This window comes from Cognatishimia sp. 1_MG-2023, assembly GCF_030548175.1.
In the GTDB taxonomy this organism is placed as follows: Bacteria; Pseudomonadota; Alphaproteobacteria; order Rhodobacterales; family Rhodobacteraceae; genus Cognatishimia.
The window spans coordinates 57672-245862 of record NZ_JAUORX010000006.1; the positions used below are offsets into that span (position 1 = coordinate 57672).

The following is a 188191-nucleotide window of genomic DNA, read 5'->3' on the forward strand; positions in this document are numbered from 1 at the left end:
TTTGGTTCTGCCAGAGATGACTTAACAGCACTTAGCTTTCTTCTAGCTACCGATTTTGTTTCGCACGTCAGCGCATTGCATGGCATGGCATGGCTATGCAACGTGGCAAGAACCGATCCCAAAACATTCATTCAGCAATTTTCCGCTTATTGACCACGGTCAATAAAGCCTGATTTTTAGGCACTCCTCACATTCATTCAATCATAATATTAATATTTTACCCCATACCCTTTACAGTCAATTTTGAGAAACTTATCAAGTTAGCACGCGCCCCAAATCCCGTAACTCACTGAGAGTATAACAGAATTATGACATCTTTCACTTCACTGCCCTCCACAACACCAGTCAACTCCCGTCGTAACCGGACCCTTTTTGCGACCATGTCATCGATGGCATTGGCCACAATCCTAGGGGTGTTTTCGACCACAGACGCCAACGCGCTCGATGCAAATGCGCCCCTTATTCCAGCTGAACTGTTTGCGTCCCTCCCGGACACTTGCCCAACGCCAGACGCTTTCGCGATTGCTCCAGATGGCAATCTGACGCTCTCTTGCCCGAACTACGCAGGATCCGCTGGCAAACAGCAGGGCGCCCTGCTCGGCCTTACACCGGACGGCACGCCTTTTGACATCGGCACACTTTCTGAATTTACACAGGACGGAAAAACACGCCCAATGGGCATGGCCTATGCTCCAGATGGTGCACTGTTCATCGCGGACAATCGCGGCGGCAACGATGGACGCGTGCTTCGCGTGACTTTTGATGCGGGCAAAATCGCCGCGACCGAAGTCGTTGCTTCAGGCCTCAGCGCACCAAATGGCCTGCGCTACCACAACGGCGCAATTTACATCACCCAATTGCGTCTTCCAAAAGTTGTAGGACCACATATCGCAAGCGGTATTTACCGGTTCAACGAAACCGACCGTGATCTTGTTGTTGCCAGCGACGGCACATCCGAGACCCTGATCTTCCTAGATCATACTACAAACCCGAATGCCGGCTTTGGCTTGGACGGGCTTGTTTTTGATGCCGAAGGTCATCTGTACACAGCCAACCTTGGTGACGGGATTGTCTACAAGTTGACCTTAGATGCCGAAGGCAAAGTCATCTCGCAACACGTGCATGCCACAGTGCCGACCACTGTTGGTCCAGACGGAATGTCCATCGACGAGATGGGCAATCTTTATCTCGCAGGCTTCCGCAGCAATCAGATCATCAAAGTCGACCCACAAGGTAACACGTCTGTTCTGACTGAAAACGGCGACAGCGACGGTGCAAACGGTGAACTCGACCAGCCAGCTGACTTGATCGTCTATAACGGCCAACTGATCGTCTCTAACTTTGACCTCATGAAGGGTGATGGCATTGTGAACAAGGGCCACAACAAACCCTACACGCTGTCAACAATCGACCTGAAGTAACAACCCTACCAAAACAACAAAGCACCAATGCAACGAAGCATTGGTGCTTTTCTTTCCGGCGCGTATCTCTCGATTGATTTACACGACGGACGCTTTGATTGCGCGAATGTTCTCGCCGTAAGGCGCAGGGTTTTGAACAGAGCCACCTTTAAACACCGCAGAACCAGCCACCAAAACATCAGCACCCGCCGCCGCCATCAAAGGCGCAGTTTCTGGCGTGATGCCACCGTCGATTTCGATATGGATTGGACGATCCCCGATCATAGAGCGCAGCTTTCGTACCTTCTCTACCTGACTGTGAATAAACTTCTGGCCGCCAAAGCCGGGGTTCACGGTCATAACGCAGATCAAATCAACCATGTCCAAAAGATAATCAATATCTTCCACACCTGTGCCAGGGTTCAATGCCAAACCAGCCTTACAGCCAGCACCACGGATCGCTTGCAACGTCCGGTGAATATGCGGCCCTGCCTCAAGGTGTGCTGTCAAAACGTCGGCACCGGCATCTGCAAAGGCCTCGATGTAGGGATCAACAGGCGAGATCATCAGATGCACGTCCATCACCGTGTTGATGTGCTTGCGGATCGCCGCACACAATGGCGGGCCAAATGTTAAGTTTGGCACAAAATGGCCATCCATAACGTCGACATGAATCCAATCAGCGCCCTGCGCCTCAACAGCTTCGATTTCGGCACCGAAATTGGCGAAATCTGCAGATAAAATGGACGGGGCAATTTTGACAGAACGGTCGAAGCTCATGAAGTCCTCCTGAGGGGCGCTTGATTCGTTGGCTGGAAAATGCGCTGAACCAGCCAAAAGTGCAACGCCGCCGGTGACGCAGCACATAACTTACGCGCAAAAGCTGGTTTTGACGCAAATCAAGGCATTCCTCGCAGAACCTATTAAAGATGTCACGAAACCGACGCACAGCGGTTCCAAACAGGGACACGACAGCGCACCCTGTTTACAGAGCCCTAATAATCTGGGTCATCCTGAAAGCTATTAAGACAAACTTAACTTTTTCCAACGCTAAGAGAACGTGCCGCACTACGGCCAAGCCAAGATCTAAAGGAACGTTGAAATGAACTTGTTTATCCACCCGGTCGAAGCATCCCTTGCGGGATTGCAACTGATGAGCAAAGCCGTCGAGCAGCAACTCCGCGTCAACATCGCCCTCAGCGAAGCCTTGATCGCCCCCTACACCGCTGCGCTGAAACCTGCCAAACGCTCCAAGGTCGGCTCTAAACCCGCGCCAAAGCAAACCAAACCCGCAGCAAAAACGGCCAAGCCAAAACCGAAGGCCACAGTCGCCGTTAAACCAGCCCCTGCCAAACCCGTCGTGGTAAAGCCAGCCCCAGCAAAACCAGTTGCAGCAAAGCCGACCTCTGCAAAGCCCTCGACACCACAGGCCGCCACAGCACCGATCAAACCTGTGCCTGCTGCTAAACCGGCCGAACCAGCCAAAACAGCACCTGTCGCGCAAACCAAAGCAGTCAAGCCTGCAAAACCCGCGACCCCAGCGGCGCGTTCCGTAAAACGGGCCCCATCAGCGCCGCCACAAATGCCGCCTAAAAAGGCACAAAAGAAATAAGCATTGCATCAAACGCAAGGCGGGCATTCCAAACTGTCTGTAGAGATGTCCGCCTTACAGTTCTAAAAAGACCACAGGGAGACACCATAAACACACGGAGTATGTCCCATGGCAAACACTGCAATCAACGTTCGCGCGCCTCTTAGCATCTGGCGCACACTGGCCGCTCCTTTCGTGGCAGCTGGCAACTTTTTGGTAGCGATCGGCGAAGCATCCAGCCGCGCGAAACAAGTAGAATTCCTAAACGCGATGACCGACGAAGAGTTGGCAGCACGCGGCATGACACGCGAAACAATCGTACGTCACGTATTTTCTGACAAGATGGGCATCTAAGCTCTCGTCAGTTCCTAAACGTAACAGGGCGCCCTTAGGCGCCCTTTTTGCTGTCTAACAGTAAGTTAGGAAAAGTGACGCCAAAGCGTCACTCATCTTCCTCAACGATACGAACCGCGCCCAAAGATGCGTTAGACACATGCGCCGCATAAGCTTTCAACGCTTTAGAAACCGCACGAGGACGCCCTACAGCTTTCCACGCTTTCTTATCCGCTTGTGGGTGTGCCGCACGACGGCGCGCGATTTCGTCTTCGCTGACCATCAAGTTGATAGACCGGTTCGGGATAGAGATCGTGATCTTGTCACCATCTTCCACCAAAGCGATCAGACCCTTTTCAGCCGCTTCCGGCGAAACGTGACCAATCGACAATCCAGCAGAGCCGCCAGAGAAACGACCATCCGTCACCAAGGCACAGGTTTTATCCAAACCTTTCGATTTCAGATAAGCGGTTGGATACAGCATTTCCTGCATACCCGGACCACCCTTTGGGCCCTCATAGCGTACGATGACAACAGAATGCTCTTTCACTTCATTCCGCAGAATGCCGTTCATCGCATCATCTTGTGATTCAAAGACCTTCGCCGTGCCTTCGAACTCATACATGTCTTTGATTACGCCAGCGGTCTTAACAATACAGCCCTGCTCCGCCAAATTGCCGAACAACACGCACAGACCACCCTCTTGGGAATAAGCGTTGTCAAAGTCACGTACACAACCATCTTCTGTGTCGAGATCAAGCTCGGTATACATGCGCGATTGGCTGAATGCCTCAACCGTCCGCACGCCACCAGGTGCCGCGATATACAGATCATGGGCTTCGTTACCCGCAGTTTCGCGGCGGACGTCCCATTTGTCGATGAACTCACCAACCGTTCTCTCATGAACAGTCGCACAATCACGATGAATACGGCCCGCACGATCAAGCTCACCCAGAATACGCGCGATACCACCGGCACGGTGCACGTCTTCCATGTGATACTTTGGCGTCGACGGTGCCACTTTACACAGATGCGGGATTTCACGGCTTAGACGATCCATGTCCGCCATGGTGAAATCAACGCCACCTTCGCTCGCAATCGCCAACAGGTGCAGAACCGTATTGGTCGAACCACCCATCGCAATGTCCAGCATCATCGCGTTTTCAAAGGCATCAAACGTCGCGATACCACGTGGCAACGCGCTTGCGTCGTCATGCTTGTACCAACGCTCGCACAGCTCAACGATCTTATGACCCGCTTCTTTGAACAGACCTTCACGCTTGGAATGCGTCGCCAAAAGCGAACCATTGCCCGGCAATGCCAGACCCAGCGCTTCGGCCAAGCAGTTCATAGAGTTCGCGGTAAACATACCAGAACAAGAACCACAGGTTGGGCAAGCAGAGCGTTCCAGCTTTGCCACGTCCTCTTCGCTGCGGCTTTCGTCGGTCGCGCCAACAATCGCGGTCACAAGGTCAGCTTTTTGCTCACCATCGGCCAAGATCACCTTGCCCGCTTCCATTGGACCACCAGAGACAAAGATCGCAGGAATGTTCAGGCGCATCGCGGCCATCAACATGCCCGGCGTGATCTTGTCACAGTTGGAAATACAAACCAGCGCATCCACACAATGTGCGTTCGCCATGTATTCCACGCTGTCCGCGATCACTTCGCGAGATGGCAAAGAATACAGCATCCCGTCGTGGCCCATGGCAATGCCATCGTCCACAGCAATGGTGTTCATCTCTTTGGCAACACCACCAGCTTTTTCAATTTCGCGCGCAACAAGCTGGCCCATGTCCTTTAGGTGGACGTGCCCCGGCACGAATTGCGTAAAGGAGTTCACGACCGCAATGATCGGCTTCCCAAAGTCATCATCGCCCATGCCTGTGGCACGCCAAAGCGAACGGGCGGCAGCCATACGGCGGCCAAAGGTGGATGTCTTGGAACGAAGATCTGGCATTTCGCTATTCCTACAAAGCTGTTCTCAGGTTCGGGTACATCGCGTGCCACCTGAATGAAGGATTTGCAAGGGAAATGGGACATATTCTTGCGAATTTGCCCCGACTTCCGACATGCAATTTGTCATAGACCAAAGATGAGGTCGCAAAGGGCCTTTCGCAAGCCCCCCTGCTTATCTTGGCAACTGGCTCGCTGCGCGCGCCAATTCCTCGATTGCATCCCAATCACCAGCATTCACCAGATCACTGGGCGCAACCCAGCTTCCACCAGCACAAACAACGTTGGACAACGACAGATAATCGGTCGCATTCGCCGGGCTAACGCCTCCGGTCGGACAGAACGAAATCTGCGGGATCGGCGCACCGATCGCTTTCAATGCAGGTGCGCCGCCATTGGCCTCAGCCGGGAAGAACTTCAGCATGTCATAGCCACGCTCAAGCAGGCGCATCGCTTCAGAAGACGTCGCAGCACCCGGCAACGTCGGCAAATCTTCTGCCTCGCAGGCATCCAGCAACACGTCCGTCGCACCCGGAGACACGCCAAACTTAGCGCCCGCGTCTTTCGCCGCGCGCACATCCGCAGGTGTCAGTAAAGTACCGGCACCAACAACGCCACCTTCAACCTTGGCCATCTCGCGGATCACGTCCAACGCAACAGGCGTGCGCAACGTCACCTCAAGCGCCGGTAAACCACCACGTACCAGTGCCTCTGCCAACGGACGCGCATGCGCCACGTCATGCACAACCAAAACCGGCACGATTGGCGCCAACTGACAAATCTCACGCGCCGCAGCACTGGCTTGTTTAGGGGTAATCGCCATTGATCAAACTCCGAATACAGATGCGCCCGTGTCGGCAGAGCCAACAGATGCGCGGAATGCAGAAAATAACTCGCGACCCATGCCAGCTTGATTGCCAGCCATGTCCGCAACAGCTGGCGCGCGTTCCAGCACGCCATCCGTCATAATGTCCAACTCACCGGTCAACGCATTGACCCGCAAAACATCGCCATCTTGCAAATAAGCAATCGGCCCACCGTCCAACGCCTCAGGCGACACGTGAATAGCCGACGGCACCTTGCCAGACGCACCAGACATCCGGCCATCGGTCACCAAAGCCACCTTTTGCCCGCGTCCCTGCATGATTTGCATCATCGGCGTTAGGCTGTGCAGCTCAGGCATACCATTCGCCTTAGGCCCTTGGAAACGCACAACAATAATAACATCGCCCGTTAGTTCGCCGGCCTTAAACGCCTCTTTCGCGTCTTCTTGGCTATGGAACACCCGAACAGGTGCCTCAACCACACGATGCTCTTCCGCAACCGCAGAGATTTTCATAACCCCCGTGCCAAGGTTCCCCGCCAAACGCGACAAACCACCATTCGCTTGGAATGGCTCAGCCAAAGGCCGCACGATCTTATCGTTCAAGCTCACTTTGGTACCCGGACGCCATGTCAGACCATCCTCACCCAAGAACGGCTCGGTGGTGTAATGCTCCAACCCTTCACCAGCGATGGTTTTTGTATCTGGGTGCAGCAATCCGCCCTTCAGCAGTTCACCGATCATATAGCCCAGACCACCTGCCGCATGGAAATGGTTCACATCCGCCAAACCGTTTGGATAGACCCGCGCCAACAGTGGCACCACGCCAGACAGATCAGCGAAATCTTCCCAATCCAGAATGATCCCACCAGCCCGCGCCATCGCCAACAAATGGATCAACAGGTTGGTCGACCCACCCGTTGCCATCAAACCAACGATCCCATTCACAAAGGCCTTCTCGTCCAAAATCTCGCACGTCGGCGTATAGTTATTACCCAGCGCAGAAATCGAAAGCGCCCGCTTCGCGCTCTCAGCGGTCAAGGCATCCCGCAACTCGGTATTCGGCGTGACAAAGCTAGAGCCCGGCAGATGCAAACCCATGAATTCCATCAACATCTGGTTGGTGTTCGCCGTGCCATAAAACGTACAGGTCCCCGGCCCATGATAGGCCCCCATCTCAGACTTCATCAGCGCATCACGCCCAACTTCGCCCTTGGCAAACTTCTGACGAACTTCAGCTTTTTCATCGTTAGAAATACCGCTGGTCATCGGACCTGCCGGGATAAACACCGCTGGCAAATGACCAAAGGCCTGCGCCCCAATCACCAATCCCGGAACGATCTTATCGCAAACCCCAAGGAACACAGCCGCGTCAAAGGTATTGTGGCTTAGGGCAATCCCCGTCGCCATCGCAATCACATCGCGCGAAAACAGGCTCAGCTCCATGCCCGGCTCGCCCTGCGTAACGCCGTCACACATCGCAGGCACACCGCCAGCGACCTGCGCCGTTCCACCAACAGACCGCGCCGCATCCCGGATCAACGCCGGATAGCGTTCAAACGGCTGATGCGCCGACAGCATGTCATTATACGCAGTGACAATCCCAAGGTTGCCCGCATCCGTCGTCGCCAATGTATCCTGATCCGGTCCGGCACCCGCATAGGCATGCGCCTGCCCGCTACAAGACAGATGCGCTCGGCTTGGTCCTTTGGACGTCGCCGCCGCCATTCGTGCCAAATAGATGCCCCGAGGGCCTTCGCTGCGTGCGATGATCCGCTCAGTGACGGCTTGAAGTGTCGCATTCAAAGTCATGGTCTATCGCTTTCGTTTCTCAAATTCAGGATCATGAGCCAATTGCGCGCCACCGGCGGCCGTCTCGGTGCATCAACAACAACGCGTCTTCGGGGCCAGAACTGCCCACGTCATAGGGTTGCGGTTTCATATTTCTGTCCGTCCAGCCTGCGATGATTGGGTCAGCCCAAGACCAGGCCGCCTCAACCTCATCGCCGCGCATAAACAGCGTTTGGTCGCCACGGATCACATCCATGATCAAACGCTCATAGGCATCCTGCGGCTGCTCTGATCCTTTAAGGCTATCGGCGAAAGTCATGTCCAACGACGCCTCGGTCAACCGCATACCACCCGGACCCGGATCTTTGATCGTGGTGTGCAACGTCATGCCTTCATCAGGCTGCAACCGAATAACCAGCACGTTGCCCTGTGGTGTTTCAGTACCCGGAAAAATCATATGGGGTGGCGCACGGAAGTGGACGGAAATTTCAGACATCCGGCGGCGCAAACACTTGCCGGTACGCAAGTAGAACGGTGTCCCCGCCCAACGCCAGTTAGCCACGTCCACCTTCATCGCCACAAAGCTTTCCGTGGTCGAATCCTCATTCCCCGCATGTTCACGATAGCTGCCCTGATCGCCAGAGGCCTCATATTGCCCACGTGCGATGTCTTTCACGGGAACAGCTTCGAGTGCCTCAATGACCTTCACCTTTTCATCCCGCACCGCATTTGGCGTGAACTTCGAAGGCGGCTCCATCGCAGTTAGGCACAAAAGCTGCATCAGGTGGTTCTGCACCATATCCCGCATCGCGCCCGACTGATCGTAATATTCACCCCGCCCGTCCACCGACAGGCTTTCAGCCACTGTGATCTGAACATGGTCGATATGCGAAGAATTCCACAGCGGCTCAAACAGCGAATTGGCAAAGCGCAGCGCCATAAGGTTCTGCACCGTTTCCTTACCGAGATAGTGGTCGATCCGGTAAATCTGATGCTCTTCAAAGCATTCACTCAGCTCTGCATTCAACGCCTTTGCGGAGTCCAGATCGTGACCAAACGGCTTTTCAACAACAATCCGGCTATCCGCCGTAGCAACACCGCTTTGCTGCAAACGGCGCGCAATCGGCCCAAAGAACCGCGGCGCAACAGACAGATAAAACGCCCGAACAACCCCATCACGCACAGCGCCGGCCAGTTGTTCCCAGCCACGTTCACCGGTCGCATCTAATGATATGTAATCCACCAGCTCCAAAAACCGCGCCACGTCGTCAGCATTTTCAGCCTCCTCCGCAATCGCCTTTTGAACCCGCGCCTGAAACGCCTCGCGCGTATGCTCTGACCGCGAGACGCCCAAAATCCGGCTCTGCTCATCAAATTGACCAGCCAAGAACCGATGAAACAGCCCCGGCCAAATCTTACGCTGCGCCAGATCACCTGTGGCACCAAACAGCACCAAATCAAATGAGCTCACTGGAATTACGCGTGAAACCATAGTCTTCCCCTTGCACGTGGTTCGCCACATGCCCTCCCATAGGTGCGTGTCGTAACAGAAACACCTCCGGATGTCGCAAAAACCAGACAAAGCCGCAAGCGATAGTCGCAGCAAATAAGCCGGCCCAATGCTGGTCCCGCCAATAGGTTTCCCGTCATTCGTGGGGTGCCTCCCACGACTCACTAATGATAGCGCTAACATAAGCGCAAACCCAAACGCCCACAAGGCTAGGTTTCACAATTCGAAACCAAAATTAACGAACCTAACGTCAAAACGTTGAGGTAAACCCAAAACTCGCCCGCATCCCTTCAGTCGAGAACCGCGAAACATTAGATTCCGTCCGACTGGCTGACACGGTCAAACTGGGCGAAAAGCCATAATATGAAATCTGATTAAACACCGCCGTCGCGCCCACAGACACCGACCAATCCCGCCGCCCATCCAAAGACAGTGAAAACTCATCGTAACTCTTGCGCCCAACGGTCGCCGCCAACGACAGGCTTGTGCCCAACACCGGCTGCGCCAGATCATACTGCACCGTCAACCGATGCGCCCAATGGGTATAGGTCGCAATATCCGCATCCTGAAACCGGCTGTCCAAAGCAAAGCGCAATACATCCAAATTGCCCATCCGCCGTGCATAAACCGCCTGCGCCCCATAAATCGTGCTATCCGGCTGCCCCGCCGCAATCGCACGCTGCCCTTCGACAAAGCCGCGCAAAGTTACAGTCGAGACATCCCCCGCTTTCAGCTCCTGCGACACAGCCAGCCGATTGTACCGCCACAACCCGCTGCCCCCGTACCAAGTCTGCCCCGTATGAAACGACACCCCACTTGGCCCCTGCCCCTCAAACAAAAACCGCAAATGCGACACCGACAAATCCAGCTGCGTTAACGCATAATCACTGCCCAAAGCATCCGGCACCGCAGACTTTGACGCCCCAGACAAGGCAAAGGTACGCCCATACAAATACGCCCCAACCGAAGTCCGATGCCGCGGCCCCTGAGCAACCACATACTTAATATCCGCAGAACCAGAGACCTCGACACCGGACAAAGCCAGCGCACTCGCAGGCAATTCCAACTTGATCTGATCCAAATAGAAAAACCGATCCGTCGCGCCACCGTTGATGTTATCAGACGGACCAATCGAAAAGCTTAACTGCGCCGATAACGGGTTCTGCGCCCGCACCGATTGAAAATCCAGCTTCACCCGATTGGCCTCTTCAACCGACCCCGCATAATTCGCCGCCCGCCGCAGCCGCCATTCCGATTGCGTAAACTGCCCCGCCTGCAAACGCGCCCCTGCCGCCAACCGCGCGGCCTGCAATTTCTGCGCCCGATCATCGCTTGCCCGAAACGCCTGCCCCGCCAATCGCGCCGCAGCCTCAAACTGCCCCTGCTCCGATTGAACCAATGCGGCTTGCATCAAATCCGCATAGCCATTGGATACTTGCCCAACAGCGCCGCCCGCCCAACAGGCAAACACGCCGCACAACAGCAGGCGTTTCAATCGCGTCAATGTCGCTTGGGTCACAGGGCCTCCTTGGGCATCAGCCCGATCCAGCGTCAGCCTTCAACCACAAGCCTTCTGCGGGCAACGCTGGCCCAAACACAGCCCAGATTTCAGCAATCCCTCGCCGACGCACCAGCCCAAATCAGCGCGAAATTGCTCCTTAAATCGCCAAAAACATCCCCCAATGTACAGCATGACCCCGCCAAGGTTAGGTCAGCCCCGAGGTGTCATGGAGCACATAATGAATAAATATTTACCTATCGCAGCGTTCGCCCTGCTCAGCGCTTGCGGCGGCGGTACAGGAATCGTCCCCGCAGCCATATCTCCCCCGCCCGGCCCAGCCGCGCCCGCACCAGCCCCCGGCAGTTCTGGTGGCGGAACAACAGGTGGCGCGCCCAGCGGCGGATCTGGCGGCGGCGCACCCTCCACCCCAAGCACAGTCGATGATCTTACGTTTTCCAGTCAGTTGAATAATGTCCGTTTGGCAAACGGCGCAGGCAACGTCGCCTTTGACGCCCGCCTTGCCGCCGCAGCGCAAGGTCACGCCGACGACATGCTGGCCCAAAACTATTTCAGCCACACCGGCCTCAACGGCTCCTCTCCCGGCGACCGCATCACAGCCGAAGGATACCAATGGCGCACCTACGGCGAGAACATCGCCCAAGGTCAACGATCCGAAGAAGAAGTGCTCGACGCTTGGACCAACTCCCCCGGTCACCACGCCAACAACATCAATCCAAACTTCGAAGATTACGGATTGGCAAAGGCAGGTACCGGGTCAGATACACGCTGGGTTCTCTTGCTCGCGGCAGAGCAATAGCGTCTAAAAAGGGAATCGTACGTTTCAGCGCTTGAAACGTACGAATTTCCACATTTTCAATTCGTTAATACTGCGTCCCAAAAGGCACCTGTTAACCTTTAAAGATTAACAGCGCGGCTCAGCTAAAATTCCCTTAGCTGACCATCCCACCGTCTGAATCATCGCCCGCTTCTTCCAAAAGACGCTCCATGCTTGGCACAGTCACGTGGCGTTTGCCTTCCAAAACAATAACGCCATCTTTTTTCAAAGCAGAAATCTGGCGGCTCACCGTTTCCAGTGTCAGCCCCAAATAATCAGACATCGCTTCGCGGGTCAGCGGCAGATCAAAGACCACCTTCGCATCCAACGACGCCAGCTTAAGTGTCGCGTCCCGACGAGCAATAATCGCCAGCAACGAAGCAATCTTTTCCCGTGCCGTTTTACGACCCAGAACCAGCATCCATTCACGTGCTGCGTCAAGCTCGTCCAGCGTCATTTCCAATAAGCGCTGCGCGACGTGTGGTGTGCGTAACATCATATTTTCAAATGGTTTTTTACGGAAGCAGCACATCACCAAATCCGTGGTCGCAACCACATCATACGGCGCCTCGCCGCGTCCCGGACGCCCCACAAAATCACTCGGCAGCAACAGGCCAACCATCTGTGTACGGCCATCTTCCATGGTCTGCGTCAGCGTCGCAATCCCCGTTACAACAGACCCGACAAAGTCCATCTGATCGCCCGACCACAACACCGTCTGGCCCGCCTGAAAGCTACGATAATATTTGATCTGATCGAGCTGGGTCAGCTCATCTTCGTCGCAACGCGAACAAACGGCACGATGGCGAATTTGGCATTCTCCACAATCTCTTGGAGCGGCTACAGACAATTCAACTGACATGGCTAGCGCCTCTTGATCTGGGTCAAAGAATTCAACGTCCTTAGCCTTTAACGCTATCGGTATGAAACTTAAAACACAATTGGCAGAATTGGGACTGTTTGACGCGAAAGTCCCCCGCTACACCAGCTATCCCACCGCTCCACATTTCAATGCGGCGGTTGGCCCCGCATTTTTCGAAGATTGCGTCGCGCAAATACCTGAAAATGCACAGATTTCTTTGTATCTACACGTCCCGTTCTGCAGACGCCTGTGTTGGTTCTGCGCCTGCCGCACCCAAGGCACCCAAAGCCTGACGCCGGTTCAGGCCTATGTCGAAACGCTCAAGGATGAAATTCGACTACTCAAAAACCGCCTACCCGCAGGAATTTCTCTCTCCCGCCTACATTGGGGTGGCGGCACACCAACACTGCTTGATCCTGAAACGATGGACAGCCTGTGCGACACCATTTTCGATATGGCCCCTATGGCGTCTGATGGGGAGTTCTCAATCGAAATCGATCCGAATGAGATCGACATTAAGCGATTGGAAATATTGGCAAAACACGGGATGAACCGTGCCTCTATTGGGGTTCAAGACTTTGATCCAGAGATCCAAGAAACCATTGGCCGCATCCAAAGTTTCGACGTCACCCGCGACGCAATTGATATGATCCGTGCCCAAGGTGTCAAAAGTCTAAACGCAGATATACTCTTCGGCCTCCCCCACCAAACGCCGGAGCGACTGGCCGAAAGCGTTAACAAACTCATCTCTCTCTCCCCGGACCGCGTCGCGCTTTACGGCTACGCCCACGTCCCGTGGATGGCCAAACGCCAGCAGATGATCCCATCCGATACGTTACCAACCCCGCAAGAACGTCTTAACCTTTTCGAGACCGCGCAGAAAATATTTAACGAAGGCGGATATTTAGACATCGGCATCGACCACTTCGCAAAGCCAACCGACGGCCTCGCCCAAGCTGCATCCAACGGCACGCTCAAGCGAAACTTCCAAGGGTATACAGACGACCAATCCGATATTCTTATTGGCCTAGGCGCCTCTTCAATCTCTCGCTTTCCTCAAGGTTACGCGCAAAACGCGCCGCAAACCTCTGCTTATGCGGCCTCCATCCGTGACAAATCCTTTGCGACCACCCGAGGGCACGTGTTTTCCGACGATGATCAGCTGACCGCTCGGCTGATCGAAAGCCTGATGTGTGAATTCGCTGTCAGCTACGCTGACATCGATGAAAGGTTTGGTATCCATCTTCCCCAGATGCGCCAGACCTTTCAAAAGATTAATGCGCAATTTCAAAACCAGTTAACGGTTAACGATGCTGGCCTATTCATTCCAAAAGAGATGCAACCATTAACCCGAATGATCGCCCGAGCTTTCGACAACTATGACTCGATAGCCCGCCACAGCGCCGCAATCTAAAGCAACCTATCGATTTCGATAGCTTTTGAGGTTCACATAGCTTCGTTAAAAAATTGTTACGGTCGGTAGGTATTTTCCAGACGACCGACCCCTATTTCAGTAGCTTAAACATTGTCCCCCTCTGGCCGACCGCATTGCGGTCGGTCAATTTCATAGGGGATTTCAACAACTAGGACGCTGCCGAGAGCAAGGCCTTGGTATAATCCGTCTGCGGCGCGTCAAACACCGCAGCAGCATCACCTGCTTCCAAAACATCGCCCTGCTTCATGACCATAATCTTATGGCTCATCGCGCGAACCACCTTTAGGTCATGGCTAATAAACAGATAGGCCAAGCCGTATTTCTTTTGCAGCATTCTTAACAAATCAACGATTTGCACCTGTACGGTCATGTCCAAAGCTGATGTTGGCTCATCAAGAACAACCAATTTAGGGCGCAAAATCATAGCCCGCGCAATCGCGATCCTTTGCCGTTGCCCACCAGAAAACTCGTGCGGATAGCGATGCATCATGGCCGGGTCTAACCCCACCTCTTCCATCACCTCAGCGACCAGATCGCGTGGCTTGCGGCCATCTGGGTTACCATGCACACCCAAACCTTCTGCAATGATCTGCTCACAGCTCATCCGAGGTGACAAGCTGCCAAAAGGATCTTGGAAAACGATCTGCATATCCTTACGCAACGCGCGCAGTTCTTTCGTCGAATAATCGCGGATGTTTTCGCCCATAAAGCGAATGTCGCCCTCTGACCCAATCAACCGCATGATCGCAAGCGCCAGTGTCGTCTTACCTGACCCGCTTTCGCCCACGACGCCCAGTGTTTCGCCAGCACGCACGGTTAACGTTGCTTCGTTAACCGCCTTCACATGGCCAACCGTACGCCGCAAAAAGCCACGTTGAATCGGGAACCAAATCCGCAAATCTTCGGTTTCCACAATCACCGGCGCATTTGGTTCAACGGGTTCAGGCACCCCAACAGAATGCGCGCCAAGCAGTTTCTTCGTGTACTCATGTTGCGGGTTGGCAAAGATTTCGGACACTGGTCCGGCCTCTACTATTTCGCCGTCTTTCATCACGCAGACTTTGTCAGCAATCCGCTGAACGATGCCCAGATCATGCGTAATGAACAAAAGCCCCATATCTTCGGTGGCCTTTAGTTCAGCCAGCAATTCAAGAATTTGCGCCTGAATGGTGACATCCAAAGCCGTCGTCGGCTCATCTGCGATCAAAACGTCAGGCTTATTCGCCAAAGCCATGGCGATCATCACACGCTGGCGCTGCCCACCACTCAACTGATGCGGATAGGCCCCCAACCGCGTCTCAGGATCACGAATGCCAACCTTATTCATCAACTCCAGAATGCGTTCCCGCGCTTCTGCACCAACGATACCTTGGTGCAACGCAAGGGACTCGCCCAGCTGCTTTTCCAAGGTATGCAACGGATTGAGCGAGGTCATTGGCTCTTGAAAGATAAAGCTGATGTCATTGCCACGTACCTTGCGCAGCAGCTTATCGTCCGCCGTCACCATCTCTTGGCCGTCATAGGTGACAGAACCGGACACCTCGGCGCTTGCACCCAACAACGACACAGTCGACAGCGCCGTCACGGATTTACCTGATCCAGACTCCCCGACAAGTGCAACCGTCTCGCCACGGTCAACACTGAACGAAACACCCTTTACCGCTTCGAACCGCTGGCCATCCTGCCGGAATGCCACGCGCAGATCGCGAACGTCCAATATGCTCATGAAAAGGTCTTCCTTGGATCAAACGCATCCCGCACACCTTCGAAGATAAAGACCAAAAGCGAGAGCATGATAGCAAATGTGAAAAAGGCGGTGAAACCAAGCCATGGCGCCTGAAGGTTCTGTTTTGCTTGCAGGGTTAGCTCGCCCAACGACGGCGCAGAGGACGGCAGGCCAAAGCCCAGAAAATCCAGCCCCGCTAGGGTAGAGATCGTGCCTGTCACGATAAACGGCAGCATTGTGACCGTCGCGACCATCGCATTGGGCAGCATATGGCGGAACATGATCACGCGGTTGCTAACACCCAAAGCCTTTGCAGCACGGACATATTCAAGGTTCCGCGCACGCAGGAATTCGGCCCGCACCACGCCCACAAGGGACGTCCAGCCAAAGAGCACGGTTAAGAACACCAACAGCCAGAAACTTCGCCCCAAAATCGCAAAGAGGATGATGATGATATAGAGGCTTGGAGTTGCGCCCCAAATCTCGATCACCCGCTGAAAAATCAGGTCCGTCCAACCGCCGAAATACCCCTGAATGGCTCCGGCCAAAATACCGACCAAGCTCGCCAAAGTCGTCACAATCAACGTGAAAAAGATCGACAGGCGGAAGCCATATAGAACACGCGCAAAGACATCGCGCTTTGTATCATCGGTGCCGAGCCAGTTTTGTTCGTTCGGCGGCAAGGGGGCCGCCCCAGCGCGATCCACAGATGTCGTATAGGAATACGGAACCAGCGGCCAAATCGACCAGCCCTTTTCGATCACCTCGCCATCCACAATACCATCATCGGCATCCGCCAAATAGGCCTCTGGATCATCAAAGCATTGCTCTAACCCGCCAGTACGGATCAGGCATTTCACCTCTGGATCGGAATAGGCAGCTTCGGTCTGGAAATCCCCACCAAAAGCCGTTTCGGGATAGAAATTGAAAATCGGCGTATACAGCTCACCGCGATAGCTGACCAAGATCGGGCGATCATTGGCCAAGAATTCCGCAAACAGGCTTAAGCCGAACAGAAAGCAAAAGAGTACCAAAGACCAAAGCGCGCGTCTGTTGCGCTTAAAGTTTCGCCAGCGTCGTTGGTTGATCGGAGACAATGCCATCAACCTTCCCTCTTCTCAAAATCAATACGTGGATCAACAAAGACATACATCAGATCGCTTAGGATACCGACGACCAGCCCGATGATACCAAATATAAACAAAGTCCCAAAGATCACCGGATAGTCCCGCGCAACGACCGCTTCAAAACCCAGACGACCCAGCCCATCAAGCGAGAAAATCGTTTCGATGATCAACGAGCCACTAAAAAACACGCCGATAAACACCGCAGGGAAACCCGCGATCACAATCAACATCGCATTGCGAAAAATATGTCCATACAGCACACGGCTTTCAGGCAATCCCTTTGCCCGCGCGGTCATAACGTAATGCTTTTTGATCTCATCCAAAAACGAGTTCTTGGTTAACAACGTCAGCGTCGCAAAGGCCGAAATGGTCGAGGCAATGACAGGCAACGCAATATGCCAAAGATAATCCAAGGCCTTCCCCATCAAGCTAAGGTGCTCCCAACCATCACTTGTCAGCCCCCGTAGAGGGAAGATGCGCCAATAGGAACCACCGGCAAACAGAATCACCAATATGATCGCAAATAAGAAACCCGGAATAGCGTAGGCAATGATGATCGCCCCACTCGTCCAAGTATCAAACTGCGTGCCATCCTTGACGGCTTTGCGAATACCCAGCGGAATGGAAACGATATAGGCAATCAACGTTGACCAAAGCCCCAGTGTGATGGACACCGGCATTTTTTCTAACACAAGGTCCACAACATCGATTTTGCGGAAATAACTCTCGCCAAAATCAAGGTTCAGATACCCCCACATCATATTTAGAAAACGTTCGACCGGCGGCTTATCAAAGCCGAATTCCTTTTCAAGATCTTCGATAAACTCTTTCGGAAGCCCGCGCGCACCGATGTAATCGCTGTCGGACCCAAAGGTCTCTTCGTTCCCAACATCATTGCCACCACCAGCAAAACCGGAAAAGACATCTCCTTCGCCTCGCAGCTCGGCTAGGATTTGTTCAATCGGGCCCCCTGGCACAAATTGCACCAGCGAAAAGTTGATGATCATGATGCCCAGCAATGTCGGAATGACAAACAAAAGGCGGCGGAGAATATATGCTCCCAAAGTCGTTTACCTCAACGCACCTGCGGCTTTCAAAGCCTCGTGCTTATCTTTGTTATACCACCAGAAATCTAAGTAACCGACGGCCAGCGGCGGCAGATCTTCTGGATGTTCATACATGTCATAGGATGCAACCCAGTCTTCAGCTACATAACCAACGGGCACTTGAATCCGTAGGTAACGCAAGGCCCGATCCAACGCCATAAGCGATGCAACTTCTTCTTCCCGGGATGTTGTCGCCAACGAAGCGTCGACGATCGCATCCACCAAATCGCTTTGAAGGGACTGTGGATTCCACGAAGAGACCACCGCGGTTTCGGATCCGTAGAACTGCCTAAGCCCTGTACCTGATGTTTGAAAAGATTGGTTCCGCGTAAAGATCAAATCGAAATCTTTATCCAAGAACCGTTGCTGCATCTGCGCCGAGTCAACTTTTTCAGATTTCGCGGTGAAACCAAAGGCTTTCAGGTTCTCAACATAGGTCGTGATGATCGCTTCAGCGGTATCCGATGTTGCCGACGATAGCATGAATTGAATTTCAAAGGCCTCACCATCAGAATTCCGCAATAGGCCATCTGCGCCAACTGTCCAGCCAGCGTCTTGCATCAGTTTCAATGACTTACGCTTATTTCGACGGTCTGTTACTGTCTTTGGGTTTGACTCATGCGCGCGCACTGCTTCCAAAGTATAAAACTCAGCAGGAACTACATCGCCTAGACTTTCCAAAAAGGCTTTTTCTGCCCCTTCAGGAACACCCTTTGCTTCAATTTCCGTGTCTTGTGAAAACGAATGACGCTGCGATGTTAAGCCATACTGCAATGACTCACTGGTCCATTCAAAATTGAACGCAAGCGCCATGGCTTCTCGAACACGAATGTCCTGAAATCTTTCACGTTGAAAGTTAAAGATAAAGCCAGTCGGCGATGGCGGCGTTCCGCTTTTAAGCGTCTCGCGTTTGACATGCCCGTTTTCCACAGCCGGGAAATCATAACCAGTCGCCCAACGTTTGGTGCTGCCTTCGGCACGGAAGGTATAGGCCCCGCTTTTGAACCCTTCGAATTCTGCTGCGTCATCTGCAAAGTATTCAATGCGTATGCGGTCAAAGTTGTTGCGACCCTTGTTGACCGGTAGGTGGTTACCCCAATAATCTGGATTCCGCTTGTAGATAATGTAGCGGTTGATCTCGAAATCTTCGACGATATAGGGGCTGCTGCCCATTGGCATCAACAAGCTAGGCTCATCCAAACGCTCGCCTGTCTTTTCATACCAAGCCTTAGAAAACACCGGTGTGCCGCCAACTTGGCTAATAAGTGAGCGCCGTGAAATACCATCGACAAACGAGAACCTGATCGTGTGGTCATCCAACACTTCAGCCCCACTGATGCGCTGTTTCACAGACCGTGCGTAGCTTCGGATGCCCTGCTCCAAAAACAGATTATGCGTGAACAAGGCATCATGCGCGGTTACGGGAGTGCCATCAGCAAACCGAGCCTCGGGCCGCATGTGGAAAATACACCATGTCTTATTCTTTGGATATTCAACTGTATGTGCCAGCAAACCATATGCATCTGTCAGGCTGTCAGACGGAATAGGCGTGCCAAACGCGCCACTCGCGAACATCGATTCCCCTGTCAGGTCAGAAAACTGTGCTGGTCTCCCCTTACTCGCAAACCGGTTCAGACCGTCAAAGCCGCCGCGCGTGCTTATGGAGATTTCGCCGCCCTTAGGTGCATCTGGGTTTACATAGTCAAAATGAGCGTAATCCGCTGGATATTTCAGATCGCCAAAAAAGGAATACCCATGTGACTTGATAATCTCGTGGTCGTCAGCAAACACCCGCCCGGGCATTCCAAGGCCAAGCGCAACCGCGCTGCTGCCCATCATGCCCAACATGCTCCGGCGCGTTAGATTCAGGAATTGATTGGTTTCGACCTTGCTTGGCATCTGGTGCTCCCTATCCTGTTTTCGAGCCTATGTGCTTTGCCCGACTGCAATTTTTGTTAGCTCTAACTTAAAGCTCGGAACCCGCGTCATTCAAGACAAGATTGTATAAACAAGTAGTGATACCCCGACTTGCTAGCACGTTTCTGCCAGCCTACTCGCAAAATGTCCCACCGAATATTTGACAAAAAAAGGCCGCTGCAAATTGCAGCGGCCTTCGTAACTCACATGAAAAGCTTAGACTTAGTTTAAGCTTTGCAAATATGCGATCAGATTGGCGCGGTCAGCTGGTTTTTTCAAACCGGCGAAGCCCATCTTGGTTCCTGGTGCGAAACCCTTTGGGCTTGCAAGGAAGCCATCTAAGTTTTCTGCATTCCAAACATCTGCAACCGCAACCAGAGCACCAGAGTACCCAAAGCCGTCAGCCGTAGAAACAGCACGGTCAACAATACCGAACAGATGCGGGCCTGTCGCGTTCGCGCCGTCTTCTAGTTTGTGGCAAGCTTTACACTTACCGAATACTTTTGCGCCTTTAGCAACATCAGCAGATGCCAGTAGCTCTTCCAAGGAAGGGCCTTCTTCAACTGCGCCGCCTGCGGAGGCAACTTCTACCTCAATTGCGTAACCAGCTTTCGCGTGATCACCGTCTCCGTGGCCGCCACCAGTATGGTACAGCGTTTCCGCAGCCCAAGCGCCCAAAAGGTAGACCAAAAGCGCACCGCAGAATGCACCCAGGATTTTTGTCATTGTCATAGTGTCGAACATGCTACGTTTTCCATCTCGTGGCGTTTGCGGCGTATCTATCCGCTTCCTTCCGCGAAAGGCAAGGTATAGTTACCGCGACCAATCGCCCATTTCGGGAAAAAGACGGAAAAATTGAAATGACCCAACGCATCGCATTCCAGGGAGAGCCCGGCGCTTACTCTCACGAAGCCTGTCGCAACAGCCGTCCGGAAATGGAAGCTTTGCCCTGCAGCACGTTCGAAGAAACCATTCAAGCTGTGAAATCCGGCCAAGCTGAACTCGCGATGCTTCCTGTCGAAAACACCACTTACGGCCGCGTCGCAGATATTCATCGCCTGCTGCCGAACAGTGGATTGCACATCATTGATGAAGCCTTCGTTCGTGTTCACATCAACCTATTGGCCGTAAAAGGCGCCAAGCTGGAAGATGTCACCGAAGCGCATTCACACCTTGTTTTATTGCCTCAATGCGCAAGTTTCTTGTCTGAAAATAGCATTCGTGGTCGTGTCAGCCCAGACAACGCGCGCGCTGCCCGCGAAGTCGCCGAAGCAGGCAATCCCGCCTCTGCCGCGCTGGCATCTGAACTTGCCGCTGAAATCTATGGTCTGGATATTTTGGCGCGCCATGTTGAAGACAACGACAATAACACCACGCGCTTTTTGATCATGGCCCCCGAAGCCAAATTTGACCGCCGCGACTCAGGCCACGGCATGGTCACCAGTTTTGTGTTCCAGGTCCGCAACATTCCAGCCGCTCTTTACAAAGCGATGGGTGGATTTGCGACAAATGGTGTCAACATGACAAAATTGGAAAGTTACATGGTAGATGGCTCGTTCACCGCGACCCAATTCTACGCCGAGGTCGAAGGGCACCCCGACGACCCATCATTACAATTAGCGCTAGAGGAGTTGGATTACTTCACCAACTCCGTGAACATCCTAGGCGTCTATCCGGCGGCTAAAACGCGTCACGTCGAGTGACGCGCCCCTAGGCTGTTTCGCGTTGGCGATAGCGTGCTTCTAGGTTGCGGCATTGGCTTTGAACCCGATCCTGCAACCGCTTATCAATATTTCCGCGCGCCAGCTTCAGGGATTGCACCAGCAACCGCATCGGCAATGTTTTCGCAGAAACGCCAATGATCAGATGCATACGTGTCCGTTTGCGTGACAGCGCCACCAATTCAAAGTTAACGACCACATCCATACCGGGCATCACAGCCTCTAGCACGATCACGTCAGGGCGTTCAAATTCAACAACCTGCGCACGCATCTTTATATCTTTGCCGCGCCAGTTGAATTCAATTGTCCAACTTGAACCCACCGACACGGCCTGTCCGGCATCATGTCGGCGTACCTCGATGCCACGTCGCATCGCCATCCGTTCAAACACATCGTAGTCCGAAAGAAGATCAAAGGCATCTTCGATAGGAACGTCTAAGTCGTCTTTTGCTTTAAAATCCATGAGACCGCTCTAGCCAAGAAAGATGTTATATTGGTTTATTCACAAGTGTCGCTTCAATCCAGCTTATCCGCAAGCCAGTTAAGCAATATAAAATGCGCAATCGCGCCTTTCCGCGCAGGGCGAATTTTTTCGTGGGTGCCCGCAAAGACTTCCATCATCTCCTCACGGCTCACCCAAAACGCCTCTTCGATCTCGTTTGGATCAATTTTTATCTCGGACGTTAGAGCCTCGCCATGGCAGCCAATCATCAGGGACGAAGGAAAGGCCCAAGGCTGGCTACCCAAGTATTTAACCTGCCCAACTTGCACCCCCGATTCTTCCAAAACCTCACGTCGCACCGCGGCTTCTGGCGTTTCACCTGGCTCCACGAAACCAGCCAGCAGAGAATACATGCCCTCTGGCCACCCCGGGCTACGCCCCATCAAAACGTTATTTCCATGCGTAATTAGCATGATCACAACCGGATCTGTCCGCGGGAAATGTTGCGTTTGGCACGACGGGCAACTGCGCTGCCATCCGGCTTGAACCATCTCACTTTTTTCACCGCAGGCAGAACAATACTGATGTGACTTATGCCAGCTAAACAAAGCTCGCGCAGTCGCCGCCAATTCCGCATCCCTTGGATTGATCGCCCCCATAACAGCGCGCAATTCCTGAAACATATGATCCGCAGGCACATCCGGATGATGCTGCTCAGTGGGATCTAGAAATCCAGCATCCGGCAGATCTTGATCCTCAGGTGACCAGCTTGAAACATCCTGCGCAAAGCAAAGCCCATCGCCTTCGGCACCAAGCAGAGTTGGGGAATCTACAGCGTGGGCAAATATGGGGTGGGTCAATGGCAGACGAACCAGCGACTTAATTTCATCCCCTGTCATCAAAGGTTTACCGCGCCAAAATACAACGCTGGTCGAAGACTGATTCGCCAATCCCGCGGCCAATGCCTCGGGATCTGACCTTAAATGTGCCGCCCGATCTAACGCAGACCCGCCAAATGTCACTGTTTCAAAATCGACCAAAACCATACTCCGTTCGGAAAACTCACAGCCCGTAAACCAAATATTTATGGTGCTGTCGCATCAATACGTACAACAGGTGGGAATGTCGCGTAGCAAAGTCACCCCTGTTCTTTAGCCCTTAGCAAACAAATTTTCGCCAACACAACCTAAACAAGAATTGATCATAGAAAGTTTCCCGCTTAAGGTTTACCCAACAAAATCAAAATTTTGGTGACGACGATGCAAAAACAACCGCAAGACCGCCAAACCCAAATCTCGCTAACCATACTAGCCACATCAGATGTCCATGGCTCTCTATCAAGCTACGACGCCCTCGCAGACACGCACCAACCTTCCGGGGGTCTTACCCGCATTTCGTCCTACGTTTCTGATATGCGCAAAACGGCCGCCAATTGTTTGTTGCTCGACAACGGCGACTTCCTTCAAGGCGCCGCAATCTGTGACCTTGCCGCGATGGGCGATCTTGACCAGTTCGCCAAGCATCCTGTGCTAAAGGCAATGAACCACCTAAAGTATGATGCCGTGGGACTGGGCAACCACGAGCTGGACTACGGCCTAACCTACCTACGCAAATGCCTCGCCCAAGCAGAATTTCCGGTGGTATCGTCTAACCTTGGCTGCGTACGCCAACCTTGGAAAAGCGAGCTGATACTTGAACGAAAAGTTTGCGATCAAAACGGTAAAGAACACACACTAAAAATCGGCATCCTTTCGGTCATGCCGCAACAAGTGGTTGAATGGAATCGGATACATCTGCGCAACGAAATCGCTGCTCTCAACCCGGTTGCTGCCGCAAAAACCAGAGCAGCCCATTTGAAATCTATGGGTGCGGACCTGATCATCGCCCTGGCGCACACGGGAATCGGCGCCATTGATCCGCCAGTAGATGCGGAAAACGTGGCCATCCCCATCGCCAAAATCCAACATATAGATGCGGTCATTTGCGGCCACACCCATCAGATTTTTCCAACGCCAACACACACGACGCAATCCGTCATAGATTCCAAAAATGGACGTATCCATGGAAAACCCGCCGTGATGGCCGGATTTAATGCATCCTATTTAGGCAAAATTGATCTAGAGCTTCAGAACCTCAAAGATCAATGGCAGGTCACTCAGTCGACGACAGAAGTCATTGCGATGGTTCCTAAAGAGGCACAGCGCGACGGCACTGCACAAGACATTGAACTGCTTGAAAAACTCGCACCCTATCAGTCTGCCACGCGGCGCAAATTGCAACGCAAAATCGGAACGGTCAATCAACCCATTCACAGCTATTTTGCCCGCCTCCCCGGCGATCCCTCTTGTGCGCTTACGGCTCTTGCAAAATTCCAATTTGCGCAATCAGATGCAAACCAGCACACCTTACCAGATTTACCAATCCTCGCGGCCAGCAGCCCGTTCCGCAGTGGCGGCAAGGCCGGTCCAACCTATTTCACCGATGTAAAATCAGGCCCAGTCACAAGCGGTGACCTCTACGAATTACATCCGTTCCAGAACACCATCAGCGCGCTGCAAATCAACGGCCGACAGCTTAAGGATTGGCTTGAAATGTCGGCCTCTTCTTTCCGCCAAGTCCGCCCACGCACCCGTCGACAAACACTGAAAGACCCGTCATTTCCTTGCTATGGATTTGATACGGTTTACGGCGTCACCTACCAAATCGACCTTTTCGAACCGGCGAAATATGACGTGCTTGGCCGCATCAAGCACGGTGGCCCTGGAAAACGCATCCGCAAACTGCAGTGGCAAGGGCAAGACGTTGCACCAGATCAAGAATTCATCTTACTTACAAATAGTTACCGCGCTGGCGGCGGCGGTAACTTCCCTCATGCAGCAGATGCCAAACGCGTCGACATCACTCCGCAAGACTTGCGCGAGTTGGTCGCTGACACGATTGCCAATGGCTTTGATCCGGACGATCTGCCAACCGCACCTTGGCAATTTACCCCCCTTCGGGATGCAAGCGCGATCTTCCTTACCGGCCCCGGCGCACGTCAGGTCGTGAACGAAGCAGATCACCTGCCCTTGACCGAGGTCGGCATGAACGATGACGGATTTTTAGAATACCGTCTTGATTTAGCGCCAAAACGCGCACAAGCCTCGCTTGCAATCCCAAGTTCCTCCGCATATATCACCTGCTGAGAGGTTGGCGCGGGCAAGCGCCTCGCCAACCCGGTCAGATCCGGAAGGAAGCAGCCGCAACGAGCCCCGCTTGGGTCGATGTTCAACCTCTCACCTTATGACCGCGGGCAAGACCCCGCCTGAAACGAACGGAGGGAATTCATGTTTGTCATCACCGCCCTTCGGGCAGCGGCCTGAATTTAGGTCGTCCTTGCCTGAACCCGTTCGCGCGCTGTAGCCAATACAGCAGCGCTGATCTACCGTTTCTTAGGCAAATCAATGACATATAGCTACCAAGACCTTGGATGGTCTTCTTTCTTCGCCGATCAAAACGACGACGAAACTCTGACCGCATATCGCGTGTCCGAAGTACATCGCGCACGGCTAACCGCCTTATCACCTGACGGCACGCATACACTCGTTTCCCCCATCCATGAAACCCGCGGCATCGCTGTGGGCGATTGGGTTCTCGCAGATGACGAATATCGTGTGACATCGATTCTTGATCGTCAAACACTGCTGCAACGTCGCGCCGCTGGCCACGAAGTCCGCCCACAACTGATTGCAGCCAATGTAGACACAATCTTTATTGTCAGCTCCTGCAACGCAGATTTCAATATCGCGCGGCTGGAACGTTACCTCGCGCTTGCCCAATCTGCGGGCAGCTATCCGGTGATACTGCTCACCAAAGCAGACCTTTGTGATGATCCCGCATCTTACCGCAAGCAAATCGAACGCTTGCCAAACGCACCCGCCGTGGAATGCATCAACGCGAAAGACGCGCTAGAGGTAAAAACAGCCATGGGCTGGGTCAAAAAAGGCCAAACCGCCGCCTTCGTTGGCTCATCAGGCGTAGGCAAAACGACCCTCGCCAACCTCATGACCGGCGATAATGACGCAACTGCTGGCATCCGCGAAGATGACGCGCGCGGCCGTCACACCACCACAGCAAGGTTCCTCAAACCCATGCTAAACGGCGGCTGGCTGATCGACACGCCCGGCATGCGCGAGCTACAGCTTTTTGATGCCCAAGAAGGTTTAGACGCAGTATTTGAAGACCTGCAAATCCTAGCAGCGTCTTGCAAGTTCAACGACTGCGCGCACGAAAGCGAACCGGGATGCGCCGTAAAAGCCGCGCTAGAACGGGGTGAAATTGATGCCCCTCGCCTAGCACGTTGGCGCAAACTTCAGGCCGAGATCACGCATAATTCGGAAACCTTGGCACAGGCCCGCTCGCGTGACAAAGCCTTTGGCAAGATGGTCAAAACGACCCTCAAAGGCTCAAACCGTCGCAAGGGTCGCTAAGTCTGGCACATACCTCCGGGTCGCGGCAGCTGTCTGCGGCGACCCTTTTTAGCCCAGTCAAATTGTTCATCCGTTTCCACCGCACAGGGTCGTACCGCGCGCAATCGACCAAGGGCCAGATCAACGGGCTCCCCCGCTTCGACCATCAAGCGCAGCGCCACCATGCCCGAACGCCCACAGCCCCCCATGCAATGCACCAACACGCGCCCGCCACCGCGTAATGAGGTCAGCACACTCACGGCCACCTTGGGCCAGTCCTTTTCAACTTGCTCATCGGGCACACCAAAATCCGCAACCGGCAAATGCGCCCATCGCGCTGCCCGCTCACGCACATCAACGCCCAGCATTTCCGCGCCGAATTCCGTCATTTCACTAAGCGTCGTCATAGACACAACAATTGAGGGCTTCCAATCGCGAATATGCTCAAGGTCCCGTGCATAATCACCGCCCCGCCCCGGCAGTGCCGACAAAGCCAACAGCCCGCCACCCACGGATAATGCGTGAAATGCAATCTGTGTCATAACACCCTCCCGGCGGCACGCGCGCCACCAAGAGCCATATTCGCAAAGTTTCAAAATCTGCCAAGGGTTTTCTTATCCCAAGCCACCTTCGGCCACTTGCCCCGGATACCTCTCGGCCCACTCACCTAAAAACGCTGCAACATCCTCATCCCCAGCAAGATCAATGGCCCTGTGTGGCAAAGCAACTCCCTCACGCAAAACCATTTCCAAACACGAGATATAATCCCGCTCCGCACGCTGCGGACAATTTTCAGACCCGTGAATGATGGTTGAAAGCAACGTCCCGCCATAGCCATTCACATGGCTAAGATCAGGCTTAAGCGACAGAAAGTATGCCAACACTTCCGGCAACCCTTCCCATCCGGCCACCTGTACCGGCGTCAATCCTTCGCTGTCGGGTCGGTCATATTCCACCCCCAACTCAACCAGCCGTCTCACATGTGGCAACTTGCCCGGCAAGTGCAGGATTACACGCACTAAATCGCGATACGCATTTGGCAGCTCTCCGGTATCCAAAACGCGCTCCAGCTGATCACAGCCCTCAGCGGCCTTCGCCAATATTAACTCATCCGCACTCAATACGGTCGACACACCCCGCGCCTCTAGTGCGTCGACCAAATCCCGGTTCCCAAACACCCGCGCATAGCCATAAGCCTGCACGCCTTCATAGGACTCATTTGGATCAGCCCCGGCATCCAACAACATCTCGATCATACGCCGATCACTCATCCGGCGCGCCGCCTGATGCAGCGCCGGAATGACATAGGGCAGTTCCCCCCCAACCTCGGCACCTTCGAACCTATGCGCCTCATCGCTGGCCGCCATCAGCATTTCAACTGCCCGATGATCATGAAAATCCATCGCCCGCAGCAACGCATTTGTCCTCTTCGGATCAGCCCCATGGCTCAGCAACAATTCCAACCCACGATGATGCCCTAGCTCGGTAGCGTGATACAGGCTCTCCCCATCATTTGGATCAGCCCCATGCTCCAATAACCACTCCGCCAACACCATATTATCCGCATGTCCAATCGCCCCATACAGCGCAGACAAATTATGATCCGACCCGGGCGCAACGGGCATTCCATCATTCACATCCGCACCGTGTTTGACCAACAATGCGGCAATAGCCAACATATCCTCAGCCAAATCAGGCCGCGCATGAATCCAGCGCGAAAAACACAAATGCAGCATCGGCGTCTTTGGCCCTAATGCCCGAACTGCTGCCCGCGGGTCAGCCGCAATTGCCGCTTCAACAGCCGCGCGATCCAACAACGCAATCTGCAACCCCAATACGCCGTCAGCCAAATCCGGCACTCGCGCCAAAAGCTGCTCAATCGCATACAATCGCCCATGCGCCACAGCCATTTTCAACCGCTGCACCAAGGCCGCCCGATCCAGCCCCATAGTCTCTGCTGCCAATTTTAATGCAGGCCAACTCGCAAAATTCTGCTCCTGCGCCACCACATGTAAAAAATCCGCATGCCGCAATGCAGCTCCATCGCTCCGCGGCGGATGCACACGCAATCGTTCAACAGCAGCAGGCGATCTGCCCTCATAGCCACGCCGCAAAAGCTTTGCAGATCGGCGGAGGGCATCAAGGCTCAAGTCTTGTTTAGGAAATGTCATCGGTTTCTCCTCAAAAGCCCGCGGTTCGCTCAACAGGGCAGGAAAACCCGAAAATTCGGTGTTTATCAGCAAATGTGGGATGCATCACGCTTTCCGCGAACCTGGCGGCCGTCCCTTCCGGCCATCCAAAGAATACCGCGATCCCTCCACGGCTCAAGCCTATTATTTCACCTTTCCCAAATACTCTGGGGTGAATGGCGCGCCGCGCCAGAGGGGCAAAGCCCCTGTCCACGCCCGCAACCCGGCGCGCTCATTCCCTATCCATTTGCCAATCCGGTAGACGCGCCGCCCCCCAGCGCATAACTTACCCCAGATACGATTCAAAAGGCAGAGCATGAGCGATTCAGAAAACACCGTTTACCAGGTCCTCGCCCGCAAATATCGGCCCGAGACTTTTGTCGATCTGGTCGGCCAAGACGCCATGGTGCGCACGCTCAAAAACGCTTTTGCAGCAGATCGGATCGCCCAAGCCTTTGTCATGACAGGCATTCGAGGCACGGGTAAAACCACAACGGCCCGGATCATTGCCAAAGGCATGAACTGCATCGGCCCCGATGGCACCGGCACCCCTACAACGGAACCATGCGGCGTATGCGAACATTGCACCGCCATCATGGAAGGCCGCCACGTTGACGTCATGGAAATGGACGCCGCCTCCCGCACAGGTGTCGGCGACATCCGTGAAATCATCGATTCAGTGCATTATCGCGCTGCCTCAGCCCGCTACAAAATCTACATCATCGATGAGGTGCACATGCTCTCCACCAGCGCGTTCAACGCGCTGCTGAAAACATTGGAAGAGCCGCCCGCCCACGTCAAATTTATCTTTGCGACCACCGAAATCCGCAAAGTCCCTGTCACTGTCCTCTCTCGTTGCCAACGCTTTGACCTGCGTCGCATCGAACCCGAAGACATGATTGGCCTCCTGCGCAAAATCGCCACCGCAGAAAACGCCGAAATCGCAGATGACGCATTGGCGCTGATCACTCGCGCTGCCGAGGGTTCGGCCCGCGACGCGACATCCCTATTGGACCAAGCCATCTCGCATGGTGCTGGCGAAACCACCGCCGACCAAGTCCGCGCCATGCTTGGCCTCGCTGATCGCGGCCGTGTCCTTGATCTCTTTGACATGATCCTCAAGGGCGACGCCGGCGGCGCGCTGAACGAATTGTCGTCCCAATACGCCGATGGTGCTGATCCCATGGCCGTTCTACGCGACCTTGCGGAAATCACCCATTGGGTGTCCGTCGTCAAAATCACACCCGAAGCTGCTGACGATCCCACAATCAGCCCCGATGAAAAAGCGCGCGGCCAAGCCATGGCGGAAAACCTGCCCATGCGCGTCATGACCCGCATGTGGCAAATGCTGCTGAAAGCCATCGAAGAAGTCTCTGCTGCCCCCAACGCGATGATGGCCGCCGAAATGGCAATCATTCGCCTCACCCATGTGGCCGACCTACCCAGCCCCGAAGAGCTGGTGCGCAAGCTACAAAACACACCCGTGCCGCCCATGCCACCCGCTGGCGGCCCCGGCGGTGGTGGCGGCGGCGCAGCCCCAAGCGGCAATCAAAACACCCAAGCCGTGTCCAACACTCAGATGGCAGGTGGCAATGGCGGCACAGTCACGGCCCTCGCGCCTCAAGCGGTCACAGCTCTTGCGCAATACGCCACCTTTGATCACGTCATTGAACTGATCCGCGGCAAACGCGACGGCAAACTCCTGATGGATGTCGAAGCCGACGTACGCCTCGTGTCCTACCGCCCCGGCCGGATCGAATTTCAGCCAACCGAAAAAGCCCCTCAAGACCTGGCCCAACGCCTTGGTCAACGCCTAACCCATTGGACCGGCACGCGCTGGGTTGTCTCCCTTGCGAACGAGGGCGGTGCCGAAACCATCGTCGAAAAACGCAACGCCGCTGACAACGCCATCAAAGCTGAAGCCATGGCGCATCCGTTGGTCCAAGCGGTGATCGAAGTCTTTCCCAAAGCCAAAATCACTGACATCAAAACTCAACAAGAACTCACCCAAGAAGCCTTTGCCGAAGCGCTGCCCGAAGTAGAAGACGAATGGGACCCTTTCGAAGAGGAATAAGCGCCCATGCCAATGCGCCAACGACGTTTCTTGCAAGTCGACGTATTTTCAAGCCGTGCCTCAAAGGGCAATGGCCTCGCCGTAGTTGTCGATGCAGACGATCTCAGCACTGAGCAGATGCAAGCCTTCGCGGCTTGGACCAACCTTGCCGAAACCACATTCCTATTGCCACCTACGGATGACCGCGCCGATTACCGCGTGCGCATCTTCTCACCTGCAAAAGAAATGGCATTCGCAGGGCACCCAACATTGGGCAGCTGCATGGCATGGTTGCATTGCGCAAACGCACCAAAAGATCCCAAAACCGTTCGCCAAGAATGCCAGATCGGACTGGTCGACATCGACATTTCAAAGCCCGATCCGGCCTTTATTGCGCCTCCCACAGCAATGGCACCAATGCCTTCCAGCGAACAATCTAGACTGATTGCAGCCATGGGCATTGATCCATCGGTCGTGAAAACGGCGATCATCTTAGACAATGGCCCCAATTGGAATCTCTTCGAACTTCATTCCGCTGCTGATGTGCTGGCTGTTGATGCCGACAAAACCCGCTGGCCCGAGCACGCAGGCCTAGCACTAATTGGCGCACACAAGGGCACATCAGACATTGATTTCGAAGTCCGCAATATCGCCCCTTCTAGCGGCATGTCCGAAGACCCAATAACCGGATCGCTCAATGCCGCCCTCGCGCGTTGGATGCTAGAAACGGGCAGGCTAACCGCAGATTCAGTTGCCGCGCAAGGCACCTGTATCGGGCGCGAGGGGCGCGTAGAATACCGGCTTGATCCCTCTCGTCTCAATGACGTTCTTATCGGTGGCGCGGTTCAAATCATGATTGATGGTACGCTTACGCTTTAGCCCCACCTTGTGCCGGGCCGTTGCAGACCGTATCTACATATCAAACGCGAATACCATTCAGGAGAACACCATGCTTAAAGGTTTGGGCCAACTTGGCGATATGGCCAAGATGATGAAGCAAGCACAAGAAATGCAGACCAAAATGACAGACATGCAAGAAGAATTGCATGCCATGACGGTCACCGGCGAAAGCGGCGCGGGTCTTGTCAAAGCCACCGCATCTGCCAAAGGCGAACTCAAAGCACTCGACATCGACCCATCCATTTTTGTGGCCTCCGAAAAAGAAGTCGTCGAAGACTTGATCCTCGCCGCCATCAAAGACGCACAGTCCAAAGCCAGCGACAAAGCACAATCCGAAATGGCGAAAATCACCGAAGGCCTCGGCCTGCCGGCTGATTTCAAAATGCCGTTTTAAGTTGACGCCAACACCCTTGCTTGTTCTTGATATAAATACCTAAACCGCGCCCTTTCGGCGCGAAATCCGGCCCAGAACAAGCAAACGGCATCGCCAAATGAGCAACAGCGACCTCGACACACTCATCGAACTGATGGCAAGACTTCCGGGCCTCGGCCCCCGGTCTGCCCGCCGCGCTGTGCTCTATCTCATTCGCAAGCGCGCCCGCCTGCTGACACCACTGGCGGATGCTATGCAACAGGTCGCAGCCACAGCGCGCGAATGCCTAAACTGCGGTAACGTGGGCACCTCAGACATCTGCGACATCTGCGACAGCGAGAAACGCGCCAACGGTGAACTCTGCGTCGTCGAAGATGTCGCCGACCTTTGGGCCATGGAACGCGCCAATGTCTTCAAGGGCCGCTATCACGTGCTGGGTGGCACCCTTTCTGCCCTCGATGGCGTTGGTCCCGAAGACCTCTCCATTCCCCGCCTCGTGGACCGCGTGACCAGCGAAAACATCACCGAAGTGATCCTCGCCCTCAACGCCACAGTCGATGGCCAAACAACCGCGCATTACATCGCGGATCAATTGGACGGGCAGGTCAAACTTTCCTCCCTCGCGCAAGGCGTCCCAATCGGCGGCGAGCTTGACTACCTTGACGAGGGAACGATCACTGCAGCCCTCAGCGCACGAAAACCGGTGTAAAACCCCAAAAATCTGCATATTCAAAATGCTTATTTCGGGAATTCTCTAAATCTGCCCCCAATGACACTTTGCCTCCGAACCCCAAACCGGAGGCCCTATGTCCCTGATCCCAACACGCGCTTGGCGCACACCATTCCTGCTATTCCTGATCATCCTGCTACCACTTGCAACCTCAGCCATGCGCACTCAATGGATGATGACAACCACCCCAGACACTGTGGGTGACCCAAACTTCCTCCACTTCCTAGAGCTCCCCCTGCCCATTCTTTCCCACATGATAGGCGGCAGCTTCTTTTGCCTTGTCGCGATCCTACAATTCACGCCAGAAATTCGTAATTCGCTTGGTCTATGGCACAGACGCATTGGCCGCTTCGCTGTCTATGCAGCCATGGTCGCCGCCCTATCCGGTGTTTGGATGGTCATCTATTATCCCGCAAATCCAATGACGCACCCTGCAATGTCCATCGGGCGATTTATCTTTGGCTGCCTCATGGCACTCGCAATAATCCAATCGATGATTGCTGTAGGCCGTCGCGATTTTACCAACCACCGCGCTTGGATGTTTCGCACATTTTCCATCGCGACCGCAGGCGCCACACAGGGTATCTTGATCCTCGCAACAAACGCTATAACAGGGATCATGACTGCAGATTCTATTGCGATCATGGCTTGGGCTGGCTGGATCATCAACAGCACCGCAGCAGAGATTCTGATCCGCCGCGCAAACCGCACGGCACCCTACAGAGCCCCAAAATACGCATAAGCGAAATGCCAATTTCGCCAATTCCCCAAGGCGGCGCAGTCGTGCGAATGCTAAAGCAGAAAGGATCAACCATGTCGCACCCACCTGCAACGCCGCCACGCTGGCGCACCCCTACATTGCTGCTCTTGCTCTTTGCGCTGCCTATCTTTGGGTCGGTCTACCGCCTGTTCACCCTGGCATTCGCGCAAATCACCGGACTGGTTGATCCTACAATCGCGCATATCGCATCCAACCCGCTCCCCATGGCCCTCCATGCGGCTGGCGGCGCGATCTTCTGCACCCTCGGCGCCTTTCAGTTCCGCAGCCAACCAACCCCCGCCGCGCGCAAATGGCATCGATACGCAGGCCGCGTCACCGCAGTGGCCGGGTTCACCTTTGCTCTTTCTGGGCTTTGGTGCCTTTGGGCCTACCCCGCCCAATCCGACAGCGCTGCGGCCGTTCTACCCATCCGCGCCATCGCCTGCATCGCCATTGCGGCAACTCTAACCCTTGGCATCAAATCCGCCATGCGCCGCAACATCAAAGCCCATCGCACATGGATGATCCGCACCGTCGCCATCACAGCAGGCCCTGTGACCCAAGCCTACATGCTACTCATCGCTGAAGTGTTTTGGGGTGGCGCTAGCCAATTCGTCCAAGGCCTTTTGATCCTACTCAGCTGGCTCGTTTCAATCAGCATCGGCGAGTGGATAATCTTGCGCCCCGCCACACACCTGTCCGAAATGTTCAAGACGCCACACCGTACGACTGCTAAATAATCCTCAACAATCACATGAGGCATTTATGATTTTTCGTTACAGCATTCTCTACGTCGATGACGTCCCCGCCACCGTCGCATTCTACCAAAAGGCATTCTCACTAGAACTCGGCTTTCTGCACGAAGGTGGCGACTACGCCGAGCTTAAAACCGGCGACACAAAACTGGCGTTTTCATCAACCGCACTCATGACCCAACTGGGCAAATCCCCGGCAAAAGCCGATCCCAAACACCCGACATTCGAAATCGCATTTGAAATCGACGATGTAGCCACCGCCCTAAAAACCGCCCTCGCCGCAGGCGCAACCCTCGTACAAGACGCGCGAGAGGAGCCATGGGGTCAAACCACATCCTACGTCAGCGATCCAAATGGCTATCTGATCGAAATCTGTTCACCCGTCGCCAACGCAGGCTGAGCTATCTGCGCCCGCAAATCCAGTGACCCGCGCAACATGCGCGGGCTCACACCGAACCAGCGGCGAAACTCCCGGCTCATATGGGCCTGATCTGAAAATCCACAATCAGCCGCCACATCTGCCAAGGGTCGATCCACCTGCACAGCGGCCCGCCGTGCCCGCGCCAGCCGCTGCCAGAACACCGGTGCAAACCCAGTCTCTCGGACAACAACCCGCTGCAAACTACGCGCCGCTACCCCAACAGACCGCGCCGCCTCGGCTACACTCGCCGCCGACTGCAATGCGTCAATGCACTCTTGCGCCCGTGTTTGTCCCGCCACGGCACTTAATATCTCACCCTCTGCGACAAGAGGATCATGCGACAAATCCTGCAAGATTGCCTCATCCACGGCCGCCCCCGGCACCAAACGAAACCCGGTCAACCGCGTACCATATGTCACCGAAGCCCGCAGTGGCTCCGCCTGCAAAGCCGACAGTTCCCAGACTGGACGTCGGCCCGGAACATCACGCAAAATCAAATCCCGGCACCCATCCGGCAAGATGGGTGCGGACAATCCGCCCGCCCCCACATGCTGCCACTTTTGCAAAATCACCGACATGGCCCCATCCTGCCCGCCAAAGAAAAAGCCCGCAACCTTACGGCGCGGGCTTTTCTGAACTCAATCGCAGTGAAGCAGCTTAAGGCTGTTCGTCAGCGTCATCACCTGGCAAGTCAAAGAAGCTGTCCGCATCGGAATAATCTTCTTTCTTATCGCGTGGATCTTCGCCGTCGTCATCTGAACCGCCCAGCGTAAAGGTCTCCAGACCTTCAATCGCGGCTGGGATGCGTGGTTCTGCTTCCATACCAAGCGACTGCTCGGTGGACACCAACTTGCGACGCTCGTCATCGTTCATCACATTGCCATCCGCTGCCGCTTTCGCCGCTGCTTTCTGAACAGCTGCATCCAGCTCAGACTGCTTACACAGGCCCAGCGCAACCGGGTCGATTGGCTGAATGTTTGCAATGTTCCAGTGTGTCCGCTCACGGATCGCCTGAATGGTCGGCTTGGTTGTACCAACCAGCTTAGACACCTGACCATCAGTCAGCTCTGGGTGGAATTTCACCAACCACAGAATAGACGCCGGACGATCCTGACGTTTGGACAGTGGCGTATAGCGTGGACCACGGCGTTTTTCTTCGCCAACTGCGGCTGCGTTGAATTTCAACTTCAGCTTAAACAACGGGCTTTCTTGCGCATTGTCGATGTCTTCTTGGGTCAGCTGATTGTTGGCAATCGGGTCAAAGCCCTTAACGCCAGTCGCAACATCACCATCCGCGATGCCTTGCACTTCAAGCTCGTGCATACCCACGAAATCTGCGATCTGCTTGAAGCTGATCGTTGTATTGTCAACAAGCCACACAGCGGTGGCCTTCGCCATAATTGGTTTCGCCATATCGGCCTCCTAAAGCATAGTTTTCCCGTCGTCAGACTTTTGCCTGACGGCATCCTTTGCGGGGATGCGGGTTTCCATTGATGGGGAACTTGAAGCCGATATAGTGCGCCCAAGGCAAAAAGGAAAGAGTGAATGCGGTTTCTAATGATCTTCCTCAGCATGGTTCTGCTGACATCAAATGCAAATGCCGAGGGCGAACGCGCAGGCGAGTTTGACTATTACGTCATGGCCCTCAGCTGGTCCCCCAATTGGTGCGCCCTTGAAGGTGACAGCAAAAACTCCCCCCAATGTGACACCCGCGAAGATCACGGCTGGATTCTGCACGGCCTCTGGCCCCAATTTCACCAAGGCTGGCCAAGCTACTGCCGCACATCAGAACGCGCCCCTTCCCGCAGTATGACAAATGAAATGGCCGACATCATGGGCACATCCGGCCTCGCGTGGCACCAATGGAAAAAACACGGCGTGTGTTCTGGCCTCTCTGCCCCCGCCTATTACGCACTCTCCCGCGAGGCATACGAAAAATTCACCCGCCCCGCCGTCTTTCGCAAACTCCAAAGCCAAGTCAGCCTCCCCGCATCGGTCGTCGAGGGCGCTTTCCTAAAGGCCAACCCAACTCTCACCAAAGACAGCCTGACCATCACCTGCAAACAAGGCTACATCCAAGAGGCTCGCATTTGCCTTTCCAAAGACCTCACTCCCGTCCCATGCGGGCGCGACGTAATCAAAGATTGCAGCCTGAAAGACGCGCTGTTTGACCCGGTCAGGTGACGATAGGTGACGACAAAACGTCACCTTCCCCAACAATAATTTATCCGGCATTCAGAACCGAAATATTATCAGAGCCATTTGTTCCCCGTGACCCGTTTCAACACCTATCTGCGCATCTATGAAAACTGGGCCGCCGCTCTGTTTCTCATCATTGCGCTGATCTTGCCCCGCATCTCTGCGGTTGTGGTTGAATTCATTCCCGGCGTCCAAAGCATGATCGTCTGCACCGGCGACGCCTTTGTCACCATCACCCTTGGCCCAAATGGCGAACCGCTAGAGGTCGAAGAAAGCGCAGACAACACCTGCACACTCTCTGACGCCGCCGAGCTCACAGCCCCCATCACCCCGCATTGGCACGAACTGGCCCGCAGCTACCTGCGCCCCTTCTCTGTCCAAGAGCATAGCCAAACCGCACGCGATACCTTAGCCCGCTTAGAACCCTCTCGCGCACCTCCTGCCCTAATCTGAAACCACCTTAACCTTCAGATTTAACAGGATATTCAAAATGACCGATGCAACTGCACCGGCCCCGTCCGCGTCTTACACGACCGGCGGCGCCTTCTACCGTCTTGTATGGAAATGGCACTTTCTGGCCTCTCTCTACGTTCTGCCTTTTATGGCCATGCTGGCCATCACCGGCGGTATTTATCTCTACAAACCGCAAATCGAATCCTGGCTCTATGCCGATCAGATGTATGTCGCCCAAGGTGACACCCCCTTCGCCCTTGAAGCCCAAGTCACCGCGGTCAAAAACCACTCTGGCCTCACCCGTCTGCGCGGCATCACCAGCTACGATGACCCAACCCGCAGCACCATGATCGAATTTAACGACGCCAACAAAGTACGTTCCTACGCTTGGGTAAACCCCTACACCGCCGACGTCCTCGGCATCGTGGAGCGCGACGGAATGGCCATGCGCTTGCTCAAAAAGTTCCATGGCGAATTGCTACTTGGCAAAACCGGTACCAAATTCGTCGAACTCGCAGCCCATTGGGCCATCGTCATGTTCATCACCGGCGTCTACCTCTGGTGGCCTCGCGGCAACCGCAGCCTAAAACAGGCTGTCACCCCACCCAAAGGCACCCCAAAACAGGGCCGCAGCTGGTGGCGTGAAACCCATCTGTTCACCGGTTTCTTAGCAACCCTTCTCGTGGTGCCAATCCTGATCACTGGCCTGCCATGGACTGATATCTGGGGCGGCGGCCTGTCCTACGTCCAAGAACAAACCGGCCAAAAATCCCAATCCCTGCGTTTCAGCCGGTCTGTGCCAAATTCCACAACCACATCTGGCACAACAATCCCTTACGCCGACGTCATCGCTGCGGCAGAATCCCAAGGCCTCAAAGCCCCTTACGAAATGCGCCCACCCAAAAACGACAAATCCGCATTTTGGATTCGCAGCGCCAGCAAAAACCGCCATGATCAAAATGAGCTAATCATCGACCAATACACTGGCGAGGTCCTCAAACGGCACAACTTCACCGATAACCCACCCGTGGCCAAAACCGTATCTTACGGCATTTCCTTCCACCAAGGCGAACTCTACGGCTGGCTCAATCTGACCCAAAACACAATCGCCGCAGTTCTCGCTTTTGTCCTGTCTCTCACAGGCTTCGTGGCATGGTGGAAACGCCGCCCCAGCGGGTCACTTGGCGTGCCAAACGCACCAGAAGCCGCGCTCTCGCCCGCGATGATCATCCTCGTCATAGCCCTGTCACTGCTGTTCCCCCTCGTGGGCGCATCGCTCATCGCAGCACTCATTCTAGATTGGCTGATCTTCCGCCACTTCGGCTGGTTCCGCAGCCCACAGACCTAGAACGCAAAACAGGCGGCCTCACACCTCGGCCCGCCTGTTTTTTCTTGATCTAAATACCTTGGGGGAATTGGCTGAAAGCCAAGGGGGCAAAGCCCCAATTCTAGCCCGCCACGTTCAACACTATCTTCCCAATATGATCACCCGCTTCCATCCGCGCATGGGCCGCCGCCGCATCTGCCAAAGCAAACTCTTGATCCATCACAGGTGCCACACGGCCATTGTCCAGCAGTGGCCAAACTTTCGCCCGCAACGCCTCGGCGATCTTCGCCTTTGCCAAATCACTCTGTGGCCGCAAAGTTGATCCCGTCACCGTCAAACGCCGCATCATGATCTGGGCAAAGTTCAACTCTACCTTTGGCCCTTGCAAGAACGCGATCTGCACCAAACGCCCCTCCATTGCCAAAGCTTTGATATTGCGCGGCAAATACGATCCACCCACCATATCCAAAATTAGGTTCGCCCCGCCTTCAGCCTTTAAAACCTCAACGAAATCCGTGTCACGATAGTTCATCGCAACCTCGGCTCCCAAAGCCTTACAGGCCTCAACCTTGGCCTCGGAACCAGCCGTCGTGAAAACACGCGCCCCAAAAGCACTAGCCAATTGAATCGCTGTCGTCCCAATCCCAGAAGACCCACCATGCACCAAAAACCGCTCGCCAGCCTTTAGCCCACCACGTTCAAAAACATTGCTCCAAACCGTGAAAAACGTCTCAGGCAAACAAGCCGCTTCGCGCATCCCCATGCCTGTTGGCACCGGTAAACAATGGGCTGCAGGTGTCAGCACATATTCCGCATACCCACCGCCCGGCAGCAACGCACACACCGCATCGCCTTCGGCCCATTCCGTCACACCAGCGCCAACAGCGGCAATCACCCCCGAGGCTTCCAACCCCGGCAATGGGCTTGCAGAAGGCGGCGGCGCGTATTTTCCGGCCCGTTGCAATGCATCGGGGCGATTCACACCCGCATAGGCCACTTTGATCAGAACTTCTCCCACACCTGGCGTAGGCATGGGTTGCTCGCTGATGCGCAAGACCTCTGGCCCACCGGGTTCCGTGATTTCAATTGCCCGCATGCGATCGCTCATGAAAAGCCTCCTCGTCTTCTTAACTGATTTGATAATGTAACGCCTTAGCGCCAACGCCCCGGCAATCCAGATGCCGACTTAGGCGCCCGCACTTTGCCCAGCGCACCCAGCGGCCCTGCCAAAACCTTGCCCAAAGCACTGCCGTTAAACGCGGCCTTGGCCTTTTCAAACTGCATGACGTTCTCGATCCGGCGCTCTAAAAAGGCCCAGGTCGCCTCATGCCCATCACTGTCGTCACCCAGCCAATACAGCACCGTCGCGCCATAAACCGCACTTAACGTCGCGCGTTTGGAATACCAATTGATGTCCTCAGAAGTATCGCCCAATGCCACCCAAATCGCGTCCGCCGATCCCCAGATCAAAGCCGACCCCTGCGCTGCATATTGCGGCAAGGCAAACAACGTCGTTCCGCGCCGCACCACTTCTTTGTCCTCGCAAAGCTGCAACCGCAGTTTCACCGCATGGATCACCCGATCCCGAAACCGCATCTCGCTTAGGTCTTCTTCGGCCAAAACCGCCGCCATCCGCGCATCGCCATCCTGATGATAGGCCACAGCCAAATCCACTGCTCCACGCGGACAAATCGCATGCGCCACAGCCGGAGCGATTCCCGACTCAGCCACCGCAGCCTCAAAGGTTTCCGCCCCCCAGCCATCAAATGCCACATGGACCAAAGCCGCCTCAACAAGGCGCATTTTCAATTCATTAGGATGATCACTCATTTGGCACTCCTCAACTTGAGCGCATACTAGACAGATAACCCAGCCTTTGCTATAGGGGCGGCTCCTGCAAATCCTTGCAACTTCAAACTAGAAAGGTGGTGAAAACCACATGCAGGTTAGTGTTCGCGACAACAACGTCGATCAGGCGCTTCGTGCCCTGAAGAAAAAGCTACAGCGTGAAGGCGTCTTCCGCGAGATGAAGCTCAAGCAACATTTCGAGAAACCGTCAGAGAAAAAAGCACGCGAGAAAGCTGAAGCTATCCGTCGTAGCCGTAAACTGGCTCGTAAGAAACTTCAGCGCGAAGGTATGCTCTAAGCAAACCCGTAGCTTCTGAATACGAAAAGAATAGACGACCCCCGTAGCCCAGCTTCGGGGGTTTGTCGTTTCTACGGGCACTCAAAAGAAAATTGTCCTTTCTGCATCACAAACGCGATAGCGCCATAGACGAATTTTTCAACCGACCTAGATTGTAGTCAAAGAAGAACGCAAAGCGAGAGACATGACAGACAATACATATGTGCCGCCCAAGGTTTGGACTTGGGAACAGCAAAATGGTGGCGAATTCGCCAGCATCAACCGCCCTATCGCGGGCGCCACTCATGACAAAGAGCTCTCCGTTGGCGAGCATCCCTTTCAGCTATATTCCTTAGCAACGCCCAATGGCGTCAAAGTCACGGTCATGCTCGAAGAGCTGCTTGCGGCAGGCCACACCGGTGCTGAATACGACGCTTGGCTTGTGAACATCATGGAAGGTGATCAATTCAGCTCTGGCTTTGTGGACGTAAACCCCAATTCAAAAATCCCGGCCCTGATGGATCACACCACGACCCCGCCGACCCGCATTTTTGAATCCGGCGCAATCCTTCTGCATCTTGCTGAAAAATTTGATGCCTTCCTGCCAAAAGACCCGGCAAAACGCCCAGAGTTACTCAGCTGGCTTTTCTGGCAAATGGGCAGCGCGCCATATCTCGGCGGTGGCTTTGGCCACTTCTACGCTTATGCCCCGGAAAAATGGCAATACCCAATTGACCGTTTCACCATGGAAGCCAAGCGCCAACTTGACGTGCTAGATCGCCAATTGGCCAACAACCGCTTTATCATTGGCGATGAATACACCATCGCCGACATCGCGATCTGGTCTTGGTACGGCCAAGTCGTTCTTGGCACGCTCTATAGCGCAGCAGAATTCCTAGACGCGGAAAGCTACAAAAACCTGCAACGCTGGGCCAAAGAAATCGCAGATCGCCCGGCCGTAAAACGCGGCCGCATGGTCAACCGTGCCTTTGGTGAGTTGGAAACACAACTGCACGAACGCCATGCCGCCTCGGATTTTGAGACCAAGACCCAGGATAAACTGCAAGCCGCAGAATAAAATTCAAACGTTTCCGGCCCTTGGCCTTGTCAACGGCCGGAAGCATGCAAAAACGAAAACCAAAGTAACGTTTTTGCGACGCAGAATTGACTGCTAAACCATTGAAACAAAACCGGTTCGACAACAATTCGGGTGAATAATATCACCCCGAAAGTTTTCGAAAATGACACGCTTCCCAAGAACCGACGCCGCCCTACTCGGCGCAATTGTAACCCTATTGATCCTCTCATCTTCCGTCGCGATTTGGGATGAATCTTGGTTTAACACCCACTTCGCTGTCGAAGACGGCCCAATCGAATATGCCACAGCAGCACTGCTTTTCGCGGCAACCATTATCTTCATTCGAAATATCCGTGCACTCGCCGCGCCAACCAAAACCGCAATCGGATTTACCTTACTTTATGCTTTAATGTTCTTTCTCGCAGCCGGCGAAGAAATCTCTTGGGGCCAGCGCATCTTTGGGTGGGACTCAAACGAATTCTTTGTCGAAAACAATTTCCAGAACGAAACCAACCTGCACAACCTAGTGGTCGGCAACGTACACCTAGCCAGCTTCCTCTTTGGCCATATTCTTTCGATACTCACCCTGGCCTATCTGGTGGTTCTGCCATTTCTGATCCAGCGCCCGGGTATCATCAAAAATGTCGCCGAAAAACTCGCTTTCCCAGCACCGGGAAAACGCCACGCGCTCTTGGCTGTCATTGCCACAGTTGTCATTAGTTTCACCGACGCGACCCGTAAATGGGAGGTCTACGAACTTGTCTTCGCACTTCTCACAACGTCGATTTTCTTAAATCCAACCAATGCCATTTACTGCGCGACCGGAGAAACCGCTCCATGTGACACCGTCACTGCCTAACAAATCACAACCGCATTGCCTCAAACAGGCAATGCGGTTGTCTTAAACACCGTCCGCAAAGCGAAAGAGCTTTGCATCTGCGCCACCCCCGGCAATCGCGCCAAATACTGGCGATGAATACGCGCAAAATCCTCGGTATCTTCGGCGACCACTTTCAACAGATAATCCGCCGTTCCCGCCATTAAATGGCATTCCAAAACATCAGGAATGCGCGCCACGGCCTTCTCGAACGCGTCCAACACTTCATCTGCTTGCCCAGACAATGTGATTTCCACGAAAACCGTTGTTGGCAACTGCATCTTGCGCGCATCCAACAGCGCGACATACCCACGAATATAGCCATCCGTCTCCAGCCGTTGCATACGCCGATGACAGGCCGAGGCAGACAGGTTTACAGCCTCCGCTAGGTCAGAGTTCGAGATTCTACCCTGCTTTTGCAAAACCCCAAGGATGCGACGATCCGTTTGATCAAGTGACATATTTAAGAACCTTTTTGCGCTTTAGGTAAGTATACTCGAAGATTCTTCGAATACCATATTTTCATTTTGGAAAAAAAGCAGCACATTCCGCAAATCCCCCCACACAATCAAGAAGAATGCTAATAGGGGAGCAGGGCCATGAAAATCGGATGCCCAACCGAAATCAAACCACAAGAATTCCGCGTCGGAATGACGCCAGACGCCGCACGCGAGGCGGTAAATCACGGCCATGACGTTGTGATCCAACAAGGCGCAGGCCTTGGGGCTGGCTTCACAGATCAAGACTATGTCGCAGCAGGTGCCGTTATTCTGGACACCGCCGCCGACATCTTCGCCACCGCGGACATGATCGTCAAAGTCAAAGAACCACAGGCGATCGAACGTAAGATGCTGCGCGAAGGCCAGCTGCTCTTCACCTACCTACACCTCGCACCAGACCCAGAGCAAACGCACGACCTACTCGAAAGCGGTTGCACAGCTATCGCCTATGAAACCGTAACCGACGACCGCGGCGGCCTGCCTTTGCTCGCGCCAATGTCCGAAGTCGCGGGTCGTCTGGCTCCACAGGTCGGCGCCTATACCCTGCAAAAAGCCAACGGTGGACGTGGCGTTTTGATGGGCGGCGTACCGGGTGTTGCCCCTGCGAAAGTCGTCGTCATCGGCGGCGGTGTTGTTGGCACACATGCCGCGAAAATCGCGGCTGGCATGGGCGCAGACGTCACCATTCTGGATCGCTCTCTTCCACGTCTCAAGTACCTTGATGACGTCTTCGGCGGCACCTTCAAAAACCAATACTCCACAGCCGGCGCAACAGCCGAGCTGATCCAAACTGCGGATATGGTCATCGGCGCGGTTCTGATCCCCGGCGCGGCAGCACCAAAACTGATCTCTCGCGATCAGCTGTCTACCATGAAACCGGGCGCAGTGCTCGTGGATGTGGCGATTGACCAAGGCGGTTGCTTTGAAACTTCCAAGGCAACAACCCACGCCGACCCGATCTACGAAGTCGACGGCATCATGCACTACTGCGTCGCCAACATGCCCGGTGCAGTGGCCCGCACATCCACCCTAGCTTTGGGCAACGCCACTCTGCCCTTCCTTCTGGCCTTGGCAGACAAAGGCTGGCGCAAAGCCTGCGAAGACGATCCACACCTATTGAACGGTCTAAACGTCCACGCCGGTCAACTGACTTACTACGCTGTAGGCAAAGCCCTCGGCTTAGATGTCACCTCACCAGCTTTGGCAATCAAGAGCTAAGGCAGGTCGCCTTCAAACAACGGTCGCAGCGCAATCAACCGCGCTGCGGCAAAATCCATAAAGACCCGCATCCGCGGCACATGTTTCAAATCCGCATGGGTCAACACCCAAAGGGGCCGAAACGGAAACAGCGGCATCCCGGGCACCCGCACCATCAGCGGATCAGAATCCCCCAGAAAACACGCCATCCGCGTCGCGCCAATCCCGGCATGCACCGCCCCGATTGCTGCAATCATGTCATCAACCGTCAGTCGAACGTTCAAATTCGGACGCACCGCTTTCACCTCTGCAGGTGGCCCCGGCCAATGCGCAAAGCGGATCCAATCCAATGGCGCATCACCGCCCGGATCCTTCGCCAATAACTCATGCGATGCAAACACCGTCCCGCGCGGCTCCAGCACACGTCGCCCCACCAAACTTTCCGGCGGCCCGCTTGAAAACCGAAAGGCCACATCCGCCTCTCGCTGCGCCATATTCACCGCATCATTGGTTGCAACCAATCGCAAATCAATCTCGGGATAAGCCGTTATGAAATCAGCAAAAATAGGTGCAAGCACGCGTTGAAACAGCAGCTCTGATGCCGTCACCCGCAAGACACCCCGCAGCTCGGTATCACGCGCCCCAATCCGCCGGTCCAAATCGGCTTCGACACGCGCCATCTCTTCCGCTGTTCGCACCGCATCCAGCCCCGCCTCTGTCGGCACATAGCCACTCGGCAACCGCTCAAACAACCGCGCACCCAAGGCCTTTTCCGCCGCCGAAATACGCCGCGCCACTGTCGCATGGTTCACCCCCAACACACGCGCCGCACCACTCGTCCCGCCATGACGGGCCGTTTCCAAAACAAATTTCAGGTCATTCCAATCCAACATGCCCTGATCGTATACGCACATCGGTAACGCAACAATGATCGTTTTCACTCATCACTTGCGCACCTACGTTAGGTTCAAATCAATAAGGAACGACATCATGCCAGCATACGCTCAAGTCACGATCACACTCAAAGACCCAGAAGCCTTCGCTAAATATCGCGAAGCCGCCGGCCCCGCTTTGGCCAAACACAAAGCCAAACCACTCGCAGTGAGCAAAGAAAACAAAGTCATCGAAGGAGACGGACCAGCACCCGATGTCGCCGTCATCCTAGAGTTCCCAGACCGCGCCCACGCCGAAGCATGGATCAACGACCCCGAACTGGCAGAGGTCCACGCCATGCGCAATGCAGGCGGGCACTCCCGTATCATCTTAATGTAAAGCAAACAGGGCGGGCCACCCCTCAGAGGCCCGCCCCTCAGATGGCATCAAGCGTCGCGCTTGATCTCCACCGTGTGCGGATACGGAATAGAAATACCCTCGTTATCAAAGGCTTCTTTCACCGCTTGGGTCAGGCCGAATTTCACTTCCCAGAAGTCCTCGGCCGCCACCCAAATACGGGTCGTCAGATCAACAGAGCTGTCGCCCAAGTTGGTCACACGCACCCAAGGTGCAGGATCGCTCATCACACGTTCATCCGCATCGGCAAGACGCAGAATAATTGCTTTGGCCTTTTCGATGTCGTCCCCGTAATCAATACCAAACACCAAATCGACACGACGTGTCGCATGGTGGCTAAAATTGGTAATCACCGACCCCCAGGCCTGCCCATTCGGCACAATAATCTGCACGTTGTCTGGCGTCGCCAGCTCTGTAACGAACAGGTTGATGTCTTTAACCGTGCCAGATGTGCCCGCGATATCAACGAATTGCCCCAACTTGTACGGACGGAACAGGATCAACATAAATCCCGCCGCCAAATCAGACAGCGTGCCCTGCAACGCCATCCCAATCGCCAAAGTCGCCGCACCCATTATGGCCACAAGACTGGTCGCCTGAATACCAAAGATGCCCAAAACCGCGATCAAAACGATCAGCAAAATCACCCATTTGACGATAGACGCCACAAAGTTCCCAATCGTGTCGTCAATCGTCTCGCTCGCCAACACACGTCGACGGATCAATCGGCTGACCAATCCAGCAATCATCCAACCCACGACCAAAACAGCCAACGCTTTGGCCGCCGTAACCACCAATCCAGCGTTGCTTTGCGCAAACTCTAGGATCATGTCCATTGTATTTCCCTCATAAAAATGGGCCGGGAAATCCCGGCCCGCTTAGCATTGCCTCATCAACGATGAGACCCAATTTATTTACTTCTTCAAAGAGTCGCGGATTTCCAAAAGAACATCCAGCTCGCTTGGGCCAGTCTCTTCTTCTTCCACCACTTCTTCTTCTGCCTTCGCCGCAGCTTCTTTCGCTTTGTTGACGTAGCGCACCAGCATGAACACCACAAACGCAATGATCAAAAAGTTGATGATCGCCATGATGAACGCACCAATCGCAAACACAGCCGCGCCCGCTTCTCGCGCCGCCTCAAGGCTTGCACCGTCAGGCACTTCGCCAGACAACACCCAGTAGACATTGACAAAGTCGATGCCGCCCATGAACAAACCGATAATCGGATTGATCAAATCACCAACCAGCGATTTTACGATCGCCGTAAACGCTGCACCGATGATGATACCAACGGCCATGTCCATGACATTGCCCTTGGCGATAAAATCTTTGAATTCCTGAAGCATGTTTTTCCCTCATTACCCCGTTTTTGCACGTGTTGCGCATTGTCCATGCGCTCACGCACAGGACTTTGCCCAAAATCGCACGCAAAATCCACTCAAACTACGGGAAAAACACCTTATCTTCCCCCTAAGGCAACAAAGGACTCTACCATGAGCACGCTCTCCGACTTTCAGATCACCCAGAAGTGGCCCGCGCAAAACCCAGAGGTTCTGCAGCTGTACAGTTTCCCTACCCCAAACGGCGTAAAAGTCTCCATCGCACTCGAAGAACTTGGCCTGCCCTACGAGGCCCATCGCGTCACTCTGTCGGATGCTGACGTCAAAAGCCCGGAGTTCCTCTCGCTGAACCCAAACAACAAGATTCCGGCGATCATTGATCCAAATGGCCCAGACGGCACACCAATCTCGCTCTTTGAAAGCGGCGCGATCCTTTTGTATTTGGCAGAAAAAACCGGCAAGCTGATCGGCAAAACTGCGGCTGACAAACACAAAGTCACCCAATGGCTGATGTTCCAAATGGGCGGTCTTGGCCCAATGCTTGGACAACTTGGCTATTTCTACAAATTCGCCGGCGCCGAAATCGAAGACCCCCGCCCGCGCGAACGTTACATCAACGAAGCAAAACGCCTACTGGCCGTGCTTGAACAAGAACTTGAAGGCCAAGACTGGATCGTCGGCGAATTTTCCATCGCAGACATCGCCATCGCGCCTTGGCTACGTGGCCTATCCTTCTACGGCGCCGAAGAGCTTGTCGGCCTAGACAAAAGCCCCAACCTGCTCGCCTACATCGAACGCTTCACAGCACGCCCCGCCGTGCAAAAGGGCCTAAACACCCCACCTCGCGAAGGTTAAACAAAACGCCCCAGGCCTTGGTCATTCCAAAGCCTGGGGCGATCTTTTGAATTAATCAGGTAGTGCACCTGTCAAAACATAGCGCAACGCCTGCACCACCTGCTTTGGGTCTTCGGCCACAACCAGCGCAGCCGCATCAACTTCTTTCAACGCATGCTGATGCTCTGGCCCATGCAACACAATCAACGACTTCCCCAAAGCCGCCGCATAACCCGCATCAAACGCCGCGTTCCACTGTTTGTATTTCTCACCAAACCGCACCACCACAACATCGGAATCCTCGATCCCCTTACGTGTGCGAATAGCGTTCAGCTTTGCGCCCTTAGCGTCATGCCAAAACTTATCCGGCTCTGCCCCCAAGATGCGAACCCCGCAATCATCGCTCGCCGCGTGATCTGTCACGGGGCTTTGAAACGACACATCTAACCCAGCCGAACCCTCAACAATTTGCTCGCGCCAATCGGTATGAATTTCTCCCGACAGATAAACCTTCAATGTCATAGCTCATGCTCCTTTGTGAGCACTATCAGCAATGTGTCACCCAAGGTCCAGCCTATGCGATCTTGCGCGCTACAACATACCGCGAGCCGCCCTTTTTCGGCACCGTCATCGTTTCAACCGTTTCAAACCCAGCCGCCCAAATCGCCGCCTCAAACTCGGCAACAGACCGGATCGCAACAAACGGCGCTTTGCCAACCATCTGCATCAACGGCAAGATCAAGCGCATCATGGTAATCTTAAAGCTACCGCCACCGCCCTCTGGCTTGCAGAACGTTTTCGAAATCATCAACCCACCGGGTTTCAACACCCGATGCATCGCCGACAGCGATCCGTCCAAATCATCAATCAAATGCAGAATGTTGTGGGCCAATACCACGTCAAACGGCCCCTCAGGCAAAGCCCCGGCATCACACCGCTCAAACGAGATATTTTCGACCCCATCGGCCTTTGCCTCTGCTCGACCAACATCCAACATAGCGTCAGACAAATCCGTCACCACGATCTCGCCAACTTGGCTGGCCAAGCTCAAAGCAGTCCGGCCCGTCCCGGCTCCCACTTCCAGAACCCGATCACTCTGCGTCAAATAACTGCGGGTGCGGTTCAGAGTATACTCATAGCTTTCCATATCGCTGATCGGTGTCTTCGAATATTTATCTGCAATTCCGTCCCAAAACGTTACAGCGTCTTTCATGTTCCACTCCATAGAGACGTAAACCCAAGCATCCAAATGATGCATTTATCGTCGTTGACGCATATTCATCCATACGCGTGCTTAAATAAATTGCCGAATTCCGAAGGACTCTTATACATATATGTATGACAAACTCATCTCGTATGCCTGACTGGAACCACATCCGCGCTTTCCTTGCGACAGCGAACACCGGCTCTTTATCTGCAGCCGCCCGCGATCTGGGTCTCACCCAGCCCACGCTCTCTCGCCAAGTCGCCGCCCTCGAAGAAGAACTTGGCATCATGCTGTTCGAACGCGTCGGTCGAACGCTAGAGCTCACCCAAGCAGGGCTGGAGCTATTAGAACACACCCGCACCATGGGCGAAGCCGCCAATCGCGTGTCCTTGGTCGCAAGCGGTCAGTCCCAAGACATTAGCGGCAGCATCAGCATCACATCGTCCGATGTGTTCTCGGCTTTTGTCCTTCCGCCCGCTCTCAGGAAACTGCGCAAAGCCGCACCAGATCTTCAGGTCCACGTTGTGGCCGCAAACGACATTCAGGATTTGATGCGTCGCGAAGCTGACATCGCCCTGCGCCACGTCCGCCCCGAACAACCCGACCTAATCGCAAAGCTCGTGTACGAACCCAAAGCATACTTCTACGCCTCACATGAATACCTCTCTGAAAGAGGGACGCCCGAAACATTCGACGATTTGCAAAACCACGATTTCATCTCCTTTGGTGACACCAAAGAGATGACGGATTTCCTCACTCCGATGGGCATTCAACTCAACGAAAAGAATTTCCCTATCGGGTCTAAAAACGGATTGGTCGCGTGGGAGTACTGCCGCCAAGGGTTCGGCGTCTCGGTCATGGGCGAAGACGTCGTTCAAGGCACGAACGACATGGTGCGCCTCTTCCCGGAAATGGAACCCATCGTGTTCCCGGTCTGGCTGGTCACCCACCGCGAGCTGCACACAAGCCGACGCATCCGGCTGGTGTTTGATCTGCTTGCCGATCATTTTTCCAGCTACAAATAGCCAAAGAAAAACCCCCGGTAAAAACCGAGGGTTTCGCGTGAATTTCGAATCGTACGTTTCAGACGGTGAAACGTACGAATTTCCAGATTACCCGCGTAATACACCGCCGGTCGCTTTGTTAATCTTCTCGATGATTTTAGCGGAAATCGCTTCGATATCTTTTTCCTTCAGCGTCTTGTCCGTTGGCTGCAAACGCACAGTCATCGCGATGGATTTCTTACCTTCGCCCATTTGTTTTTCCGCCATCTCGCCGGTGAACTCGTCAAAAACACGAACGTTTTCAATAAGTTCCTTATCAACACCCGCAGCTGCATTCACCAATGTCAGTGCCTCTACAGCGCCGTCCACAACAAAGGCAAAGTCGCGCTCAACCGCTTGAAGGTCACGCAGTTTCAAAGCAGGCCGAGTCGCAGTCTTTTTGCGCGCTGCTGGCACGTCTTCAGGATAGATCGTAAAGCCAACAACAGGCCCTTTCAAATCCATCTCTGCCAGAACTTTTGGGTGTAACTCACCGAAAACACACAATGTTTTCTTAGGTCCTAGGCAAATACGGCCATGACGACCCGGATGCCACCATCCCTCTGCGCCGCGCAGAATTTGTACTTTCGCCGGTGCACCGATGGCCGCCAAAACCGCCTCGGCATCCGCCTTTGCATCAAATACGTCTACGCCGCGGCTTTCACCATGCACGTCTTTGCCAACCGTGCGACCAACCAAAATACCCGTGATTTCAAGACGTTGCTCGCCCGGCTCACCACCTTGATAGGTCGGTCCAGCTTCAAATAATGCCATATCCGTGAACCCGCGCGCTTGGTTACGTGCCGCCGCCTGCAACAGACCCGGCAGCAAATCAGGGCGCATATGGCTCATGTCAGATGAAATCGGGTTCGCCAGCATGGTCGCATCGGACCCACCACCAAACATTTCAGCCGATTTTTTGTCGATAAATGAATAGGTTACACATTCGTTGTAACCCAAAGACGCGGTCGTACGGCGGCCAATCTGTTCGCGCTTTTGCAACGGCGTTAGGATCTGCTGCGGCACACCCGCATCCACACGCGGCATTGGCACGCCCTTTAGCTTGGTCAATGACGCAATCCGCGCCACCTCTTCCACAAGGTCGGCTTCACCCAGTACATCCGGGCGCCAAGACGGCACATGCGCCATGTCGCCCTCTAGAACAAAACCCAATGCAGTCAATGTCTTACGTTGTACTTCCGCCGGAATTTCCATCCCAACCAACGACTGCACGCGATCTGTATCCAGCTTATAGGCACGGCTCACATCAGGCACAGATCCCGCTGTGACAACCTCAGAAGGTTCACCACCGCACAGTTCCATGATCATCGCAGTCGCAAGATCAAGCGCTTCCATATTGAACGCCGGATCGATTCCACGCTCATTGCGGTAGCGCGCGTCAGTGTTAATTTTCAGTGCACGGCCCGTCAGCGCAATCTGAATGTGATCCCAAACAGCAGCCTCAAGGAAGACATTGGTTGTCTCTTCGGTGCAACCCGTAGAAAGGCCACCCATGATTCCACCAATGCTTTCAACGGCTTGATCGTCAGAAATCACAACTTGGCCCGCGCCAAATGTGTATTCTTTTTCGTCCAGACCCATCAACGTTTCACCGCCAAGCGTGCGGTGAATGCGCAGATCACCCTGAACTTTATCCGCATCAAACACGTGCAGCGGGCGGTTCCGGTCGTATGTAAAGAAATTGGTAATGTCTACTAACGCCGAAATCGGACGCAGCCCAATCGCTTCAAGCCGGTCCTGCAACCATTTCGGAGACGAACCATTTTTCACGCCTTTGATCAAACGCCCCGCAAACACGTGGCATCCGTTTTCGCGTGTATCTTCGTCAATCGTCACATTGATCGGCGACGGATAACCACCTGAAATATCAGCCGTTTTAGCCGACTTCATGGTACCCAACCCGCGTGCTGCAAGATCAAGCGCAATGCCGCGAACCCCCAAAGCATCCGGACGGTTCGGCGTAATCGCGATCTCAATCACCGGATCAACCTTGGCCGGATCATTCTCTGCCAACCAATCAATAAACTTCTGCCCAACGTCCCCAGACGGCAATTCGATAATTCCGTTATGCTCATCCGACAATTCAAGCTCGCGCTCAGACGCCATCATCCCGTGGCTTTCAACACCACGGATATTTCCGACCTTAATCGTGATGTCGAGGCCCGGAATATAGCTGCCCGGCTTACACAGAACGACAGTGATACCTTCACGTGCGTTAGGGGCACCACAAACGATTTGGCTTTCGCCTTCGTCGGTTAAGACGTTGCAAACCTTAAGTTTATCCGCGTCGGGGTGTTTTTCCGCGTGCAGAACTTTGGCGATGGTAAACTCTTTCAACCGGTCCGCAGGGTTGTGAACCTCTTCGACCTCAAGGCCCAAATCCGTCAGGGCATACAAGATGTCGTCAAGGCTCGCGTCGGTGTCCAGGTGGTCTTTCAACCAAGAGAGAGTGAATTTCATCGGTCCATTCCGCAAGTCAATATCGGGTCAGATTGGCTTTAACGGATATGGCGCAAAGGGGGAAGAGGTATGCCGCGATTCCCCTGACTTTCAAAGGGGATTGACGCATTTAGGAATTCATATAACCATATAGTTATGGAACGAATCAGCTATATACAATCAAATCCCAACCTAGATGCCGTCTTTGGCGCCCTATCTGATCCAACCCGCCGCGCCATATTGGCCCGGCTATCATCCGGGGATGCATCGGTGAATGAACTCGCCGAACCGTTTGCGATGAGTCAACCAGCCATATCTAAGCACCTGAAAGTGCTTGAAAATGCTGGGTTAATTGACCGCGCCATCGACAAACAACGCCGTCCTGCCCGCCTAAAGGCCGCGCCAATGGCAGAAGCTGTTGCCTGGCTCGAAGAATTCAAACGCTTCTGGGTCGGCTCATTTGATCAACTCGACGATTTACTCGAAGAATTAAAACAAGGAACACCCGATGAGTGACCTACCAACCTACGTCCTAGAACGCACCTTTAACGCCCCTCCTGCCCTCGTATGGCGCACATGGACAGAGCCAGACCTAGTGTCGCGCTGGTACGGACCCGGCGTCACGTCAATCGTTCATAAAATGGATGTGCGCGAAGGCGGCGAATGGCTGCACGAGATGAAAATGCAAAAGATGTCGAGCTATCAGCGCGCGGATTATTCCGAGGTTCTACAGGACCAACGTCTTGTTTGGCTGCATGGTAACACCGATGCCAACTGGAACATCTGCGCAAATCAAATGATGCCAGATTGGCCACGTAAGCTGCTGACAACAGTGACATTTAAGGCAGAGGGTGGAAAATGCCATATGCGCCTAGAGTGGACACCGCATGACGCAACAGATACCGAAATCGCGTTCTTTGCCGGAGCCATGGAAAACATGGGTAGCGGCTGGGGCAAAGGTATGGAGATGCTGGAAGAGATTTTAGCAGAGCTCCAGAGCTAAACCGATTCCACAAAGAGAAAAGGCGAGCCAGTGGCTCGCCTTTTTTGTTATCTCACCAAACCGCCATGCAGCGTTGGTTGATCAAGTGATGCAAAGCCATAGTGGCGCAGCCAGCGTAGGTCGCTGTCAAAGAAGGCGCGCAAATCAGGGATGCCGTATTTCAGCATCGCTAGGCGGTCGATACCAATGCCAAATGCGAAACCTTGGTATTCATCTGGGTCAATACCGCCAGATTTCAGCACGTGTGGGTGCACCATGCCAGAGCCGAGCACTTCGAGCCAATCGTCGCCCTCACCTACTTTGACAGAGCCGTTTTCCCATTTGCACTGAATGTCGACTTCGGCACCCGGTTCAACGAACGGGAAGTGAGACGAACGGAAGCGAGTTTTGACCTCGGTACCGAAGAAAGCGGTAAAGAACTCTTCCAGCACCCATTTCAAGTTGGCCATTGAGATGTCTTTGCCCAGTGCCAGACCTTCGATCTGGTGGAACATCGGTGTGTGGGTCTGGTCATAATCCGCACGATATACGCGACCCGGACAGATGATGCGGATTGGCGCACCGTTCTTTTCCATAGACCGGATTTGAACTGGCGATGTGTGTGTCCGCAACACATGCGGCGGGCGATCATCGCCTTCGGCACGATGGGTATAGAACGTATCCATTTCCGCGCGCGCTGGGTGGTGGCCCGGAATGTTCAATGCGTCAAAATTATACCAGTCGGTTTCGATTTGCGGACCCTCGGCCACAGCAAAGCCCATGTCAGCAAAGATAGCTGTGACTTCTTCGGTTACCTGAGAAATCGGGTGGATCGAGCCTTGGCGGCGACCACGACCGGGCAAAGTTACGTCCAGCCATTCCGTTTTCAAACGCTCATCAAGTGCGGCATCTGCTAATGCAGTTTTTTTTGCGGAAAGCGCTGAGTTGATCTCGTCTTTCAGCGCATTCAGTTTAGGGCCCATAATTTGGCGCTCTTCTGGGGTCATTTTACCCAGTTCGCGCATTTTCAAGGCAATCTCGCCCTTCTTGCCAACGGCCTGCACGCGAAGATCTTCGATTGCTACTTCGTCCGCAGCATCCGCAATCAGATTGATATACTTGTCTCTGAGATCATCCATCGTCTAACCCTTAGCGCCTTTGCTTTCCTTGCGAATTACCGTGCCAGCGCCCAACGTGCAAGCGCTAGCGTGTTTCCCGTAGATACTCAGCCGCAAAACCGGAATATCCCTGAGATGTCACGACATGGTGTCCTTTAATCGACTCGTGTAACTCTGGCAATTTATGGAACGGTACGGCAGGGATAGAGTGGTGCTCTACGTGATAAGGCATATTCCACGCAATAAAGCGCACAATACGCGTGGTGTAGGTCGTGCGTGTATTCTCAAACATATTGGCGACAAAGGCGCATCGGCCGTGTTCTGCCAATAAATATAGTCGCAAAAACGGCATTCCCAGCACCATTGGCAAGGCCCAGACCCAGAATAGCACAGGCGAGACAATCAAGCTTAGGCAGGCAAGCGCATAGAACCCCAGCATCATCCGCGCCTCTATAGTGACGCGCTTTTGTACGCGCTCTGGAATATAGCTATGAAACCGTTGCCCTTTAGCATTTCGCCAAATCTGACGCGCCATGCCCATCCAATATGGAATACCGGTTAGATACCAGAAAAAGGCCTGTCGCTCTTCGGGTTTATAGCCTGACATCAGTTCGGGGTCTTTGCCGGGAATATTGGTATAGCGATGATGGGCAAGGTGAAAATAACGGAACCAGTAAAAAGGTTGCAGAATGAGCAAGCCAGAAACCCATCCGGCCATCTCGTTAATCCAACGGCTTTTAAAGGGGGTTTGATGAGTCGCCTCGTGTTCTAGCGTGAACAAGAAGCTAATCGCGATACCCAGCACAACCATGACCGCTGGCCAAAGCAGCCAGCCTTGCATGACCCAAAACCCACCGATGGCGATTACAGCGATATGGCCAAAGAGGTGAAGAACACCAATCCGGTCATTCTTTTCCATCAATGCCGCGAGGTGCTCGCGGTCTAAATTTCGAATGAAAGCTTTATGATCCATTGGTCCGCCTATTCACTAAACCCAAGGAGACTGCGCCGCATGAGCTTCATAATAGTGTGGAATACAAAAAAAACGCCGCGTCTAGAAGACGCGGCGTTTTCAACACTAATTGAACAAAGGCTTAAGCAGCCAATGCGCCTTGTGCTTGCTCAACGATCGCTGTGAATGCTTCTGGCTCGTGTACGGCAAGATCTGCCAGAACCTTACGGTCCACTTCGATACCAGCCAAGTTCAGGCCGTTGATGAATTTAGAGTATGTCAGAGCTTCGTCATGCGCGCGAACAGCAGCGTTGATACGCTGGATCCACAATGCGCGGAAATTACGTTTCCGGTTTTTCCGGTCGCGTGTCGCGTATTGGTTCGCTTTGTCTACTGCTTGCGACGCTACCTTGAAGGTATTTTTGCGACGGCCGTAGTAGCCTTTTGCTTGTTTGACGATTTTCTTGTGACGGGCGTGGGTAACTGTACCACCTTTAACGCGAGACATAGTTCAGTACTCCTTAGCGTGCGTATGGCATGTATGATTTAACGATTTTCGCATCTGGAGCAGACAAAGTTGTCGTGCCACGTGCGTTGCGAATAAATTTATTCGACCGTTTGATCATACCGTGCTGTTTGCCAGCCTGGGCAGCTCTAACCTTGCCGCTTGCCGTCATCTTAAAGCGCTTTTTGGCGCTTGATTTAGTCTTCATCTTAGGCATTTCCGTCTCCTTCATTAGTCGTCGGTTCAAACGCGACTCGGCATGCCACTCAGCCGGACGCGCGGATAGATGGCGCGATATACGCCCGTGTCTTTAATTCCGCAAGAGGTAAAGTGCTATCTGATCAGTTTAGCAAGCTGATCAATCAACACAGCGGGGATTTCAGCGAACTGATACCCTCCGGGCTTTGTAGATAAGGCCCAAACGATACTCATACCCGCTAAGAGAATGCATAGCGATGAGGCACGCAGAGACCTGCTATCAGCCAGTGCCGACAAAAATGCCGGCACCGAAAAAATGGCCAAAAGCAGACCAATCGTCAGAACTGTATCTGCGTACACAAGAATCTCCGCAACACTAAGGTTGCTAATAGATTATTCCGGTTCGGTAGCCAAAATCAAACGCTCATCACATGGCGCCACGCGAACAATGTTCGTTGTGCCTGGCATGTTGAACGGTAGACCAGCTGTGACAACGACTTGATCTTGTTCTGTCGCGATCTCTAAGCGCTTTGCAGCCCCAACAGCGGCCACCACGCACGATTTAAAGCGATCAAGCTCTGGGGTGGTCACACAAGTGGTCCCCCAAGTCAGCGCCAAACGTCGCGCAGTCAAAAGGCGACTGGTCATTGCAATGATTGGAACACGAGGACGTTCCCGCGCAACTTTTAGAGCAGTCGTCCCACTTTGGCTAAAGCAACAGATCGCGCTGATTTCTGTGGTTTCCGCAATCTCACGCGCTGCCGCAACGATTGCGTCAGCTACAGATTCGCCTTTGGTCGAGCGGGACGCTTCGATGACATCGCGATACGTTTGATCGCTTTCAACTTCGACCGCAACGTTATTCATCGTTGTAACGGCTTCGATTGGATAATCGCCTGCCGCAGATTCAGCAGACAGCATGATCGCATCGGCGCCTTCATAAATAGCAGTCGCTACGTCCGATACTTCTGCACGTGTTGGCATCGGGCTTTCAATCATGCTTTCCAGCATCTGAGTTGCCACGATCACCGGCTTTGCAGCTCGGCGGCAGCGACGTACAAGGCGTTTCTGAATCGGCGGAACGTTTTGAACTGGCAATTCGACACCCAGATCACCACGAGCAACCATAATGCCGTCAGACACCTCAAGGATAGAATCAAAGTCTTCGACGGCAGTTGGTTTTTCGATTTTGGATAGAACGGACGCACGACCGCGGACCATTTCGCGTGCTTCCAGTACATCACCAGGGCGCTGCACGAAGGACAAGGCCAGCCAATCAACACCAAGATCGCAAACGAATTCTAGATCTTTTTTGTCTTTGTCTGAAAGCGCCGCGAGTGGAAGCACAACGTCAGGAACGTTCACGCCCTTACGGTTGGAAATCCGACCGCCGGTCACGACGATACAATCAGCGAAATCAACACCACATTCTTCGACGCGCAGACGAATCTTACCGTCGTTTACCAAAAGATGTGAACCGACTTCCAGTGCCGCAAAAATCTCATTGTGCGGTAGGTTTACACGTGACGCATCGCCCGGTGTGCCATCCAGATCCAGACGGAACATTGCGCCTTCGACCAACATCTCGCCATCGTCATTCGCAAAAACACCTACACGCAATTTAGGACCCTGAAGGTCGGCCAGAATAGCAATCGGGCTACCCAAGTCTTTTTCGACCTGACGGATATGATCATGCTTTACTTTGATTTCGTCATGGCTACCGTGGCTCATGTTCAAGCGGAAGACGTCGGCACCCGCTTCGTGCAGCGCCCGGATTGTTTCATAGGTTTCAGATGCTGGACCGAGGGTGGCCACAATCTTTACATTACGCAGGCGTCTCATTGGATATACTCACCTTTTGAGGGGAATTGTTACCGCTAACTATAACGTCAGAGCCGTTTGCGCAATTCCCTTTTCTGTGCCGTTCGCCTAAGTGGTATGAGAAGAAAGCGACAGGCACATGACACACCAACCTTACCATATTTTCGGAGAGGATCGGCCAGGGCGTTGGCTGATCACAGTAGACCACGCGCGAAACATCGTTCCGGATGAAATCAATAACGGTTCTCTGGGGCTCGCGGAAACTGACATGCAGCGACACATTGCCTACGATATTGGCGCGCTTGGCGTGTCACTCCGCCTTGGTGAACTGTTGAACGCGCCGGTCGTTGCATCAAACTTTTCTCGATTGGTGATCGACCCGAACCGCGGCCCAAATGACCCGACACTTGTTATGCGCCTATATGACGGCACATTGATTCCAGCGAACGCTGAGATTGATCATGACGAAGAACAACGTCGGTTGGAAACCTATTATGCGCCCTATCATGCAGCGCTTGAGGACATGGTTTCAAAACGTGATGATCCTGTCATTGTCGCAATGCATAGCTTTTCTCCACGCTTGAACGGCCGTGCGCCGCGCCCCTGGGAAATTGCCATTCTGCATGCTGCACACGACCTTCGCGCGCTTGGCCCTCATGTGATAGACCGACTGCGGGAAGAGACTGATCTAACCGTGGGCGACAATGAACCCTATGCTGGCCATCTTCCCGGCGACGCTGTGGATCGCTTAGCGCTTCAGAAGAACCACTTGAACACTTTGATCGAATTACGTCAGGATTTGATCGGTACAGAAGCAGAGCAAAATGCTTGGGCGGAACGATTGGCACCAGTTCTAAAAGATGCCTTAGAGCGCAGCACATATTAAGGATGACACATGCCACACGTAATACTTGAATATTCAACGGAACTTGCCGACGACTACGATCTTGCCGAAATCGCTCAGGAACTATTTGATGTCACACTGGCCAGCGGTGTTTTCGGCGCGGGCAAAGACATCAAAACCCGGACGATCGCTTGCGAAAATGTAATTATGGGGGCCCGCCCTGAAACGTTTGCGCATTTAACCTTGCGCCTTCTTGCAGGGCGGCCTGTCGAAGTACGTTCGACGCTCGCAAAAGATTTGCTGGCAATTCTTGAAAAACACATGCCCGACGTTGGATCAATCAGTGTCATCCCTGTTGAACTGGACCCAGAGGTCTATGTGAAACGCGTGCTTTAAGTAAAGGAAACCTAATGGACGACCAAACCAAACTAGAACTTGAAGCTGCAGCCTTTCGCACGTTGCGTGACCATTTGATGGAAAAACGCACAGATGTGCAGAACATTGACATGATGAACCTCGCTGGATTTTGCCGTAATTGCCTAAGCCGTTGGTACCAAGAGGCCGCAAATGAGCGCGGCATTGAGATGTCAAAAGATGAAGCACGCGAGAGCTTTTATGGGATGACGATGGCGGAGTGGAAAGCCAACTACCAAACAGATGCGACAGCCAGCCAGCAAGATGCGTTTAAAACGGCATTTAAAGAAAACGTAGAAAATAAAGAGTAAACCATGCCGATTACCGAAACCGTCACCCTGAGCGATGGCCGCGAGGCACACCAAGTAACGCTGCAATCTCAAGGGATGATAGTGAAAGTAGTAACATTAGGCGCGGCTCTACAAGATATACGCATGCGCGGGCATAATGCTCCCTTGATCCTAGGGTTCGCCGATGTCGCCTCTTATGCCGACAACAAACCCTGCATGGGAGCCATCGCTGGCCGCTTTGCCAATCGTATTGGCAATGCCGCATTTACTATTGATGGAAACACCTATCAGCTTGATAAAAATTGGCTCGGGAAACACACATTGCATGGTGGCAGTGATGGGCTTCAATATTGGAATTGGAACATTGCCGAGATAACGGATGACAGCGTTACAATGGACGTCACTCTGCCTGATGGACACATGGGCTTCCCCGGAAACCTAACGGCACGTTGCACCTATACTATCCTGCCCAACAACGCCGTTGATGTGATGCTGACCGCGACTACAGATGCACCAACTGTATGCGGCCTAGCCTCGCACTGCTATTTTAACTTGGACGGTCACGATACCATTGACCACCATAAACTGCGGATAGCTTGCACGCAGGCACTTGAATACGATGAAGATCATATTCCGACTGGGAACGTTGTTGATGTTACGGGAACTGCGCGGGATTTTAGCCAACCTCGTGGAATCTCTGATGGTCTCTTGGATAGCAATTTTTGCCTATCCTCGACCGTCGAGCCACTTCGCGACGTGGCCACGGTCATCACGCTGAATTCGGAACGCAGCTTGACCATCGCGACCAATCAACCAGGCTTGCAAGTTTACAATGCGCCTGAGTTCTCAAGCCCCTATCGCGGATTGGACGGTCGGCAATATGGTGACTATGCCGGCTTAGCAATAGAGCCGCAGAATTGGCCAAACGCACCTAGGGACGCACAATTCCCAAAAGCAGTCTTACGACCCGGCGAAACCTACGTGAACCATAGCCAGTTCAAATTCTCATAAAAAAAGGCGGGGTCAAAGCCCCGCCTTTTTCGATTAAACCTGCTGTATTTAGATCGCTTTTTTGCGCGCTTCATCCAGATAGATTTCACGCAAACGCTTTGCGATCGGGCCCGGTGTGCCATCGCCTAACTGAACACCATCAATCTCGATCACCGGCATAACAAATGCAGACGCAGAGGTTGTGAAGGCTTCATCCGCTTCTTTGGCTTCGTCGATGGTGAACAAACGCTCTTCAACTTCCATCTGAGCTTCTTCTGCCAACCGCATAACAGCTGCACGCGTAATGCCGTGCAGAATGTCAGTCGACAATGGGCGCGTTACGATTTTGCCGTTCGTCACAAAGTAAGCGTTGTTGCTTGTACCTTCGGTTACATGACCATCTTCGATAAGCCATGCGTCATCAGCACCGGCAGCTTTTGCCATCATCTTACCCATCGAAGGGTAGAGGAGCTGAACAGTCTTAATATCACGACGGCCCCAACGAATATCGTCGATAGAAATAATCTTTGCACCTTTGCGAGCCGCTGGGCTGTCAGCAAGGTTTGGCTTGTTCTGAGTAAACAAAACAATCGTCGGCTTGGTTGTTTCAGGATCAGGGAACACAAAATCGCGGTCGCCGTTGGAACCACGAGAAACTTGCAAGTACACAAGACCTTCGTTGATGTCGTTCAGCTCAACAAGCTTACGATGGATTGCCAACAGCTCTTCTTTTGAGCAAGCAGGCTGCATATCAAGTTCATTCAAAGAACGCTCAAGACGCACAGCATGGCCTTCAAAATCGATAAGTTTGCCATCTAAAACAGAGGTGACTTCGTAAACGGCGTCGCCCATCAGAAAGCCGCGATCAAAAATTGAAACCTTTGCTTCGGTTTCCGGCAGGTACTCGCCATTCACATAAACAGTACGGGTCATCTCTCTCTCCTTAGCCCCAAAGCGCCGCGCGTGGCGGATGCACTCCAGAATTGTCAAATGTCAAAGCGTCCTTGCGGTCTTCGGCCAAGAGAAGCGGCCCGTCAAGGTCGGTTACGCTAACCCCCTGCGCCACTAGCACTGCTGGCGCCATCGCCAGTGAGCTGCCAACCATGCATCCGACCATCACATCAAAGCCCATTTCAAAGGCTTTTTTACGCAATTCCAACGCCTCTGTTAGACCACCAGTTTTGTCTAACTTGATATTGATTACGTCATACTTGCCCTTGAGTTTCTCCAAACCGTTACGATCATGGCAGCTTTCGTCAGCGCATACAGGCACCGGGCGTTCCATTCCAAGCAATGCATCATCCTCGCCTGCCGGGAGAGGTTGCTCGACCAAAGTCACGCCTAAGCGAACCAAATGCGGTGCGAGATCCGTATATACCTCTGCAGACCAGCCCTCATTTGCATCAACGATAATCGTTGCATTCGGAGCACCTGTACGCACGGCTTCTAGGCGAGCGATGTCATCTGGCGTACCAAGTTTGATCTTCAGCAGTGGCCGATTTGCATTTTCCGCTGCCTGTTTTTGCATGTTCTCAGGCGTATCAAGTGACAAAGTATACGCCGTGATCTCTGGATGCGGTTCTGGCAGCCCGGCAAGCTCCCATACCGGCTTACCGGCGTTTTTCGCTTCCCAGTCCCATAGGGCGCAATCAACCGCATTTCTTGCAGCACCAGCAGGCAACAGGGATTGTAATTCTAACCGGGTGAACTCTGAAGGCAGGCTCTCGATCTCAGCAGTCACGCTATCCAAGGTTTCGTTATATCGTGCATAGGGTACGCATTCGCCCCAGCCCGTTACCCCGTTCCTTTCAACCTTAACAGTCAGCACCTGTGCTTCTGTCCGTGACCCGCGCGAGATCGTAAAGACCTGCGCGAGTCGAAACACGTCTCGAGTTACGGTGATTTTCAAAGCGCTACTCCCGCTTAGTTTTTCTTCATTGAGCACTCAGCGGCGATAATTTCAGTCCGCGCGCGTTGAAATCCGTTAGATCAGATCGCGTCTAGAGCGTCTACCAAACGCCCTGCACCATGGCGGTATGGGTCAACGGTTGGCAATCCAGTTTGGTTTTCAACATCTGCCAAGTAGCTGACCGCCTCATCTTCGCTGAGGTGTTGCGTGTTGACGGAAATGCCGACAACTTGAACATCTGGGTTAGCAACACGCGCCAGCGTCAAAGCTGTTTCCTTTAGCTGCTCCAATGTTGGTAGGTCGAACCCAGGCAAACCGCGCATATGCTCACGTGTTGGCTCGTGACAAAGGATCAATGCATCAGGCTGACCACCATGCACTAGTGCAAGTGTGACACCGGAATATGACACATGGAACAAAGAGCCCTGCCCTTCGATTAGGTCCCAATGATCTTCATCGTTGCTTGGTGTCAAATACTCGACTGCGCCGGCCATAAAATCTGCAATGACTGCATCCAGTGGAACACCCTGCCCCGTGATCAAAATGCCGGTTTGGCCTGTTGCACGAAATGTCGATTTCATTCCGCGCTTTTGCATTTCAGCATCCATCGCCAAAGCAGTGTACATTTTACCGACGGAGCAATCAGTTCCAACAGCAAGGCAGCGTTTGCCAGTCCGCTTTACCCCATTTGCAATCGGGTAAGCGACGGTTGGCACACGCACATCGTGCAACGTCCGGCCATGCATTTGAGCTGCAGCAACCAGTTCGCCTTCGTCTCTCAGCAGATTATGCAAGCCAGACGCAATATCATAGCCAAGCTCAAGCGCTTTCACGAGAAGCTCTTTCCACTCAGCAGAGATCACGCCACCACGGTTCGCAACGCCAATCACCAGCGTTTTCGCACCAGCATCAAGGCCTTCTTGCAAAGACATTTCGGTTAACTTCAAGTCTGCACCACAGCCTGGCAAACTAATCTGGCCAATCGCGTTTTCAGGGCGCCAGTCGCGGATACCAATTGCCACTTTTGCGGCTAACATGTCAGGGGCATCACCCAAAAACAGCAGATACGGTGTTTCGATCATCTCGTTGCTCCCAGCAAATTCTAATTCACGCAGAGACTCGTGCAAATCCGCAGGGATTTTCTTTCAAATCAACCAAGAGTGAATATTATTTTCGAAGTTTCTTCGAAAAAACTCATCATTGTCAGGATAATATTTCAACCATATCGCAACAAACAGGCCCTTTCTTGCGCGCGCAAAAGGCCAAGAACCGCTGCAACGCAGCGTAATTACGCCGCAAACGCAAAATGACTATTGCGAACATCTGCGTAATTTAATAACTCAAACAAAGAGAAAATAGAAATTTCCTTACTTGGAGAAATCCAGATGAGCTTCCGTATCCAGCCCGCTGCACCTGCCCGCCCAAACCGATGCCAACTGTTTGGCCCTGGTTCACGCCCGGCCATTTTCGAAAAAATGGCGGCATCCAAAGCAGATGTTATCAATCTAGATCTCGAAGATTCCGTTGCGCCGTCTGACAAAGACTCCGCACGTGTAAATATCATCGAAGCATTGAACACCGTCGACTGGGGCGACAAATACATGTCTGTCCGCATCAACGGGCTAGACACCCCTTATTGGTATCGCGATGTCGTCGACCTACTAGAGCAGGCCAGCGACCGTCTTGATCAAATCATGATCCCCAAAGTGGGCTGTGCCGAAGACGTTTACGCCGTGGACGCATTGGTCACTGCGATCGAAGCTGCAAAGGGTCGCAAAAAAAAGATTTCTTTTGAAGTTATCATCGAATCTGCGGCCGGTATCGCCCATGCCGAAGAAATCGCGGCATCTTCTCCGCGTATGCAAGCTATGAGCCTTGGAGCTGCTGACTTTGCAGCGTCTATGGGGATGCAGACGACAGGGATCGGCGGCACTCAAGAAAACTACTACATGCTGCGTGAAGGTGAAAAGTTCTGGTCCGACCCTTGGCATTGGGCGCAAGCCAAAATCGTCGCTGCTTGCCGCACCCACGGGGTATTGCCTGTAGACGGCCCGTTTGGCGATTTTTCTGACGACGAAGGTTACATCGCACAAGCCGCGCGCTCCGCTACTCTGGGTATGGTCGGCAAATGGGCGATCCATCCTAAGCAAATCGGATTGGCGAACAAAGTCTTTACACCTTCGGCGGAAGCTCTTGCTGAAGCACGCGAAATCCTTGCTGCAATGGAAGACGCGAAAGCAAAAGGCGAAGGGGCTACTGTCTACAAAGGCCGCTTGGTTGATATTGCATCCATCAAACAGGCTGAGGTCATCGTCTCGCAAGCTGAACTGATTGCATCTAATCAATGATTTGAGGCCGGGTGCCGCTGGTGCCCGGCTCACATAAGGCCTAGGCCCGCTCGTCCTTAGGCGAACCCATTACGACGTATGACGTAATTGAATGGACTTGCGGCAAAGTTCCCAAAACATCTGTGTGAAACGACTTGTAGGATTTCAAATCCGCAGCTTCGACACGTAATAAATACTCCACCGCCCCGGTAATATTGTGACATTCAACCACTTCAGGCGACTCCGTTATTGCGCGTTCGAATGCCTCTTGTGCAGCTTTCGTGTGCTGGTTCAGCCCAACTGTCACATAAGCCACAAATCCTATCCCTTGAATGGATCGGTCTAATACCGCGCGATACCCTTTGATCGCTCCATTACGCTCAAGCTCTTGCACACGACGAAGGCAGGCTGATGGAGACAGTCCGACTTTCTCAGCGAGGTCGAGATTGCTAATCCGCCCATCGGCCAAAAGACATCGCAATATTCGGTCATTAATCGGGTCATTCTTAATCATAAGTTGTGTGTTTCCTTCCAGAGAACACTAAAACGCAATTCAATGCCGTGCAAATTTATATATCCTTGTGCCATGTCTTACGAAATTCTTCTGGCCCTCATCGCATTCGCTTTTGTTAGCAGCATCACACCGGGCCCAAATAACATGATGCTTTTGGCATCAGGCGCCAACTTTGGCTTTGGCCGCACAATTCCGCATATGTTGGGAATTGGAATCGGCTTTACAGTTATGGTTGCTCTGGTTGGTTTAGGCCTAATGCAGGTCTTTGACCTTTGGCCGATCAGCTATTCCATTCTGAAAATCATCAGCACAGCTTACCTGCTTTGGCTTGCGTGGAAGATTGCCAATGCCGCTAGCCCACAGGACACTAAGGCTGGTTCGACCCCCATGACATTTATACAAGCCGCCCTCTTTCAGTGGGTCAATCCAAAGGCTTGGACAATGGCCCTAACGGCCATCACGCTGTACGCCCCTAGCCGTGAAGTCCTTTCCGTACTGATCGTTGCGGGCATTTTTGGCGTTGTGAACCTACCTTCAGTCAGTGTCTGGACGGCTCTTGGCCAACAAATGCGTATTATCCTAAGCAATCGCCGCCGACTGCTGACTTTCAATTGGACCATGGCCGCTTTGCTCGTTTTGTCGCTATTGCCCAGCCTTTTGCCATGACGCATTGCTCTAGCGTGCGACTTTAAAGGCCTAGTTGCATTTCTCTTTTTCCAAGGCCATATACCGAAATGCAGTTATGCCCGGAGTGATACATGACCAACTACCTCGATTTTGAAAAACCATTGGCCGAGATTGAAGGCAAAGCCGAAGAATTACGGTCTATGGCCCGGCAAAATGAGGAAATGGATGTCGCCGACGAGGCCGCAGCCCTTGACCGTAAGGCGGGCGAATTGCTCGAGGAGCTGTATGAAAACTTGACACCTTGGCGCAAATGCCAAGTCGCGCGGCACCCAGATCGTCCGCATTGTCAGGATTATATTGAAGCCTTGTTTACAGAATTTACGCCACTCGCAGGTGACCGTAACTTTGCTGACGATCATGCTGTGATGGGTGGCTTGGCTCGTTTTAATGACCAACCGGTTGTCGTCATCGGCCAAGAAAAAGGCAATAACACCAAATCACGCATTGAGCGTAATTTCGGCATGGCTCGTCCTGAAGGCTACCGCAAAGCAATTCGCTTGATGGAAATGGCGGATAAGTTCAACCTGCCAATTATCACACTGGTCGACACCCCAGGTGCCTACCCCGGAAAGGGCGCTGAAGAGCGCGGCCAATCCGAAGCGATTGCCCGCAGCACTGAGAAATGCCTGCAAGTCGGCGTTCCTGTGATTTCTGTGATCATTGGCGAGGGCGGCTCAGGTGGCGCAGTTGCATTGGCGACTGCAAATAAGCTCGCGATGCTAGAGCATTCCGTTTACTCAGTGATCACGCCAGAAGGCTGTGCCTCCATCCTATGGAAGAACTCCGACAAAATGCGCGAAGCGGCTGAAGCCCTGCGCCTGACGGCTGCAGACCTGCTGCAGCTTGGCGTCGTAGATCGCAGCATTCGTGAGCCGAAAGGTGGCGCTCATCGTGGTGCTGAAGATGCCATTAAAGCTGTTGGAAGTGCTATCTCTGAGATGCTGAAAGACGTCGAAGGTATGGATCGCCAACAGGTAATCAATGCGCGTCGTCAAAAGTTCATGAGCATGGGCAGCAAGGGTTTGGCTGCTTAAGCCAAATCACTTTTATGTCGTTAAGTGACGCAGGCCTTGCGTCACATCCGAACGCACAGCCAGTCGCAATCCGGGCTCGTCTCCAGCTTTTAAAGCTGCCAGAATTAAGCGGTGGAATTGCGGCGGCTCATTCTTTCGCATTTTGCCATATAAAGCGCGCATCGTAGGTCCAAGCTGCAGCCAAACGGTCTCTGCCATTGCGAGCATTGCTGGTGCTTGAGCACGAAGATATAGAGTGCGGTGAAACTCAAGGTTTGCACGGATGTACCCAACAGCATCCCGGCGGGTGACTGCATCAGCCACGGTGTTGTTTATGAGCTGCAAACGATCAATCAGAGCCATATGCGCCCGTGGCAAGGCTCGGCTCGATAGCTCGACCTCAATCAATGCTCTTAACGACGCCAGCTCTTCGATTCGATCATTGCTTAATTCCGGCGTAGAAACCCGGCCAGACGACGACATTGTCAAAGCGCCTTCTGCAACCAATCGCCGAACTGACTCCCTTGCAGGCGTCATAGACACCTCATACTCAGCACCAATGCCGCGTAAAGTTAAAGCGAGACCCGGAGGGATTTCGCCATGCATAATCCTAGCACGCAAACCGCGATAAACACGGTCATGGGCCGAGGTCGCCTGATCAGAGATACGTGATTGAGTAAGCATAGGCCAAATGTGATCACATATGAGGCCAAGGTCAATCGGGAAAAGGCTTAGCCGTCAAATCGGTACCGATGAAGTTTTTCGCCATGGTCTTTTAGCCATCTGCGTTCGTCTTTGTGTGGCCCATAAATCCGTTCGACCACGTCCCAAAAAGCTTGCGAGTGATTCATTTGCGCCAGATGGGCGACTTCGTGAGCTGCAACATAGCTCAAGACCTCAGAAGGCCCCAAAATAAGACGCCACGAAAACATAAGCGCGCCAGCCGAATTACACGATCCCCAACGCGACCGCGTATCCCGCAGAGTTATCTTGCTATATGGCCGTCCAAGAGCCGCTGCATAGCCATCCACTGCCGCTATCAAGCGGCGCCGAGCCTCTTCCTTTAGAAACCCCTGCAAGCGAGCCCCAACGCGCTCATCAGGCCCGGGAACAGCCACCTGCCCCTCTTGTAGGCGTACATTGCGCCCCTGCCCCGCAACCACCTCGATTAAATCACCTTGAAATGGCAGCTCTGTGCCAAGCTGAACGTCGATCTGCTCCGGTCGGTCCGCCAAATGCCCACGCACCCAATCCAGTTTACTCTCTGCAAATGCCAGCGCTTCGCGCTCAGAGGTTTTTGCTGGAATTGTAAGCGTCACGCGCCCATCCAATCGAGACACACGCAGGCTGATCCGACGCGCCCGAGCGCTCCGGCGCAAAACCACGGTTATTGGAGGCTCACCAGAGAGAATATGTTGTGTCATGTCCGCTCTCTTGTCACCTTATGCGTGATACCCTTTGACTTGCCTCATCACTTATGGCAGTTGGCCCAGACTGTCGATAAGACTCATGTGATTTAGGGGAATTCCCATGCCCAAAGAAGAATGGGGCGTTAAGCGCCTATGCCCGACAACGGGCAAACGTTTCTACGATCTGAACAAAGATCCTATTGTTAGCCCTTACACGGGCGAAGTCGTCGAAATGGAAGCCTCCAAAGGCCGGATGATCGCCGCGGACAATGCGGACGCTGCGACACTAAAAGCCAAAGCTGCGACCGCTGACGATTCAGAAGCGCTCGTCGATGACGAAGACGTTGATCTGGAGCTGGAAGACGATGTTCTAGACGAAGACGACGATGAAAACGTCCCGCTGGAAGAAATCGCTGACATGCCTGCGGAAAGCGACGAAGAATAAATTATTTGGGCGGGATTTTTAACTTGATCCCGCCTAATGATCCGCCTAATTAAACGACCACAAGCTTAAGTGCTTGTACCTTTTGGGGCCTTAGCTCAGCTGGGAGAGCGCTTCGCTGGCAGTGAAGAGGTCAGGGGTTCGATCCCCCTAGGCTCCACCAATTTCCTCTTTTGTAAATGATCACATAGTTCTGCCTTTTTGGTCACAGATATTGCCTCTAGCTGCAATTTGGTGGTTTCCAGAAAGCGAAGTCATTCTTCGAGCCTTGCACCGCTCCAATGTCAGATGTGCCGATCGGGATTTCACAACTAACGCCAATAGCTTTTAGTCAGATAGGAAGCGTTAAATTTAAGTAACTTGGCGAACCTCTTTGGTTGAATGAAATCCATTGAGCCCCTGTTCGTCGGCCGCTAATTTTCGAACCAATGAATTTCGCCCGGAACCGCATTGAATCCGATTTCTCACGATGAGAGTGTGCGTAAGTTGATCGCGCAAAAAATTTTAGGGATTTTCGATTGTTACAGCATGAAGTCCACGACTTCATAGAGAATGGGCTAACCCGCAAATTCTTGATTCTTTAGTGCAACGTTGCATGGAAGACGGCGGTAAAAACGCAATGACGTTTGGGGCAGCACACCGTTTGCGGCCTCGTCATTACGCGCCAGCGCCCCGGGACTGCGGGGGGAATTATCTTTTTGACATTGGAGGATGAGACCGGCGTCAGCAATGTTATTGTCTGACCTAATATCTACGAACGGTTTCGCCGCATTGTTATGGGCGGACGGTTACTAAAGATCAGGGGACACCTGCAGCGTGAAGGCGTGATTGCGCATTTAATCGCCCAAGACGTCACGGACATGTCGCATAAATTAGCCGAGCTAGGCCATCCTTTAGACACAGCCGCAGGGATCACCCAGCCCACCGCAGATGATGCGCCTCGTGGCAATCCAACGCCATCTCGGGCACGTCCCCCCCGAGAGCAAGCTAAGAGGTTGTTTCCAAGCCGAGATTTCCACTAAAGACAAGAAAAGCATCCACAAAGAAGCAGTCAAATAAGGGCTACAGTCGCATTAACTTTTTTGCCCCAGTTTCACGCAACCTTAGCCATGTCTTTGCCCGAATCTGACAGCAAATCTGCATCACTATTTTGATGGAGAATTACTTGATGACACGTGCACGACCTGTCGCACTTTCGGTCTTACGCAATTACGCGGAAACAAGCGGGCGAGCGGGACGTTCTGAGTTTTGGAATTGGACGCTCATTCAAACAGCAATCTTTGGCGGATTATACGCCCTAGGACAAATCACCCCAACAGTTGCCACAATTTCGGTCGGCAATCTGACCCTTATTTACTTTTTGATAACCCTGTCACCAACCGTCGCGCTGGCAACGCGCAGGTTACACGATTCAAATCGGTCTAGCCTATGGTTGTTGCTTGGCCTCGTTCCCGCAACCGGGCCACTTTGTTTGATGGTATTATTTGCCCTGCCATCTCAGAAAATCGACAATAAATTTGGCGAGGCTCCAACGCAAACTGCGCCAAAAGAAATCCCATCTTGGGCCACATACTATACTGAAAAAGGTGTTCTAAAAGACCACGCGATCCTACAGACCAGTCGTTTGGCACCTAAACGGCCTGAGCCGACAAAGCGCCAAAAAGAAATCACAAGCTATTATCAGACCCGCGTTCTCAAACTACAAAGCTAAAAAGAGGGCCGGTACAAACTGTATCCGGCCCAAATTCTTAATAGCTGTATTCGCCAAAAATCCGATTCAAATCACCGTTCCAATCACCGTGATAGTGATCCAACAGCTCATCCGCAGGCACCTTGCCGCTTTCAACACTTTCCATCAACGCGTTCAGGAAATGTGTCTCATCCGGGATCATGCCCCCTGCACCGGGTTTCGCGCGTGCTTTTAGGCCGGCTTCAGAAATCTTCAGAACTTCACCGGCAATCTCGTGCATGTTGATACCACCAACCTGCGCCTGCAAACCATCGACACTGGCAGCGACACGCAATGCCTCTCGGGTTTCAGCATCCCAGCCTTTGGCCAAGTCCCATGCTGCATCCAGCGAAGATTGATCATACATCAACCCAACCCAAAAGGCTGGCAAAGCACAAAGTCGACGCCAAGGACCGCCATCGGCCCCACGCATCTCCATGAACTTCTTGATCCGCGCCTCAGGGAAGGCCGTAGTCAAATGGTCCGCCCAATCAGAGAGAGTTGGCGTTTCACCGGGCAAAGCTGGCAGTTTGCCCTTTAGGAAATCACGGAAGGATTGGCCCAGCGCATCAACATATTTGCCGTCGCGATATACGAAATACATCGGTACATCCAAAGCGTAGTCAACCCAGCGCTCAAACCCCATGCCATCTTCGAAAACAAAGGGCAGCATGCCAGTACGCGCACTGTCCAAATCACGCCAAACGCGCGACCGCCAAGATTTGTGGCCGTTCGGCTTGCCATCAAAGAAGGGTGAATTCGCAAACAACGCAGTCGCCACCGGCTGCAAGGCCAGTGCGACGCGCAGCTTTTGAACCATGTCTGCCTCGGAACCGAAATCTAGATTCACCTGAACAGTACAAGTGCGGTACATCATCGATTTACCCATGGTACCAACGCGATCCATATAGTCCGTCATCAATTTGTAACGCCCCTTGGGCATCACAGGCATTTCGTCATGTGACCAAGTTGGCGCCGCACCCAGACCAATGAATTTCACACCGATCCGATCGGCAATGTCCTTCACATCTTTCAGGTGGGAATTCACTTCATCGCAGGTCTCGTGAATGGATAGCAATGGCGCGCCAGACAGTTCCAGCTGCCCGCCCGGTTCAAGGCTAACGTTGGCGCCGTCTTTCTCAAGACCAATCAGTTTGTCGCTTTCTAGAACCGGCGACCAGCCATGGCCATCACGCAAACCTTCAAGCACCGCCAAAATGGAACGTTCGCCTTCATAAGGCAACGGCTTCAGCGAGTCTTTGCAATACCCAAACTTTTCGTGCTCGGTGCCGATCCGCCATTCGTCTTTTGGCTTACAGCCATCAGCAAGATATTCAGCAAGTTGTTCGTGGCGTTCAATGGGCCCGCCGCCGGACTGAGGAATGGACATGGCTAAGCTCCGATTGTCATAGCTAAGGCTTGGGATGCTTTGGTGAAGGGAAACGAACGCAGTGTCAATGCAGCCGCTCGACAGATTTGGCCCAGATCACGACGGGGTGATCGGGCGAGGAATTAAGCGAACTTAACATATGTTCGGTGCGTATCCCCGGCAGCGCCGAAAACGCATCAAACAGTGCATCAGCCCCTTCGGCGTTCACAGGAATTGCGATGTCAGGGCTACCATTTTGCTGCAAAACCCATACCGGCGGGGTCTGTGAGGGGTCTAGCATGAGCAGTGAAAGGTCACTGATAGAGGTCACCCCACCAGAAATCGGCCCATAATAACTTATTTCGCCTTCGTCGACGGTCACAATACCGGGGCCACCCTTCCCAGAAAGAAAACGCGCCCGTTGCAGACCTGTATAGATTAGCAAACCGCCAGCCAACGTCACACAAATCCCAACCCATTTCAGAATGCCGGCCCCTGCCGCCCAATAAAGGCCAAGCAACAGAACAACACCCCCAAGAGCCGTTTCACGCCAACGCAAAATCGCAGCCTGCGCCTCTGGTCGAATAAAGCTCATGCTGGGCCTCCAGTGACCTGTCGATATTTTAGCAGCATCATTTGGAAATCGAATCCCGTTCTATCCAACCCCGGAATTAGCCGAGAGCAATCACGTAGCTGACCTGCACCAAGTCGAAGTCACCTCTTGAAGCCTGACATAAATACGCAAGAGCAGTTTTCAATCGGTAGCAACGGTTTTCTATAAATCATCACCCACACGCGCCTCGCGGATCATACCCAGTCCCCTAAACTCTGCTGCCAGATTGTCATCGCAGCGACAGCTGCCGTGTCAGCCCGCAGAATACGTGGGCCCAGCGCGACGACGTGCGTCTGAGGATGTGCGTGTAAACGCTTTCGTTCAGCGGGTGAAAACCCGCCCTCCGGCCCAATCAGGATCGCCCATTTACCGCCCTCAGCAGCGCCAAGGCGTTTTGCTGACCCGACCTCTGCTTCATCACAAAACATCAATTGCCGCTCTTCTGGCCATTCAGCCAACAGTTTGTCCAATTTCTGCAGGTTCGTCACTTCGGGCACATATGTCCCGCCACATTGTTCGGCCGCTTCTACAGCATGCGCTTGTAATCGGTCCTGCCGAATACGCTCTGAATTGGTAAACTCGGTTTGTACCGGCATGATCCGTGCAGCCCCCATTTCTGCGGCCTTTTCAACAATAAAATCGGTCCGCGCCTTTTTGATGGGGGCAAAGATCAGCCAAAGGTCTGGCGGCATTTGCAAAGGCTTCGTCTGCTCAACGCACACCAGTTCGCCTGCCCGTTTTCCAGCCTGAACCACTTCGGCACGCCATTCGCCGTCTGTTCCGTTAAATAATAGGATATGGGCGCCCACAGACAGCCTCATCACCCCAAATAGGTAATGTGCTTGATCCCGTTCCAGAGGAACCGATTGCCCTGCCCCCAGTGGGTGCTCTACATACAGTCTGACTTTTGCATCTTTCATGAGGTCCTACATATGGCCGAGACACCCGCAACGCCAGAGCCAGAAGGCCAAGTTTCCGACGCTGTTCAAGGCAATTGGGTCGATCATTGGGCCCCAGCACCGACACGCCCCTACCTGCGCCTGTCCCGCGCTGACCGCCCAATTGGGACGTGGCTGCTGTTTCTGCCTTGTGTGATGGGCCTTTTACTATCAATGCTGAACGACAATATCGTTTCGTGGCATGACGCTTGGACTCTGATCGGTTGTGGCCTTGGCGCATTCTTAATGCGTGGTGCTGGCTGCACATGGAACGACATTACCGACCGCGAATTTGACGCACAAGTCGAACGCACAAAGACACGCCCCATTCCATCAGGACAAGTCTCTGTCAAAGGCGCATATCTCTGGATGGGCACACAGGCCCTACTCGGCCTCGTTATCCTGCTCAGCTTTTATCCAAATGCGATTTACCTTGGGTTTATTGCTGTGATCCCGGTCCTAATTTACCCTTTCGCCAAACGCTTTACGTGGTGGCCACAACTGTTCTTAGGCATAGCCTTTAACTGGGGGGCGCTATTGGCATGGACCGCCCATAGCAACCAACTGCAATGGCCTGCGGTTCTGCTATACCTATCAGGCATCACCTGGACGCTTTTTTACGATACAATCTATGCCCATCAGGACAAAGAAGATGACGCATTGATTGGCGTTAAATCCACCGCCCGGCTCTTTGCGGACAATACGGCACAATGGCTTCAGGGATTCTTGGTTGCGACCGTTATCTTAATGGCCCTTGCTGTCTATAGCGTGACTAAAGACCGCAGCATTCCCTCTATGATTGTAGCACTTACGGGGCCTTGGCTGATGGGATGGCACTTGCATTGGCAATTACGCAATCTAGAAACCGAAGATCAGCAAGTTTTATTGCGTTTATTCCGCTCAAATCGGGATGCGGGCTTGATTCCCTTGCTGTTTTTCGCCGGTGCGCTTTTCATTTGATTGATCCCAAGCCAACAGTTTCGTATCAGACAAGCTACGCTGATCAGAGAAGTCGATCCCTATGCGCCTACCACTAACGCTTACCGTCCTCGCAACTTTTGCCTTGGCCGCCATCCTCAGTTTGGCTGCAGCCAGCTTGACGGCAACGGTTATCGAAGAGAATTCAGAATTCGGCGTCCAAGGGGCGCTGGATAAAGCAGGCCTTGATTGGGCTGAAACTCACGCCGACGGATTAAGCGTCTACCTTACTGGCGTTGCACCAACCGAAGCTGAGCGTTTCATGGCCATGTCGACAGCCGGTGGGATCGTCGACTCCGCGCGCGTCATCGACAACATGGAGGTTGCTGCGACCGCCGCATTAGCGGCGCCAAAATTCTCTGTTGAAATCCTACGCAACGAAAGTGGGATTTCATTAATTGGTTTAATTCCTGAAGCGTCAGACAAAGAACGCATCGTTTCGCGCCTTCAAAAAATGACGGGCCCAGGCGAAGCCCTTGCAGACTTCATGGAAACAGCAATGTACGACATGCCGATTGGCTGGCGTGATGCATTGAACTTTGGTGTGGCTTCACTAGACGACCTACCTCGATCCAAAATCTCTATCGCAGCGGGCAAAGTGGCGATCACAGCAATGACCGACAGCGCGGAAGAAAAAGTTAAACTCGAAGAACACCTTCAGAAAAGTACACCACGGTCGGTCGCTCTCACGTTGGATATTTCTGCACCACGCCCGGTGATCACACCCTTTACACTGCGCGCTATCTACCAAGACGATGCTTTGCGCTTTGATGCCTGCTCTGCTGATACCGATATTGCGAAATCACGTATTCTCAAAGCGGCGACTGACTTAGGGCTCGCAGATGGCCAAGACTGCACTATCGGCCTTGGCGTCCCATCTCCAACTTGGAGCAAAGCATCTGTTGTTGCGCTCGAAGGCCTTGGGAAACTGGGAGGCGGCTCGGTCACAATCACAGATGCTGACATCTCACTTGTTGCAGCCGAAGGAACAGATACCGCGCTTTTCGACAAAGTTGTCGCCGAAACCGAAAAAGCACTGCCTGAAATCTTTGCATTACACGCAGTCCTGCCAACTGTGACGTCGGATGGTGAAAGCTCCATCCCGGAATTCATCGCAACGCTCAGCCCAGAGGGCCTGATGCAAATGCGAGGCCGCCTTGGCAGCGAACTTTCCCGTACAACCATTAGCGGCTACGCAGAGGCACGCTTTGGCAGCCAAAACATCTACGACGCGACCCGCGTAGCCGAAGCCCTGCCCCAAGGCTGGCTCAACAGGGCGATGTCCAGCCTCGACGCTCTTTCAAAGCTGCACAACGGCGTTGTGACAGTGACCCCTGATCTAGTCGAAGTCGCAGGTAAAACCGGTCAAAAAGACGCGAGCGCTAAAATCAGCCAGCTCCTTGCAGAGCGCCTAGGTAACTCACAACAGTTCTCTTTGAATGTTACCTACGTCGAGGCTCTCGATCCACTGGCCAATATTCCAACACCAGAAGAATGCGTCGCCCAGCTACAAACCGCACAAACCGAAGCGAAAATCTCGTTTGAACCCGGCTCAGGTACGCTGGACCCTTCTGCCAAGCCGGTCATCGACGCAATTGCTGCAATTCTTGAAACCTGCGGCGAACTTCCATTGGAAATCCAAGGCCACACAGACAGCCAAGGCCGCGAGTCAATGAACCTCTCTCTCAGCCAAAGCCGAGCGCAGTCTGTTCTAGCCGCATTACGTGATCGCCGCATTCTGACAGGCGCATTCGTTGCCAATGGATACGGTGAAGCGACACCAATCGCGGACAACGGTACAGAGGCAGGCCGTGAAGCCAATCGCCGCATTGAATTCGTCCTAATGCAGCCTTCCGAAGAAAAAGTCGAAGATTCCGAGAATTCCAGCCAAGAAAGCCTTGAAAACAAGGATGAGACCGTGAAAGAAGACGCGGCAGGCCAAGAAGCCACGGATCAGGAGACGACCGAAGATGTCCAGAATTGAATTCATCATCGCGACAGCGATTGTTCTGTTCATCGCGTTCTGCATGGGTTGGTTCGCAAATTGGCTGGTTCACCGCTTTACCCGCGTGGCCCAGTCTGACGTCGATCAGCTTGAGCGTATGAGCCAAGAGCTTCACGAAGCCGAAGAAACACGCGACCAAGCCATCACTTATCTGCAGCAGCGTGAAGCTGAGCTTACCAATCAGTTGAACCAGACAGAGGCAGAACTTTCTGCAGCGATGGAAGGCTTACGTGATGCACGCCACGAGGCAGAAGAGCTTCGCACCTACCTACAAAGCACGCAGCAGCCAACCTAAGCGCTTACCAGCGTTTTAATGCATCTTCGTCAGCGTCTTTCGCTGCGACCCACTCGGCACCATCGTTTGTAATTTCTTGCTTCCAGAATGGTGCACGAGACTTCAGATAATCCATCAGGTATTCAGCAGCCTCAAAAGCTGCAACACGATGTCGGGCCGACGTTGCGACCATCATGATCATCTCACCTGGCACCAGAGCACCATGACGGTGAATAACCAACGCGTCGCTAAGGTTCCAACGGTCTCTTGCCCGCTCAGCAATCTCCGTCAGCGCCTTTTCAGTCATTCCCGGATAATGCTCAATCAGCATCTCTTTCAGCGTACCAGAATCATTATTCCGCACGATCCCCGTAAAGGTCACGACCGCACCAACATCCTGATACTCTTTTGAAAATGCGGCGACTTCCTCACCTAAATCGAATGACTCAGCCTGAACAGAGATCCGCATATCAGCCGCCCGTCATCGGTGGAAAGAACGCAACCTCTTGCACGCCATCTAACGAGGCATCAAAATCCGTCAGTTCTTGGTCCACAGCAACCCGCAACGCGCCCAGATCAGAAAACGCCAATGCGTAACGCTCTTCACGGGCACGCAGCTCTTCCACCAGTTCTGCAACCGTTTTTGCATCTGTTGCAATGTCTTCTTTCGGCAAACCAATGCGCTCGCGAACCCAAGCGAAATATACAACTTTCATGCGCTTAATCCTTCAAATGCGGGGCAGCTTTACGGAAATAGTCAAATCCCGTCACAAATGTAAGCACTGCTGCAATCCATAAAAGGACCAGCCCCGTATTTCCTGACCAGATCATCCCCGTGAACATAGCGCGCAGACCTAGCTCGTCGGCAATTTCACCGGCCAACACCTGACGCACCATCTCTTGATCCATGCCCCACGACCACATGCCAAGGTAATGCTCAAAGATTCCCTGACTGAACAAAACGGCAATAGCCACCATCTGTGTCGCGGTTTTCCATTTCGCCAGCTTGGTTACTTTCAGAGTACCCGCTGTATCGCCTAAAAACTCCCGCAAACCAGAAACAAACACTTCGCGGAACAGAATCACGGTCGTTGGCAGCACCAACCACGGTGACATCGAAGAATACCCAACAATCACCATCAACGCGATCACAACCATCGCTTTATCCGCAATCGGATCAAGCATTGCTCCTAGTCTCGTCTCTTGGCCCCAAGAGCGTGCCAGATACCCATCCAGGAAATCAGTCACAGACGCGATGATGAACAATGCCATTGCAAAGCCATCCGCATAGGGCCGCGAGAAATAAAGGAACATAACGGCAATCATCGGTGCCGCCAAAAGGCGCAAAACGGTCAGAATATTAGGGAGTGTCCATGTCATAGGCCATTCCTAGCCTGTCTCAATGTTTAGGGGAAGCATGCAATCGGCTTTGATCCGGCAGAACACTAATAATTATGTACTGTTTTTAACTTCCATAAATCATTGCGACTGCGATTGTAAAAAATGGTTCGGGCATTGGGAATTGCCCGAACCATTCACGAAGTCAGTCATCCCCGAATCTCGGTTGAATATCTCGCCTCTGGCCCCTGGGGTGAGACGCTGCACTTGGATGCGTGAGCAGGCCTCGGTGACAGATAACAAAACACTCGGCGCTTCGTTACATTCAACTTAACCGAGCGTTCATTAGACGGCCTCCCGCTCAGAGGATAGGTTGCGTCGATTGCGGATAGCTCCCTATCCCTTCGGATAGGTCAGCCGTCGCGGCTCCCCTCATGGAAATAGTCATAGATGGTTTCAGCCAAGGCATCTGACACACCATCAACTGCTTTCAGGTCAGTTAGATTCGCGCGGCTGACAGCCTTCGCGCTACCAAAATGCGCCAACAATGCCCGCTTACGCGTAGCGCCTACTCCCGGCACATCATCCAAAGGTGTAGCCCCCACAGCCTTTGCCCGCTTCGCCCTATGCGTGCCAATCGCGAACCTATGGGCTTCGTCACGCATCCGTTGAACGAAATACAGAACCGGATCATTGCGCTGCAAGGCGAAGGGCCGCACGCCGACACGATGGAATTCTTCCTTACCGTGATCACGATCAACGCCCTTTGCAACGCCAACCATAGGAATATCTTCAACACCCCATTCACGCATGATCTCTGCCACCGCAGACACCTGCCCCGCGCCGCCATCAATCAACAACAGATCAGGCCACTGCCCCATTTCGCGCTTAGGATCTTCTTTCAACAGCCGCTTAAATCGCCGAGCCAAAACTTCCTTCATCATGCCAAAGTCATCACCCGGCACAAGGTCATCGCCCTTGATATTGAATTTTCGATAGGCGTTTTTCATGAACCCTTCGGGCCCAGCCACAATCATGCCGCCAACCGCATTCGTCCCTTGGATATGCGAGTTATCGTAAACTTCGATCCGCGCCGGTGGCTTCTCCAACCCAAAGGCCTCGGCCACACCACGAAGCAGTTTCGCTTGCGTCGCGGTTTCGCTCATCTTGCGCGCCAAGGATTCCCGCGCATTCCGCGCTGCGCCCTCAACCAGTTCGGCCTTTTCACCACGGCGAGGCACCAATATCTCCACCTTGCGTCCGGCTTTATCGCCCAAAGCCTCTGCCATCACGTCAGGGTTTTCCAACGGATGTGACAAGATCAACTGCCGCGGCGGCTCCTTGGTATCGTAGAACTGACCGATAAAGGCCTCCAACACCTCTGCCGCTTCGATATCAACGCCAACGCGTGGATAATAATCCCGGTTACCCCAGTTCTGATTGGCACGGATAAAGAACACCTGCACACAGGCCTGCCCCTTCTCCAAGTGCAATGCAATCACGTCAGCTTCTGTCACGCCACGCGGGTTGATCCCCTGCGTCGATTGCACCTGCGTCAGTGCTTTGATCCGGTCCCGCAGCACAGCAGCGCGCTCAAATTCCATATTGGCCGAAGCATATTGCATCTCTGTCGCTAGGCGCTCCTGCAAGTCCGTTGATCGGCCCTGAAGATAGCGCTCAGCATCTGCGACAGACTGCGCGTAATCTTTCTTGCTGATCTTCCCAACACATGGCGCCGTGCAGCGTTTGATCTGGTGTTGCAGACAGGGCCGCGTTCGACTTTCGAAAGTGGCATCGGAACAATCGCGTAACTGAAAAACCCGCTGAAGCTGGTTCAACGTGTGGTTCACAGCACCCGCACTTGCGAAGGGACCGTAATAGTCGCCCTTCTCTTTCTTAGCGCCGCGATGTTTTTTGATCTGAGCAAACTCATGCGCCTTGCTCACCAGAATATTCGGAAAGCTTTTGTCGTCACGCAGCAGTACGTTATATTTGGGCTTCAGTTGTTTGATCAGGTTTTGCTCAAGCAGCAACGCTTCGGTTTCTGTCTTTGTTGTCAGAAACATCATCGACGCAGTTTCGCTGATCATCCGTGCGATCCGCCCAGTATGATTACCCGGCCGCGAATAGTTCGACACCCGCGCTTTCAGGTTCCGCGCCTTCCCGACATACAGCACGCGCGCCTGTGTATCGAGCATGCGATACACACCCGGAGAGCCGTCTAAGGTCTTTAGATAGGCCTGAATAACGGCATATCCGGTCTGCGGTGCCGGTTCTGTGGGATCAAGGTCAGTCATACTGTCTGGAAATATGATTCTTTTGGGCCAGCTGCAATCTTCATACCCCTATGGCAAGGAAAAACATGTCCACGGTTTCTGTGGATAACTCTGATGATAACTTTACGTGAGCGGGCGAAATCCCTTATTTTTAACCGCCAACCTGCAAGTGCTTAATTTTTAGGCATACTTTTAAGCTACTGTAATTAAACAAAACTTTTTATCGCAACCACCAAAACACTGAAATCATTAAAGATTTTGTAACGCTTTCGTAACGATTGCCACCCCGGTGCACAACTCTCGGCTAAGGCGACAAATCCACTAGTCTCATTGCTGCCGGGTTTTGTCATCAGTATCGATTCTTCAATTGCAAAAGCCCGCACCAACTAAGGCACGGGCTTTTCACAATAAGGCAAGAATAAGGCGAATTTATACCAAAACAGAGACGATATAGATGCCGTACAGGGCCGTTAGCATAACGCCCCAACGCCGTGTGATGTCTTTCTTAAAGCACACAAAGGGCAGGATCAGCAGGCTCGCGCCCAGCATGACCCACAGATCAAACCGCAAGAACGACGGATCAACCGGAATAGGACCAACCATTGTCGCAATGCCGATGATAGCCAACAGGTTGAACATGTTAGAACCGATCACGTTCCCCAATGCCACGTCTGCTTGACGCCGTAGGGCGGCCATCACGGTCGTCGCCAACTCAGGCAAGCTTGTTCCCACTGCGATCAACGTCAAACCAATCACCGTTTCACTCACATGGAACTGACGCGCAATGTCGACGGCGCTATCAACCAAAAGGTCCGCGCCTAGGGGAAGGCCGATCAGGCCAAGCACCAAAAACAAACCAATACGCCACCACGGCATATCCGGGTCCGCACCCTCTAGGTCTTCAAGTTCATCAACCTCGGCCTCAGCCTTCTTCATGTTTTCCCGGCGATGATTACGCGCCACACGAAAGGCATCGCCCAGCACAAAGGCCAAAGCGGCAAGCAGGATCAAACCGCTCATCCAGTTAAAGACACCGCAGAAGGCAAGCGCGATAAATAGAACGGTCGCGACCAACATAAAGATGTAGTTTTTGCGCGTATCGCACGTACTCGTATGCAACCGCGACACAATCGCTGGAACGCCCAACACCAACAGAATATTTGCGGTGTTCGACCCGACCACATTGCCCAATGCAAGTCCAGGCACATGATCATCAATCGCACTGATCGCGATAAGCAACTCTGGTGCAGATGTCCCAAACGCGACAATCGTCAAACTGACAATCAAAGCAGGGATACCAACCCGTAGACTTAAATTGACGGCGCCGCGCACCAATGCGTCACCTGCCAGAAGTAGAATAATCAACCCCAAGCCGGCTGTTAGCCATACGAGCATATTGTCCCTAGCCCTTTTTGCTACGACAGGAGCATGGCCCCTTGCCTATCTTAAAGCGCCCACAAGACGGGCATTTTCGTGCATCAAATTGCTTCTTACCTGGAACAGTAAACTTTCCCAGCATTGCCAGCACTGCCATGCCGACCAAAAACAAAATGACTATTTTCGAGATCAACTTACAGCCCGAACCGCGCAAATTCTGCGCGTTCCTCTATCCCGGAAAGGGCATCCTGCGCAACCTGCGCACCAAACCTTTGCCACATCGGACGGCGTATGCCGTAACGTCGCAAACGCACATCCTTGCCAAACTTGTCTTTCAGAACTGGAACGAGATGGCCTAAACCATCTACAAGCCCCTGCTCAATCGCTTGTTGGCCAATCCAAATCTCACCAGTGAACATATCAGGATTATCGACCAGCTTTTCACCCCGACGCGCCTTTACATGATCAATAAAGTTCGCGTGGATTTGCTCTAGCATCTTGTGCAGACGGGCCACATCCTCGTCCTGTTCTGGACGAAACGGATCGAGCATTGATTTTGACTTGCCCGCTGTGTGAACGCGGCGTTCAATGCCGTGTTTTGACAACAGCTCATGCGCCCCAAAGCCCGCAGAGATAACACCAATGGACCCAACGACCGAAGACGCATCAACAAAAATTTCGTCCGCAGCCGCAGCCAGCCAGTAGCCGCCAGAGGCCGCGACATCTTCGACGAATGCGAAGACTGGGATGTTCTTTTCATCCGCCAAACGGCGGATACGCGCGCCGATCAATGCACTTTGTACAGGCGATCCGCCGGGAGAGTTGATAATCAGAGCCACGGCAGCGGGTTTTCCCCGCTGAAAGGCTTTTTCGATCAAAGGCGCTAGCGCTTGATCGCTCAGACCACCACGGTTTCCGGCGGCAATCACGCCCGACAGTCTAAGAACAGCGACCGTTGGCGACTTTTTGGTAAAAGGAATCCAGCGTTTCATGTCTCGCATGTAGAGCGCTGACCGCCGTCAAACAAGACGCAAGGCCTCACAAAGCCGCGGGTTGATGCAATTCGGTCCATTTAGGACCTCAATTGGGGCTCTGCCCCAAACCCCGGAGTATTTTTGGAAAGATGAAGAGGAAGAGGTTCTGCCGGGCAAGCAGCGTGAACTATCTGCCCGGCAATGAAGGTTAGCTGCGAATACGCCAGCCCGTTTTGAATATCCACCAAACAGCCAACATGCAGAGGGCACTAAAGCCAGCGATCGCAAGCAGGCTAAGGCCAACAGGCACATCAGCTAGACCAAAGAAGGCCCAGCGGAAGCCCGAGATCAGATAGACCACCGGATTGAACAGCGTCACTGTCTGCCAGAACGGAGGCAGCATAGAGATCGAATAGAAAGAGCCACCCAAGAACACCAATGGTGTTACAATCAACAGCGGCACCAGTTGGAGCTGTTCAAAGTTCTTGGCCCAAATACCAATAATGAACCCAAACAATGCAAAGCTTGTGCAGGTCAGGATCATAAAGGCCAGCATCGCAAAGGGGTGCAGGATGGTCAGATCAACAAAGAACCAAGAGGTCGCCAAGATGACGACACCAATAAACAGGGATTTCGTGGCCGCAGCCCCGACATAGCCAATAACGATCTCCAAGAAATTCACCGGTGCGGATAAAAGCTCATAAATCGTGCCGATGAACTTTGGAAAATAAATCCCAAAGGACGCATTGGAAATGCCTTGGGTCATGATCGACAGCATAATCAAACCGGGCACAATAAATGCCCCGTAGCTGATGCCATCGACTTGGTCGATCCGACTGCCAATCGCAGCGCCGAATACCACGAAATACAGCGAGGTGGAGATGACCGGTGAAATGAAGCTTTGCGTCAATGTTCGAAAGAAACGCGCCATTTCGAAAACGTAGATTGCTTTGATGGCTGTCCAGTTCATGACTGCCCCTCCTTCACCAGCCCAACAAAGATATCTTCTAGGCTGCTCTGTTCTGTTTGAAGATCACGCAACGACAGGCCAGCGCCTGCAAGATCTGCAAGTAATTTTGTGATGCCTGTGCGATCAGCTTTGGTGTCATAGGTGTAAACAACAGATGCACCATCTTCGCTAAGCGTCAGGTCATAATCACCCAAACCATCCGGCAAAGCTGCAATGGGATCTTGCAGCTCGACGCGCAATTGCTTTTGCCCCAAGCGTTTCATCAAGTCGGCTTTTTCTTCGATCAGCAAAAGCTGACCTTTATTGATCACGCCAACACGATCCGCGATTGCTTCGGCTTCTTCGATATAATGCGTGGTCAGAATGATGGTGACGCCATCGGCTTTTAGCTGAGCCACGGTATCCCACATGTCTTTGCGCAGCTCGACGTCGACACCCGCTGTTGGTTCATCCAAGAACAACACGCGCGGTTCATGGCTAAGCGCTTTGGCGATCAGAACACGTCGCTTCATGCCGCCAGAAAGCTCCATAATACGACTTTTGCGCTTATCCCAAAGGGACAGTTGGCGCAGAATCTTTTCCAAATATGCATCATCACGGCGCTTGCCGAATAGGCCGCGCGAGAACTGGACTGTGTTCCAGACGGTTTCGAAAGGTTCGAGGTTGATCTCTTGTGGAACCAAACCGATCAAACTGCGCGCGCCGCGAAAATCTTTATCAACACAGAAACCGCCCACATGGATTGAGCCCGCTGTGCTTGTGGTAATGCCACAGATCGTTGAAATCAAAGTCGTTTTGCCAGCACCATTCGGCCCCAGCAGGGCAAGAATTTCGCCCTCTTTAATGGCGAGCGTCACGCCCTTCAGCGCTTCGAAGCCGCCTTCGTAGGTCTTTTTCAGATCCTGAATATCGACAATGGCCGTCATAATGTCCCCTCTTCGTCGACGTGTTTTACGCGAGAGGGCGGATTTGGCCAATAAGCGTTAATGCATACATCACATACGGAAATTCGCACAGTCGACGAGAATTTACGACGAGTGAGAAAAAAGATCACGAGATGTCTTTTTACCGGTGTTTCCCTCTTGACCCTATCGGAGGCCTAAACTAAACCCCGCGTCATCCGTGGCGCGGTAGCTCAGTTGGTTAGAGCGATCGACTCATAATCGATAGGTCGGGAGTTCAAGTCTCCCCCACGCCACCACTTCTCCCCTTTGTTTAGATTGCTTAAGTCACGCGGCTCGTTTTGCTGTGTTTATACGAAAAAACCCCGCGCGATGGCGGGGTTTTGTGTTTGTGCGATTGACGCAATTAGCAGCTGCGGACTGTGTCGATCATCAGCTGTACGTTTTCCGGATCTGCATCCGGTGTGATTCCGTGACCCAGATTGAAGATATGCGGACCATTGCTCAGTGCTTTGACGATGCGCTGTGTCTCTGACACCAAGGCGTCACCGCCTGTCACCATATGGGATGAGGCAAGGTTGCCTTGGACGCAGCCAGCGGATTGCATGTTGGCGGCTGCCCATTCAGCGGTGACGCTGTCATCAAAGGCCACACAATCCGCGCCCGTTGCTTCGGCAAAGCCGATGTAGCGTTCGCCTGCGCCGCGTGGGAAGGCGATGATGGGGGTGTCTGGGTGTTTTGCCTTAAGCGCTGCGATGATGCGTTTTGTTGGCGCTAGGGCGTAGCGATCAAAATCAGCACCCTTCAGCGATCCGGCCCAGCTATCAAAGAGTTTGATGACTTCGGCGCCGGCTTGAATTTGCATAGACAAATATTCGATTGTGCCGTCGACAAGGACGTCAATCACCTGCTGGAACAGTTCTGGGTTTTCATCCTTTAGCGCGTGGGCTGGGCCTTGGTCGGGCGTGCCGCGGCCTGCGATCATGTAGGTCGCGACGGTCCAAGGCGCGCCTGCGAAACCGATCAGCGTGGTTTCCTTTGGCAATTCGCGACTGAGGATTTTCACTGTCTCATAGATCGGAGAAAGCGTTTCGTGCACGTCTGATGCTGACGTCAGTTTATCAAAATCCGCCTGTGTTTGGATTGTGGACAGGCGTGGGCCCTCGCCCGTTACAAACCAAAGGTCTGCGCCAAGCGCTTGGGGGAGCAGCAGAATGTCTGCAAAAAGGATAGATGCATCAAAGCCATAGCGGCGGATGGGTTGCAGGGTAACTTCGGCGGCCAGCTCTGGGTTATAGCAAAGCTTTAGGAAATCACCGGCCTGCGCACGTGTCGCACGGTATTCTGGTAAATAGCGGCCTGCTTGGCGCATCATCCAGATTGGAGGGGTTGGGAGCGTTTCGCCCGCTAATGCGCGCAGGATTGTTTTTTGCTGAGCCATGGTCCACCTCGTTCAAAAAGTCACCAGCTAGGTCTAGCGCCAGCGTCAAGATGTCAAGGGTGCGGTCAGCCCATTGTGCTTGTCAGGACAATCTGGCGCGGCTAGACCAAGGCTTATGACAGTTACTTTGCCCTCCCCCGACTCTCCTTTAAAAATTGGCACGCGCGGCTCTCCGTTGGCTTTGGCGCAGGCTTATGAAACGCGTGAGCGGTTGATGGGGGCGTTTGAATTGCCAGAGGCGGCGTTTGAGATTGTTGTGATCAAGACCACTGGGGATGATCGCACGATGATTGATGCGGATCGTCCGTTGAAAGAGATCGGCAATAAGGGGTTGTTCACCAAGGAAATCGAAGAGGCCATGTTGGATGGCTCTATTGATATTTCGGTGCATTCCACAAAGGACATGCCGACAGAACAGCCTGAAGGGCTTGTTTTGGATGTGTTTTTGCCGCGCGAGGATGTGCGGGATGCGTTTATTTCGGCGAAGTATAAATCGTTGATCGACTTGCCCGAAGGGGCTGTTGTTGGGACGTCTTCCTTGCGTCGCAAGGCGCAGTTGATGTCCGTTCGTCCCGACCTAAAGGTCGTAGAATTCCGCGGGAATGTGCAGACGCGATTGCAGAAATTGGCGGATGGCGTTGCGGATTGCTCGTTCTTGGCGATGGCTGGATTGCGGCGTTTGGGCCTTGAAAATAAGGCTGCTTCGGCGATTGAGCCGGATGATATGCTGCCAGCTGTTGCGCAGGGTGCGATTGGGATTGAACGGCGTGCGGATGATGCCGTGGCCGAACATTTACTGGCAGCGCTGCATCATGCAGAGACTGGAACCCGTGTGCTGTGTGAACGTGCGTTTTTGCGGGCTTTGGACGGGTCTTGCGAAACACCTATTGCAGCTTTGTCAGAGATTGTGGGCACGCAAATTCATTTGCGTGGCGAAGTTCTGAAAACTGATGGTTCACAGCGTTTGCAGACCGAAGGTATTGCGCCACTGGAAGAGGCTGAAGCCTTGGGACGTGCGTTAGGTGAGCAATTGTTGAAAGACGCCGGACCGGGTTTTTTCGACAAATAACCCCCCAATAGGTTTCGCGGCGAAACGGTTGCGTGCGCTGCGAACGGTTTGTTTTTACTCCGTAAATGTGGAAATTCGTACGATTCGCGGCGTGAAACGTACGTTTGGGAATGGGCGTGTGGTCGCCATCCGTTTCCATCCGATTGCATTTTTTGTGTCACACATCCGTGGTTGGCGTTGTCTAATACTTATGACGACACCAAATTGGATGCTGAATGATGACCGACGTTTCAAAAGACTTGATTGAATTGGCCAAGGCCGGCGATGCGCGCGCATTGGAAGTGCTTGTTCGTGCGGTTCAGGACCAAGTGTATCGACTGTCGGTTCGCATGCTGGGTGATCTGCAGGCGGCGCAGGATGCCACACAAGAAATCCTGATCCGCATTGTGACGAAGCTGTCGACGTTTCAGGGTGAAAGTAAGTTTGAAACCTGGACCTATCGTGTGGCGACCAACTACTTGCTGACGGCCAAGAAGGTGATCGCGCGTGATCCCGGATTGTCGTTTCAGATGTTTGCGGATGACTTGCTGAATGGGTTGGCAGACGAAAGCCATGCGGCGGCCGAAGATCACATCATGCTGAATGAGCTGCGGGTCAAATGCACGATGGCGATGTTGCTGTGTTTGGATCGCGATCATCGTGCGGCCTATGTGCTGGGAGATGTTCTTGAGTTTGATCATTCCGATGCGGCTGGCATTCTAGACATCACGCCTGCCAATTACCGCAAGCGGCTGTCGCGTGCGCGCAAGAGCGTTGCTGATTTCACAGCGGCATCCTGTGGGTTAGCCAGTTCGTCAGCGGCGTGTTCCTGTCGAAAGCGATTGCCTGCGGCCATGGCACAAGGACGGATTGGGCAACGCCCGTCAGCCGAGCTGCTGGATGCTCCGTCGTTTGTTGCGGTAGAGGCAGAGGCCAAAAGCGTTGAAACGCAGTTGGTCGCGGCCAAGCTTCAGCGGGCGACGGGGCCATTGTTGGCGCCGCAGGATTTTGCCCGTGCCGTCATAGATTTGGTGAACCCGCCCGACGGGTAAACCGCCCTCTTCACCCCACCCCAACAAAGGAAACTCTGATGAAACATACATTTGTATGGTTGGTGGCGCTTGCCCTGACCTTTCCCCAAATCTTAACAGCAGAAAGTGAGACTATGACTCAAGATCAACAAAACGCATTGCATACGATTGAAACGATGACCGCTGCCTTTCAGAGTAAAGATATTGATGGTGTTATGAGCACCTATGAAAGCTCTGCCACTGTGTTGTTTGAGCCCGGCACGCCGGTTTCGGACAAGGCGATGTTGGAGCAGATGTTCGCGGGCATGGCTGCGGCTAATCCGGTGTTTGATTACGCAGGCCATGAGGTGATTGTTGAAGGTGACATTGCGATGCACATCGCCCCTTGGTCGATGAAGGCGACAACGCCTGACGGGCAGGACATCCAACAATCTGGATTGTCGGTTGCAGTGCTGCGGCGGCAGGCGGATGGCAGCTGGAAAATGGTGATTGATAACCCACACGGCGGGCGGCTTTTAGCGGCCGAATGACTTTGGGGCGGGTAAAACGACGGTTTTGCCCGCCACTTTTGAGCTGATTCTCTGAAATTTATGGGTTTTGGCGTATAATTCTTTTCCTACAAATGCGGTTTTCTTAGAACTATTTCCCCCTAAAATACTTTGAAACACTAAGCAAAATTGGCGCTTAACGTAGGGGAAGGCACTGCTTGAGATTGAATTAATTCCTTATTTCGTTTCCTTCACCCCCAGAAATGATTAGTTTCACGAAGTAAGCTGCGAATATGGGAGTATATAATGCGTAAACTTATGATCGGTGCGGCTTTTGCCGCCGTCATGGCGCCAGGGGTGGCAGCCGCAGATACTTGTGGTGAAGTGACAATCACTGAGATGAACTGGGCGTCTAGCGCCGTCATCACAAGCATTGCTAAATTCTTGATGCAAGAAGGCTACGGCTGCACTGTATCCACAGTGCCTTCTTCAACAACACCTTCGTTGGTGTCTGTTGCTGAGACCGGTAAGCCAGATATCGTAACCGAATTGTGGATCAATGGTGCGCCTGCGTATCAAGAGCTGCAAGATGCCGGTAAAATCATCACATCCGCAGACGTGCTTGCAGACGGCGGTCGTGAAGGTTGGTGGGTTCCACAATACATGGTGGACAAGCACCCTGAGCTGGCGACGCTTGAAGGTATCAAGGCAAACCCAGAATTGCTTGGTAACCGTTTCCATAACTGCCCAGACGGTTGGGCATGTAAGAACACGAACTCTGATCTAGCGACCAACTTTGGTCTGGTTGATGCGGGTTATGAAGTCTTCTTGCACGGTTCTGGTGAAACGCTCGCGTCTTCGATTGCTGCGGCGTATGAAAACGAAGAGCCTTGGTTGGGTTACTACTGGTCCCCAGATCCATTGATGGCGAAGTACAAAATGGTCGAAGTTGACCTAGGTGTTCCATACGACCACGAGGTCTTTACCTGTGCGGCGAATGCTGACTGTACTGCTGAGGGTGTTTCCTCTTGGCCAGTTGGTCCTGTGAAAACTGTTGTGACAACAGACTTCGCAGAGCGTGAGCCAGCGATCGCGGAGCTGATGTCAAACATGAGCTTTAAGAACGCTGACGTTCTAGAGTTCTTGGACTGGATGGAAACAAACAAAGCAACTTACGACGAAGCTGCTGTGTTCTTCCTAACCACACGCCAAGATGTTTGGGCGGACTGGATCAATGATGAGGCCAAGGAAAAACTGGCTGCTCTGCTGAACAAGAGCTAATCAATAACAATACCAAGTAGGGGCGCCGGGTTGGCGCCCCTATTTACGAACTATGGGGCGGGTGACAGATGGCTTTTTACGATAAGTTGATGGAAACATTGGGACTGGAAGAGTGGTGCGATGGCAATGCTCAGGGTGGCCCGATGTCGATGGCGGACCTTTTAAAACACACAAAAGGTGACGATGCGGTAAGTGATGGTGACTCCATCTGGAATACGCCTTTTCCGTCCTTAGACGAATTGAACTCTGCCTGCCCTGCTGTTCCCAAAACACGAGATTTCACGGATTCCGTTGAAAACGGATTTCTGTCTATCAAAGACCCGCTAAAAACGGTTCTTGATCCGATCACACAACCGCTGAGCTGGGCGCTGGATGGGTCGATGGCCTTGTTCGAGGCTGTCCCTTGGTTTGTTGTGATCCCAGTCTTTTTGCTGGTCGTCTACTGGGCCTCGCGTTCGATGGCCTTGGTGGCTTTTGTCGGCATTTCCTTTTTGGGGATGGCGTTTATTGACCACTATTTGCCTGCGATCCAAACGCTTTCGATTATCTTTGTCTGTACGACCTTTAGCGTCGCCCTAGGGGTGCCCATAGGCATCTTGATGTCGCGCAGTGATACGATGCAGCGCATTGTCGTGCCGATCTTGGACATGTTGCAGACCCTGCCAACCTTTGTTTATTTGATTCCGCTGATCTTCTTGTTTTCTGTCACGGAATCAAAGCTGTATGGCATTGCCATCATTCTTTACGCCGTTGTCCCGGTTATCCGTCTGACGGATTTGGGTATTCGATTGGTGGACAAAGAAGTGCTGGAAGCGGCGCATGCCTTTGGCATGACGGATCGCCAAAAACTGTTCAAAGTGCAGATCCCGTTGGCGTTGCCAAATATCATGGCGGGCGTGAACCAGACCATTATGATGAGCCTTGCGATGGTTGTTATCGCGTCGCTGGTTTCGGCCCCCGGTCTGGGTGTCTTGGTCTTGCGTGGCATTCGGAACCTTGAGCTTGGCGTGGGCCTTGTGGCGGGTCTGGGTATCGTTCTGTTGGCGGTTCTTTTGGATCGTGTGACAAAAACTGCATTGGCGCGTGTTAACGCAGCCCAAAAACACTAAGGGGCGGCACAGATGACAACCGATCCAATGATTTCGATCCGCAATCTGTATAAGATTTTCGGCAGTACGCCTGATGTCATGATGGAGCACGTCCGAAAGGGCATGGGCAAAGAGGAGTTGCTGGAAGAGCATGGCCATGTTCTTGGCCTGCAGAACATCAACGTCGACATGCAACGCGGTGAAACAACCGTGGTTATGGGCCTGTCTGGCTCTGGCAAATCAACGCTGATCCGCCATGTGAACCGTTTGATCGACCCAACCGCTGGCGAAGTGCTGGTTGAGGGCGAAAACGTGCTGGAGTTCAACGATGAGCAGCTGCGCCATATCCGACGCACCAAGATGTCGATGGTGTTTCAGCATTTTGCGCTGCTGCCGCATCGGAATGTTCTGGAGAACGTGGCGCTGGCGCCGATTGTGCGTGGTGATCCAGCAGAGGAATACACGAAAAACGCGCTGCATTGGTTGGATCGCGTTGGCCTGAATGGCTATGAGGATCACTACCCGCACCAACTGTCAGGTGGCATGCAGCAACGTGTCGGGATTGCGCGCGCGTTGACGTCAAATGCACCGATCATGTTGATGGATGAAGCATTTTCGGCGCTTGATCCGCTTATTCGGACGGACATGCAGGACCTGTTGCTAGAACTGCAAAAGGAACTGGCAAAAACCATCGTGTTTATTAGCCATGACTTGGACGAAGCGCTAAAGCTGGCGGATCACCTTGTGATCTTGAAGGATGGCATGGTGGTTCAACAAGACGAGCCGCAACACATCCTGCTGAACCCAGAAGATGACTATATCGTCGATTTCATCGCTGATATTAACCGTGCTCGGGTGTTGAAAGTGCGTTCCATTATGGAGCCTATTTCGCAAGACAGCTTTGCCGGGCAAGTGGATCAAGAGTCTTCGCTCGAAGACGTGATCGCGCTGACGGGCGGAGATACCAGCGGGACGTATCAAGTTACCAAAGACGGCGAAGTGGTCGGACAGTTGAACCTGAAAGTGTTGGTCCGTGCCTTGGTCCGTACCAAAGCTTCGGAGGGTCGGCGCGTTATTTGATGCGCCCTCTCTAACCCAAACGAGATGGAGGCGATGTGAAACGAGACGAACTTTGTCTAATTGCCTTGCGCCGCATCATGCGCACCACTGAGCTGTTCGGAAAAGATTTTGCCCGAACAGCAGGTGTGACAGCAGTGCAGTTCCGCGTGCTGCAGACTATCTCTGAATTCGATCAAGTTACTGGAAAATACATTGCTGATACGCTGCGCGTATCGCAAGCCACGGTAACGTCGCTGATTGATAAGCTGCAGTGCAAAGGCTTGGTCATACGCGAGAAGTCTAAGGTGGATAAGCGACGCACTGACATTGCCCTGACCGAAGAAGGCATGCAGACCTTGCGCTATGCCCCTGACCCGCTGCACCAAAAATTCGTTCGCAAGTTTGAAGCGTTGGATGATTGGGAACAGGCGATGCTGGTGGCTTCGCTAGAACGCGTCGCAACGATGATCGATGCCGAAGATCTGGATGCGGCACCGCTGTTAGATACCGGCGATATTCAGAAAACGAACTGAAGGCTACACCAAGGCCCAAATGCAAAACGCGGCCCTGTTGCCAGGACCGCGTTTCGAAAGTCTGCGTCGCGTTGGCTTATGCCAGTGCGAGGTTTACCGCAGATTCACGGCCGTCACGACCTGGTTCGATGTCGAAAGTAACTTTCTGATCATCTGCCAGACCTGTAAGGCCGGAACGCTCAACTGCAGAGATGTGTACAAACACGTCTTTGCTGCCGCCGTCTGGTGCGATAAAGCCGAAGCCTTTTGTAGTGTTAAACCATTTTACGGTGCCAGTAGCCATTCCGTAGTCTCCTAGATATAGATGCTGCCCGCATTATGCGACAGCGCGGCGATGTTGGTCTGGATCGAAAGACTAGCGCCGTATTAGGGAGACAGTGGTCGAAAAAGAATAACGTTTGCGTTGAAAGAGGTAGGACAGATCGCCAAGAAATTCAAGGGGAGAGAATGCGAAGCGCAAAAAGTGGCGAGAATGTCGCTTTATCTCCACTTCGCCATAGGTGGTAAGCTCATAAGAACGGCATTTGCGTCATGGCCGGTCTCTAAACCGAATTTTGTGCCCCGATCATAGACAAGATTATATTCCGCATAGAGGCCACGATGCACCAGCTGTGCGTCTTTTTCCGACTCGCCAAAGGCATCGACGCGGCGCTTTTCTGTGAGCGGGACAAAGGCCGGCAAAAAGGCGCGACCGATGTCTTGGATAAAGGCGAAGTCTTTGGCCCAATCGCCAGAACAGTGGTCATCCAGAAAGATACCGCCGACGCCACGGGCGCGGTTGCGGTGGGGGATGTAGAAATATTCGTCTGCCCATTTTTTGAGGCGTGGATATTGAGCGGGATCGTGTTTGTCGCAATGCTGTTTTTGAACGGCGTGGAAGTGTGCGGTGTCTTCGTCGTATTCCAAGCAAGGATTCAAGTCAGAGCCGCCGCCAAACCACCAAGCGTGCGGTGTCCAGAACATGCGGGTGTTCATGTGGACGGCTGGGCAATGCGGGTTTTGCATATGGGCAACGAGGGAAATGCCCGAGGCCCAAAAGCGTGGATCGTCCTTCATACCCGGCAGGCCTTTGCGGGCGGCCATGGCGTTTTGGGCGCGTTCGCCTAGTGTGCCGTAAACGGTTGAGACATTGACGCCGACCTTTTCAAACACGCGACCTCCGCGCATGACGGACATCAGGCCACCACCTGCGTCTGAGCCATCGTCGGAGGCGCGTTTGGTTTCGGTGACTTCGAACGTACCGGCGGGTTGATCGGAAAATGGGCCGGTGTCGTGATTGGCCTCAAGCGTTTCAAAAGCTTCAACAATTTGGTCGCGCAATGTGCGGAACCATGCGCTTGCCTGCGCTTTTTCTGTATCCATTGGCTGGGCCATGGGCTTTCCTTTTGTCAGCGCTTGTTAGTGTGCTGGAGAGCGCACTGGGTCAATCAAAGTACGGCCACCGTCAACGGTGATCACCTGCCCTGTCATAAAGGCAGAGGCATCAGAGGCCAGATAGCGTACGGTATCGACCAGTTCTGTTGGCGGCGCAATGCGACCAAGCGGCGTATAGGCCTCGATGTCGTTGCGATAATTGGGGAATTCTTTGAGGGTGTTCTTTAGGCTCGCACTCATGACAGAACCAAAGGCCACAGCGTTGACGCGAATGCGGTGTGGCGCAAGAGCGGTGGCAAGGCCGCGTGTCATTTGATCAAGTGCAGCGGTGGCCATGGAATAGCCCATAAGGTCCGGGTTTGTCCGGCAGGCCGAAATGGAGGACATATTGACGATGGCCCCTGTAGAACCTTCCTCGCGATTGTCTTCCTTGGCTTGTTTGATCATGCGTTTGGCGACAGCTTGGCTGAGGCGCAACGAGGTCATGAGGTTTTGGTTAAGCATGGTTGAGATGCTGTCATCATCCATATCAAGCGGGTCGGTTCGCATGATCTGGCGGCTGGCGTTCACCAAGATGTCGACCTGATCAAAGCTATCCATCGTAGCAGAGAGCAGGTTGGCGATGGTCAGGCGCTCGCGCAGGTCGCCCGCGAAGTGGCGAACGCTGCTGTCTTCGGGTAGGTCGCCAACTTCTTTGGCAAGTTGCTTGTCGTCCATATCGACCATCATGACGTTTGCGCCCTGTTGCGCGAATTCACGGCTGATGGCGAGGCCGATGCCATTGGCGGCGCCGGTGATGATGGCAGTTTTGCCTGCGATCGAAAATGACATGTTCTACCCCGATGATTCTAAAGCACGTTACGCGGAATTAGCGTTTTGCGCGAGTTGGGCGTTCGGCACGCAAAACTTTGAACCGATTGTCGCCTGCGACTTCTTCAACTTTGGTAAATAGTTCCTCGAGGCGAGCCTCGTAGGGCAAGTGGCGATTGGCGACAAGCCATAGGTGGCCGGTTGGTGCCAACATACGTGCGGCAGCGGCAATAAAGGCGCGGCCGAGGTCTGGTTCCGCTTTGCGGCTGGTGTGGAATGGTGGGTTCATCACCACGGTGTTCATTTTGGCGCGTGGTTCCCAAGTGGTCGCGTCGGACCAAAAGAATTCAGCGCGATCATCTGTGACGTTTTCTTTGGCACAAGAAAGCGCGATGTGATCCGCCTCTACCACATAAAGATTGTCGACACCTTCGCGACCTAGGATCGCGCGGGATAGGTAGCCCCAGCCTGCACCAAGATCTGCGACTTGCTTGCCCAGTTTTTCTGGAAGCGCTGCGGCCAGAGCGGCAGAGGCTGGATCAATACCGTCCGCAGAGAAAACGCCGGGGCGCGTGACAAATTCATCGTCAACTTTGGATGGGCCGCTGTTGATCCAATCGGAATAGTCGCCACCTTGGAACGAAAACAGTTTGCCATGCGCTTTTGAAATGGCGCTGGAGACATTGGTGGACCGTTTGCGGCAGTCTTTTAGGTAGGATTCAACGCCGTCATTCTTTTGCCCGTCGATGACGACCAACCCGCCAAAACCAGCAGCTTGGGCGATATAGCCGCGCGCTTGCGCTTTGGCGCGGGTGAGAAAGACGACGGAGGCTGCAAAGTCACCCTCGGCTTCGACGGCACAGTCCCAACCGGTTTGCGCGAAAGCGTCGTAGTCTGGTTTGAACGTCTGGATGACCACGCAGCGTTCTTTTGGCAGAGCTGACAGATCAGTTCCGGCGACCGGTGCGAAAACAGCAATGCGACCTTCGGACGGGAGTTCAAACTGGCCACCCTCGGCAGCCAAGCTTAGTCGGGAATTTGACATGAATATCCTTTTGATCCGACAGCGATTGCTGGGATCACTCTTTTTCCATCGTGCATTGCAGTGGATGTTGGTGGCGGCGCGCGAAATCCATGACTTGGGTCACTTTGGTTTCTGCGATCTCGTGGCTGAACACGCCAACGACGGCGACGCCTTTTTTATGAACGGTCAGCATAATTTCAAATGACTGGGCGTGCGTCATGCCAAAGAACCGTTCGAGAATATGCACAACGAATTCCATCGGTGTGTAGTCGTCATTCAAGAGAAGCACTTTGTACAGCGGCGGGCGTTTGGTGCGCGCACGGGTTTTGGTGGCGACGCCTGCGTCACCTTCATCATCATATTTGTCATCGGACATGCGCAGCGGTTGCAAAGTCATCTGGAATTCTATCCGGTGTTTTCGCGTTGAGCGTTGTATATAGCTTGTCGTCGCCAATAGAAAAGGCCTGTCACCCCTACTGGAACCTCTGATGCCCACAAAATTGACCACAATCGCCTTTGATGCAGACGATACTCTTTGGCACAACGAACGTTTCTTTCGCGTTACCCAAGATCGATTCGCGGACCTGTTAAGTGAGTTTACCGAAAAATCGACGCTAGAAGACAGACTTTTGGCGGCTGAAATTCGAAATCACGGGCATTATGGGTTCGGGGTAAAGGGGTTTGTCTTGTCGATGATCGAGACCGCGATTGAGGTGACGGACGAAGCTGTGCCTGCCTCGGTGATTGCGGAATTGATCGCGGCTGGGCGAGAGATGCTAGAGTATCCGATTGATTTGCTGCCCCATGCGGCAGAGGCCGTTGCCCATTGTGCGCAGGATTACCGCGTGATGCTTATTACTAAGGGTGATTTGCTAGATCAGGAGCGCAAGGTGGCCCAGTCTGGGCTGGGTGACATGTTTGATCATGTTGAGGTGGTTTCGGACAAAACCCGCCCTGTTTATGAGGGATTGTTTGGCCGCCACGCGGATGGAATTGAGCGGGCCATGATGATCGGCAATTCGATGAAATCTGATGTTGTTCCTGTGGTCGATGGCGGCGGATGGGGTGTTTACGTACCGCATGGAGAATCGTGGGCGCTGGAGCATGCCCTGCCCCCAGAAAATGCGCCGCGCTATCACAGCATAGACTCACTGGGCGAACTTCCGCAGATTTTAGAGCAGCTTAGTGATTAAGACAGTCTGCCACATTCCTGCCACAATCGCCGGTTTAGTGGGCGCAAAAATCGGTTCCGCTACATCTAGAATTAACCTTAGTTTAATAACCCCAATCTATTTGAATCAAAGGGTTTATTAGAAAAACACCCTGTGTTAGCCTTATTTCAAAATGTCAGTCGGAAAATCGACGGCGTGAGGCAGTAAGGGCAAGTGACGTGAAGGATCGGCAAATCAGGCCGGCCCGTTTTGGGCTGTATATCCTGGCAGTATTAAGTTTCATTTTTGCGGGCTCGTTGTCCGCGGTTGCCGCACCCTATGCGGCACATGTAATCGATTCCCGCTCTGGGAAAGTTCTGCATTCAAGGAATGCTGACACGCGATTGCATCCGGCATCTTTGACCAAGATGATGACCCTCTATGTGGTTTTCGAGGCTGTGCGTAACGGCGAAATCTCGATGGACACAAAGGTTCGTATTTCTAAGACAGCTGCGGCTGAGCCTCCCTCGAAGCTGGGGTTGAAGGCCGGTCAACGTATTGCATTGCGCTATTTGGTGCGTGCGGCAGCGGTTAAATCCGCCAATGACGCAGCAACCGCGTTGGGCGAAGCGATTTCAGGTTCAGAAGCGGCCTTTGCCCGCCGCATGACACGGACCGCAAAAGCGCTTGGCATGACACGGACCACCTTCCGCAATGCGCATGGCCTAACGGAAAACGGCCATATGTCTACGGCGCGTGACATGACCAAGCTGGGCCGTCACCTGCTGTATGATTATCCGCAGTATTATAACCTGTTCTCTCGTCGTACGACCCATGCTGGCATCAAAGAAGTGGCCAACACGAACCGCCGTTTGCTGGCGGCCTATCGTGGGGCGGATGGCATTAAGACAGGTTACACCCGTGCTGCGGGCTTTAACCTTGTGGCCTCTGCTGAGCGTGGCGATGAACGTATTATCGCAACTGTTTTTGGTGGTCGCTCCACTGCATCACGGAATGCCAAAGTGGCTGAACTTCTGGACCTTGGCTTCCGTCGTGCGCCATCGCGTGTTGCCCTGCGCAAGCCAACGCGCCCTGCCTATCAAGGTAATGTGGCTGGTGACGTTGTCGTAGCCAGCGCTGGATCGAATAAAACCGTGGGCGGTGCTACGTCTGGCGGGAAAACCATTCGGGTGGCAACGGCTGTGACCAAAAGCTTGCGCCCCGTGCCGCGCCCAGGTGCAAAGGCACCGGCCGCCCTGCCCGCGACTGCGGGTGCGATCACTGTGGCAAGTAGCCCAGTTGTGATCGACAAAGATATTGAGAAGGCTCTGCGTGAGGCGCAGGCCAACACGGCATCGTTGTTCCCGACCTCTGCCAAAGTGGCGGAGCCAAAGGTCGAGAAAGTTGCAACGGCGCCCGTTATTATCGAAGAGCCTGAACCACAGGTTGTAACCCGTTTGTCGACCTCTGGGGGTCGTCACTGGGGGATCAATGTGGGTCGGTATGGCAGCCGCTATGCTGCCGAAAAAGTGCTGCTGAAAACCGCACTTTCTGAAATGAATACATTAGACGGTTCATTGCGGAAGGTTGTGAAATCTAAACGAGGGTTTGATGCGAATTTCATGGGATTGTCCCGTGAAACCGCGGACCTCGCCTGCCGCCGACTACAAGCGCGTCAGGTTTCCTGCTTTATGATCGGTCCAAGCTAACTTGGACCGACGCAGGACAGCACAGGAGCGCGCAGAATGCCGGATCCGTTTCTTTCCGAAGTTAAATTTCTTGGTGCAGGCAACGTAGATTTTATTGAAATCGCCGTTGATGCGGGCATGGATGTCAGTGGCATTCAGGTTGTGATCTACAATCCGAATGGGACTGTTCGCACGACCAACGACCTGACAACGCCTGACGAGACTGTTGCAGGCCGCGATGTTTATAGCATCGACAGCGGCAGTTCTGCGACCTTCAATGGTGTACATAAAAATGGTGCCGTGGCCTTGGTGCAGGACGGTGAAGTCCTGCAGTTCATTTCGTTTGAACAAGAGGTGACGGCGGATGGTGGGCCAGCGGATGGCGAAACCTCGACCGCGCTTGGTGGCACGGGACAAGGCGAGTCGCTGGAGTCTACGGATGGCGGTGGCAGCTATTCGGTGCAAAGCACGCCGTCGCAGGGCACGATCCCCTGCTTTTTATCTGGCACATCCATTTTGACAGCAGTTGGCAATCGTCCAGTCCAAGAGATTGCCGTGGATGATATGGTGATGACGGATGGTGGCCCCAAGGCTGTGATTTGGGTAGGATCGCGTCAACTGAACTTGCAAGAAAGCTCTGATCCCGCCAAGCGCCCTATTCGCATTCCGGCGCATGCATTGGGACATGCGGAGCCTTTCTCGGATACGTTTGTATCGCCGAACCACCGTGTGTTGATTGTCGGTCCGCATTGCGAAATGTTGTTTGGACAGGCCGCTGTGTTTGTTGCGGCAAAGTTTTTGGTGGGGCATTTTGGTATTGGGCATTGCCCCGTGGCACTGCCGGTTCAGTATCATCACATATTGCTGGAAGATCACGAGGTGCTGACGGCCAATGGGTTGCAGGCCGAGAGCCTGTATAACGGCAAACTGTCCACCGAAGCCTTTGCGCAGGATGGTGAAGCTGGGGCTGTCTATCCTCTGGCTGCGTTCGAGCCGCATGAGCAATCGGCGCATATGGTGTTGCGAGCCCATGAGGCGCAGTTGTTGATGCGCCAATATGCTCCGCGTGCTGTACGGTTGATTGCCGCCGGTTAGGCAACGCGCTAGGCTTTGGCCTATGAAAAGAACTGTTATTCCCGCTGTTGAGCCGACCTCTTTGCCTGTGCATGGCACAGACGAGGTTTTTCCCGTGCGTCGCGTGTATTGCGTGGGCCGCAACTATGCAGAGCATGCGCGTGAGATGGGGCATGATCCTGATCGTGAACCACCGTTTTTCTTTTCAAAGCCAACGTCTTCGGTCACTGGGTCGGGGCGCACCCTGCCCTTTCCGACGCAAACGCAGAACCTGCATCACGAGGCGGAGCTGGTTGTGGCGATTGGTGAAATGGGTTCCGATATTTCGGCGGAAGAGGCCGAGGGATTGATCTGGGGCTATGCGGCAGGAAACGACCTGACGCGGCGGGATTTGCAGGCAGAGGCGAAAGCGATGCGGCGACCTTGGGATATGGCCAAGGGATTTGATCAGGCGGCGATTGTGGGGGCGGTTCATCCGAAATCTGCGACTGGGGTTTTGACCCGTGGTCGGATTGAGGCGCATGTGGATGGGACGCTCCGTCAAGGTGCAGATTTGGCGGATATGATTTGGCCGGTGAACGACGTTTTAGTCTATCTCAGCCGTTTGGTGACGTTGATGCCGGGTGATTTGGTGATGACTGGCACGCCCGAAGGTGTTGGGGCGATTGAACTTGGGCAGAGCTGTTCTGTCACGATCGAGGGGCTTTCACCTGCGGTTGTGACCTACGCCTAAGACTTTGGTTTTGCGTCGTAATCTGAATTGAGGATACGTTGTGCGTTACCTTCGGGATCATCGTATTGATCGCTGCGCAATGTGTAGAGAAACCCCCAAAGGCCAATGCAGCCTAGGATCAGGGAAATCGGGATTAGGTAGGTTAGAATTGTCATGACGACCTCAGGCGGAGTGCGTTTAGGCTGACTGTAATGGAGCTACTAGACATGGCAAGCGCTGCGATCAGTGGGGTCGCGAGGCCAGCGACGGCCAGCGGGACCGCGATGACGTTGTAGATTGTTGCGATGCGGAAGTTCTCGCGGATGCGTTTGGTGGCGGATTGGGCCACGGTGAGGGCGTCGGCAATTGGGCTAAGATCGGTACCGAGCAGCACGATGTCAGATGCGACGCGGGCGGCATCAAGGGCTGAAGCCGGCGAGATGGAAACATCGGCAGCCGCGAGCGCTGCGGTGTCGTTTAGGCCATCGCCTACCATCAGAACATGGTGATTGTTTGCTGAAAGGGCTTGGACAAAGGTCGCTTTGTCTTGTGGCAATGCGCCTGCATGCCAATCGGTGATGCCCAGAGTGTTGGCTGTGGTTTCGACAGCTTTTGCGGTGTCGCCCGAGAGTAGGTAGACGGATTTCCCTGCGGCTTTGAGGGCGGCGATGGCATCTGCGGCCCCTGCCCGGAGCTGGTCTTGGCAGACGAAAGCTTGGGGCGCGGAATTGCCCATATCGAGGAAGACAGCGGTCTCTGGCAGCGGTGTTGCATCGACCCAATCCGCGCGGCCAAGGCGGATTTGGGTCCCGTTCCACATGGCTTGGACGCCGAAGCCGGGGATTTCTTGGATGTCTGTTAGAGTGGCCGGTGTGATGTCTTTGGCTTGGATGGCACGGGCGACGGCTTGGGACAGCGGGTGCGCAGATGCTTGGGCCATTGCCAGCGCGACGCTGAGGGCTTCGTCTGTGAAACCGTCGAGCGATTGCACTTCGGGTTGGCCCATCGTCAGCGTGCCGGTTTTGTCAAAGACAACGGTGTCGACTTCGGCGAGCCGTTCAAGGGCGGTGGCGTGTTTGACCAAAAGGCCCTTGCGGAACAGGCGGCCGGAGGCGGCTGTGGTCACGGCAGGAACGGCAAGGCCCAGCGCGCAGGGGCATGTGATGATCAGGACAGCGGCGGCAATGTTCAGCGCGGTGCGGACGTCAAAACTGTAAAGATACCAGCCCACAAAGGCCAAGGCGGATAGGATATGCACGCCGGGGGCATAGAGTTTGGCGGCTTTGTCGGCAAGAGATGTATAACGCGAACGGCCGGATTCCGCGATGGCAACGAGGTCTGCCATTTGGTGCAGGCTGGTGTCTTGGCCAACGGCGGTGGCGCGGATGGTCAGCGGGCCGGTGAGGTTCACTTCGCCTGCGCTGACGCTCATGCCGGGGGTGGCGAATACGGGGAGAGTTTCGCCGGTCAGGAGGGATCGGTCGAGTTCTGATGTGCCAGTGAGGATTTCCCCATCAACGGGCATGCGGCCGCCGGGACGGACCAGAAGAACGTCGCCCAAGGCGATGTCATGTGCGGAGATTACGCTTTCTTTTCCATCAGTTAGGCGGATGGCGCGAGGGACTTCGAGGGCCGCGAGTTCTTCGGCAGCGGAGCGCGCGACGGCACGGGTGCGGTAATCTAGGTAGCGGCCTGCAAGTAGGAAGAAAACCAACGTAAGGGCCGCGTCGAAATAGGCGTGATGGCCAGACAATGCGGTTTCCCAAAGGGAGGTCGCCAGGGCGAGGACGATGGCCAGAACGATGGGTACGTCCATATTGAGGCGGTGCGCTCGTAGGGCTGACCAAGCGTTGATGTAGAACGGTTTGCCCGCGAATAGGATGGCGGGCAGCGCGATGGCGGCGGAAATCCAGTGGAACAAGTCACGGGTGGCGTCTTGGGCGCCAGCCCAGACGGCAACGGACAGCAGCATGACATTCATACTGGCGAAACCCGCAACAGCGAGGCGCATCAGTAGGTCGCGCCCTGCCCGATCAGTTTGCGTGGCCGATAGGCTGGCGGTGTCGAGCTCGTGGGCCTCGTAACCCGCACTTTCGAGCGCGGTGATCAGGGCTTGTGGCTCGACGTTTGGAGCGGCCTCGACCATGGCGCGTTTGAGGGTCAGGTTGACCCGCGCATCGTGAACACCGGGAATGTTTTGCAGTGTGCGTTCGACCGTTGCGATACACAGGCCGCAATGAATACCCGGCACGCTGAGCGCCAGTTGCGCGTCCGTTGGTGCCTCTTGCGCCATAGATTGCGCAAGGGGGGCTGCATCACAGGCTGGGCAGGCAGACATCGCCATGATTAGCCTTTCACCACAAAGGGCACACGTTGTTCAAACGGCGTGCCGTCTAGTGCGGTTGCGGTCAGGCGGATGTTCCAGTTGCCTGCGTTCAGCGCTGCTTTGGCAACATAGGCTGTGCCGTCAAAGGTGAACTCTGGCGATTGGTCTTCTTGCACGTGGGTGGCGCGGCCCAACACGGCTTGCATGGATTGCACCGTGATGGGTGTGCCGGTTTCATCCGTGATCGACAGGATCAGCAAGCCGCCGACCTCTTTGGCAGTCACTGTCCAGCCCAGCGCCTGTTGTGCGTGGCGGCGGGTGTCAAAGGTTTGGCTGGCCACATAAGAGTTTTTCACCTCTACCCCCGGAAACGTATTCACGGCGGAATAGGCTAAGGTGAGGTTCACCCCGATGATCACCGTAAAGGCACTGACAAAGATGATGGCGGCGTGGCGGCCTGTGAATTCGCGGGTCATTATTCGCCCTTTCCATGGAATACAGTGTCTTTGTGAACGCGGTCCCCGGTTGTGGTGTCTTGTATCCAGAACCGCAGATCGGTGAGGCTGTCTAGGGCTGCTTCAGACCCTTTTGGTGCTACGACATAGACCCGTTGCAATTGGGTGGCGTCCGCAGGGACGAGGACGGTGTCGTCTTGATTGCCCTCAAGGGAAACTTGCAATGCAGTGTCGCCTTTGATGGAAATTTCGAACGGACGCATGTCGCCGTGTTTGTTGCGCAGACGGATTTCGTAGGTGTTGCGGATGGCCCCATCTGACAGGGTCACGAAGGTTGGATTACGTACGGGTGCAACGGTGACGTCAAAGGCGCTGCGCATAAAGAGCGCGACGATCAGCAGGACACCGACGAGGGACCATAGTGCTGTGTAGATCAGCGTGCGGGTGCGTAGGATGTGCTTCCACGTTGGTTTTGGAGGATTGCCTGCGCGTTCATGTGGTTCATCGCTGAGGGCCACGTAGTCAATGAGGCCGCGCGACTTGCCGACTTTGTCCATGACATCATCACATGCGTCGATGCAAAGCGCGCAAGTGATACACTCCATCTGCTGACCATCGCGGATGTCGATACCCATTGGGCAAACGTTGACGCAGGCCATGCAATCGATGCAATCGCCCTGCGGTGGCGCATTTTCCGCCTTTTTCAGCTTTCCACGCGGCTCACCGCGCCAATCGCGGTAGGCAACGGTTAGGGTGTCTTCGTCCATCATGGCAGCCTGGATGCGGGGCCATGGGCAGGCGTAGATGCAGATTTGTTCGCGGGCATAGCCTCCGAAGAAGACAGTGGTTGCGGTTAAAATTGCCATTGAGGAATAGGCAATGGGGTGTGCTTGGCCGGTTACGAGTTGAACCAGCAGGGTTGGCGCGTCGGCGAAATAGAACACCCAAGCACCGCCAGTGGCGAGGCCGATAAGTATCCAGAGAATGGTCTTGGTGGTGCGCAGGCGTACCTTGCGGAAATCCCATTTTTTCTGGCGATGCAGACGAAGGCGCGCGTTTCTGTCGCCCTCGACCCAGCGTTCGACGAGGATGAAAAGATCGGTCCAAACGGTTTGTGGACAGGCATAACCGCACCAGACACGGCCCAGCGCTGAGGTGAATAGAAACAGGCCAAGACCCGCCATGATCAGCAGGCCAGCAACGAAGTAAAACTCGTGTGGCCAAATTTCGATCCAGAAGAAAAAGAACCGGCGACTGGCCATATCAACGAGAACCGCTTGATCCGGCAGGTTTGGTCCGCGGTCCCAGCGGATCCACGGCACGAGGTAATAGATACCCAGCGTGACCGCCATGATGACCCATTTTAGGTTGCGAAAATAGCCCGTGACGCGACGCGGAAAAACCGGTTCTCGGGCCGCAAATAGGTTTGGAGTGTTTTGGGAATCTGGCACGTGTTCGCTCGCGTTGGATTTCTATTGTCTCTTTTTTGGCAGAGCACGCCTTTCGCGGCTTTGACCTGTATCAAGTTTTCCTGTGACAATCGGTCGAGCTGATTGGGGTTGATTTAGGTGTCGGCCCTCCAGGAAACGCGCGAACAGGACGGAAAGCCGACACCGATGCCCGACGTGAAGGCCGGGCAACCCTCCAGACATCCTGTGTGTTGCACGAAGTGTTACACGAATGGGATGTCTGTCTCCGGTTGGACTGTGCTGTATTTGGAGGAGCGCGGCTTTGACGCAGATCAAATTTGCATTTTTTTTGGACTGTTGTCTGACGGCAAGGCGCGTGTCAGATGTGTTACGTTGAAACGGAGCACCAAACTTATGGCTATTGCCACCTCTATCCTGATCCTGCTGATCGCAGCGCTGCACCTTTATATCATGTGGTTTGAGATGTTTGCATGGGAAAGCCGTGGACCTAAAGTGTTCCGCAGTTTTCCAAAGGACTTATTTGGGCCGACAAAAACCATGGCTGCCAATCAAGGGCTGTATAACGGGTTTCTCGCTGTTGGGCTGGTTTGGTCGCGCCTGATTTTGGACGCGGAGTGGTCGCATAACGTAGCGATGTTCTTTTTGATTTGCGTGCTTGTGGCTGGGATCTATGGGGCTATGACAGCCAGTCGGCGGATTTTGTTTGTGCAGGCCGTACCTGCAGCTCTGGCGATTGGGCTGTTGTTGGTGGGATAAGGAGCTGAGCGGCTTAGCCTGTTGGGTTGCCTTTGATTATCTTACAGGTTTTTGAAGAACAGAGATCGCTGATTTCTCTTTATGTAAGTCCAAGCAATAAAACGGCTTTTCTTTTGACCTTGCGCCATTTCGACGACTTTATAGTCGAGAACTTGAGCCTTCTTCAAAAATCTTTTGAGTGGCTGAAGGTTATCTTTTTTCGAAACCAAGGATGTAAACCACAGGCACTGGTTCGCGAACTCAGTGCTTTGCTCAATCATCGTTGCGATAAACTTTATCTCGCCGCCGGGGCACCAAAGCTCTGCGTTTTGGCCGCCGAAATTAAGTTTCTTTGAATGCCCTTTTCCAAGGTTGCGCCATTTGCGTTGGGTGCCTTTGTTGGCTTGTTCCATTGAGGAATGGAATGGCGGGTTGCACATGGTGAAGTGAAACTTATCGCTGGGTTTGATCACGCCCCTAAAGATATCCTCGCGTTTATCTTGCGGTCTGAGCGTTACGTCCAGTTTGTTGACTTCGCAAATCTTCTGCGCTGATTTGATTGCGCCTGCGTCGATGTCTACGCCGGTGAAATGCCAGCCGTATTCGCTCTGGCCGATCAGTGGGTAGACTAAGCTGGCGCCGGTGCCGATGTCTAAAGCTTTGACGCCCTGTCCTCGCGGGATTTCATGTTTATTGCTGTCTGCCAGCACATCCGCGAGGTAGTGGATGTAATCGACACGACCGGGAATTGGTGGGCATAGGTAATTGGCGGGGATATCCCAATAATTGATGTCATAATATGTCTTTAGCAATGCCCGATTCAGCATTCGGACGGCCTGCACATCTTGGAAATCAATCGTTGTCTGACCAGCGGGATTTTTGGTTGTGAATGCTTCAAGTTCAGGGGTTTGCGCCACTAAACGCGTGAAATCGTAACCTTCTTTGTGTTGGTTACGGGGGTGCAGCATTGTTTTGGTGGTCAAGGGGGAAGCCTTTTTGAAATTGGTGGAAGTAACTTCCCAAACCGTTCGTTGATCTTAGTCTTTCATGAACAAATAGTAAAATTAATAGGATGTATCTGAGGCCACTCATACAAAAAGGGCGCGGCTTTCACCGCGCCCTTCTGCCTAACTTACGTTATTCTTATTCGCCGCCACCAAGCTGGTGTACATAAACGGCCACCGCATTGATTTGTGCCTCTGTCAGGCGCGCATCCCAATTGGGCATAACGCCGAAGCGGCTGCCGTAGATGGTTTCGCGTACGGTGTCGAAATCGCCACCATAGAGCCAGATCGCATCTGCCAAGTTTGGCGCACCTTGCTCGCGATCACCTAAGCCTTTCTCGCCGTGACAGCTGGTGCAGTTTTCCTCAAAGAGGGCTGCGCCTGCTGCGACCATTGTGGCGTCTTGAGGCTCGCCACTTAGCGAGATGACGTAGTTGGCAACTTGATCCAATTGGGTGTCATCCAGCATTTCAAAGACGCCAAAGGCTGGCATTTCGGAGTAGCGGGTTTCGTCATGCGTTTCTGTACGGATACCAACGCGCACGGTTTCGTGGATGGATTCAATATCCCCACCCCAGAGCCAGTCATTGTCCAAGAGGTTTGGATAGCCCTTTGCACCAGCAGCACCGGACCCGTGGCATTGGGCGCACCATGTTTTGAACACGGCTGAGCCTGCGGATGTTGCGTAGCCATTCAGCTCTACGTCATCTGCGATTGTGCTTAAGTCTGCGCTGGCAAGGCGAGTGTTGATCGCCTCGTTGCGTGCATTCGCAGCAGCGATTTCCGCGGCGACTTCGCCTCGGGTCGAATAGCCCAGCACACCTGCAGTGGCGGATTGGATACCCGGCCATGCGGGATAAGCGATGGCATAGCCGATGCCCCAGATGATGGTCAGATAAAAGCACCAGAGCCACCAGCGCGGCATGGGGTTATCGTATTCCTGAATACCATCCCACGTATGACCTGTGGTGGGCACTTCGGGTTTTTTGGTTGGTTTCTTGCTCATGTCCGTCCCTCGTCTTGGGTGGCAGCAGGTGCGTCGTCGTAACGGAAAGGAATGCTGGATGTTTCTCGGTATTCAGCACTGGAACCGGGGCGGAATACCCAGATGACCACAGTGATAAAGACCACAAAGAGAAACAGAAGCATCCAGCTATCGGCGAATTCGCGTAGGAAGGAATAGGTTTCCATGATCGCCTCCTATCGGCTTGCGTCGGGTGTGAAGGTTGAGAAATCAACCAACGTGCCCAGCATTTGCAGGTAAGCCACCAGCGCATCCATTTCGGTCACGCCTTGGTTGCCATCGAAGTTACGCACGGCGATCTCTTCGCCATAGCGTTCCAGAAGGCCGTCGTAATCGGCATCTGGGTCAGCTTGGGCAAGGAAGTCAGCTTGGGCGTTTTCCACCATTTCGTCGCTGTATGGAACACCAACAAAGGCGTTGGCTTTCAGCAGATCGCCGATGTATTCGCCATCAATGTTGCGACGCTCTAGGAAGCCGTATTTTGGCATCACGGATTCTGGGACAACGGATTGTGGGTTGATCAAGTGATCCACGTGCCAGTCATCAGAATAGCGCCCGCCAACACGAGCCAAATCAGGCCCCGTCCGTTTGGACCCCCACTGATGTGGGTGATCGTATTTGGATTCTGCCGCCAATGAATAGTGCCCGTAGCGTTCAACTTCGTCGCGCATGGGGCGGATCATTTGGCTGTGGCAGACGTAGCAGCCCTCGCGGATGTAGATGTCACGCCCGGCAAGTTCCAGCGGAGTGTAGGGGCGCATGCCCTCTACATCCTCGATGGTGTTTTCCAGCCAGAACAGTGGGGCAATCTGGACGATCCCCCCGATGCTGACGACCAGAAGGCTAAGTACCAGCAAGAGCGTAGCGTTGGTTTCGATGAATTTATGTTTATCGAGAATGGCCATGTTCTATGCCCTCCTTATTCCGCTGGGACCGCAACGGTCAGGGATGTTTCCTGTGCCGGTGCTTTGCGGACTGTTAGCCATAGGTTCACGCACATGATGATTGCGCCAGCGAGGTACATCACCCCACCCAAGCCGCGGACCACATACATTGGGAATTTCGCAGCCACTGTGTCGGCAAACGAGTTCACCAAGAAGCCATTCGCGTCGACTTCGCGCCACATCAGGCCTTCCATGATGCCGGTGACCCACATGCTGGATGCGTAAAGAACGATACCGATTGTCGCGAGCCAGAAGTGCCAGCTCACCAAGCTGAGACTGTAGAGGCGTTCACGTTTCCAGAGCACTGGCACGAGGTAGTAAAGCGCGCCGAATGTGATCAGGCCGTTCCAACCAAGCGCACCAGAATGCACGTGGCCGATTGTCCAGTCGGTGTAGTGGCTGAGTGAGTTGACCGCGCGGATCGACATCATCGGACCTTCGAAGGTGGACATGCCGTAGAAGGCAAGTGAGGCCACCATCATGCGGATAATTGGATCGGTGCGCAGCTTGTCCCATGCGCCTTGCAGCGTCATCAGGCCGTTGATCATACCACCCCAGCTTGGCATCCACAGGATGATCGAGAAGACCATGCCTAGTGTGCTCGCCCAGTCAGGTAGGGCTGTGTAGTGCAAGTGGTGTGGACCCGCCCAGATATACAAGAAGATCAGCGCCCAGAAGTGGATGATGGATAGTTTGTAGCTAAAGACCGGCTTTTCGGCCTGCTTTGGCACAAAGTAGTACATCATCCCAAGGAAACCCGCAGTCAGGAAGAAGCCAACCGCGTTGTGGCCATACCACCACTGCACCATGGCGTCTTGGACACCGGACCAAAGGATCACGGATTTAGAGCCAAAGATGCTGACCGGAACGGTCATGTTGTTCACGAGATGCAGCATCGCAACGGTGACGATGAAGCCAAGGTAGAACCAGTTCGCAACGTAGATGTGTTTTTCGCGGCGCTTGATGATTGTACCAAGGAAAACAGCCAGATAGGCGACCCAAACGATGGTCAGCCAGATGTCTACGTGCCATTCAGGCTCTGCATATTCTTTGGACTGTGTGCCACCGAACAAATAACCGGTTGCTGCCAGAACGATAAAGAGCTGGTAGCCCCAGAACACGAACCAAGCGAGATTGCCGCCCCAAAGGCGTGCCGCGCATGTCCGTTGAACAACGTAGAACGAGGTTGCGATTAAAGCGTTGCCGCCAAAGGCGAAAATCACCGCACTGGTGTGCAGTGGACGCAGGCGACCAAAGTTCGCAAGACCCTCGGCCCATTCAAAGTTGAGCACGGGAAAGGCCAATTGGAAAGCGATCAAAACGCCGACCAAAAAGCCAACGACGCCCCAAAAGGCGGTTGCAACAACGCCTGCGCGTATCACCCCGTCCATATATTCAGATTGAAGAATAGCGGGTTTGTCTTCATCGACCCCCCGCAGCACCCACAAAAACAGGCCCCCGGATACAAGCACAATAATTAGTGCATGCACCATATAGGCCAGATCGCGCGCATAATTGGCAGCGATCATCGCGCATAGCGTGATTAGCCCCAGCACGATCAGCTTCACAGTGTTGATCATTTCGCGTCCCTTCACCGTGCCCGGATGTCGACTCAAGGTCTCCGAGCGAATTCATTCCGGTGCAGTTTTGCGGCAAGTGGCCTGACGGAACCTTGATCTGCATCAAGGAATGCCTTGCGATGTGGCGGCAAGCTATGTGCGAGGGCCTTGAGCCCACCCCATCACAAAGGGAAGGAGCCTGTTATGTCCTATAAATCTTTGCTTACAGTTCTGACGGATACGGATTTTGCAGAGACCACGTTAAAGCAAGCCGCTGCATTCGCACGCGCGCAAAATGCGCATCTTGATGTGCTTTGCCTTGGTCTGGATCGTAGTCAAACCGGATATTATTACGCCGGTGCGACCGCCTTGGTCGTCGAGCAATCACTGAATGTTGCACGGGAAGAAGTCGGAAAAATTGAAGCCTTAGCCGAAGCGTTTTTGAAAAAAACAGAAACACGCTGGGGTATTGAAACTGGCATTTCTCCGGTGTCTGACTTAACGCGCCATGTCGCGGCGCGAGCCCGATTTGCGGATTTAACAATGTTGTCCAAACCCTACGGCCCAGATCATGGATTTGAGATGGAAAGCACTGTCGAGGCCGCACTATTCGAAGCTCAGGCCCCTGTCCTTGTGCTGCCTGACCAAGCTGAACCGGTTGTCGCCCCAAAAACGATCACGATTGCTTGGAACGAAAGCCCAGAGGCTTTGCGCGCAGTGCGGGCTGCCTTGCCACTCTTACGCGCGGCAGAATTGGTGCGTGTGGTTGTGATTGATCCACCGAGCCATGGCCCAAACAGGTCTGATCCGGGTGGATTGTTATCGCAATTCTTAGCGCGTCATGGGGTGCGGGTAGAAGTGGATGTGATGGCCAAATCCTTGCCACGAATTTCTGACGTTCTTTTACGTCATGCCAACGACAATGATGTCGATCTGATTGTCATGGGCGCTTATGGGCACTCTCGTTTCCGCGAGTCGATTTTGGGTGGAGCGACCCGGCATATGTTGGAACAATCTGAGGTGCCCATCTTCATGGCGCACTAAGGTTCCAAATTCGAGAGAGCCTAAGCCCCATGCGAAGATATTTCGCATGGGGCTTTTTTGTTTTACGCTTTGCGAAGAACCGCGATGTAGAACCCGTCCATGCCGCCCTTGTCTGCCCAGTAATCTGGACGCAGGCGCAGGCCGCCTTCTTCGGTGATCCAAGCTGGATCAATACCCGGTAGCTTGAGCGCCTCGACGTCCGTTTTCATGTTCTCATGCTTGGCAAGCGCGTCCTCGACTTGGCATTCGCCCTCGTCTGGCAACAGGGAGCAAGTGCAATACACAAGACGCCCGCCCGGTGCGAGCATGTCGATCGCGTGGTCTAACATTTGCGCCTGAAGTTCGAACAGCTCGCCAAATTCTGATCCGTCTTTGGCATAGGGCAAATCAGGATGGCGGCGCATTGTGCCGGTGGCAGAACACGGAGCGTCCAAAAGAATGGCATCCCAAGTGCCTGTTTCTTTGAGCGCGTCCCCGACTTGAAGATCAGCCTCTAGCTTGGTGCGCTTAAGGTTCTCGCGGACGCGTTCCATCCGAGCGGGATTATCATCAACTGCGCGCACTTTGGCACCGGCCGCAGCAATCTGCATCGTCTTGCCGCCGGGTGCGGCGCAAAGTTCTAAAATTGCTTCGCCTTCCTGCGGTGCAAGCATTTGAACCGGCATTGCCGCAGCGGCATCCTGGACCCACCAGCTGCCTCGCTTAAAGCCGGGCATCATCGACACTTGACCATTGTCTGCTAAGCGAACGCTGCCTGTTTCAAGCAGTTCCCCACCCAAAGAGCGATGTAGCGCGCCAATATCGCCTTTAGCCGTTAAATCGAGCGGTGCGCCCGCGTAATGGGCTTTTTCAATCTCGATCACAGCTTCGGTGCCGTAGGCCAACACCAACGGCTCGCGAATCCATTTTGGCATGCGCGGCACGCGCAACATGTCCCACGCTTCTTGGCCCCCAGCCGCGACCTTACGCAGGACAGCGTTAACAAGGCCCTTCATCGTGGCGGTGCGTTTGTTGCGCCCGACGATTTCAACAGCGCTGTTCACAATGCCATGGGCTGCGCCGCCATTGCAAAGCTCTACCGTTGCGATGCGCAGGGCATTGCGCACCGATAGCGGAGGGTGCTTTTTCAGATGCTTTTGTAAAAGACGGTCAGCGCGCTCAAGGCTACGCAGAGTGTCCAATGCCAAACGCTGCGCGGTTGCGCGTTCTGCCGGTTCGAGCTTATCCAAGGCACCAGAGGCGATGACTTCGGTCAGCATTCGGCTTTCGCCCAGCACTTGATCCAGCAGATAAACGGCTGATCGCCGCGCTTGAACGCCGGTCTGCGACATGAAGGGCTCCTGACTGTCTTGTCCAAATGGGATGGGGGCGTATATCAAGGGGCAAATGCGAAAGGAACCCCGCGCATGAGCGAAATGGAAAAAGACACAAACGCGTTGCCCGAGGCGGCAGTGCGAGCATTGGCCGAAGCGGAAGAACGTCGTAAAGCCGCGAAAGACCTTGGGTTGGCCCCAGAGCTAGGTGGGCGTGATGGGCCGGAGCCTGTGCGTTTCGGAGATTGGGAGAAAAAGGGAATTGCCGTCGATTTCTGACGAGCGATTTTTGGGTGATGATCGAAGGGGCTTTGCCCCTCTGGAGCTATGCTCCATTCACCCCAAGGTATTGTGGATCAAGAAAAAACAGGGGTTCGTGTGTTTTGCGAGCCCCTGTTTTGATTCATAGGCCAAGCGCTTTGCGGCGTTCTTCGGCGAAGCCTTGGACAAGGCGATCCGCAATCAGTGCGAGGATCGCCATGGCGGCACCTGCTGAGAGGCCAAGGCCGATGTCAGCTTGCCCCAAGGCGAGATAGATTGATTGCCCCAAGCCTGTTGTGCCGATGAGCGCGGCAATCACGAGCATCGCAAAGGCGTAGAGAATCGTCTGGTTTAGGCCCAGCAAAATGGATGGCGCCGCATAAGGCGCGCGGACTTCTCGCATGGTTTGCCATGTATTTGCGCCAGAAGATTTTGCCGCCTCGATCAAATCATCCGGAGTCGTGGTCAGCCCATGACGTGTGTAGCGGATCATCGGAACGATTGCGTAGAGGCAAATCGCAAGGAAAGCTGAAAATTCTCCGATTTGGAAGAACATCAAGACTGGGATCAGGAACACAAACAGCGGGATCGTTTGCAGCAAGTCGCACATGGGGCGCAGGATGACCCAAGCGGTTTTGCTAACCGCCGCCCAGAAGCCTAGCAGGCCACCCACGATTGCGCAGGCAAATACGGCCGCGCCCGAAAGGTAGAGCGACAGCAACGCGCGTTCCCAAAGGCCAGACAGCAGGATCAAACCCAGTAGGATTGCGCAGAGGCGCACAAGTGGCCAGCCACCAGATGCCCAGCCGACGGCACAGACACCGACAAGGACGAAGGGCCAAGGTAAATCTGCGATGCCGGTTTCAAGGATGCCCGCACAAAGCAGAATGGTGAGACCCGTCAGCATTCGACCACGTGCTGCACAGAGGCCCGCAAGCGCGACGGCGGCTGCAAAGAACCACAGTGAATAGCTTGGTTGCCACTGGAAACCCCAAGTGAACGGCAGGACCGCTTGGTCAAGACCGATGCGTAATGGGAGCAAGCCATAGAACATGGCGTTATTTTTAACGCTATCCAAAGCAGCACCATTGGCAGCAGTGAAAGCGCCAACAGATGTATCAACAACATCCGCGACACCATCAAGCAACGCAATCTCTGCCGGATCAATGCGCACAACGAATGCCAAGATCGCACCGATGGCGAGGATGATCCAACCGATCTTAGCGTCATAATGTTGGCGCTGTGTGGCAAGTGTTGCGGACATGCGGTCGATAACGATCGCAAAAACCACAATCACAGAACCCGCAAGGAATGCCTGTCCGAACCACGCTTTGCGCATGGTCAAAAGCACTTCCCAACCGATGTCATCAAAGCCGCCGATGACGGCTGCGATGATCACCATCGACAGGGCAGCCATTAGGCTTTGGTTGACACCGACCATGATTTGATTGCCAGCAGCCGGGATTTCGACAAGCAGCAATTGTTGACGACGTGTGCCACCGGACATGATGGCCGCTTCGCGGATATCATGTTCGACGCGCTCTAGGCCCAATAGGACATTTCGTGCCATTGGCGGGGCCGCGTAGATGGCTGATGCGATAAGACCAACAACCGGACCAAAGCCAAAGAGAAACAGAAGCGGTGTCAGATAAGCGAAGGTCGGAACCGTTTGCATAACGTCGAGCGTCGCATTCACGGCACCCCGGAAACGGGGTACTTCGAAGGCTAAAACGCCAATGGCGAGGCCCATGAGCAGTGCAAGTGGGACCGAAACAAAGACCAGCGCCAAGGTGCGCATGCTTTGCGCCCAATAGCCGGAGATCAGCACAAAGCTCAGACCAAAGAGGCCAAGCAGCGCCATTTTCCAACCGCCTAGACGCCAACCAAGGGCAGCTGTTGCGGCAATAACGATGGGCCAAGGCGTATTGCCGAGCACCCAACTGGCGCCGTCCATCGGGAAAGCTAACAGCCAAGATAAACCGCGAGCGACGGGTTTAAACAGGTCCAATATCGCGCCCACACCTGAGCTTAGCCATTCATTGACCGGAAAGGTCCATGCAGCAGGCCATTTTCCCAGCCATGCAAAATAGGGTTGCAGCACAAGGCACATAACCCCAACGATCACAGCGATCAGCGCCGCTTTTGTCCCGCGGGTCAATGTCATGTGGCCTCGGCTCCGAGGGCTTTAACGAATGTATCTGGGCGCACCATGCCAACGACTTTGCCGTCGCCATCTTTGACAGGAACCGCTTCGAATGTGGCGGCACATTGTGTCAGGGCGTCTTCTAACGACATGCCTGTTCGCAATTCCGGCCATTCGCCAGCCAAGGGACCGTCGCCGACGGGTTCCATAACTTCGCCGATGGTCATGTGGCGGCCTTTGGGCACGTCACGTGCGAATTCGCGTACGTAGTCATCAATCGGGTTCAGCACGATTTGCGTTGGCGTCCCAATTTGTACAACTTCGCCATCACGCATAATGGCGATGCGATCAGCCAGCTTTAGAGCTTCTGCGATGTCGTGGGTGATGAAGACGATAGATTTCTTGAGTGTCGCTTGGATGTTCAGGAACTCGTCCTGCAACTGGCGACGGATCAGCGGATCGAGCGCTGAGAAAGGTTCATCAAGGAACCAGATGTCAGGGTTCACCGCCAAAGAACGCGCAATGCCTACACGTTGACGTTGGCCACCGGACAGCTCACGCGGATAAGCGTCTTCGCGGCCTTCAAGACCTACGAGTTTGATCACTTCTAAAGCGCGCGCACGGCGTTCAGACCGCCCTGCCCCCTGCATTTTCAATGGGAAGGCCACGTTGTCGGCCACGCTCATGTGCGGGAATAAGCCGAAATGCTGGAAGACCATACCCAGCTTATTGCGGCGAAGGTCGATAAGGCGCTTGTCGCTTGCCTGAAGGATGTCTTCGCCATCAATGCGCACCGCACCGGCTGTGGGCTCAACCAGACGAGAGATACAGCGAATGAGGGTCGATTTGCCTGAGCCAGACAGGCCCATAATGACAAATAGCTCCCCTGACTGAACTTCAAAGTTCGCGTCACGAACCGCAGGGATCAACCCTTGGTCCTGAAGTTTCGCTGCGGTGTCCCGCGTGTCCTGCGTGCCAATCTTTTGAAGACTGTTACGCGCCCCTTCGCCGAAGACCTGCCACAGGCCCTCGACGGCAATCGCCGGTGCGGCGCTATTCTTATCAGTCATAAAACTGCTTATTTAGTTGCCGCTTCAACGACAGGCTTCCAGCTTGCTTCGTTTGCAGCCATCCATTCTGCGACAACGGTTTCAACCGCTTGGCCGTCAACGTCTACGGCACCCATCATTGGTTGCTGTGCTTCGACGGACAATTGGTAACCTTCGAGGATTTCAGCAGCTGCTGGCCATTTGTCAGCCAAACCAGACCAACCTGCTTTGAAGATACGGGATGGTGAGAAGTCACAATCGTTGATCGCATCTGGGTTTGGACCCCAAGCTGGATCAGAGAAACATGCGTCTTCGCCTGCTGGCAGTTCAACGAATTTCACGTCATAGGCAGACATTGCCCAATGTGGCTGCCAGAACGTGATCAGCAGTGGCGATTTCTTTTCGGTGGAGGCGCGAAGTTCTGCGATCAATGCACCTTCGGAACCTGCTGGAACAGCTTTGAATGGCAGAGCCAGACCTGTCATACGGTCAGCACCTGGTGTGCCCCAATCTGCTGGGTAGTCAACCAAACGACCATTTGGAATGGTTTCGGCAGTTGCGAAGTTGATCGCGCAGGCTTTCAAAGCTTCCCATGCTGGCAAACCTGGGCACAGGTCTGCGACGTGTGCTGGGTATGCGATGCCTTCTTTGGCATCCAGACCAAGGTCACCGATTTCGACAACTGTGCCTTCTTCGATTTTCTTTGCATATTCGTCAGACACGTTAGAAGACCAAATTTCCAAAGTCGCGTGGATGTCGCCATCTGCGATTGCTTGGAATTGGTTCATCATACCTGCTGTTACGTACTCTACTTTATAGCCCGCAGCTTTGAGCATTTCGCCAGCAACATGGGTTGTGACATGCTGGCCAGTCCATTCGTTCAAAGCCAGTTTGATTGGCTCGTCTGTCGCGCCCATTTCAGCGGCAGAAACAGCACCTGCGGCCATCATTGCAATTGCGGACAGGCCGAGTTTCAAGGATGTTTTCATAATAATCTCCCAAGGTCTTGGCCATTTCTTAAACAGCCATACAATTTTTTATTTGATCACATAAGAACATGCGCAACGGCGCACGCCAAGGAAAAATGCTCGTGCGCACACTAAGGGTTCAGGCAAAAAGTTAAAGGCTAAGAACCGTTATTGTTCAAAAAATACCCTAAATATAAGGGGCTAGGTCCGCAACGGACGTGAATTAAACGATATGCATTAGAGTAAGGAAAATCGAAACAGAGGAACATAAGTTAACGATTTTCATGCTATACTCTACGCATAGTTGCTGATCTTCCCCCCGTGCGTCTTGGTCGCAGGCAAAGGAATTGTAATTTCACAGCCCGCGGCATACCTCGGTCTAATATCATATTGGAACGTGCCATGACTGAAATAACAACTAACCGCCCATTAAAACCTGCCCTCCTTAAAGGTCTGCGTTTGCGGTGCCCAAAATGCGGTGAAGGCAAAGTTCTGCACAGCTATCTAAAGGTAGAACATAGTTGCAGCGAATGCGGTGAAGAATTGCACCATGCTCGCGCAGATGATGGGCCTGCCTACGTTACTATTCTATTGGTCGGACACGTGATGGGCTTTGCACTTCATATCATGTGGTCATGGTTCCGCCCGTCACCCCTGTTTATGGCGCTTTCGATTTCAGCAATTGCTGTGATTAGCGCGCTTTTGATGCTCCCTCGCGTCAAGGGATTTATGATTGGGTATCAATGGTCAAAGCGCATGAATGGATTTGGCAATGCGAAAACGCCAACTGCTAAACCAGCAGATGCCGTAAGCTAAAAGGTTGCGCCAAATGGCACAACGCTTGCTTTGCTAGCATTTAGATAGAGAAGAAGCCTGGGGCGCTTAAAGCCCCAGAACATCCAACATATCATATTGGCCTGGCATCTTGTCTTGGCCCCAAAGTGCGGCCTTTAGTGCCCCACGCGCAAAGATCGTACGATCCGTTGCCATGTGACGCAGGACAATGCGTTCGCCCGCTGCCGCAAACAACACATCATGCTCGCCCACAATGTCGCCACCCCGGATGGCGGTAAACCCAATATCGCCACGCTTGCGCGCGCCGGTTATACCATCGCGACCGCTGTCTTTAACATCAGCCAGTTTGACACCGCGCCCTTCTGCGGCGGCTTCGCCCAACATGAGCGCCGTACCTGAAGGTGCATCGACCTTATGATGGTGGTGCGCTTCGATGACTTCGATGTCAAAATCTTCGTCGAGAGCTGCCGCAACTTTTTTGGTAAGTTGGGTGAGCAAATTCACGCCAAGGCTCATGTTGCCAGCACGTACGATCACAGCGTGGTGTGACGCAGGTTCAAGTTTTGCGATCTCTTCATCCGTCATGCCTGTGGTGCCAATCACATGCACTGCACGTGCTTGCGCCGCTAACTTGGAGAATTCGATTGTCGCCGCTGGAGCTGTGAAATCGATCACAGCCTGTGCTTTGGCAAATGCTTCCAATGGCTTATCGGTTGCGACAACGCCAAGCGCTGCACCACCCATGGCGATACCAACATCCTGTCCGACCCAATCGTGGCCCGAACGTTCGACAGCACCGACCAAACGTGCCTTATCGCTGGCAACAACCGTCTTGATCAGCATTTGCCCCATGCGGCCCGAGGCCCCTGTGATTACGATACCTGGCAGGTCTTCCATCAATCTCTCCTTTGCGGTATGGCCCAGCCTTTACTGCAATCTGCCCCGCTTGGCAAAGGGGGCGAAACCCCTTAAGTGACGGATATGGCAAAGAACAACTTTAAAGATGCCGGCCCATCGCAGCGACAGCTGCGAGTCGGTGAAACAATCCGTCGCGCTCTCTCTGAGATTTTGGCGCGTGGCGAAGTGCATGATACCGAACTGAATCGCATGTCGATTACAGTTGGCGAAGTGCGCACATCACCGGACCTAAAGATCGCGACGGTCTATGTGTATCCGCTTGGCGGCGAAGGCAAAGACATCATCCTGAAACTCATGGCTAAGAACAAGTATGAGATGAAACGGATGGTCAGCAAGAAGCTTGGCCTGAAACACACACCTGATCTGCGGTTTCAGTTGGATCTGACGTTTGATCAAATGGATGCCACACGACGTATGTTGAGTGACGATTCTGTGCGACGCGATGTCGAAAAGGACGAGGACGCTGAGTGAGACTGTGGCTTGGCCTCTTTGCTGTTTCCGCGTTTTGGTCAAGCGCTGCTTTGGCAGTGGAATGTCGGCTTCAATCCTTTGAAGGCAACCGGTTTACGGTTTGCGAAGTGGACACAACGCAAGAAGACTTGCGGCTTTTTCTAAGAGACGATTCTGGCAAAGTGCTTGGCCAGTTTTCTGACGTCGAAGCGCAATTGCCAGTTGGCAAGACGCTACCTTTTGCAATGAATGCAGGCATGTATCACCCAGACAGACGCCCGGTTGGCTACTATCTGGAAGATGGTGTTGAAGCACAGCGATTGTTTACAAACGCAAGCCCTGGGAATTTTGGATTGCTGCCAAACGGTGTGTTTTGCATCGGTTCGGCCCGCGCTGATGTTTTTGAAACGCTAGATTTTGCCGAACGGAAACCAGATTGCCGCTACGCAACGCAATCTGGGCCGATGCTGGTTATTGATGGCGCGTTGCATCCCCGGTTTCTTGAAAACAGCACCTCTCGGTTTATTCGCAATGGGGTTGGCACATCTGGCGACGGATCGTTGGCTGTTTTCGTGAAGTCCGAAAACAGCGTGACATTTCATGAATTTGGCCGGTTCTTTCGCGATGAGCTAAAGACGCCGCAAGCCCTGTATTTTGACGGCAAGGTCAGTCGCGTGCATGCGCGGCAGCTTAACCGCTCTGATCCCGGCTTTTGGTTGGGGCCAATTGTGGGTGTCGTGGAGTAGCGCTGGCATTCATGCGCCTTCAACTGAGTGATTGACGCGCAGACGTGGGTTCTGTACGCGCAGCCATTGAAAATACGCACAGCACTTGAGGGAAGATATGGGCCGCACACGCAAAGGACGCGACATTTCGGGGTGGTTGGTTGTTGATAAACCAGCTGGCATCACCTCTACCTCTGTGGTGAACAAAGTACGCTGGGCGTTTGGTGCTAAAAAAGCTGGCCACGCAGGTACATTGGACCCGGATGCAACAGGCGTTTTGGCTGTGGCTTTGGGCGAAGCGACAAAGACAGTTCCCTACATCACAGATGCCTTAAAGTGCTATGAATTCACCGTGCGGTTGGGCCAAGCCACCAATACGGATGACGCCGAAGGCGAGATCATTGAGCAATCGGACAATCGTCCAACGGACGACGAAATCAAAGCGGCGCTTGGTCAGTTTGTTGGTGATATTCAGCAAGTTCCGCCAAAATTCTCTGCGGTAAAGATTGACGGTGAACGGGCCTATAAATTGGCACGCGACGATCAAGAATTTGAGATTGCGGCGCGCCCACTTTGGGTTGAAAGCCTTGTGATGTTGGACCGCGAAGATGAAGACCATGTGTTTCTTGAATTGACCTGCGGCAAAGGCGGCTATGTTCGCTCTATCGCGCGAGATTTGGGTGAGGCGCTTGGGTGTTACGGGCATGTACGCGAATTGCGCCGCGTTTGGTCGGGACCGTTTGAGGCCAAAGACGGCCTAACATTAGAGCAGATCGACGCGATGGCGAAACAGCCAGAGCTAGACACACATCTGCGCCCCATCACCGAAGGCCTAACGGATTTGCCGGAAGTGAAATGCACGCCTGAGGGGGCTGTGCGTTTGAAAAACGGTAATGCCGGCATGGTTATCGCGCATGACATTGAATACGGCGAGGAATGTTGGGCCAGCCTGAACGGGCAACCCGTTGCTGTGGGCGTGTTCAAGGCGGGTGAATTGCATCCCAGCCGCGTGTTTGTGTTGGGTGAGTAGGATTCATTTCAGATTGACGGCGCAAATGCCTTGACCTTCCAGTAACTGGAATGCCTATCTATATTGTCGACCCCAGAGTGGAGACGGCAATGCCCAACGATCTAAAAACAGAACTTTCGATCAGCGGCATGTCCTGTGCATCGTGCATGGGACGTGTGGATAAGGCCTTGGCCACGGCACCGGGTGTTGTGGATGTGGCCGTAAATCTTGTCACGGAAACGGCGACTGTGACCTTTCAAAAGGGCGCTACTGATCCTACCGCGCTTGCAGAGGTCGTAACCTCTGCCGGTTATCCTACACATGTGGCCAAATCGAGTAATGCGTTAGATCGGGCTCAACGTAACGAGGACAACGCCGACACGCTTTGGCGTCAGACACGTCTTGCTGGAGGCCTCGCGTTGCCGGTTTTTGTGCTGGAAATGGGTGGCCATCTGATCCCTGGATTGCACCAGTGGGTCGGCCAAACCATCGGTCACCAGTCAAGCTGGATAATCCAATTCATTTTGACATTACTGGTCATGGCAGGACCGGGGCGTGCGTTTTTCGTGAAGGGCCTCCCTGCCCTGTTTAAAGGCGCACCTGACATGAACAGCCTTGTGGCGCTTGGTACGGGGGCCGCGTTTTTATTTTCAACCCTCGTGACCTTTGGTTCTGCTTTGCTGCCGGTCGATGCGCGCGCAGTTTATTTTGAGTCAGCTGCGCTGATCATTGTTTTGATCTTGTTGGGTCGCCTCCTTGAGGCGCGGGCAAAGGGGCGAACGGGTGCGGCTATTCAATCGCTTTTGAAATTGCGCCCGGAGACTGCGCAGGTTGTGCGAGACGGGCAAACTATCGAAATCAAGATTGATGATCTGTCGCAGGGTGATGTTGTTTTGGTCAAACCTGGTGAGCGTATCGCCGTTGATGGCAGCGTAATCGCCGGACAAAGCTACGTTGACGAAAGTATGATCACTGGCGAGGCTATTCCAGTGAGAAAGCAAGCCGAAGATCGTGTGATTGGCGGTACGGTGAATGGATCGGGGGCCTTTCAATTTCGGGTAACAGAGGTGGGGCATCATACTGTTCTGTCACAGATTATTCGCATGGTCGAAGACGCGCAGAATGCGAGACTGCCGATTCAAAACTTGATCGACCGAGTGACGCTTTGGTTTGTGCCTGCCGTTCTTATCGCCGCTGCGCTGACCGTTTTGGTCTGGCTGTGGCTTGGTCCTGATCCAGCGATTTCGCGTGCTTTGGTTGCAGGGGTGTCGGTTCTGATTATCGCCTGCCCTTGTGCCATGGGCTTGGCAACGCCCACGTCTATCATGGTGGGTACTGGACGCGCGGCTGATGTTGGCGTGTTGTTCAGAAAGGGCGATGCGCTACAGAAGCTGAACCAAATTGGTGTGATCGCTTTGGATAAGACTGGGACAATCACAGAGGGTAAGCCGACCCTAACAGAGCTACATGTTGCCGATGGGTTTGAACGCCAGTCCTTGTTGTTGAAGATCGCTGCCGTAGAAGCGCATTCAGAGCATCCTATTGCTGCGGCGTTATTACAGGCAGAAGGTGTTCGGGGCGAAACGCTTCCTGTTGCGAGCCAGTTTGTCTCCCTTGCCGGGATGGGTATTCAGGCTGAGGTGACTGGAAATTCTGTCGCGGTCGGTGGAGAACGATTGTTAAAGCATCTCGGCATTCCGCTTGGGTCACATGGTGAGGTGGCTGCCGCGATGGCACAAAAGGGTCAAACGGCGTTCTTTGCAGCTGTCGATGGGCAAGTCGCGGCTGTGATCGGCATATCTGATCCTGTCAAACCGACGAGCCAAGCCGCAATTGCCGCACTGAAGCGCCAAGGTCTGAAAGTGGTCATGATCACGGGGGATAAGCCCGAAACAGCGGATGTGATCGCGGCCACGGTCGGGATAGAGCACGTTATTGCTGGTGTCATGCCAGAAGGGAAAACCAAGGCAATCGCAGAGCTTGGTTTGGGGGACCAAACGGTTGCCTATGTTGGCGATGGAATTAATGATGCCCCGGCGCTGGCCAGTGCAGATGTGGGGATCGCGATTGGAACCGGAACGGATATTGCGATTGAAGCCGCAGATGTAGTGTTAATGGCCGGAGATTTAATCGGGGTCACAGATGCCATTGAAATTTCGCGGCATACCCTGACCAACATTAAACAAAACCTGTTTTGGGCTTTTGGCTATAACATCGCCTTGATCCCTGTTGCTGCAGGTGTGTTGTATCCAGCATTCGGCATAGTTTTGTCACCTATCTTGGCGGCTGCGGCGATGGCGCTATCCTCTATTTTTGTTATCACTAACGCTTTGAGATTGCGGCGCGTATCGCTTTCGATGCTTCACCAAAGGAGTACCTCATGAACATTGGTGATATTGCTCGCCTAACCGGGCTGCCTGCGAAAACCATTCGTTATTATGAAGATATCGGTCTGGTCACGCCCCAACGCAGCGCAAATGGATACCGTCATTTTCGCGAGACGGATCAACATAAGCTGTTGTTTCTTGGTCGGGCCCGTGCGCTTGGCTTTACGATTGAGGATTGCCGAACTTTACTAGCACTATACGAGGACCAAAGCCGCGAAAGCGCTAATGTGAAACGTGTGGCCACCGAGCACCTGAATAAAATTGATGAGAAGATAAACCAGCTGCAATCCATGCGCGAAACGCTCGCTCATTTGGTTGCTTCATGTGCGGGAGATCACCGTCCGGATTGTCCCATACTCAATGATCTGGGACAGGAGCCTTGAAGTAACGGGAAATGGTGTGACTGCCGTTGATCCCCGATCTTATGCGGTATCGTGAAGTTGCAAGCCTGTTGAAAACTAGGCCTTAGCTCGCCCTTCAGTTCCACTTACGCTCCAATCGGTGCGCGAAGTTGCGGCGCCAGATCGGAGAAATTATGGGGTCTTGGGCAACTCGTTCCGTCAAAGCTGTGCAACGTGGTAAGTCTGTTTGTTCTTTGTGCCACGCCTAGAGCATCGTAAAGAACACATCGGCCATTTGTTTTGCTTTTGGATCAAAGCGCCTAGTGACGTGCTTGGGTCCGAGGCAAGTGGCTCGTAATCAAAGGGAATGTCAGCAATGGTTAGGGCGGCTTCGATGACGAAGCCACCGGATCCTAACCTGTTGTGCAAACGGTAGCGCATTTAGGCCTCTAGCTCTTTTAGTAACGTGCGAAAGACCTTTCGTGCGGTTCCGGGATGGCGCACTTTTTTGACTTGCTCCACATTGGGCCATTCTTCCCCGGCGACGATCAACCCGACCATGCCCCATTCGTAATGCGGAACGCAGATATGGCCGTAAATGCCGGGTACGGTGAACCTCACAGTGAGTGCTTCGTCCACGGCACCGTTCCAAGGCTCTGCCCCCTCAGGGATCATACCACGTTTCGATGCGGAGTTGTGGCCTGCGTCCGTTGGAATGAAGGTGACACTATCACCCACATTAATCCGCAAGATGGCAGGTTCAAAAACATTCACTGTGTTTGGATCACCGCAATCGGCATTTAGCATCAATATGCTGTGCTGATCTTCTGTCGAAACAGGTGCGGGGCAAGCTAAAGCCACTGAGCCGACCCCGCTGAGGGCTGTCATGGAGAAAACGAAGTTACGACGCGTAAGCATGAACCAATAAGTCCTTTCGTGGCCCTGTAGATAGTTCGACATCAACACCATAGGTGGAAGCAATCATCGGATCGCTTAAAACGTCGTAGGGTTTTCCTTGTGCCAAAATGCGCCCCTGCCCGATCAAGATCAGATGATCCGCAAACCGAGCGGCCAGATTAAGGTCGTGCAGTGCAATCATGCCAATCGCGTTACGATCCTGAATTGCTGATCTGATAAGCCCGATTAATCGAAAAGCATACGGGAGCATGAAATGGGGAAATTGAGTCAGTCAATGACTGCAAAGCTCAATTTCGCCTGACGTTCAACAAATGGTGTGGAACGTCACGATCCTTTGACTCAAGCGGCTACCAAAACCTCAAAAAATGCGAAAATCGCATCCTTCTATTTCGACCCAAACGTCACGCTAAATCTAAACCACTGCGTAAAACCACCATTCGCAAGCGCTGCAGAGAAAGTCAGGAAAGAGCATGCATGACCGGGAGTCCTTACTCGAAAAACGGCGGCTGTCGCCACATCTATTGCACCTAACTTATGATAACTGATGCACCGAAAATCTGATATTTGAACTCGTAACTTTTTGTCTTCCTAGAAATTCAGACCCACATTCTTATGCGTGGACAGACAGCCCGCCATGAACAAGGCTTCGTCCTTCGCAAGTTTTGGTTGTTGGCGAAGTCCAATGGTGTGCTGCACGCTCTCTGACAATCCTGCCAAGGGAACACTTAGCTCCTGTTGGGCCTTCAAGCGCCATTCCAATCCAGAGCTGTGATACGCCTGCGCTTCTAGTAGCAACGTTTTGGCCTTTTCTGGATCAGCTTTGCCGCCCTTTAAGGCACGTCGCGCCTTCCCGAGTAATGAACCGACTTTCTCAGCCCCAGCGATGCTACGCAATTGCTGTTCAAGTGTTTCTATCTTGGCCATGGCACTTTCAGCACTGTCGTTGGTCACCGCTAATACCAAAGGCTCAAACTCAGAAGACACATTCGCGTAGGCGTCGCCTGCCAATGCAATTGCCTGTAACGTCGCCAACGCGTCCCACGTGGTATCAACCGAGCGACGATAGCGAGCCCGTGCCATACTTTCAGCCTTCAGAACCTTATTAAACTGCGCATGCTTATCTGCCCATTCAGACGGTATCTGTATGGCGAGTTCGGCATTCTCACGCTGCAACTCTGCAATATGCTGTTGCGCCTGATCAATGACTGCCTCGTCACCTCGAGCACGAGCAATATCGGTTTCGGCTTGCTCTACTTCGGCATCATTAGCCCAAATGCGCCTTTGAATTCCGCGCACCTTGCTATGCAATGGTCGAAATTCAACACCGGCATCCCCGGTCGCCTGTTCAGCAAACTTAACCTCTTCGATCAAAGTGAAACTGCTTTCGACACCCATCAGTGCCGAATCCAAATCTTTTGCGACCGAGTTAGGGAGGAAGCCTAGATCCACCGCTCTCACCCCAGCAAGTGCTGCCTGAATGGAGGCCTCATCTTTAGCCAAGGCCTGATAAACGTGGTCTTCCAAACAAATTTGGAGGCGCGGGTTCCGTGGTGGTGGCGCGGTTTCAGACAGCAACGACACGCGATTGGGCAAGTAGTTCACCAATTGCGGATAGAACCCCACAATCCCCAATGCGGCCAGCTGCAGCAGGATGAACGGAATAACACCTTTATACATGTCGATGGTTTTGACCACCGCTGGGGCGACGCCACGTAGATAGAACAGGGCGAAGCCAAAAGGTGGCGTCAAGAACGACGTCTGAATGTTCAAACCAATCATGACACCCAACCAGACGGCGGTGATGTTGGCGTTAGGATCTGCCAGCAGTATCGGTGCCACGATAGGCACGACCACCACAGCAATCTCGATATAATCTAGGAAGAAGCCCAAGACGAAAATGACCAACATCACGATGGCAAATTTCGTCCAGAACCCGCCGGGCAACCCTTCGAGGAAATGCTTAACCAGCTCTTCACCACCAAAGGCACGGAACGCTGCAGTCAACATTGCCGCCCCCAACAGGATGACAAAAACAATGGAGGTGGTTTTAGCTGTTTCCAGCATCACCTCAGACAGGGTGTTCTGGATGCGATAGGTCCGTATGCTGCTCCAGGTCAGGGAAATCAGCAACAAGACAGCCGCAACGGCACCAATCCAGATACCAGTCTGATCATTACTGGATTGAATGTTTTTGACATTCATATCGTAGTTAAGCAGTGCATATGCAGCCAAACCGATAGAGATCAGCGCCAAAATGGCTGGGTGATAAGCGTTCTTACCGCCCTCTTTCAGTCGATAGCCAGCCATGATGATCGCACCCGCGGCACCGATAGCGCCGGCTTGGTTCACCGTAGCGACGCCACCAATAATCGATCCGAGAACAAGAAAGATCAGCGCCAAAGGTGACACCAATGTCAGACATAATTTAGCGATGTAACGGCCAGTGACCTTAGCATCAAAGGCAACGGTTGGCGCAGCGGCTGGGTTAATCAGCGCACGCACCAGAATATAGCCCATGTACAAGCCTACCAGCAGCAAGCCGGGAATAAAGGCACCCAAAAACATTTCGCCCGCGCTGGTCGATGTCACGTCAAAGGCTGACGGCATGGACAATTCGCCAGTGGTTGCTTTGTGCAATGCTTTGCGCGCGCTTGAGGCCTGATCTGTTGCGCTAGACAACTGATCGGCCAGAATAATCAGAACAATCGAAGGTGGGATGATCTGCCCCAACGTGCCAGAGGCTGCGATGGTCCCTGTCGACAATGGGACGGAATATTTGTTGCGCAGCATAGCGGGCAAAGAAATCATACCCATCGCCACGACAGTTGCGCCCAAAATCCCAGTTGTTGCGGCGAGCAGTGCGCCCACAAACACCACCGAGATGCCCAATCCACCAGGCACCGGACCAAACAACTGCGCCATCGCTACAAGCAGGTCTTCGGCGATCTTTGAGCGTTGCAGCATAATGCCCATGAAGATGAACAGCGGGATCGCTATCAGCGTGTCTCGTTCGACTTCCCAATATATGCCCCGCAGATTTGTCACCCCTGCGGTTAACCATTGCGACAAGCCGCCTGAATGGAAATAGGCATCCATATCGCCCGCAAACAAAGCACCGCTCGCGGTGGCCAAGACGATTGTCAGAATGGCAGAGCCGGGCAAAGCAAAGGCCACAGGATAGCCCGAAGCCAAGGCTCCGGCCATCAGGATCAACAAAAGCGCAAGAAAGAAAAGTTCCATTGGGATCGCCTTAATGTGCTGCAGGCGCGGTTTCCCGCTTGCCGGGGTCGCCGCGATAATCGGCGTAAGCTTCGAACAGGTAGCTTACGAATTGGATCAACATGGTGATCGCAAACACCGCCAAAAACGCGGCCATCTGATATTTGATGAAAAGACCGGACGACCCAGTCTGCGAAATCTCGAAATTGGTCACAGGGCTATTAATGATTGCACGGGCATGTCCAAAACCGATCACGATGATGGTCCAGCATGTGGCGATGCCAAGCAGGACCGTACCAATCCCGTTGACTGCGCCCTTTTTGCGGTCCTTAAGCCCGGCGTACAAAACGTCGACGCGCACGTGGGCGTCAGCAAACAATGTATGAGCCGATGCAAATAGGAACAAAGCCGCATACCAATAGCGCACTAGGTCACCCATCAGCGCCTGCTCATAAGAGAACAAAAAGCGGGAAATCACGATCACCAGTTCGGCCAGAACGATCATAAAGGCAAGCCAAGTAAAGCCCAGACCGCGCGTAAACGCGGCCAGTATGAAACCGAATAAGACCAAGGGAACATGGATGAATTGCCCAACAAAATGTGAGCGCGCAAAATTCTTGGCTAGAGTTTCACCTGTGAACTGTACCAGTAGATTTTCGACCCGCATAAAAGCAATTACCGTGTCAAAAAGACCTACGAAAAGCACCGCGAAAAAGCATCCGCGGATAATGTAGACATTGGCTCTGTTGATCCGTTCTGCATCCTCGCGCAGTCCAAGCGCTGGATCGCGAAAGACGTAAATAACCGACAAGATGATAGCCATGCCCATCAGGACCCAAAATGGGTAGGATTTCGCGAGGCCAGAACCAAGCTCTAGTGGTCCGGAAAAATCCGCAGACACAACCAAAACGTTGTTCAACAACAGCGCGACAAGGACCGCCAGATTGATCCAACCAAATGCACGCATAAGGGAAACACCCCTATTCATCGATGGTGGTGTCGGTGTGTGAGCTTCTTGAGAGACCGAGGCAATCGTCATCATGCTTTCCTTGGGATACTTAAACGCGAATGAAACCGAGGCGAGCCCGGTTTCATTCGTTTTACAAGGTCTTTGGATTATCCGAGATCGAACACACGGTTACGTTGACGTGAGAACGCAACTTCAGCGCTTGCGCGATAACCGCCAATTTCGCGCATTGCATCCATATATGCGTCGCCGATTTTAGCCGCCATCGCTGAATGGTCGCGAGTTTCTTCGTGAACTTCGATCGCCGCTTCGCCGAATACGTCCCAAACGTCTTCGTTAAAATTGCGCAGCTCAACGCCGTGCTCGTTTACCAACCGTGCCAAGTATTCGCCGTTTTTCGCAGCAACTTCTTGTGCACCTAGGGCATTTTCTTCCTGACAAGCCGCGCTAATAATCGCCTGTTCCCAATCGCTCAGGTTTTCCCACCAAGTCTTATTCAGACCAAATGCGTTACCGCCGCCCGGCTCGTGCATGCCAGTGACATAGTAGTACTTGGCCGCTTCATAAAGCTTCAGGAAGTAGTCGTTGTAAGGCCCAACATATTCTGTCGCATCGATCGCGCCAGACACCAAGTTTTCATAAATCTGACCACCTGGCAAAGATACTGTGGATACGCCCAATTTGGACATAACGTTGCCGCCAAGACCCGGAATACGCATCTTAAGGCCGCGCAGATCTTCGGGTGAGTTGATTTCTTTGTTAAACCAACCGCCGGACTGTGTACCAGTCGAACCACATGGCAATTTTTTCAGACCAAAGTCAGCAGAAAGCTCGTCCCAAAGGGCTTGGCCGCCACCGTAATTGATCCATGCATTCCACTCTGGAGAGGTCATGCCGAAAGGAACGCCAGTAAAATAGGCGAAGCCCGCATGTTTGCCGGTAAAGAAGTAGTCGGCACTAATGTAGGCTTGCGAGTTGCCGCCAGCAACATCGTCAAATACGTCGAACGCACCTACGCGCTCGCCAGCAGCAAAATATTCTGCGCGAATACGGCCTTCGGACAACTGATTGATACGCTCAACAAGGCGCTGTGCCGAAATACCTAGACCCGGAAAATCCCGCCCCCAAGTTGATACGATGGTCATTTCACGCACAGATTGAGCAATGGCAGGTGCGGCGAGTGTTGTTGCACCTGCAGTGGCCAGTCCGGCCGTACTCAGGAATTTACGTCGATCCATTTTTGTCTCCCAGTGTTGGTGTAGTACAGATTGTATCTGTATTCGTTCTCCAGCCGATAATATTGAAACCAGTCCCATCGGCCCGAGCTAGGGCCCATCTAGAAAGAGGTGTCGCGGATCGTCAAAAAGCCAAAGGCTATGGCAGGTATAGCCAAGCGAGAGGCTATCGAAATTTAACATCTGGCAAATGAAGCGGATTATTCGAATTGGTCTTTAGATTTAGGCATTTAGGGCATCCAGAAACCAAGTTTAGCGAACCGTAACAATGGATGCGCCCAGCGAGGCTGAGTGTAAACCAGTAATTCAGGGTGATTTTTTGACTTAAAATTGAGCATATACTTCGAGCAATGTTGAGGCGTCCCGGACGCTCTGCAACATCACTCGTGTGTGCAGCGTTAAATTGCAGCTGTCACGATAAATTCGACAAGATAATCTGGAGTAGCCAGCTTCGCCTCACCGCAAGCACGTGCTGCCGGAGCCGCCGGGTCGATCCAAGCATCGTAGACACTATTCATAGCCGCGAAATCTTCCATATCCGCCAACCAGATCACAACTTGCAGAAGCTGCGATTTGCTGGATCCGACTTCTGCCAACAATTTGTCGACCGCATCAAGGCAGTCTTGTGTCTGGGTTTTGATGTCAGCACCTGCCGTGCCAACTTGTCCCGCCAAATAAGCTGTGTTGCCGTGGACAACCGCTTGACTCATACGAGGGCCAACGCCGATGTGTTTGATAGTCATAAAACTCTCCTAGTCGTTCTAACTACTGTTGGATACTTAACCCGGCACCAAAAGGCGATCAGAACAGCTGTTTTCGAGCATAGGCTAGCGCTATGATTGACAGACAGTTTTGTTCGTATTGACGGGCAACTTTGATGCGCTGTCGCGATTTTCCTATTTCAGACCTCAGCGATGCAATCGATTTCCACGTCGAAAGGCAGCGGCCAAGCATCAACAGCGATGAACGAGCGAACAGGATATGGAGCACTGAAATAGCGTTCATAGACCTCGTTAACCGGCCCAAAATGCGCGGTATCGGTCACATAGATTGTAACCTTAACCACCTTCTCCATGCTTGACCCCGCGCCTTCAAGCGCTTGTTTCATGATTTGCAAGACGGCCTCAGTTTGCTCACGTAGGTCGCCTTGGACGATTTCAAGGCGCTCAAGATCTAACGGAGGAATCCCGCAACTGTACAATTGCCCGCCACTGCGTACGAGCAAAGACGTTGGTGTTTTTAAAGTTGCGAGTGCGGCATTCAATGCGGGCAGATCAACAACGTCTTTCATGATTTTTCCTTAACGATAAATTCTGGTTCTGCATTCGATAGTCATTTTGGTGACCTACACCGTGGCGTAGATCAGCCCTGTCACCAATTTATCGCAAACGAAGGTCAACGATTGAGACAAGTGTCTTAATTTGAAAGAGATCGTCGCCAAACGACGGACCTCAGGCTTGATCGCATCGCACCAGACTGCCCGCCGTGCTGCGCAAATCTTGTGATGTTGTCAGACAGCTATCTTGAACGACCAGACACCGGGGAGCGAACAAGCAGCCTCGATGCACCGCAAACGGATCAGCGGCGGCAGTTCCGAGCAGTTGTTTTGGCAATCCTATGTTGGGATCTGGAAAAAGCGATGCTGCCAGCAAAGCGCGTGTATAGGGATGTTGGGCTGACGCGAATAATACGCTTGTCGGCGCTTCTTCAACCTTTTGACCTAGATACATGACGGCAACGCGATCGGCCAAATGTTCAACAACTCCAAGGTCATGGCTAACAAACACCATGGTCAGCCCCAGCTCTTTCTTAAGCTTCAGCAGAAGATTGATGACCTGCGCCTGGACCGACACATCTAGCGCCGAGGTCGGCTCATCACAGATTAAAACCCTAGGCTTCAATATCAAAGCGCGTGCAATGGCTGCTCGTTGACGTTGCCCACCAGAAAGTTCTGCCGGATATGCGTCGGCCAAGCGGGTAGGAAGCCCAACGAGATCAAGCATATGCTTGACTTCGCTGGCTACATTTTCACCGCCATGCAAGCGCAATGGTTGGGCGATTAAGCTATGGATGCGTTTGACCGGATTCAGCGATGCATTCGGGTTTTGAAATACCGGCTGGATAAGCTTCACCCGATCTGCCACCGGCATTGCGCCGATTTTTTGACCGGCAATTTCGACGTCGCCAACATCAGGGCGCAGCAAGCCCAACATAATACTGACTGCAGTGCTTTTCCCACACCCGGACTCACCGACCAATCCAAGGGTTTCACCCTCGGCCACATCAAGCGACAGGTCATTAACCGCCACTAACTCTTCGGTCGGAGCAAAGACCCCGCGGCGAAGGCGATACGCCTTTCTGATACCAGACAAACGGATCATAGGGGCATTCATGTTTCTGCCTCCGCAGCTTTTACACATTCAACAAAGCGGCCTGTACCAGGGTAATATTGCGGTACAGGATCGTCGGCACATCGTGAAAGCGAATGCGCGCAACGGTCACGAAATGCACAGCCATTCATTGTGCCAATCAATCCTGGAACACGACCTGGGATCGCCGGCAATTCACAGCCACGTGGTGTGACACCCGGCACGGGGATCGCTGCCAGCAACCCTTTTGTATAAGGATGCATGGGGGTAGCGAATAAATCAGACGCCGAGGCACACTCTGCTATCCGCCCAGCGTACATGACGGCAACTTCCGTAGCGATAGCTGCGACAACACCTAGATCGTGGGTGATGAGCAAAATCGACAAACCAAGGTCTGATTGAAGCTCTCCGAGTAACTGAAGGATCTGAGCTTGAATAGTCACATCAAGAGCCGTTGTGGGCTCATCGGCGATCAACAGACGTGGGCGCCCCATCAGCGCCGAGGCGATCATGATACGCTGACGTTGCCCGCCTGAAAAGCCATGTGGGTATTGGGTCAACCGCGCTGCCGGATTAGAAATGCCAACGCGATCCAGCAACTCGATTGCCCGTGCATCAGCCTCTTTCCGGCTTAAGCCCTCGGAACGCATAACGCCTTCGGTCAGCTGCCGCCCAATTGTAAGGGTTGGGTTCAGTGCGCTAGTTGGATCCTGAAAGATCATCGCTACATCCCGGCCCCGCATTTTGGCCAGTTTGGCTTCCGTTTTTTTGGACAAATCCTGTCCCACCATTTCAAACCGATCTGACGTGACTTGTGCATAGCGCGGTAGCAATCCCATGATTGACATCGCCGTCAGCGATTTACCGCATCCAGATTCACCAACTAAGCAAAGGGTTTGTCCGCGTTTGATTTGCAGGTCGACGCCACGAACAGCATTCAATACCCCGCGATCAGTGGGCAGCGATACCCGCAAGCTTTGAATATCCAGTATAGTTTCAATCATTTTTTTGCAGGCCCCATGATATCACGCATGCCATCACCAAACAGGTTAACCGCCAGCACCAGTAAACAAATCGCTGATCCCGGTAGCGCGATAAGCCAAGGATCAAACAGAATGTTGTCGCGCCCTTCAGAAATCATCAGGCCCCAAGATGGGGTTGGCGGGCGTACGCCCAAGCCAAGAAACGACAACGCAGCTTCAAGCAAAATAACGTTGGCAACCTCGAGCGAGACGACAACCAATATAATTGCCCGCATATTGGGCAGGATTTCTAAGAACAGAATCCGAGCCGGGCTAGCACCAATGGCGCGCAGCCCCATAATAAACTCCTGATGGCGCAGACTTTGCGCTGCGGCACGGGTCACGACTGCGAAGCGATCCCACAACAGCAACCCAAGCACCGTAATTAGGGTGGTCAGAGACGCTCCGCCTAGGGCCACAGCCGCCAAAGCGACCAATACGATAGGCAGGGACAGACGTGTGGTAATTGCAAAACTAATCACCATATCGATCCGGCCGCCAAAATAGCCGGCCAACAGACCCAATGTGATGCCAATGGCACCAGAAACAAGGATCACACCCAGACCGACACCCAGCGACACACGGGCCCCGTAAATCAGGCGTGATAGGTAATCGCGCCCCAAGTGATCAGTGCCCAACAGGTGATCGGGGACAGATCGGTCATGCCAGAATGGCGGCAGCAATCTGCGTGTCAGATCTTGGGCAATCGGATCATGCGGGGCCAAAAGTGGCGCAAAGACTGCGATAAGCACGATGAGCGCCAGCAAGGTGCCACCGATCATCACACCCGTATTGGCGCGCATCTTAGACCATACACTGGCCCGTTTGGTTTCTGCGGTTGCGTCAGTCATTTTAAGAAGCTCCGCGAAGGCGCGGGTCAAGCACCGCATTCAGAATATCGGCAAGGGTCGTCAGCAAAACATAAAGCAATGCGAGGATCAGAATGATCGCCTGCACAACCGGCAAATCGCTGCGCAACAAAGATTCCCAAGCCAGTCGGCCCAGACCGTTCAACGCAAAAACGCTTTCGATCACGATAGATCCTGAAAGCAGTTGCCCCAATTGCACGGCCGCAAGCGACACTAAGGGCAAGACTGCATTACGCAACGCATGGCGCGAGATAACTAGACGCATCGGCAGCCCTTTGGCTTTTGCCGCGCGGATATAGTCTGTACCAAGCACTTCGATCATGCCAGATCGGGTAATACGCATCAGTTCCGGCACTGCGTAATAGCTCAGCACGATAACCGGAAGGATATAACCTTGCCATGATGCGGCTCCGGAAATTGGCACCCAGCCATACCAGACCCCGAACACAACAATAGACATCAAACCAAGCCAAAAGCTGGGGATCGCCTGACCAGAGACGGCAATCACTAACGCGATCCTGTCAATCCAGCCATTGGGTCGCAACGCGGCTGCAATCCCCAGGGGAATAGCAACGACAAGCGCGACGAAAAAAGAAATAAAACCGAGTGTCAGCGTCACGCCAACACGGTTGCCGATGATTTCGGTCACAGGGACGTTGAAATAGATGCTTTGTCCGAGGTTGCCAACGAGCGCGCTGCCTACCCAGTCAAAGTACTGCACCACTATCGGGCGGTCGAACCCATAGGCGATGCGGATCGCTTCGGCATCCTCTGCACGGCCCCCAGACCCTGCGATGGCAATTGCTGGATCACCAGATAGAAACATCAGCGCAAAACTAAGCGCTGATACCGTCAGACAAACGCAAAGGGCCACGAATAGCCGTTTGGAAATGAAAGGGATCATGTCTTTTGCTCTCCATTAAATGTTGCTGGGCAGGAGGGAGTAACCGCGCCCAGCAACGTACCACCAAGTGGTCAGCTTACTTCCAGCTAGCCATCCACCAGCGGGCAAACTCGTCGGGATGCGGTGTAAAATTCAGCTCGGAGGACAAGCCATAGTTTACATTGAAGTTATACATTGGCATCCAGTACGCCTCATCAGCAATCTTTTTGACCGCCATGCTGTAGTTCTCAGCGCGCACGTCGCGATCCGATGCAGTATCCGCTTCACCCAACCATTTTGCTAGATCAGTGTCTTGGACCAGATCGTCAGCACCTCCACCGAAGAAGTTCGATAGGATAAAGGCAGTGTCGCCGATACCGTAGCTACCCCAGTTAGAGAAGAACGCTGGCAGCTCTTTGGCTCGCCATTTGCCAATACCCGCTGAATACTGCTGTTCGTTTAGAACCAAAGTCACGCCAACTTTCGCAAGGTCAGCTGCAACAGCTTCTGCAGTTGGACGTGGCATGGCGGCAAAGACCATTTCCAGCTCAAAGCCATCCGCATAGCCAGCTTCTGCCAAAAGCGCGCGAGCTTTTTCAGGGCTGTATTCGTATTTTGCAACGTCTTGCTCGCAGCCGAACTGTGCTGGGTTACACGGTGTGTTCAAAACCTTGGATGCGCCGCCTGCAAAGGCATCAACAATCGCACCGCGGTTTGTCGCGTGGATCAAAGCCTGACGCACACGTTTGTCAGCAACGGGGCTATCACCCGCGAGAGCCTCAGGGGCAAACCCAACATAACCGATACGCATGATCGGTGCGCTAACGATCTGAACTCGACCTTCGAGACGAGACGCTTGATCAGGTGGGATACGCCAGATCCAATCCAGATCACCAGACATCAATTCAGCGAACTGTGTGTTCATCTCTGGCATCGTACGAACAACGATCTTGTCAATGGTTGCGCCGCCTTTTGGACTGCCTTCGTAGTGGCCTTCGAAGAGTTCCATGTCATAGCGGATGCCGGCCTCTTGGCTTACCAGCTTGTAAGGGCCAGTACCAATTGGTGTTGCCGCCATGCCAGCAGAACCATTCTCGCTAAAGAAAGCGTGTGGGTACATCGGCAGAGCATCTGCAAGCATTTCGACCGCACCAGCAAATGGCTTGGACATGTTGATGCGCACTTTGTAGTCATCAAGCTTTTCAACGCTTTCGATCCAATCGACAGAGATCGAATAACGTGTACCGTACTCAGGTGTGATGACAGTATTCAGCGTGGTCACAACGTCATCTGCTGTAAAGTCTGCACCGTTGTGAAATTTCACACCCTGACGCAATGTGAATTCCATCGTAAGTGGCCCTGTGAATTCCCAGGACTCAGCCAAGGCTGGAACGATTTCACCAGTATCCAGGTTCTTGTAAAGCAGGCCGTCATAGATGTGACGTGCCAGAATAAGACCCTGGCGACCCGCGATTTTATAGGTATCCAGCGGCTCAGGTTCTGCAGCGAATGCAACGTTTAGTGTGTTGCTAGCTTTGTCGGCAAGCACAGGGCTGCCCATCATAAGCGCGGTGCCGGTAGCCAATGCGGCCAGCCCCGACAAGAGTTGTTTTGAAGATAATTTTTTCATCGGTCTCTCTGTTGTTGGTGGTTATAGGGAGGAAATGCCATATGCCGGTTTTCCGGTTCTAGGCGGGTTATTGCGAATAGATTACTTAGGTTGAGCCGTGATTTCGGCCAGCGTTTCTCCGGCCTTCAACCGCTCAAGGATGAGCAGTTCTTTATCTTGAATAGCCTGCGCGCGTTCCGCCAAGGCTTGGGCTTCGGTTGGCTCCAAAACGACAACGCCGCTTTCATCAGCAAGGACGATATCATCGGGTCGCACTGCCGCGCCGCCGCAATTAATGGGGACGTTGATATCGCCACCAAAACCGCGCGGCTTCGTCGTAATCGGGGATCGCCCTCGACTCCAGATGGGGAACCCAGCTGCCAAAATGGCTGAACGATCTGTGAGAAATCCGTCGATCACGGCTCCGACGATGCCGCGTTCTTGAGCAGCACATGTGGTGACGGCTCCCCAGCAAGCATGGCGTATATCGCCGCAACGATCCACGACAATAACTTGTCCGGGCTGAGCCAAGGACAATGCCTGAACCAAAGCCGTACCGTCATCGCCATTCATCCGTACAGTCAGGGCGGGGCCAAATATCCGACGTTCAGGCAAGAGTGCCTGCAACGACGGTGCCATGAAGCCCGTCTCTAGAAAGTGCCCTAGCGTTGCAGTTTCAATGGCTGATAAATCAAGGTTAGCGTTCATTTCAGTCTCGGAGCTAGATTATCTTACTCAAAAAAGAAGACGTTGAAGGCGCGCTCGGGTCAAATAACTGGGACTTATGTTAGGTATAGCGCGACCAAAGCTGCACACCACAAGCCGACGCGAAAAAGGTAGGTTCGATTAAAAAAGTGACAGCAACACCGGACTTTCAGTCGACAATGAAGTGAGCAACGGCCGTTGACCAACCAAGCAACGCATATTGACTGTTTCTTGTGCGCAGAACGCAATTCATGCGCTCAAACGTGTCACCTAATACGCGTCAAATTCAGCATAGACCTAGAAAATAGTAGCTATAGTCGTTCGTAATACTACAATTATGCTTTTTTCGGCTATACGATGCCGAATAGCGCAACAACCGAGATACGGACATGAACGCTCTTCAATACGCTGACTTAAACTGGAACCTGCTCCGGGTCTTTTACATGATAGGCAAGGAACAGGGCATCACCAAAGCTGCCAATCGGCTGGGGCTTAGTCAGCCTTCAGTTAGTAATGCCTTGCAAAAACTTGAAGCACAATTGGACTGTCAGTTGGTTTATCGCGACAGTCGCAGTTTTGAATTGACGGTCCACGGCGACAAGATTTTTCAAGAATGCCGCGACATTTTCCACAGCGCCGAGCGTATTTCTATACTTGTGCGCGATGCCGAAGAAGAAGAGCGCGGGCGCGTCTCATACCAAATCATCAGCGATCTCGTGTCTCCTATGCTGGATGAATTGCTACGCCTGTTTCATCATCGTCATCCGTCGGTGACGTTTCAAAGCGAAGTTGAGAACAGTCAAATGATCGTACGCTCAATCCAGCAAGGACGCGCAACGCTTGGGTTTTGTCTATTGACGACGCCATTGGTCAACCTGCCATCGATCCGACTCTTTCGTGAAGAATTCCGCGTTTTCTGTGGTGCTGAACATCCGCTATTTGGTCAAGAAGCTGTCTCATTGCGCGATCTGCAACGTGAGCCGTTCATTTCGTTTGCCTGCGCGACTGAAGGCATGGGGCTAGAACCCATGTCAGTTCTGAGAGAGGGCACACGGATCGGCAACCGCATCAACGGACTGAGCACTAATATTGAAGAAATTCGTCGGATGATTGTCGCAGGGCTCGGGATTGGTATCTTGCCACTGACAAGCGCTCGGGATGACATTCGTCGAAAAGATTTATGGCCTTTAAAGATAACAGACGAACCGATTGGCGCTGATGTTTATCTGGTACATGCACCGTTCGAAAAGCTATCGCCTTCCGAACGAAAATTTGTTGAAACAGCGAAAGAGCTTGTTGCGCTCTATCCTGATATGGACTGACCCAATGCGAGATCCGCGGCGGCCAAATCTTGTAGTGCCATTCCAGCCGATTTGAACACGGTTCTTGCCATGTCATCGGTCCGACCGAGATGGACACCCTGACAAAGCTCGGTCAGATCCGCCAGTATTGCGTCCGGTTTGAACAAACCGCTTTGTAACGGTTGAAAGATATCCCCGGCCAGTGATGCACCAGCGCGAGCATCTACAAAAATCTGCGATTGTGTCATCGCTAAGTCATCGCTTTCGCGCATATCTGGTTTAAAGGCTCCGATTAAATCCAGATGCGTGCCCTCAGAAATCCAATCGCCAAGAACAACCGGAGAGGTCGAGGCTGTCACGGTGCTAACAACATCCGCCGCCCGGCACGCCGCTTCCAAATTGTCGCTAGCCTGTGCTGGCAATCCTTCTTCACGCAGCGCACTTGCAACAATGTTCGCCTTTTCTAGATTGCGCCCCCAGACCGTGACGTCATCATAGTCTCGCACAGCGCAATGAGCCGCAGCAACTGATAGGGCTAGTTGGCCAGTACCAACAATCACCAACCGCTTGGCACCTTTGCGTGCGAGGTAACTTGCGGCAAGCGCCGAAGCCGCTGCAGTTCGACGCGCTGTCAGGGCATCTCCGTCAAGCGAGGCCTGCATTTTTCCGGTTTCCCCGTCAAACAATAGATAACCAGCGTTGATTGTCGCGAGGCCCTTGCCTGCGTTGGCAGGTAGGAACGTCACAACTTTGACCCCGATGCTTTGCCCAGGAACCCAAGCGGGCATGATTAACAGAGAGGCTTCACTGCCGTCTGGCTGGTCAATTGTTAAAACCTGACGATCCGGGGCTGATACAGCATCACTGCTGTACCAATCACGAAGTTGCTCAATCAGCGCTGGCCAATTCAAAGCGGTTTCGAGTTCCGAATGCCCAATCAGGACGCTCATCGATCTGCCCTTTCCACAACTGCGTGTAGCATGATGTTCAAAGCTGCCACAAAGTCTTCTGGCTCACAGCTTTCTTCATTGTTGTGGGTAATTCCGTTTTTACAAGGAGCAAAAATCATCGTTGTTGGGCAATGCGTGGCGAGAAAATAAGCGTCATGTCCTGCCTGACTTTGGATATCACGCCAGTTGTAGTTCATGCGCACCGCTTGTGCGCGCACGCCATTGATCAACTCTTGATCAAAGATGTCGCCACCCCATTCCCATTCATCTTCAATCGTAGCTTCACATCCGCAACGCGCTGCGGATTCAAACAAGGCGCGGCGCATTTTTTCCACCATTGCGCGCGTGGTGATCGGGTCTGGGTGGCGTACATCGCAGACGGCCTCAGCTGTATCTGACAGGATGCCCGGCTTGTTCGGCCACGCCGTTAAGCGCGCTGCAGTTGCTTTGCCGTCATGAACGGCAAAATCCCAACCGATATCATCGACAGCCGTCAGCCAGCGTGCACCCGCTGCTAGGGCATTCTTACGCAAATCCATTGGAGTTGGGCCCGTGTGTGACGTTTTACCCGCGAATGATGCACGCATCCCCCGTACTGGGTAGCCACCGGTGACAATGCCCACCTCACGGTTTTCTGCGTCAAGGATCGGTCCCTGTTCGATGTGTAGTTCAAAATACGCGTCTATTTCGCCGCCTTTGCAAGGCAAATCGCCTTTGTAGCCAATCCGTTGTAATTCATCTCCAAAGCGCGTGCCATCATCACCGATGATGTCATGAACCCAATCGATGTCATATTTACCCACAAAGCAGCCTGACGCGACCATAGGCGGAGAGAAACGCGCGCCCTCTTCATTGGTCCAATCGACAACCACAATCGGCCGTTTGGTCGTATGGCCTATTTCATTCAGACACCGAATGACTTCAAGCCCTGCCAAAACCCCGGCGATGCCGTCAAAACGACCACCGTTGATCTGGGTGTCTAGGTGGCTGCCCATCAAGATCGGTGGCAAGCTATTATCGGTGCCATCGCGGCGACCAAAAATGTTTCCTGCTGCATCGATCTCAACCGTCAATCCAGCTTCCTTACACCACTCACAAAACAGATCGCGCATAGTGCGATCCTCATCGGATAATGTCAGGCGGGACAATCCCCCTGGACGACCTTTACCAATCTCGGCAGAGGCTTGGATGGTCGACCAGAAACGGTCAAGATCAACGCGGGTATCAGGATTTATAGACATCGAGTACATTCTTTCATTTGTAGAAGCGGAATTAAAATAAAGCCGCTGGAAGATCAGTGATCAAAGCCGGGAACAGCACGAGCAACAGCAGCACCCCAACCATCACGCCAAGGAATGGCACCAAGTAAGTAAAGGAGTCGCTGAGCGGAATTTTTCCAACACGGCAAGCTGCCATAAGGTCAATCCCAAGAGGCGGCGTATTGGCCCCGACCGCTAGGTTAATGGTAAGCAAAATACCGAAATAAACCGGATCGATACCGTAATGGCTTAGGATTGGAAGAAAGACTGGTGCAAGGATTAGGATGATTGCGATGCTTTCCATGAACGTTCCGAGGATCAGCAAAATGAGCATCATCATAAGCAATGCCACAGTGGCGCTACCCGTCGTTTGGGTAATGCCAGACACCGCCATTTGCGGAACTTGTTCCGCTGCCAAAATCCAGCCAAAGACTGACGCGGATGCGATCACCAAAAGTATCACGCCTGTCATTTCGGTGGTTTCACGCAGAAGATTCGCGAGAACTTTCAAGCTAAGCGCGCGATAAACAAAGAGTCCGATGAACAGCGCGTAAGCCACACCAATACCAGCCGCTTCGGTTGGGGTGAAAATCCCCAGGCGGATGCCACCAACGATAATGATTGGCGCGAGCATTGCTAGGATCGAACCTTTGGCGGCGCGGCGCAGCTCACGCCAGGAAAATGGCTCCCCCCCCTGCCAGCCATTCCGACGCGAAATCCACCATGCAACCAACATTAGACCTAGTCCAAGCAAGATGCCGGGAACGATTGCCGCGACAAACAATTGCCCAATCGAGCTATTGGTCGCAGTGCCGTAGACAATCAAAACGATCGAAGGTGGAATGACAGTTCCCAGCGATCCCGCGCATCCGAGCGCTGCGGCACTAAAACCTGGAGCGTAGCCTTGATCACGCATCGCCGGAAGCATCATTGTTCCGATAGCGACAACGTCAGCGACGCCGGAACCAGACAGAGATCCGAACATCATGCAGGCAATAATCATCACCATTGCAAGCCCGCCCGTGCGACGGCCGATCAACGCAGAACATAGCGCAATAATACGTGGAGCCAGGCCGCCATGGACCATCAGCAATCCGGCCAGAAGGAACAGTGGGATGGCCAACAAGGTAAAGCTATTGATCCCAGCAACAGCGCGTTGCGCAACAACGATCATTGGGGCAGAATCTGCGATCAACAAGTAGATCATCGATGAGAGGCCAAGGGCCACTGCAATAGGCGCGTCGAGAAGAACCAGTACGACAAAGACTAGCAGAAGTAGGGCCAACGCAATACTCATTTGCGACCACCTTTCAGGATCAGGCCTAGCAAGGCAAAGCCACAACAAACCGGCAAGGATAAGTAAAACACACCAACCGGCAGCGATAGCGCTGTGGTTTCATGAGGCCAAGTGATGGACGTCAATCGGGTTCCGGTGAATATGAAGACGGCAAGAAAAACAAAGATGGCCAACCCAGCTGCCACATCAAAGCTTTTACGCAGAATGGCCGGCATGGCGATCAGATCCAAAAGACCTGCGCGAAAATGGCTGCCTCGAATAAAACCCGATACTGCGCCAACAAACGTCAGCCAGACCAACAACAGGCGCGGCAATTCTTCGGCCCAACGGGGGGTAGACGAGAATAAATAGCGCGACACGACTACGTAGACGACCATAGCAGCAAAACACGCCACAAGTGCGGCTCCAAGCCATCGGGCCGTGACATCTATAAAATGAGCGTACTTGCGCGACTGGACTGACAAACTCATGGGTTAAAAAATCCTTCTGAGCCACGGCAAAGCGTGCATTCATCGCAATAGGCAGCAACAACGATCCATTCCTCCGAAATCACTTCGACGGTGTGCTCAAGGCCCGGAGGCAAGCGAACCGCAGTGCCCTCGGTCATGTGGTACTCTTTGCCACCTGCCCGTAAGATCGCCTCTCCCTTTAAGGTTAAGGTCACTTCGTCTCGGGGATGGCTGTGGGCAATTGAACAAGCGCCCTTTTTCCCAGTCGTAACGGATAGCTTGATAAAGCCCTCGCCGCGTTCGGCAGGAGAAAACAACACCTTCTGGGCGAAGTCGTAAAGTTGCACCGGCTCCACCGATGCAACTTCTGTTATTTCGGGACGTGGACTCATTTCCGGTATGTGTTCAGAATGGCCAGCAAGTCTTCGCCGTAGACATCTTTCTGGCTTTCCCAGATCGGTGCGACAGCTTCAATAAAGGCGGTTTTGTCAACTTCGTTGAATACCATGCCTTTGGCTTCCAGTTTGGCAACGAGCTCAGCATCGGCTGCTGCTACCATGTCACGTTGCTTCAGGCCCCAGCTAGTAGCGGCGTCGGAAACGATCGCCTGATCTTCAGCTGACATCTTTTCCCAGACAGATTTTGATACTGTCAAAGTCGCAGCACCCCAGATGTGCTCAGACTTGGACACATACTTCTGCACTTCAAAGAAAGACGCTGCATAGATAATCGCAAGCGGATTTTCCTGAGCGTCAAACAGACCCTGCTGAAGCGCGGAATAGAGCTCACCAAACGACAGTGGTGCGGGTTCTGCGCCAAGGCCTTCAAAAGTAGCAAGCCGTACTTTGTCAGGCGTTACGCGGATCTTTATGCCCGCCAGGTCAGCTGGCTTTTCTACAGGGCGTACATTGTTGGTGATATTGCGGAAGCCCGTTTCCCACCAACCAATAACCTTAAGGCCCTTTGGTTCGAGCATACCTTCAAGCGCATCGCCCAATTCTCCGTCCAACGCAGCGAACGCTTGTTCACGCGCTCCCCAAGCGTATGGCATCTCAATAATGCCCATACGTGGTTCGACCCCTTGAAACGAACCTGCGCCGATCAGACCGGCTTGGACAGAGCCGAACTGCAAGCCTTCAATAACTTCTTTCTCGCTGCCCAATTGCCCAGATGGAAACACTTCGATCTGAACTCGGCCTTCGGTACGTGTTGTGACCTCTTCAGCAAATCCCGTAGTCGCGATATGCCAGCTATGGCTCTCTGGCAGAACGTGCCCAAGACGAATTGAAACATCGTCGGCGACAGCCGCTAAGGGGGTAAGAAACATCGCACAGGCCGCAAAGGCATGGGTTTTTATCAGTCTAAATGAGGTTTTCATTCGTTGGCTCTCCTGTTGGTCTTTTATTGTGAACAACGAATACCGATTGTGGCCTTGGTGCAAATAGAGTGGGTCTATGATTGAAAAAGCTTTGCTGAATGTCGCGGTTTGATGCCGCTCCTTTGATAGCATTTACTGCAACAAAGGAGACTGACTAAGGGACTGAAACGGACGGGTGAATTTCGGCAAGATGCGGTGCGTATAGCGCTGACCAGTGGGCTGACACGCAAACAGGTGGCTGATGATCTTGGCGTTGGCCAATATTAAGGAGCATTCACGTCTCAGCCTGGGCAGCTATGCACTGCACGGCAGTTGAATGCTTGCATTCAATGAGAGTGGCAGGCCGCGGATGACAGAAGAGCTGAAAGAGATCGGCCTGGATATTGGGCACCGACGCGTTGACAGGCTCATGCGACAGACGGCATATCCGATGTCAGAACCCGCAAACACAAGGTGACGACGGACAGCGACCACAAGTTCAACAATGCGCCGACCCTGCTGAATCGGAACTTCATTGCCGACCAACCAAACCAGAAATGGGCAGGCAATATCAGCTACATTTGGACGCGTGAGGGGTGGCTGTATTTGGCTGTCATCCTGGACCTGCATTCAGGGCATCGCCCAAAGGCTACATCCATCACACAGATCGCGGATCGCAAACTGTTCTCATGATTATCAGAGAATTCTACACCAGCATGGGTTCAAGGCGTCGATGAGCGGCAAAGGGAATTGCTATGATGACGCAGCGGTGAAACGTCCTTCAAATCCATCGAAGCGGAACTGATCTGGCGGCATCCTTGGGAAACGCGGCACAAGACTGGGATAGCCATCTTCGAATACATCAACGGCTTTTACAATCCGCGCCACCGACACTCAGCATTGGGCTGGAAAAGCCACGTCGCTTTCGAACGGAAAGTGGCTTAAACGAGCACATGTGGCGGCACGAAAGCGGGACAGGTCCAACTTCAACAATTTGATATACGAAGTGGCTGAGTCCGACAGAAGCACGACTTGCTTTCCGGCGCACTGCATTGCGCGCAATCGTTTTATCCAGCTGGCGGTTTCTGTTTTGTCCCCTCTGCGATCAAGAGCATCTCTGGAAGGTTGTGATTGAAAACCAGGGGTTCAGTGCGAACGATCATACCGGTTCTGCTATGCACAAGCCCCGGTTGATCAGAGATAAACTTCCAACCAAATTCTGCGCGAGTGGCGACTTGGTTTGCAAACCGCAGCGTTTCCACGATAAATGCGACTTCAAGATCGGAAAATTGGTTCTAAGCAACTATTTCAATCGAAGTCGTTGTCTGTGCTGGCACCACAAAACATTCCGTCGGTAAGCTGCCTACTCAAACCTGCGTTTCACACAACCGTCCCCATCAGGGGCAACCAATTCGAAAAACTGGCTGGGGTCGGTTAGAATAGTAAAGTGCTGCCCTCTCGATCCAAGAGGGCAGCAAGGCGTTAAACAGTTTACGCGAAGCAATCAATCATAGACTTGATAGCCACCATGCCCGGATCATCCATGCCTTTGGTTTTGTCCCCGAAGATACGCGCTCGGCCAATTTTGCAGGGCTGATCATGGAATTCTTTCAGTGCCGAATCTGCGGCTTCCACTGCGGCTGAAAGGGAGGCATCGGCAGTGGATTTTCCCGCTGTTGCGGCGATAACCGCAGTCAAAGAGTCCAACATGGTCTTATCACCGATGCTTGCACCACCCCGAGCGATCATGGCATCCAATGCCGCTTGAAGCAGCTCTGGTAAACGCTCCCAGTCGATCTCAGTCTCGCCTTTGGTCTGCTTTGCGACAGCCATCAATGAAATGCCCATCAGCGTCCCGAAAGAAGAACCAGATACTTTGGTCATCGCTTTGGCGCATTCCATGCAGGCCATGCCGAAGTCTTCAGGCAGGTCATCAGAGATCGAAGCGATATTGTTGAAACCATTCACCATGGTAACACCAAGATCACCATCTCCCAGACGGCCATCAAGTTCGTTCAGATGAGCGCCCATAGGCTCAACCTGCGCGGCAATTTTTGCGATGCCAGTGCGCAGGGTTTCTGTCGTCATTCCCACGTTTATTTCCCCCAGAATGGATTGTTCGCTGGCGCAGCAAGAAGCTGCTCCAATTCATCATCAAGTTTCATCACAGAAATCGACGCGCCCGCCATTTCCATGGATGTGGCGTAGTTACCGACCAGTGGTTGAACAATTTGGATGCCCTTGTCGGACAGGATCCGGTTCACGGCACGGAACAGAATATAAAGTTCTTCAGACGGGGTGGCGCCAAGGCCGTTGACCAGGACGGACACACGATCGCCTGTGTTGAGCGCCAACTCATCTGTCAGCTTCGCAAGCAGTTCTGCAGCCAATTCGTCTGCTGGTTTGTTTTTGCCACGCCAAACACCAGGCTCGCCATGGATGCCCATACCGATTTCGATCTCGTCATCGGCGATCTCAAAAGTTGGTTTGCCTGCCTGAGGAACGATGCATGACCCAAGCGCCACGCCCATTGTGCGAATATTCTGACGCGCGCGGTCAGCGCATTCATAGACTTCGTCCAGAGACTTACCAGCCTGCGCCGCTGCCCCAGCAATTTTGACGACATATACGAGACCGGCAACACCGCGCCGCTTTTCAATTTCGTCCACGCCAGCGCTTGCAACATCGTCGTTCACGATGATTTGGCGGGCAGTGATGTCTTCCATCTCGGCGAATTCGCACGCCATAGCAAAGTTCATCTTGTCGCCGCCATAGTTGCCAACGATGCACAGAACGCCTTGGCCCGTGTCCGCAGATTTGATGGACTCCAGCATTGGGTTCATGTCCGGGGAGGCGAATACGTCACCAACCGCACAGGCATCGAGAAGGCCGTCGCCTACATAGCCTGCGAAGATTGGCAAGTGGCCAAAGCCGCCGCCAGATACAACGCCTACGCGATCGGTACTCGCGACAGGTTTGCGAAGCATACGGCGTGTTTCGCCATCAATTTTGAATACGTCAGGATGCGCGACTTCCAGACCTTCGAGTGTTTCGTCAACATAGTTGACGGCATCGTTCATGATTTTTTTCATTGCGGTTCCTCTGCAGGCAATGAAGCGAAAGATCACCCAATATGTTGGATCAGGTTTTTCTTGCTTTTCTTGCACCCTATGCTAGTTTCGTATTTCGAAACAAAAGTATCGTATTATGGATATGCGAAATTTTTTGCCATGTCAATCAGGTGTTCGCGCCTTCTTGATGCAACGTTGGAAATGAAATAGGTCAGTGGAATGCAAAGCTCGATTGTTACAAAGTTATTAGCCCTACTCACCATCATCAGTGAGACCCGAAAACCGCTTACCTTTTCAGAATTGGTTACGAAAAGTGGGTTAAACAAAAGCACAATCCATCGGCTCTTGACGATTTGTACAGAAGAACGATTGATCACATTTGACGAGCATCGAAAGGTTTATTTTGTCGGGCCTAAGATCTTTGACCTCGTACGGAATGCGTACAGCGGGTATGATATCCAAGCTGTGGCGCTCGACGAAATGATGCGTTTGCAAAGCCTGTTTGACGGTAATGTAACGATCGGCCTGCCCAACGGAATGGAAGTCGTTTACTTGAGAGTGTTGGAATCTCGGCGTTCTATGGGACCAATACAACGACCTGGGATGCGAGAACCTATCCATTGCTCTGCTTCTGGTAAGGCCTTGCTGGCATTTTTGCCGGACAAGATGATTCAATCCAAACTCGATGGCTACGAATTCGAAAAATTCACTGACCGCACGATCGACAACTCAGAGACATTTTTCGAGGCATTACAAGAAGTACGTGAGCAGGGATATGCGCGAAATGATCGCGAAGAGTACGAGCATTTCATGGGAATTTCAGCTCCCATCTTCAACTACATGTGTGAGCCGATTGCCGTGATTAACCTCTGGACAGTCGATTCGCTGCACACTTTCAAAGATCTGACCTCATGGTCGGGTGAATTACGCGCCTCCGCAGACCGCGTAACCAATCTAATAGGTGGAACCGCGCCTGATCTTGCGACCCTGCGCGGTAAATAGAGTCATTTTTAGCCGTCGTTTGCCGGCAGGTTTTCAACCGAAATAATGACAAAGTGTTTTTTGATGTAGTCGTCAACAGTCCATTCTGTTTCAAGACCGGCATTCATAACGAACGCATCACCAGCTTGAACGTCGTATGAGTTTCCGTCCCCAGTTTTGATGGTCGCGCCACCCTCAAGGATGTGACAAAACTCGACGATACCATCCATGACTGCGGTGAATTTACCGGCTGTGCTGTCCCAGATACCGGAGCGGATGGATTCCTGGTGGCCGTTGTACATCAGCCACGAAAACTGCTTTGGATCACCATCCAAGATGTCATCCTTGATGTCCTTTTCAACAGCAATTGGGTTCTGATCCTTGAATTTGATGAAGCTCATCGCGCTATCCTTCTTTGTAAGAAAAATGCGCACTGGCCCACGGGAGTGAAGCCAGCACGCTGTCGCCCTAGTTTGGTCGACGATTAGTGACGGGTGAACAACCGAGTGTTCACGCCGAGGGGATCAAAGCGGATCGAAGAGTGTATCCAGCTTGTCGCGAAACGACATCGCAGGCGCTCCGAGTGGGAGTAGTTGCTTTGTCCCCCAATGAAACGGAATTGGGCTGACGGGTGTTACTGGGAATGGCAGCGTGTCGTCCCCTGCTCCCATAGCTTTGCGCGCCAAGGTGCGCCCCATTACGGACGTCATAGCGATGCCACGCCCGCTGAAGCCAATCGCAGAAAGCACTCCAGGAGCGGGTTCGTGCAGATGCGGCATCATTTCGGTCGTTACAGCGATCCGGCCTGCCCAGGCTGTTTCGATAACGGATTGCTTAAGCTGCGGGAACACACGGTGCAGCCCGTTGCGCAGGCGGCCAATCCCGCCAAGCGCAGAGGCTTGATCTGTACTGCCGACGCAGCCGAAAATCAGACGGCGATCGCGATCATATCTTGCGAAATAGATTGCGCGACGTGTGTCAGCGATGGTCACCGCGTTTGGAAGAACCTGTTCCTGGAGTTCAGCAGACAGCGGCTCGGTCGCAATCGCAATGCTGACCATTGGGAAGATAGTTTGCTGTAATCCGGGCCACAGACCATTGGTATATGCATTGGTAGTCAGGATCACCTGCTTCGCAATAACTTTACCTTTGGCGGTTTTGACTTCCCATTTGTCACCCATCGGTTTCATGCTGGTGACTTTGCTGTTTTCAAACAACTCAGCGCCCAGACGTTCAGCAGCACGCGCGTAGCCATATGTCAAAGACAGCGGTTGTACGTGACCACCTTTGGCGTGGAACAGTGAAAATCCATATTCAGGAGAGCCACTGACCTTTTGGGTTTGTTCTCGATCCAGGAATTCAATCGGAGCGCCAGCTGATTTCCAGGCCTCGCCCAGATTGATCAACCGTTTCTTGGTGGATTTACAATGTGCTGCTTGGACCCAGCCATTCTGTTCGGCGTCACAATCTACATCATATTTTTTGATGTCGGCAAATAGCGCGTCCGCTGATCCAAGGGTTGTATCTATCAGGCGCTCGGCCTGAGATGCACCAAATTTCTTAATGAGTTCATCCGGCGTCGCGCGCCAAATTGGGTTACATTGCCCACCGCTGCGGCCGGACGCTCCCCAACCAATTTCCATTGCGTCCAGTACTGCAACTTTTGCTCCAGCTTCCGCTAGACCTATCGCTGTTCGACAACCCGTCAGTCCTCCTCCGACGATTGCGAAATCGACTTCAATATCCTCATCTAAAACCCTTGCATTCGGTCGTTCGGCGGCTGTTCTGCGCCAGTGGACCTCGTCAATGCTTTGAGGGGTGAAGCTGTTGGCTGTCATTCCATGCTCATATCGTTCTGCAAAATCTCAGTTTGCACTTTGGTTAAAGATTGGACCGCCGAGATGTCGCCGGTCCGGCGAACGCCTGAAAATCCAGGCGCAAAATCTAGGGCCCTCTGGCGAGCGGAAGGGAGGCACGCCAGAGGAATGGGCTTAACTTTTGCCTTTCCAGGGAACGAGGTGACGCTCAGCCCAACGCATCAGCATGTCGATGCCGAAACCGATGACACCGATGAGCACGATGCCCATGATCACGATGTCGGTGTTTTGGAATTTCGAAGCTGTCATGATCATCATACCGGCGCCTTGTTCCGCAGCCACAAGTTCGGCTGCAACAACAGTGCCCCAACAAACGCCCATCGCAACACGGGCCCCTGTAAAGATCTCTGGCAGAGAGTTTGGAATGATAACATGGCGCATGATTTGCCATTTGCTTGCACCCAGCGAATATGCTGCATGAACTTTACTGATGTTCACACCTGACACACCCGACCGAGCCGCGATCGCCATAATCCAAAGCGCTGCCAGGAACAGCAGGATGATCTTACCAGACTCGCCGATGCCTGCCCAAATGATAACAAGTGGGATCAGGGCCAACGGAGGCACAGGGCGCATGAACTCAACGATTGGATCAAACCAGCCGCGGAACCAGTTGCTCAGACCCATGGCATAGCCAAGCGGTACGCCAACAATCGCACCAAGTACAAAACCCAGAATAACGCGATAAAGAGAGAAACCAAGGTGTTCCCAGATCGAGAAGTTGCGGAAACCTTCTTTGAAGATTTTCACAGTACGGACCCAAACAGTTTCAGGTGCCGGCAAATAGAGAGGCTCCATTTGCATGCCGCGATCAGGGGCAAAGTTTGGCGTACCTTTGTCAGACAAAGTCACGGGACCAAAATCAGTATTCACCGTATCGCCAGGGGTGACAGGCTGACCATTGATGGCAACGATCTTGGCTCCATCCTTACGTGTCACCGCGTCATTTTTGTCCCAAGGGATTAAAATGGTGCGCCATTGCGCAACAACGGCTGCGTCGTTTTTCGCAAAGCCGTCACCTTCAGGCACAACAGGTGAGTCTGCAGATTGGTCACGTGGATGCACAACAACCCGAACCAAGGCGTCATCAGATGAGCCATCTTCGGCTTGAACCGTATAGGTGAATTCCGCAACGCCCTCGAATGGTGCTGGCGCGTGCAAGAATTTTGGCAAGAGACCTGAGCCAGTAAAGATGCCCCAGATCAGGAAGATCGTGGCGATAGAGACAAAGCCAGCGATACGGTTTGGACGTACGGCACTTTCGTCGCCGAATGTCACAGTTTTCAAAGAGGTATAGTCACGGATACCTGCGCCTTGGAGTTTGGTCACCAAGTAGAAGGAGCCAACAAACACGGCGATATAAATCAGGAGTGGAATCATTTTGAATCCTCCGAGCGGCCCATGATTTCTTCTTCCATGTCCCAGATCATGCTGAGAATTTCTTCGCGCTTCACGCCAAAGTCAGGATGTTTTTTGACTTCGCGTAGATCCGCGTCAACGCCGAGATCGGCGAACGGAAGACGGTACTCTTTGTGAATACGGCCAGGGCGTGGTGCCATCACCACCAGACGTTCACCCAACAACAAGGCTTCTTCGACCGAGTGCGTGATGAGAATGATAGTTTTGCCGGTTTCTTTCCAAAGCTTCAGAACCAGGGATTGCATCTTTTCGCGGGTAAGCGCGTCAAGTGCGCCCAGAGGTTCATCCATCAAAATGACATCTGGGTGGTTGGCCAAGCACCGCGCCAGCGCAACACGCTGCTGCATGCCACCTGAGAGTTCGTAGATAGCTTTTTCTTTGAAATCCTGCAGGCCAACGACCTCAAGCAAGTGATCAACCTCTTCCAGGTAATCAGACTCGCGCTGACCCTGCATACGTGGGCCGAAGCTGACGTTGTCACGCACCGACATCCATTCAAAAAGAGCACCTTTTTGAAAAACCATGCCGCGGTCTGCGCTTGGACCGGCAATTGTGTTACCGTTGAGAGTCATTTGACCACCGGTTGGAGCCAAAAAGCCAGCGACGATATTAAGCAAAGTTGTCTTACCGCAGCCCGAAGGGCCCAGTACGCTTAATAGCTCTCCGGCTTTGAGGTCCAGAGAGACATCCTGCAAAGCTTGAACTGCACCGCCATCGGGCAGATCAAATCGCATGGATAAATTTTGGATCGAAAGTCCAGTCATTCCCCACCTATTTTTTTTGTGAAAGGGGCTGTGCCATCCTCGGGCGCAGCAGGATTGGCGCGAGGTGACCCTCGCGCCAAGTCTGGCTTACATGCCTTGTACGGCCATCAGTGGACCAGTGTTTACGGCAGATTCGTAGTTGTCGAGAGACGCGTCGATTGAACCCGCTTCAACAAATACTTCTGCAACACCCTTCATGAATGTTTGAACGTTGCCGCCCAACCATTTGCCTGAAAGCTGCTCTTCAACAGTAGGCATTTTCATTGTGCTGATTGCAGCGCGCGCAGCAGCCAGATCCAGGCCCGCCTCGTCAGCAATCACTTTGAGCAGCTCGTCGCCTTGGTCAGCGGCCCAAGTTTTGTTGGCTTCAGCTGTCACTTCAAGGAACTTAGCAACGATGTCGCCATTTTCCGCGATGAAGGACGCAGGGGAAGACGTCACATCAAATACCAAGATGCCCAGCTCTTCTTTTTCGTCGCCAGTCAAAAGTACGTTGCCGTGCTCTTTCATACGACCCAAGCCACCGCCGTAACCGCAAGCAAAGTCAACTGCGCCTTGGCTCAGTGCTGCTGCACCTTCTGGTGGCGCCATGTCCACAACCTGCAGTGAGTCTACTGGAACACCGAAGTGAGCCATCTGACGCAGGAAGCCGTAGTGAGCAGCTGTGCCGAGAGGAACGGCAACTTTTTTACCGGCCAGCTCGCCAGCAGAGTCTTTGTCGATTTCCAGGGAGGAGGAAACAACGCAGTTGTCGTTATCAGAATAGCTTACCGCAACGTCGATAATTTGAAGGTCTTGGCCACCCGATGTCGCAACAACGAAAGGAGGCAGACCTTGAGACACAGCGATCTGAACATCACCGGATGCCATAGCCGCGCTCATCGCTGTGCCGGTTTCAAAAGAAACCCAGTTCACTTTCATGCCCAATGCTTCTTCATAAGCACCGGTAGCTTTTGCTGCCATCATTGGCATTGGCCATTCTAGGAAGTACGCAACTGTCAGCTCTTCAGCCATTGCAGCCGTACCGGAAACTGCGGCAATCGCTGCGGCCAAAATAGTTGTGGATGTTTTCTTGATCATTTTGTGTTCCCTGTTTAGTGAACTTCATTTAGTTTTATATTACAAAACTTTTATTTTGCAATACGAGAATAGCGGCGCAATCCGACATTCGTCAATATTAAAATCATAACGTCTGAATTTGGTAGCTTGTAATCTGGATCAAAATGAAATGAGCTATCTTAAATATTTGATTTTTTTGTTTATAATGAAGCGCTTGGCTCATAATCTAGAGCCAATGTAAAGAAATCGGGCAATTCACATCACAGTTTATCGGGCTATTTTGAAGCCAATTTGGTTCCGAAAACCATCTGGAGACTCGATTCTTCTGCAATTTTATCTTCGCAATACCCGGGTTTCTTAAGCCCCATTCATTCAAAAAATACTCTGCGAGCTTGGAGAGAGCAGAAAACTATTCACTAACAATAGCTTATTTCCAAAGTGTATCTTTTACCCGCGCATTGACCATTCGCGATTTATTTTACGTAATTGAACTATTGCTTTGTATTCTAAAACTTTAGCCAAAACACATGTCTATAATTCGGCCATAGGGGAAATCTGAAAGATGAAAACTACTCCCTGCCGAGTGATCTCTAGGCGCAGATTGCAGCCTTCATCGACCATTACAATCATCAGCGATATCACGAAAGCATCAACAACATCACACCTGCCGAAGTCTACTTCGGGCGTGACAAAGCCATTCTACAACAACGCGAAAGGATCAAACGAAAGACACTCGAAGCGCGACGCTCGCATCGCCGCCAGAAAGCCGCATAATCAAACCAACCAGATGAGCCAAAGTCTCTCTTAGGTTAGACCGCTCTTGGTCCCAAAAACTGACGACGGACACTAGAGACCGTTTTGTGCGCAGCAACCTATTCTAGGTAGTCTTTCAAAAAGGCCGCGTATTCGTTCGATGCAACCGAAATGTGACTGTCCATTAGAGTGACTGCCAATTCGACGTCTTGGTCCTTATAAGCCTTCAAAATCGAACGGTGTTCATCCTGAGAGTCAATCGTCGCATGATGAGCACGCATATATATGTGTGTGTATCGATGCGCGATCGTATGGGCCCGCTTGATCATGCGATTTAAATGCGCCATGCGCGCTGGCGCATATAGAGCAAGGTGAAATTTCAGATTCCAGTGGCTTGAGACAGTAACATCTGTGATCAATTCGAAATCCCTGATGATCGCGTCAATCTCTTCGCAGTGTGCATCGGTTGAAAGTGGGACAGACTCGCGTACAGCAAACAGTTCAAGCATTCGGCGCAACTTAAAAGCCTCCAGCATTTCATCTGCTGAGGTCTGCGAAACAACGAATCCCCTATTGCGATAGAAATTCACAAGCCCTTGCCCTTCGAGCTCGCGCAGCGCTTCCCGTACAGGAATCTTGCTTGTGCCTAATTTTTCAGCGATCACATCTTGCTTAATTGATGCTCCGCTTGGCAGAACACCAGTAACGATGGCCTCCTGCAGCACTTTTACAGCCATCTGTGGGGCAGTCTCTTCCCCCAACTCCATGCTCGCGAAAAGGTCCTCAAATGAAATTTCATGAGACTCACTGTAAGGCTTTGGCAATACAGCATTTTCTGCAACATTTGGGGTTGTCAATTAATAGCTCCTAACAAGCATTCAGGCTTTTAGCGCACTCGCTAACAATCGCATAATAGAGCGAACAACCACGACAGAGCAAACATATCGTATACCTATTGTTGGAATAAATCCGAAATAATTCAACAGTTGACAGGGTTCACCCACTTTCGCAGGATGAATCGTATACGATATAAAAAACGACAACGACATGGAGGTCACTAAGATGAAAACTGTCCTAACCCTCGGCGCATCTGTCGTCGCACTTGCGAGCGCTGCGACAATTGCACAAGCCGATATGATTGAAACTATTAAAGAGCGAGGCGAGCTCACATGCGGTGTACACACAGGCCTAGTAGGCTTTGGCGCGCCAGACGAAGCAGGTGAATGGCAAGGGCTTGATCCTGATTATTGTCGCGCCATCGCCACAGCGATTCTTGGTGAACCTAAAGTAAAATGGGTACCCCTATCCGCTCAGGCCCGCTTTACATCTCTGCAAAACGGCGAAATCGACGTGCTGGCGCAAAACTCGACCATGACTCTTGCACGTGATGCATCTCTTGGCCTGACTTTCCCAGCCTTCAACTTTTATGATGGCCAAGGTTTGCTGATTAAATCCGATCTAGGAGTAAGCGACAGCAAAGAGCTCGACGGCGCAACTGTTTGTATTCAGCAAGGCACAACCAGTGAATACGTAATCCGCAATCATTTCACTGACATGGGTATTTCCTTTACTCCAGTGGTCATCGAAAGCGGAACCGAGTTCTTCTCTGCCTTCTTTAGCGGCCGTTGCGACGTAATCACCAGCGACCTATCACAATTGGCCGTCGTACGTCTGACATCTGACGATCCAAGTGCGTACACCGTTCTGCCAAATATCTTGGCAAAATCACCATTAGGCCCTGTTGTCCGCGCGGACGACAAAGCATTTGAAAACGTCGTTAAGTGGACATCATACGCGCTTTTGACAGCTGAAGAACTCGGCGTGACACAGGCGAATGTTGAAGAAATGAAAGCAAGTGACAGCGCTGAATTACAGTCCTTCTTAGGTGCGAACCCTGGCGTCGGTGAATTGATCGGCCTTGAAGATGACTGGATCTACAATGTCATCTCAACCGTCGGAAACTACAGCGAAATCTTTGACCGTAACGTCGGCAAAGACTCTCCGTTGGGTCTAGAACGTGGCCAGAATGCCCTATGGTCAGATGGCGGCCTTATGTACTCTCCACTCTTCTAAAGTTAACTCCCCTGGCTCGCTGGACTTCGGTTTGGCGGGCCTTTTTTATGGGCTTCCGAGGACATTATGAACCCTAGTTTTCGTCGCGAAAGAATGCGTCACCTTACCATTCAGGTATTTACCATTGGAACAGTCGTCGCATTGCTTTGGCTCGTGGCCTCAATGGTTCAACATCGTCTCGAACTGATGGGAATCAACACCGGATTTGGTTTCTTGAGCAACCGCGCGGGTTATGACATCGGTGAATCCTTGATCCCTTATGATGGCGACGCAAGCTACGGCCGTGCGCTGCTTGCCGGGTTCAGCAACACCCTCAAAGTTGCAGTATCATCAATTTTCGCCGCTCTCGCCCTAGGCCTTCTAGCGGCAGGAGCAATGCTGTCCGGCCATTCGACCGCCAACCGAATTGCCAAGTTTTATATCAAAACCGTGCGCAATACGCCGCTGCTGTTACAACTTTTCTTCTGGTTTGGGATTTTTACGATCAGCCTCCCGGCGATCCGAGATCGGTTAACGTTGCTCCCAGGTGTATATCTTAGCAACCGTGGCCTGAACTATCCGACCCCAGATTTAGCCCTCGGATTGGTCTTCCTACTCGCACTCGCCATCCTAGTATTCACGCTCATCTATGGCGCGCGGTTACGTAGCCGTGGTGCCAAGACACGCCTATTTAGCATTATAGGCTGGTCGATAGGCCTTGGTGTCGTTCCCCTTGCAGCAACCACAGGCATTGGCCATCTCAATATGCCCGAAATTGGGCGCTTTGCGATCAAAGGCGGCGGCGTTCTATCACCTGAGTTCATGACGCTTTTCATCGGTTTATCAATCTACACGGGCACCTATATCGCCGAAACCTTGCGCGGTGCCGTTATGGCCGTTGCCTCTGGACAAGGCGAAGCGGCTGCGGCACTTGGCCTAACACGCGGCCAATCTTTCCGTCTCGTCGTTCTTCCGCAAGCCACACGAATTGCGCTGCCCTCAATCGTTTCCGAATTGCTGAACCTTGTGAAAAACAGCTCTCTGGGTGTGGCTGTTGGCTATCCTGACCTTGTGTCAGTGGGCAACACAGCCATGAACCAAACCGGACAGGCCATTGAAATGATTGCTATCTATATGCTCGCCTATGTGACGATCAACGTGATCATCACCAAATGCTCTCAGGTTTTGGAGGCCCGCTATGAATGGTAACCATACTCTTTCATTGCCTCAAAAACTCAACGTAGCTTTGTTTGGCGATAAAATTCGTACAATAATCTCGATTCTACTTATTTTTATTGCCGTGTTCGCAGGCCCCGGCTTGATCAATTGGTTGCTCCTAGATGCCACATGGGTCGGCACCTCTGAGGATTGTCGCGTCAATGGCGGGGCATGCTGGGCATTTCTAGGGGTTAAGCTGAACTTGATTGTCTTTGGCGCATACCCAACAGCCGAAATATGGCGCCCAATGGTGTTCATGGCCTTACTTACTTTGATTGCAGCCTATGCCTACCAACGCCCACGAAGCATAAAACAGGTCATTCTGTGCTTGTGCGTTGCATTTATTGTCGGGTTGCTCTTAATGCGCGGCGGTATATTGGGCTTGCCGGTCGTCGCCAACACCCGCTGGGGCGGCCTTCCGATCACTTTGATTGTAACTCTGGCCGGGCTTGGTGCATCCTTCCCGCTGGGCATACTCATCATGCTCGGAGGTGCTTCCGAGAACCCCCTATTTCGCATCCCTTGCCGACTGTATGTAGACGTCATCCGGGGCATTCCCGCCATCACTTTGGTCTTTATGACTTTTGCCATTGTACCGCTTTTAATGCCGCAAGGCATGATGATCGACAAACTATTACGCGCTGCTCTTGGCTTAACGTTTCTGACCGCTGCCTATTTTGCCGAAGCCCTTCGTGGCGCCCTTGAGGCGTTGCCCAAAGGACAAGATGAAGCCGCGGCTGCGTTGGGCGTGGGTTACTGGAAGCGCCAAAGGCTGATTATCCTACCACAAGTAATTGCAAATTCGATGCAGCCCTTGGCGAACATTGCCATCGCATTTGTCAAAAACACCTCTCTGCTGATCATCATCGGTTTATTCGATCTCTTAGGCGCGGCACGGTCCAGTCTGTTTGATGGGGATTGGCAGGGATATTATCGCGAGCTCTACCTGTTTGTGGGGCTCATTTACCTCGTCATCTGCCTGTTTCTTGAAAGCTATGTAAGCAAACTAGAAACCGAACGCAGCGGACGCATTTCTCGCTAAAGAGGCTTTATGAAAGAGATCATTGATCTGCCACACCTGAACGCAGCGTTGGCAAAACTTAACACACCCACATCTTTGCTCGTGCGCAGCAAGGACATGCTTTACAGCTGCGGCATTCCGCCTATGGATTTGGAAAAGCAGGAAATTGTTCAAGGCGACTTGAAAGAACAAACCACTGCCGTGCTTAGCATCATGAAGGCTGCCCTAGAAGGTGCTGGATCTAAACTAGAAAAAGTTATTAAAATAACGATTTATGTGACGGATACCGCATACTTTGGCCCGGTTAACGAAGTATACAAAGAGTTTTTTCCAGACAATCATCCTGTCCGATCCTTTGTTGCAGTTGCCCCTTGGCCGCTGCCGTTTGACGTCGAAATCGATTGCATCGCCGAAGCCTGAGACCACAACATATCAAAGATCTTTGGATGACATAAGTCACCGATCATGCTCATAAATCAGAAGGTGAAACCCGCCCACCAATCTGATCAAAGCCGGAAATATCTAGACCCAGGTGGTCCAAGGTTGGGGGCAAGTGCAACCCGAGCTCGTTTTCACGGGATCATATCAATCAAGGTTTCACCGCAACATAGGATTATTCTTTGCCCTCAACTTAAGTGGTTTTGGTATGCCCAAGGTATACCTCCACTGCTGATGCGCTACCTTCGCTCCAAATGAGCTCTAGCCAGTGGCAAAAAGTTGACGCAAATACTGGGTCGTCTGCCAAATTTCCGTAAATCTGGCGCTGTTCTAACCACTTCTTTGGATTGAACTCGCTTGCTTTGGCTGCCACGGACAGGTGCGGCCAAATTGGATCATTGTCTTGGATTTGCGAACCGTCGTCGCGTATACCTGCGCACATTCGTGCCCATAGGGCCTCTACCAAGGCTAGACCCTTGACTGAGCCGTTTGCTGCCAAAGCATCCTTTAGAATGGGAAGGATGAATTCAGGGTGTCGCGAAGAGCCATCAAACGCCACCCGTCGCGTGGTGTCGCGAATTTGCGGGTTGGAAAACCGGGAGGCAATTAATTCGGTATAATCGGCAGGGCTCATGTCTGGAACCGGCGCGACGTACGGCACGATTTCTTCGTGTTCAACTTTATGAAAAAATTCAGATATCAACGGGTGGGCCATGCATTGCGCTATGGTGTCCACAGACAATAGCTCTCCGACATTGGCCAAAACTTGGTGCCCTGCATTCAAAATACGAATTTTCATCGCTTCGTAATTGTGAACATCGTCGGTCAGGATCGCACCAGCTTCTTCCAGTTCAGGTCGCCCTGCGCAAAAATCATCCTCGATCACCCACTGACGATAGCTTTCATGCGTGACAGGCGCGGCGTCTTCGATGCCCAACCCTCGTACCATGTCGAGTTCACTTGGCCCCGTGGCCGGCACAATGCAGTCAACCATGGAATTTGGAAAGCTACAATGTGCGGAAATCCAATCAGCTAAGCCCGGATTACTCTGGCGCGCCAGTGACACCACTGTTTGCCGTGTGATCGTGCCATTGCCACGAAGATTGTCACAGCTGAGAACCGTGAAAGCCCCTGCCCCGGTTTGTCGCCGCACGTTTAATGCAGCGACAATGGCACCAAAAGCAGTGCGCGGTGCTTCTGGGTGCGCTACATCGTGTTGAATATCAAGATGGCCAGTTTCAAACCCTCCATCGGTTGGCGCAATAAAATAGCCCCCTTCGGTCACGGTAAGAGAAACGATGCGAATTGCAGGATCCGCCATCTGGCGGATCAATGTCGCACAGTCCTCTTCTATCGGTAGGTAGTCGATCATAGAACCGACAACTTCAGCCGACGGTCCACCCGCCGAAACTTCGATCAGCGTCGTTAAACAGTCTTGCGCCACAAGGCGCTCACGCATGGCCGCATCATAGGAACGGACTCCAGCACCAATGATAGCCCAATCATGTGCGAGCCCATTTTGCATCAATTGATGCAAATACCACGCCTGATGAGCACGATGAAAGTTCCCGACTCCAATGTGGACTATTCCCGGTTGAAGCTGTGTCCGGTCATAGTTCGGATGCGGAATATCCTTGGGCAAGCTCGGCAGATTTGCATCTGACAGCACGATGCTCTGCATATTTTCTGTCGCGCACATCATTAAATTCTTAGGCCCTGCGCATCAAATTTATGAATTTGATCAGCCTGTGGTGTGAGGTAAATCGTATCGCCATGCTTCACCGCGATGTCTCCGGTGATACGAACAGTGATCATGTCAGCAAGACCCGTGTCGTGAACATGAATAAACGTATCAGAGCCAAGGTGTTCTGCCACACCAACGCGGCCTTTCCACATGCCATCTGTCATGCTGACACCGGTATGTTCTGGACGAATACCAATCGTTGCAGCTCCCATTTTCTCGGCTTCAGTGCCAGAAAAAATGTTCATTTTTGGAGATCCAATAAAACCTGCAACGAAGACATTGCGTGGTTTATGATATAGCTCAAGCGGAGAGCCGACCTGTTCGATCACACCGGCACGCAACACAACGATTTTGTTGGCCATTGTCATCGCTTCGACCTGATCATGGGTCACGTAGATCATGGTGGTCTTTAGCCGTTCATGCAGTTCACCAATCTCAAGACGCATCCCTACACGCAGCGCTGCATCTAGGTTTGATAGGGGTTCGTCGAACAAAAACGCCTCGGGTTCGCGCACGATGGCGCGGCCAATGGCGACGCGCTGACGTTGACCACCCGACAGATCAGCGGGTTTGCGATCTAGGTAATCCATGAGGTTTAGCGACTTGGCCGCTGTCTCGACCCGTTCATCAATTTCGGGCTGTTCCATCTTGGCCATACGCAGCGGAAAGCCAATATTTTTGCGCACCGACATATGTGGGTAAAGCGCATAGGATTGGAACACCATGGCCAGTCCACGTTTCGCTGGCGGCACATCGGTTGCATCTTCTCCTTCGATCTCAATAGCGCCAGAGGTCAAATCTTCGAGACCAGCAATCATGCGCAGCAAGGTCGACTTACCACAGCCCGACGGGCCAACGAACACTGCGAACTCTCCATCTTCGATCGTAAGATCCAATGGCGGTATGACCTGCGTTTCACCAAACGTCTTGGTCACGTTTTTCAATACGATACGTCCCATTGTCTTTCCTTATTTCACAGCGCCAAAGGTCAAACCTTGGACAAGTTGTTTCTGGCAAAACCATCCCAATACAACGATGGGTCCGACGGCGGCCGCCGATACTGCGGAGAGGCGACCAAAGAACAGGCCCTCAGGGGCGCGGTTGCCTTCGATGAGTTTAGAGAGCGTTGCTGCATCTGTTGTTGTCAGACGAACGGTCCAATATGCCTCGTTCCAGCAGAAGATGAAGCAGAGCAACGCCGTTGAGGCGATCCCACCCCAGGCGAGCGGAATGAGGATTTCTTTGATTTCGCCCCAAGTGTTTGCGCCATCCATTTGACCCGCTTCGATGATGTCTTTTGGGATCTCTTTGAAGTAGGTGAATAACATCCAGATCACGATGGGCATGTTGATCAGACTGAGCACCAAGATGATCAAGAAATGCGTATCAAACAGCCCGGCACTTTTGGTGATAAATGTCATCGGATAAAGCACCGCCGCGGCTGGCAGCATTTTGGTCGACAGCATCCACATCAACACGTCTTTAGTCGCGCGGCTTGGGTTAAACGCCATGGCATATGCACACGGGATACCAACGAACAGCGTAAAGACTGTGGCCATAACCGCGGTGATGACCGAGTTCTTAGCAAAGCGCCAATAGTCGTAATTTTCGGTCATGTTGATGTAGTTGTCGAAGGTTGGTTTGAAAAAGATCAGGTGTTCCGGTTTCACCGCGTCGGCGTCGGTCTTAAAGCTGGTTAGCACCATCCAGAAGATGGGGAAGAAGAAGAACAGCCCAACGACCCAGGCCAATGTCGGCCGTCCGTATTTTCCGAACCTCGAAGTTTTTGCAACGATTGCCATTGTCTGGTCCTCTTATTCCATGAGTGTCTTGCCAATCATGCGCAGCAAAAAGATTGCGACGATGTTGGCGAGGATGACTGCAAAGATGCCTGTGGCACTTGCTGCACCGATGTTGTTGTTGGCAAATTCACCTATCAAGTAAGGCAGGTTTTTATTGCCGTTTCCGCGGCTTACGATTTCGATCTCGGCGTATAGCGACAGGTGAAAGATCGCCTGGATCATCACCACGATTGCGATTGGGCGTGCCAAATGCGGCAAGGTGAGAAAGCGAAATTGCGACCAAGTGTTTGCCCCATCAAGTACAGCGGCTTCTTTCTGCTGCTGGTCTTCCGATTGCAAAGAAGTCATGAAAATTAATACAGCAAAGGGTGTCCATTGCCACGTCACCATGATGATAACGGCGTAGGCCGAAGTTTGCGTCGCTCGGAACGAAATCGGGTGCAGCTCGGGCCACATGCTAAAGAACCATCCGACCAACGGCGCGTCTTTAAGGCCTGTGATCATGTCATTGATGCCGCCAACCGCAATACCTTGCAGACCAAGAACCGGATCAAGGATCATGTTAATCCACAAAACCGCATTCACAGCAGGCATCACAAAGAACGGTGAGATCAAAAGCACCCGGACGATGCCCTGCCCCGGAAAGCTTTTGTTGATAAGTACGGCGATCAACACGCCCAGAATGACGGTTAGAAACAGAATGCTGCAAACGATGAACAAGCTGTTCTGAATAGCAAACAAGAAGTCTTTGGATTTTAAAACAAATTCATAGTTACCAAAGCCGCGCCAGTTGCTGAAACTCGGCGTCGTCCACTCTGGGCGACGTAAGCTATTTAAAACGTAGCGAATAAACGAGAAGTACAGCGTCATCCCTAGAGGGATTAGCATCCATACTAAAAGCAAAAGCACCGCGGGTGTTTGAAGAAGGCGGGGGAGCTTTCTGTCAGACATGATCCTATCCTCCAGGCAAAACGTCTTTTACGTTTTGCTCGTGATGTTGGGGTTACGAATATTTGGATGTTAGGCGTCGCCGAGGCTATTTAGCAAATCGGACAAGGGGATTGGTGGGAGAGCCCGGTACAAACCGGACCCTCCAGAGTAGCTTAGTCGTAGTAGCCAGCCTCTTTCATGATCGAGTCCGCTGCCTTTTGCGACGCTGCAAGTGCATCCTCTACAGACTTGGCACCCGACAGAGCTGCGGCCATTTCCTGAGCGACGGCAGAGCCGACTTCTGGGAATTCTGGGATCGCTGCGAACTGAACACCAACATAAGGCTTCAGATCGGTTGCACCCGGTGCCGCGCTTTCGATTGCTGCCAATTCAGCTGCCGCAAAGCCTGCTGCTGCTTGGAACTCAGGGATCGCGTAGGTTGACGCACGTTGACCAGTTGGAACAGAACCCCATCCAAACTCAGCATGGTTACCAACTGCTTTTACGTAGTCTTTTGATGTTGCCCACTCGATAAAGTCAGCCGCTGCTTCAGCGTTCGGAGACCCCGCAGGGATCGCCATTGCCCACGCCCACAGCCAGTTTGCACCAACTGGGTTACCTGCATTTGGTGATTGCGCGTAAGCCACACCGTCAACTTCTAGGAAGGATGCCGCGATTGTGGCATCAATCCACATGCCGCATTTGCCTTCGTTATAAAGCGCAAGGATTTCATTGAACGAGTTCCCTTCAGAACCTGGAGGGCCATAGTTACCCAATAGGTCGACGTAGAAGTTGATCGCCGCGTTCCATTCCGCGCTGTCCAGAACTGGACGCATATCGGCATCAAACCACGCGCCACCGAAAGAGTTCACAACAGTGGTGATAAACGCCATGTTGTCGCCCCAACCCGGCTTACCGCGAAGGCATGCGCCATAAACGCCATTTGCTGGATCGTGAATTGCTGCGGCTGCTGCCTTCACGTTGTCCCAGCTGTCGTTGTCTGTGATAGATACACCTGCTGCATCCATCAGGTCTTTGCGATACATCACCATCGAAGATTCACCATAGAATGGTGCTGCGTAAAGCTGACCCTCGTGGGACAAACCGTTGCGCATCGCTGGTAGAATATCGTCGACATCATAGTCAGCTGAGAAGTTCAGCGGTTCAATCCAGCCTGCTGCACCCCAAATCGGGGCTTCCTGCATGCCGATGTTGATGATGTCATACTGCCCGCCACCTGTTGCGGTGTCAGAGGTTACCTGCTCGCGAAGAACACCTTCTTCTAGCGAAACCCAGTTCAGTTCGACGCCTGTCTCTTGTGTGTAGGCCTCTGCAACTGTCTGCATGTTGATCATGTGACCGTTGTTCACGATCGCAATTGTGAGTGTCTCGGCTGATACGCTGCCTGCCCCAATAAGCGACATGGCAGTTGCTGCACGAAGTGCGTTCTTTTTAAACATCCTATTCCTCCCGTAATCGATGTTGCATCTAAAGTAGCGACAAATATCTTCTCGCGTCAAATTAATTCTTTACGCGAGTAAAGTTTTATAAATTTCCTTTAACCTCTGATACTTACGCCGAGGCCCTCATTACCAGTCGCCCATCAAATAAGGTTTCCTCTTGCGAATCGGCTGTAGTTTTCCCCTCAATCCTTTCAAACAAAGTCTCTACACTCCGTTTAGCAATGGCCTCATAATCCTGAGACACTGTCGTTAAGGTTGGACAAGTATATCGCGAAAATGGATGGTCATCGTGTCCAGCTACGCGCAACGTACATTCAGGCTCTAGACCTACGCGCACACCTTCTTCGAAAGCGGCTGACAGAAACCCAATAGCAAGTCGATCATTACTGCACAGAATTGTGTTGGTTGGAAGCTTGCCCCCTCGCACGACGCGCCGCCCTTCTTGAAAGCCGATCTCTTCAAATTCCCACCCCTCACCGGCCGCTTGGATCAAATTCGGTTCATGACCTAACGCTTCCATCGACGCGATATAGGCATTACGACGTTTGAAAGCGTTTGGGTTTGTCGGTGATTTCATCTCAAAGAAGGTTGGCGGTTCGCCGGTACGGCACAGATAATCCACCATGATCCCAACACTTTGTTCGTTATTAGAGCCAACGAAAGGCGCTCCAATTCCGTCGATATTAGCGTCAAACAGCACACTTGGCACATCATTACAGAACGTATCAACATGCGCTCGATCAGAGGCTCGTCCTAGAGGCGCTAATAAAACACCGGCTGGTTTAATGCTGCGGAGGTTTTCGAGGTTTTCGATTTCCAATTCGGGTCGGCCGTGTGAACCCAATAGAACAGGTTTGTACCCCGTTTCCAGAATGTTATCTTCGATGACCCTCGCAATTTTCGCAAAAAAGGGATCAGAGAGATAGGGAACCACTACTCCAATGTTTTTGGTCAGTCGCCGATTTTGGTTTATTGCGTAAAGATTAGGTTGGTAGTCGTATTTTTCTAATGCTTCCTCAATCCGTTTTTTGGTGGAAACGCGAACGCTGCCAGGGTCATTAAAAAATTTTGAAAGTGTCGGCCGGGAAATACCGCTGACGGCAGCAAAATCTTCCATGTTTCTTATTTTTTTGCTCTTCATGAAAGGGCCCATTTTACAGCTATCAACTTTCGAACGAATTAACTCACGTCCATTATTCTCTTTCACTATAAATTAACGCGCGGAAACTTTCACCAAATTTCGAAATTTGCGCTGTTTCAATCACTTGCCGCAAACTTCCTCCTTCCAACCGACGCGTAGAATGGACCTGTCTCGCTTTCGTGCCGCCCCATGTGCCAGTTCAAGCCACTTTTCCGTTCGAAAACGACGGGGCTTTTCCAACCCAGTGCTGAGTGTTTTCTGCGGGCGTTATAGAAGCCATTTATGTAGTTGAAGATTGCCAATTCAGCGGTGCGTCGGGTGGCCCAAGATTGCCGCCAGAACAGCTCCGTCTTAATCGTCTTGAAGAACGTCTCAACTGCGGCGTTGTCAAAACAATTCCCTTTCCCAGACATCCACTGCCCGGCAGTGCATGTTTACATGCATGAGAGGGGATGCTTTGAACCCATGCCTACGCAGGATCTTCTGGTAGTCATGTGAGCAATATTGCGACCCGCGATCCGTGTGATGGATACAACCTTTAGGCGGTTTGCGTAGATTGATCGCCATTTCCAAGGCTCGGATTGCCAGATCGCGCTTCATGCGGTTGCTAACGGCCCAGCCGATCACGCGCCTAGAGTGCAGATCAAGGATGACAGCCAGGTACAGCCAACCCTCACGCGTCCACACTTCGCTGATGTCCATTGCCCGGCAGGGTATTTGCACAGCAAATGTCCCGAGAGGGGCCAGCCCATTTCTGGTTTGGCTTTTCAGCATTGAAGTCGCGATCCAGCAGGTTTGGCGCGATATTGAACTTGTGGTTGCTGTCAGTAGTCACCTTGTATTTCTTTGACCTTTCGACACAAATGCTGTTCTCACGCAGTGACGAGGGTTCGGCAGATGATCTGGGAGATCATTTGCCCAAGGAACGCGACCAACACGACGGTGTCCTACGTCAACGCCGACCTCCTTCAATTCTTCGGTCATTCTGGGGCGACCATAACTGCCCAGAGATAGGGCAAACTGTTCTCTTATATGTGCCAGCACCACCAAATCTTTACGCTGACTGGTACTCAACGGCCGGGAACAAAAGGCACGATAGCCACGCGGGCTAACGTCCATAATTTGACACAGCCGATTGACAGGCAGCATATCCTTATTCTTTGCAATAAACGCGAACCTCATTTGCTTCGCTCCGCAAAGAACTGGGTGGCTTTTTTAACACTTCCCTCTCCTCGCGCAGTAGGCGGTTTTCTTTTCGAAGCTCCGCCAGATCGCGTTCCAAGTCGGATTGTGCGGTTGGTTTTTCAGGGCTGTGCTGATCTTGTTGTATCCAGCGGCTCAGCGTTGAAAACGCCAAGATCAGCCGCAACCTGCTTGCGCGACAGTCCGCTAATTAAAGCTATGCGAAGCGCTTCTGCGCGGAATTCTGGGGTTCGTTGTGGTGATGCCATTTCGTTGCTCCTTTGAGGCAAAATACCAAGTCAAAGGAGCGGAACCAATCCGCGACAGGTCCAGTTTCACGCTTGAGCGAGCCTCGGCATTTTCATGGGTTCTGACTGCAGAAAACCTTGCACCATACGCTCCAACATGGCGGATTTGATATCCACGCAGCTTGGCTCATGCCACAGATTGGTCAGCTCATTCGGGTCGTTTTCAAGATCAAACAGTTCGCCATCTTCACCCGTACGATAGACTGAAATTTTATATCTCTGCTCAATATAACTTGTGACATGAGGATTTTCCGGATTGTGCCTATTCTCGCAGATCGCAAAGCGGCGTGGGGCCTTTGCCTTTCTCTCCCAGGCACCCAATTGGGAGACACCCTGAACACCCCCCGGGATTTTCACACCAGCCGCTTCAAGGAACGTCGGCGTTAAATCGATAAGGCTTTGAATATCCTGACAAACGCCTGACGCGGGAATACGTCCGGGCCAGCACGCGGCAAAGGGAATACGCAGCATGTCCTCATAGTGGAATGGACCTTTCGCCACTAAACCATGTTGCCCAAGAAAATGGCCATGATCGGTGGTGAAAACGATCAGTGTGTTTTTGAGAAGATCATTGCTTTCCAAGTGATCCAAAATGCGGCCTATCTGTTGATCCAGAAACGACATCATGCCGTAATAGACAGCCATGTCCTTTTTCAGCGCCTCTTTGTCGTACAGGTGGCTGTCGCAGCCGTGCGCTTCATATGGCACATGCCAGTCGTCGAAGTCCGGTGACGGCTGTTGCGTCATCGCGAAATGACGTGGATTTCTCTCGTGCTCGCCAGGAGCCACCTCACCCGGTTCCATATCCTCTGGGTCATACATTGACGCCCAAGGTTCTGGCACTGTGTAAGGCGGATGGGGATCAGGGAAAGAGGTCCACAGGAAGAAGGGAGAGGACTCCTTCTGTGAGGCCTCGATAAACGCTAAAGAGCGATCTCCGATCCAAGGCGTATAGTGCATGTCTTCGGGCAAGGCCCAACTACGTTCTTCGCGGGCCCAATAGGGTGCGTTTTCTGCTTTTTTGGGGGCATGTTTCGAACTCTTGCCGGGCAAGGGTTGGAAATACTCCTGCCAATCCGCCAATCCGCGATCTTCCATCCAAGCGGCATAATGCTGACCAACATGCGCCTCGTCTGCATGATTTCGAACCAATTCGATGTGATCAAACCCATAGAACGGGCCGGTAAAACCTCGCCAGAAATCAATATCGCGCAGGATGGGTTGTTTTTCCAAAGATTCTCCGGCCAGTGGCTGGAAATGCGCCTTACCAATCAACCCAGTTTTATACCCTGCCTCCGAGAGCATAGCGCCCACCGTTGGGGTTTCCTCAGGCAGTTTCACTCCGATGGTCCAAGCCCCGTGCTGCGAAGGGTATTGGCCGGTGATAATGCTCGCCCTCGAAGGTGTGCACACAGGGCTAGGGCAATAGGCGCGATCAAAGCGCGTTCCCATCTCGCACAGCCGATCAATATTAGGCGTTTTGATCGCGGGGTTTGTCGCCCCCAATGCCGTGAAATGCTGCTGATCGGTTGTGATCAAAAGGATATTTGGACGTTTGGTCAAAGGATCACCCCTTTACCGCGCCAGAAAGGCCGTTAATGAAATAGCGTTGCAAAAGTATGAAAAGCACGACGACAGGTATGACCGAAATCGTGGCCGCCGCTGCCATGCCTGTCCAATCGATGAACTGCTCACCCTTGAAGGCGTAAAGCCCCACAGACAGGGTACGGATTGCTGGGTTGGCCAGTGTAACGACCAAGGGTAGCAGGAAGTCATTCCACGAATGCAAAACCTGCATAATCACAACCGTTACCACCATCGGGCGGGCGAGAGGCAGCATCACATACCAGAATGTTTGCAAAAAGCTGACACCATCCACCCGCGCAGCCTCTTCAAGCTCTTTCGGTAACTGGCTAAAGTACCCTGCAAAGAGGATCACAAAGATCACCATCGCATGGCCGGATGTTGCAAGCGTTAGGCCGTAAAGGTTTGACGACAGGCCCAGCCACGTCAACAATTCGAACACTGGGATGATCGTGAACCCCTGCGGGATAAAGACCGTCGCGACGAAGCCGAAGAAAATGACATTCCGACCGGGGAATTTAAATCGCCCAAGGACATAGCCCAAAGTAGACGTACAAAGCGTGACGATAATAACGGAACCAACCGTCACCAGCAGAGTGTTTACGAAATAACTGCCCATATGGGCTTCGGTCCATGCGCGCTGATAATTTTCGATGGCAAAGCCCCGCGGGATCAACCCCGGATTTGCAAAGATTTCGGCATTAGATTTCAGGCTAGTGGAAATCATCCAAAGAAAAGGATAGATCCAAATCAGACACACCACCGTTAGCAAAGTTGAGATCAGTGCGACTTGGCGCGTTGGCCGGTGATCACCAAAAATCCAGCGCATGGGGTTCAATAGATGCCTCATGTCGTCGCCCCCTCCACTTTGCCTTTCGAAGCGCGGCTCGCCAGCGCCTGGACAATGGTCAGCGCAAGAACGACACCGCCAAACAACACACCTGCGGCTGCGGCATAACCAAGTCTTGGGATCGATCCATCACCGGTCGCGAATGCTGTGCGATAGATAAAGATTTCCATCACTTCAGAGGCAAAAAACGGACCTCCGTTGGTCATGGACATGATCAGCGGAAAAACATTCAACGCACCTACGGCAGAGATCAGAAGGATCGCCAAGGCAAAGGGCAGAATGATCGGCAGTACCACATGGCGGATTAAACGCGCGCCCCTGCAGTTATCCAGCCGTGCCGCGTCATAGACCTCATCCGGCACCGTTTGAAGTGCGGCAAGCCAATAGATCATGGTCAGCCCTAGCCACTTCCAAACGTAAACTAGGATGACCGACCCCATGACATTCTCGCTTTTACCCAAAAAGTCGATGGGGCGAGAAATCATACCAAGATCCAGCAGAATCCCATTAATTGGGCCGTTGAACGGGCTCAACAGAAAGGTCCAGACGATGCCCATCACGGCAACAGGAGTCACGACAGGCAGGAACACCATGGTCCGGAAAAAGCTGGAAAGCTTTAAGAGCTGGTTGTTCAAAAGAACAGCAAGCACAAGCGACAAACCCATTTGAAGTGGTACGGTCCCCAGCAGAAAGATCATTGAGCGTTTAAACGCGTCCCAAAAGATCGGATCATGAAACAGTGCAACAAAGTTACCCAATCCGACGAACACCAGATCCGAGTTAAAGCCTGACCAATCGTGCAGCGCATAAAACAACGCAGCAAAGATGGGGTAAAAAACAAACATACCGCCCAGCACCAGCCCGGGTAAGAGCATCAGATAGTGATAGCGAAGTTTATGAAAAGTTTGGAGGAGCCGCATAAGTGCCTCAGGTTATTCTTGAAAGGTGAGCGCACAAAGTAATAAAGGCGCTCACCCTTGGGAGTTTAGGAATAGTCAGATGCGCCGAAGTCGACGTCTGGGTTCCAGTTTGAGAACACTAGGTCGGAACGGTCAACAGCCGCGCCGTCCGCTTTTGCTGCCGCAAAGGCTGCATCAAGTGCCGAATTGTAGCGGTCCTTTAGGGCCTTCATTTCAGACGCCACGCCTTTTAACTCTCCGGCAACCAGACCTTGGACAGTGCGCGCAAAGTTGATCTCAGGAGCTTGGAAAGCGCCGATGACCTTTGCCAGGTCACCATTACCGACCACTGGATTTGGCCCAACGCGGATTTGGTCATTGAACATGTTCAAGACTGCCTTCGCACGCCCACTCATGTCAGCCCGCTGGATTGCTTCCGCAAAGATCGGCGGGTCACCAGCACCCACGATATTCGCCCAATCTGTTTGACCTTGAACCGTTCCCAGATAATGGAAGATTTCGCCTGCGATTGCGCCGTTTTGAGATCCAGAGAAAAGCCACATCGTGTTCGGCGCAGCAGCACCCTGACCAATCGTCAGCTTACCAACCGGGCCCTCATCAGGCACCGGGCCAGAGGCGACACCAAAGTCAAAATCTGGATGATTGCCTTCCCAGCCTGGAATATTCCATGGGCCTTGTAGGATCATGCCGGCGGCACCTTGCGGCATGAACGCCCGAGCCTGCGGTGCATTCATACTCATGATGCCAGGGAACATCGATCCGTCAGCCTGCATCGCAATCAAAAGCTCTATTGCGGCAACGTATTGATCAGAGTCAAAGACGAAATCACCGGTGCGGAAATCAATATCTGCTTCGATCACTGAGTCTCCACCCGCTGAGGCGCCAGCCATACGGCCCATATTGCGCACGGTTTGGGCCCAACGACCCAGCTGAGAGCCGCCGATGATGAAGCCATAATAGCGGCCCTGACCTGCTTCGGTAATCTTACGCGCTGCATCTCGGAAATCTGTCCAATTCAGAGGCGTGGTTTCCGGATCGTAGCCCGCTGCTTCCATATAAGCTCGGTTGAACAGCAGATGTGTCCCGTAACGCTTGTTTGAAGTGAACGGCAGACCATAGGTTTTTCCGCCAAATTCATTGATACCCGGCAAGAAAGCCCCATCCGGGAAGCCGGCTTTCCATTCCGCAATATTTGGAATGAAGTCATCATAAGGTTGCACCCAACCTTGAGCGACGGCATCCGCTGGGTTTACGTTTTGCGGCAACGCAAAGACGTCATGTGCAGTCCCATTACGAACGCCCAATGGAACAACTTGAGCGATCTCCTTCCATGGCAATGCATCATAGACAACACTTATGTCACGTTCCTTAGCAAACTGTGGGAAAAGCTTGTTGTAAAACACCGCCTTCTGATCCCCGGAATCGATCCAGCGGAACGTTGACCCCGATGTGATTTTATTGACCATTGGAACAGATTGAGCAGATGCCGCACCACCCAACGCTGCTGCAGCAAGACCTGCTGTCGTTCCCATTACAAATGAGCGTCGCGATAGCCCGCGCGTGGTAGCTTTGACCATGATATCCTCCCAAAAATGACGCGAATTTAATTTCCTCATCGTCACATTGTAGGATTTGATAATTTAAATAAAGTTGACATTTTTCATTTATTGATAACTTTAGTTAATCAATATGCTGAGAAACCTAGAGTCCTTTGCCCGCTTTGTTGCCATTGTTGATGCTGGCACGATGCGTCGCGCTGCAGAGCAGATCGGCGTCACTCAGGCCGCGTTAACACGCAGTATCAAGATACTTGAAGAAGATCTGGAAGCGCCGCTGTTTGAAAGACGTGGGCGTGGCATTACGCTTACCTACTTTGGTGAAGGTGTCTACGATCACGCAAGACAATTGTTGCAAGATGCGACTGTGGCCGCATCCGAAATCCGGGCTTTGCGCGAGGGCGAACAGGGCACGCTGCGCCTTGCGGCAGCTCCAGTCTGGATGACGTCAATCCTTCCGCCGGTTCTTGCTAGTTTGCAAACGTCTTTTCCACGGTTAAAATTTGAACTCGAGGCGAGAAACTATTCTGATGCGATCCCATTGTTGAAGTCTGGACAACTGGATGCATTTTTCGGTGGTTTTCAAAAGCTGGAGTCTCTTCCGTCTTTCTTGGTTAGAGAACCTATGTTTCTGTCAAAGCTTCTGGTGATGGCACGGCACGACCATCCGCTTCACAGTCAAGATGAAGTGGTTGTGGAAGATCTTCTGAAATTTCCTTGGGTGTCGTTTCAAAGCGATGTGGCCTATTTGGACACTATCAACGAGGCCGTTCACAACAACACCGGTAAGGCCATTTCAGCCTCTGTTAATTGCGACTCTATGCTAACCGCCTTGGAGCTGTTGCGCTGCGGGGACTATCTTTCATTACTCCCCGACAGTTTCTTTAATTCCGTTCACGGTTCCGAATTGGATGCTCTGTCCCCGCAAATTGACGAAATAACGTTCCAGTCTGGCCCCGTATTCCGACGTAGCTTACGCGATAACGCCGCATTCGCGAAGTTGCTGTCCCTAAGCAAAATGAGAGCCGAAAAACTACACAACTAAATCGCTCGAAATTATGAGCTGCAACTAGTTAGGTCGTTTTACAAATTTCCGTAGATTCCCCAAATGAATTTTGCATACAATTTTCTGCTTTATCTCATCGTGCTACACAAAAGACCTTCCAACGAGACACCCTGAACCTGTCACGATTTGATGCCCACCTGGTGCCCGTTTAAGCCAACTTTCATTCGAACACGACAGTTCCACTTGCTTAAATTACCGAATTGCAATGTCGTGCGCGTCAAAGAAGTGCAGGTTTTCTTGTTCGAAAGATAAACCCACCTTTTTGCCTTCGATGTCTTCAAAGGCGCCGGGTGTACGCACAGTCAACAGGCCGAGTGGGCCGCAATCGACATAGTGGAAGAAATCCGCGCCGAGGTATTCGCTGACTTGAACAATGCCGTCACAATGGCCCGCGCCCGCATCGGCTATCGCGATATGTTCCGGGCGAATGCCTAGTTGAACGCTTCCTTTCTTCAACTCTGGTTGAGCGACATAATCACCGGCATTGCTGCAAGGAACCAGATTCATCTTGGGGCTACCGATAAACTGAGCGACGAACACATTATTCGGAGTTTCGTAAAGCTCGCGCGGGGTGCCAACCTGCATGATCAGCCCGTCCTTCAGAACCACAATGCGGTCAGCAAGAGTCATGGCTTCGACCTGATCGTGGGTCACATAGACCATCGTCGTTTCAAGTGTTTTATGAAGCCGAGCAATTTCAAACCGCATGTCCACACGTAAAGACGCGTCAAGGTTGGACAGAGGTTCGTCAAAGAGGAACCCTTTGGGGTTGCGGACAATGGCGCGCCCAATGGCGACACGCTGGCGTTGACCGCCAGACAGGTCCTTGGGGCGACGATCCATATAGGCGTCCAGCTTTAGCATCTCGGCGGCGTGTCCGACTTTCTGATCAATTTCTGCCTTCGGAGCACCGGCAGTTTTCAGAGCAAATCCTACGTTTTCTTCAACGCTGAGGTGTGGGTAAAGCGCATAGGATTGAAACACCATCGCGAGTTCTCGCTCTGATGGAACTTTATGCGTGACGTCATTTCCATCCAGCGCGATTTGGCCGCGGCTGGTTTCTTCAAGCCCTGCGATCATACGCAAGAGTGTGGACTTTCCGCAGCCAGAGGGGCCAACAAAAATAATTAATTCACCGTCTTGGATATCGAGATCAATACCCTTGATGACTTGCACGTCACCGAACCACTTTTCGACTGCTTTTAGGCTGATAGAACCCATGTCATTTTCCTTTTGTTGGGCCTTAGGCCACATCGCTTTGTTCGGTTTCATGTTGCCAAGACAGCCAAACGGCAGCTGTCCAAGAGAAGTTCGCGCCTACGCATCCTTCACCTGTAAGCGGGTTGAAGCATTCCCAAAAACCCGATTTTTCGATAGCGTCACACAGCCCATTGCGCACGATTTGGCCAAGGTCATGTTCGCCCTGTTCGGCGAGACCAAGCGCAGTCATATAATTCATCTGCGGCCAGAGCGGGCCACACCAATATCGCTGCGCCTCGAACTCAGGCGCATCGGGATCCCAACTGGGCAGCATGAATTCAACCTTGCCTGCGATGCGGCGCAGGTTGTCAGCGGTACGTCGACGTTGATCGGGCGTGCCTGTGTCTGCGTAAAAACATAGGGCGCTGCAATTAGAGAACCCTTTCGAGAATTCACCGGTACGAATATCGCGAGCGGTGAACGCGCCAAGCTCATCGTTCCATAGGTAATCGCTCGCCGCTTCGCCCTTTGCTATCCATGCCCGTATCTGCTCACAGACCGCTGCGGGTTTACCTATTTCGGTGGCCATCGCGAGCAAATCCTTGTCGGCACGCAACAGCACGAAATGGATATTTGGGTCAGCCATCAAGAAAGGGCCTTCGTCCGTTAGGCGGCGTTGATCCCAACCGATGCTGTTCCCGAAATGCACAATCGTAAGGTACTTGTCGTATTGCTCCTGACTGGGGCGGAAAGCTGGGTTTACGTGTTTGTTATCCATGCGCGTGTAGGGCGGCAGCTCTGGCGCAACCTCCATCTTGTCGAGCCCGATATTCCATTCAGGACAATTGTCACGCCCAGTTTCCCATGGATGTACTGTGGCTACGATGCCATCGACGGTGCGCGCGTCATGGAACCATTTGTGCCAAGCGAAAATTGCATCAAAAACTTCGGCACGACGTGCAGGACCCTGAGGTCCGCTTGTGATCTGACGCACGACAGTGGCCAACACGGGTGGTTGGGATACGCCCGTGGACGGGATTGCCCCGGGTGTTTTCCCCCAGCGGGCAGGACCCGGAAAATAGTCTGGGTCATCGCTGCGAAAGATTATGCTGGGGATCATGCCATCGGGCCATTGGCCTTCGATCAGCGTCGTGATTTCTGACCACGCACGATCTATGTCATAGGTCGCGATCCCAAGCGCGACAAATGCACTGTCCCAGTTCCATTGGTAAGGATACAAGCCTGCCGTTGGGATCGTAAATCCGCCACGGTCGTTCTTGGCCAAGGTATCAATTGCGATTTGTTTCAGAGACATTGGTTATCCTTTCACCGATCCTGCGGTCAGTCCCGCGACCAAGAACCGTTCGAACCACAGGAACAGTGCCAAAACGGGGACAGTCGCGATGACGGCTCCCGCCATAAGGTGCTGGCGTGGAACCTCGGATGAGTTGAGCTCGGCAATGCCGCGCGACAGGGTGTAGAGATCGACGTTGTCCAGAAACATGAAAGCGAACAGGAATTCGTTCCATGCGATCATGAACACGTAAAGCGCTACAGACGCGAGGGCGGGCAAAGCGAGCGGTAGGGTGATTTTTCGAATGACATTCAGGCGGGTGAGACCGTCCATTAACCCGGCTTCTTCAAGTTCCGCAGGTATACCGCGAAAGTAACCTTGAAGCATGTACAGCGCCACGGGAATAGTTGTGGCTGGATAGACGAGCATCAACCCCCATAGTGTATTGCGCATACCTAGCTGACTGAAGATTGCATAGAGCGGAATCACCAGAACGATCATTGGCACCATGTAGATCAACAGGATCGAGCGGCTGAGAAAATGCTGTCCGGGAAATTTAAGGCGCGCGACCGCATAAGCGCCGGGAACGGCGAAGAACAAAGTGATCAGCACCGTTACCACCGATACTATTGCGGAATTCATCAGGTAGCTGCCAAAGTGGTACTGTGTGAACAACTCAATGTAACTGCGGAACAGGGCTTCGGCGCCTTGTGCGAAGTTCAGCGAGAAATCCAGTGGGTTTGAAAGCAACAATTGCTGGTTCTTCAAACTCATCATCACCATGACAAAGAATGGCAGAGCCACGGCAATCGTAAAGGCCACAAGACCGAACCCCTTGATGAAACGCAGGCAGATCACTTCGACGTTATAGCGCCGCTCACCTGCAGGGCCAAAGCCCAATGCTGTCAGGTGGATGGATTGCGAGGCAACCCACGCCAACAGCACAAGAAACACCAATTGGCCAATCGAATAGGTTGATGGAGCAAGTCCCATAGGAGTCGCACCAGAGCCAACTGTCAGCACCACGATGAACACCAAGCCCGCAAGTGCGCGCATGCCTATGGATCGTTTCTCTGGTGTGAATGACGTCAATACACCGGCTGATATTATACCCGCAACAGCGCCAGCGGTGACCTGTGGTTGGAACAATTCACCGGAAATGAACAAGGCTAACAAGGTGATCAACACCGTCCAAACCGCGCCCCAAAGCGCTCCAAACAACAAGCATAGATAGAAAATGTTACCGAAACGGGTCATGCATCGTCCTCCGGTGAGAATTTGAAGAAGATCACTGAGAAAACCAGCAGGATCAGGAAGACAACCACAGCAACAGCCGCTCCAGCCCCTAGGTTGGACACTGCAAAGGCCTGTTCATAGACATTGACCGTCAGTGTTCGCGTACCAGCCGCACCACCTGTGAGTAGGAAAATGTCGTCGAATTTATTGAACGTCCAAATGAAGCGCAGCAGGAAAAGAACCGCCATAATGCCCATCAGTTGCGGCAGAGAGATAAAGCGGAATTGTTGAAGTGGCGTAGCGCCATCAATCTCAGCAGCTTCGTATATATCAGTAGAGACCGACTGCATCCGCGCAAGGATGAACAACATCGCCAGCGGGAAATAGCGCCAAATTTCAAAGATGATCACAACAGTCAGTGCGACCGGAAACTCGAACGTCATACCAAGAATGTTGATGTCTACGGCACGTTGGCCAAGGAAACTGATCGGGCCGTCAATCACACCCAACTGAATCAAAAGGGCATTTAATGTGCCACCGGGACCGGGATCAAGCAACAGCACCCACGCAAGGGCAACCGCGATAACGGGGGCCACATACGGGGACAGATAAAGCCCACGTAGAAAGCTGCGGCCGAAGAAGGTCATGTTCATCAATTGGGCTGCGAACAGGCCCATCACTAGCGCGCCGATGGTGCCTGCGATCGTGTAATAAAGCGAAGCCCACAATACAGGCCAAAAGTCTGATGCGTCGAACACCTTGCGGAAGTTATCGAGGGTGAAGTCATCGTTCGTAAGGATATTTTCAGGAACGAATTCAAACGCAGCCTCTGTTTCTTTGACGTTGATCGGAGCATCAATAAACGCTTGCGTGGCGGCAACGCGTACGATGATGTCTTCGCGCTTCCCAGCCTCGTAGTCGCTAAGATCGCAGGCGATCACAGCCTCAGCTATAGAGCAGCGGTCATCAACGTTCAGAATGCTCAATGTGTCTGGCAGAGTGTCAGTCATGGAGACATCTGCGATTCCGCTTTTGCGGGAGGAGTTGCGGATGCGATACCGGATGTCTGCCTCGTCTCCAACGGCCTCAAGTTTGCCCATCAAACGCTCGTTCACGAGGATTGAGGGAGCCCGAAGATCACCAAGTGTGACTGGCTTGAAGCTGATCCAGACGTTTGCAAACAACGGAAACAGTACAACAGACAACACTATCAGGAATGTCGGTAATAATAGCGCATAGGCGAAGCGCATTTCACGCTTGGCCAAGGGGCCAAGGCCACTTGGTGGTTTTGGTGTGTTTTCAGGTATCATGATTTCATCCGCTTGAAATGGGGTGACACACCAATGGCGCGTCACCCCCGGGAAGTTTTACAGATCAAGAGCCTTATGCTCTGCGACGATCTTGTCGGCTGCTTCCTGCACGCTTAGATCACCATCTGTCATTTCGCGGATAACCCGGCTCATGATTTGGGAGTTGACGATTTTGGACGCTGTCGCCAACTGGCCGTCAGCCACGCCCCAACGGTCACCCACGGACAAGCCGGCGACGATATCGTCGATTACAGACTGCGGATAGATTTCTCCAAGTGGTGCTTTCCGATCAACGCCCACATCCAGACCAGCCCATGTGACCTCAAAGGACGTATCACCCGCTTCGGTACCGCGGCGCACTGGGAACTTGCCCTCAGGTGCCTGAGACAGCCATTGGCCGTAGCCTTCGGACATCACGTATTCAACGAATTCCTGAGCAACACCAGTGTTCGCATCAGCTGTAATCCCGAGGTAGCGCACGTCTGCATAAGCAGAGCCATCTGCGTTGCCTGGACCTGAAATAACAGTCGAAAAGCCAGTTGCACCAGCCAATTCGGTAGTTGTTGGATCATCGTTGATTGTGACAGGAGCACTGTCACGTAGACCACCAAGTTCGTCTAGGATCGACGGGGACCAGATTACCATCGCCGCTTTGCCATCAAGATACAGCTCGCGGGATTGGGACCAATAGAGATCGCCATCAGGAGAGTTTGTAACGAGGGATTGATACAGCTCCAATAGTTCAACAAGGTGCGTCGTGTCTTCGTTGATGGACCCGTCTGCGTTTACAGGGGAATAGCCGGTTGCGAGCGAAAGGTGCTCGATCAGCTGCATCATGTAGCCTTCGTCGATCTTGGTCGCCGCAACAAAGCCGTACATGGATGGCGGGTTGTGCAGGGCTTTCATCGCCGCGTTCATCGCGTCAAACGTAGTTGGTGCTTCAAGGCCTGCGGCCTTAAACAGATCCGCGCGGTAAACGATAAGCTGTGTCCAACCATCTGAAGGGACTGCAACGATTTCACCGTCAGACATGGCCATAGAAACTGGGCCTTCGGCAAAGCTGTCTACGCCAAGGTTATCCATGACTTCGCTTGCGGCTGCGGTGTCCAGAAGACCTGCTTCGGAATAGGGTAGGATGTGGCTGACAGTCAGGTTGATAACGTCAGGCAAGTCGCCAGCTGCGAATGCAGCAGTCGCACGCGTTTGAATGTCAGACTCTTCAACCGGAATGATTTCGACCGAGTGACCTGATGCGGCCTCAAAGCCTGCGGCCATCTTTTCTTGAACGGCGATACGCTCTGGTTGAACTTCCATTGTCCAGAAACGGATGGTGTCTGCTGACACAGCCCCAGCAAGAACAGTAGATGCTAGCAGACCAGCTAGAATATGTGTCGTGCGTTTCATGTGGTTTCCTCCCTATTTGAAACGTTCGTTTGAGCCGTTGTTAAGTGTAATGGCCCGTCTGTTTTGCGGCGCACCAAATGTGCGCGCCGCAATTCCTGATGTTGGGATGGTTCGTCTCCGTCGATGATTGACAGCAGCATATCTCCCAATCGGCGGCCCGCATGTGCCTGCGGTTGTGCCATTGTCGTTAGTGGGGGATTGGAATGGACGCCAAATTTGAGACCATCATAGCCGATCACCGAAACATCCACGCCCGGCTGTAAGCCATGGGCGCGGATCGCGGCCAAAGCGCCAAGCGCCATCGTGTCAGATAAACAGACCACAGCGGTGGGTGGATTGGACAATTCTAGCAACATATTGGTCGCAATCTCACCACCATCATCACTGAATTCCGCAATCTGGATCAGCTCGGGGTCGGCTGTAAGACCGTTCTCTTCCAATGCGCGCGTGTAACCGTTCAAACGATCCTGCGCGAATTGGTGCTGTAATGGCGCGCCAACAAACGCAATGCGGCTGTGACCCAGTTCAATAAGATGGTTAACGGCCGTTACAAACGCATCTTCGCCATCCACATCATACCAAGCATAGTCGGCACAGGACGCAGTACGACCGTGAACCACAAAGGGACATTTCAGTTCCTGCAGTAAACGGATGCGAGCGTCGTTCTTGGCCGGGCGAGATATTACTAATCCGCCAACGCGACCGGAGCGCACCATGCGTTCAATATGTGCCAACTCATCCTTGGATGAATCCGACTGCACGACAAGCAAATCCCAGCTTCGCCTGCTGAGTGCTTCGCCCAGACCTTGCAGCAATTGTGCCGAAAATGGCTGCGCAATAGAGTTTCCAAACCGTGGCATCAGATAACCAACAGTCTCAGGGTTCCCGATTGATAGGCGCCGCGCATTTTGGTTGGCACGATACCCCAATTCATCTGCAGCACGCTTTACCCGTTCACGGGTGACTGGGCTGATATCTGCATAATTGTTCAGCGCACGGCTTACTGTCCCAACCGTAAGGCCAAGATGTGCCGCTAAGACTTTCAAGCTAACTGGTTTACTAGTCATCGAATCCCCTCCCCCTTCATAAACGCTAACCGAAAGCGGTTTCGGAAAGCAATACCTAAACCGAAAGCGGTTTCGGGAGACGGCAAGATGCCCTATGAATTTACTGAACCAGATTCGGGTGGCACACCCAAACCTACGGAGACAGCACGGATGAAACGCTCACGTATCAACGATATTATTGTCCAATCAGATGAAATGATGCGCAGCTTCGGCTTTGTGATGCCGCCATTTGCCTATTGGTCACCAGACGAATTCAAGGCGCGAAAAGATGACGCCAAGAACGTGATTAGTGCGCGTTGCGGGTGGGATATTACTGACTATGGTGCCGGTAAATATGACGAAATGGGTCTGTTCTTGTTCACTCTACGCAATGGCCGTTTGGCTGATCTGCAACGGGGCGGAGGCATGTGTTATGCCGAGAAATTGCTCATATCGAAGCAGGATCAATTGAGTCCTATGCACACCCATGCCCTCAAGGCCGAAGACATCATCAACCGTGGTGGGGCAACGCTGGTCATTGAGCTGTTCGGGTCCGATGCAAACGGCAATTTTGATGAGGCCAGCGGCGGCACGGTTTATTGCGATGGGATCAAACGCGACTTTAAAGCGGGTGAAAAACTGCGCCTTGACCCGGGAGAGAGCGTCACTTTGATGCCCGGCGATTGGCATGCTTTCTGGGGTGAAGGGGGAGATGTTCTTATCGGCGAAGTGTCTACCGTGAATGACGACGAGACCGACAATATCTTCCGTGAACCGATCGGGCGATTTGCCACGATCGAAGAAGACGTAGACCCCAAGCACCTGCTCGTGAGCGATTACCGAACTTGGCTATAAACCTCATGATCGAAAACGCTTAAGTCGTGGGAAATTTCGCGCAAGCTATTGTGGCGCTGTATGTCGGCCCTTTGGATGAGTTGGTCAGGTTCCTTGGTTTTGGAAAATAGTTTCCGTTTCAACAGAACGCAGAACGTTTTGGCGGAAAGTAATGGCGGCAACTCTCACTCAATGCCATTAGGTGCCATTCGCACAAATATCATCTTCGATGAATAGGTTAGCTCTGCCTTCCCCTTTGAGCACGCGCTATCAACGCATCGAATTAGGTGTCTATAATCTATGGTGCCCCGCCGGATCCATTGGATAAGAAACCGAACATTAGTATTGCCAATGCCTCAGAATGAGCCAAGCAGATTACACAGGGGAACCGGCGATCCAATTTGTAAAGAATATGTTTGGGATGCTGGGGAAGGTTTTGGGGTTGCAGATAACGTGAGCATAAAAGCAGTTAGCAGATACTGCCTATGCGCTGAGTTGATCAGCAGCAAATCCGACAACTCATCTTCAGCCGTTTCCGACGAACGTCAGAAATGTCCCGCTCAGTCGTCATTGGCCAGGATGATGGTGGAGGTCACCAGTGCGGACAAACCCGCCACTTCCTGATCGATATCGAATGACTGCTTCAAACCTCAGTTGAGGGTTGGGAGGGTTGCGGATCTTGCGTCCTTGTTGCCCCCCACGTCGCCATCAACGCGCCGCTGATGTAGAGGGATAGCCCGGCAAACGTTGCTGTAGAATACAGGACACGCCCATCAATGAGTTGCATCAGGAACACCATTGCCGGGCCAAGTGCCGTTACCGCCGCGATCATAGATGCTGAGACCAGAGGGACTGCTTTTTGAACGAGATATAGAGGGAACGCGATCACCGCCAAACCAATCAAGATGATCCATTTGAGGTCGCTTGCTTGCGTCGAAGAACCTTTGTCATCCAGTCCTATCATAAAGGCCATGCCTGCGATCAAGGCGTATAGCACGAAACGCAGGCCAAACTGGGCAAGTGGTCCCACCCCTTTGCCGTTTAGCCTTACCGAGTAAAGAATGACGAAAGCAGTGCAACCGCCTGACAACGCAGAAAGGCCAACCCCGCTCATTGCGGCAAGCCATCCGCCTCTAACGAAGCCTGACCATCCGAAAATTGTCATTGCAGCCAACATGATGATTGAAAATAGGTTCAGCGCATTGCCAATGCCAACAAGACGGCGCTTTGGAGAAACGGCTTCGGGCAACCCCATCCAATTGCCTATGATGGTTCCTAGCGGCACCATGCCAGAGAAAATCGTGAAGACCACCGCTGGCTCTATCAACTGGACGGCTGTGAAATATGTTGTCCATGTGATTGCTGCAAAGAGGTTCAGCGTCAGCACTATCCTCCAAGCTCGGACTGATGCCCTTAGCTCAGCGGGGCGCAGAATGGCCGTGACGACGGTACATCCGACAACTGATATCCCAAAAACCCAAAAGCCGATAAGGAAAGAATCCACCTCTTGAAACACAGCGCCAAGGTAGACGGCCTGGAAAGCCTCAAGAGTGACGAAGGACAGACAGAAAATCAGTCCAAGGTGAGTGCTTGACATAGGGAAGGCTCCGTTCTTACTAGCGTAAGCCTATGGATTTTTCCTGCAATGTGTGGTCAAATTCTTCAAAATTTTGACGTAATCTTGCAGGGATGAGATGGACGAACTTGACGCGCGGATTGTTGAAGCATTGCAAACCCGTGGTGACATGACCCATGCCGAATTGGCAGATCGTGTTGGGTCCACGGCTTCAACCTGCCTACGTAGAATTCGTGATTTGCGAAAATCTGGGGTTCTTACGCACAATATCTTTCTTGCAGAAGCAGCCAAACTGGGCCGTGGCTTAAGTGCGGTAATAACCGTTTCGACAAAAGATCACACCCGCTCGGATAGGGAAAAATTTGCGACTGGCATCCAAGAAGAACCATCTATCGCATATGCCTACGGTGTGACCGGTGAGCTAGATGCTATCTTGATTGGAAACTTCAGGGATATGGTTGAATATCAGCAAGTATGCGATCGGCTCTTCGATGGCGTAGAAAGCATTGTCCGATACACCACGCATTTCATCGCAGAGTCATATAAGAGCGTGCCCGCCATTCCGTGTGATGCGGTCAGTCAAGGAATGCGTTCACCATAACCAGACGTTAGCCGCGATGCAGAAAATCAGCAATATGGGCTCTTAGCGGACATTTTCTGCATTGCGACATGAATTGAGACGGGGCCTGTGGTCCCGTCGCTTTTATCTCTTGGGCCAGCGGGATTTGGACAAGCCAAACGCCCCTGGCCGTCAGGGTGAGGACGCTGCCCTCCCCCTCGGGCAACCCCATTAGACAGGGCCGTGTCCTCGGCTGCGCCTGCGGGCAGCACCACCCCTGTCGAATAGCATTGCCTCGCCCCCTCCCGCGTTCGCCACGTGGCAGATCAGCAGGAACAGGCGGCTTCGCCGACTGATCTGCAAATCAGCCCTGATTTTCCAAAAAGGAAGTCAGATCAAACGAAACCGCTTGCAGGAGCATGAAATGAGGAAATTGGGTCAGTTTGTGACGCAAAGGTCAAAGTTGTCTGACGTTCAACAATGGGTGTGGGACGTCGCGAACCTTTGACTCTTGTGGAAGCAAAAACCTCAAGAAATAAGAATATTACGTCATTCAATTCTGCCCCAAACGTCAAGCATTTCTGACCCAGAACTCAAAGCGGCCTTTTGTTGAAGCTGCGGCGAAGGTCTCGAAAGAGCCCATCCTGTGAATTTGATTTTCTCGCTGCGCGCGCTCGCAGCGCGGAATTTACCGCGTGCGCATCATCTTGACCACGGCAATGCGGCGTATAGAGCGGCCATACGTGTCGGGTGCAGCATAATTTCGTCAGGCAATGAGCCAGACACGGGACAAAACACCATTTCGCTGCGGATGCGCTATCGTTCTCTATCTGCGGCTGTTGATACAAAAGGGTTTTTCGATCTCATCGGGTTCATGGTTCTCTCCGAGGTCGCCTGATTTCAGGCGCATCGACATTCGTCGGCGAGGTCATCCGGCCAACCAACGTCCGTTTTCGGAGAGCCAGGCGATCACCAGAGGAAAACACGCTTTAAAATAGCAACGACTTACGCAAAGTTGCCGCTGCAGAAAGCCTTGGCACCTTTGCGCTTGAAGAGCCCGCAGAGTGAACAGAACGCAACCGCGACAAGACCACAATTTGGCCCGAAAAATTCCACATCTTCTTTATTCAAGTGTCCTGCGACCAGTGTCGATCGGAATTGGAAATGCTGTTTGATCCTGCAGGGCGGTTTCATATGCAATTGTGACACTCAACAGAAAGACGACAACCAGCATAACCCTGTGAATTTAAGGGGTTCCCCTCCTGAAAACACAACCTAAAATTGATTCTTGGAGAGGTAATTGATAAACACACTACTCAGAAAATGGTTCTTCGCGCGTCTAAAACTGCCACGTGACGTGCACCGTTTTGCATTTCGAAAGTTCGCTAACAGACCCATGATCCAATTTGAGGATCGCGCAATCACTTATGGTGAAATGCAGGATAGGGTTTATCGATTGGCGGCCGCATGGGCTGCATTTGGGATCACCAAAGGTGACACTGTCTTTGTACAAGCGGATAGCACTGAAACTTATTTTACGGCCCGTTTTGCCGCGCTTGAAGCTGGCGTCGTGATCACGTTGTTTCACGCGGGCCACAGCCCCGCGTTTGTTCTTTCGGCGGCGCAAGCGGCCAATCCGAAACTGCTTATCTTAGACGAGGCGTCTTGCCCTGATTGCAAGACGTTACTTGCCACGCACATGCCTAACCTGCCAATTTGGGAAACCGGCAAAGGCGGTGCATTGCAGCGAGCAATGTCTGCGAACCAGCCAAAGCCTTCATCAAATGTCATTGCGCCCAGCGATCCGATGACATTGATCTTCACATCCGGCACGACAGGTGCGCCCAAGGGCGTGATCTCAAGCCACCGCGCGACTATCTTGAGCATCAAAATGGTCATCGCCAACCTGAAGGGGAGTCCAGACAGAAATGCGCCGAACGTCACGTTGTCTGCAATTCCAATGGCAGGTGCCGGGTCTGGGTTGATCCTGCCGACGTGTCTCGGGGGTGGTACGCTGGTTGTTCAAAATCACTACACTTGCGAAAACCTCGTTGCTCTTATCGAGCGATTCAAAGTCACGCGGTTGTTTTTGACGCCAAGCCAACTCATTGACATCATTGATACACCAACCAGCGAAGATAGTCGGCTGGCCAGTCTGAACCATGTCATTTACGGCACCTCAGCCATGCCCGCTGCCAAGTTAGAAGAAGCGATCAAGCGTTTTGGCCCCATCTTTCAACAGGGATACGGACAGGCCGAAGTGCTGCCACCGGTCAGTCTTTTATCCGTGGCAGACCATCTGGATCACGGCGAAATTGCGCCCCGTCACATTCTTCGCAGTTGCGGTAAGGTCGTTGAAGGCGTTGCCGTAAAGGTAATTGATCCGCAAGGAAACGCACTTGCTAACGGTGAGACTGGGGAAATTTTGGTTAAAACCCCGACGCGTTTCAGCACCTATTTGAACCCTACCCAAAACCAAGACGTGATCCTTGATGACGGTTTTTTCCGCACGGGTGATCATGGAGTATTGGACGACACCGGATATCTTAGTGTCGTGAACCGCACCGCTGACATAATCCACACTAAGCACGGCACCATTTTTCCGCGAAACATAGAAGAAGAGGCCCATGATGTGCCCGCTGTCAAAGAGTGCAGCATGGTGGAGATTAATGGATCGGCAACACTTTGCGTTTCTTTGCGCACGCAATTCAAAACAACTGACACATCCCAAATCGTAACCGAGATATCAGCGCTGTTAGCCGAACGTTTGCCGCAATGGATGTTGCCAAGCAGCATACAGATTTTCGATGAAATCCCACGTAGTTACCTTGGAAAAATAGTACGTAATCAATTGAAGGAACAATTAAAACATGCAAACTAATTCCGAAGCCAAAGTCAAAACCAGGCACAAGTTGGGCTATGGTGTTGGGGCCATCGCTTATGCGACACCCTATACGATTATGGCCGGTTCATTCCTGTTTTTTGTCACAACGATTCTACAGGTCTCCCCCATTATTGCTGGGGTTATTGTCGCAATCTCAGTCTTTTGGGATGCCGTTACGGATCCTTGGATTGGAGCCGTTTCCGATCGCGCGAAATCCAAGCGCTTTGGTCGCCGACACCAATTTTTGCTGATCGGCGGGATTGGTACTGCGTTGGGAAGCATTTGCCTTTGGTCAATTTCGCCTGACATGTCGTTGACCATGAAGGTGCTGATGCTATTGGCTGCGGTTCTGTTTGCCAAAACGATGAACACGCTCTACGGGACACCATACTTTGCACTCAGCGGCAGTCTTTCCAATGATAATAACGAACGCACTGCGATCCAAGGTTACCGAGCGTCGTTTCATCTCGTGGGGATGCTTTTTGCGATTGTCGGTACGCAAATTTTGATCTTTCGCCCTTCCGAGGCATTCCCGCGCGGTCAGCTTGACCCTGCCAACTATCCGAAGGTCGGAATGTTCATAGCGGTGATCACGATTATCTTCGCTTTGGTGGCTTATTTCTCCACGCCTAAAGACCATCAGGTAAACCCTTCGACGACGCGAAAATCGTTGTGGTCACTTATACGCGAAAGCCTTGAAAACAAGAGTTTCCGCGCGATTGTATTGGTGATTTTCCTGATTGAGATTGTCTTTCAGAGCATCATCAGCCTTGGAACGCATGTGAACACATTCACCTATCACCTCAACGGCCCCCAAATGGGTATTTTGGGTTTATCCTTGTTAGGTATGTCAATCCTGTCGCAACCGATCTGGGTGTACTTGTGCCGCCGATTTGAGCTCCGCAATATGCTAATTTTGGGTTTTATTGTTGGCCTTGCGGGTTTTGTCGGGATGCCATGGGCGCATGTCGGATTCGAGGTTTTCCCGATTGATGCGGACAGCACCTTGATGACGCTTGCAATCTTTAGCGGTATCGCAGGAATTGGGAACGGCGCGTTTATGTCGATCCCGTTCACAATGGTTGCTGAGGCCGCTGATGTTGGTGAACTCGACAGTCATGAGCGCCAAGAGGGGCTTTATTTCGGGATGTATACGTTTGCCTACAAGGCAGGCATCGCGGTTAGTGTCTTGCTGGCTGGGGTTTTGTTGAAGGTCATCGGTTTTGATGCAAGCTTGCCAGAGCAAACCGCCTCAACCTCCTATCACTTAGCAATCGCGCCAACTTGGTTCCTCATTGCGATTGCACCTGTGATCATTTGGGTTCTGCAGTCCTACACCATCAATCACGCCACCCATGCGAAGGCTCTGAACGATCTCAAGGCGCAACGCGCATAAAAAATTGCGCCCCATGGAGTGAATTCCCTACGGGGCGCATGTCATTGCCGTCGGCGAACAGAAGTTAGGGGGGAGTACCGACCATAAAGTCGTGCAAACGGCGGAACTCGACCTTTTTGTCAAACAGGGCTCGGTAAAAAAGAATTTCTCCGTTGTTTGTTTTATTGGCACGAAGGACGTTTCTATCCATTGATCGAAAGCTGCCATTGGCGCGCGTGAAGCGAACGGCAGCTCGCTCCCGCGTCTCGCTTGTCTGACCGAACGGCGGCGAAAGTACGGTTTAGATTCCGGCTGACCTGAGCCCCAAGTCTCCTCCAGCTTTGCGTGGAGTCCTTGGAGTTAAATCTTTGGCGTTAGGCCGCCATCTTG

186 protein-coding genes, 2 tRNA genes, 1 other RNA gene and 4 pseudogenes (1 of these 193 running past the window's edge) are annotated in these 188191 nt (G+C 52.9%); 78 read left to right on the top strand and 115 right to left on the bottom strand.

From position 1 onward, the window contains the following. Together Q4544_RS11345 and Q4544_RS11350 are read left to right on the top strand one after the other, a co-directional pair. Positions 1-25: the 3' end of a D-glycerate dehydrogenase gene (locus Q4544_RS11345; protein WP_303506344.1), read on the top strand. It extends 962 nt beyond the left edge of the window; 25 of the gene's 987 nt are visible here — the last part of the coding sequence; its start codon lies beyond the left edge, outside the window; the stop codon is at positions 23-25. 283 nt (positions 26-308) lie between these two features. Beyond that, positions 309-1421, top strand: coding sequence for an SMP-30/gluconolactonase/LRE family protein (locus Q4544_RS11350; RefSeq protein ID WP_303506346.1), 1113 nt, complete (start codon positions 309-311; stop codon positions 1419-1421). A gap of 78 nt (positions 1422-1499) precedes the next feature. Here Q4544_RS11350 and rpe read toward each other — a convergent pair whose 3' ends face one another. Further along, complete coding sequence (rpe, locus tag Q4544_RS11355; RefSeq protein WP_303506348.1) at positions 1500-2180, bottom strand: ribulose-phosphate 3-epimerase; 681 nt, start codon at positions 2178-2180, stop codon at positions 1500-1502. A 322-nt stretch (positions 2181-2502) separates the two neighbouring features. On the opposite strand from rpe, the gene Q4544_RS11360 reads away from it, so the two are divergent. Together Q4544_RS11360 and Q4544_RS11365 are read left to right on the top strand one after the other, a co-directional pair. Further along, positions 2503-3012 carry a hypothetical protein gene (locus tag Q4544_RS11360; RefSeq protein ID WP_303506350.1) on the top strand — a complete coding sequence of 170 codons (510 nt, stop codon included), beginning with the start codon at positions 2503-2505 and terminating at the stop codon, positions 3010-3012. 108 nt (positions 3013-3120) lie between these two features. After that, entirely contained in the window at positions 3121-3345 is a 225-nt protein-coding gene (locus tag Q4544_RS11365; protein ID WP_303506351.1) for a DUF1127 domain-containing protein, read from the top strand. Between the two features lie 88 nt (positions 3346-3433). On the opposite strand, the gene ilvD is transcribed toward Q4544_RS11365, so the two are convergent. The 5 genes from ilvD to Q4544_RS11390 form a co-directional block, all read right to left on the bottom strand. Continuing rightward, positions 3434-5284, bottom strand: coding sequence for a dihydroxy-acid dehydratase (ilvD, locus tag Q4544_RS11370; protein ID WP_303506353.1), 1851 nt, complete (start codon positions 5282-5284; stop codon positions 3434-3436). A 171-nt stretch (positions 5285-5455) separates the two neighbouring features. Next, positions 5456-6103 (bottom strand): bifunctional 4-hydroxy-2-oxoglutarate aldolase/2-dehydro-3-deoxy-phosphogluconate aldolase, encoded by a 648-nt coding sequence (gene eda, locus Q4544_RS11375; protein ID WP_303506354.1) that lies wholly within the window; start codon positions 6101-6103, stop codon positions 5456-5458. 3 nt (positions 6104-6106) lie between these two features. Next, entirely contained in the window at positions 6107-7915 is a 1809-nt protein-coding gene (gene edd, locus Q4544_RS11380; RefSeq protein WP_303506356.1) for a phosphogluconate dehydratase, read from the bottom strand. A gap of 31 nt (positions 7916-7946) precedes the next feature. Continuing rightward, positions 7947-9386, bottom strand: coding sequence for a glucose-6-phosphate dehydrogenase (gene zwf / locus Q4544_RS11385; protein ID WP_303506358.1), 1440 nt, complete (start codon positions 9384-9386; stop codon positions 7947-7949). A 268-nt stretch (positions 9387-9654) separates the two neighbouring features. Further along, positions 9655-10923, bottom strand: a complete 1269-nt coding sequence (locus Q4544_RS11390) for a hypothetical protein (RefSeq protein ID WP_303506360.1) — start codon at positions 10921-10923, stop codon at positions 9655-9657. 220 nt (positions 10924-11143) lie between these two features. Here Q4544_RS11390 and Q4544_RS11395 point away from each other — a divergent pair, with 220 nt between their 5' ends. Next, positions 11144-11722: a CAP domain-containing protein gene (locus Q4544_RS11395; RefSeq protein WP_303506362.1), complete on the top strand. Its 579-nt coding sequence runs from the start codon at positions 11144-11146 to the stop codon at positions 11720-11722. A 133-nt stretch (positions 11723-11855) separates the two neighbouring features. Here the strand turns inward: Q4544_RS11395 and fnrL are convergent, their stop codons facing one another. Continuing rightward, the gene (gene fnrL, locus Q4544_RS11400) at positions 11856-12602 is read right to left on the bottom strand and encodes a transcriptional regulator FnrL (RefSeq protein WP_303506364.1); all 747 of its coding nucleotides are present in this window, start codon (positions 12600-12602) and stop codon (positions 11856-11858) included. Between the two features lie 61 nt (positions 12603-12663). On the opposite strand from fnrL, the gene hemN reads away from it, so the two are divergent. Continuing rightward, on the top strand, positions 12664-14016 hold the full coding sequence (gene hemN / locus Q4544_RS11405; RefSeq protein WP_303506366.1) for an oxygen-independent coproporphyrinogen III oxidase: 1353 nt from the start codon (positions 12664-12666) through the stop codon (positions 14014-14016). 169 nt (positions 14017-14185) lie between these two features. On the opposite strand, the gene Q4544_RS11410 is transcribed toward hemN, so the two are convergent. From Q4544_RS11410 to Q4544_RS11430, 5 genes are all read right to left on the bottom strand, one after another. Continuing rightward, positions 14186-15763 (bottom strand): ABC transporter ATP-binding protein, encoded by a 1578-nt coding sequence (locus tag Q4544_RS11410; RefSeq protein WP_303506368.1) that lies wholly within the window; start codon positions 15761-15763, stop codon positions 14186-14188. Beyond that, positions 15760-16866, bottom strand: coding sequence for an ABC transporter permease (locus tag Q4544_RS11415; protein WP_303506370.1), 1107 nt, complete (start codon positions 16864-16866; stop codon positions 15760-15762). The genes Q4544_RS11410 and Q4544_RS11415 overlap by 4 nt, the downstream gene beginning before the upstream one ends. Next, entirely contained in the window at positions 16866-17954 is a 1089-nt protein-coding gene (locus tag Q4544_RS11420; protein ID WP_303506372.1) for a microcin C ABC transporter permease YejB, read from the bottom strand. The genes Q4544_RS11415 and Q4544_RS11420 overlap by 1 nt, the downstream gene beginning before the upstream one ends. Positions 17955-17960: 6 nt before the next feature. Next, positions 17961-19895 (bottom strand): extracellular solute-binding protein, encoded by a 1935-nt coding sequence (locus Q4544_RS11425; RefSeq protein ID WP_303506374.1) that lies wholly within the window; start codon positions 19893-19895, stop codon positions 17961-17963. 240 nt (positions 19896-20135) lie between these two features. Further along, positions 20136-20657, bottom strand: coding sequence for a cytochrome c family protein (locus Q4544_RS11430; RefSeq protein WP_303506376.1), 522 nt, complete (start codon positions 20655-20657; stop codon positions 20136-20138). A gap of 116 nt (positions 20658-20773) precedes the next feature. Here Q4544_RS11430 and Q4544_RS11435 point away from each other — a divergent pair, with 116 nt between their 5' ends. Beyond that, positions 20774-21616 (top strand): prephenate dehydratase, encoded by an 843-nt coding sequence (locus tag Q4544_RS11435; protein ID WP_303506378.1) that lies wholly within the window; start codon positions 20774-20776, stop codon positions 21614-21616. A 7-nt stretch (positions 21617-21623) separates the two neighbouring features. Here the strand turns inward: Q4544_RS11435 and Q4544_RS11440 are convergent, their stop codons facing one another. Beyond that, positions 21624-22097: an SRPBCC family protein gene (locus Q4544_RS11440; protein ID WP_303506380.1), complete on the bottom strand. Its 474-nt coding sequence runs from the start codon at positions 22095-22097 to the stop codon at positions 21624-21626. Between the two features lie 53 nt (positions 22098-22150). Beyond that, complete coding sequence (nudC, locus tag Q4544_RS11445) at positions 22151-23116, bottom strand: NAD(+) diphosphatase (RefSeq protein WP_303506383.1); 966 nt, start codon at positions 23114-23116, stop codon at positions 22151-22153. A gap of 219 nt (positions 23117-23335) precedes the next feature. On the opposite strand from nudC, the gene Q4544_RS11450 reads away from it, so the two are divergent. The 3 genes from Q4544_RS11450 (at position 23336) to rsgA (ending at position 26545) form a co-directional block, all read left to right on the top strand. Beyond that, a complete protein-coding gene (locus Q4544_RS11450; protein ID WP_303506385.1) occupies positions 23336-25261 on the top strand; it encodes a bifunctional 2',3'-cyclic-nucleotide 2'-phosphodiesterase/3'-nucleotidase in 1926 nt (641 codons plus the stop codon). Beyond that, an RNA gene (gene ffs, locus Q4544_RS11455) (signal recognition particle sRNA small type) lies at positions 25259-25357 on the top strand. The genes Q4544_RS11450 and ffs overlap by 3 nt, the downstream gene beginning before the upstream one ends. Positions 25358-25519: 162 nt before the next feature. Then, positions 25520-26545 carry a ribosome small subunit-dependent GTPase A gene (gene rsgA / locus Q4544_RS11460; RefSeq protein ID WP_303506387.1) on the top strand — a complete coding sequence of 342 codons (1026 nt, stop codon included), beginning with the start codon at positions 25520-25522 and terminating at the stop codon, positions 26543-26545. On the opposite strand, the gene Q4544_RS11465 is transcribed toward rsgA, so the two are convergent. Together Q4544_RS11465 and Q4544_RS11470 are read right to left on the bottom strand one after the other, a co-directional pair. Further along, the gene (locus tag Q4544_RS11465; RefSeq protein WP_303506389.1) at positions 26542-27066 is read right to left on the bottom strand and encodes a protein-tyrosine phosphatase family protein; all 525 of its coding nucleotides are present in this window, start codon (positions 27064-27066) and stop codon (positions 26542-26544) included. The two genes, rsgA and Q4544_RS11465, sit on opposite strands and share 4 nt — an antisense overlap. A gap of 72 nt (positions 27067-27138) precedes the next feature. Continuing rightward, positions 27139-28695: an ankyrin repeat domain-containing protein gene (locus tag Q4544_RS11470; protein WP_303506390.1), complete on the bottom strand. Its 1557-nt coding sequence runs from the start codon at positions 28693-28695 to the stop codon at positions 27139-27141. Positions 28696-29029: 334 nt separating this feature from the next. Between Q4544_RS11470 and Q4544_RS11475 the strand changes: the two genes are divergently transcribed. The 7 genes from Q4544_RS11475 to Q4544_RS11505 all read left to right on the top strand — a co-directional run bounded on the left by Q4544_RS11475 (position 29030) and on the right by Q4544_RS11505 (position 34684). After that, positions 29030-30787, top strand: coding sequence for a DNA polymerase III subunit gamma/tau (locus tag Q4544_RS11475; protein WP_407063044.1), 1758 nt, complete (start codon positions 29030-29032; stop codon positions 30785-30787). Between the two features lie 12 nt (positions 30788-30799). Next, positions 30800-31645 (top strand): PhzF family phenazine biosynthesis protein, encoded by an 846-nt coding sequence (locus Q4544_RS11480; protein ID WP_303506392.1) that lies wholly within the window; start codon positions 30800-30802, stop codon positions 31643-31645. Between the two features lie 70 nt (positions 31646-31715). After that, positions 31716-32060, top strand: coding sequence for a YbaB/EbfC family nucleoid-associated protein (locus Q4544_RS11485; protein WP_303506393.1), 345 nt, complete (start codon positions 31716-31718; stop codon positions 32058-32060). A gap of 97 nt (positions 32061-32157) precedes the next feature. After that, entirely contained in the window at positions 32158-32748 is a 591-nt protein-coding gene (gene recR, locus Q4544_RS11490; protein ID WP_303506395.1) for a recombination mediator RecR, read from the top strand. 97 nt (positions 32749-32845) lie between these two features. Then, a complete protein-coding gene (locus Q4544_RS11495) occupies positions 32846-33511 on the top strand; it encodes a DUF2306 domain-containing protein (protein ID WP_303506397.1) in 666 nt (221 codons plus the stop codon). A gap of 71 nt (positions 33512-33582) precedes the next feature. Then, entirely contained in the window at positions 33583-34269 is a 687-nt protein-coding gene (locus tag Q4544_RS11500) for a DUF2306 domain-containing protein (RefSeq protein ID WP_303506399.1), read from the top strand. A gap of 25 nt (positions 34270-34294) precedes the next feature. After that, on the top strand, positions 34295-34684 hold the full coding sequence (locus Q4544_RS11505; RefSeq protein ID WP_303506401.1) for a VOC family protein: 390 nt from the start codon (positions 34295-34297) through the stop codon (positions 34682-34684). Here the strand turns inward: Q4544_RS11505 and Q4544_RS11510 are convergent. Together Q4544_RS11510 and Q4544_RS11515 are read right to left on the bottom strand one after the other, a co-directional pair. After that, the gene (locus Q4544_RS11510) at positions 34642-35283 is read right to left on the bottom strand and encodes an AraC family transcriptional regulator (RefSeq protein WP_303506402.1); all 642 of its coding nucleotides are present in this window, start codon (positions 35281-35283) and stop codon (positions 34642-34644) included. The genes Q4544_RS11505 and Q4544_RS11510 overlap by 43 nt on opposite strands. 79 nt (positions 35284-35362) lie before the next feature. Further along, positions 35363-36118, bottom strand: coding sequence for a DUF1013 domain-containing protein (locus Q4544_RS11515; RefSeq protein ID WP_303506405.1), 756 nt, complete (start codon positions 36116-36118; stop codon positions 35363-35365). Between the two features lie 132 nt (positions 36119-36250). On the opposite strand from Q4544_RS11515, the gene Q4544_RS11520 reads away from it, so the two are divergent. From Q4544_RS11520 to Q4544_RS11530, 3 genes are all read left to right on the top strand, one after another. Next, the gene (locus Q4544_RS11520) at positions 36251-36889 is read left to right on the top strand and encodes a ribonuclease T2 (RefSeq protein ID WP_303506407.1); all 639 of its coding nucleotides are present in this window, start codon (positions 36251-36253) and stop codon (positions 36887-36889) included. A gap of 87 nt (positions 36890-36976) precedes the next feature. Next, on the top strand, positions 36977-37357 hold the full coding sequence (locus tag Q4544_RS11525) for a hypothetical protein (RefSeq protein WP_303506409.1): 381 nt from the start codon (positions 36977-36979) through the stop codon (positions 37355-37357). Positions 37358-37394: 37 nt separating this feature from the next. After that, positions 37395-38705, top strand: coding sequence for a PepSY domain-containing protein (locus Q4544_RS11530; protein ID WP_303506411.1), 1311 nt, complete (start codon positions 37395-37397; stop codon positions 38703-38705). A 100-nt stretch (positions 38706-38805) separates the two neighbouring features. On the opposite strand, the gene Q4544_RS11535 is transcribed toward Q4544_RS11530, so the two are convergent. Together Q4544_RS11535 and Q4544_RS11540 are read right to left on the bottom strand one after the other, a co-directional pair. After that, positions 38806-39792, bottom strand: a complete 987-nt coding sequence (locus Q4544_RS11535; RefSeq protein ID WP_303506413.1) for an NAD(P)H-quinone oxidoreductase — start codon at positions 39790-39792, stop codon at positions 38806-38808. A gap of 44 nt (positions 39793-39836) precedes the next feature. Continuing rightward, positions 39837-40514: a COQ9 family protein gene (locus tag Q4544_RS11540; RefSeq protein WP_303506420.1), complete on the bottom strand. Its 678-nt coding sequence runs from the start codon at positions 40512-40514 to the stop codon at positions 39837-39839. A 109-nt stretch (positions 40515-40623) separates the two neighbouring features. Here Q4544_RS11540 and rpsU point away from each other — a divergent pair, with 109 nt between their 5' ends. From rpsU to Q4544_RS11555, 3 genes are all read left to right on the top strand, one after another. Continuing rightward, the gene (gene rpsU / locus Q4544_RS11545) at positions 40624-40830 is read left to right on the top strand and encodes a 30S ribosomal protein S21 (RefSeq protein ID WP_009830066.1); all 207 of its coding nucleotides are present in this window, start codon (positions 40624-40626) and stop codon (positions 40828-40830) included. A 184-nt stretch (positions 40831-41014) separates the two neighbouring features. After that, positions 41015-41887 (top strand): glutathione-dependent disulfide-bond oxidoreductase, encoded by an 873-nt coding sequence (yghU, locus tag Q4544_RS11550; RefSeq protein ID WP_303506429.1) that lies wholly within the window; start codon positions 41015-41017, stop codon positions 41885-41887. A gap of 163 nt (positions 41888-42050) precedes the next feature. Continuing rightward, positions 42051-42746 carry a hypothetical protein gene (locus Q4544_RS11555; protein ID WP_303506431.1) on the top strand — a complete coding sequence of 232 codons (696 nt, stop codon included), beginning with the start codon at positions 42051-42053 and terminating at the stop codon, positions 42744-42746. Between the two features lie 20 nt (positions 42747-42766). Here Q4544_RS11555 and Q4544_RS11560 read toward each other — a convergent pair whose 3' ends face one another. Then, positions 42767-43225, bottom strand: coding sequence for an Lrp/AsnC family transcriptional regulator (locus Q4544_RS11560; RefSeq protein WP_303506433.1), 459 nt, complete (start codon positions 43223-43225; stop codon positions 42767-42769). 138 nt (positions 43226-43363) lie between these two features. Between Q4544_RS11560 and ald the strand changes: the two genes are divergently transcribed. After that, positions 43364-44482 carry an alanine dehydrogenase gene (ald, locus tag Q4544_RS11565; protein WP_303506435.1) on the top strand — a complete coding sequence of 373 codons (1119 nt, stop codon included), beginning with the start codon at positions 43364-43366 and terminating at the stop codon, positions 44480-44482. Here ald and Q4544_RS11570 read toward each other — a convergent pair. Beyond that, complete coding sequence (locus tag Q4544_RS11570) at positions 44479-45402, bottom strand: LysR family transcriptional regulator (RefSeq protein ID WP_303506437.1); 924 nt, start codon at positions 45400-45402, stop codon at positions 44479-44481. The two genes, ald and Q4544_RS11570, sit on opposite strands and share 4 nt — an antisense overlap. A 49-nt stretch (positions 45403-45451) precedes the next feature. Between Q4544_RS11570 and Q4544_RS11575 the strand changes: the two genes are divergently transcribed. Further along, the gene (locus tag Q4544_RS11575) at positions 45452-45733 is read left to right on the top strand and encodes a DUF1330 domain-containing protein (protein ID WP_303506440.1); all 282 of its coding nucleotides are present in this window, start codon (positions 45452-45454) and stop codon (positions 45731-45733) included. Between the two features lie 47 nt (positions 45734-45780). On the opposite strand, the gene Q4544_RS11580 is transcribed toward Q4544_RS11575, so the two are convergent. Then, positions 45781-46587 carry a mechanosensitive ion channel family protein gene (locus Q4544_RS11580; protein ID WP_303506442.1) on the bottom strand — a complete coding sequence of 269 codons (807 nt, stop codon included), beginning with the start codon at positions 46585-46587 and terminating at the stop codon, positions 45781-45783. Between the two features lie 78 nt (positions 46588-46665). Then, positions 46666-47097, bottom strand: coding sequence for a large conductance mechanosensitive channel protein MscL (mscL, locus tag Q4544_RS11585; protein WP_303506444.1), 432 nt, complete (start codon positions 47095-47097; stop codon positions 46666-46668). 147 nt (positions 47098-47244) lie between these two features. On the opposite strand from mscL, the gene Q4544_RS11590 reads away from it, so the two are divergent. Continuing rightward, positions 47245-47946: a glutathione S-transferase family protein gene (locus Q4544_RS11590; RefSeq protein WP_303506446.1), complete on the top strand. Its 702-nt coding sequence runs from the start codon at positions 47245-47247 to the stop codon at positions 47944-47946. A 51-nt stretch (positions 47947-47997) separates the two neighbouring features. Here Q4544_RS11590 and Q4544_RS11595 read toward each other — a convergent pair whose 3' ends face one another. Together Q4544_RS11595 and Q4544_RS11600 are read right to left on the bottom strand one after the other, a co-directional pair. Further along, a complete protein-coding gene (locus Q4544_RS11595) occupies positions 47998-48447 on the bottom strand; it encodes a YtoQ family protein (protein WP_303506448.1) in 450 nt (149 codons plus the stop codon). Between the two features lie 52 nt (positions 48448-48499). Then, entirely contained in the window at positions 48500-49138 is a 639-nt protein-coding gene (locus Q4544_RS11600; protein ID WP_303506450.1) for a class I SAM-dependent methyltransferase, read from the bottom strand. A gap of 125 nt (positions 49139-49263) precedes the next feature. On the opposite strand from Q4544_RS11600, the gene Q4544_RS11605 reads away from it, so the two are divergent. Next, a complete protein-coding gene (locus Q4544_RS11605; RefSeq protein ID WP_303506452.1) occupies positions 49264-50157 on the top strand; it encodes a LysR family transcriptional regulator in 894 nt (297 codons plus the stop codon). Positions 50158-50244: 87 nt separating this feature from the next. On the opposite strand, the gene pheT is transcribed toward Q4544_RS11605, so the two are convergent. Then, positions 50245-52656 carry a phenylalanine--tRNA ligase subunit beta gene (pheT, locus tag Q4544_RS11610; RefSeq protein ID WP_303506454.1) on the bottom strand — a complete coding sequence of 804 codons (2412 nt, stop codon included), beginning with the start codon at positions 52654-52656 and terminating at the stop codon, positions 50245-50247. Between the two features lie 135 nt (positions 52657-52791). On the opposite strand from pheT, the gene Q4544_RS11615 reads away from it, so the two are divergent. Both Q4544_RS11615 and Q4544_RS11620 read left to right on the top strand, forming a co-directional pair. Beyond that, entirely contained in the window at positions 52792-53151 is a 360-nt protein-coding gene (locus tag Q4544_RS11615; RefSeq protein WP_303506456.1) for a helix-turn-helix transcriptional regulator, read from the top strand. Then, on the top strand, positions 53144-53638 hold the full coding sequence (locus Q4544_RS11620) for an SRPBCC domain-containing protein (RefSeq protein ID WP_303506459.1): 495 nt from the start codon (positions 53144-53146) through the stop codon (positions 53636-53638). Before Q4544_RS11615 ends, Q4544_RS11620 begins: the two co-directional genes overlap by 8 nt. Before the next feature lie 47 nt (positions 53639-53685). Here the strand turns inward: Q4544_RS11620 and pheS are convergent, their stop codons facing one another. The 5 genes from pheS to pyk form a co-directional block, all read right to left on the bottom strand. Beyond that, positions 53686-54756 carry a phenylalanine--tRNA ligase subunit alpha gene (pheS, locus tag Q4544_RS11625; protein WP_303506461.1) on the bottom strand — a complete coding sequence of 357 codons (1071 nt, stop codon included), beginning with the start codon at positions 54754-54756 and terminating at the stop codon, positions 53686-53688. A 64-nt stretch (positions 54757-54820) separates the two neighbouring features. Continuing rightward, a complete protein-coding gene (locus tag Q4544_RS11630; protein ID WP_303506462.1) occupies positions 54821-55708 on the bottom strand; it encodes a fatty acid desaturase in 888 nt (295 codons plus the stop codon). 121 nt (positions 55709-55829) lie between these two features. Continuing rightward, complete coding sequence (rplT, locus tag Q4544_RS11635) at positions 55830-56195, bottom strand: 50S ribosomal protein L20 (protein ID WP_303506464.1); 366 nt, start codon at positions 56193-56195, stop codon at positions 55830-55832. Positions 56196-56208: 13 nt separating this feature from the next. Then, on the bottom strand, positions 56209-56409 hold the full coding sequence (gene rpmI / locus Q4544_RS11640) for a 50S ribosomal protein L35 (RefSeq protein ID WP_303506466.1): 201 nt from the start codon (positions 56407-56409) through the stop codon (positions 56209-56211). 374 nt (positions 56410-56783) lie between these two features. After that, positions 56784-58232, bottom strand: a complete 1449-nt coding sequence (gene pyk / locus Q4544_RS11645) for a pyruvate kinase (RefSeq protein ID WP_303506468.1) — start codon at positions 58230-58232, stop codon at positions 56784-56786. 118 nt (positions 58233-58350) lie between these two features. Between pyk and Q4544_RS11650 the strand changes: the two genes are divergently transcribed. The 4 genes from Q4544_RS11650 to Q4544_RS11665 are packed head-to-tail and all read left to right on the top strand — an operon-like array spanning position 58351 to position 60770. Continuing rightward, a complete protein-coding gene (locus Q4544_RS11650) occupies positions 58351-59097 on the top strand; it encodes an N-formylglutamate amidohydrolase (protein WP_303506470.1) in 747 nt (248 codons plus the stop codon). A gap of 9 nt (positions 59098-59106) precedes the next feature. Then, entirely contained in the window at positions 59107-59451 is a 345-nt protein-coding gene (locus tag Q4544_RS11655) for a 5-carboxymethyl-2-hydroxymuconate Delta-isomerase (protein WP_303506472.1), read from the top strand. Positions 59452-59465: 14 nt separating this feature from the next. Then, positions 59466-59780, top strand: coding sequence for a DUF1244 domain-containing protein (locus Q4544_RS11660; protein ID WP_303506474.1), 315 nt, complete (start codon positions 59466-59468; stop codon positions 59778-59780). A gap of 3 nt (positions 59781-59783) precedes the next feature. Continuing rightward, positions 59784-60770 carry an aldose epimerase family protein gene (locus Q4544_RS11665; RefSeq protein WP_303506476.1) on the top strand — a complete coding sequence of 329 codons (987 nt, stop codon included), beginning with the start codon at positions 59784-59786 and terminating at the stop codon, positions 60768-60770. A gap of 48 nt (positions 60771-60818) precedes the next feature. On the opposite strand, the gene Q4544_RS11670 is transcribed toward Q4544_RS11665, so the two are convergent. The 3 genes from Q4544_RS11670 to dgcN form a co-directional block, all read right to left on the bottom strand. Beyond that, on the bottom strand, positions 60819-61682 hold the full coding sequence (locus tag Q4544_RS11670; RefSeq protein ID WP_303506478.1) for a D-amino-acid transaminase: 864 nt from the start codon (positions 61680-61682) through the stop codon (positions 60819-60821). Positions 61683-61692: 10 nt separating this feature from the next. Continuing rightward, the gene (gene dgcA, locus Q4544_RS11675; RefSeq protein ID WP_303506480.1) at positions 61693-62658 is read right to left on the bottom strand and encodes an N-acetyl-D-Glu racemase DgcA; all 966 of its coding nucleotides are present in this window, start codon (positions 62656-62658) and stop codon (positions 61693-61695) included. 80 nt (positions 62659-62738) lie between these two features. Beyond that, positions 62739-63740: an N-acetyltransferase DgcN gene (gene dgcN / locus Q4544_RS11680; protein ID WP_303506481.1), complete on the bottom strand. Its 1002-nt coding sequence runs from the start codon at positions 63738-63740 to the stop codon at positions 62739-62741. A 303-nt stretch (positions 63741-64043) separates the two neighbouring features. Here dgcN and Q4544_RS11685 point away from each other — a divergent pair, with 303 nt between their 5' ends. Next, a complete protein-coding gene (locus Q4544_RS11685) occupies positions 64044-65006 on the top strand; it encodes an L-malyl-CoA/beta-methylmalyl-CoA lyase (protein ID WP_303506483.1) in 963 nt (320 codons plus the stop codon). 40 nt (positions 65007-65046) lie between these two features. Here the strand turns inward: Q4544_RS11685 and Q4544_RS11690 are convergent, their stop codons facing one another. Beyond that, positions 65047-65499 (bottom strand): Lrp/AsnC family transcriptional regulator, encoded by a 453-nt coding sequence (locus tag Q4544_RS11690; RefSeq protein WP_303506485.1) that lies wholly within the window; start codon positions 65497-65499, stop codon positions 65047-65049. 72 nt (positions 65500-65571) lie between these two features. Between Q4544_RS11690 and Q4544_RS11695 the strand changes: the two genes are divergently transcribed. Then, entirely contained in the window at positions 65572-66165 is a 594-nt protein-coding gene (locus tag Q4544_RS11695; RefSeq protein WP_303506487.1) for a LysE family translocator, read from the top strand. A gap of 92 nt (positions 66166-66257) precedes the next feature. Continuing rightward, positions 66258-67220 carry an acetyl-CoA carboxylase carboxyltransferase subunit alpha gene (locus Q4544_RS11700; RefSeq protein ID WP_303506489.1) on the top strand — a complete coding sequence of 321 codons (963 nt, stop codon included), beginning with the start codon at positions 66258-66260 and terminating at the stop codon, positions 67218-67220. A gap of 12 nt (positions 67221-67232) precedes the next feature. Here Q4544_RS11700 and Q4544_RS11705 read toward each other — a convergent pair whose 3' ends face one another. After that, positions 67233-67883 carry a GntR family transcriptional regulator gene (locus tag Q4544_RS11705; RefSeq protein WP_303506491.1) on the bottom strand — a complete coding sequence of 217 codons (651 nt, stop codon included), beginning with the start codon at positions 67881-67883 and terminating at the stop codon, positions 67233-67235. A gap of 47 nt (positions 67884-67930) precedes the next feature. Next, positions 67931-68623: a M48 family metallopeptidase gene (locus Q4544_RS11710; RefSeq protein WP_303506493.1), complete on the bottom strand. Its 693-nt coding sequence runs from the start codon at positions 68621-68623 to the stop codon at positions 67931-67933. Positions 68624-68729: 106 nt separating this feature from the next. On the opposite strand from Q4544_RS11710, the gene Q4544_RS11715 reads away from it, so the two are divergent. The 4 genes and pseudogenes from Q4544_RS11715 (at position 68730) to Q4544_RS11730 (ending at position 70761) form a co-directional block, all read left to right on the top strand. Further along, a complete protein-coding gene (locus tag Q4544_RS11715) occupies positions 68730-69053 on the top strand; it encodes a TIGR02300 family protein (protein WP_303506496.1) in 324 nt (107 codons plus the stop codon). Positions 69054-69137: 84 nt separating this feature from the next. Continuing rightward, positions 69138-69213 (top strand) — tRNA-Ala (locus Q4544_RS11720). 463 nt (positions 69214-69676) lie between these two features. Continuing rightward, positions 69677-70072 (top strand): annotated as a pseudogene (locus tag Q4544_RS11725) (OB-fold nucleic acid binding domain-containing protein); the annotation flags it as partial. A 146-nt stretch (positions 70073-70218) separates the two neighbouring features. Continuing rightward, positions 70219-70761, top strand: coding sequence for a DUF805 domain-containing protein (locus Q4544_RS11730; RefSeq protein ID WP_303506497.1), 543 nt, complete (start codon positions 70219-70221; stop codon positions 70759-70761). A gap of 37 nt (positions 70762-70798) precedes the next feature. Here Q4544_RS11730 and Q4544_RS11735 read toward each other — a convergent pair whose 3' ends face one another. From Q4544_RS11735 to Q4544_RS11745, 3 genes are all read right to left on the bottom strand, one after another. Continuing rightward, on the bottom strand, positions 70799-72169 hold the full coding sequence (locus tag Q4544_RS11735; RefSeq protein ID WP_303506499.1) for a glutamate--cysteine ligase: 1371 nt from the start codon (positions 72167-72169) through the stop codon (positions 70799-70801). A gap of 64 nt (positions 72170-72233) precedes the next feature. Next, a complete protein-coding gene (locus Q4544_RS11740; RefSeq protein ID WP_303506501.1) occupies positions 72234-72743 on the bottom strand; it encodes a hypothetical protein in 510 nt (169 codons plus the stop codon). A gap of 212 nt (positions 72744-72955) precedes the next feature. Then, positions 72956-73681 carry a 16S rRNA (uracil(1498)-N(3))-methyltransferase gene (locus tag Q4544_RS11745; RefSeq protein ID WP_303506503.1) on the bottom strand — a complete coding sequence of 242 codons (726 nt, stop codon included), beginning with the start codon at positions 73679-73681 and terminating at the stop codon, positions 72956-72958. Positions 73682-73693: 12 nt separating this feature from the next. Between Q4544_RS11745 and ubiA the strand changes: the two genes are divergently transcribed. The 3 genes from ubiA (at position 73694) to Q4544_RS11760 (ending at position 76977) form a co-directional block, all read left to right on the top strand. Continuing rightward, a complete protein-coding gene (gene ubiA / locus Q4544_RS11750) occupies positions 73694-74659 on the top strand; it encodes a 4-hydroxybenzoate octaprenyltransferase (protein ID WP_303506505.1) in 966 nt (321 codons plus the stop codon). Positions 74660-74720: 61 nt separating this feature from the next. Further along, positions 74721-76661 carry an OmpA family protein gene (locus Q4544_RS11755; RefSeq protein WP_303506507.1) on the top strand — a complete coding sequence of 647 codons (1941 nt, stop codon included), beginning with the start codon at positions 74721-74723 and terminating at the stop codon, positions 76659-76661. Then, on the top strand, positions 76648-76977 hold the full coding sequence (locus Q4544_RS11760; RefSeq protein ID WP_303506508.1) for a hypothetical protein: 330 nt from the start codon (positions 76648-76650) through the stop codon (positions 76975-76977). The genes Q4544_RS11755 and Q4544_RS11760 overlap by 14 nt, the downstream gene beginning before the upstream one ends. A gap of 4 nt (positions 76978-76981) precedes the next feature. Here the strand turns inward: Q4544_RS11760 and moaE are convergent, their stop codons facing one another. The 8 genes from moaE to Q4544_RS11800 form a co-directional block, all read right to left on the bottom strand. After that, on the bottom strand, positions 76982-77425 hold the full coding sequence (gene moaE / locus Q4544_RS11765; RefSeq protein WP_303506509.1) for a molybdopterin synthase catalytic subunit MoaE: 444 nt from the start codon (positions 77423-77425) through the stop codon (positions 76982-76984). A 1-nt stretch (position 77426) separates the two neighbouring features. Next, positions 77427-77672, bottom strand: a complete 246-nt coding sequence (moaD, locus tag Q4544_RS11770) for a molybdopterin converting factor subunit 1 (protein WP_303506510.1) — start codon at positions 77670-77672, stop codon at positions 77427-77429. A gap of 4 nt (positions 77673-77676) precedes the next feature. Then, positions 77677-78336, bottom strand: coding sequence for a CDP-diacylglycerol--glycerol-3-phosphate 3-phosphatidyltransferase (gene pgsA / locus Q4544_RS11775; RefSeq protein ID WP_303506511.1), 660 nt, complete (start codon positions 78334-78336; stop codon positions 77677-77679). A 371-nt stretch (positions 78337-78707) separates the two neighbouring features. Further along, entirely contained in the window at positions 78708-80591 is a 1884-nt protein-coding gene (uvrC, locus tag Q4544_RS11780) for an excinuclease ABC subunit UvrC (protein ID WP_303506513.1), read from the bottom strand. A gap of 408 nt (positions 80592-80999) precedes the next feature. Further along, a complete protein-coding gene (locus Q4544_RS11785) occupies positions 81000-81965 on the bottom strand; it encodes a calcium/sodium antiporter (RefSeq protein WP_303506516.1) in 966 nt (321 codons plus the stop codon). A gap of 176 nt (positions 81966-82141) precedes the next feature. After that, entirely contained in the window at positions 82142-82939 is a 798-nt protein-coding gene (locus Q4544_RS11790; RefSeq protein ID WP_303506519.1) for a S49 family peptidase, read from the bottom strand. A gap of 190 nt (positions 82940-83129) precedes the next feature. After that, the gene (locus Q4544_RS11795; RefSeq protein WP_303506521.1) at positions 83130-83891 is read right to left on the bottom strand and encodes an ABC transporter permease; all 762 of its coding nucleotides are present in this window, start codon (positions 83889-83891) and stop codon (positions 83130-83132) included. Next, positions 83888-84817, bottom strand: a complete 930-nt coding sequence (locus Q4544_RS11800; RefSeq protein WP_303506523.1) for an ABC transporter ATP-binding protein — start codon at positions 84815-84817, stop codon at positions 83888-83890. The genes Q4544_RS11795 and Q4544_RS11800 overlap by 4 nt, the downstream gene beginning before the upstream one ends. Positions 84818-85015: 198 nt before the next feature. On the opposite strand from Q4544_RS11800, the gene Q4544_RS11805 reads away from it, so the two are divergent. Continuing rightward, a tRNA-Met gene (locus tag Q4544_RS11805) sits at positions 85016-85092 on the top strand. Positions 85093-85199: 107 nt separating this feature from the next. Here Q4544_RS11805 and hemE read toward each other — a convergent pair. Then, on the bottom strand, positions 85200-86234 hold the full coding sequence (gene hemE / locus Q4544_RS11810) for a uroporphyrinogen decarboxylase (RefSeq protein WP_303506525.1): 1035 nt from the start codon (positions 86232-86234) through the stop codon (positions 85200-85202). 115 nt (positions 86235-86349) lie between these two features. Between hemE and hemC the strand changes: the two genes are divergently transcribed. The 7 genes from hemC to Q4544_RS11845 all read left to right on the top strand — a co-directional run bounded on the left by hemC (position 86350) and on the right by Q4544_RS11845 (position 92762). After that, entirely contained in the window at positions 86350-87303 is a 954-nt protein-coding gene (gene hemC, locus Q4544_RS11815; RefSeq protein ID WP_303506527.1) for a hydroxymethylbilane synthase, read from the top strand. A gap of 218 nt (positions 87304-87521) precedes the next feature. Then, on the top strand, positions 87522-88334 hold the full coding sequence (locus Q4544_RS11820) for an RNA polymerase sigma factor (protein WP_303506528.1): 813 nt from the start codon (positions 87522-87524) through the stop codon (positions 88332-88334). Positions 88335-88372: 38 nt separating this feature from the next. Next, on the top strand, positions 88373-88843 hold the full coding sequence (locus tag Q4544_RS11825; RefSeq protein WP_303506529.1) for a DUF4440 domain-containing protein: 471 nt from the start codon (positions 88373-88375) through the stop codon (positions 88841-88843). 264 nt (positions 88844-89107) lie between these two features. Further along, entirely contained in the window at positions 89108-90082 is a 975-nt protein-coding gene (locus tag Q4544_RS11830) for an ABC transporter substrate-binding protein (protein WP_303506530.1), read from the top strand. Between the two features lie 68 nt (positions 90083-90150). Then, positions 90151-91191: a proline/glycine betaine ABC transporter permease gene (locus Q4544_RS11835; RefSeq protein ID WP_303506531.1), complete on the top strand. Its 1041-nt coding sequence runs from the start codon at positions 90151-90153 to the stop codon at positions 91189-91191. Positions 91192-91203: 12 nt separating this feature from the next. Then, positions 91204-92250 carry a glycine betaine/L-proline ABC transporter ATP-binding protein gene (locus Q4544_RS11840; protein WP_303506532.1) on the top strand — a complete coding sequence of 349 codons (1047 nt, stop codon included), beginning with the start codon at positions 91204-91206 and terminating at the stop codon, positions 92248-92250. Between the two features lie 35 nt (positions 92251-92285). Then, positions 92286-92762: a MarR family winged helix-turn-helix transcriptional regulator gene (locus Q4544_RS11845; protein WP_303506533.1), complete on the top strand. Its 477-nt coding sequence runs from the start codon at positions 92286-92288 to the stop codon at positions 92760-92762. 76 nt (positions 92763-92838) lie between these two features. Here Q4544_RS11845 and Q4544_RS11850 read toward each other — a convergent pair whose 3' ends face one another. The 5 genes from Q4544_RS11850 to clpS all read right to left on the bottom strand — a co-directional run bounded on the left by Q4544_RS11850 (position 92839) and on the right by clpS (position 96367). Continuing rightward, entirely contained in the window at positions 92839-93045 is a 207-nt protein-coding gene (locus Q4544_RS11850; protein ID WP_303506534.1) for a cold-shock protein, read from the bottom strand. A gap of 197 nt (positions 93046-93242) precedes the next feature. Beyond that, positions 93243-94136, bottom strand: coding sequence for an oxygen-dependent coproporphyrinogen oxidase (gene hemF / locus Q4544_RS11855; RefSeq protein WP_303506535.1), 894 nt, complete (start codon positions 94134-94136; stop codon positions 93243-93245). 24 nt (positions 94137-94160) lie between these two features. Further along, positions 94161-94967: an SDR family NAD(P)-dependent oxidoreductase gene (locus tag Q4544_RS11860; protein ID WP_303506536.1), complete on the bottom strand. Its 807-nt coding sequence runs from the start codon at positions 94965-94967 to the stop codon at positions 94161-94163. Between the two features lie 37 nt (positions 94968-95004). Beyond that, positions 95005-95991 carry a class I SAM-dependent methyltransferase gene (locus Q4544_RS11865; RefSeq protein ID WP_303506538.1) on the bottom strand — a complete coding sequence of 329 codons (987 nt, stop codon included), beginning with the start codon at positions 95989-95991 and terminating at the stop codon, positions 95005-95007. Positions 95992-96025: 34 nt separating this feature from the next. Further along, positions 96026-96367 carry an ATP-dependent Clp protease adapter ClpS gene (clpS, locus tag Q4544_RS11870; protein WP_303506540.1) on the bottom strand — a complete coding sequence of 114 codons (342 nt, stop codon included), beginning with the start codon at positions 96365-96367 and terminating at the stop codon, positions 96026-96028. Between the two features lie 91 nt (positions 96368-96458). On the opposite strand from clpS, the gene Q4544_RS11875 reads away from it, so the two are divergent. The 4 genes from Q4544_RS11875 to Q4544_RS11890 all read left to right on the top strand — a co-directional run bounded on the left by Q4544_RS11875 (position 96459) and on the right by Q4544_RS11890 (position 100616). Continuing rightward, positions 96459-97163 carry an HAD family hydrolase gene (locus tag Q4544_RS11875; RefSeq protein ID WP_303506542.1) on the top strand — a complete coding sequence of 235 codons (705 nt, stop codon included), beginning with the start codon at positions 96459-96461 and terminating at the stop codon, positions 97161-97163. A 197-nt stretch (positions 97164-97360) separates the two neighbouring features. Then, positions 97361-98830, top strand: a complete 1470-nt coding sequence (locus Q4544_RS11880; protein WP_303506543.1) for a D-alanyl-D-alanine carboxypeptidase family protein — start codon at positions 97361-97363, stop codon at positions 98828-98830. Positions 98831-98866: 36 nt separating this feature from the next. Continuing rightward, on the top strand, positions 98867-99904 hold the full coding sequence (locus Q4544_RS11885) for a Hint domain-containing protein (protein WP_303506545.1): 1038 nt from the start codon (positions 98867-98869) through the stop codon (positions 99902-99904). A gap of 22 nt (positions 99905-99926) precedes the next feature. Next, positions 99927-100616, top strand: coding sequence for a fumarylacetoacetate hydrolase family protein (locus Q4544_RS11890; RefSeq protein ID WP_303506547.1), 690 nt, complete (start codon positions 99927-99929; stop codon positions 100614-100616). Here Q4544_RS11890 and ccoS read toward each other — a convergent pair. Genes ccoS through ccoG form a run of 4 tightly spaced genes read right to left on the bottom strand, consistent with a single transcriptional unit; the run spans position 100613 to position 104827 of the window. Continuing rightward, on the bottom strand, positions 100613-100771 hold the full coding sequence (ccoS, locus tag Q4544_RS11895) for a cbb3-type cytochrome oxidase assembly protein CcoS (RefSeq protein WP_303506549.1): 159 nt from the start codon (positions 100769-100771) through the stop codon (positions 100613-100615). The genes Q4544_RS11890 and ccoS overlap by 4 nt on opposite strands. Continuing rightward, the gene (locus tag Q4544_RS11900) at positions 100768-102939 is read right to left on the bottom strand and encodes a heavy metal translocating P-type ATPase (RefSeq protein WP_303506551.1); all 2172 of its coding nucleotides are present in this window, start codon (positions 102937-102939) and stop codon (positions 100768-100770) included. The genes ccoS and Q4544_RS11900 overlap by 4 nt, the downstream gene beginning before the upstream one ends. 2 nt (positions 102940-102941) lie before the next feature. Beyond that, positions 102942-103397 carry a FixH family protein gene (locus Q4544_RS11905; RefSeq protein WP_303506553.1) on the bottom strand — a complete coding sequence of 152 codons (456 nt, stop codon included), beginning with the start codon at positions 103395-103397 and terminating at the stop codon, positions 102942-102944. After that, positions 103397-104827 (bottom strand): cytochrome c oxidase accessory protein CcoG, encoded by a 1431-nt coding sequence (gene ccoG, locus Q4544_RS11910; protein ID WP_303506555.1) that lies wholly within the window; start codon positions 104825-104827, stop codon positions 103397-103399. The genes Q4544_RS11905 and ccoG overlap by 1 nt, the downstream gene beginning before the upstream one ends. Before the next feature lie 372 nt (positions 104828-105199). Between ccoG and Q4544_RS11915 the strand changes: the two genes are divergently transcribed. Beyond that, on the top strand, positions 105200-105562 hold the full coding sequence (locus Q4544_RS11915) for a DUF1304 domain-containing protein (protein ID WP_303506557.1): 363 nt from the start codon (positions 105200-105202) through the stop codon (positions 105560-105562). A gap of 41 nt (positions 105563-105603) precedes the next feature. On the opposite strand, the gene rlmF is transcribed toward Q4544_RS11915, so the two are convergent. From rlmF to ccoN, 5 genes are all read right to left on the bottom strand, one after another. Next, positions 105604-106524 (bottom strand): 23S rRNA (adenine(1618)-N(6))-methyltransferase RlmF, encoded by a 921-nt coding sequence (rlmF, locus tag Q4544_RS11920; RefSeq protein WP_303506559.1) that lies wholly within the window; start codon positions 106522-106524, stop codon positions 105604-105606. A 160-nt stretch (positions 106525-106684) separates the two neighbouring features. Then, the gene (gene ccoP, locus Q4544_RS11925; RefSeq protein WP_303506561.1) at positions 106685-107551 is read right to left on the bottom strand and encodes a cytochrome-c oxidase, cbb3-type subunit III; all 867 of its coding nucleotides are present in this window, start codon (positions 107549-107551) and stop codon (positions 106685-106687) included. Beyond that, positions 107548-107736, bottom strand: a complete 189-nt coding sequence (locus Q4544_RS11930) for a cbb3-type cytochrome c oxidase subunit 3 (protein WP_303506563.1) — start codon at positions 107734-107736, stop codon at positions 107548-107550. The genes ccoP and Q4544_RS11930 overlap by 4 nt, the downstream gene beginning before the upstream one ends. Before the next feature lie 9 nt (positions 107737-107745). Next, positions 107746-108474, bottom strand: a complete 729-nt coding sequence (ccoO, locus tag Q4544_RS11935) for a cytochrome-c oxidase, cbb3-type subunit II (RefSeq protein WP_303506565.1) — start codon at positions 108472-108474, stop codon at positions 107746-107748. A 14-nt stretch (positions 108475-108488) separates the two neighbouring features. Beyond that, positions 108489-110093: a cytochrome-c oxidase, cbb3-type subunit I gene (gene ccoN, locus Q4544_RS11940; RefSeq protein WP_303506566.1), complete on the bottom strand. Its 1605-nt coding sequence runs from the start codon at positions 110091-110093 to the stop codon at positions 108489-108491. Positions 110094-110276: 183 nt separating this feature from the next. On the opposite strand from ccoN, the gene Q4544_RS11945 reads away from it, so the two are divergent. Next, positions 110277-111116: a universal stress protein gene (locus tag Q4544_RS11945; protein ID WP_303506568.1), complete on the top strand. Its 840-nt coding sequence runs from the start codon at positions 110277-110279 to the stop codon at positions 111114-111116. 62 nt (positions 111117-111178) lie between these two features. Here Q4544_RS11945 and Q4544_RS11950 read toward each other — a convergent pair whose 3' ends face one another. After that, positions 111179-112447, bottom strand: a complete 1269-nt coding sequence (locus tag Q4544_RS11950; protein WP_303506570.1) for an RsmB/NOP family class I SAM-dependent RNA methyltransferase — start codon at positions 112445-112447, stop codon at positions 111179-111181. Between the two features lie 75 nt (positions 112448-112522). Here Q4544_RS11950 and Q4544_RS11955 point away from each other — a divergent pair, with 75 nt between their 5' ends. Next, complete coding sequence (locus Q4544_RS11955) at positions 112523-112708, top strand: DUF1674 domain-containing protein (RefSeq protein ID WP_303506571.1); 186 nt, start codon at positions 112523-112525, stop codon at positions 112706-112708. Positions 112709-112832: 124 nt separating this feature from the next. Here the strand turns inward: Q4544_RS11955 and Q4544_RS11960 are convergent, their stop codons facing one another. From Q4544_RS11960 to Q4544_RS11970, 3 genes are read right to left on the bottom strand one after another with little or no spacing between them, the layout of a single operon-like run. Then, entirely contained in the window at positions 112833-114854 is a 2022-nt protein-coding gene (locus Q4544_RS11960) for a proline/glycine betaine ABC transporter permease (protein ID WP_303506573.1), read from the bottom strand. Continuing rightward, positions 114851-115903 (bottom strand): glycine betaine/L-proline ABC transporter ATP-binding protein, encoded by a 1053-nt coding sequence (locus tag Q4544_RS11965; RefSeq protein ID WP_303506575.1) that lies wholly within the window; start codon positions 115901-115903, stop codon positions 114851-114853. The genes Q4544_RS11960 and Q4544_RS11965 overlap by 4 nt, the downstream gene beginning before the upstream one ends. Positions 115904-115911: 8 nt before the next feature. Then, positions 115912-116871 carry an ABC transporter substrate-binding protein gene (locus Q4544_RS11970; RefSeq protein ID WP_303506577.1) on the bottom strand — a complete coding sequence of 320 codons (960 nt, stop codon included), beginning with the start codon at positions 116869-116871 and terminating at the stop codon, positions 115912-115914. A gap of 381 nt (positions 116872-117252) precedes the next feature. On the opposite strand from Q4544_RS11970, the gene Q4544_RS11975 reads away from it, so the two are divergent. Next, the gene (locus tag Q4544_RS11975) at positions 117253-117666 is read left to right on the top strand and encodes a DUF983 domain-containing protein (protein ID WP_303506580.1); all 414 of its coding nucleotides are present in this window, start codon (positions 117253-117255) and stop codon (positions 117664-117666) included. A gap of 66 nt (positions 117667-117732) precedes the next feature. On the opposite strand, the gene dapB is transcribed toward Q4544_RS11975, so the two are convergent. Further along, complete coding sequence (dapB, locus tag Q4544_RS11980; RefSeq protein WP_303506582.1) at positions 117733-118542, bottom strand: 4-hydroxy-tetrahydrodipicolinate reductase; 810 nt, start codon at positions 118540-118542, stop codon at positions 117733-117735. 84 nt (positions 118543-118626) lie between these two features. Between dapB and rbfA the strand changes: the two genes are divergently transcribed. From rbfA to cueR, 5 genes are all read left to right on the top strand, one after another. Further along, positions 118627-119034 carry a 30S ribosome-binding factor RbfA gene (gene rbfA / locus Q4544_RS11985; RefSeq protein WP_303506584.1) on the top strand — a complete coding sequence of 136 codons (408 nt, stop codon included), beginning with the start codon at positions 118627-118629 and terminating at the stop codon, positions 119032-119034. Beyond that, a complete protein-coding gene (locus tag Q4544_RS11990; protein WP_303506586.1) occupies positions 119031-119759 on the top strand; it encodes a phosphodiester glycosidase family protein in 729 nt (242 codons plus the stop codon). The genes rbfA and Q4544_RS11990 overlap by 4 nt, the downstream gene beginning before the upstream one ends. Before the next feature lie 97 nt (positions 119760-119856). Further along, positions 119857-120768 carry a tRNA pseudouridine(55) synthase TruB gene (gene truB, locus Q4544_RS11995; RefSeq protein WP_303506588.1) on the top strand — a complete coding sequence of 304 codons (912 nt, stop codon included), beginning with the start codon at positions 119857-119859 and terminating at the stop codon, positions 120766-120768. 89 nt (positions 120769-120857) lie between these two features. Beyond that, the gene (locus Q4544_RS12000; protein WP_303506590.1) at positions 120858-123131 is read left to right on the top strand and encodes a heavy metal translocating P-type ATPase; all 2274 of its coding nucleotides are present in this window, start codon (positions 120858-120860) and stop codon (positions 123129-123131) included. Further along, positions 123128-123517, top strand: a complete 390-nt coding sequence (gene cueR, locus Q4544_RS12005; protein WP_303506592.1) for a Cu(I)-responsive transcriptional regulator — start codon at positions 123128-123130, stop codon at positions 123515-123517. Before Q4544_RS12000 ends, cueR begins: the two co-directional genes overlap by 4 nt. 177 nt (positions 123518-123694) lie before the next feature. Here the strand turns inward: cueR and Q4544_RS12010 are convergent, their stop codons facing one another. The 14 genes from Q4544_RS12010 to Q4544_RS12075 form a co-directional block, all read right to left on the bottom strand. Next, a complete protein-coding gene (locus tag Q4544_RS12010) occupies positions 123695-123916 on the bottom strand; it encodes a hypothetical protein (protein ID WP_303506594.1) in 222 nt (73 codons plus the stop codon). Beyond that, positions 123917-124393, bottom strand: coding sequence for a pseudoazurin (locus tag Q4544_RS12015; protein WP_303506596.1), 477 nt, complete (start codon positions 124391-124393; stop codon positions 123917-123919). Beyond that, a complete protein-coding gene (locus Q4544_RS12020; RefSeq protein WP_303506598.1) occupies positions 124377-124574 on the bottom strand; it encodes a hypothetical protein in 198 nt (65 codons plus the stop codon). Before Q4544_RS12020 ends, Q4544_RS12015 begins: the two co-directional genes overlap by 17 nt. 407 nt (positions 124575-124981) lie before the next feature. Beyond that, on the bottom strand, positions 124982-127633 hold the full coding sequence (locus tag Q4544_RS12025; RefSeq protein ID WP_303506600.1) for a TRAP transporter large permease subunit: 2652 nt from the start codon (positions 127631-127633) through the stop codon (positions 124982-124984). A gap of 10 nt (positions 127634-127643) precedes the next feature. Next, positions 127644-128651 (bottom strand): TRAP transporter small permease subunit, encoded by a 1008-nt coding sequence (locus tag Q4544_RS12030; RefSeq protein WP_303506602.1) that lies wholly within the window; start codon positions 128649-128651, stop codon positions 127644-127646. A gap of 77 nt (positions 128652-128728) precedes the next feature. Then, on the bottom strand, positions 128729-129817 hold the full coding sequence (locus tag Q4544_RS12035; RefSeq protein WP_303506604.1) for a TRAP transporter substrate-binding protein: 1089 nt from the start codon (positions 129815-129817) through the stop codon (positions 128729-128731). 395 nt (positions 129818-130212) lie between these two features. Beyond that, positions 130213-130557 carry a RidA family protein gene (locus Q4544_RS12040; RefSeq protein WP_303506606.1) on the bottom strand — a complete coding sequence of 115 codons (345 nt, stop codon included), beginning with the start codon at positions 130555-130557 and terminating at the stop codon, positions 130213-130215. A gap of 158 nt (positions 130558-130715) precedes the next feature. Next, entirely contained in the window at positions 130716-131105 is a 390-nt protein-coding gene (locus tag Q4544_RS12045; RefSeq protein ID WP_303506608.1) for a Rid family hydrolase, read from the bottom strand. Positions 131106-131265: 160 nt separating this feature from the next. Then, on the bottom strand, positions 131266-132207 hold the full coding sequence (locus tag Q4544_RS12050) for an oligopeptide/dipeptide ABC transporter ATP-binding protein (protein ID WP_303506610.1): 942 nt from the start codon (positions 132205-132207) through the stop codon (positions 131266-131268). Then, the gene (locus Q4544_RS12055) at positions 132204-133187 is read right to left on the bottom strand and encodes an ABC transporter ATP-binding protein (protein ID WP_303506612.1); all 984 of its coding nucleotides are present in this window, start codon (positions 133185-133187) and stop codon (positions 132204-132206) included. Before Q4544_RS12055 ends, Q4544_RS12050 begins: the two co-directional genes overlap by 4 nt. Next, entirely contained in the window at positions 133184-134056 is an 873-nt protein-coding gene (locus tag Q4544_RS12060; RefSeq protein ID WP_303506613.1) for an ABC transporter permease, read from the bottom strand. The genes Q4544_RS12055 and Q4544_RS12060 overlap by 4 nt, the downstream gene beginning before the upstream one ends. Before the next feature lies 1 nt (position 134057). Further along, positions 134058-134978: an ABC transporter permease gene (locus tag Q4544_RS12065; protein ID WP_303506615.1), complete on the bottom strand. Its 921-nt coding sequence runs from the start codon at positions 134976-134978 to the stop codon at positions 134058-134060. Between the two features lie 76 nt (positions 134979-135054). Then, positions 135055-136587 carry an ABC transporter substrate-binding protein gene (locus tag Q4544_RS12070; protein WP_303506617.1) on the bottom strand — a complete coding sequence of 511 codons (1533 nt, stop codon included), beginning with the start codon at positions 136585-136587 and terminating at the stop codon, positions 135055-135057. A gap of 81 nt (positions 136588-136668) precedes the next feature. Beyond that, positions 136669-137274 (bottom strand): RraA family protein, encoded by a 606-nt coding sequence (locus Q4544_RS12075; protein WP_303506618.1) that lies wholly within the window; start codon positions 137272-137274, stop codon positions 136669-136671. 386 nt (positions 137275-137660) lie between these two features. Here Q4544_RS12075 and Q4544_RS12080 point away from each other — a divergent pair, with 386 nt between their 5' ends. Continuing rightward, positions 137661-138593, top strand: coding sequence for a LysR family transcriptional regulator (locus Q4544_RS12080; RefSeq protein ID WP_303506620.1), 933 nt, complete (start codon positions 137661-137663; stop codon positions 138591-138593). Here the strand turns inward: Q4544_RS12080 and Q4544_RS12085 are convergent. The 6 genes from Q4544_RS12085 to dctP are packed head-to-tail and all read right to left on the bottom strand — an operon-like array spanning position 138575 to position 143905. Beyond that, positions 138575-139522, bottom strand: a complete 948-nt coding sequence (locus Q4544_RS12085) for an ornithine cyclodeaminase family protein (protein WP_303506622.1) — start codon at positions 139520-139522, stop codon at positions 138575-138577. The two genes, Q4544_RS12080 and Q4544_RS12085, sit on opposite strands and share 19 nt — an antisense overlap. Beyond that, complete coding sequence (locus tag Q4544_RS12090; RefSeq protein ID WP_303506624.1) at positions 139519-140763, bottom strand: Zn-dependent hydrolase; 1245 nt, start codon at positions 140761-140763, stop codon at positions 139519-139521. Before Q4544_RS12090 ends, Q4544_RS12085 begins: the two co-directional genes overlap by 4 nt. A 31-nt stretch (positions 140764-140794) precedes the next feature. Beyond that, positions 140795-142078 (bottom strand): TRAP transporter large permease, encoded by a 1284-nt coding sequence (locus tag Q4544_RS12095; RefSeq protein WP_303506626.1) that lies wholly within the window; start codon positions 142076-142078, stop codon positions 140795-140797. Further along, positions 142075-142548 carry a TRAP transporter small permease gene (locus Q4544_RS12100; protein ID WP_303506628.1) on the bottom strand — a complete coding sequence of 158 codons (474 nt, stop codon included), beginning with the start codon at positions 142546-142548 and terminating at the stop codon, positions 142075-142077. The genes Q4544_RS12095 and Q4544_RS12100 overlap by 4 nt, the downstream gene beginning before the upstream one ends. Further along, positions 142545-142874 (bottom strand): cupin domain-containing protein, encoded by a 330-nt coding sequence (locus tag Q4544_RS12105; RefSeq protein ID WP_303506630.1) that lies wholly within the window; start codon positions 142872-142874, stop codon positions 142545-142547. Before Q4544_RS12105 ends, Q4544_RS12100 begins: the two co-directional genes overlap by 4 nt. Positions 142875-142915: 41 nt before the next feature. Next, entirely contained in the window at positions 142916-143905 is a 990-nt protein-coding gene (gene dctP, locus Q4544_RS12110; protein WP_303506632.1) for a TRAP transporter substrate-binding protein DctP, read from the bottom strand. A gap of 244 nt (positions 143906-144149) precedes the next feature. Between dctP and Q4544_RS12115 the strand changes: the two are divergent. Further along, positions 144150-144829 (top strand): annotated as a pseudogene (locus Q4544_RS12115) (IS3 family transposase); the annotation flags it as partial. Positions 144830-145375: 546 nt separating this feature from the next. On the opposite strand, the gene Q4544_RS12120 reads toward Q4544_RS12115, so the two are convergent. Both Q4544_RS12120 and Q4544_RS12125 read right to left on the bottom strand, forming a co-directional pair. Next, complete coding sequence (locus Q4544_RS12120) at positions 145376-145972, bottom strand: dihydroxyacetone kinase subunit L (RefSeq protein WP_303506634.1); 597 nt, start codon at positions 145970-145972, stop codon at positions 145376-145378. Positions 145973-145980: 8 nt separating this feature from the next. After that, positions 145981-146976, bottom strand: coding sequence for a dihydroxyacetone kinase subunit DhaK (locus Q4544_RS12125; RefSeq protein ID WP_303506636.1), 996 nt, complete (start codon positions 146974-146976; stop codon positions 145981-145983). Between the two features lie 198 nt (positions 146977-147174). On the opposite strand from Q4544_RS12125, the gene Q4544_RS12130 reads away from it, so the two are divergent. Next, complete coding sequence (locus Q4544_RS12130; RefSeq protein ID WP_303506638.1) at positions 147175-147957, top strand: IclR family transcriptional regulator; 783 nt, start codon at positions 147175-147177, stop codon at positions 147955-147957. Positions 147958-147965: 8 nt separating this feature from the next. On the opposite strand, the gene Q4544_RS12135 is transcribed toward Q4544_RS12130, so the two are convergent. The 5 genes from Q4544_RS12135 to Q4544_RS12155 all read right to left on the bottom strand — a co-directional run bounded on the left by Q4544_RS12135 (position 147966) and on the right by Q4544_RS12155 (position 153076). Beyond that, entirely contained in the window at positions 147966-148337 is a 372-nt protein-coding gene (locus tag Q4544_RS12135; protein WP_303506640.1) for a cupin domain-containing protein, read from the bottom strand. A 123-nt stretch (positions 148338-148460) separates the two neighbouring features. Beyond that, positions 148461-149774, bottom strand: a complete 1314-nt coding sequence (locus tag Q4544_RS12140) for an FAD-binding oxidoreductase (protein WP_303506642.1) — start codon at positions 149772-149774, stop codon at positions 148461-148463. Positions 149775-149927: 153 nt separating this feature from the next. After that, positions 149928-151193 carry an ABC transporter permease gene (locus Q4544_RS12145; protein WP_303506643.1) on the bottom strand — a complete coding sequence of 422 codons (1266 nt, stop codon included), beginning with the start codon at positions 151191-151193 and terminating at the stop codon, positions 149928-149930. Beyond that, on the bottom strand, positions 151190-151996 hold the full coding sequence (locus Q4544_RS12150) for a taurine ABC transporter ATP-binding protein (RefSeq protein WP_303506644.1): 807 nt from the start codon (positions 151994-151996) through the stop codon (positions 151190-151192). The genes Q4544_RS12145 and Q4544_RS12150 overlap by 4 nt, the downstream gene beginning before the upstream one ends. 87 nt (positions 151997-152083) lie before the next feature. After that, the gene (locus Q4544_RS12155; protein WP_303506647.1) at positions 152084-153076 is read right to left on the bottom strand and encodes an ABC transporter substrate-binding protein; all 993 of its coding nucleotides are present in this window, start codon (positions 153074-153076) and stop codon (positions 152084-152086) included. Between the two features lie 543 nt (positions 153077-153619). Between Q4544_RS12155 and Q4544_RS12160 the strand changes: the two are divergent. Further along, positions 153620-153829, top strand: a pseudogene (locus Q4544_RS12160) (integrase core domain-containing protein); the annotation flags it as partial. Positions 153830-153927: 98 nt separating this feature from the next. On the opposite strand, the gene Q4544_RS12165 reads toward Q4544_RS12160, so the two are convergent. Next, the gene (locus Q4544_RS12165) at positions 153928-154665 is read right to left on the bottom strand and encodes a GntR family transcriptional regulator (protein ID WP_303506649.1); all 738 of its coding nucleotides are present in this window, start codon (positions 154663-154665) and stop codon (positions 153928-153930) included. A gap of 205 nt (positions 154666-154870) precedes the next feature. Between Q4544_RS12165 and Q4544_RS12170 the strand changes: the two genes are divergently transcribed. The 4 genes from Q4544_RS12170 to Q4544_RS12185 all read left to right on the top strand — a co-directional run bounded on the left by Q4544_RS12170 (position 154871) and on the right by Q4544_RS12185 (position 158519). Continuing rightward, complete coding sequence (locus tag Q4544_RS12170) at positions 154871-155881, top strand: amino acid ABC transporter substrate-binding protein (RefSeq protein WP_303506651.1); 1011 nt, start codon at positions 154871-154873, stop codon at positions 155879-155881. Positions 155882-155974: 93 nt separating this feature from the next. Next, positions 155975-157069 (top strand): amino acid ABC transporter permease, encoded by a 1095-nt coding sequence (locus Q4544_RS12175; protein ID WP_303506652.1) that lies wholly within the window; start codon positions 155975-155977, stop codon positions 157067-157069. Continuing rightward, a complete protein-coding gene (locus Q4544_RS12180; protein WP_303506653.1) occupies positions 157059-158120 on the top strand; it encodes an amino acid ABC transporter permease in 1062 nt (353 codons plus the stop codon). The genes Q4544_RS12175 and Q4544_RS12180 overlap by 11 nt, the downstream gene beginning before the upstream one ends. A gap of 9 nt (positions 158121-158129) precedes the next feature. Next, the gene (locus Q4544_RS12185) at positions 158130-158519 is read left to right on the top strand and encodes a RidA family protein (RefSeq protein ID WP_303506654.1); all 390 of its coding nucleotides are present in this window, start codon (positions 158130-158132) and stop codon (positions 158517-158519) included. A gap of 211 nt (positions 158520-158730) precedes the next feature. On the opposite strand, the gene Q4544_RS12190 is transcribed toward Q4544_RS12185, so the two are convergent. The 11 genes and pseudogenes from Q4544_RS12190 to Q4544_RS12240 form a co-directional block, all read right to left on the bottom strand. Then, on the bottom strand, positions 158731-160236 hold the full coding sequence (locus Q4544_RS12190; RefSeq protein WP_407063045.1) for a mannitol dehydrogenase family protein: 1506 nt from the start codon (positions 160234-160236) through the stop codon (positions 158731-158733). Between the two features lie 2 nt (positions 160237-160238). Next, positions 160239-161240 carry an ABC transporter ATP-binding protein gene (locus Q4544_RS12195; RefSeq protein WP_303506656.1) on the bottom strand — a complete coding sequence of 334 codons (1002 nt, stop codon included), beginning with the start codon at positions 161238-161240 and terminating at the stop codon, positions 160239-160241. A gap of 9 nt (positions 161241-161249) precedes the next feature. After that, positions 161250-162083: a carbohydrate ABC transporter permease gene (locus tag Q4544_RS12200; protein WP_303506658.1), complete on the bottom strand. Its 834-nt coding sequence runs from the start codon at positions 162081-162083 to the stop codon at positions 161250-161252. A gap of 12 nt (positions 162084-162095) precedes the next feature. After that, positions 162096-163034 (bottom strand): carbohydrate ABC transporter permease, encoded by a 939-nt coding sequence (locus Q4544_RS12205; RefSeq protein WP_303506660.1) that lies wholly within the window; start codon positions 163032-163034, stop codon positions 162096-162098. Between the two features lie 152 nt (positions 163035-163186). Further along, complete coding sequence (locus tag Q4544_RS12210; protein WP_303506706.1) at positions 163187-164437, bottom strand: sugar ABC transporter substrate-binding protein; 1251 nt, start codon at positions 164435-164437, stop codon at positions 163187-163189. Between the two features lie 148 nt (positions 164438-164585). After that, positions 164586-165617, bottom strand: a complete 1032-nt coding sequence (locus Q4544_RS12215; RefSeq protein WP_303506662.1) for a LacI family DNA-binding transcriptional regulator — start codon at positions 165615-165617, stop codon at positions 164586-164588. Positions 165618-165826: 209 nt separating this feature from the next. Continuing rightward, positions 165827-167068, bottom strand: a pseudogene (locus Q4544_RS12220) (IS3 family transposase); the annotation flags it as partial. 66 nt (positions 167069-167134) lie between these two features. Beyond that, complete coding sequence (locus Q4544_RS12225) at positions 167135-168670, bottom strand: sulfatase (RefSeq protein WP_303506664.1); 1536 nt, start codon at positions 168668-168670, stop codon at positions 167135-167137. A gap of 4 nt (positions 168671-168674) precedes the next feature. After that, positions 168675-169541, bottom strand: coding sequence for a carbohydrate ABC transporter permease (locus Q4544_RS12230; RefSeq protein WP_303506667.1), 867 nt, complete (start codon positions 169539-169541; stop codon positions 168675-168677). Continuing rightward, positions 169538-170386: a carbohydrate ABC transporter permease gene (locus Q4544_RS12235; RefSeq protein WP_303506669.1), complete on the bottom strand. Its 849-nt coding sequence runs from the start codon at positions 170384-170386 to the stop codon at positions 169538-169540. The genes Q4544_RS12230 and Q4544_RS12235 overlap by 4 nt, the downstream gene beginning before the upstream one ends. Positions 170387-170526: 140 nt before the next feature. Next, positions 170527-172038 (bottom strand): ABC transporter substrate-binding protein, encoded by a 1512-nt coding sequence (locus Q4544_RS12240; RefSeq protein WP_303506671.1) that lies wholly within the window; start codon positions 172036-172038, stop codon positions 170527-170529. 112 nt (positions 172039-172150) lie between these two features. Here Q4544_RS12240 and Q4544_RS12245 point away from each other — a divergent pair, with 112 nt between their 5' ends. Further along, complete coding sequence (locus Q4544_RS12245; RefSeq protein ID WP_303506673.1) at positions 172151-173062, top strand: LysR family transcriptional regulator; 912 nt, start codon at positions 172151-172153, stop codon at positions 173060-173062. Between the two features lie 213 nt (positions 173063-173275). Here the strand turns inward: Q4544_RS12245 and Q4544_RS12250 are convergent, their stop codons facing one another. From Q4544_RS12250 to Q4544_RS12275, 6 genes are read right to left on the bottom strand one after another with little or no spacing between them, the layout of a single operon-like run. Next, positions 173276-174304, bottom strand: coding sequence for an ABC transporter ATP-binding protein (locus Q4544_RS12250; protein WP_303506675.1), 1029 nt, complete (start codon positions 174302-174304; stop codon positions 173276-173278). A 22-nt stretch (positions 174305-174326) separates the two neighbouring features. Continuing rightward, complete coding sequence (locus Q4544_RS12255; protein WP_303506677.1) at positions 174327-175598, bottom strand: MGH1-like glycoside hydrolase domain-containing protein; 1272 nt, start codon at positions 175596-175598, stop codon at positions 174327-174329. A gap of 3 nt (positions 175599-175601) precedes the next feature. Further along, positions 175602-176834, bottom strand: a complete 1233-nt coding sequence (locus Q4544_RS12260; protein WP_303506679.1) for a carbohydrate ABC transporter permease — start codon at positions 176832-176834, stop codon at positions 175602-175604. Further along, the gene (locus Q4544_RS12265; protein ID WP_303506681.1) at positions 176831-178123 is read right to left on the bottom strand and encodes a carbohydrate ABC transporter permease; all 1293 of its coding nucleotides are present in this window, start codon (positions 178121-178123) and stop codon (positions 176831-176833) included. The genes Q4544_RS12260 and Q4544_RS12265 overlap by 4 nt, the downstream gene beginning before the upstream one ends. 57 nt (positions 178124-178180) lie before the next feature. Then, positions 178181-179527, bottom strand: coding sequence for an ABC transporter substrate-binding protein (locus tag Q4544_RS12270; protein WP_303506683.1), 1347 nt, complete (start codon positions 179525-179527; stop codon positions 178181-178183). Next, positions 179524-180594 carry a substrate-binding domain-containing protein gene (locus tag Q4544_RS12275; protein ID WP_303506685.1) on the bottom strand — a complete coding sequence of 357 codons (1071 nt, stop codon included), beginning with the start codon at positions 180592-180594 and terminating at the stop codon, positions 179524-179526. The genes Q4544_RS12270 and Q4544_RS12275 overlap by 4 nt, the downstream gene beginning before the upstream one ends. A gap of 150 nt (positions 180595-180744) precedes the next feature. Here Q4544_RS12275 and Q4544_RS12280 point away from each other — a divergent pair, with 150 nt between their 5' ends. Continuing rightward, on the top strand, positions 180745-181428 hold the full coding sequence (locus Q4544_RS12280) for a D-lyxose/D-mannose family sugar isomerase (RefSeq protein ID WP_303506687.1): 684 nt from the start codon (positions 180745-180747) through the stop codon (positions 181426-181428). 622 nt (positions 181429-182050) lie between these two features. Here Q4544_RS12280 and Q4544_RS12285 read toward each other — a convergent pair. After that, positions 182051-183004: a hypothetical protein gene (locus tag Q4544_RS12285; RefSeq protein ID WP_303506689.1), complete on the bottom strand. Its 954-nt coding sequence runs from the start codon at positions 183002-183004 to the stop codon at positions 182051-182053. Positions 183005-183101: 97 nt separating this feature from the next. Here Q4544_RS12285 and Q4544_RS12290 point away from each other — a divergent pair, with 97 nt between their 5' ends. From Q4544_RS12290 to Q4544_RS12305, 4 genes are all read left to right on the top strand, one after another. After that, complete coding sequence (locus Q4544_RS12290; RefSeq protein WP_303506690.1) at positions 183102-183584, top strand: Lrp/AsnC family transcriptional regulator; 483 nt, start codon at positions 183102-183104, stop codon at positions 183582-183584. Between the two features lie 604 nt (positions 183585-184188). Beyond that, positions 184189-184440 (top strand): hypothetical protein, encoded by a 252-nt coding sequence (locus Q4544_RS12295; protein ID WP_303506692.1) that lies wholly within the window; start codon positions 184189-184191, stop codon positions 184438-184440. Positions 184441-184842: 402 nt separating this feature from the next. Then, positions 184843-186423, top strand: a complete 1581-nt coding sequence (locus Q4544_RS12300) for a class I adenylate-forming enzyme family protein (protein WP_303506694.1) — start codon at positions 184843-184845, stop codon at positions 186421-186423. Further along, on the top strand, positions 186413-187822 hold the full coding sequence (locus Q4544_RS12305) for an MFS transporter (protein WP_303506696.1): 1410 nt from the start codon (positions 186413-186415) through the stop codon (positions 187820-187822). Before Q4544_RS12300 ends, Q4544_RS12305 begins: the two co-directional genes overlap by 11 nt. Positions 187823-188191 lie beyond the last annotated feature (369 nt).

What these genes read in the sequence shown, in the direction of transcription:
- Q4544_RS11350 (WP_303506346.1), top strand. Translation starts at nt 309, where the DNA reads ATGACATCTTTCACTTCACTGCCCTCCACAACACCAGTCAACTCCCGT.
- rpe (WP_303506348.1), bottom strand. Translation starts at nt 2,180, where the DNA reads ATGAGCTTCGACCGTTCTGTCAAAATTGCCCCGTCCATTTTATCTGCA.
- Q4544_RS11360 (WP_303506350.1), top strand. Translation starts at nt 2,503, where the DNA reads ATGAACTTGTTTATCCACCCGGTCGAAGCATCCCTTGCGGGATTGCAA.
- Q4544_RS11365 (WP_303506351.1), top strand. Translation starts at nt 3,121, where the DNA reads ATGGCAAACACTGCAATCAACGTTCGCGCGCCTCTTAGCATCTGGCGC.
- ilvD (WP_303506353.1), bottom strand. Translation starts at nt 5,284, where the DNA reads ATGCCAGATCTTCGTTCCAAGACATCCACCTTTGGCCGCCGTATGGCT.
- eda (WP_303506354.1), bottom strand. Translation starts at nt 6,103, where the DNA reads ATGGCGATTACCCCTAAACAAGCCAGTGCTGCGGCGCGTGAGATTTGT.
- edd (WP_303506356.1), bottom strand. Translation starts at nt 7,915, where the DNA reads ATGACTTTGAATGCGACACTTCAAGCCGTCACTGAGCGGATCATCGCA.
- zwf (WP_303506358.1), bottom strand. Translation starts at nt 9,386, where the DNA reads ATGGTTTCACGCGTAATTCCAGTGAGCTCATTTGATTTGGTGCTGTTT.
- Q4544_RS11395 (WP_303506362.1), top strand. Translation starts at nt 11,144, where the DNA reads ATGAATAAATATTTACCTATCGCAGCGTTCGCCCTGCTCAGCGCTTGC.
- fnrL (WP_303506364.1), bottom strand. Translation starts at nt 12,602, where the DNA reads ATGTCAGTTGAATTGTCTGTAGCCGCTCCAAGAGATTGTGGAGAATGC.
- hemN (WP_303506366.1), top strand. Translation starts at nt 12,664, where the DNA reads ATGAAACTTAAAACACAATTGGCAGAATTGGGACTGTTTGACGCGAAA.
- Q4544_RS11410 (WP_303506368.1), bottom strand. Translation starts at nt 15,763, where the DNA reads ATGAGCATATTGGACGTTCGCGATCTGCGCGTGGCATTCCGGCAGGAT.
- Q4544_RS11415 (WP_303506370.1), bottom strand. Translation starts at nt 16,866, where the DNA reads ATGGCATTGTCTCCGATCAACCAACGACGCTGGCGAAACTTTAAGCGC.
- Q4544_RS11425 (WP_303506374.1), bottom strand. Translation starts at nt 19,895, where the DNA reads ATGCCAAGCAAGGTCGAAACCAATCAATTCCTGAATCTAACGCGCCGG.
- Q4544_RS11430 (WP_303506376.1), bottom strand. Translation starts at nt 20,657, where the DNA reads ATGTTCGACACTATGACAATGACAAAAATCCTGGGTGCATTCTGCGGT.
- Q4544_RS11435 (WP_303506378.1), top strand. Translation starts at nt 20,774, where the DNA reads ATGACCCAACGCATCGCATTCCAGGGAGAGCCCGGCGCTTACTCTCAC.
- Q4544_RS11440 (WP_303506380.1), bottom strand. Translation starts at nt 22,097, where the DNA reads ATGGATTTTAAAGCAAAAGACGACTTAGACGTTCCTATCGAAGATGCC.
- Q4544_RS11450 (WP_303506385.1), top strand. Translation starts at nt 23,336, where the DNA reads ATGCAAAAACAACCGCAAGACCGCCAAACCCAAATCTCGCTAACCATA.
- rsgA (WP_303506387.1), top strand. Translation starts at nt 25,520, where the DNA reads ATGACATATAGCTACCAAGACCTTGGATGGTCTTCTTTCTTCGCCGAT.
- Q4544_RS11465 (WP_303506389.1), bottom strand. Translation starts at nt 27,066, where the DNA reads ATGACACAGATTGCATTTCACGCATTATCCGTGGGTGGCGGGCTGTTG.
- Q4544_RS11470 (WP_303506390.1), bottom strand. Translation starts at nt 28,695, where the DNA reads ATGACATTTCCTAAACAAGACTTGAGCCTTGATGCCCTCCGCCGATCT.
- Q4544_RS11475 (WP_407063044.1), top strand. Translation starts at nt 29,030, where the DNA reads ATGAGCGATTCAGAAAACACCGTTTACCAGGTCCTCGCCCGCAAATAT.
- Q4544_RS11480 (WP_303506392.1), top strand. Translation starts at nt 30,800, where the DNA reads ATGCGCCAACGACGTTTCTTGCAAGTCGACGTATTTTCAAGCCGTGCC.
- Q4544_RS11485 (WP_303506393.1), top strand. Translation starts at nt 31,716, where the DNA reads ATGCTTAAAGGTTTGGGCCAACTTGGCGATATGGCCAAGATGATGAAG.
- recR (WP_303506395.1), top strand. Translation starts at nt 32,158, where the DNA reads ATGAGCAACAGCGACCTCGACACACTCATCGAACTGATGGCAAGACTT.
- Q4544_RS11495 (WP_303506397.1), top strand. Translation starts at nt 32,846, where the DNA reads ATGTCCCTGATCCCAACACGCGCTTGGCGCACACCATTCCTGCTATTC.
- Q4544_RS11500 (WP_303506399.1), top strand. Translation starts at nt 33,583, where the DNA reads ATGTCGCACCCACCTGCAACGCCGCCACGCTGGCGCACCCCTACATTG.
- Q4544_RS11505 (WP_303506401.1), top strand. Translation starts at nt 34,295, where the DNA reads ATGATTTTTCGTTACAGCATTCTCTACGTCGATGACGTCCCCGCCACC.
- Q4544_RS11510 (WP_303506402.1), bottom strand. Translation starts at nt 35,283, where the DNA reads ATGTCGGTGATTTTGCAAAAGTGGCAGCATGTGGGGGCGGGCGGATTG.
- Q4544_RS11515 (WP_303506405.1), bottom strand. Translation starts at nt 36,118, where the DNA reads ATGGCGAAACCAATTATGGCGAAGGCCACCGCTGTGTGGCTTGTTGAC.
- Q4544_RS11520 (WP_303506407.1), top strand. Translation starts at nt 36,251, where the DNA reads ATGCGGTTTCTAATGATCTTCCTCAGCATGGTTCTGCTGACATCAAAT.
- Q4544_RS11530 (WP_303506411.1), top strand. Translation starts at nt 37,395, where the DNA reads ATGACCGATGCAACTGCACCGGCCCCGTCCGCGTCTTACACGACCGGC.
- Q4544_RS11535 (WP_303506413.1), bottom strand. Translation starts at nt 39,792, where the DNA reads ATGAGCGATCGCATGCGGGCAATTGAAATCACGGAACCCGGTGGGCCA.
- Q4544_RS11540 (WP_303506420.1), bottom strand. Translation starts at nt 40,514, where the DNA reads ATGAGTGATCATCCTAATGAATTGAAAATGCGCCTTGTTGAGGCGGCT.
- rpsU (WP_009830066.1), top strand. Translation starts at nt 40,624, where the DNA reads ATGCAGGTTAGTGTTCGCGACAACAACGTCGATCAGGCGCTTCGTGCC.
- yghU (WP_303506429.1), top strand. Translation starts at nt 41,015, where the DNA reads ATGACAGACAATACATATGTGCCGCCCAAGGTTTGGACTTGGGAACAG.
- Q4544_RS11555 (WP_303506431.1), top strand. Translation starts at nt 42,051, where the DNA reads ATGACACGCTTCCCAAGAACCGACGCCGCCCTACTCGGCGCAATTGTA.
- Q4544_RS11560 (WP_303506433.1), bottom strand. Translation starts at nt 43,225, where the DNA reads ATGTCACTTGATCAAACGGATCGTCGCATCCTTGGGGTTTTGCAAAAG.
- ald (WP_303506435.1), top strand. Translation starts at nt 43,364, where the DNA reads ATGAAAATCGGATGCCCAACCGAAATCAAACCACAAGAATTCCGCGTC.
- Q4544_RS11575 (WP_303506440.1), top strand. Translation starts at nt 45,452, where the DNA reads ATGCCAGCATACGCTCAAGTCACGATCACACTCAAAGACCCAGAAGCC.
- Q4544_RS11580 (WP_303506442.1), bottom strand. Translation starts at nt 46,587, where the DNA reads ATGGACATGATCCTAGAGTTTGCGCAAAGCAACGCTGGATTGGTGGTT.
- mscL (WP_303506444.1), bottom strand. Translation starts at nt 47,097, where the DNA reads ATGCTTCAGGAATTCAAAGATTTTATCGCCAAGGGCAATGTCATGGAC.
- Q4544_RS11590 (WP_303506446.1), top strand. Translation starts at nt 47,245, where the DNA reads ATGAGCACGCTCTCCGACTTTCAGATCACCCAGAAGTGGCCCGCGCAA.
- Q4544_RS11595 (WP_303506448.1), bottom strand. Translation starts at nt 48,447, where the DNA reads ATGACATTGAAGGTTTATCTGTCGGGAGAAATTCATACCGATTGGCGC.
- Q4544_RS11600 (WP_303506450.1), bottom strand. Translation starts at nt 49,138, where the DNA reads ATGAAAGACGCTGTAACGTTTTGGGACGGAATTGCAGATAAATATTCG.
- Q4544_RS11605 (WP_303506452.1), top strand. Translation starts at nt 49,264, where the DNA reads ATGACAAACTCATCTCGTATGCCTGACTGGAACCACATCCGCGCTTTC.
- pheT (WP_303506454.1), bottom strand. Translation starts at nt 52,656, where the DNA reads ATGAAATTCACTCTCTCTTGGTTGAAAGACCACCTGGACACCGACGCG.
- Q4544_RS11615 (WP_303506456.1), top strand. Translation starts at nt 52,792, where the DNA reads ATGGAACGAATCAGCTATATACAATCAAATCCCAACCTAGATGCCGTC.
- Q4544_RS11620 (WP_303506459.1), top strand. Translation starts at nt 53,144, where the DNA reads ATGAGTGACCTACCAACCTACGTCCTAGAACGCACCTTTAACGCCCCT.
- pheS (WP_303506461.1), bottom strand. Translation starts at nt 54,756, where the DNA reads ATGGATGATCTCAGAGACAAGTATATCAATCTGATTGCGGATGCTGCG.
- Q4544_RS11630 (WP_303506462.1), bottom strand. Translation starts at nt 55,708, where the DNA reads ATGGATCATAAAGCTTTCATTCGAAATTTAGACCGCGAGCACCTCGCG.
- rplT (WP_303506464.1), bottom strand. Translation starts at nt 56,195, where the DNA reads ATGTCTCGCGTTAAAGGTGGTACAGTTACCCACGCCCGTCACAAGAAA.
- rpmI (WP_303506466.1), bottom strand. Translation starts at nt 56,409, where the DNA reads ATGCCTAAGATGAAGACTAAATCAAGCGCCAAAAAGCGCTTTAAGATG.
- pyk (WP_303506468.1), bottom strand. Translation starts at nt 58,232, where the DNA reads ATGAGACGCCTGCGTAATGTAAAGATTGTGGCCACCCTCGGTCCAGCA.
- Q4544_RS11650 (WP_303506470.1), top strand. Translation starts at nt 58,351, where the DNA reads ATGACACACCAACCTTACCATATTTTCGGAGAGGATCGGCCAGGGCGT.
- Q4544_RS11655 (WP_303506472.1), top strand. Translation starts at nt 59,107, where the DNA reads ATGCCACACGTAATACTTGAATATTCAACGGAACTTGCCGACGACTAC.
- Q4544_RS11660 (WP_303506474.1), top strand. Translation starts at nt 59,466, where the DNA reads ATGGACGACCAAACCAAACTAGAACTTGAAGCTGCAGCCTTTCGCACG.
- Q4544_RS11665 (WP_303506476.1), top strand. Translation starts at nt 59,784, where the DNA reads ATGCCGATTACCGAAACCGTCACCCTGAGCGATGGCCGCGAGGCACAC.
- Q4544_RS11670 (WP_303506478.1), bottom strand. Translation starts at nt 61,682, where the DNA reads ATGACCCGTACTGTTTATGTGAATGGCGAGTACCTGCCGGAAACCGAA.
- dgcN (WP_303506481.1), bottom strand. Translation starts at nt 63,740, where the DNA reads ATGATCGAAACACCGTATCTGCTGTTTTTGGGTGATGCCCCTGACATG.
- Q4544_RS11685 (WP_303506483.1), top strand. Translation starts at nt 64,044, where the DNA reads ATGAGCTTCCGTATCCAGCCCGCTGCACCTGCCCGCCCAAACCGATGC.
- Q4544_RS11690 (WP_303506485.1), bottom strand. Translation starts at nt 65,499, where the DNA reads ATGATTAAGAATGACCCGATTAATGACCGAATATTGCGATGTCTTTTG.
- Q4544_RS11695 (WP_303506487.1), top strand. Translation starts at nt 65,572, where the DNA reads ATGTCTTACGAAATTCTTCTGGCCCTCATCGCATTCGCTTTTGTTAGC.
- Q4544_RS11700 (WP_303506489.1), top strand. Translation starts at nt 66,258, where the DNA reads ATGACCAACTACCTCGATTTTGAAAAACCATTGGCCGAGATTGAAGGC.
- Q4544_RS11705 (WP_303506491.1), bottom strand. Translation starts at nt 67,883, where the DNA reads ATGCTTACTCAATCACGTATCTCTGATCAGGCGACCTCGGCCCATGAC.
- Q4544_RS11710 (WP_303506493.1), bottom strand. Translation starts at nt 68,623, where the DNA reads ATGACACAACATATTCTCTCTGGTGAGCCTCCAATAACCGTGGTTTTG.
- Q4544_RS11715 (WP_303506496.1), top strand. Translation starts at nt 68,730, where the DNA reads ATGCCCAAAGAAGAATGGGGCGTTAAGCGCCTATGCCCGACAACGGGC.
- Q4544_RS11730 (WP_303506497.1), top strand. Translation starts at nt 70,219, where the DNA reads ATGACACGTGCACGACCTGTCGCACTTTCGGTCTTACGCAATTACGCG.
- Q4544_RS11735 (WP_303506499.1), bottom strand. Translation starts at nt 72,169, where the DNA reads ATGTCCATTCCTCAGTCCGGCGGCGGGCCCATTGAACGCCACGAACAA.
- Q4544_RS11740 (WP_303506501.1), bottom strand. Translation starts at nt 72,743, where the DNA reads ATGAGCTTTATTCGACCAGAGGCGCAGGCTGCGATTTTGCGTTGGCGT.
- Q4544_RS11745 (WP_303506503.1), bottom strand. Translation starts at nt 73,681, where the DNA reads ATGAAAGATGCAAAAGTCAGACTGTATGTAGAGCACCCACTGGGGGCA.
- ubiA (WP_303506505.1), top strand. Translation starts at nt 73,694, where the DNA reads ATGGCCGAGACACCCGCAACGCCAGAGCCAGAAGGCCAAGTTTCCGAC.
- Q4544_RS11755 (WP_303506507.1), top strand. Translation starts at nt 74,721, where the DNA reads ATGCGCCTACCACTAACGCTTACCGTCCTCGCAACTTTTGCCTTGGCC.
- Q4544_RS11760 (WP_303506508.1), top strand. Translation starts at nt 76,648, where the DNA reads ATGTCCAGAATTGAATTCATCATCGCGACAGCGATTGTTCTGTTCATC.
- moaE (WP_303506509.1), bottom strand. Translation starts at nt 77,425, where the DNA reads ATGCGGATCTCTGTTCAGGCTGAGTCATTCGATTTAGGTGAGGAAGTC.
- moaD (WP_303506510.1), bottom strand. Translation starts at nt 77,672, where the DNA reads ATGAAAGTTGTATATTTCGCTTGGGTTCGCGAGCGCATTGGTTTGCCG.
- pgsA (WP_303506511.1), bottom strand. Translation starts at nt 78,336, where the DNA reads ATGACATGGACACTCCCTAATATTCTGACCGTTTTGCGCCTTTTGGCG.
- uvrC (WP_303506513.1), bottom strand. Translation starts at nt 80,591, where the DNA reads ATGACTGACCTTGATCCCACAGAACCGGCACCGCAGACCGGATATGCC.
- Q4544_RS11785 (WP_303506516.1), bottom strand. Translation starts at nt 81,965, where the DNA reads ATGCTCGTATGGCTAACAGCCGGCTTGGGGTTGATTATTCTACTTCTG.
- Q4544_RS11790 (WP_303506519.1), bottom strand. Translation starts at nt 82,939, where the DNA reads ATGAAACGCTGGATTCCTTTTACCAAAAAGTCGCCAACGGTCGCTGTT.
- Q4544_RS11795 (WP_303506521.1), bottom strand. Translation starts at nt 83,891, where the DNA reads ATGAACTGGACAGCCATCAAAGCAATCTACGTTTTCGAAATGGCGCGT.
- Q4544_RS11800 (WP_303506523.1), bottom strand. Translation starts at nt 84,817, where the DNA reads ATGACGGCCATTGTCGATATTCAGGATCTGAAAAAGACCTACGAAGGC.
- hemE (WP_303506525.1), bottom strand. Translation starts at nt 86,234, where the DNA reads ATGGCTCAGCAAAAAACAATCCTGCGCGCATTAGCGGGCGAAACGCTC.
- hemC (WP_303506527.1), top strand. Translation starts at nt 86,350, where the DNA reads ATGACAGTTACTTTGCCCTCCCCCGACTCTCCTTTAAAAATTGGCACG.
- Q4544_RS11820 (WP_303506528.1), top strand. Translation starts at nt 87,522, where the DNA reads ATGACCGACGTTTCAAAAGACTTGATTGAATTGGCCAAGGCCGGCGAT.
- Q4544_RS11825 (WP_303506529.1), top strand. Translation starts at nt 88,373, where the DNA reads ATGAAACATACATTTGTATGGTTGGTGGCGCTTGCCCTGACCTTTCCC.
- Q4544_RS11830 (WP_303506530.1), top strand. Translation starts at nt 89,108, where the DNA reads ATGCGTAAACTTATGATCGGTGCGGCTTTTGCCGCCGTCATGGCGCCA.
- Q4544_RS11835 (WP_303506531.1), top strand. Translation starts at nt 90,151, where the DNA reads ATGGCTTTTTACGATAAGTTGATGGAAACATTGGGACTGGAAGAGTGG.
- Q4544_RS11840 (WP_303506532.1), top strand. Translation starts at nt 91,204, where the DNA reads ATGACAACCGATCCAATGATTTCGATCCGCAATCTGTATAAGATTTTC.
- Q4544_RS11850 (WP_303506534.1), bottom strand. Translation starts at nt 93,045, where the DNA reads ATGGCTACTGGCACCGTAAAATGGTTTAACACTACAAAAGGCTTCGGC.
- hemF (WP_303506535.1), bottom strand. Translation starts at nt 94,136, where the DNA reads ATGGCCCAGCCAATGGATACAGAAAAAGCGCAGGCAAGCGCATGGTTC.
- Q4544_RS11860 (WP_303506536.1), bottom strand. Translation starts at nt 94,967, where the DNA reads ATGTCATTTTCGATCGCAGGCAAAACTGCCATCATCACCGGCGCCGCC.
- Q4544_RS11865 (WP_303506538.1), bottom strand. Translation starts at nt 95,991, where the DNA reads ATGTCAAATTCCCGACTAAGCTTGGCTGCCGAGGGTGGCCAGTTTGAA.
- clpS (WP_303506540.1), bottom strand. Translation starts at nt 96,367, where the DNA reads ATGACTTTGCAACCGCTGCGCATGTCCGATGACAAATATGATGATGAA.
- Q4544_RS11875 (WP_303506542.1), top strand. Translation starts at nt 96,459, where the DNA reads ATGCCCACAAAATTGACCACAATCGCCTTTGATGCAGACGATACTCTT.
- Q4544_RS11885 (WP_303506545.1), top strand. Translation starts at nt 98,867, where the DNA reads ATGCCGGATCCGTTTCTTTCCGAAGTTAAATTTCTTGGTGCAGGCAAC.
- Q4544_RS11890 (WP_303506547.1), top strand. Translation starts at nt 99,927, where the DNA reads ATGAAAAGAACTGTTATTCCCGCTGTTGAGCCGACCTCTTTGCCTGTG.
- ccoS (WP_303506549.1), bottom strand. Translation starts at nt 100,771, where the DNA reads ATGACAATTCTAACCTACCTAATCCCGATTTCCCTGATCCTAGGCTGC.
- Q4544_RS11900 (WP_303506551.1), bottom strand. Translation starts at nt 102,939, where the DNA reads ATGGCGATGTCTGCCTGCCCAGCCTGTGATGCAGCCCCCCTTGCGCAA.
- Q4544_RS11905 (WP_303506553.1), bottom strand. Translation starts at nt 103,397, where the DNA reads ATGACCCGCGAATTCACAGGCCGCCACGCCGCCATCATCTTTGTCAGT.
- Q4544_RS11915 (WP_303506557.1), top strand. Translation starts at nt 105,200, where the DNA reads ATGGCTATTGCCACCTCTATCCTGATCCTGCTGATCGCAGCGCTGCAC.
- ccoP (WP_303506561.1), bottom strand. Translation starts at nt 107,551, where the DNA reads ATGAGCAAGAAACCAACCAAAAAACCCGAAGTGCCCACCACAGGTCAT.
- Q4544_RS11930 (WP_303506563.1), bottom strand. Translation starts at nt 107,736, where the DNA reads ATGGAAACCTATTCCTTCCTACGCGAATTCGCCGATAGCTGGATGCTT.
- ccoO (WP_303506565.1), bottom strand. Translation starts at nt 108,474, where the DNA reads ATGGCCATTCTCGATAAACATAAATTCATCGAAACCAACGCTACGCTC.
- ccoN (WP_303506566.1), bottom strand. Translation starts at nt 110,093, where the DNA reads ATGATCAACACTGTGAAGCTGATCGTGCTGGGGCTAATCACGCTATGC.
- Q4544_RS11945 (WP_303506568.1), top strand. Translation starts at nt 110,277, where the DNA reads ATGTCCTATAAATCTTTGCTTACAGTTCTGACGGATACGGATTTTGCA.
- Q4544_RS11950 (WP_303506570.1), bottom strand. Translation starts at nt 112,447, where the DNA reads ATGTCGCAGACCGGCGTTCAAGCGCGGCGATCAGCCGTTTATCTGCTG.
- Q4544_RS11955 (WP_303506571.1), top strand. Translation starts at nt 112,523, where the DNA reads ATGAGCGAAATGGAAAAAGACACAAACGCGTTGCCCGAGGCGGCAGTG.
- Q4544_RS11960 (WP_303506573.1), bottom strand. Translation starts at nt 114,854, where the DNA reads ATGACATTGACCCGCGGGACAAAAGCGGCGCTGATCGCTGTGATCGTT.
- Q4544_RS11965 (WP_303506575.1), bottom strand. Translation starts at nt 115,903, where the DNA reads ATGACTGATAAGAATAGCGCCGCACCGGCGATTGCCGTCGAGGGCCTG.
- Q4544_RS11970 (WP_303506577.1), bottom strand. Translation starts at nt 116,871, where the DNA reads ATGAAAACATCCTTGAAACTCGGCCTGTCCGCAATTGCAATGATGGCC.
- Q4544_RS11975 (WP_303506580.1), top strand. Translation starts at nt 117,253, where the DNA reads ATGACTGAAATAACAACTAACCGCCCATTAAAACCTGCCCTCCTTAAA.
- dapB (WP_303506582.1), bottom strand. Translation starts at nt 118,542, where the DNA reads ATGGAAGACCTGCCAGGTATCGTAATCACAGGGGCCTCGGGCCGCATG.
- rbfA (WP_303506584.1), top strand. Translation starts at nt 118,627, where the DNA reads ATGGCAAAGAACAACTTTAAAGATGCCGGCCCATCGCAGCGACAGCTG.
- truB (WP_303506588.1), top strand. Translation starts at nt 119,857, where the DNA reads ATGGGCCGCACACGCAAAGGACGCGACATTTCGGGGTGGTTGGTTGTT.
- Q4544_RS12000 (WP_303506590.1), top strand. Translation starts at nt 120,858, where the DNA reads ATGCCCAACGATCTAAAAACAGAACTTTCGATCAGCGGCATGTCCTGT.
- cueR (WP_303506592.1), top strand. Translation starts at nt 123,128, where the DNA reads ATGAACATTGGTGATATTGCTCGCCTAACCGGGCTGCCTGCGAAAACC.
- Q4544_RS12010 (WP_303506594.1), bottom strand. Translation starts at nt 123,916, where the DNA reads ATGCGCTACCGTTTGCACAACAGGTTAGGATCCGGTGGCTTCGTCATC.
- Q4544_RS12015 (WP_303506596.1), bottom strand. Translation starts at nt 124,393, where the DNA reads ATGCTTACGCGTCGTAACTTCGTTTTCTCCATGACAGCCCTCAGCGGG.
- Q4544_RS12020 (WP_303506598.1), bottom strand. Translation starts at nt 124,574, where the DNA reads ATGATTGCACTGCACGACCTTAATCTGGCCGCTCGGTTTGCGGATCAT.
- Q4544_RS12025 (WP_303506600.1), bottom strand. Translation starts at nt 127,633, where the DNA reads ATGGAACTTTTCTTTCTTGCGCTTTTGTTGATCCTGATGGCCGGAGCC.
- Q4544_RS12030 (WP_303506602.1), bottom strand. Translation starts at nt 128,651, where the DNA reads ATGACGATTGCCTCGGTCTCTCAAGAAGCTCACACACCGACACCACCA.
- Q4544_RS12035 (WP_303506604.1), bottom strand. Translation starts at nt 129,817, where the DNA reads ATGGATCGACGTAAATTCCTGAGTACGGCCGGACTGGCCACTGCAGGT.
- Q4544_RS12040 (WP_303506606.1), bottom strand. Translation starts at nt 130,557, where the DNA reads ATGACTATCAAACACATCGGCGTTGGCCCTCGTATGAGTCAAGCGGTT.
- Q4544_RS12045 (WP_303506608.1), bottom strand. Translation starts at nt 131,105, where the DNA reads ATGAAAGACGTTGTTGATCTGCCCGCATTGAATGCCGCACTCGCAACT.
- Q4544_RS12050 (WP_303506610.1), bottom strand. Translation starts at nt 132,207, where the DNA reads ATGAATGCCCCTATGATCCGTTTGTCTGGTATCAGAAAGGCGTATCGC.
- Q4544_RS12055 (WP_303506612.1), bottom strand. Translation starts at nt 133,187, where the DNA reads ATGATTGAAACTATACTGGATATTCAAAGCTTGCGGGTATCGCTGCCC.
- Q4544_RS12060 (WP_303506613.1), bottom strand. Translation starts at nt 134,056, where the DNA reads ATGACTGACGCAACCGCAGAAACCAAACGGGCCAGTGTATGGTCTAAG.
- Q4544_RS12065 (WP_303506615.1), bottom strand. Translation starts at nt 134,978, where the DNA reads ATGATCCCTTTCATTTCCAAACGGCTATTCGTGGCCCTTTGCGTTTGT.
- Q4544_RS12070 (WP_303506617.1), bottom strand. Translation starts at nt 136,587, where the DNA reads ATGAAAAAATTATCTTCAAAACAACTCTTGTCGGGGCTGGCCGCATTG.
- Q4544_RS12075 (WP_303506618.1), bottom strand. Translation starts at nt 137,274, where the DNA reads ATGAACGCTAACCTTGATTTATCAGCCATTGAAACTGCAACGCTAGGG.
- Q4544_RS12080 (WP_303506620.1), top strand. Translation starts at nt 137,661, where the DNA reads ATGAACGCTCTTCAATACGCTGACTTAAACTGGAACCTGCTCCGGGTC.
- Q4544_RS12085 (WP_303506622.1), bottom strand. Translation starts at nt 139,522, where the DNA reads ATGAGCGTCCTGATTGGGCATTCGGAACTCGAAACCGCTTTGAATTGG.
- Q4544_RS12090 (WP_303506624.1), bottom strand. Translation starts at nt 140,763, where the DNA reads ATGTCTATAAATCCTGATACCCGCGTTGATCTTGACCGTTTCTGGTCG.
- Q4544_RS12095 (WP_303506626.1), bottom strand. Translation starts at nt 142,078, where the DNA reads ATGAGTATTGCGTTGGCCCTACTTCTGCTAGTCTTTGTCGTACTGGTT.
- Q4544_RS12100 (WP_303506628.1), bottom strand. Translation starts at nt 142,548, where the DNA reads ATGAGTTTGTCAGTCCAGTCGCGCAAGTACGCTCATTTTATAGATGTC.
- dctP (WP_303506632.1), bottom strand. Translation starts at nt 143,905, where the DNA reads ATGAAAACCTCATTTAGACTGATAAAAACCCATGCCTTTGCGGCCTGT.
- Q4544_RS12120 (WP_303506634.1), bottom strand. Translation starts at nt 145,972, where the DNA reads ATGACGACAGAAACCCTGCGCACTGGCATCGCAAAAATTGCCGCGCAG.
- Q4544_RS12125 (WP_303506636.1), bottom strand. Translation starts at nt 146,976, where the DNA reads ATGAAAAAAATCATGAACGATGCCGTCAACTATGTTGACGAAACACTC.
- Q4544_RS12130 (WP_303506638.1), top strand. Translation starts at nt 147,175, where the DNA reads ATGCAAAGCTCGATTGTTACAAAGTTATTAGCCCTACTCACCATCATC.
- Q4544_RS12135 (WP_303506640.1), bottom strand. Translation starts at nt 148,337, where the DNA reads ATGAGCTTCATCAAATTCAAGGATCAGAACCCAATTGCTGTTGAAAAG.
- Q4544_RS12140 (WP_303506642.1), bottom strand. Translation starts at nt 149,774, where the DNA reads ATGACAGCCAACAGCTTCACCCCTCAAAGCATTGACGAGGTCCACTGG.
- Q4544_RS12145 (WP_303506643.1), bottom strand. Translation starts at nt 151,193, where the DNA reads ATGATTCCACTCCTGATTTATATCGCCGTGTTTGTTGGCTCCTTCTAC.
- Q4544_RS12150 (WP_303506644.1), bottom strand. Translation starts at nt 151,996, where the DNA reads ATGACTGGACTTTCGATCCAAAATTTATCCATGCGATTTGATCTGCCC.
- Q4544_RS12155 (WP_303506647.1), bottom strand. Translation starts at nt 153,076, where the DNA reads ATGATCAAGAAAACATCCACAACTATTTTGGCCGCAGCGATTGCCGCA.
- Q4544_RS12170 (WP_303506651.1), top strand. Translation starts at nt 154,871, where the DNA reads ATGAAAACTGTCCTAACCCTCGGCGCATCTGTCGTCGCACTTGCGAGC.
- Q4544_RS12175 (WP_303506652.1), top strand. Translation starts at nt 155,975, where the DNA reads ATGCGTCACCTTACCATTCAGGTATTTACCATTGGAACAGTCGTCGCA.
- Q4544_RS12180 (WP_303506653.1), top strand. Translation starts at nt 157,059, where the DNA reads ATGAATGGTAACCATACTCTTTCATTGCCTCAAAAACTCAACGTAGCT.
- Q4544_RS12185 (WP_303506654.1), top strand. Translation starts at nt 158,130, where the DNA reads ATGAAAGAGATCATTGATCTGCCACACCTGAACGCAGCGTTGGCAAAA.
- Q4544_RS12190 (WP_407063045.1), bottom strand. Translation starts at nt 160,236, where the DNA reads ATGTGCGCGACAGAAAATATGCAGAGCATCGTGCTGTCAGATGCAAAT.
- Q4544_RS12195 (WP_303506656.1), bottom strand. Translation starts at nt 161,240, where the DNA reads ATGGGACGTATCGTATTGAAAAACGTGACCAAGACGTTTGGTGAAACG.
- Q4544_RS12200 (WP_303506658.1), bottom strand. Translation starts at nt 162,083, where the DNA reads ATGGCAATCGTTGCAAAAACTTCGAGGTTCGGAAAATACGGACGGCCG.
- Q4544_RS12205 (WP_303506660.1), bottom strand. Translation starts at nt 163,034, where the DNA reads ATGTCTGACAGAAAGCTCCCCCGCCTTCTTCAAACACCCGCGGTGCTT.
- Q4544_RS12210 (WP_303506706.1), bottom strand. Translation starts at nt 164,437, where the DNA reads ATGTCGCTTATTGGGGCAGGCAGCGTATCAGCCGAGACACTCACAATT.
- Q4544_RS12215 (WP_303506662.1), bottom strand. Translation starts at nt 165,617, where the DNA reads ATGAAGAGCAAAAAAATAAGAAACATGGAAGATTTTGCTGCCGTCAGC.
- Q4544_RS12230 (WP_303506667.1), bottom strand. Translation starts at nt 169,541, where the DNA reads ATGAGGCATCTATTGAACCCCATGCGCTGGATTTTTGGTGATCACCGG.
- Q4544_RS12235 (WP_303506669.1), bottom strand. Translation starts at nt 170,386, where the DNA reads ATGTTTGTTTTTTACCCCATCTTTGCTGCGTTGTTTTATGCGCTGCAC.
- Q4544_RS12240 (WP_303506671.1), bottom strand. Translation starts at nt 172,038, where the DNA reads ATGGTCAAAGCTACCACGCGCGGGCTATCGCGACGCTCATTTGTAATG.
- Q4544_RS12245 (WP_303506673.1), top strand. Translation starts at nt 172,151, where the DNA reads ATGCTGAGAAACCTAGAGTCCTTTGCCCGCTTTGTTGCCATTGTTGAT.
- Q4544_RS12250 (WP_303506675.1), bottom strand. Translation starts at nt 174,304, where the DNA reads ATGGGTTCTATCAGCCTAAAAGCAGTCGAAAAGTGGTTCGGTGACGTG.
- Q4544_RS12255 (WP_303506677.1), bottom strand. Translation starts at nt 175,598, where the DNA reads ATGTCTCTGAAACAAATCGCAATTGATACCTTGGCCAAGAACGACCGT.
- Q4544_RS12260 (WP_303506679.1), bottom strand. Translation starts at nt 176,834, where the DNA reads ATGACCCGTTTCGGTAACATTTTCTATCTATGCTTGTTGTTTGGAGCG.
- Q4544_RS12265 (WP_303506681.1), bottom strand. Translation starts at nt 178,123, where the DNA reads ATGATACCTGAAAACACACCAAAACCACCAAGTGGCCTTGGCCCCTTG.
- Q4544_RS12270 (WP_303506683.1), bottom strand. Translation starts at nt 179,527, where the DNA reads ATGAAACGCACGACACATATTCTAGCTGGTCTGCTAGCATCTACTGTT.
- Q4544_RS12275 (WP_303506685.1), bottom strand. Translation starts at nt 180,594, where the DNA reads ATGACTAGTAAACCAGTTAGCTTGAAAGTCTTAGCGGCACATCTTGGC.
- Q4544_RS12280 (WP_303506687.1), top strand. Translation starts at nt 180,745, where the DNA reads ATGAAACGCTCACGTATCAACGATATTATTGTCCAATCAGATGAAATG.
- Q4544_RS12285 (WP_303506689.1), bottom strand. Translation starts at nt 183,004, where the DNA reads ATGTCAAGCACTCACCTTGGACTGATTTTCTGTCTGTCCTTCGTCACT.
- Q4544_RS12290 (WP_303506690.1), top strand. Translation starts at nt 183,102, where the DNA reads ATGGACGAACTTGACGCGCGGATTGTTGAAGCATTGCAAACCCGTGGT.
- Q4544_RS12305 (WP_303506696.1), top strand. Translation starts at nt 186,413, where the DNA reads ATGCAAACTAATTCCGAAGCCAAAGTCAAAACCAGGCACAAGTTGGGC.